Here is a 220,699-nt window from a genome sequence, read left to right as displayed (position 1 = left end):
TCGGTCTCTCGGTCTTCGGCACGCTGAAACACGGCAAGACCGATGCGGCCTCGCTGGAGCCGGCCGCCAAACACAAGCCGATCGCCTATCCACGGCCGGATGGTGTGCTGACCTTCGACCGCCTGTCATCGGTCTTCCTGTCCAACACCAACCACGAGGAGGACCAGCCGGTGCACCTCAAGGTCAAGGACATGCAGCTGCAGAAGCGCTCCGAACACGACATCTATGCGGGCCCATCGACCCGCTACTGTCCGGCCGGCGTCTACGAATGGGTGGAAAAGGACGGCGAGGACGTTTTCGTCATCAACGCCCAGAACTGCGTGCACTGCAAGACCTGCGACATCAAGGACCCCAACCAGAACATCACCTGGGTCCCGCCCCAGGGCGGCGAAGGACCGGTCTATCCGAATATGTGATTTTGGGGAAATTCGGGCCCGCCCGGATCGCCGCGGCCTGGAGGCGCGGCGACGGATCGGTTGATCCGAACGGGGCACGGCATTGATGGCTCGCGCGCGATTCGGAAACGCTTAACTACCTTCCTTTACAGAGAAATATTGAATCCTCTTTATTAGGCTACGCTTATGTGAGTGTAGCGAAGGGGATATCGATGAGTGTTGCGACGGTTGCGTCATCGCGGCAGTATTGGGATGCACTGGTGGGTGGTTACAAATGGACCGATGCCACGGTGAGTTTTTCATTCGCCACGTCGGCGAGCGATTATGGTGCGAACTACAGCCGTACGGGCGAGCCCAATAACGGCTTCGGCGTGCTGAACGCCACGCAACAGTCTGCCACGCGCGCCGTGTTCGCCGAGATATCCGGTTTCACCAACCTGAATTTTTCCGAGAGGACGGGATCGGACGTCTCCTCCGCCACGATCAGGCTCGGTCAGACCCTGTCCACCGCCACGGCCCATGCCTATTTTCCGGGCAGCTACGAGGCCGCGGGCGATGTCTGGTTCCGCAACGACGGTACCTATGACAGCCCGGTCCTCGGCAGCTACGCCTATAACGAAGGTTTCCTGCACGAGATCGGCCATGCGCTGGGATTGGCGCACGGTCACGAAATCCGCGCCGGCTTTGGAAGGCTGAGCGCTGCCTACGACAGCAACGAATTCACGGTGATGACCTATCGCGACCATGTCGGCGATTCCGTCCGCGATGGCAGCGAGAACGAGACCTGGGGCAATGCCCAATCGTTCATGATGCTGGACATCGTGGCGCTGCAATATCTTTATGGCGCCAGTTACGCGGCGAGCGGCGAGGTGTTCAGTGGCGACTCGGTCTATACCTTTTCCAGCACGACCGGCGAAATGTTCATCAATGGCGAGGGGCAGGGCACGCCCGGCGGCAACCGCATCTTCCGGACCATCTGGGACGGCAATGGCAGCGATACCTACGACCTTTCCAATTACACGACGAACCTGCAGATCGATCTTCGACCCGGACAATGGTCCACCTTCGCCCAGGCACAGCTGGCTGACCTCGACGGCGGCAGTCGCGCAACGAACCTGGCACGCGGCAATCTGGCCAATGCCCTGCTCTACAGCGGCGATATTCGCTCGCTGATCGAAAACGCCGTCGGCGGCAGCGGCAATGATACGATCACCGGCAATGATGCCAATAACGGGCTCACCGGCGGCGGCGGCACCGACACGCTCAATGGCGGTCTTGGGGACGATACGCTGAATGGCGGCACCGGCGACGACGTGCTCAATGGTGGTCTGGGAAATGATACGCTGAATGGCGGCGCCGACAACGACGTGCTCAATGGCGGTCCGGGAAACGACGTTCTGAATGGCGATGCCGGCGACGACCGCTTCCTGGTGGAACTCGGTGTTGACGCCTACGACGGAGGCGACGGCAATGACAGCCTGTCCTTCGCCACGTCCACCCGGGCGGTCATCCTCAATCTGGCCGATGCCAGCCTGAACAGGAACGACGCCCTCAGCGAAACCTATGTCAATGTCGAGACCTTCATCGCCACCCGCTTTGCCGATGGGATGACCGGCAATGACCAGGCGAATATCTTCTATGCCGGGGCGGGCAATGACCAGCTTTATGGCGGGCTTGGCGGCGATACGCTGTATGGCGAGGCCGGCACGGACTCTCTATATGGCGAGGCGGGAAACGATACGCTCATCGGCGGCCTGAACGCCGACAGGCTGTACGGCGGTGCCGGCGCCGACACCTTCGTCTTCGCCACGGTCACTGCCTCCACGGCGGCAGCGCGAGACATGATCTATGATTTTTCGGCGTCCGAGAGCGATCTGATCGACCTTGTGGCCATCGATGCCAATAGCCGGGTGGCGAGCGACCAGGCCTTCACCTGGATTGCAAGCGCCGCATTTTCCGGCTCCGCTTCGGAATTGAGGGTGGACTACCTCAACTCCTGCACGATCGTCAGCGCCGATCTCAACGGCGACCGGCGCGTCGATTTCGCCTTCAACCTGAACCGCGGCGTCGAACTCACATCGGATAGCTTCATTCTTTGACAAGTAGGCGGTGAAAAGTACGATGCATTCGCGCAAGGTCTCGCCGCAGGGTGGCGAGGGGCTGGGTAATCCGAGAATGTGATGGTGGCACCCCCTCCTGGCTTGGAGAGGGGATGCGTTGACGATTGTGAATTGGTTTACGTTTGCCTGTTCATGGCTTTATCGCCAGTCCAAAGCGCTGGGCCACTGCGTAGAGCCTTTTGTCGCGGGTCCAAAGCAGGGTATTCGGAGTGATAAGAAGCGATGCGATGAGGTGAGCATCGCTGTAACCTATACCGGAACCTGAGAGTTTGTGGTCTCTCACCAAAGTCAGAACCTCATCTTCACGGGCCGTATTGGCCTGACGGAGGCTTTTCAGAAAACGTATGACGACGTCGAATTGTCTCAGGTTTCCTAGCGCCAGTTCGCCGATCACGTGAGGATGAGCACAAATATCGTCAGTCCGGATCAAATTTAAGAGCCTTTGGTCCGGTTTGCCCAGATGATCCGCCCAGATATTGGTATCGACGAGGATCACGGCTCATCCGGTCGCTGTCTGGGGGCTGCTCGAAAGTCCGGCTCACTGCCGCCGAGCTTGGCAAGACGGTTTGCTGCTTCTCGCTGAACAAGAGCCTGAAGCGCCATCCGCACAAGGGTCGGGGTCTCCTGAATGCCGGTAAACTCCTTGGCGTCTGCCAGCAACTGATCGTCAATGGTAATCGTCGTGCGCATCGGCTGGGCTCCTTCGCACCAAATATAGCACCAACCGATGCACCTTTCAATGAAACGGCCAAGAAACGCCCCCCTTTGCGGAGCGCCGCTTGCTGGTGCTGCAGCCCTACCGCCCGGCCTTCCAGGCCACCACCATCAGCGCGCCGATGACAGAGATATGTTCCATGGCCACATGGAATTCGATGGTGCGGAACGGCTCCTCCATGGTCCAGAAATGGTGCGCGATCGGGATGGTCAGGACGGTGAACACGGCAAGTGCGCCGGCGCCGAGCCAGGTCCAGCGGTTGAGGATGACAAGCGCCGATCCGGTCAGTTGCACGATGATCGTGGCCACCGCAAAGAGCGGCGCCGGCTCAAGGCCGAAATGGCGCATTTCGCCCATGGCGGCGCTGAAATCCAGAAGCTTGGAAAGGCCACTGGCCCAGAACATGAAGGTCAGTATGGTCCGCGCGACATAGCCGAACCAGGTCGTGCCGGTAAGTGAGGTGACAAGGCTGTTCATGGAAAATCCCCCGATTGACGCTGCGCGCCATGGTGGCAGGATTGGCCGATTTGGCAATTGGCAAAGTCACGGGACCCATCCTGTCGATCAGGCACGAGAGCGGTTGCGTGCTCGCCCCCATGGCGACCAGCGATGCGCCGCTCTTTCGGGGACTTCAAAAATTGCCTTTCGTTAAGGGGACGCGGCTGCGGGCCGGCGCTGTTAAATCTCCGTTAACCATAATTTCCCTAGGGTTGACGCAGAGATTCGCGCCCCACCAAGGACATAAAGATGACGATTTCCCGCCGCGCTTTGCTGATTGGCCTGCCCTTGGTTCTGGCGGGGTGCACCGCGGGGCCAAGCCAGCAGGCGAAATATGGCGCGCTGCCGGACGAAAAATTTCCGCTGAAGCCGGTGCCGCTGGACAAGATCAAGCCGGAACTGCGCCGCACGGAAGTGGCCTATGAGACGACCCATCCGGCCGGCACCATCGTCGTCGATACGCCGGCCCGCCGCCTCTATTACGTGCTCGGCAATGGCCAGGCGATGCGCTATGGGGTCGGCGTCGGCCGCAACGGCTATGCGCTGGCCGGTCAGGCCTATATCGGGCGCAAGGCGGAATGGCCGAGCTGGACGCCGTCGCCCAATATGCTGCGCACCAATCCGGAAAAGAACAGGAAATATGCCGGCGGTCTGCCCGGCGGCCCCAACAATCCGCTCGGTGCCCGCGCCATCTATCTCTACCGCGGCGGCAACGACACCATGTTCCGCATCCACGGCACCAACCAGCCGCAGTCGATCGGCCTTGCCATGTCGTCCGGCTGCGTGCGGATGATGAACCACGATGTCATCGATCTCTACGAGCGCGTCGCTGTCGGCGGTCGGGTCGTGGTGCTGCAGGCCTAACGTCTGCGCATCGCCGTCGGGTTCTGGCCGGTCAGGCGCTGGAACATGGCGATGAAGGCCGAAGGCGTGCTGTAGCCGAGGCGTTGCGCGATGCGATGGATGGCCTCGCCCTCTTCGATCAGGGCAAGCGCCGTCAGCAATCTCAGGCGAAGCCGCCAGTGGTTGAAGGACAGGCCAAGCTGTTGCTGGCATCGGCGCGCCAGCGTCCGCTCGGTCACGCCGACGCTTTTCGCCCATTCCGACAGCGAGCGCGTATCGCCGGGATTTTGCTGCAGTCGCGCCAGCACCGGCGCCAGCAACGGGTCGTCCGTCGTTGGAAGATATCGATCGAAGCGTGGGGCGGCACCGATCTGATCGATGATCACCATGGCCAGACGCATGTCCTGCGGCGTGCGGGGATGGTGGATACCCCGGAGCTCGAAATCGGCGACGACAGCTTTCAGCACGTTGCTGACATCCAACGTACAAGGCTGCTGCGGCAGCTCGCTGCAAAAGTCTGGCGCCACGTAGATCGAGACATATCGAATGTCCTGCCGGGTGATCGCATCGTGTTCAGAGCCGGGCGGTATCCACAGCGCATATTGCGGCGGCGAGAGATAGGTCACGCCCTCCACCGAGATTTCGGCAACACCCTGGATCGCATAGTTGAGTTCGCCCCAGGTCTGGCGGCGTGGTGGAAAGACCGTGCCGGCCCTGAAATGCACGGTTCGAAACGACACGGGATCCGGCGGTTCGCCGTCCAGGTCTCCGTAGACGATGGGCATTGGCCATTCTCCGCAATGGATTGTCCGAAACTCACGATATAATGAATTCCGGACTTATGCTAGAAGCTGGCAGGGGCGGCACCGGCCGTCCTTGTCCGGGGGCACAGAACGATGGCAGACGACACGCAGAAAGGTTTGCGCTCGGGGGAGATCACGGCAGGCCTGTTGGCTGTCCTGACGATTTTGATCTGGTCGGGCAATACGATCGTCACCAAGGCTTCGGCCGGCGTGATCGAACCGGCGTCGATCTCCTTCTATCGCTGGCTGCTGGCCTTGCTCATTCTGTCGCCGTTCGTGGCCCGGCAGATCTGGACCCATCGCGTTGCGGGTCTGAAGCTCGCGCCAAAGCTTGCCTGCCTGGGTCTGCTCGGCATGGTGATCTATCAGAGCCTTGCCTATGAGGCGGCCAAGACCACCACGGCCGTCAATATGGGCCTGCTGATCGCCTTGATGCCATTGATCGCCATCCTGCTGGCCTCGGCTTTCGCGGCCGAAAGAGTGACGTTGATGCGGTTGATCGGGGGCGCTGTCTCCGTCCTGGGCCTGGTCTACCTGATTTCCCGTGGCAATCCGGCTGACCTGCTTGAGGGCGGCATCCATATCGGCGATGGCCTGATGATCGTGGCGGTCATCGCCAACGCGCTCTATGGCGTGCTGCTGAAGCGCTGGGCGCTGCCATTGCCGATGTGGCTACAGCTCTGGTGGCAGATCGCCTTTGCGACCCTCTTCCTCTTGCCGATCTGGCTGTCGAGCCATATCAGCCCGATCACCCCGTCAAACCTGTCGTTGATCCTCTTTGCCGCCATTCCCACCTCGCTGCTCGCGCCGTTCTGCTGGATGGTGGCAATCCGCCATCTCGGTGCGGCGCGCAGCGCGCTTGCCATCAATCTTCTGCCGGTCTTCGTAGCGGTGCTCGCTTGGGCTTTGCTGGGCGAGCGGCTCGAAATCTATCATCTGGTCGGCGGCGGCTTGGCTCTTCTCGGCGTGACGATCGGCATCCGACAGCCGGCATCGCCCGGCGCATCGCCGGCCGCCAGCAGGGACGGGGCTTGACGCTTCGGGCCGTTCTATGTCCGGCGATGGTGGGACAAAAGGCCGGTCGACAACACCACGCCGGCGCCGGTCACCAGCGTGGCGAGGATCGTTACCGGCCCGATCGGCTCGCCGAGCAGCAGCCCGCCGCCGATGGCAGCCGCCACCGGCGTCACCGCGGTATAGGCGGCCGCCTGCGTGCCGCCGAGGCTGCGCACCGCAGCGCCGTAGAGCAGCGTCGCCACCAGCCCGGACAGGATACCCTGGGTGAGCATCTGCAGGCCGGTTTCCGAAAATGGTGCGCTCAAAAGATGCGTGCCGTAGAACAGCACAAAGGCCAGGTTGATGATCGTCGACCAGACGCAGATCAGCGCACCGCCTTCGAAGGCCGACAGGCCGGAACGACGGAAGGCATGGGTGTAGATCGCCCAGAGCGTCGCGCCGGCCGGCAGGATGGTATAGCTCACCCAGGACAGCGTGCCCGTCGACAGATTGGCCGCCAGCAGCAGCAGGCCGCCGGTAAGGATCGCCGCCATGCCGCATTTGCGCATGCGGTCCGGCCGTTCGCCGAGCAGCGCCATGCCGATCAGCGCGGTCGCCAGCGGCATGATGCCGGGCAGCAGCACGCCGGCAGCCGAGGCAGGTGTCGAGCGCATGCCGAAGGCGACCACCTGGAAGAACGGCGCGCCGGAGCCGAGCACCATCAGCACGAGAGGCAGTTTCGGCACGCCCTTCGGCCACAATCCGGTCTTCAGCCAGACAGGCGCCAGCAGCAGGCCCGGAATGCCGTAGCGCAGCAGGCTGAGGTCGAGCGCCGACAGGGAGCCGCCGACGCTGTGGCGGGTCGAGATCAGCCACGCCGCCCAGATCAGCACCACCGAAAGCGCCGAGGCGGCGCCGATGCCGGCCGACAGGGTGGGTTTGGTCGTCTCTGCTGCCGGGGACATGGAGGCCTCTTCGTATGCGGTTCGAAGCACCATCCTAGTCCAGGCGAGGCTTTCCTGTCCTTGCTATTTCTGCCGGCGGATGTTGGAATATTGGCATAAGTGGGAACTGGCTGGCGCCGAAGGACAAAAACATGCCAAAACTCGACAAATTCGATCTCGCCATCCTGGCGGCGCTGCAGACCAACGGCCGGGCCACCAATGTCGAGGTCGCCGACACGGTCGGCCTGTCGCCGTCGCCCTGCCTGCGGCGCATCCGTCTGATGGAGGAGGCGGGGATTATCCGCGGCTACCGCGCCGATATCGATCGCCGCGCCGTCGGGCTGGAGCTGACCGTCTTCATCGCTTTCAAGGTGGCCCATCACACCCGCCAGCATGCCCAGGAGTTCCAGCAGGCCTTGCAGGACCTGCCGGAAGTGGTTGGCTGCTCGATGATCTCAGGCCATTCGGATTTTCTGGCGGAAGTGGTGGTGGAAAATCTCGCCGCCTACGAGGCGCTCTTGACCGACAAGCTGCTGGTCCTGCCGCATGTCACCGACATCCAGTCGAACTTCGCCATCCGCAGCGTCAAGACGGCCGGACCGCTGAAACTGCCGGACGGTAGGGGATGAGGGGAGTTATTGGCCTGCCCCTCACCCTAACCCTCTCCCCGCAGGCGGGGAGAGGGGACGTGCTCAACTCGACGTGCGAGAGGGACGTTACCCGAGCGGCGCCCGTCCTTCTCCCCGCTTGCGGGGAGAAGGTGCCGGCAGGCGGTTGAGGGGCTGCCCCTCAACAGAGGAGAACCGATCAAGGGCGAATTTGGTCAGAACCCTTCGAGCACGACCTTGCCCTTCATGCGGCCGCTTTCGACCAGGGCGTGGGCTTTTTTCAGGTTTGCGGCATTGATCACCCCGAGTGTTTCCGACAGCGTCGTACGGATCTTGCCGGCGTCGACCAGCTCGGCAACATGGGTCAGCAGCGTGTGCTGCTCGATCATGTCGGCAGTCTGGTGCACGGAGCGGGCAAACATCATTTCCCAATGGATCGACACGGCCTTGCCCTTGAAGGCCATGATGTCGAAGCCGCCCTTTGGGTCGTCGATGATGCAGAGGCGGCCCTGCGGCGCGATGATGGCGGCGAGATCGGCCTTGTGCACGTCGCTGTGGGTGACGGAAAAGATGAAGGCCGGTGCGCCGATGCCGAGAGCCTCGTACTGGGAGGCCATCGGCTGGCTGTGGTCGATGGCATGGTCGGCGCCGAGCGTTTTCACCCATTCGGCCGTTTCCGGCCGCGAGGCGGTGGCAATCACCGTCAGGTCGGTCAGTTCCTTGGCCAACTGGATGGCGATCGAGCCGACGCCGCCGGCCCCGCCGGTGATCAGGATCGCGTGCGTGGCACCCGGCACCTTGTCCTGGACCTTGAGGCGGTGGAACAGCGCCTCATAGGCGGTAATGGCGGTCAGCGGCAGGGCAGCAGCCTCGGCAAAACTCAAGGTCTTCGGCTTCAAGCCGACGATCCGCTCGTCGACCAGATGATACTCGCTATTGGTGCCGGGGCGGTTGATGGCGCCGGCATAAAACACTTCGTCGCCCGGCTTGAACAGCGTGACGGCATCGCCGATGGCCTTGACCACGCCGGCCGCGTCATAGCCGAGTACGCGGGTCTGGCCGGGCTCCGGCACCGCATTGTTGCGCACCTTGGTGTCGACGGGATTGACCGAGACGGCCTTGATCTCGACGAGGATGTCCTGGCCGTTCGGCTCTGGCATCGGCATGTTGAAGTCGATCAGTGCCGTGTCCGCGGTGATGGGCTGGGGTATCGTAAAACCAATGGCGCGCATGAAAACTCTCCTTGAATAGTTTGCACGCACTCAAGTGATACCGATCAGCGACGTTCGCAAGTATGCCCGTTCAGGAAGCTGCCGCCGACATCCCTTCAGAGGCGGCCTGACGGACGCCTTTCGAGCAGCACGGACAGGCCGAACACCAGAAGTCCCAGGAAGGACAGCACCGCGCCGACATAGCCGGTGGCGCCATAGCCGTAGCCGGCCGAGATGACCAGGCCGCCGAGCCAGGCGCCCAGCGCATTGGCGATGTTGAAGGCGGAATGGTTGGAGGCGGCGGCCAGCGTCTGGGCGTCGGCGGCGACATCCATCAACCGCGTCTGCACGGCCGGACAGGCGGCAAAGCCGCAGCCGGTCAGGAACACGCAGATGCACAGCATCACGGGATCATGGGCGGTCAGCGAAAACACGCTCATCAGCACGACATTGAAGGCCAGCATGCCGCCGATCGTGCCGTTCAGCGAATAATCCGCCATGCGGCTGCCCAGCACATTGCCGACATTCATGCCGACGCCGAACAGCGCCAGCACCACGGCGATCATGCTGGCCGGCAGGCCGGCGGTATCGGTGGTGGTCTTGGCGATATAGCTGAAGATCGAGAACATGCCGCCGAAGCCGACGGCGGCAACCGCCAGCATCAGCCAGACCTGCAGCCGTGCGAAGGCGCCGAGTTCGCGGCGAATGCTGGCACCCTCGGACACCTGATCCTTGGGCAGGTAGAGGGCGAGCAGCACGACGGTCAGAACGCCGATGCCGCCGACCATGCCGAAGGCCGCGCGCCAGCTGACGATCTGGCCTAAAAAGGTGGCGACCGGCGTGCCGATCAGGGTGGCGATGGTCAGGCCCAGCATGACCCGGCCGACGGCGCGGGCCCGCCGGTGCGGCGGTGCCATGGAGGCCGCCACCAGCGCCGCGACGCCGAAATAGGCGCCATGCGGCAGACCGGTGATGAAGCGCAGCGCGGTAAACGACAGAAAATCCGGCGCCAGCGCGCTGGTGACATTGCCAAGCGCGAAGAGGCCCATCAGCAGCAGCAAAAGGGTGCGGCGCGACAGCTTGGCAGCCAGCACGGCAATGATCGGCGCCCCGACCACGACGCCAAGCGCATAGGCGCTGATCACCTGGCCGGCATCCGGCACGCTGACGCCGTAGGATGTCGCCACATCCGGCAAGAGGCCCATGATGGCAAATTCACCGGTGCCGATGCCGAAGCCGCCGGCGGCCAGGGCAATCTCGATCAGGATCACCATCAGTGGCGTCAAGCCGGCCGGGGTCTCAGTCTGCGTGGCGCGGACAGCGGGTTCGGCGGGCAGGCAAGTCGTATCGGTCATGAACCACCTGGAATCCGCTGCCTTGGGAGATGCAGCGCGTCTGGGCTGAAGGAGGAGACGCAACCGGCGCGCGGGGCAGGAGATTGCTGCCGGTGCCATGATGCTGACGTGATTTGACATATATCACGGATTTGTGCGGTGCGGTAAAGACCCCTTTGATCACACCCTCTTGAATTCGATGACGTGACGCCGATTTTTGGGACGCATGAAACCTTTGATGTCGCCGGACGTTGTTCCACGCTGTAAATCGCGCCCGACCCATGTCGAGCGCCCACCGGAAGCGGAAACATGAAACTCAAAGCAGTGTTCAATCGCGACGGCGGCACCTTCAAGACCACCGATATGCAGGCCTATTGCGCCCATGCCACCGCCGCCTTCGAGCGGGCCGGCCATGAGGTGTCCTGTTCGGTGGTGGCCGGCAAGGAGGTCGAGGACGCGCTGAAATCGGCGGCCGGCGAGGGGGGGTATGATGCCCTGATTGCCGGCGGCGGCGACGGCACGATTTCGGCCGCCGCCGGCATCGCCTGGAAGGCGGGCCTGCCGCTCGGCGTCGTGCCGGCCGGCACCATGAACCTGTTTGCCCGTTCGCTGAAACTGCCGCTCGACATCTGGCAGGTGCTCGACACGCTGGCGGAAAGCCCGGTGCGCGCCGTGGATATCGCCACCGTCAACGATCGGCCCTTCGTGCACCAGTTTTCCGCCGGCCTGCATGCCCGCATGGTCCGCATGCGCAATTCCATGGAGTTTTCGTCGCGCTTCGGCAAGATGCGCGCCAGCACGCGGGCCGCCCTCAGCGTCATGTTCCAGCCGCCGCGCTTCGACGTGGTCTTCGACATCGACGGTGATGGCCGCAACGAGCACCGTGCAGTATCGGCCATCTCGGTGTCCAACAATCCGATCGGCAACAACCCGCTGTTTTTCGCCGACGACCTGACGAGCGGCAAGCTCGGGGTCTATCTCGCCGATCCGCTGACGCCGTCGGGCGTCGCCTATCTCGCCGTCGATATCCTGCGCGGCCGGCTGGAGGAAAACCAGGCCGTCACCGCCTCGACGGCAAAGCTGGTCAAGCTGCATTTCCCAAAACACCGCAAGGGGGCGGCCTGCGTGGTCGACGGCGAACTGCTGCGCATGCCGAGGACTGTCGAGGTCAAGCTGCATGCCGGCGAACTGAAGGTGCTGGCGCCGGCACCGGAGTGAATGTCGAAAAGGTGTTCGCCTGAATAAAGCGCCCTCTCTGGCCTGCCGGCGTTCGTCACTGAAATCGATTCACTGGATCGATTTCTCCGCTGCGCGGACCGCTCCTCACCCCACCACAAGGGGGGAGAAGACTAGCGGAAACCGCTCGGTCTATCCGTAGAGGGTACGGCAGGGTTAAGCCCCCCCCTTGTGGGGAGGGTTTGGGAGGGGTTTTCCCCTATCCGATAGTCCTCCCTGTTACGGGAGAGGACACTCTCAATGGGCAAACGCCGCGGCGATCAGGGCCTTGGTATAGTCCTCGGCCGGACGCTCGAAGATGGCCTCCGTTGCGCCCTGTTCGACGATCTTGCCGTTTTTCATGACCACCACATGATCCGACATCGCCCGGACGACAGACAGGTCGTGGCTGATGAAGACATAGGACAGGCCATGCTTTTCCTGCAGGTCGCGCAGCAGTTCGATGACCTGCAGCTGCACCGATCGGTCGAGCGCCGAGGTCGGCTCGTCGAGAATGATCACCTTGGGCTTCAGGATGATCGAGCGGGCAATGGCGATGCGCTGCCGCTGGCCGCCGGAGAACTCGTGCGGATAGCGGTTGCGGGCCGCCGGATCGAGGCCGACTTCCAGCAAGGCCGCGATGGCGCGCTTGTCGCGATCGGCCTTGGTCAACTGCGGCTCGTGTACGTAGAGGCCTTCGGTGATGATCTCGCCGACCGTCTGGCGCGGCGACAGCGAGCCGTAGGGGTCCTGGAACACCAGCTGCATCTGCCGGCGATAGGGGCGCATCTGGCCGCGGTCGAGCAGCGAGATATCCGTCGTCTCGAAGCGGTAGCGCCCGTCCGAGGCCAGCAGTCGGAGCAGGGCGCGCCCCAGCGTCGACTTGCCGGAACCGGATTCACCCACCACGCCGATGGTCTGGCCCTGGCGCAGCGTCAGGCTGACATTGTCGACGGCGCGAAAGGTTTTCGAACCGCGAAACAGGAAGCCGCTGCCGATGTTGAAATCGACGACCACATTGCGGCCTTCCAGCATGATCGGCGCATCATCGGCCGGCGGCGCCTTCACGCCATGCGGCTCGGCCGCCAGCAGCATCTTGGTATAGTCGGCGGTCGGCCGCTCGAAGATGTCTTCGCGCGAGCCCTGTTCGACGACTTCGCCGCGCCGCATCACGATGACGCGGTCGGCGACGTGCTTCACCACGCCGAGGTCATGGGTGATCAGCACGATCGCCATGCCGAAGCGCTTCTGCAACCCGGCGAGCAGGTCGAGGATCTGCGCCTGGATGGTGACGTCGAGCGCTGTGGTCGGCTCGTCGGCGATCAGCACGTCGGGTTCGTTGGCCAGCGCCATGGCGATCATCACCCGCTGCCGCTGGCCGCCCGACAACTCATGCGGATAGCTGTCGATGCGGCGGTTCGGATCGGGAATGCCGACCAGGTTGAGCAGTTCCAGCACGCGGGTCCGGGCCTGGCTTTTGCTCATGCCGCGGTGGTAGCGCAGCGGTTCGGCGATCTGCTTGCCGATCGTGTAGAGCGGATCGAGCGAGGTCATCGGCTCCTGGAAGATCATGGTGATCTTCGATCCGCGGACCGTGTTCAAGTCCTTCAGCCCGGCATGGGCGAGGTCGACCGCGCCGTAGCGGGCCGAGCCCTCGACGCGGCCATTCGAGGCCAGCAGGCCCATGATGCCCATCATCGTCTGGCTCTTGCCGGAACCGGATTCGCCGACGATGGCAAGCGTCTCGCCCTTCTTCACGTCGAAGGACACGCCCTTGACCGCCTCGACATCGCCGTCCGGCGTCGTGAAGGTGACCTTGAGATCCTTGACCGTCAGCACGGTGTTCATTTGAGTATTGTCCATGCTTATCGATCCTTCGGATCAAGCGCATCGCGCAGGCCGTCGCCGACGAAGTTGAGGGCAAACAGCGTGATGACGAAGAAGATGGCCGGGAAGATCAACAGCCACGGCGCGCTCTGCATGTTCTTGGTGCCTTCCGAGATCAGCGTGCCCCAGCTGGCCAGCGGCGCCTGGACGCCAAGGCCGAGGAAGGACAGGAAGCTTTCGGTCAGGATCACCTGCGGCACCACGACGGTGACGAAGACGATGACCGGTCCGACCGTGTTGGGGATGATATGGCGGCGGATGATCTGCCAGTCGGTGAGGCCGAGCGCCTGGGCAGCGCTGACGAATTCGCGGCGCTTCAAGGACAGGGTCTGGCCGCGCACGATGCGGGCCATCTCCAGCCATTGTACGGCGCCGATGACGGCAAAGATCAGCACGATCGACCGGCCGAAGAAGACGACCAGCACCACGACCAGGAAGACGAAGGGCAGCGAATAGATGATCTCGACGAAGCGCATCATCACATTGTCGACGCGGCCGCCGATATAGCCGGATGTCGCCCCATAGATGACGCCGATGCCGAGCGAGACCAGCGAAGCGGCAAGGCCGACGGCAATCGAGATCTGCCCACCGAGCATGACACGGACCAGAAGGTCGCGGCCGTTGCTGTCGGTGCCAAAGGGGAAATACTGCTGGTCGACCGTGCCGGTCAGCGTCATCGACAGCTGGTCGGGCGAGGTTTCGGCCACCGTGGTGTTCTTGAACTCGTTGACCCGGTCGAAATAGCGGATGCTGCGCGGGTCGATCGGCCGATCGGAGGTCACCTTGACGGTGAAGACACCGTGTTCGATGGCGAGATTTTCGATCTTCAGGCGGGCCCGCTGCGCGGCACCTTCGGCAACCGCGGTCAATGTTTCCGGATCCGGCCGCGGCGTCAGGCTTGGCGGAATCGAGACATAGGACGGGAAGACCTGATCATAGGTATGGGGCGAGAAGAACGGGCCGGCAAACGAGAACAGCACGATCAGCAGCAGCATGAAGCAGCCGGCCATGGCCGCCTTGTTGCGCCGGAAACGCAAGAGGGCAAGCTGGCCGAGGCTGCGGCCCTCGATCGTGGGCGCAAGCGGAGTGGATATATCAGTCATGGCGGACCCTCGGGTCGAGCAGGCCATAGGCGATGTCGACCAGCAGGTTGAAGACGATCACGAACAGAGCGACGAGGATGACCGTGCCCATGACCAGGGGATAATCGCGATTGAGCGCGCCGAGCACGAAATAGCGGCCGACACCGGGAATGGTGAAGATGCTCTCCACCACGGCAGAACCGGTCAAAAGTGCGGCGGCACAGGGCGCCAGATAGGAGACGACCGGCAAAAGGGCGCCACGCAGCGCATGGGTGATGACGACGACCCGCGACGGCAGGCCATAGGCCCGGGCGGTGCGGATATGGTCGGTATGCAGCGCCTCGATCATCGAGCCACGCGTCAGGCGCGCGAAAACGGCCAGTTGCGGCAGGGCGAGTGCCGTCATCGGCAGGATCAGGTTGCGCGCCGAACCGTCACCCCAGCCACCGGCTGGCAGCCAGGACAGCATCACCGCGAAGATCAGCGTCAGCACCGGTCCGACGACGAAGTTCGGTACGGTGACGCCGACGGTGGCAAAGGTCATCAGGCCGAAATCGAGAACGCTGTTCTGGCGAAGGGCTGCAATGGTGCCGAGCGTCACGCCGCCGATCAGTGCGATCAGGATGGCATAAAGGCCGAGTTCTACCGAATAGGGCAGGGCCTTGCCGATCAGTTCGGACACCGTGTTGTCCTTGTAGATGAAGCTCGGGCCGAAATCGCCGGTCGCGGCATTGCCGAGATAGTTGAGATACTGGCGCCACAGCGGCTGGTCGAGCTTGTAGGTGGCCATGATATTGGCCATGGTTTGCGGTGGCAGCGGGCGCTCGAGATTGAACGGGCCACCCGGCGCGAAGCGCATCAGGAAGAACGAGATCGTCACGACGACGAACACCGTGGGCACGGCGCTGAGCAGCCGGCGCAGGACAAATGAGATCATGGCGAAAACGATGGCGCGCGACAGCCATCATGCTGCCGCGCGCCATTCCCTATGTTCGTTATTCGGAAACGCTGAGGAACTTCGACAGATGCTCGTTGACCGGATTGTCGCCCCAGCCCGAAACACGCGACGACACCAGCCACAGATTGGCATTGTTCATCAGTGGCGCGATCGGCTGGTCGTTCATCAGAATGGTTTCTGCCTTCTTCATCTCGGCCATGCGCTTGGCCGGATCGGTTTCCGCGTAGGACTTCTTCATCAGCGCATCGAATTCCTCGTTCTTGTACTTTCCGTAGTTGAACGTGGTGTTGGTGCTGATGTCGAGAGCCAGGAAGTTTTCAGGATCGGCATAGTCTGCTGTCCAGCCGGCGCGGGCGACGTTGAACTTGCCGCCTTCCTGCAGGTAGGCGTAGTGCGAAGCCACGTCGAGATTGACCAGCGACACCTTGGCGCCAAAGGTGTTCTTCCACATGTCGGCGACGGCGGTGGCGACGCGCTCGTGGTTGGCATTGGTGTTGTAGCGGATCTCGATGTCGAGCGGCTTGCCGCCTTCGCCGTAGCCGGCGGCCTTCATCAGCTCGACCGCCTTGTCTTCGCGGTCGATCTGCGACAGGGCTGCGAAATCCGGCTGCGGGCCTTCGCCATAGCCTTCCATGCCTGGCGGTACGAGATTGTAGGCCGGCAGCTGCGCGCCGGCATAGATTTCCTGGGCCAGGAAGTCGCGGTCGACGGCCATTGACAAGGCGCGGCGGACATTGACGTCGTTATATGGCGGCTCGCGGTTGTCGAAGACGTAGTAATAGGTGGCAAGGCCGGGGCTCACATGCACCTGGTCGCTGTAGCTCTCGCGCAGGCGTTTGATCTGGTCGGCCGAGAAATTGTAGACGAGATCGAGTTCCTTGGCTTCAAAACGGCGCACCGAAGCGGCATCGTCGTCGACCGGGTAGAAGATCACCTTGTCGAGCTTGACGTTGGCGGCATCCCAGTATTTTTCGTTCTTGACGACGGTCAGCGTGTCGTTCGGCACGTGCGCCTGCAGCACGAAGGCGCCGTTCGAAACCATGTTGCCGGGCTTGACGAACTGGTCGCCGAACTTCTCGAAATTGGCCTTGCTGACCGGCAGCGCGGTGTAATGGGCCAGAAGCTGCAGAATGAACGGCGTCGGGCGCTCGAGCGTGATCTCGAGGGTCTTGGCGTCGATCGCCTTGATGCCGAGCTGGTCGATCGGCACTTCGCCCTTGTTGGCCTTTTCGGCATTCTTGATCGGGTAGAGGATGTTGGCATATTCGGCGGCGGTCTTCGGGTCTTCGAGGCGGCGCATCGCAAAGACGAAGTCTTCAGCCGTGACCGGCGAGCCATCCGACCAGGTTGCCGTGTCGCGGATCTTGAAAGTGTAGACGGTACCGTCGTCGGAAACGGTCCAGCTCTCAGCAGTGCCGGGAACGATCTTGCCGTTGGAATCATAGATCGTCAGGCCTTCGAACAGGTCGCGTACCACGAAACCTTCGATGTCGATCGAAATATGGGCATAGTCGAGGGTCTGCGGTTCGCCGGCATTGCCGCGATGCAGAACGGCTTCGGCGAAGGCGGGAGCTGCACTCATCAGCATGGTGCCGAACAGCAGCGATGTGGCCAATTTTTGAATTTTTGTCATTTTTTTATCCCCTTTCAGGCTAATGGAAGGCGGAAAGAGACGAGAAAACCACAAAGAATTCAAGGGGTGAATTTTACGGCAGGCCACACCTTTGATTGAAAAACACGCAAACGCAGGATCTCGAAAGAAAATCGCCCGTTTGCGCAACTATTGCAAAAATTGTGTCGAGATCGCGATATTATTTACCGGTCGGTAAAAATCGAGGCTGTTGATATCCTCTAGATCCGCGCCAGATAGGTCTGGTAATCGAAGTCGGATACGGTCCTCAGATAAGTGATCGCTTCCTTGCGCTTGGTGTCGCCATAGAGCTTGCGATAGCGGATGTCGAAGATATCGGCGATAAAATCCGACGCCCGGAACAGCTCGACCGCGGTCAGGAAGTCGTGGGTCAGCATATCAGGGTTTTCCGGAGCGCTGTCCGGCGTCGTCACCGGACCCGGATCCAGCACCTCGTCCAGCCCCAGCAGCATGCCGCCGAGAATGGCCGCCAGCAGCAGATGCGGATTGGCGTCGGCGCCGGCAACACGGTGCTCGATGCGGGCGGCCGGGCCGTCCTTGTCGGGAATGCGGATCGCCGTGCCGCGATTGCCAAAGCCCCAATCGGCCTTGTCAGGCGCAAACGAACCCGGCTGGAAGCGGCGATAGGAATTGGCAAACGGCGCGAAGATCAATTGCGCCTCGCGCATAGTCTTCAGCATGCCGGCGGTCACCGATTTCAGCTTGACCGGATCGCCGCCCTTGGCGTCGAGGATATTGTTACCGTCGCGGTCGAGGATGCTGGCATGCACATGCAGGCCGGAGCCCGCCTGGTCGCCATAGGGTTTTGCCATGCAGGTGGATTTCAGCCCGTGGCGGCGGGCGGCGAAATCGACGACGCGCTTGAGATAAACGCAGTCATCGGCCGCCGCCAGCGCATCCGGCTTGTGCAGGAGGTTGACCTCGAACTGGCCGGGGCCGAATTCCGCCGTCGTCGCGTCGGCCGGCAGGCCCATCGCATCGGCATACTGGCGTACGGTGTCGAGATAATCGGCCATCGCCGCCGTGGCGCTCATGTCGTAGAGCTGGAACCCGTTCGGCTGGCCGCGATAGGTCAGCGCCTTCGGCGGCATCGGCTTGCCCGTTTCGCGCCAGTCGTCCTCGACCACGTAGAATTCCAGCTCGGTGGCGACGACCGGCGTCAGGCCGCGCTCCTCGTAGCGCTTCAGTACATTGGCAAGGATCGCCCGCGGACACAGGAAATGCGGCGCGCCTTCCAGCGTGTGCATGGTGGCCATCACCTGCTTCGAACCCGCCGGCCCCCAGGGCATCGGCGCCAGCGAGTGTCTGTCCGGCACGCAGATGCCGTCGGGATCGCCAAGCGTCAGCGACAGGCCGGTAATGTCGTCATTGTCGTCGCCCCAGATGTCCAGCGACTGGGTCGAGGCCGGCAGGCGCACGGTGTTTTTCCAGACTTTCTCCTCGGCATGGATCGGGATCATCTTGCCGCGCAGGTCGCCGTTCATGCCGACCAGCAGCACTTCGATGCGCGCCGAAGGGTCGGCGGCGGGGTTGGCGGCGACCGGGGATGATGCTGTCATGGAAGGCGGCTTTCGCTGGAGGAACGAGGGGAGATTTGGCCGCAGGAAGCCGCGGATCGACGCCCTTGCCAAACGCATTTCGGAAGGTCATGTTCGTAGCCGATAATATTCCGCCTTTCAATCAGGCATGGAACAAGACCGGCGCGGGCGGCCTCTCCGGAGCCTGCCTGAGACGGGTCCTGTTCGCCCAAAAGGACAGCTGCCATGAACACGCTTGCCGTTGCTTCTTCCAATCTCGGTGCCATCGATGCGGCCCATCATCTGCATCCCTTCTCCAACATGAAGAAGCTCAATGCCGAAGGCACCAAGATCATCGAGCGTGCCGAGGGCATGCATATCTGGGATTCGACCGGCAAGCAGTATCTCGATGCCTTTGCGGGCCTGTGGTGCGTCAATGTCGGCTATGGCCGCAACTCGATCGCCGAAGCCGCCTACAAGCAGATGCAGGAACTGCCCTATTACAACACGTTTTTCGGCACCACCACGCCGCCGGCGACTTTGCTCGCCCAGAAGATCGCCAGCCAGACCGGCCCGACCCTGAACCACGTCTTTTTCACCAATTCCGGCTCCGAGGCCTCCGACACCTGGTTCCGCATGGTGCGGGTCTACTGGAAGGCGCTCGGCCATGAGACCAAGACGATGGTGATCGCCCGCAAGAATGCCTATCACGGCTCGACGGTGGCCGGCGCCTCGCTCGGCGGCATGAAATGGATGCACGAGCAGGGCAACCTGCCGATCGAGGGCATTGCCCATATCAACCAGCCCTATTGGTTTGCCGAGGGCGGCGACTTGTCACCGGCCGAATTCGGCCTGAAGGTCGCCCGCGAACTCGAAGAGAAGATCGACGAACTCGGCGAGGAAAATGTCGCGGCCTTCGTCGCCGAGCCGATCCAGGGCGCCGGCGGTGTCATCGTGCCGCCGGACACCTACTGGCCGGAAATCGTGCGCATCTGCAAGGCGCGCAACATCCTGCTGGTTTCCGACGAGGTAATCTGCGGCTTCGGCCGCCTCGGCTCGTGGTTCGGCCATCAGCACTACGGTTTCGAGCCGGACCTGGCGCCGATCGCCAAGGGCCTGTCGTCCGGCTATCTGCCGATCGGCGGCGTGCTGGTCTCCGATCGCGTCGCCGATGTGATGCGCGAAGAGGTCGGCGATTTCTATCACGGCTATACCTATTCCGGTCACCCGGTCTGTGCGGCCGCGGCACTGGAAAACATCCGCATCCTCGAGGAGGAAAAGCTGGTCGAGCGCGTGCGCGACGATATCGGCCCCTATTTCAATGAGGCCTGGGCGTCGCTGGCCGATCACGAAGTGGTCGGCGAAGCCGTCAGCGTCGGCCTGATGGGCGCCGTGCAGCTGTCGCCCGACAAGGCAAAGCGCAGCCGCTATGCCAAGCCCGACGATGTCGGCACGATGGTGCGCAACCAGTGCGTTTCAAACGGCGTCATCCTGCGCGCCACCGGCGACCGCATGCTGGCCTCCCCGCCGCTGATCATCTCGCGCGCGGAAGTCGACCAGACGGTCGAGGTGCTGCGCAAGGGGCTGGATTTCCTGCGCGACAATCCGCAGGCGTAATGATGGTGCCACGCGGCGATGCCAGGTCATGGCGCCTCGCACGTCGCCATGACCTGGTCCGCTCGACGCTCTAGGGCCGGATGCCGCCGATCGTATAGCCGCCATCGACGGTGATGTCCTGACCGGTCACGAAACCGGAATCCTTCGAAAGCAACCAGGCGACCGTCCCGGCGACATCGTCCGGCGTGCCATTGCGGCCCAGCGGCGTGTGGGCTGCAAGCCGTGCGGCAAAGGCGGGGTCGATGACGTCGTCGGCCATGGGCGTCAGGATGATGCCGGGATTGATGGCATTCACCCGGATGTTGCGCGGCCCCTGTTCCACCGCCAGCGTGCGCATCATCGCCAGCAGCGCGCCTTTCGTTGCCGCATAGGCACCGGCGCCGGGCATCACTCCGGCCGCGGTCCACGATGCGTTTATCAGGATGCTGCCGCCGTCCAGGAACGGCAGGCAGTGCTTGATGGTGAAGAAGGTGCCGCGCAGGTTGGTGTCGATCAACAGGTCGAATTCCTCCGCCTCGACGGCGGACAGCGGCTTGAAATCGCCGAGCACGCCGGCATTGGCGAACAATCCGTCCAGTCGCTTGAAGCGGGCGATCGCCTCGGCGACGGCGGCGCCAACCGCATCGCTGTCGGCAATGTCGCAAGGGATCGCCATCGCCACGCCGCCGGCCGCTTCGATCTCCGCGCACAGTTGATGGATCGGCTCGCGGCGCCGTCCGAGCAGCACGAGCCGCGCGCCTTCCGTGGCGAGCCGAAGGGCGGCGGCGCGGCCCATGCCCGTTCCGGCGCCGCTGATGAGGACGGTTCTGTCGTGAAATCGTGTCTGTGCCATCTGTCTGTCCTTGAGCGAATTCGCAAGGGCAGTGGTAATTCAATTTCAAATGGATGATAATTGGCGAAAATATCGATTCATCCGAAAGTAAAACCATCAAATGAACCTGTTTCACGCCATGGAGGTTTTCGTCACGACGGTGCGGGAAGGCTCGATGAGTGCCGCGGCCGCACGGCTGGGCCTGTCGCCGGCGATGGTCGGGCAGCATGTCGCGGCGCTGGAAGAGCGGCTCGGCACCCGCCTCCTCAACCGGACGACGCGCCGGCAGAGTCTGACCGATTTCGGAATGAGCTATGTCGAGCAATGCCGGGAGATTCTCGATCGCGTCGCCGTCGCCGACCTTGATGCCGAAGCAGCGCAGACCAAGCCGCGTGGCAAGCTGAGGGTGACGGCGCCGACCACCTTCGGGGCGGAGGTGCTGATGCCGGCGATGCGCCGCTATCGGGCGCTGGCCCCGGAGGTGACGCTGGACATCACCTTGACCGATCGCAACGTCGATATCGTCGAGGAGGGCTTCGATATCGCCTTTCGCATCGGCGATCTTGCGGACAGCCGGCTGATCGCCCGCGGGCTGGCGCCCTACCGCATGATGATCTGCGCGACGCCGGACTATCTGGCCGCAAGCGGGACTCCTTCCCATCCGCGCGACCTTTCCGGCCACGACGCCGTCGGCTTTGCGCCGGCGGCGCGCGCGCCGTGGCGGCTATCGAGACAGGAGGAGGTGGTGGAGGTCACGCCGAAAATACCGATCACCGTCAACACTGGCCAGGCGGTGCGCACCGCCGCGCTTGCCGGCCTCGGCGTGATCCTGCAGCCGGCCATTCTGCTGGCGGCCGACGTGCAGGCCGGCCGCCTTGTCCAGCTTTTTCCCGACTGGCAATTGCGCGAACGGCCGATGTCGCTGATTTACCACCGCGACCGGCGCATGACGCCCCGTCTGCGCAGCATCATCGCCTTTGCCATGGCTGAATTCGGTGCTGAGAAGGAACAACAGGCGTCCCTTAGCGCAGGCTGCAGCGAACAGACTGCCGCCGCTTCCGTCTGACAGGCTCCCGATCTCTTGTCTAGGCGGCCGTCGAGTATGGCCTGCGGCTTTGCTGGCCTCTTGAGCTCTGGCCGGACACCTTGAACTTGGCGATCAGCTCCTCAAGCGAAGCGGCTTCCGAGGCCAGCGTCTGGGATGCAGCATTGGCCTCCTCGACGGTGGAGGCGTTTCGCTGCGTTGCCTGATCGAGCGCGTTGATGGAGGCATTGATCTCGCCGATGCCGAGCGACTGCTCGCGTGCCGCCACCGAGATCGCACCGACATTGTCGTCGACCTTTTTCACCTGGTCGACAATTTCCCGCAGCGCGTCGCCGGTCTCGTTGACCAGCGCAACACCGCGCGAGACGGAGCCGGCCGAGGTCGCGATCAGGGTCTTGATGTCCTTGGCCGCACTGGCCGAGCGCTGCGCCAGTTCGCGCACTTCCTGGGCGACGACGGCAAAGCCCTTGCCGGCTTCCCCCGCCCGTGCGGCCTCGACGCCGGCATTGAGCGCCAGCAGGTTCGTCTGGAAGGCGATCTCGTCGATCACGCCGATGATATTCTCGATCTCCTTCGACGAAGCCTTGATCTGGTCCATGGCGGCGGTCGCCTTCATGACGATGTCGCCGGAGGCTTCGGCTCCGGCGCGGGTTGCTGCCACCAGCTTGGTGGCTTCGGCGGCCCGCTGGCTCGAATCCTTGACTGTCGTGGTGATCTCCTCCAGGGCGGCGGCGGTCTCTTCGACGGAAGCCGCCTGCTGCTCGGCATTCTTGGCAATATCGTTCGAGACGGAATTGATCAGCTGCGCATTGTTGGCCAGCGTTTCGGCGGAATGCTTGATCGCCGTCACGGTCTCTTCAAGCGCCCGTGCTGCCTGATTGAAGTCAAGCCGGACCTGTTCGAGGGCTGGATCGATGCCTGCGCCGATCTCGATGGTCAGGTCGCCCTCTGCCAGGCCGCCGATTGCCTTGCCGATCTTCTCGACCGCATTCATGCGGGCGGTGATATCGGTTGCCACCTTGATGATCTTGTAGACGGTTCCGCGTGAGTTGAGGACCGGCGTATAGGCCGCCTGGATCCAGACCCTGCGGCCGCCCTTGCCGATACGGACGAAATTGTCGGCGACGAATTCGCCGGCACGCAGCCGATCCCAGAGCCGGGCATAGTCGGGCGACGTGACATAGGCGGGGTCGCAGAACATCCGGTGATGCTGGCCGGCAATCTCCGCTGCGCTATAGCCCATCGCCGTCAGGAAATTCTGGTTGGCCTTGAAGATCGAGCCATCCGGCTCGAACTCGATGATCGCCTGCGATTGGTCGATGGCCCGGATCCGGTTGCCGTCGTCCAGCGCCTCGATCTTGGATGTGTTGATGTCGGTGGCGATCTTGAGGATGGGCACCACCTTGCCGCCATGGATCACAGGGTTGTAGCTCGCTTCGATCCAGATATCGTCGCCTTCCTTCGTCTGGCGGCGGAACTGACCCTGCTGGAATTTGCCGCTGGCCAGATCGGCCCAGAACCGGGCGTAATCCGGCGCGTTGCGGATTGCCTCCTCGCAGAACATCCGGTGATGTTTGCCGGTGATCTCCTGCGGCGAATAATGCAGGGTCTTGCAGAAATTCTCGTTGGCCCGCAGGACGGTGCCGTCCGGCGTGAACCAGATCATCGCCTGCGACCGGGACAGCGCCTCCATGTCTTCATCGAGACGTCCGGCATTGAAAAAACTCTTGATCGACATGGTGGGCCCTCTTTTATCCCAACGCCCACGATAAAATACATGTATTATTAAATTATAAAATTCACATGAAGATTGCAGTCGAGAGTTGGAGTATGAAGGATACGCCGTTCTTGTTGCTCCAAACGCGAAAGATCGGCGAGATTGGTCGAGTTAGGCTCACCACGCTCCAGGCTGAACATGCCGGCCCGGAGCGTTGGTCCTGCCGAGGCCTCACGGCATGAACTGGCCGCCGTTCACGTCGATCGTCTGGCCGGTGATGTAGCCGGCCAGCTGGCGGGAGGCGAGGAAGAGATAGGCGCCGACGCAATCCTCCGACGTGCCGGCCCGCTTCAACGGCACGGCCGCGGCGACCTGCTCCATCTGGCCGGGCAGGGCATACTGGTCCTGGAACGGCGTCGCGATGAAGCCGGGCGCCACGGCGTTGACGCGGACATCATATTTGCCGAATTCCAGCGCCATGCCCTTGGTCACCGCGCCGACAAAAGCCTTGGACGAGCCATAGACGCCGGAGCCGGCGGTGCCACCGGTGCGGGCCGCCACCGAGGTGGTGTTGATGATGAAGCCACCCTGCTTTTTCAAATACGGCAGGGCGGCATGGCTCGCCGACAGCACCGAGCGGGCATTGACGTCCATCACCTTGTCGTAATGGGCATCCGTCATGTCTTCATAAAGCACGCGGGCGATCATGCTGCCGGCATTGTTGATCAACCCATCGAGCCGGCCGAAGGCCTGGGCCAGCCGGTCGACAGCAGTCGCCATCGCCCTGGAGTCGGTGGCATCCGCCTTGAGCGTCATGACCTTGCCCCCCGAAGCGGTGATTTCCTGGGCGATCGCCTCGGCCTCTTCGGCTTTCGAATTGTAATGCAGCCCGACCAGCGCGCCCTGGGCCGCAAACGCCCGCGCCAATGCCGCGCCGATGCCGCTTGAGGCGCCGGTGATGAGCACGGCCTTGCCGGAAAGATCGGGGATGATGAGCGTGTCGGTCATGGCAGACGTCCTCCTGTTGTCCGACAAGTTTAGACCGCTTATGTCCTTGCTTGGCAAGATCGGTCTGGAACTGCCCGCTTCACGATAGGCGAAGCGGGCAGCTCATGTGTCACGCCGCTGTCCACGCAAACGGCAGCGGCGCCTCGCGGAAAGCGAAGCGGTCGAGATGGCTCGACACCACGCCCTGCATGCGCTCCAGAACCTCCGGTGACGCAGCCTCGATGACCACGGTCAGGGCCGCGTCATCGGCCGACATCTCGGCGACGGCTTCCGCGAAGCGCACGGTGGAGCGGTTGTCGCCGAGCTCCACCTGAAGCTTGTGGCTCCAGTGCTTGCAGAGCTGCTGCACATATTTCCAGCCGTGTTCAGTGGCGATGGTGGCTGTTGTCTTGGTCATGTCAGAGCCTTTCGATCTTGCTGGCGGCCTCATCCAGGATCCGTGCCACATCGAGCTGGATGTCGCGCGTCACATTGTCTTGCGACAGCCGCTCCTGCAGGGCGGATTTCAGATTGTGCATGGCCCGGCGCACCGGGGCGGCATCCGTCTGTTCGCTGACCTTGGCGAGAGCCGTCAGCCGCGCCATGGCAATGGCAACCTCGTCGGCCCGCTCAAGGAGATGCTGGCGCCCGGCCTCGCTGATCGCCAGCAGCTTGCGCGGACCCTCGCTGATCTGCTCCTCGGCCAGCCCCATGTCGATCAGAAGCGTCATGGTCGGGTAGACCACGCCGGGGCTCGGCGCATAGGCGCCGCCGGACCGGCTCTCGATCTCGCGGATCAGGTCGTAGCCATGGCGCGGCTGTTCCTCGATCAGCTTCAAGAGCACGAGGCGCAGCTCGCCGGTCTCGAACATGCGCCGGCGTTCGCCGCCATGCCCGCCAGGGCCGCGCCCCCCGTCAAATCGGCCACGCGGACCGCCACCAAAGCCGCGTTCCTTCATCGCCTGCCAGAACCCGCGGCCTTCATGGTGGCCGCAACCTTCGGAATGCATATGTCTCATCTGTTGTCTCTTTCGTCGGTTGAACTGTATCTAAGATATATCTTAGAGCTGTCGATGCAAGAGGGGCGGCGAATTTTTTTGACTCGACCATGGCGACGCCAGCCTTGCTTCGTCCTATGGTCGATCAAAGAAGACTCGCGGCAAGGAGATCAAAAGGCATGACCGAGCACAGACACGAATATCGGGTAACGGTGACATGGGCCGGCAATCAGGGCAGCGGCACATCAGGCTACCGCGCCTATGGCCGCGACCATGTGATTTCCGCCGCCGGCAAGCCGGATATTGCAGGCTCGTCCGATCCGGCCTTTCGCGGCGATGCCAGCCGCTGGAACCCCGAAGACCTGTTCCTGGCTTCGCTCTCGGCCTGTCACAAGCTCTGGTATCTGCACCTCTGCGCCGTCTCGGGCGTCGTCGTCACGGCCTATGAGGATCATGCCGAAGGCACGATGATCATGGATGCCGACGGTATCGGCCGCTTCACCGACGTTCTCTTGAAGCCCAAGGTTACAATCAAAACCGGCACCTACCCCCAGATCGCCGCCGAACTGCACGCCGAGGCCCATGAGAAATGCTTCATCGCCAATTCGGTGAATTTCCCGGTGCGCTGCGAGGCGGTGATTGTGGAGGCCTGAGGGGGGCTTTGGTGAGGTGATTACACGCCGTGCGGGGAGCAATTGATGTGGGGCAGGGAAGAGACGGTGTACCGAGGCATCGCACGGGTCTGTTGACCAAGAGACGGTACGTTGCCTTGACCTGCAGCCCTCCTTGCCCTATGTTCTGATCATCGGTGCAGATCGACTGAGGTCCTTACGGACCGATAGTGCCGAGGTCGCCAGGTCACTCTGGTCACTTGCTTATGGCTGTGGGCCTTCGGGTTTGACATTGTCGAGGATATATATGGGGGACCGGCGACGGTCCCCCACCTCATTTCAGAAGTAGGGTATCTGGTGCTTGGTCATATGCGCGACCATGCCGAAGGGGCATGAGCGTACCGTCTTGACCACGTTCGTCCGGACATAGGCACTCTCCACATGCATGTCTAGGAAGTGCAGGCTGGGGTCCTCCGGCTGCTCCGCCGAGTTCTTGACCCTGAAGAAGGCGCAGTACCTGTGCTGTGCGCCTCCCTCCGGAGGAAGGTAGAGTTCGAAGGTGGTCCAATTCTTATCATGGGTGAGCGAGACCTTCGAGGTGGGCCTCTCGAATAGGGCTCCCATCATGCGTACAAGCCTTTCCGTCTGGCCGTACCTATCCGGGCAGTAGACCCTGAGCTTGGGCGCGGTCTCGACCACATAGGCGTGTTCGGCCTGAACTTCGCCGTGGGCGAGCTCCCTTGAGTAACAATGGTTCGAGTACCGGAGCCACACCCTATAGGTCTGGTTCCCGATCGGGCTAGTCCAGTTGAAATCGGCGCTCGTCTGACCGAGGTGGCTGAGGTAGATCAGCGTGCCGTTGTAATGAAAATTCTCGTGCTGCATGTGTCGGGGCTGCCTGACGGGCCGGGGTGTCGCGCTTCCTACTTGCTATATAGCGACTTCGCACCCGGGATGCGTCGGATTTCGGCAAGGGTGATGCAGAGCGCATCATTCTGATGCCAGCCCCGTGCACCGAGATCGTCTTTACTTAGGCCCTACAAAACCAGCGCCAGCCCCGCAACATCCCCCCTTACTGAAACGCCGTCTCGTAAAAACTGCGCAGCTTGCGCGAATGCAACCTCTCGGGCGGCATTTCGGCGAGTTTCTGCAGGGCGCGGATGCCGATCTGCAGGTGCTGGCTGACCTGGGTCTTGTAGAAGGCGCTGGCCATGCCGGGCAGTTTCAGCTCGCCATGCAGCGGCTTGTCGGAGACGCAAAGCAGCGTGCCATAGGGCACGCGGAAGCGGAAACCGTTGGCAGCGATGGTGGCCGATTCCATGTCGAGCGCGATGGCGCGCGACTGCGAAAGCCGCTTGACCGGGCCGCGCTGGTCGCGCAGTTCCCAGTTGCGGTTGTCGATGGTGGCCACCGTGCCGGTGCGCATGATGCGCTTCAGCTCGAAGCCCTCGTAGCCGGTGATTTCCTCGACCGCGTCTTCCAGCGCCAGCTGCACTTCGGCCAAAGCCGGGATCGGCACCCAGACCGGCAGGTCGTCGTCGAGCACATGGTCTTCGCGCACATAGGCATGCGCCAGCACATAGTCGCCGAGCCGCTGGCTGTTGCGCAAGCCCGCGCAATGGCCGAGCATCAGCCAGGCATGCGGGCGCAGCACGGCGATATGGTCGGTGATCGTCTTGGCATTGGACGGGCCGACGCCGATATTGACCATGGTGATGCCGGCATGGCCATCCTTCTTCAGGTGATAGGCCGGCATCTGCGGCAGGCGACCGAGCGACAGGGAGGAGTCCGGACCGTCGGCGCCGGCCGGCGTGATGATATTGCCGGGCTCGACAAAGGCGGTGTAACCGCCGCCGCCGTCGGCCATCAGATTGCGGGCATAGGCGCAGAATTCGTCGATATAGAACTGGTAATTGGTGAACAGCACGAAATTCTGGAAATGCGCCGCACTGGTCGCGGTATAATGCGACAGGCGGGCCAGCGAATAGTCGATGCGCTGCGCGGTGAACGGCGCCAGCGGCTGCGGCTCGCCGGGGCGTGGCTCGTATTCGCCATTGGCGATCTCGTCATCGGTGGTCGACAGGTCCGGCGTGTCGAACAGGTCGCGCAGCTGGATATCGGCCAGCCCATTCGACTCGGCTTCCACATGGGCGCCTTCGCCAAAGGCGAAATGCAGCGGAATGGGCGTTGAGGATTCCGACACGACGACCGGCACCTGGTGGTTGTCGATCAGCAGCGCCAATTGCTCGACCAGGTAATGGCGGAAGAAATGCGGCCGGGTAATGGTCGTGGTGTACATGCCCGGCGCCGTGACATGGCCGTAGGACAGGCGCGTGTCGGCATGTCCGAAGCTGGCCGTCTCGATGCTGACCTGCGGGTAGAAGGCCCGGTAGCGCCCCGCCGGCGAGGCGCCGCCGGCCAAGGCTTGAAAACCCTCGATCAGGTAGCGGGTATTGCGCTCGTAGAGTTCGGTGATGGCATCGACGGCCAGCGCCGCGTCGGTAAAGACGCGCGGCTCATAGGGCTCGGGGCCGAGGAAATTCAAAGGGGAGAGTGTCGAGATTCGCTTGTCCATGGGTCTTTATATAATGGTCTGTTTGACAAGCAAACGACGCGGCAGGGCCCGGACCGCTTTTTTGGGCATGGAGCGCCGGCGTTCGGCGACAGGCTTGCCGCCGTTCAGCTCAGCGACTGGCGCTGCAGGCTGACCAACAGAACCAGGCCGGCCCCCTGCTTGCTGACACCGTCTGGGCCTGTCTGGCTGAAGCCCAGCGCCGCCAGCGGGCCGAGCAGCAGGAACGCCATAAGCGCCACCCGCAGGGTGGAGGCAGCAGAGCCGAGGACGGATGCGGTCATGGCGGTCTCCTGTTTAAGTGTCAGAGTTGCACGGTGCAGAAGCTGCTGGCCGGATGCAGGCAAGGCGTCGCGGTGCCGTAATGCACACGCTTCGGCCCGCGACCGTCGGCGGTGACCAGGGCCGCGAAGCCCATGGCAAAGATCGCCATCGTCAGGGTGATGATTGTCAGTCTGCGCAGCACGATATCCATGATCTCAAGGCCCCCGCCGAAATTGTCATTCGATGCTGGTCTTATGGCAGGTACTGCCTGAACCCTGTCTGAGGCCCCGGTTCATCGGGCGTTCAGCAAGGCTGTTCGCAGCAGGCGCTCAGAGCCTTGCCTCGGCAAACACGGCTGATGCCCAGTCGAGAAAAACCCGGACGCGCGAGGCGAGTTGCCGGTTCTGCGGATAAAGTGCCGAGAGAGGGGTCGGCGGCGGCGGACACTGCGGCAGCACTTCGACCAGGGCGCCGGTCGCGAAATCGGCCGCCAGCCGATACCGCGGCGCCTGGATCAGGCCGAAGCCCAGCCTGGCGAGATCAGCCATGGTGTCGGAATTGTTGACCGTCAGCCGGCTCGGCAGGGTGACGAAGCGCGTCTGCCCTTCGACGAGGAATTCGAGCGGCATGGTTTCGCCGGTGCGTGACGAGACGAAGCCCACGCAGACATGGCCATGGAGATCGTCGATCGACGACGGCATGCCACACCTCTCGATATAGGCGGGGCTGGCGCAGGTCACCTCCTGGATGGTGGCAAGCCGCCGCACGATCATGCCGCTGTCGGCAAGCTCTCCGGCCCGGATCACGCAATCGATGCCCTCGCGCACCAGATCGACCACCCGGTCGCCCTGGCCGATATAAAGGTCGAGCAGCGGATAGCGATCCAGAAACTCCGGCAGTCGCGGCAGCAGGAAGGTGCGCGTCAGCAGCCCATGCGCATCAATGCGCAGCATGCCCTGCGGCTCAGCGTTGCGAAACACACTGTTGGCGTCCTCGACATCGGCAAGGATCGCCAGGCAGCGCTGGTAATAGGCCTGACCATCCAGCGTCGGCGTCACATGCCGCGTCGTGCGCTCCAGCAGCCGGGCGCCGACATCGGCCTCGAGCAGCTTGATCGCCTCCGTCGCCGTCGAGCGGGCGAGGCTGAGGTCCGCGGCGGCAGCCGTGAAACTGCGCCGTTCCACGACACGAACAAAGAGCTGCATGCGATCCAGGCGGTCCATGATCTTGTTCACCACAGCCGAATACTCTTGTCAAATATTGGCTGATTGTTTCGCCAGGGCGACAGGCCTATTTTCAGACCATCGACAGAAGGAGAGACATCATGACAGAGACAGTCGAACGCACAGCCATCGTTACCGGCGCGTCGAAAGGCATCGGCGCTGCCATCGCCAAACGCCTGGCCGCCGACGGTTTTGCCGTAGTGGTCAACTATTCAAGAGACGAGCAGCCGGCCCTCGACGTGGTCAGCGCCATCGAGGCGACGGGCGGACGTGCCATCGCGGTCAAGGCCGATATCGGCGCGGCCTCCGGCATGGCGGATCTGTTCGATGCTACAGAGCAGGCATTCGGCGCTGTCGATGTGCTGGTCAACAATGCCGGCATCATGACGCTCGGACCGATCGCGACGGTCGAGGATGTGGATTTCGAGCGGCAGGTCGCCATCAATCTCGGCGGCACGTTCCGCGGCATGCGGGAAGCGGCAAGGCGCCTGCGCGACGGCGGCCGCATCGTCAACTTTTCCTCCAGCGTCGTCGGCCTCTACCAGCCGGCCTATGGCGTCTATGCCGCCACCAAGGCGGCGGTCGAGGCCCTGACCCATATCCTCGCCAAGGAGCTTGGGCCCCGCGACATCACCGTCAATGCCGTGGCGCCGGGGCCGGTGGAAACCGATCTGTTCATGACCGGCAAATCCGAGGAGGTGCTGAAGACCATCATCGGCCTCAATCCGCGCAAGCGTCTCGGTCAGCCGGACGATATCGCCTCGGTCGTGTCCTTCCTCGCCGGGCCCGACAGCGGCTGGGTCAGCGGCCAGATCATCCGGGCCAATGGCGGCGTGATCTGATCGACGCACCGCGCCGATACGAATTTCATCAGCAACAGGAGATATCCAATGCCATTCGTCAACATCAAGACGCCGGAAGGCGCCCTGTCCAGGGCGCAGAAGGAAGAGATCGTCCACCGCACCACCGACATGCTGGTCGACTATTTCTCGGAAGCGGCACGGCCGCATACCATGGTCCTGATCGAGGAGGTCAAGGACGGCGGCTATGGCCGCGCCGACGAGGTCTTTGTGCTCCCGGCCGCCTATCGGGCGGACGCCGGCCTGTGACGTGAAAAGGCCGGCTGATGGGTCATCAGCCGGCCTTGATGGCGTTGCCGGTCCGGAAAGGGACGCGGCAGCGAATGGTTTTGTTGGCTACAGGCGCGTCCAGGTCTGCGACTTGCACAGCACCGCCAGCACGCAGCCCTTCATCTTCAGCGAATTGCCCGACACGCTGCCCGAGCCGCTATAGGTCTTGTCGGCGTCCGGATCGGTGATCTCGCCCTTGTAGCTGTCGCCGCTGCCGGCCATCTTGCCGATCTGCTTGCCGGCATGCTTGCCGGTTTTCAGCGTCACGCAGAAGCTGCCGCCGCAGGGCGCGATCTGCGCCGTGGCGCCGCTGGCCGTCTTCCAATTGCCTTCGATCGGCTCGGCCGCCTGCGCCGTTACGGTGCCAAGCGCCAGTATCGCCGCCAGTATCAGTGTCCGCATGTCGTCTTCTCCTCCCGATGTGGGCCTCGCTGAGGCCAGAGCCACGTTCCGTCCGGGCGCGCTTTTAAGCAAGCCGCGCCTCCCTCCGCCGGAACGCCTGAAAATTATCTTACGCGGACGTAAAGGTAAATAGGCTTTTCGCTCCGGCGCACCGCTCGCACGGCGGATTTTTTATGCCTGACGCGCCGGGAAATAAGGGGCGAGTGTTTTTCATGGTGAACGGTTGGTAAATCCGATGCCGTGAATCAATGGTAAAATTAACTCGAAAGTCCCTGACTTGCAGGGTCTGTCATGTTTAACAGAAATACAAGTTTACAAAGGGTTTTCACAGCGTTTTCAGCTAATTAATCATGCATTTTAAGCGCATTTTGACGGCCGGCTGGCATAGTGAAGTCATCAAACGAGCAGGGACAAACCCGCCGAACCGGACGGATCCAGACAAAGCCGCAGAAGACGGCCAGGAGCCTGAAGGAGCCTCAAAAGGGGCAAAACAGGGACAGTTTTAAACCGATAGGCAACAGGGACAAAACCGATGGCACGCTTTGAAATGCAACATTCCGAAATGGCCACCATGGGTGGCGAGGCCAAAGCCGACGTATTCTGCGACATGGGACTGATGTATGCGACCGGCCGCGGTTGCGATCAGGATCTGGTCTCGGCACACAAGTGGCTGAACATCGCCGCCATCAAGGGCTGCGACCGCGCCGCCGAGCTGCGCGCCGATCTGGCCCAGTCGATGAGCAAGTCCGATCTTGCCCTGGCCCTGCGTGCCGCCCGCGAATGGATGACCATGCACTGAGCGTGCCCAAAGCATGTCGCCCGAAAGTGGGTACCGGTTTCGGGATCACGACATGCGACAAGACAAAGAGCTAAAGCGTGACGAGCGCATCTGAAAGATCGCGAAACGCTTTAGCTATCGTCCGGGGACACCCCGGATCAACAGACCAAAAAGAACCCTGTGAGAGAGGGGAGAGTGGCGGGGGTCTTCTGGACGGGGCCGAAGCCAACACATGAGAACCGCGACCGGCAGGAACAAGGCCGGCGCGGTTCTTTTTATTGGGATTCCGGCCCGTTCAGAGCGCCTTCAGCACCTTTGGCAGAGCCGCCTCGAACAGGTCCATGTCCGCCGGCAGGCCGGTGCTTACCCTGATGCAGCGATTGAGCGGGGCAACGCCCGGCATGCGGATGAACACGCCATGGTCCATCAGCCCGTCGACCACGGCGCGGGCATAGACCTGATCGCGACCGCAATCGATGGCCACGAAATTGGTGGCCGAGGCAAGCGGGCTAAGGCCGTTGGCACGCGCAATGGCGCTGATCCGCTCGCGCGCCGCCTTGATCCGTTCGATGACATCGGTCAGATAGGCCTGGTCGGCAAGGGCTGCCAGCGCCGCTTCGGTCGACACCCGCACCATGCCGAAATGGTTGCGGATCTTGTCATAGGCCTTGACGGTTCCCGGCGTGCCGATGGCATAGCCGATGCGCGCTCCGGCCAGGCCATAGGCCTTGGAGAAGGTGCGCATGCGCAGAACGTTCGGCAGGTCGATCAGCGCGTCGATCGGCGGAACGCTGCCCTCTGGCGCCGTCTCGCAATAGGCCTCGTCCAGTACCAGCAGGCAGGTGTCGGGCAGGGCGCGCGCAAAAGCGGTGACGCTGTCTGCATCCCACCAGCTACCCATCGGATTGTCGGGATTGGCGAAATAGACCAGCGGTGCGTTTTCGCGAATGACGGCGGCCAGAAGCCCGTCGAGATCCTCGCGGTCATCGACATAAGGCAGCGTCACCAGCCGGCCGCCAAAGCCGTTGACATGGAAATTGAAGGTCGGATAGCCGCCGAACGAGGTGATGACCGGCAGGCCCGGATCAATCACCAGCCGCACGGTCAGCCCCAGCAGGTCATCCACCCCTTCGCCGACGGCAAAATTGTCCGGCGACAGGCCGAGATGGGCGGCCAGCGCCGTCTTCAGCGCATGGTTTTCCGGGTCGTTGTATTTCCAGATCTCGCCGGCTGTGTCGCGGATCGCGGCAAGCACGGAAGGGGCAGGGCCAAAGCCGCTTTCATTGGCGCCGATCCGTGCCTTGACCGCCAGATGGCGCTGGCGTTCGATGGCTTCCGGGCCGACAAAGGGAACGGTGGAGGGCAGGGCGCTGATCAGCGGCGTGAAGCGCGAGAAGGCGGACATCAATCGAATTTCCTGGGCCTGATTTCAAACGCGCCCACAATAGGTCGAAGCGGGCGCGACGCAAGGGCCGCTCTGGCGCTGAGGCGTCGCTGTGCCGAGGAATTTGGGCCGCAGTCGAGGGCCGGGCGTCTCAGCGTCGCTTGTCGCGGCCAAGCCCCTGCGGCACATTCTTGCCGCGCGCCACGATCTCGTCGTCCATGATAAAGTCGGCGCGCACGATGCGGCGCAGCAGATCTTCGGGGATCGGCATGATGAATTTCACGCCGACGCGATTGCCGTTGCGATAGATTTCCGCACAGCCGATGCGGTTGGCAAGGCCGATGACCTCAAGATAATAATGGCTGGACAGACCGTGGATCATCGACATTTCGAGGCCGGCGCCGCCGCGGGAAATGTCCTGGATCTCGCAGTTGCGCACCGAGACGCGCGTCAGGCAGGGGCTGACGGCCATGATCCGGGCCGGACGTTTGACGTGGAAACGTTCCCACCTGCGTTCGTACATTTCCGACTGCACAGTCGCCAAATGGGTTCCGGCGTGCATGGGCTCTCCTCTTGCGCGGCTGATCTCGCGTTTGATGCCACGATGACCGAAGTTTGTTCCCTTCCGGTCAATCGGATCGGTAAATTTTTACCGGCCTGCGAAGTTTCGAGGCTTCGATGCGGCGGGGCGTCACAGTTTGCCCGGCGGATTGATACAGGTCATGAAGAAACCTGAAAGCGCAGATAGGGTTGTTCCATCGTCTGCAGTCCGGCATTCGGCCGGACGCTGACCCTTCGCAAGGAGACGTCATGAACCGGAATACGATAGCCACCAAAGCCTGGGTGATCGTCTGCGATGGTGCCAAGGCGCTGTTTCTGCAGAATGTCGGCACCGCAAACGCCGTCAATTTGTCGGTCGTGGAGCAGATGAGCCAGCCCGACGAGGCGACGCGGGACCTGGGGACGGATCGTCCGGGTCGCGCCTTTCAATCGGAAGGGTCAGCGCGCAGCGCCATGGAAGAGACGGATTGGCACGAAAAGGCCGAGGCGGATTTCCTGCTGGCCGTTGCGGGCCGGCTCGCAGCACTTGTCGAGAATGGGGATATCCAGGATATGGTGCTCATCGCACCGCCAAAGGCCCTTGGCCTGCTGCGGCCAGCCCTTGGCGCCGGGATCAACAATGTCCTGCGCGCCGAGATCGCCAAGGACTATGTCAAGCTGCCGGTCGCCGACATCGAAAAGCACCTGGCGGCCTTGAGGGCCGCCTGAATTACTGGCTGAGCTCGAAGGACAGCCGCACCACATGGTGCAGGAATTCCGGATCGATCAGCATGTTGAAGCCGACGGTCACTCTCTCCGCTTCGCGGCGAATGTAGGTGCAGCCGATCTCGTCGTGAATGCCGAGGATCTCCAGGAAGAAATGATTGGGGATCGGCACATGCGGGCTGACCTCCAGATCCGCGCCATACAGCGAGATCTTGCGGATCAGGCAGCGCAGCGATGACTTGGTGCTCAGGTGATGGCCGACGAAAATGATCTTGCCGGGCCGATCAATCGCAAATTTCTCATAAATTTGGTCCTGTGGGATGTCTCTCTTGGCGTCTGGAATGAACTGCAAGGGCATCACACCCTCCTTTATTGCATTAGAGTGCCAATTTAGCGCAACTTTACTGATGTTTCCTGAACGGCTTCGATAAAATGCACAGACAGTGCGCCGGAACGTCGCATTTGTCGTGTCTTGGGCGGATCAGAGACGATTGTCTTTGGCTCCCGAGAGACATTTCTGGCGCCAACGGACGAAGCGCCTAATCCCGCCGCCGCGTGTCATGCAGAGGCGCGTGGCTCCCGTTCGTGTACGCGACGTTAACGCGCTCAAAGTTTTACCTAATTTTACACTCTCGTGACCCCATTTAACGTTGGTTCAGATAGCTTGCAGCCAGCAGCTTGGCACGGAGGCAGACGCCGATCCGGAGCAAAGCCGCTACTGGCGAGAGATCGTCAGCTGGGCCCTGCGAGTGCCGGTTGAAGCCCCAAGCTTACCCCCGGCTGGCACTCGCAGGGCCCACATTCGATGCCAAGATCGACCGGCGAATTTGTAACCGCAGCGTCCCGATCGTCGGTCCCAGCCACACGTCTGGTGGATTGACGTCGTGACCTATCTGCATCCAGCGAGAGATACGCCCATGGCACTTGTTAGATTGCGCATCCGCAGCGCCAAGATTACCGCGGCGGCGTTGACGGCGGCGTCGCTTCTGGTTGCCCTGTGTCCTCTGGTCGCAGAACTGACACTGTCGCGCTTTTTAGGCTTGCTGACCGGCGCAAATTTCCTGGCCATGCAGCTTGGCATCCTGTGGTCCTTGCGCAAGAGCATCCCATCGGACCGCATGCTTCAAACATGCCCCGTCCGGCGTGCCAGTTAATGCGACGCGCTGGTCATCACAGTCAGAGGTTTTTCGATCTCGGCGGGGCGTGCCGTTGCCACAGCGGCCAGGCTGCAAAGCGGATTCTGTTGATAAGTCCCTTCAAGCGGAATTCACCCATACTCCGGTTCGTCACTTAAGGGCAGACTGGCACACTGCTGCTCAGTGCCGATTTCTTGCGTTTCATTCAACTGCACCCCGGATATCGCCGCGTTTCAGGCCCCCAAGGAAACGATCGACAGATGTTCGGCCCGCCAAGGTCTCATCATTTGCGAAATCACTGCCTCATCTCACTCGCTCTCATCCCGGTCCTGGCGGCTCTGTCGAGTTGTTCGAATGTCGATGTCTCTCCGCCGCAGATCGACACACCAAGTCACTTTGCCTATGAGGCCCGCAACACCACCCCGGTACGATCCGTCCAGCAGACCTGGTGGGTTGCCTTCAACGATAAAATGCTGTCCCGCTATATCGAAAAAGGGCTTGCAGAGAGCCCGCAGATCCAGCAGGCAAACGCAAGGGTCGAGCAGGCAAAGGCAAATGTCGGGCTGGCGAATTCCAGTCTCCTGCCATCGCTTTCAACAGGTGCAGGCGTTGCCCGAGGCGACAAGTATGGCACCGGCACCTCCCACAGCAGCAAATACACCACGCTGTCGGCGGACTGGGCGGTGGATCTTTTCGGCGGAAACCGCGCCAAGAAGCGAGCCGCGGAAGCCGACCTGGCGTCGGCATTGTCCTCAAAGGACCAGGCCGAGGACAATCTCACCACGTCGATCGCGTCCGCCTATGTCGACATTCGCTACTACCAGAAGCGAATTGACATCGCGCGCTCGACCGTTGCCAACCGAAAGGAAAACCTGAGAACCGTCAACGACAGTCTCGACGCTGGCGAGGCGTCGAACATTCAGGTTGTCAACGGCAGGCAACTGGTGGCGCAGGCCGAAGCGACATTGCCGTCACTGGAGGTTCAGCTGGATTCCTCGATCGCGACCCTCGCGGAGCTGATCGGAGAATCGGTCAACCGGATCAAAGCGGAAGTCTCCCATTCCACCGGGCAGCCCGTCCCGCGTTACAAGATTGGCGCCGGCATTCCGGCCAACGCCATCCGCAACCGTCCGGATGTCAGAATTGCCGAAAGCAATTTCGCATCGGCTGCGGAAAGCATCGGCGTGGCCAAGGCCGCCTTTTATCCAAGCCTGGACCTGTCCGGTTATCTGACGCCGACCGAGATCCTCGACTCAGGCCACGTCAACGTGTGGCTGATGTCCGCCGGTTTGACCGCGCCGATCTTCGACGGTGGGAAGAACAAGGCAAATCTCGCCAATGCGAAGGCCAAACTGGAGGAGGCGCGGGGCGCCTGGCGTTCGGCAGTGCTGTCCGGCATCACCGCGATCGAAAAAGCCTTGGCAGCCTACAACAAGGACGGCGCCAACATCGCAGCCCAGCGAAAGCTGGTTTCGACATCGCAGGAAAGCGTCGAACTGGGCCGCGTGAGCTTCCAGCTGGGAGCAGACCCGATCTCGAACGTGCTGAATACGGAGAAGGACTATCTCGCGGCCCAGGAGGGCCTGTCGGATGCGATCAGACAGCAGGCCTTGCACTATATTACATTGTGCAAGGAAGCCCCGGCAGATCGCGTGGATCATCTGCTTGAACTGCAAGGCACGGACGCAATCGTCGCGAAAAAATAGACGGCAGTGCAAGACCAGTGCAGCTGATCCTCGATCTTTGACAATCGCCTCCAAAAACTAAAGGCCGCGCCCGGAAGATCCCGGCGCGGCCTTTTGCATGGGTCGCCTTATGGCGCTTACTGGAAAGCCTGAAGGCCGGTCTGGGCGCGGCCGAGGATCAGCGCATGAATGTCATGGGTGCCCTCGTAGGTATTGACGGCCTCGAGATTCATCACATGGCGGATCACGCCATATTCGTCGGAAACGCCATTGCCGCCATGCATGTCGCGCGACACGCGGGCTATATCGAGCGCCTTGCCGCAATTGTTGCGCTTCATCAGCGAGATCAGTTCCGCCGGCGCGCGATGCTCGTCGAACATTCGCCCGAGGCGCAAGACGCCCTGCAGGCCGAGCGAGATCTCGGTTTCCATGTCGGCGAGCTTCTTCTGGATCAGCTGGGTGGCGGCCAGCGGCCGGCCGAACTGCTTGCGGTCCAGCGTATACTGGCGCGCCGCATGCCAGCAGAATTCCGCAGCCCCCATGGCACCCCAGGCAATGCCGTAGCGGGCGCGGTTGAGGCAGCCGAACGGACCGGCAAGGCCGGAGACATGCGGCAGCAGATTGTCATCGGGAACGAAGACATCCTGCATCTGGATCATGCCGGTGACCGAGGCGCGCAGCGAGAACTTACCCTCGATCTTCGGCGTCTCCAGACCCTTCATGCCGCGTTCCAGGATGAAACCCTTGATCTTGTTGTCATGGGCATCCGATTTCGCCCAGACGACGGCGACATCGGCGATCGGCGAATTGGTGATCCAGTTCTTGGCGCCGGAGATGAGATAACCGCCATCGACCTTTTTGGCCCGCGTCACCATCGAGGATGGATCCGAGCCATGGTCGGGTTCGGTCAGGCCGAAGCAGCCGACCCATTCGCCGCTGGCAAGCTTGGGCAGGAACTTGGCACGCTGTTCGTCCGTGCCAAAGGCAAAGATCGGATGCATGACCAGCGACGACTGCACCGACATGGCCGAGCGATAGCCCGAATCGATCCGCTCCACTTCGCGCGCCACCAGGCCATAGGCCACGTAATTGGCGCCGACACCGCCGAACTCTTCCGGGATCGTCGGCCCGAGCAGCCCGAGTTCGCCCATTTCCGACATGATCTCGCGATGGAAGATCTCGTGGCGGTTGGCCTCGATCACCCGCGGCGCCAGCTTGTCCTGGCAATAGGCCCGCGCCGTGTCGCGGATCATTCGCTCCTCGTCGCTCAACTGCTCTTCCAGCAGGAACGGGTCTTCCCAGACAAAGGCCGCCATCTTGGCGCGGGCCTGTTCCGGAGTGGCAGGATGATGGTCTGTCATGTCGCGGTCCTTGGATCATCAAAAATCATGGTCTGGCCATTGCTACAACAGCTGACGGTGAAGGAAAAGCCCCAAGATTCCAAGTGTTCAGGAAAATCGATTGAAAGGGGCCGGGTCTGATTTCATTCCAAAATGGAATGAACTGTCGATATCGGCACTGATACGAAAAAGAAAAGCGCCGGATTAGGGTCCGGCGCTTTCGGTTTGTCGGTTACGGGCAGGCGGGCGCTTAGAGAATGAAATCGCTCGCATACATCCGCGTCAGGTCGCTGATGGCGACCTGGAAATCGGACGTGCGGTCGCCATTGATGTCACCCGACAGGATGCCGTCCTTGAAGCGCAGCTCGCCGGCCGAGTCGTTGCTATAGGCGGCCGTGCCGATGAAATCGAACGACTGGTTGCCACTGACGCCGCTATTGGCGTCGATCGCGCTGAGGTTGATCCGATCGTCCTCGCTCCGATAGAAATCGTCGATCGTGTCGCGCGAAGCGCTTCCGGCGCGCGAATCGTTGATCGAATTGAAGTAGAAGGTATCCGCGCCGGTGCCACCCTGTTGGAAATCACGACCGGAATTGCCGTAAAGGCGGTCGTTGCCCGCGTCGCCATAAAGCTTGTCGTTGCCGGAGCCACCATAGAGCTTGTCATTGCCGCTGAAGCCGCGGACCAGGTCAACGCCGGCATCGCCCCACAGCGAGTTGGCGCCGCTCGAGCCGCGCACTGTGTCATTATATCCGGTACCGACCGCATTCTCGATGCTGATGAGGGTCTCTTCCTCTTCATTGGTGGCATAGGCAATCTGATTGCCCAGGTCGATATAGACGCCGGTGCCGCTGAGATCGGCATCATCGTCCTGGGTTTCGTAGCTGATCATGTCCGTGCCGGAGCCGCCATGAAAGGTGTTGTTCCAGCCGACGGAGAAGAAGGAATCATTGCCCGCTTCGCCATTGTAGATGCTCTGGTAGGTCGACACCTGGATGCTGTCATTGCCGTAGCCGGCCCACACTTCGTCGACATAGTTGGTGGCAGTCGAAAAGCCTTCGCCAAAATAGACGTCATTGCCGTCTTCGAGGTAAATCCGGTTGCCGCCCTCGAAATAATTGTAAACGCGGTCCGCGCCTGTGCCGGCTTCGACGTAATTGAAGCCACCATAGCTGCCGCCGACATCAAGATAGATGGTGTCATTGCCGCCATAGGCATAAATATCCACTTCGCGGGACGAGTAATTGGATTGCCGAATAGTGTTATTCGAGTTGGTGCCGACAATTTCAGTAGCCATGGTGGGGTCTCCCGTTGCTTTCCGTCCCGGACGAATTGTTCGATGTTGTAATATTGATCTTTGTTGTCTGAACAAGGGCTGAACGGTGGAAAAAACGTGGTTGCCGGGTTTCGGTTCCCTGTGCTTGACGGGGCAGGACCTTGGCGGTAGGCCTTCGGGGGCAAAGGCAAGGCGGACGGCCCGTGCTTGCCAACGGTTTTTGACACCCCAGGAGCATCACGTGACGGGCAGACTGGTTATCATCGGGGCCGGGCAGGCGGGTTTTGCCCTTGCCGCCAGATTGCGGGCACTGAAGGACGATCGGCCGATCACCATCCTGGGCGCCGAGAGCGAACTGCCTTACCAGCGACCGCCGCTGTCGAAAAAATACCTGCTCGGCGAAATGAGCTTTGACCGACTGCTGTTCCGTGCATCCGAATGGTATGCAGAGCATAATGTCGAGATACGTCTGTCGGCCTGGGTCGAGGACATCGATCGGGCCGGCAAGACGGTTGTCCTGCAGGATGGCTCGTCTGTAGCCTACGACACGCTGGCGATCGCCACGGGGGCTTCGCCCCGGCAATTGCCGGCGGCCATCGGCGGCGATCTCGACGGGGTTTTCGTGGTGCGCGACAAGCGCGATGCCGATCGTCTGACGGAGGAAATGCGGCCCGGACGGCGCGTGCTGATCATCGGCGGCGGTTATATCGGCCTGGAAGCCGCAGCCGTCGCCCGCCATCTTGGCCTGGAAGTCACCCTGATCGAAATGGCGGAGCGCATCCTGCAACGGGTTGCCGCCAAGGAGACCGCGGATTTCATGCGGGCCATTCATCTGCAGCATGACGTGGTCATCCGCGAAGGCACCGGCCTGGTGCGGCTGATCGGCGAGAATGGCAAGGTGACGGCGGCCGAGCTGTCCGATGGCTCGGTGCTCGACGTCGATTTCGTCATCGTCGGCATCGGCGTCTCGCCGAATGATCGGCTGGCCAAGCAGGCCGGGCTCGATGTTGCCAATGGCATCGTCGTCGATGCCTTCGCCCGAACCTCCGATGCTGCGATCTTTGCCATGGGCGATTGCACGGTGCTGCCCTGGAAAGGTCAGATGATCCGGCTGGAATCCGTGCCCAATGCCGTCGATCAGGCGGAGGCCGCCGCAGCCGTGATGACCGGCGGCACCGAACCCTATGAGGCGAAACCCTGGTTCTGGTCGGACCAATACGACGTGAAGCTGCAGATCGCCGGTTTCAATCTCGGCTATGACGAGACCCTGCTGCGGCCAGGCACACGGCCGGGCAGCGCCTCGGTCTGGTATTTCCGCAACGGCCAATTCATCGCCGTCGACGCCATCAACGATGCCAAGGCCTATGTGACCGGCAAGAAGCTGCTGGACCAGGGCCGTGAGCCCGACCGCGCCATTCTGGCGGACGCCGCAGCCGACCTGAAATTGCTTTTAGCGTGAGTATCTGCCATGCCCGTTCCTGAAAACCGCTTCAAGACGGCCATTCGCGGCGGCCGCCCGCAGATCGGCCTCTGGCTCGATATGGCCGACGCGCTGGCGGCCGAGATTGCCGGCCATGCCGGTTTCGACTGGCTGGTGATCGATGGCGAACACGGGCCGAACGATCTGCGCAGCATTCTGGCGCAATTGCAGGCCCTGTCTCAGTCCACGGCTGAACCGGTGGTTCGCGCGCCGGTCGGCGAGACCTGGGTGATCAAACAATTGCTCGATATCGGCGCCCGCACGCTGCTGATCCCGATGGTCGATTCGGCCGAGCAGGCCGAAGCCATGGTCCGCGCCGTGCGTTATCCGCCGAACGGCACTCGCGGCGTCGGCGCCGCCGTGGCCAGGGCGTCCGCCTTCAATACGATCCCCGATTATGCCGACACGGCCTCCGACGGCATCTGCCTGCTGGTCCAGGCCGAGAGCCGGGCGGCCATCGCCGATCTGGAAAATATCGCCGCCGTCAATGGCGTGGATGGCGTGTTCATCGGCCCGGCCGATCTGGCCGCTGATATGGGCTATCTCGGCCGCATGGAGGCGCCGGAAGTCCAGGCGGTGATCGAAAAGGCGATCGGCACCATCGTCAAGTCAGGCAAGGCCGCCGGTATCCTGACCTTCAGCGAAACGCTGAACCGTCGCTATATCGAGCTGGGCGCCAGCTTCGTGGCGGTTGGCGCCGATGTCACCGAATTTGCCGGCGCCCTTCGCCATTTGTCGGACCGCTACCGGGACGGTGCCGGCCCATCGCCGATCAAGGCCAAGGCCGGCTACTAAACGCACGCCACGTGATCTTCGCGTAGAGCATCCGCAAATAGTGCGGCGCGAGCGAGCGTGAAAGGCGTCAGTTGACCGATTTTTCGGACATGCGTTCCAGCACGGGAACGCACATGTCGAGGTCATGCGAGGCCAGATGCGCATACCGCATGGTCATCGACAGGGTCTGGTGGCCGAGCCACATCTGCACGCGGCGGATGTCAATGCCGCCCTGCACCAGGCGGGAGGCGCAGGTATGGCGCAGGATATGCGGAACCACGTCCTTGTCGTCGCCAAGGCCGATCTCTTCCTTGGCCTCGTTCCAGGCGGCGCGAAAGCGCTGCTGCTGGATGCTGCTGAACGGGCCGATATTGCGCTTGTCGGAGGCTTTGATGGCGGCGTTGGAGCGGGCGGTGAGGGGAACGGAACGGCTGCGGCCGGATTTCGTCACCCAGAAGGTGGCGCGCTTGTCCGTCACGTCGTTCCAGCGCAGGCCGAGACCTTCGCTGAGGCGTGCACCGGTATCGACCAGAAAGATGCAGAAACGCGCGTAAAGTTCGGATTTGGCGCGGATCGCCGCAAACAGCTCCGCCTCTTCCTCGATTTCGAGAAAGCGGATGCGTCCGGACTTTTCCTTCTGTCGACTGAATTCGGGCAGACTGACGACGTCACCCATCTTATTGGCCTTTCGCAGCAATTTGCTGAGCGCCGCCAACTTTCGATTGATCGTGGCGTTGCTATTACCGCGCTTGCGCAATTTCCCGATGAGATCGTCGAGCATGTCCTGGGAGAAAACCGAGAAGGTCGGGTCCGGAAGCAGGTCGTTCAACTCGCCGATGAAGTTGGTCACATTGTATTTGTGACTCCCCGGCGCCCATAGGATATCGCCATAGCGCTCGAACAGGACTTTCAACGACGTGTCTTTGACGATGCCGATCGGGCCCGACAGCGAATACTGGTAATTCAGCCTGTAACCGGCCGATTCGCTGTTCAAATGGACGCTGGTACGCGCGTCACTTTTCAAGGCTTCAATACGATCCAAGACACAACTCCTTCACTTCCGGCGTGACTATGAAGTCAACACAACCAGAATGTAAAGGACAAAAATTCGTCGTCAACGTAAACGCAAGCAGAACTCGCATTAACGATCCGTAATGATTCAAGATCTACTGAGAATAAATTCTAGCGCGTCGCTGAACTCCTAAGAAATACTGACGATATAAAGGATTATACCGAAGTAGTTCTGTGAGTCAACGATAAAAAACGATATCGTTTCGCAAATAAACCGGCCCAGGATGCCGATTTTAACCTCTACGCCGAAAGGCGGAGAGGGACCCCGCGACTGGCGCGGGGTCCCCGATGGTGCGTTTCCAAGTCAAGCTAGACTTAGAAAGAACGCTGAAGGCGTACAAAGCCTTCCCAGTTGTTGTCGTCGCCGCCGTCTTCGTCGACGTACTGAGCGCTGAGCTTGGTGGTCAGGCCTTCAGCGATCGTGTAGTCGACCGTAAGACCGGCCTTCCACATGTCACGGCTGCCGGTGAAGTCGCCATCGGCGTCAACATCCAGGGTGTTCCAGTACTGGAAGCCCGGGGTCAGCGAGATCTTGTCGGTGATCTTGGCAGCGTACTGAGCAGCAATCGTCCACTCGGAAACGTCGTAGTAGGCATTTTCACCGGTGGAGTAGATGCCGGCAACGCCGAGGGCGCCAGGACCAACTTCAGCTTCGAGCTTTACGCGAACTGCACCGTTTTCTTCGGCGAAGTCGTATGCGCCGAGCAGTTCAGCGGTAACCGGGCCAAACGAGCCGGTAACCTGAGCTTCGAGGCCGATGCCGTCGTTGCCCTTGTAGGCGCTGGTGAAGCCTTCGGTGTAGGTCTTGGAAAGCTCGTCAACGAAAACACCAAAGGTGAAGGCGTCGGAAGCGTATTCGTAACCAGCCGAGTTGATGCGGTTCGAGCCGAGATCATCGGTTTCGCCCGACAGATCGTTGTCCCAGTAGTTGTACATGTAGCCGACCTTGAAGCCGCCTGCAGTGATGTAGGCTTCGTCGATTTCGAAGCTGCCGCCGTCGCCGTCGCCGTCGGCCCAAGCGCGGATGCCGATGTAGGAGCCGATCGTGCCGATTTCAGAGTCGTTCTTGGCTTCGATGTTGATCTTGGCGCGAGTACGAGCGTTCAGCGAGAAATCGTCGTCGCCGCTGGTTTCAGCAAATTCGAGCTGTGTACGGACGTAACCGCTGATCTTGAGGCAGGTCTCGGTGCCGGGGATGTAGAAGTAGCCAGTGCCGAAAGCGTCGCAAACGCGAACGTATTCCATGGGCTCGGGCTCAACAGCGACGATAGCGTCGGCAGCCTGAGCGCCAGATACTGCTGCGAGAGCGGCAGCGGAGCCGAGAAGTAGGCTCTTGATGTTCATATTGACCTCCAGTCAAGTTTCGTAAGGGTCTGGGTTCTTTGGCTGAAGGACAGCATTCCCTGCCCCATCCCCGTCGGTTTCAGAAGACGGACGATCCACCGCCTCGCTTCCGAGATTGAAAATACAAAACGTGGCCCGTCATGCAATCACCAAACCACGATAAGGAATGAAATCCACGCCCTTCCCAAAAGTCTGTTGCTGAAAGGACACAAACTGGGCGCCGGGCCGGGGCAAAGGTTTACAGATCCTTAAGAAAAGCCTTTTGAAATCAGCACTTAACGCAGGGGATCAGCAGGGGCATCGGCCCTTAAGTCCCGGATTCCGACGATTCGAGCCCGGTTTCCAAGGGGTTTGCACCAGAGCTGTCGCAAGGGCATGCTCAATTTTGGGACGATGCACAGCCTTGAGCCGGCCAGTCATGGTGGGTTCGCCCGCACGATTCGTCATTTCCCCTTGGTGCGAGTCGGATGATGGCCCGTGTCCAGGCGATTGTCGGGCGGCGGCACGGCCATTTGGGAGATGGTCGTGCCCCTCTATACAGACACCTCTCTATATAGAGGCTTCCTGGGCATGCAGACGCGGCATCCGGCGGACCCGGTTCCCCTGTAAAATGTGCAGCACGGAGAAAAGCCCTTGCAATCGCTGTAACGAGTGAATAATCAGGCCGGACCGGAGAGGTGGCCGAGTGGTCGAAGGCGCTCCCCTGCTAAGGGAGTATACCCGGAAGGGTATCGTGGGTTCGAATCCCATCTTCTCCGCCATTCATGGCTTTTGTTGAGTATTGGTGATGCCGCGCGGGGTTCCGACGCGGCATCTTTCGTTTTTGGGTTTTGGCGCCTTCCTCATGTTGCCTGCGGTTCGCCGGACTTCGATACCCATGACTGCGCGCCAGGCTGCGTTTTTCAGAAAAGCCCGATCGCCAGCTCATCGCTAAAACCATATAAGATATTGAATAGAAATAGAAAAGTTCCGTTTATTCGCTCCCTGTCAGGATGAAACTTGACTGGAGGTCAATATGAACATCAAGAGCCTACTTCTCGGCTCCGCTGCCGCTCTCGCAGCAGTATCTGGCGCTCAGGCTGCCGACGCTATCGTCGCTGTTGAGCCCGAGCCCATGGAATACGTTCGCGTTTGCGACGCTTTCGGCACTGGCTACTTCTACATCCCCGGCACCGAGACCTGCCTCAAGATCGGCGGCGAAATTCGCGCGACGATTTATGCCAACGAAACTGCGGTGACTGATGATGGCGACGATTGGGAGAGCGAAGTACGCGCTCGTCTGACCGTTGAAGCCAAGAACGATTCGGAACTCGGCACGATCGCTTCTTACATCCGTATCCAGGCAACTCAGAGTGCTGCACTCGACCGCGCTGCTGTCGTTCTGGATCAGGCCCACATTACTGTTGGCGGCTTCAAGGTCGGTCGCTCGCTGACCTGGGCTGATGACTGGGGTCTGGAAGGCGAGTCGGATGGCTTCTTCAACAACGCCAAGTTCAACATGATGTCCTACACCTACGCCACCGACGCATTCACGGTTGGCCTCGGTATCGACGATCTGTCTGACATTTACGTCGGCAACGAAGTTGGTCTCGAAGGCGTGGTTTCGGGCTCGTTCGGCGCGGCCACTGTCACTGTCAACGGCGTTTACGACTTCGCTGACGAAGAAGGTGGGATCGGTGGTGTGCTGACGGCTGATATCGGCCCGGGCACGCTCGGTATCGCTGGAGCCTGGGCTTCTGGCTACGCGACCGGCTACGACTTCGCGGCCGAGTGGACTGTTGGTGCAGCTTACACCTTCAAGGCAACCGACAAGCTGAAGATCACTCCGCAGGTTATGTATTACGGTGATGTGGCAGACTCTGGCGTGTTCACGTCTGACGACGCCTGGGCCGCCGACCTCTACATCGAATACGCTCTGGCTGAAGGCCTGAAGGCTTCGGCTGATATCCGCTATGTCGACGTTGACGGCAGCGACGACGGCAACTGGGATGGCTTCGTTCGCCTGACCCGTTCGTTCTAATTCGATCTGACGATCGGATTAAGAGAAGCCCGGCTTTCGAGCCGGGCTTTTTCGGTATGGGCTGATGGGGTGGCTTGGGATGATCCGCTGTCGGGTCGTTCAGACGATCGGCGCCAGGAAATCGCGGATCCGCTCGGGAACCTCCCCCAGATGCAGGATCGGCGCATGGCCCTGGCCGGCAGCAGTCACGACTTTCATCGCGCCATGCCGCTCCGCCATCGACTGCAGCGTCTCCGCCGACAGCAGCGCGGAATTCGCGCCGCGAATCGTCATCAGCGGGATGGGGCGAAAACCGTCGAACTGCGCCCAGAGGTCCGGCAGCGGTTGACTGAGATCGGCCGCCGCCAGCGCTTCCGCGATCGCCGGATCGAAATCGGCGCGCAACTGGCCGTCCGTCTCCCGGTAGATGGCCTCTGCCATGTCGCGCCAGTCCTGGTCCGAAAGGCTTGAGAAGCTGGTGCCGTGCGTCTCTTTCAGAATTTTCGCCGCATCGTCCCTGTCGCGCGGCAGCCGTTCGCGGCCCAGATAGGCCTGGATCTGCCGCAGGCCGGCAAGCTCGATGACCGGGCCGATATCGTTGAGAATGACCGCAGCCAGCAGGTCCGGCTTCATGCCAGCCAGGAGATGCAGGGTCAGCCCGCCGCGCGATGTGCCGATAAAGGCCGCGCGAGTCACGCCGAGCGCGGCGCAGACCGCGATCACATCGCCGGCCTCGACCACGAGATTGTAGCGGCTCTTGTCGCTGTCCCAGTCGGAAAGCCCGCGGCCGCGATAATCGATCGCAATCACGCGGCGCGGCAGGCTGCTGTCTGTGGACAGAAGTTCGGCCAGCTGGTGAAAATCGCGGCTGTTGCGGCTGAGGCCGGGCAGGCAAATGACCGGCAGGCCCGGATGGTGGCTGCCATAGTCCCTGAGAGAGAGTCTCAAACCGTCATCGGTCGTGACATGGCGCTCGATGAAACCGCTTTTGGACATATCCGACATTCCTGATTGCCTCCGCTGTCTTGTGCAGAAGCTTAGCCGATGTCGCATTCCGTGCAACAGCGAGCATGGTCCGTACGATCAGCGGCCGTAGCGCAGGTCGTGCTCGATGCCCGCTGTCTGGCCAAGCCTTGTCTTGTAGATCTGGTAGTTCTCCATCACCCGCTGCACATAGTTTCGCGTTTCGGGGAAGGGGATGCGTTCGACCCAGTCGACGACCTCGTCGATCGATTTTCCGCGCGGATCGCCGTAACGGTTGATCCATTCCGGCACGCGGCCGGGCCCGGCATTATAGGCGATGAAGGTCAGGATGTAGGAGCCGCCGAACTTGTCGATCTGCTCGCCGAGATAATGGGCGCCAAGCGTTGCATTATAACCGGCATCGCGGGTCAGCTTTTCCGGCGCATAGGCCAGGCCATGCCGGCTCGCCACGCCCTTGGCCGTTCCGGGCATCAGCTGCAGCAGACCGCGGGCATCGGCCGGCGACACGGCAGCGGGGTTGAAGGCGCTTTCCTGGCGGGCGATCGCATAGGCCAGCGCCTTGCCGGAGCCGCCGATATCGGCCGTGCCCGGAATGACGCCGATCGGAAAGGCCAGCGCCGGCACGTCGATGCCGCGACCATAGGCGATCTTGCCGATCTGCAGCGATAGCTGATGGTCGCCGGTCTTTTCCGCCTTGGCGGTCAAAAGTGCCAGTTCGCCGGGGCTCTGCAGCTGTTCGGCCAGCGCCCGGTAGAGGCTGCCCCCCCGCCAGGCATGACCGGCGGTCTCGTATCGGCCGATCGCCTGCACCGCTTCGCGATTGGCAAACCGCTGCCGATCCTCGCTGCTGGGCTGCGGATAGGGGATCTGGATGCCGGCCCGCTTGATGCGGGCGGCCGCCAATTGGCCGTAATAGGTGCTGGCAAAACTGGCGGCCTTGGTAAAATGCTCGCGGGCGCGGGCCTGGTCGCCGCCGGCTTCCTCGGCGCGGCCCAGCCAGTACCAGGCGCGCGATGCCGAGAGCGGCCGGTTCGAGGCCTGCAGGATTTTTGCGAAATGTGTCGCTGCCGCCTTGCTGTCGTTCAATCCGCGCAACGCATACCAGCCGGCATGAAATTCGGCATCGACGATATCGACCGGCTCAGTCGCTGCATGTTGGGCTGCCACCTGATAGGCCGCCTTGAACTTGCCGAGATCGGCAAGACCGCGCGCCACGATGCGCCGCTCGTTCCACCATTCGGACGTATTGACCAGCGTGTCCGCATCGCGCGGCGCCTTGGCCAGTAGCTTGGCGGCCTCTTCGAATTTGTCCTGCCGGCGCAGATATTCGATCTGCGAAAACAGATAGGCAGGATCCGACGTCCAGCCGGCATCGACCGCTTTCAGAAGAGCGCCGGCCTTGGAGGATTGGCCGAGCACCGCGCTCCAGGCATTGTAGAGCGATTGCGCCTTGCCGAGCGTCGAGAATCGCTTGGCCTGGGTCACCCGGCCGCGATACATCAGATAATCCATCCGCGCCTTGTGGTCGGCGGATGTCAGCAGATCGGAAAATTCGCCGAGGATCTTGTCTTCCATGGCCGTGTCGAGCGCATCGCGCCGCCACACCGTGCCCAGCATCTTGGCAGCATCGCGGCTCTTGCCGACCGATTGCAGGGCCCGCGCCAGCACGAGCGCGCCTTCCGGGGTCTCAGGTGTGGTCGCCCCGAACGCCGACAGAACGTCGTCCGCCCTTGGGTTTTCGCGGTAAAGCGCCCGCTCGGAATTGGCGCGGAAGGCCGCAATGCCGGGCCAGCCCTTCAATTCCCCCTGCGCCGCGGTGATTTCGCGGGAGGGAATGTCGCGGAGCCCCGACATGGCGATCGAAAAGGTCAGCATATGCCGGTCGAGCGTGTCGGGCATGCGGTCGCGGATCGCAAGGGCTACAGCACCCTGCTTGTTGGACAGCGCGTCGAGCCCGGCTTTGAGTTGCGGGCTTGCCGCCGGCAGCCGCGATGTGCGCGGAATGGTGCCGGTGATTTCAAAGGAGGGGGCAGTGTCTGGCAGCGGTGCGGAAAGGCCGGGCTTCGACAAGGGCAAGGGAACAAGCGTCTCTGCGCGCAAGTCGTCCGCGCCGCCGGAAGCGGCAAGGCCGATGCCGAGCGCGGAGGCCAAGAGATAGATCCTTCTCATGCGCGAGCCCTTGGAAAAACGAAACCCCTTCCATTAGCAGGATAAGAAATTAACGAAACCTTACCATAATGCATCGAATACAGGCTTTTACCGCGGCGCGTTCTATCATAAAAGCGCCGCCGATGCGCTTGCCGCAGCCTGGTCGCCGCACTAGACTGCCGCCGTTTGTAACCGAGGAATGCGGCTGAAGCATGAATGCTGGCCGTGAGGAGTCTTTTGCATGTATCAGGGATCTATTCCCGCTCTCGTCACGCCGTTTACCGAAGCCGGTGCGGTGGACGAAGCCGTGTTTGCCGCCCATGTGGAATGGCAGATCACCGAGGGCAGCACCGGCCTCGTGCCGGTCGGCACCACGGGTGAATCGCCGACGCTTTCCCATGCCGAGCACAAACGGGTGGTGGAACTCTGCGTCGAAACGGCGGCCGGCCGCGTGCCCGTGATTGCCGGTGCCGGTTCCAACAATACCAGGGAAGCGATCGAACTGGCCCAGCACGCCGAAAAGGCCGGCGCCGATGCGGTTCTCGTGGTCACGCCCTACTACAACAAGCCGACCCAGAAGGGGCTTTATGCCCATTATGCGGCTATTGCTGAAGCGATCACGCTGCCGATCATCATCTACAACATCCCGCCGCGCTCGGTGGTGGACATGTCTGTGAGCACGATGGCCGATCTGGCGCGGACCTACAAGAACATTGTCGGCGTAAAAGATTCGACCGGCAGTGTGGAACGCGTTTCCGAGCAACGCGCCGCCTGCGGCACGGATTTCATCCAGTTGTCCGGGGAAGACGCAGGAGCACTCGGTCACGCTGCCCATGGCGGTCGGGGTTGCATTTCCGTCACCGCCAATGTTGCACCGCGTCTCTGTGCCGAATTCCAGGGGCTGCTGCGCAAGGGCGATTTTGCCGGCGCGCTCGCGTATCAGGATCGTCTGCTGCCGTTGCACAAGGCAATTTTCATGGAACCCGGCCTTTGCGGTGTCAAATATGCGCTTCACCGCATCGGCCGCATGAGCCGTGCCGCACGCTTGCCTTTGTTGTCGACATTGGAGCCGGCCACCGAGGCCGCCATCGACGCCGGCCTCCGGCATGCCGGCCTGATCAACTGACAAGGCCTTGAGCCGGGCGGGCGACTGCCCGGCTTTCTCTATCCGCTTCTTCCCTTCCGCATCGCCCTATATTACATAGAGATGACACGAACCCGCGCCGCAGGCCCGCCGGCAGGGACAAAAAGACAAGGCTGGGCGGAATGAACGGAAGTCATCATGGCACCCAGAGGCAGCCAGCGCACGGTCAACAAGATTGTCGCGGAAAACCGCAAGGCCCGCTTCAACTATGAAATCCTCGACACCTATGAAGCCGGGCTGGTTCTGACCGGCACCGAGGTCAAGGCGCTGCGCGAAGGCAAGGCCAATATCGCCGAGTCCTATGCCTCCGACGAGGGCGACGAGATCTGGCTGATCAATTCCCATCTGCCCGAATATCTGCAGGCCAACCGCTTCAACCACGAGCCGCGCCGCCGCCGCAAGCTGCTGCTCAACAAGCGCGAGATCAACCGCCTGCGCCATGCCGTCAACCGCGATGGCATGACGCTCATTCCGCTGAAGATCTATTTCAACGAAAAGGGCCGGGCGAAGATCGAACTGGCGCTCGGCAAGGGCAAGAAGTTGCACGACAAGCGCGAGACCGAGAAGGAACGCGACTGGAACCGCCAGAAATCCCGCTTGATGAAGACCGGTGGCTGAGACGTGTCCGATACTGCATTGTTGAACGTCACCGTCGGTCCTTTTGCCTTCAAGGCCAGGCTGGAACGTCAAAAGGCGCCGCAGACCTGCGCGGCCTTCCTGTCGCTTCTGCCATTTGCCAATCAGGCGATCCATTCGCGCTGGAGCGGTGAGGCGGTCTGGGTGCCGCTTGGCGAATTCAAGTTCGGTGTGGGTTTCGAAAACCACACCTGCCATCCCTCCAGAGGCGATATTCTGCTTTATCCGGGCGGGCACAGCGAAACGGAACTGCTGTTTGCCTATGGCAGTTCGTCTTTCGCCAGCAAGATGGGTGCGCTGGCCGGCAACCATTTCCTGACCCTGGTCGAAGGCCAGGCGCAGCTGGAAGACATGGGCCGCATGGTTCTCTGGCAAGGCGCCCAGCCGATCCGGGTTCAGCGGATCTGAAGCGCATCAAGACGCCGGTGACGGCGTCGCATCTCCCTGAAACAGCAATTGTTTGCGGTGAAACAACGCCGCCAGCCTGTCGATCATGGTGCGGACCTCCGGCCGGCTGCGGTCGTCGTCATGCATGGCGATCCACAGATCGACAGACAGCGCCTCGATCGGTGTGCCGATGCGCAGGAGGCCCGGTTCCGTGTCGCCGATCAGGCAGGGCAGGACCACCCTTCCGGCGCCGGATCGGGCCAGCTCCAGCAGGGTCGGCGTGGTGGTGGTCCAGACGCTGATCCACTTGTCGGGCTGGTTTGAAATCCAGCGATCGGCGGTGCTGGAGGCTTGTTCGCGGCCGATCGAGATCCAGCGCTCCTCCGGTTCTGCCGCAACCGCCGGCGTCGCATAGGCGGCATAACCGGTGCGCACCGATTGCCGGGACGCCAGATTGCCGGCGGCTGGCCGCTGGTGGGTCAGGGCAATCTCCGCCTCGCGAAAGATCAGGTCGACCCCGGTCTCCGTCGCCTTCACGCACAGGCGGAACGGATCGTCCTTGGTCCAGATATCAGTCAAATGCCGCGCCAGGAACAAAGCGAGCCAACCGTCGCAGGCCACCGAGACGATCGGCAGGCAATAGCCATTCTCGTTCCACTGGCGGATGAAGGAGGCTTGTGCATCCATGGCCCGCACATGGGCCAGCAGCACTTCGCCATCCGGCGCCAGCGAATAGCCCTTGTTGTGGCGCACGAAGAGATGATGGCCGGTCGCCCGCTCCAGCGCCAGCATGCGCCGGCCGATGGTCGGCCCGCTGATCCCGGTCTTTTCCGCAGCGCCCACCAGGCCACCCTCCCGGGCCACCGCCAGGAAGAGCCGAAGATCATCCCAGTTCTCGTCTTTCATGGTTGAAACGACCCGTTCATTCTTGCGCCTACACTGAACAATTCCAGAGGCTTAAGTGATGTTGCAGACGATTTCACTGTGAAGGAAACGGCGATGCAACTCAACTGGCTTTTGATGTTCGAGGCCAAGACGAAGGCTGTCGGAGGCAAGCGTCATCCGCTGTCGGACCCTTTGGAGGGACCGGAGTGGCGGGAGTGCGAATGGGCTCTGCGCTGGATGTCCTGGCTGGTGCGCCAACCTCGCCCTGCGCGAAAGGTCCGCTTGGCGCCACGCACCGCCAAGCGTCAGGTGGACTGCTCGGCCTCGGTTTCATAAAGGGCTTTCGCGGCTGCCGTAATGCCGGCCATCGCCGTCCGGTAGGCGCCGGGGCCGTAGCTGATGCGCGCCACGCCAAGCTCGGCCAGGCGCGGGATCGGCGGCGTGCTGCCCATGGCCATGATATTGACCGGCAGGGAGACGGCGGCACAGACCTCGCCGATCAGGTCGTCATCGGCGAGACCGGGAACGAAGAACCCGTTCGCACCAGCCGCGGCATAGGCCCGCGCCCGCGCCATGGCGTCGCCCAGCAGGTCCTTGTGCCGTGTGCTGTCCCGTTCGTTCAGAAAAAAATCGGTTCGGGCATTGATGAAGAATGGCACGCCTTCGCTGTCGGCCATCGCACGGATCGCGGCAATGCAGGCCGTCTGCCGCTCGATCGGGTAGAGCCCTGTGCCATCCGGCTTGCCATCCTCGAAATTGATGCCGATGGCACCGGCTTTCAGCATGCGGCGGACATTCTGCGCAACCGTGTCCGGGTCCGTCGCATAGCCACTTTCGAAATCGACCGAGAGCGGTAGATCTGTGGTCAGAGCGATTCGGGCGACGATGGTTTCGACCAGGTCGAGCGGGATGGCCTCGCCGTCGGCATAGCCATGCGCTGCCGCTACCGACCAGCTGCCGGTCGCCAGTGCCGGCGCACCGGCCGCAGCCACTGCCATGGCGGAGCCGGCGTCCCAGATATTGTAGAGCACAAGCGGCTGGCCTTTGACATGCAGGGCCGCAAAGGCCTTCGCCTTCTCTGTTGTCATGATGTCGCGCCGCTCCGTGTTTCAGTTCGACTGCCTGTGCCAACCACCATACGCCGCTCGTGCTCGATCAGCCAGCGCTTGCGCCAAAGACCGCCGCCATAGCCGGTCAGGCTGCCATCGGCGCCGAGCACCCGGTGGCAGGGCACGACGATGGCGATCTGGTTGGCGCCATTGGCGCGTGCGACGGCCCTGACCGCCGTTGGCCGATCGAGCATCAGGGCGACGTCGGTGTAGCTGTGGATGCTGCCGGCCGGAATGGCGCGCAGGGCCGCCCAGACCTGCCGTTCGAAATCCGTGCCATGACCGGCCAGCCGGGTGGAAAAGGATGCCCCAGTGCCGGCGAAATAGCGGCCGAGTTCCTGTTCGATCTGCGCGATCGGCCCATTGCGCCCCATGACGATGCCGCAGCCGGTCAGCCGCTGCAGCCTCAGGATTTCGTTGGGCAGGGCAGGGCGATCGGCGAATTCGAGCAGATGCAGGGCATGGTCGTCGGCAATCGCCATCATCGGGCCGATCGGCGTCTCGATCCAGGCGGCCTTGAGCAGGATCTTGCCGCGCAGATGCGCCGGTGCCTCGCCGAACAGCTGCATGACGGCGGCGCGAAAGCCGCTGCCCGATTCGAAACCGGCGTCGAGCTGCGCCTCGATGACCGGCGTACCGCCGGTTAAGTGTTCGGCGGCCTTGCCGACCCGGCGCAGCCGGGCGATTTCCAGAAAACTCATGCCGAAGCGGCGCTGGAACGCCCGCCGCACGGTGGATAGATCGTGGCCGCGATCGGCAATGTCGCGCTCGCTCCAGCGCCGTTCCGGCTCCGCGTCGAGCGCTTCGAGCAGGGATTTGACCAGCGGGTCCGGCTCGCCATAGGCCAGCATCGGCCGGCAGCGCTTGCAGGGCCGGAAGCCCGCCTCCAGGCAGCCGGCGATCGTCTCGCGAAACACGCAGTTTTCCCGTTTCGGCTTGCGGGCCGGGCAGGTGAACCGGCAGAAAATGCCGGTCGAGGTGACGCAGACATAGGCAAAGCCGTCATAGGCGGCGTCGCGGCCCGTCAGGGCTTCATAGAGGATGTCGTCGGTGGGGCGTTTGAACAGCATGAAACGACTTTAGCCGATCCCCGCCAAAGCGCCGCCGAAAAAAGAGCGTTGATTCGCCTCGGCTGAGGGGCGGAGCGCCGGCTGGGGGCAAAAAGACCCCCGCACTGTTCCCCGATCCGATCCGGGCGGATCTGGCTGAACCCGCCGGAAATCAGGGGTTGCAGAGCGGAAGGCGCGGTGCTCTGCGCCGGTCTGAATCCAAAAAAAGTCACGCCATGCCGCGTGGAAAATGCCGGAATGATGGCGACGAAGGAGAGATCGTCTGGCGCGGTTGCAAGGAGAGATCGTCAGGCTGGTGATCGGAGTGCCGCCCCGCCGCGCGTTTCGCGGGCGACGGTGCCAGGCCAGAGGTGCAGCCGTGATGACGGTCATAAAATTAAAGTGATCGAGCGCCGCCTGATCGTTTCGGTGGGCGCGCCGCCGAATGCTGGCGGGTGGTGATCGCGAGGACGCAAGACGGACGGATGGCCGTGCGAGGTGATCCGCAGCGTGCCGGCTCAATCGTCCTGATTGGCGTCGTGGCTGACCGGCTCGACGATGCGGCTCGGGCGTTCGCTCGGATCGCGGCCGACTTCTGCCTTGAGAGTGATCAGGTCGATGAAATGGTCGGCCTGGCGGCGCAGGTCGTCGGCAATCATCGGCGGCTGGGTTGCCATGGTGGACACCACGGAAACCTTGCGGCCCTTGCGCTGCAAGGCTTCCACCAGGGTCGTGAAATCGCCGTCACCGGAGAAAATCACCAGATGATCGACCGTGCTGGACTGTTCCATGGCGTCAATCGCCAGTTCGATGTCCATATTGCCCTTCACCTTGCGGCGGCCCATGGAGTCGGTAAACTCTTTGGCGGGCTTGGTGACGACCTTGTAGCCGTTGTAATCCAGCCAGTCGATCAGCGGCCGGATCGACGAATATTCCTGGTCTTCGATCAGCGCGGTGTAATAATAGGCCCGCAGCAGATAGCCGCGTTTTTGAAAGGCCTTCAGCAATTTGCGATAATCAATATCGAAACCGAGGCTCTTCGATGCCGCGTAAAGATTGGCGCCATCGATGAACAGGGCAATTTTCTCCCGCGGGTCAAACATGTCGCAACATTCCTTTTCTTTTCAAAATTAGCATCGCGGCAAACGTCAATCAAAACAAAAGATTACCGGCGTTCTCATGAATAGCCCATGTAATTTATGAAATATTCATATACGATTCCATTTAGGGCAGGACTAGAGATATTCCAAGCACGTATAGGTTGAGTGACTGAATTCTTGCGCCCGATTATCCGCTGCATTGCAGCGGGATTCGACCTGCCCGAAGGAAAAACTTGAATTTGCCCTGTTTTAATTGTATCGCGCTCCTAATCCAAAAGAACTTGACCAAAAAGGACAGGCAATGGCCCGCGTCACAGTAGAAGATTGCATCGACAAGGTAGACAACCGCTTCGAGCTGGTGCTGCTTGCAAGCCATCGCGCACGGCAGATTTCCCAGGGCGCTTCGATCACCATCGATCGCGACAACGACAAGAACCCGGTCGTGGCGCTGCGCGAGATTGCCGACGAAACCCTTTCGCCGGACGATCTGAAGGAAGACCTCATCCATTCGCTGCAGAAGCACGTCGAAATCGACGAACCGGAGCAGGAATCGGGCTCTTCGTCCAGCACGGCGGCCCTGGTCTCCAAGAGTGACGAAGACGATGACATGCCGGAACCCGTCACGTTCGACCAGATGTCGGAAGAAGAACTGCTGGCCGGCATCGAAGGACTTGTTCCGCCGGAAAAGAGCGACGATTACTAATCGTCAAGCTTTACGACCTATTCTGGCGTGATGGAGTACGTTTTCGTGCGTCAACCGTGATGGTTGGCGCGCTTTTTCTTTCCCGGAGTAGCCTTGGATGATGCGGCAATACGAGCTCGTTGAGCGAGTTCAGAAATATAAGCCCGACGCCAACGAAGCGCTCCTGAACAAAGCCTACGTTTATGCCATGCAGAAGCATGGCCAGCAGAAACGGGCCAGCGGCGACCCCTATATCTCTCACCCGCTTGAAGTCGCCGCCATTCTCACCGACATGCATCTGGATGAATCGACGATTGCCGTCGCGCTCCTGCATGACACGATCGAGGATACGACGGCGACGCGCGCCGAGATCGACGATCTGTTCGGCGAGGATATCGGCCGTCTGGTCGAGGGCCTGACCAAGCTCAAGAAGCTCGATCTGGTCACCAAGAAGGCCAAGCAGGCGGAAAACCTGCGCAAGCTGCTGCTGGCGATTTCCGACGATGTGCGCGTGCTGCTGGTCAAGCTTGCCGACCGGCTGCACAATATGCGCACGCTCGAGCATATGCGCGACGACAAGCGCGCCCGCATTTCCGAAGAGACCATGGAAATCTATGCGCCGCTCGCCGGCCGCATGGGCATGCAGGACATGCGCGACGAGCTGGAGGACCTGTCCTTCCGCTATATCAATCCCGAAGCCTATGAAACGGTGACCAAGCGCCTGGAGGAATTGTCCCAGCGCAATGAAGGACTGATCAAGAAGATCGAGGACGAATTGCGCGAGCTTCTGGTGGCGCAGGGTCTGGAAGCCCCCGTCGTCAAGGGACGCCAGAAGAAGCCCTATTCGGTTTTTCGCAAGATGCAGTCGAAGTCGCTGTCCTTCGAGCAGCTCTCGGATGTCTATGGCTTCCGTGTCGTCGTCAATGACGTGCCGTCGTGCTACAAGGCGCTGGGCGTCGTCCATACCCGCTGGCGCGTCGTGCCGGGCCGGTTCAAGGATTACATCTCGACGCCCAAGCAGAACGATTATCGCTCCATTCATACCACCATCGTCGGTCCTTCTCGGCAGAGAATCGAGCTGCAGATCCGCACCCGCCGCATGCACGAGATCGCCGAATACGGTATCGCCGCCCATGCCCTCTACAAGGATGGCGAAAACGGCGAGCCGGGCGAGCTGCTGTCGCGTGAAAGCAATGCCTATTCCTGGCTGCGTCATACCATCGAGGCGCTGGCCGAAGGCGACAACCCGGAGGAATTCCTTGAGCATACCAAGCTCGAGCTGTTCCAGGACCAGGTGTTCTGCTTCACGCCCAAGGGCAAGCTGATCGCTTTGCCGCGCGGCGCCACGCCGATCGATTTTGCCTATGCCGTCCACACCAATATCGGCGACACCACGGTGGGCGCCAAGATCAACGGCCGGATCATGCCCTTGGTGACCCGTCTCAGCAATGGCGACGAGGTCGAGATCATCCGCTCTGGCGTGCAGGTGCCGCCGGCCGCCTGGGAAGAGATCGTCGTCACCGGCAAGGCGCGCGCGGCGATCCGCCGTGCCACCCGCATGGCGATCCGCAAGCAATATTCCGGCCTCGGCCATCGCATCCTGGAGCGCACTTTCGAGCGCGCCGGCAAGGTGTTTTCCCGCGATACGCTGCGCCCGGCTTTGCATCGGCTCGGCCATCGCGATGTCGAGGATGCCATTGCTGCGGTCGGACGTGGCGAAATGTCGTCGCTCGATGTGCTGCGCGCCGTGTTCCCCGACTATCAGGACGAACGCGTCACCGTAAAACCCTCGGCCGACGACGGCTGGTTCAACATGCGCTCGGCCAGCGGCATGATGTTCAAGCTGCCGGGCAAGACGGCGGCGGACCGCGAGGCGGCCGCCAAGGCGGCGGCAGCCGGTGAAGTGCAGGACCCTCTGCCGATCCGCGGTCTTTCCGGTGCCGTCGAGGTGCATTTCGCTCCGGCCGGCGCCGTGCCGGGCGACCGCATCGTCGGCATCATGGAAGACGGCAAGGGCATCACCATCTATCCGATCCAGGCCTCGGCGCTGCAGCGTTTCGACGACGAGCCGGAGCGCTGGATCGATGTGCGCTGGGATCTCGACGAAGCCAACAAGTCGCGCTTCGGCGCCCGCATCCTGATCAACGCCATCAACGAACCGGGCACGCTGGCAACCGTGGCCCAGACCGTGGCCGCTCTCGACATCAATATTAGCAGCCTGACGATGATCCGGGTCGCCACCGATTTTACCGAAATGGTCTTCGATCTCGAAGTCTGGGATCTGCGCCAGCTCAACCAGCTGCTGAGCCAGATGAAGGAACTCGACTGCATCTCCACGGTCAAGCGCGTCTACGATTGATCGATCCGCTGCCGGGACGGTGATTCCCGGCGGCAGGCGCACGAAATCGGGCAATATTCCTCTCGAAGGTTCAAAAAACAGGCAATATACGGTGTAGCTATGCGTTGCGCGCAGGGCTGCGGTCTCGCCTTGGCGTTGGTAAATTGTGCAGCGCACAACTATATTGGCTGCATAAGATGAACGACCCAGAAGAGAAGGAACGAAACAATGTTTGCACCTATCCGCAAGCTCGCCCGCGCCCTGCGCGTCCCCAGTGCCCAGGATCGTGAAATGGCCTATCTGAACGGTTCGAATGACCGCTTCGACCTGGAATATCGTCAGCGTCAGATCGACAACGGCCTGTTCCGCAACAAGTTCTGATCTACCCGCTGATGTGCCGGTCTGGATCCTCATCCCGGCCGGCTTGATATGCAAGGCTCGTCGCTGCGGCGAGCAGTCCGGCAAGGCCGATTAGGCACTTGAACTTGGCCACGCATATCCACTACATGTGGCTCATGCTGTTTCGCCGTCGCAAACCCGCAGGATTGATGGAAAAGCTGCGCGGCTTGATCTGGCCCCGCATGGGCTTTCTGCGCTCATTCCGCTATTTTCGCATGCGTGTCCTGAGGCTGACAGCCTCGCCCCATGCGATTGCCGCTGGCGTTGCGGCCGGTATCATGTCCTCCTGGACCCCCTTTGTCGGCTTTCATTTCCTGCTGGCGTTTGCCCTGGCCTATCTGCTGGCCGGCAACCTGATCGCTGCCGCACTCGGCACGGCATTCGGCAATCCCCTGACGTTTCCGTTCATCTGGGCTTTCACCTGGGAGGTCGGAAACAAGATGATCGGCCATCAGCAGGCAGGGCAGGGCAGCACCATCGATCTTGTCAGTCTGTTTGAGAAACTCGAGCTGTCGCAACTGTGGGCGCCCGTGCTGAAGCCCATGCTGATCGGTGCGATACCGCCGGCGCTGGCCTCCGGCCTGCTGATCTACAGCGTTGTTTATTATGCCGTTCGCGGCTTTCAGACACGCCGCCGCGCCCATCTGGCCGAACGCGCCCGCGATCGTCTCGACGAGGCGGTTCGCGGCGTTCGCAGCATTTAAGGGGCCCCATCATGATCATCGGCATCGGCAGCGATCTGATCGATATCGCCCGGGTGGCAAAATCGATCGAGCGCTTCGGCGATCGGTTCACCGCCCGTTGTTTCACCGATATGGAGCAGCAGCGTTCCGATGCCAGCCGCAACCGCGCCGCATCATACGCCAAGCGCTTTGCCGCCAAGGAGGCCTGCTCCAAGGCGCTCGGAACCGGCCTTGCCCAGGGCGTGTTCTGGAAGGACATGGGCGTTGCCAATTCAAAAGAGGGCAAGCCCTCGCTGGTACTGACTGGCGGCGCCGAAAAGCGGCTGAAAGCACTGCTGCCCGAGGGGCATGAGGCGATCATCCATCTGACCATTACCGACGAATATCCCTATGCCCAGGCCTTCGTGGTCATCGAGGCGCGGCCGCTTGGCGGATGAACCGAGCCTCTCTATGGATTTTCATGGCCTAACCGTTGCCGCGGATGCCCGAAGCGACTAGAGAAAGCAGCTAATTGCTAAAACAAGGAAGAGACAGGCGTGTCCGAGCGAGTTGAAAAGAAGCAGAGTGCCCTTTGGGAAAACATCAAGGTCATCATTCAGGCCTTGCTCCTGGCGATGGTGATCCGCACGGTGTTCTTCCAGCCCTTCACGATTCCGTCGGGATCGATGATGCCCACCTTGCTGGTCGGCGACTATATCTTCGTCAACAAATTCTCCTACGGCTATTCGAAATATTCCCTGCCGTTTTCGCCCAATCTGTTTTCCGGCCGCATCTTCGGCAGCGATCCGGAGCGCGGCGACGTGGTGGTGTTCCGCTTTCCGCCCAATCCTGAAATCGACTATATCAAGCGTCTGGTCGGTCTTCCCGGCGACCGCATCCAGGTGATCGAAGGCGTGCTGCATATCAACGGCAAGCCGGTGCCGAAGGCGCAGGACGGCGTCTTCACCTCGGATTATCGCCAGGATCCGGGCATCAACGTGCCGGTCTTCCGCGAGACCATGGACAATGGCGTGACCTATGACACGCTGGACCAGTCGCCGATCTCCAAGGGCGACAACACGCCCGAGCGCATCGTGCCCGAAGGCCATTATTTCATGATGGGCGACAATCGCGACAATTCGCTCGACAGCCGTTTCGACGTCGGTTTCGTGCCTGCCGAAAACCTGATCGGCCGAGCCTCGGTCATCTTCTTCTCGCTGGGCAATGACACGTCCTTCCGCGAAATCTGGAAGTGGCCGTCGAACATGCGGTGGGAGCGCCTGTTCAAGGTCGTTCAATGAAGACTGCCAAGGGATTGAGAGACGAGGACCGGTCGCGCATCGAAGCTGCGATCGGTCATTCCTTTGCACACAAGGAGCGCCTGGACCGGGCGCTCACCCATTCGAGCGCCAAGACCGCCAAGGGCGGCAATTACGAGCGGCTTGAATTCCTCGGCGACCGCGTGCTGGGCCTCTGTGTCGCCGAACTGCTGTTCACGACCTTCAGGGCCGCCACGGAGGGCGAACTGTCGGTCCGTCTCAATCAGTTGGTCAGTGCCGAGACCTGCGCGCAGGTTGCCGACGATCTGGAACTGCATCGGTATATCCGCACCGGCGCCGATGTGAAGAAGCTGACCGGCAAGAACATGCAGAATATCCGCGCCGATGCGGTGGAAAGCCTGATCGCCGCGATCTATCTCGATGCCGGCCTGGAAGCAGCCCGCGCCTTCATCCTGCGCTTCTGGAGCGCCCGTGCGGCCCATGCCGATGCGGCTCGCCGCGACGCCAAGACGGAATTGCAGGAATGGGCGCACGCGAATTTCGCACAGACTCCGGTTTATCAGGTTGCAGAGCGCTCCGGACCGGATCATGATCCCCGCTTCACGGTGACGGTGGAGATCATCGGGCTGCCGCCCGAGACCGGCGTGGAGCGCTCCAAGCGCACCGCCGAACAAGTGGCCGCCACCAAAATGCTTGAGCGCGAAGGCGTATGGCAGAAACCTTCTGCCGGAAATTGATTGGACATCATGACAGACAGTGAAAACACCCCGGCCATCGGTGGCCGCGAGATCGAAGGCGTTCCGACCCGTTCCGGCTTTGTGGCGCTGATTGGCCCCACCAATGCCGGCAAGTCGACGCTGGTCAACCGCCTGGTCGGCGCCAAGGTCTCGATCGTCAGCCACAAGGTGCAGACGACCCGCGCCGTGATGCGCGGCATCGCCATCCATAACAATGCCCAGATCGTCTTCATGGACACGCCCGGCATCTTCAAGCCGCGCCGCCGGCTCGACCGCGCCATGGTGACGTCGGCCTGGGGCGGCGCCAAGGATGCCGATTACATCGTTCTGTTGATCGACAGCGAGCGCGGCCTGCGCGGCGATGCCGAATCGATTCTGGAGGCCCTGAAGGACGTCCACCAGCCAAAGGTCCTGGTGCTGAACAAGATCGATCAGGTGCGCCACGAGGACCTGCTGAAGCTTGCCGCAGCTGCCAATGAGACCGTCCGCTTCGAGCGCACCTTCATGATTTCGGCCACCACCGGTTCCGGCTGCGACGACCTGATGGACTATATCTCGGCAGCCTTGCCGCAGGGCCCGTGGTATTATCCGGAAGACCAGATCTCCGATCTGCCAATCCGCCAGCTGGCCGCCGAAATCACCCGCGAAAAACTGTTCCTGCGGCTGCATCAGGAGCTTCCCTATTCCTCTCATGTCGAGACGGAGAAGTGGGAAGAGCGCAAGGACGGCTCGGTGCGCATCGAGCAGGTCATCTATGTCGAGCGCGACAGCCAGAAGAAGATCGTTCTCGGCAAGGGCGGCGATGCCATCAAGTCGATCTCGACCGCCTCGCGCAAGGAAATGTCGGAAATCCTCGAGCAGCCGGTCCATCTCTTCCTGTTCGTCAAGGTGCGCGAGAACTGGGGCGACGACCCCGAGCGGTTCCGGGAAATGGGGCTGGAATTTCCACGGGAATAGAACAGACAAACGGAGCTCCCATGACAATGGGGGCTCTTTTTGCTAGAGTGGGCCCTAACCCGAATCCAAGCAAGGCAGCGCATGCAGTGGAGCGATGAGGCGATTGTGCTGGGCGTCAAGCGCCACGGCGAGACCAGCGTCATTGCCGAAGTGATGACGCGCAGCCGCGGCCGCCATCTGGGCCTGGTGCGCGGCGGACGGTCCCGTGCCCTGCAGCCGGTGCTGCAGCCGGGAAACCTGCTGGAGGTCACCTGGCGGGCACGGCTCGACGAACATCTCGGCGAATACCGGATCGAGCCGGTGCGGCTGCGGGCGGCACGCCTGATGGAAAGTGCGACGGCGGTCTACGGTGTCCAGGCGCTGGCAGCCGTGCTGCGGCTGCTTCCCGAGCGCGATCCCCATCCGCATCTCTACGAGATGCTCGACCTCGTTCTCGACCATCTCGACGAACCCCGCGCGGCGGGCGAACTCTTCATCCGGTTTGAACTGGCGGTGCTGAATGATCTCGGCTTCGGGCTGGACCTGGCGCGCTGTGCGGCGACCGGACGAGCCGAGGATCTGGTCTATGTCTCGCCGAAATCCGGCCGCGCCGTCTGCCGCGAGGCGGGTGAACCCTATGCCGACAAGATGCTGGCGCTACCGCGCTTTCTGTCTGCGGGGCAGGCCAAGGCCGCTGACGGCGAAAGCCTGGCTGCGGCATTCCGCCTGACCGGCTATTTCCTCAACCGCCATGTCTACGAGCCGCGCGGTCTGGAACCGGGCGCGGCCCGCGACGGATTTCTTCATGCGGCGTTGAAGGCCTTGCGATCCGGCACGCCCAGCGACGGGCCTGTCACCGACGGAGCAATGGTCGAGGCAAAGATCGCCTGACCGTTGCGATCGGCCATTTCAAGGTGGTTGCGGATGGCGACCTGCAGCTCCGCAATATTTCCATAGGTCTCGCCATCCAGTTCGATGACCGGAAACTTGACCGCGATGAACTTGACGCCATTGCCATCCGGAATGGTGATGCCGACCGGGATGCCGGCGTATTCGACAACTTGCTTTTCCATATAGAGATCCTCGCCCGCATGAAAAGCGGCGGGCTTCAACACTGAATTCGATTGTGACGGTTAGAGTGGCTGCCGGTTCACATTCGACAGATGCTGGATTTCACGCACACAAGGGGTGTGCCATGTCGGACGCTGCGCCAGGAGCCGGCTGTATTACGAGTGATAAAACGCATTACACGAACCTCCTTGAGTCTGCGGGCGGCTGTCTTCACGCCCAGGCTACGTCCTTGCCGGGTTTAGCCGACAGGGTGAAAGGTAGGTACGAGGAGTCCCGTCGTCAACTCCCGCCACAGAGAAAAAACAAAATAAAATTTTGCATCGCAGCAAATATGAAGGTTCCGCGGCAAAATTAATCCGCTGCGCCGCAATTGTTAAAAAATGTGTCCGTTTGTTTCGGGCTATTCCGCCGCTGTCAGCAGGCCGCGGTCGATCGGCCGTTCCTGGATCGGCCAGTGGACCACGGCGGCAAATAGCCCGAGTGCCACGCCGAACCACCAGACGCTGTCATAGGAACCGTAGAGGTCATAGAGATAGCCACCCAGCCAGACGCCGAGGAAGGAGCCGATCTGGTGGGAGAGGAACACCATGCCACCCAGCAGACCCAGATGGCGCGTGCCGAACATGATGGCGACCAGACCGTTGGTCGGCGGCACCGTCGACAGCCACAACAGGCCCATGACGATCGAAAACAGGATGACCGATGTCGGGCTCTGCGGCAAAAGCAGGAAGGCCGTCACCGCCACCGAGCGCAGCACATAGATCAGCGCCAGGAAATACGGTTTCGAATAGCGCTGGCCGATCACGCCGGCGGCGAGCGAGCCGATGATGTTGAAGAAGCCGATCAGCGCCATGGCGATCACCGCGTAGCGCGCCTCGATGCCGATATCGCCGAGATAGGCCGGAAAATGCGCGGTGATGAAGGCGACCTGGAAGCCGCAGACGAAGAAGCCGACGGCCAGCAACACATAGCTTTTGTGTAAAAAGGCTTCCTTCAACGCTTCGGCAACGGTCTGCTTGAACTGGTTCTTGCCTTGCGTGCCGGAATTGGCATTGCCGCGCAGCGGATAGGCCAGAAGCGGCACGATCAGCATCATGATGCCCATGTAGACGAGGCTGTCGGACCAGCCATAAGTCGAAATCAGCGCCTGGCTGAGCGGCGCGAACAGGAACATGCCGGCCGAACCGGCGGCCGTGCCGAAGCCAAACGCCATCGAGCGCTGCTCGGGCGTGACGTGCCGCGCAAAGGCGGACAGGATGACGCTGAAGGAACCAGCCCCGATCGCCATGCCGACCAGCACGCCGCCGCCGATATGCAGCCAGATCGGTGCGTCGGCATAGGCCATCATCAGCAGGCCGGCGGCATAGATCAGGCCCGACATGGCCAGCACCCGCGCCGTTCCATACTTGTCGGCCAAGGCACCGAAAAACGGCTGGCTGAGACCCCAGCACAGGTTCTGCAAGGCCATAGCCAGGCCGAAGGTGGAGCGGTCCCAGCCGGTATCGTGCAGCATCGGCAATTGGAAGAAGCCCATGGCTGAGCGTGGCCCGAACACCAGCATCGCAATCAGCGAACCGCTGGCGATGATCAGCCAGGGCGTGGAACTGCGAGCGGTCTTGTCCATGGGTTCAGTCCTTGTTCTCGATGACACCACATTACGGCCGGCTCGCGCCAGGGAAAAGCGCCATTTCGTGAACGAAGGGTCAGCTAAATTGATCGATACTACCAGTGCGATCAGCTGGAGGCATCGATCCTTGCTTTTCATGCGCGGATGACTGGAACAGCGACAGAATGGTCTGCGAATTGGAATTGGCAATCGACAGGGACTGGATGGCGAGCTGCTGCTGGGCCTGCAGGGCTTTCAGCTTGGTCGCTTCCTCGGTCATGTCGGTATCGACCAGACGTCTGACCCCGATATCGATACTGTCGCGAAGGTCGGCGACGAAATCGGTCTGCAGGGAGATTCGCGAACTCAGTGCACCAAAGGCGGCAGCGATATCGATCGTGTATTGATGCATGGCGTCAACAACAGAAACCATCTCTTCAAGCTCCGTACCGGTCGTGGACCAGTAGGCGGCATTGTCCGATGCGGTTTCGGCACGATTGCCGCTGGATATGCGCGATGGCGCCGTCTCCAGGCTCCTGCCGATCAAACGAAGGGTATCGAGCGCGGCGACAGCCGAGCCTTTGGGCATCAAACTGGTCATGGAACTGGCTCTGGTTAACAAATAAATAAAGTGCAACACGATACGGACACCGCCCGCCGTCCAATCATGACGGTTGCTATCGCCCCACTAGAATTGGCGTGTATCCGTAAAAATAGACTTAATACCTAAAAGAAATATCGGGTAAGAAATGGTGGGGCCAAGTAAGGCGCCCAAAATACGGATCTATTCGCCTCCAGTTTCTATCGCCGCTTGATGGCCCAGCCTTCCGGCCGTTCCGAGATCACCGTCACGACATCGCCAACCGCGATCTGCCCCCGATCGCGGGGCGTGGCGTTCCAGCCGAACAGCGGCCCCGGCACCCGCCGGTCGGCCGACATGCGCAGGCGGCCCATGGCCGGCATCGGGCTCGCCATGTCCCGTGAGCCGGTGCGCTGGTCCTGGGTGGTCATGATGCAGCGTGCGCAGGGTTTGACGAAGTCGAAGCGGATGCCGTTGATCGATATGGCCTGCCAGCGGTCGTCGGCCCAGGGCTCGTCGCAGTCGACGACGATATTCGGGCGGAAGCGGTCCATGCCGACCGCCGCCTCGCCATGGGCCTGCATATCGGCGTTGAGACCGGCCAGCGAGCCGGTGGTGGTGATCAGCACCTGATAGCCATCGGCAAAGGTCACCGGCGTGCCGGGTCCGGCCCAGTCTGCGCTGGCGGTGCGCCGGGCCCGCGCGTCGAAATGGACGAGCTTCAGATCGCGGCCGAGCCAGCCGGAGAGTGTCGCATTGGTGGCCTCGTCGCAAACAGCCGCGCTGACGATCGCGCCCCACACCGCCACATCCATGCGGCGATCGGGGTCTGGCAGGGGCGTCGTCACTGATCTGCCGTCGTCCAGCAACAATTGCACCTTTCCGGCACCGGGCACCACGGTCAGAATCGCCAGCGCCGGCAGCTCGCGCTGCGTCACGAAATGCCCCGAGGCATCGACGACCATCATCCGACGGTCGCCGACAAGGCCCTCGGCATCAACCATGGATGACGTCAGGGCGATGCCGCGGGCGCTCTTCAGGGGATAGACGTGGAGTTCGCTGACCTGCATGGGACGGACCTCAGATTTCGTCGATGAAAAGGGCAAAAACCTGTTTCAGCCGCTCGTGGCGTTCGCGTGCCAGCGCCCGCCCGGCCGCCGTCTGGAAGCCATCGGCCAGTTTGAACAGTTTTGCCGCGAAATGGTCAATGGCATAGTGCTTGTCGTCGAGCGGCCTGTGGGTGGCCAGCGGATCGGCAGGATCGTAGAGCGCCGAGCCCATGCGGCCGGCACTATAGAAGCAGCGCGCCGCCCCCATCATGCCGATCGCGTCAAGCCGGTCGGCATCCTGCAGGATCTTCGCTTCGAGCGTTTCCGGCGCTATATTGGCCGAGAAACTATGGGTATGGATGGCATGGGCCACCTGGTCGATAGCAGCAGGCGTCCAGCCGAGCGGCCCAAGAATGCCGCGCGCCTTTTCGGCCGCCAGCCTTGACGCTTGCCCGCGCAGCGGCGACGTCTTCTCCACGGCGACGCAATCATGCAGCAGCACCGCGGCCGCCAGCACCGTGCCGTCACCGCCCTCATGCTCAAAGATCCGCATGGCATTCTTGTAGACCCGCAGCAGATGCGCGACATCGTGCGAACCGTCATTGCTGTCGGCGGCATGCGGCAGCAATTGCTGGGCGAGATCAGGATGCGCCGAAAAGGCAGCAGCCTCGGCAGGAATGTCCATCGTCAGCGTCTTTCGATTCGGGAGCCACCGTTCCGATCTAAACGACGTTGCGATCGGTTCAAGCCGAAATCGGAAACGTGCGACGGAGAACGGATGTCAACGGGCGGGAGGCGTCATTGGCTTGCCCCGAATCGTAACGGTGATTGCACCTTGAGGCTGCAGTGACCGCAAGTGTTAGTTATTGTCTACAACAATTAATTTTGACGATTAAGGCAAATCACCTTAATTGCCTTAATTACGTTTTGAGGTCTTGTTCTGCGTACCGAAAATCCGCCCATTTCCAATGACGCGAATTTTAACAGGGGGTATTCATGACCAGCATTTCATCCGCATTGCCGACGACATACACGACTTCTATTTCAACTCTCGATACCAATGGCGACGGCGTCGTCAGTGCCGAGGAACAGGAAGCCGGTAACAGTAACACGCGTACCCAGGATCCGACTGTCGAGAGCGAGAACGCTGCCTCCAGCGTTGCCTCGCAGCTGACCGGCGACATGGTCGCCATGATGCTCAACCGTGGCGACATGACGTCGTCGTCCGAAGAAGACATGTTTACCAGCATGGACACAGATGAAGACGGCAAGGTAACCGAAGCCGAATTCGTTGCCGCCCGTCCTGAAGAAGTGAGCGAGGAAGATGCCGCGTCGCTGTTCGCATCCTTCGATGAAGAGGGAACCGGTTCCTTGACCGAGGCCCAGCTTACCGAAGCCCAGGAAGACATGGCCCCGCCGCCACCACCGATGATGATGGAGATGAGCTCCACCGGTGAGGAAGGCTCCGACAGCGAGACCATGAGCATCGAAGATGTTCTGGCGGAAATGAAGTCCGTGATCGACGCCTATCGCGAACTGGCCAGTGGTACCGAGGCGACCGAGACTGAAACAGAGGCCGTCTGACCTCTACAGACCATGTTTGAACCGGCCGGGAGAGGATATGATATCTTCCCCGGCTTTTTCGTGACCTGGCGCAGGGTGGGCTTAACTCTCCGTCGGCAAAGCCAGCGGCAGGACAAACGGCGCATTGCCATCGGCGTCGCGGCCCCGGCCGATCCGGCGCACCGCCCGGACAAGATTGCCCTGGCGATTAAGAACAGAATCGGCGATCTCCACCAGGCGCGCATTGGGCGTCGCAAACGGCGAGAAGAGCCGCAGGCGCTCGGCAAGATCGAGATCATCCTGCTGCGGGTTGACGGCGAGTGCGGCGATCAGGGCGGCGGCCGGCGATCGCGACACGCCCATCCAGCAATGGATCAGCAGCGGCGACGACGGATCCCAGGTCCGCGCAAAATCGATGATCTGCAGCACATGGCTTTCCTGCGGCGCGATCAGGTCGCCGGTACCGGCAAAGGTGATGTCGTTCATGCCGAGTTTCAGATGGCGCGTGGCATCGATGACCGCCGGCCGATGAAAATCCTGCTTTTCGGCAAGAAGGCTGATCATCTCCCGCGCCTTGTGGCGCACCGCCATTTCCGCGATGCGCGACAGCGGCGAAACGACGATGGCGCTCATGGTGCCGGTTTCCCCGTCGCGCCGGCCCGTGCCGCCTCGATCGCCTCGAAACGTTTCGCAAACAGCGCCTGGGCCTGCGTCGCGGCAAGGGGGGCAATGGTCAACATCTCCACCGTAATGCCGCGCGGCTGGCCGAAGAACTTTCGCGCTTCGGCTTCGGAGAATCCGGCCAGCACCGTCGCTTCGAAATAGGCGGCGATGCAATCGGCCTTCTTGATCAGGCTTTTCAACTCCCGTGACGGATGCGGCGGCAGGCCGAAGCGCAGGTGGATGGCCGCCTCAAGACGCTGCTCGACCGCCTTGTAACCGCCGCCGACCACCGCCTTGAACGGCGAAATCATGTCGCCGATCACATATTCCGGCGCATCGTGCAGCAGCGCCATCTGCAGGTCACTGGCCGTGGCCTTCGGATTGCAGCGCCGGAAGATCTCCTCGACCATCAGGCTGTGCTGCGCCACCGAGAAGGCATGATCGCCGGCAGTCTGGCCGTTCCAGCGCGCCACGCGGGCCAGACCATGGGCAATGTCGCCGATCTCCACGTCGAGCGGCGAGGGATCGAGCAGATCGAGCCTTCGACCCGACAGCATGCGCTGCCAGGCCCGCGCCATGGTTTCGCTGGCGGCTGTCACCCCTTAAGCCTCTTCGCTCGCCGTGGTCGGGAAGGACAAGCCGCTCCAGGCCGGCAGGACCAAGGAAACGGCCGTGTCGCCCGTCAGGATGTCCGTCCCCGTTGCAAGCGCATCGCCCACCCGATCGGTGCGCACGATGGCGAGACCCCGGCTGCCGGCAACCGTGCCAAGCTGACCGAGCGGCTTGCCGCCCGCGGTGATCACTGTTCCGGTTTCAGGCAACGGTTCTGCGGATGAGACGATTACCACCCGCCGCCTTGCCGTGCCGCGATGCTGCATGCGCGACACCACCTCCTGGCCGACATAACAGCCCTTCTTGAAGGAGACGCCGCGATTGAGGTCCAGCAGCACGTCATGCGGAAAGGCGTCCTGCAACTCGAAGTCCAGGCCCGATTCGACGATGCCGTTCAGAATGCGCAAGGCATGATAGGCGGCTGCAGCGCCATCGCTGTGCTGACCCGCCCGACGCAGCAGGGTCACGCCGGCCGCGGCAAACCGCATGTCGCGGATATCGTCGGCCGCCGCATCCTCGCCCCAGAATACGGTCATCCCGGCCGCTCCTGCCACGGAAATCTCCACCGCCGCCCGCAATTTATACAAGGTGAGCCGTCGGATCAGCGCCTCTTGAACGGCTTCCACCGTCTCGATGAGGAAGGCTGCGTCATCGCGCCAGATGAGGAAATCGAACAGGATCTTGCCCTGCGGCGTCAAAAGCGCGCCCGGCCAGGCTTCGTGCCGCCCGACCGCGGACAGATCCGTCGTCACCAGGTTTTGCAGGAAGTGTTCGGCGTCGGCGCCGGTGACGCGGATCAGCGCGCGATCTGGCAGGAATGCTGATGGCATGGTCTGTTCATCCCGGTTGTTGAAGCCGAAGAAGTAGAAGGTCGCAGACCACGCGGCAAGGCCGTCAGTCGCCGGCCGTGAAGAATTTCCACTGGCCGTCCGGCGAAATGCCGGCGCGGAAGAAATTGTAATTGCCGTATTCGAGCATGCTATCGTAGTCGCCGGCGGTGACGATCCGCAACAGCTCGACCTTTTCCGGCGCTGTCAGCGTGCCGAGCGGTTTTTCCGCAAAATAGGGCCAGACATAGACCTCGTCGGGCGTGCCGGCATCGACGCGGACAAAACCCGCCGACAGGATATCAAGCAGGATGGCCAGCACTTCGAGGCCATCGGGATCGCCCGACAGTCCTTTCAGCAGGGTGATCGGGTCGGTGTCGGTATCGCCCAGCACCACCTGCGTCTGGTTGGGACCGGGGTTCATCAGCGGACGCAACCGTTCCAGGTCTCCTGAGGCCGCCGCCTCGACCATCAGTTGGCGCAGCCTGCGGACCGGCTCCGGTGCCTTGTCGATATCGTAGATCACCTCGACCGGTGCGGCCGGCGGTTCGTCCGCCGCCGTGGCGGCTGGCGCCCCGGCCGGCTGGTTGTCGATCAGCGGTGCCGGCTCCGGCAGGCCCATCAAGGCATCCGACCCGTCCTCGGTGGTCTCATCGACGGATGGAGCGGGCGGAGCCTGGTCCGGTGCCGGCGATTGGCTCGTCTGGCCGGGCAGCGGCTTCAACTCCGAGAGGGCAAAGGCCGGGCGAACGGAATATCCCGCCGTAGAACTGAGAAGCGCTGCCAAAAGCACAACAGATGAAACGGCCCACCGTCTGTGAGCGCCAGCCACGATCCGCATCGTCAAAATGCCTCTAAATATTACTGAACGCTACGCGTTGGGGAAAATTCTCCGGCGAGCATGCGGCTCCGCAGCGAGTTCAGCATGGCCTCCGCGCCGTCCTCGCCATGAATTCGAATGGTCTCACGCATCGCCAGCGCGATGGCGGCGTCTGCAATGATTTCCGGCTCGATACCGTCGGCCATGCCGTCGGCCCAGGCCTCGTTTTGATATTCCAGGGCAGCTTGCATCTTCTCGTGAACGATCATGTCGTCGATGTCGTTGCGGCGTGGTTCCATTTGCATTCCTCGCAAGCGTCCAGTTCTTACTCACTTGTTAACGACTTTATCAGCCTTTTATCAAAACGACACGGCCTCATGCCAAAACAGGTAAATTAACGGTTAATTTCCAAATCTGGTCGTAATTTCCGTAACCAGTGTTGCGCCTTCGTTACGGTATCGCTCGCCTGCCTCGCGCGCCGAGGCAGTACAGGTGCTGTGCACGGAGGCAAAACCCCGGTAGCCGCGATTGAAAGCGGCGACGAACTGCTCCTGCCGCGCCGGCTCGTTCGCCGTCTCGGCGGCGATCAGATCCTGCATTGCCTTGCGCCATTGCGGCTCGGGTGCGTCCGCGCACAGATTGCGCAGATAGTGCACGGCGCCCAGCACTTCGGACAGCTTGCTGAGCTGGGCATCGTAAGGCGCCGGCATCGCCGCAGACGGCACCGTCTCCATCGTGCCGACAGCGCCCTGTGCTTGGACGGCGCCAGCCGGAAGCAGGATGAGGAGCAGCAGGGCAGAGAGGAGAGGGCGGGTCACGATGATCTTCTTGGGCTGGATGCGGGCGCGCGTCGGCCCGAACGGGCCAAACCTCTCCTGCTCTTACTCCCCTTTGTCCGCCGCCACCAGCCTGCGCACGCAGTCGAGCACGCTTTCCGGCACCGGCAGATCGGCGATTTCCTCCGGCAGATACCAGCCCGCCTCGGCCGCGTCGCTGGAGGCTTCAGCGATCATGTCATCGTCCGCCTCGACCCGAAACACCGACAGGAAAAAATGATGGGCAGCACTGCCGTCGCGGCTTTCCGGCAACAGGTCATAGGTGGCAAACAGCCGCGGATTGGCGCCGCGAAGTCCCGTCTCTTCGAACAGTTCGCGCAAGGCCGTTTCAGCGGGCGTCTCGCCGGCCTCGGCCCTGCCGCCGGGAAAGGCGAAGAGGTCGGCGGCCGGCGGATTGCGCCGGCGAATCAGAAGCAGACGGCTTTGCCGCTCAACGATGGCCGAAGAGGCAAGGGTGGGCTGGCGTGTCATAGTGCGCTGCTAGTCCTTCTGCACGACGGATGCGTCGCCGCATCTTAAATGGAGCACGGGCGGAGCGAAACGGAAATTCTTGCCTCCATTTTTCCATCGGCAGGATCAGAGGCGACATGCTGGCCGGCACCGGCATCTTGACCCGTCCCATGGCGACTGCCATGTAAACCCTATGTGTGGACGGTTTTCCCTGACGGCGACACCGGAAGAGGTGCAGGAATTCTTCGACCTTGTCGAGCTGGAAGGTTTTCCGGCGCGCTACAATATTGCCCCGACCCAGCCGATCCTCGTGGTCCTCTCGTCGGAACGCCCCTTGCCCGGCAGCAATCTTCCCGATCGCCGCGCCATGCTGGTCCGATGGGGCTTGCTGCCGTCCTGGGTCAAGGATCCGAAGGATTTCCCGCTGCTGCTCAACGCTCGGGCCGAAACGGCGATCGGCAAGGCCTCGTTCAGGGCGGCCATGCGCCATCGTCGCGTACTGGTGCCGGCCTCTGGCTTTTATGAATGGCATAGGCCGGACAAGGAGAGCGGCGAAAAATCGCAGGCCTACTGGATCCGGCCGAAACACGGCAAGATCGTCGCCTTTGCAGGCTTGATGGAAACCTGGGCCTCGGCCGATGGCAGCGAGGTCGACACCGGGGCGATCCTGACGACGGGCGCCAACAGCACGATCGGCCAGATCCATGATCGCATGCCGGTGGTGATCAAGCCGGAGGATTTTTCGCGGTGGCTCGACTGCAAAACCCAGGAGCCGCGCGATGTGGCCGATCTGATGGTCGCAGCGCCGGAGGATTTTTTCGACGCCATACCGGTCTCCGACCTTGTCAACAAGGTCAAGAACACCGGCCCCGACGTGCAGGTTGCGGTCGCACCCGCCCTGCCGGAAGCGGCGCCAAAGAAGCGCTCGGAGCCGCCGGGTCAGATGTCGCTATTCTAAAAGAGGTCGCCTGACAGTCAGGCGAGCTTCTTGACCGGCTTGCGCTTCAGCATCAGCGCTGCCGCCACCACCGCCTTCAATCCCAGCGGACGGTAATGGGTATGCAAATCCGATTTGCCCGGCTGCTGATTGGCGCCGGCCTTGGTCGATGTCATGTCAGGCTCCTGAAGTGTTTCCCGCAGTTTGTTATTGTGGCTCTGTCGGGACAGAACATGACAAAAACATGACCGATGCAAATCAATTTAAGTCTTAACTGACCATAATTCGCGATTGGCACGACCAATTCTGGGATTTACCGGAAAAAACGGCTTGAACGCCGATCAGAGGCCGCGGTCCATGGCCGATCCGTCGCCGTCGCCACTGTCGTGCTCCACCGTCAGCGTGCCGTAGCGACGCTTCCAGGCCCGTGCGCCGAAGGGCAGGGTGAGGAGGTAAAGAATGACGGTCAGCGACAGCACTTCCCAGGTAAAGCTCATCAGCAGTGCCACATAGAGCACCACGCCGAGCATCAGCGGCAGGACCAGGTCGCGGCGGATGCGGCTGGTGGCCGACTTGCCGGACCAGACCGGCAGGCGGCTGACCAGCAGATAGGCGATCAACACGGTGTAGCCGGCACCGATATAGGCAAAGGCCGGCGACGGTTCGACGCCGAGGAAGCCGAGATAGACCGGCAGAAGCACGATCATGGCGCCGGCCGGGGCCGGTATGCCGACGAAATATTCCGATTGCCACGGCGCTTTGTTTTCGCGCTCGTCCATGACGTTGAAGCGCGCCAGCCGCAGGCCGGCGGCAATGGCGAAGATCAGGCAGGCGATCCAGCCGATCGAGCGGGCGCCGTCCAGCAGGAAGACATAGAGCACGAGGGCCGGGGCAACGCCGAAATTGATGATGTCGGCCAGCGAATCCATCTGCGCGCCGAATTTCGACGTGGCTTTCATCAGCCGGGCGATCCGCCCGTCGATGCCGTCGAGAAAGGCGGCGACCAGAACCATGCCGACCGCCAGTTCATAGCGGTTCTCGAAGGCCAGGCGAATACCCGTCAGGCCTGCGCAGATGGCCAGAACCGTGATCAGGTTGGGCACGATCAGCCGCAGCGGGATCTCGCGCAGCCGCGGACCGCGGGACGCGTCGCTTTGCCCGTTCGCTTCTTTCTGTTCGATGGTCGGTTCAGCCTTGCTCATGTCGAAATCCCGTCCTGCTTGCCGCTAGTCAGCTCCGGCGGCTGATCACCGGTCCCTTGGTGGAACCATATTCCGCCAGAACCGTCTCGCCGCCGATGGCCTTCTGGCCAAGCGCGACACGCGGTTCGGCACCGGCCGGCAGGAAGACATCTAGGCGCGAACCGAAACGGATCAAGCCGAAACGTTCGCCGGCATCGAGCGGTTCGCTGGGATTGGCCCAGCAGACGATGCGGCGTGCAACGAGACCGGCAATCTGCACGACGCCGATCTGGCCATGCGGACCATCGATGACCAGGCCGTTGCGCTCGTTGTCATGGCTTGCCTTGTCCAGCTCCGCATTGAGGAAGGAGCCCTCGCGATAGACGATGTTGACGATCCGGCCGCGCATCGGCGAACGGTTGATATGGGCATCGAAGACATTCATGAACACCGAGATGCGCAGCATCGGCTCGTCGGACAGATGCAGTTCTTCCGGCGGCTTGACCATCTGGATCGACGAGATGCGACCGTCGGCCGGGCTGATCACCAGGTCGTCGTCCTGGGGCGTGACCCGCTCGGGATCGCGGAAGAAATAGGCGCACCAGAGCGTCAGCACCATGCCGACCCAGAACAACGGCTCCCAGATCCAACCGATGACCAGCGATCCGACAAAGAAGGCGGCGACGAAGGGGTAGCCCTCTTTGTGGATCGGCACGATGGTGTTGCGGATGGTATCGAACAAAGACATGGACCATCATTCTCCTTGGAAACGGACAGAACAGGTGACTACAGCGAAACCGGCCCAGGGGCAATGGCGCCCCGACTGTCGCTGACGGCTGTGCAAAGGTGTAGGATTGCGGGGTTTCACCACCTTAAGTTATAAGTATAGTAACGAAATCGAGCGATTTTGAGATCGGTAAACATCTGGAAGTCAATCAACCATGATCCTCAAGCAAAATGACCGGGCTGCGCCAGCACCGGAAGGCGCTCCTGACGTCTTCTGGTATGCCGTCAATGGCACGCCGGCCCCATCCGATTTTCAGGATGTTGCAGCCTTCGATGATGCTCACCGTCTGGCCGATGGGCTGGCGATCGTTCTGGCGCCGCTGGCCGCCAGCCGTATCGGCGAGGATCTGCGCGCCGCCAGGGCCGCGGTCGGCGAGGAGGTCTACCTCATTGCTGTTCTCGAAAGCGCTCTGAGTCCTGCCTGGCTGGAGCGCATCATCGAAATGGGGGCGGACGATGTGGTTTTCCAGTCGGATCAGCCGGCGATCCTCCTGAGCCTGGCCCGGGCGCACCGAGTCGTTGACCGGCGCACCCGAGCCATGGACAGCCTCACCGATCTGATGGAGCAGCGCAACTATCTGCAATATTGCATCGACAACATTCCCGCCCCGATCTTCTTCAAGAACGCCGACGGCACCTATCTCGGCTGCAACCGGGCCTTCGAGACCATTACCGGCCTGTCCAGCGAACAGATCATCGGCAGCACCGTCCATGACGTGGCGCCCCAGCTTCTGGCGCTGAAATATGACGAGGTCGATCGTTCGCTGATCGCCAGCGGCGGCGTGCAGATCTATGAGGCTCATTGTAGCTTTTCCGATGGCACACCGCGCATCGTCAGCTACCAGAAGGCGGTGATGGCCGACCGCCAGGGCAGGCCGCTGGGCATCGCCGGCACCATGCTCGATATCACCGAGCGCAAGGCACTTGAGGCAAAGCTCATCCGGGCCGCCGAGCGCGATCCGCTGACCGACTGCTACAACCGCCGAAAATTCTTCGAAATGGCCCTGGCGCTGTCCGCTGAAGCCCATGCGGTTGGCCGTCCGGTCACTGTGGCGGTCATCGACATCGATCATTTCAAATCGGTCAACGATCGTTTCGGCCATCATGTCGGCGATCAGGTCCTGTGCCGCGTGGCCCGGCATCTGGAGCGCCAGATCGGTGACGGCAATGTGATGGCGCGGGCCGGTGGCGAGGAGTTTTTCGTCATTCTGCCGGGCCACACCATCGCCTCTGCCGGCGATATTCTCGATGCGGCGCGCCAGAATATCGCAGCCTATGACATCGCATGCGAGTATGCCAGTATCCCGGTGACGATCAGCCTGGGTCTTGCCGTGCATGACGACCCGTCTGAGACCATCTGGGATGTCCTGAAAAGGGCCGACAAGGCGCTCTACAGCGCCAAGAATGCCGGCCGCAACCGCATCGTCATTGCCGCCTGAGGCGGCAGGACGGGAACCATCAACTGGCCGGCGGTAGACGGACCACGACGCCGAGATCGTCGCTTTCGCGCACCTGGCGCAGACGTTCTTCGGCCTGGGTCGCCTCGCGCTGGCGGTTCCACATCGAGGCATAGAGGCCGTTCTGCTCCAAGAGGCCGGCATGGGTGCCGCGCTCGGCAATCTCGCCGCCTTTCAAAACGATGATCTCGTCGGCGCCGACCACGGTCGACAGCCGATGGGCAATGACCAGCGTCGTGCGGTTCTTCGAGACGATGTCGAGGGCGGCCTGGATTTCCTGTTCCGTGGTGGTGTCCAGCGCCGACGTCGCTTCGTCGAGGATCAGGATCGGCGGCGCCTTCAGCACCGTGCGGGCAATGGCGACGCGCTGCTTCTCGCCGCCTGAAAGCTTGAGGCCGCGCTCTCCCACCATGGTCTTGAAGCCATGCGGCAATTCACGGATGAAGCGGCTGATCTGCGCCACTTCGGCGGCTGCATCCACCTCCGCATCGCTCGCGCCAACCCGGCCATAGCGGATATTGTAGGCGATCGTGTCGTTGAACAGCACCGTATCCTGCGGCACCATGCCGATCGCCGAGCGCAGGCTCTTCTGGGTAATGGCCCGCACATCCTGGCCGTCGATGGTGATCGAGCCCTTCTGCACGTCGTAGAAGCGGTACAGCAGCCGCGAGATCGTCGACTTTCCGGCGCCCGACGGGCCGACGACGGCCACCGTCTTGCCGGCCGGCACGGTAAACGACACGCCCTTGAGGATCGGCCGCTCGGGATCGTAGGAGAAATGCACATTGTCGAAGACGATGGCGCCCTGGCCGATCGCCAGAGGCTTGGCATCCGGCGCATCCTTGATTTCGGCATCGACATTCAGGAGATCGAACATCTGCTCGATGTCCGTCAGCCCCTGGCGGATTTCGCGATAGACGAAGCCGATGAAATTGAGCGGCACCGAGAGCTGCAGCAGCATGGCATTGACGAAGACGAAATCGCCGATGGTCTGCTCGCCGCGCTGCACGGCCAGCGCCGACAGGATCAGCATCACCATCATGCCAATCGCGAAGATCACGCCCTGGCCGAAGTTGAGCCAGCCGAGCGAGGTCCAGACCTGGGTGGCGGCCTTCTCGTAGCGCTCCATCGAGGCATCGTAGCGGCGCGCCTCCATGTCCTCGTTGCCGAAATATTTGACCGTCTCGAAGTTCAGCAGCGAATCGATCGCCTTGGTATTGGCGTCGGTATCGCTGTCGTTCATCTGGCGGCGAATGCCGATGCGCCAGTCCGAGGCGCGGATCGTGAACCAGATATAGGCCCAGACCGTAAACGCCGTGATGGCGAGATAGGAGAAGCCATAGCCCCACCAGAACACCAGCGCCGTCAGCAGAAATTCCAGAACCGTCGGGATCGAGTTCAAAATGGTGAAGCGGACGATCGTTTCGATGCCCTTGGTGCCGCGCTCGATGACGCGCGACAGGCCGCCGGTCTTGCGCTCCAGATGGAAGCGCAGCGACAGCTGGTGGATGTGCACGAAGGTCAGATGGGCAAGGCGCCGCACCGCATATTGGCCGACGCTGGCAAACAGCGCATCGCGCAGCTGGTTGAGGCCCCATTGCACGATGCGGGCCACATTATAGGCCGCCACCAGCATGACCGCCGACAGCAGGAAGGCTGGCAGCAGGCCGGCCATGTCGGAGGAACCGTCCAGCGCGTCGGTGGCCCATTTGAAGAAATAGGGCACGGTGATCAGGATGAGCTTCGACAGCACCAGGAAGACCGAGGCCCAGACGACGCGCATCTTCAGGTCGAAGCGCTCCGCCGGCCACATATAGGGCCAGAGGTTGATCAGCGTCTGCATGGGATTGCTGCTGTCCGCCGATACGGTCTTTTTCTGGTCCGCCATGCCCGTCCGTCCCCCGATGAGGCGAATTCGGGTCGAAACGAACCCGCGACAAACGCCTCACGATAGTCAATGATTGCTGTGAAAGCCCGAAGACCGCTCTGCGATGCCGGGATCAAAAAGCGGCGGCTCCCGAAAGGAACCGCCGCCTTGAGGCAAATAGGACCGGCACTTTGCCTTTGCAATGGCCGGAGTGTGAAACTTCCGTGACCTGTGGCGCAAGCGCCTCAGGTCGACCGAGGCGCCGGTGCCTCAGTTCGATTTCCGTTGCAGCATGCGCTTGCGATGCAGTTCCTCGGCATTGGGCAGCGCTTCGTCCGGCACGTTGAAGGTCTGGCCCGGCTCGATCAGATCGGGATCGGCGATCTGCTGTTCATTGGCAAGGTAGATCGTCGTATAGCGCACGCCCTGGCCGTAGACCCGGCGGGAAATCTGCCACAGCGTATCGCCGCGGCGGATGATCACCGTATTGCGGCTTTGCGTGAGCGGCGCCTGTTCGATCGTCTTCGGCGCGCCCGCAACGGTTTGTGCCGGAGCACTCGGCTGGACAGCCGGTGTGGTGGCCTGTGCCGTCTGGTCGGCCGGTGCTGCCGGCTGCGGCAGCGGTTCGAGCACGGCGTCGATCAGGGCGGAGAGTTTGTCGAGGGCAGCACCCACGGCGGCGATATCGCGCGGCAGAGCCTGCAATGTCTTGAGCGCCGTTGCCGCCTTGCCGGCGATCCGCATGACGAAATCCTCCTGAGCCTGCTCCGCATCATTGCTCAGCCGGAACTCGGAGAGCGATTTCAGGGCGATTTCGGTGGCCGAACGGGCCGCCGCCAGGCTTTCCAGCGCCGGCTGCTTGCCGTCGGCATAAAGCGATTTCAGGATCGAGAAGGCCTGCGCCACGGCATCGCGCTGTTTGGTGAAGGCTCCGAGTTCCAGCGGCACCATGGTCCCGGCGGCGTTGGCGGAACCAGGTGCCGTGTCGCGCGGCTGGGCGATGACGGCGACCTGGTCGCCGGCCGGACGATTGAACGGCACCGAAGCGCGCAGCGCTACCTTGCCGTCCGCGCCGAGCAGGTCGACGCCGATGATGTGCTGCCCGACGGTCAGGGCCATCTTGCCCTCGACGACGAAATGGCCGCTCTGGTCGACGATGGTCTGTCCGATCGGCTGGTTGTCGGCAGAGGCCTTGACCGTGCGGCCGGCGGGCGCCGTGCCGGCCACGAAGATCCGGTCGCCTTCCAGTTCCACGGCAGTCACCTGGATTTCCGGCAGCTGCGAGGCATCGACGCCAAGCGCCGGCTGAACGGCCGGGGTGCTGGCCGGCTCGGTGCCGGTGATGGGCGGTGCCGCGGCGAGCGTACCGGAGGCGGCCGGCAGGGCCGGGGTGATCGCAGCCGTATCGGCCGGTTGATCCGATGCGACGCGGGTCGTCTTGTCGGCCGAGTTGACGGTTTCGGGAACCGAGATCAGCCGGCTTGCCTCGCCGGGCTTGGTCACCATGGCGAGAAGTTCGCCGCCGGGTGTTTCCGGGATCGACACGGTCGCGACCTCTTCCGATGTCGCCGACTGGCCATCCTTGGTGGTGGCCTTCAGCTCCAGCGTATGATCGCCCGGCGCCAGCGGCTCGTCGATCACGGCGGCGAAATCGCCGCTCGGGCCGACTTCGACGGTGGAGATCGGCTTGTCGCCATCGAGAATTTCAAGTTTGGAACCGGGGGTTGCACTGCCGGCGATCACGGTCGAACCATCCGGCTCGACCCGAAGCACGTCGAAGCGCGGCAGGGCGGCGGCATCGGTTGCGGTCGGAACATTGGTGAGCGGCTGCGGAACGGATGCAGCCGGCGCATCGGCGGTCGTGGTGTCACCTTTGAGGGCATTGACGATGGCGGAGATCGCTGCCGCGGCTTCCTGAGGTGTGGCGGGCAGCGACTGCAGCAGTGCCAGCGTCCGGATGGCGGCTTCCCGCGTCTTGCGGCCGGCTTCCGCTACGGCAGCGTCGAGGCCTTGCGGGATCTCCAGCGCCGCAAGCGCCGAAACGGCCTCGGTCGCCAGCGCCCGTGCGGCCGAATAGGCCTCGGCCGTCGGCGTCTTGCCATCGGCAAACAGGGTGGAGAGATTGCTGACCGACGTCTCGGCCTCTGCGGCCAGCCGCCCCATCTTGGCGGCGACGTCGCTTAAGGCTTGGGCTGCCGTATCCGTGGCAGTCGCGGGTGCGTCCGGGGTCTTGGGCGCTGTTTCCGCGGCGGGCTTTGGCGGTGTGCTCGTCGCCTGGTCTGCGGTTTTCGTGTCGCCGGTCACCCGGGGCAAGACGAAAAAGATCATCAGTACGGTTGCAATGCCAAGCACTACCAAAGCCAGCCAGCCGGCACGGTTTTTCATCATCATTCGTCTCCGCGCGGCCATACCGCTGTATCCCTTGGAATTGCTAGCGTTTTCTCCGCTGTTTCACAAGCTTTGTCGGCGCGCTTGAAACCGTGCTTCCCAGCCTTTTCGTCAAATTTGTTGACCGCGCCGCCGCCGCATTGTCTTTTTGCTGCATGACGGAAAACACAGACACGATTCGATCCATCTGCGTCTATTGCGGCTCACGGCCCGGACGCGATCCCGACTACATGGCGGCCGGCCGGGCGCTGGGCAAATCCATTGCCGATCATGGCCTTCGCCTCGTCTATGGCGGCGGCACCAAAGGCATCATGGGGGCTGTCGCCAGCGGCGTGCTGTCGAACGGCGGCAAGGTCACCGGCATCATCCCGGAATTCCTCGTCGACATGGAAGCGACGCGCCATTCGCTGGGGCAGCTCGACGAGTTGATCATAACCCCTGACATGCATCAGCGCAAACATGGCATGTTCGAACGCGCCGATGCCTTCGTCACCCTGCCGGGCGGCATCGGCACGCTGGAGGAGATCGTCGAGATCATGACCTGGGCGCAGCTCGGCCAGCATGAAAAGCCGATGGTCTTTGCCAATGTCAACGGCTTCTGGGGTCCGATGTTGGAACTGATCCAGCACATGCGCGAGGAAGGTTTTGTCCACACCGGACATCGCGTTCAGCCGATGGTGATCTCGTCCATCGACGAGATCGTGCCGGCGATCATCAAGCGCTGGGACAATACCGACAATCCGGAAGGCCAGGAGGACGTGATCGCCAGGCTCTGATCGGGCAGGGCGACCGCTGCTGGTGAGCTGTGAGCTTAGCGGTTCCGGTAGTCGCGCAGCATCGACCAGGTGTAGATGGCAAGGGCGGCCCAGATCAGCGGAAAGGCGATCATCCGCGCCGTGCCGAACGGTTCCTTGAATACGAAGACGGCAATCAGGAAGATCATCGTCGGCGCGATATACTGCATGATACCGATGGTCGACAGCCGCAAAAGCTTGGCGCCATTGGCATAGATCATCAGCGGCCCGGCGGTGATCACGCCGCTGCCGAGCAGCAGCAGCGTATCGCTCATGCCGGTGTGCAGGAAATGGCCCTGGCCGGTGCTCTCGGCATAGAGAATGTAGAGCGTCGCCGGAATGCTGAGCAGCAGCACTTCCAGGAAGAAGCCCTGGTTCGGACCGACCGGCAGCGTCTTGCGGAAGAAGGCGTAGAAGCCCCAGGTGAGCGTCAGCGCCAGCGACACCCAGGGCAATTGCCCGGCTTCATACGTCAGGATGGCCACGGCGACCGCCACCAGCGCGATGGCGCCGATCTGCGTCCGGTTCAGCTTTTCCTTCAAGAGCACGGCACCGAGGAAGATCGAAAACAGCGGATTGATGAAATAGCCGAGCGCCGTATCGAGCGCGCGGCCGGCGCCGATCGCCCAGACATAGATGCCCCAGTTGACGCTGATCAGACCGGCCGTCAGCGCCGCCATCAGAAGCGTGCGCGGCGAGCGCAGGGCGGCTTTGACGTCGTCGGTGCGCTTCAGGATCAAAAGCACGGCTGCCGCGATCGGCAGCGACCAGATCACCCGATGCGACAGCACTTCCAGTGGCTGCATATGCGCCACCATCTTCATGTAGATCGGCAGGAAACCCCACAGGAAATAGGCGGTCAGCGCAAAGGCAAAACCGCGCGCGCTGTCTTCGTTCTTCGCGACCGGAGCCGCTGCGTGCTGATCAGCCATGGTGTTTCCGCCTTTGTTGTCTTTTGAGACGAGGGGTTACTCCATGGCGGGCGAATGGACAAATTCATTCGGGTGAACAATGCGCGTTGATTTTGACGCATCGTCCCGGCAAAATAGGACCTATTCCAATGGAGATGGCGCTGTGACATCTGCCGAAGCGGAAGTGCTTGGCCGCAAATATGCGCAACGCGTGCTGGTGCAGGCCGGGGTAGCAGACGATGCGCGCCTTGCTGCAGCCTTTGCGACGGTGCCGCGTCAGTCGTTTCTGGGCCCTCCGCCCTGGTGGGTCCGCAGTCTGAGCGGCGGCTACAGCGCCCCGACCGACGATCCCGAGGTGATCTATGACGATGTGCTGGTGGCGCTGGATGCGTCGCGCGGCATCAACAATGGCAGTCCGTCGCTGCACGCGCGGGCCATCCATGCGCTGTCGCCGCAGCCGGGGGAAACCGTCGTCCATATCGGGGCCGGCACCGGCTATTACAGCGCCATCCTGTCGCGAATGGTCGGTGAAAGCGGCCATGTCACCGCCGTCGAATACGATCCGGCGCTGGCCGAACGGGCAGACATCTGCCTGAGACCCTATGCCAATGCGGATCTTGTCCAGGCCAGCGGCTCGGACTGGCCGCAGAAACCCTGCGATATCGTCTATGTGAATTTCGCCACGGATCGTCCGGCCGAGCGCTGGGTGGACATGCTCAAGCCGGGCGGACGGCTGTTGTTTCCGCTTGGCGTTCCGGCGGAGACGCCCATCAAAGGCTCGGTGTTTTCGGCCCGTGCCGGCTATCTGCTGGTCACCGCGACCGAGGCGGGGTATGCGGCGCACTTCATCCAGGGCGTCTCGTTCATCTGGGCGGTCGGCCTCGCCATGGCCGGTCGCGATAGCCAGGATCGTCTCAACGCCGCCTTTCGCAAGGGGGGAGGCAAGCGGGTGAGGGGGCTTCGCTGGAAGATGCCTCAGGCGTCGGACGAATGGTTTTCCGACACGAATTGGGGCTTGACCTTTTCCGCACCCGGCGCTGAGGTTTAGAGCGTTTCCTGGTTAGATTGAAGCATTCTGCCGGTGCAGGTTTTCGTCAGGGCAAAGGCGATTGGCGAAGGGCATACCCGAAGGTACGTCCGAGCCGATCGCCTTTGATCCTGGCGGAAAGATGCCCGGCCCTTCGGGTTGGCTGAAACGGGCCGCCTGATCGCCCGGCCGGCTTGGCCGTAGGGCGTGGCTACGACACGCGCCAGCCGGGCGACCAATCGACTCCGTTTGAGCCAACAGAATGTTTCAATCTAACCAGGAAACGCTCTAGCGGCGGCCGACCAGGAAACCCAGCGCCCGCTATTCCGCGGCGATTTTCCCGGCCAGCTCGCGGTTTTTCATCAGCTTGTAGACGATACTGTCCATCAGGGCCTGGAACGAGGCGTCGATGATGTTTTCCGACACGCCGACCGTCCACCAGCGGGCGCCGCTGGCATCCGTCGATTCGATCAGCACGCGGGTGATCGCCTCGGTGCCGCCGTTCAGGATGCGCACCTTGTAATCGGCCAGTTCCAGATCGGCGATCTCGGCCTGGTATTTGCCGATATCCTTGCGCAGCGCCAGGTCCAGCGCATTGACCGGGCCGTCGCCTTCGGCTACCGACATGACCTCTTGGCCGTCGATGACGATCTTCACCACCGCCTCCGAGACGGTCTTCAGCCGGCCATGGCTGTCGAAGCGCCGCTCGACCATGACGCGGAAACTTTCCACCGCAAAAAACTCCGGCACGCTGCCAAGCGTGCGGTGCGCCAGAAGCTCGAAACTGGCATCGGCACCCTCATAGGCATAGCCGCTCGCCTCGCGCTCCTTGACGATCGAGATCAGCGCGTCGAGCTTGCCGTCATTGCGGTCGACCATGATGCCGCGGCGTTTCAGCTCGTTGATGAAATTGGCCTTGCCGCCCTGGTCCGACACCATGACCTTGCGGAAATTGCCGACGCTGTCCGGCACCACATGCTCGTAGGTGCGCGGGTCTTTCAAGAGCGCCGAGGCATGGATGCCGGCCTTGGTGGCAAAGGCCGAGGCGCCGACATAGGGGCTCTGGTGATCGGGCGAGCGGTTCAACAACTCGTCGAAGGCATGCGACAGGCGGGTGAGGTCGACCAGTTTGTCCGGATCGATTGCGGTGACGAAGCGCGAGGTATAGGTGTCCTTCAGACAGAGCGTGGCGATCAGGGTGATCAGGTTGGCATTGCCGCAGCGCTCGCCGATGCCGTTCAGCGTCCCCTGGATCTGCCGCACACCGGCCTCGACGGCCGCCAGCGAATTGGCCACCGCCTGGCCGGTGTCGTTATGGGCATGGATGCCAAGCGCCGAACCCGGAACGCCGCTGGCGATCACAGCCGAAACGATCTCGCGGATCTCCGGCGGCTGCGTGCCGCCATTGGTGTCGCACAGCACCACCCAGCGGGCGCCGGCCTCATAGGCCGCCTTGGCGCAGGCCAGCGCATAGGCCGGATTGGCCTTGTAGCCGTCGAAGAAATGCTCGCAATCGACCAGCGCTTCCTTGTTCGCGGCAACCGCCGCCTCGACGCTGTCGCGGATGCTGTCGAGGTTTTCCGCATTGGTGCAGCCGAGCGCCACGGCGACATGATAGTCCCAGCTCTTGGCGACAAAACAGATCGCATCGCTTTTGGCCTGCAGCAGCTGCGCAAGACCGGGATCGTTGGAGGCGGAGACGCCGGCCCGCTTGGTCATGCCGAAGGCGACGAAGGAGGCGTGCTGCGTCCGCTTCTTCGAAAAGAAGGCCGTGTCGGTCGGATTGGCGCCGGGATAGCCGCCCTCGACATAGTCGAGCCCAAAGGCGTCCAGCATGGCCGCGATGGCAATCTTGTCCTCAACCGAAAAATCGATCCCCGGCGTCTGCTGGCCATCGCGCAGGGTGGTGTCGAACAGGGTGATCTTTTCGCGTGTCATGGTCGTCTTGCCCTCCCGGACAGTCTTTTATCTCGGAGTGTGTCCACCCCCCTCTGGCCTGCCGGCCATCTCCCCCTCAAGGGGGGAGATCGACTTGCGGAAACCCTTCGCCTGGCATCAAAGGTCTCTCGTCTTGGCAAACCCTTGACAGCAGGCCGAGCGGTCCCGTCTTTCCGATCTCCCCCCTTGAGGGGGAGATGCCCGGCAGGGCAGAGGGGGGTCGGCACACGCAGCATCGTCTAGAGCTTCCCCGCAAACCGGTCGGTGGCGCGGATCAGCTGGTCCAAAATACCGGGTTCCAGATAGGCATGTCCCGCACCCTCGATCAGGTGGAATTCCGCCTTTGGCCAGGCCTTGTGCAAAGCCCAGGCATATTTGGCCGGGCAGGGCATGTCGTAGCGGCCGTGCACGATGACGCCGGGAATATCCTTGAGCTTATAGGCATCGCGCAGCAATTGCCCGTCCTCCAGCCAGCCGCCATTGACGAAATAATGGGTCTCCAGCCGGGCAAAGGCGATGGCGAAGTCGTCCTCGCCGAAATGGGCGCTATAGGCGGGGTCCGGCAGCAGCGTCACCGTCTCGCCCTCCCAGGTGCTCCAGGCCTTGGCGCATTGCAGTTGGACCGCCTTGTCGCTGCCCGTCAGCCGCCGGTGATAGGCGTGCATCATCTCGTGACGCTCGTCTTCCGGGATCGGCGCGACGAAGCGCTCCCATTTGTCCGGATGCATTTCCGAGACGCCGAACTGGTAGAACCAGTCGAGCTCCGGCTTTGTCACGGTGTAGATGCCGCGCAGCACGAGTTCGCTGACGCGGGTCGGATGGGTTTCGGCATAGGCGAGTGCCAGCGTCGAGCCCCAGGAGCCGCCGAACACCAGCCACTGCTCGACGCCCATGAGTTCGCGCAGCCGCTCGATATCGGCCACCAGATGCCAGGTGGTATTGGCCTCGAGGCCTGCATGCGGGGTCGACTTGCCGCAGCCGCGCTGGTCGAACATCAGCACGTCATAGAGATCAGCGTCGAACACCCGGCGATTGTTGGGACCTGTGGCGCCGCCCGGACCCCCATGCAGGAAGACTGCAGGCTTCGCCCCCTTGGTGCCAAATCGTTCCCAATAGAGCGTATGCCCGTCTCCGACATCGAGAAAGCCGGTCTCGAACGGTTCGATCTCGGGATAATAGCTGCGCAATTCAGTGGTCATGGAAAAATCCTTGCATTTGCCAGTCTTTACAGTGGGATGACGGGCTTGTCGTCATTTCCACGGCTCCATCGACGGCCAGACCTCGGTGTCGTGATCGGGGTGCTGGAAGGAGATGATCTGCTCCTGCCGGCTGTAGAAATCCGGATCCTCCAGAACCGGCTGGTCGAAGATCGTCTCGACCCAGGGCAGGCGCGAGGCGTGGTTCACCTGGATTTCCGGCGCCAGCTCCGTGCGGTCGTCGAAGGCGCCGATCGCCATTTCCAGCCCGCCGGGATGGCGATAGGTCATCGGCGTGCCGCATTTGGCGCAGAAGCCGCGATCGATATTGATCGACGACTGGAAATAGGCCGGCTCGCCGCGGGTCCAGGAAAAATGCTCCGGCTCGACCGTCACCAGCGCGCTGAAAAAGCCGCCGAACTGCTTCTGGCACATCCGGCAATGGCAGATCGACGGGCGTCCGAGCTTTTCGGCGCGAAACCTGACGGCTCCGCATTGGCAACCGCCGGTGAATAGACCTTCTTTCATGGGACGTCTCCTGTCAGAGATAGATGTAAAGCATCATGCCAATGATGACCGCCGCGACGATCGCCCCCTTGGCGACTAGTCCGTAGAGCAGCCATTTCGGCATCTGCGTGTTCGGGTTGCTGGGGCTCATGGCGTCTGCTCCCTTGGCCAGTCACCATCCGTATCATGGTCCGGATGCTGGAAGGATACTACCTCCAGCACGAAGGGCGCCTCTACGGCGTCTTCCTCGGTCGTATGGCCCGGCAGCAGGTGCAGCCGGTCGACGAAATCGATCTTGCCCTCGGTGCCGAACTGCACGGTCGGCGGCAGGCCTGAGGGATCGTCGAAGGCGCCGGCGGCAAGCGCGATGCCGTCCGGAGCCTCATAGGACAGCGGCGTGCCGCAGGTCTCGCAAAAACCGCGGCGGGCAAAATTGGAGGACCGGAACGTCTTGGGCGCCCCGCGCGTCCAGACGAGGTCGGCGCCGCGCGTCGACACCAGCGGCGCGTAATAGGCGCCGAACGCCTTCTGGCACATGCGGCAATGGCAGATCGAGCTGTCCGTCAGCACGCCCGTGACGCGAAACCGCACCGCGCCGCACTGGCATCCGCCGGTATGGATGGGGATTGAGCTCATAGATTTTGGTCCTCCTGATAACACCAAGCCCTGTAGACTAGCCGCAACGGCGCGGCATCCCGATCTCCCCCCGTGTGGGGGAGATGCCCGGCAGGGCAGAGGGGGGTATTGATATCAACGGGGACAGCCGGCGCGCCCATCATTCCATCGCCCTCCCGCAAGTCGTCAGGATATGCAGGCAGACGCCATCGATATCCCGCAACACGTCGTCGTTCCAGAAACGCAGCACGGTCCAGCCATCGGCCTCCAGCCGCGCCGTGCGCGCCTGATCATAGGCGAGATCGCCGTCGTTGCCATGCTGCGAGCCGTCGACCTCGACGATCAACCGATGCTGCGGGCAGGCGAAATCGACGATGTAACCGGCAATCGGGATCTGGCGGCGAAAGCTCAATCCCACCAGCCGATGGGCGCGAACGGCGTTCCAGAGCTTCAGCTCCGCCTCTGTGAGCGCGCTTCGCATGCGACGCGCATGGACGCGGTGCTGCGGCGGGACCGGTGTATGCGGCATGCAATCCTCCCCCGAAAGGTCAAAGACCCCCAGAGTTTGATCGCAAAGACCGAACGTCTCAAGAGGGATGCCTCGGCGTCCGCGGTCACCCCCCTCTGTCCTGCCGGACATCTCCCCCACACGGGGGGAGATCGACCCGGCCGCATCCGCCGCGTTTCGACGGGAAGCGTTGACAGGGTACGGGCTGATACATTGCATACTGGAACGTCCAATACCCAGGCAATGCCCGGACCTGCTCATGAAACGCCCAGCCCGCCGCAGGGGCAATGGCCGGTGCATCACCGCAAGACCAAAGCTTTCCGCGACGTCGGGGCTCAGTTGACGGCAGAACGGCGCAGCATACCGATCTCCGCCCGTGTGGGGGAGATGCCCGGCAGGGCAGAGGGGGGTACCTTGCGCCAATCCCGCCATATCTACCGCTTCACCTCCCAGGTCGTCAGCCGCTCGCCGGTCACCGGGTCCTTGCCATCCTTCAGCTGGATGCCCTTGGTAAGAAGCTCGTCGCGGATCCTGTCGGCTTCGGCAAAGTTCTTGGCTTTCAGCAGTTCCAGCCGCATGTCGACGAGGGCTTGGACGGCGGCGGACAGATCGGCGCTGACCTCCGTCTTTTGCGGCGCAATTCCGAGTAGGGCTGCACTTGCCGCAAACAGCGGCAGCAGAGCGGGGTCGGCATTGGCGTCGTGGGCGAGAGCATGAAGCGCCTGAACGGCGGCGACCGTATTGAGGTCATCCTGCAAGGCTTCGATGATCGTCTCGCACGGCGCGGATGGCTGCACATCCACCGCCGGCCATTTGGCCAGCAAGCGCTCCGCTTCCTCCAGCCGCTTCACCGAAAAGTCGATCGGCTCGCGGTAATGGGTCATCAGCATGGCCAGCCGCAGCACCTCGCCCGGCCATTTGCGGCCGCCAAATGTCTCTGTGTCCAGCAACTCGTGGATCGTCACGAAATTGCCGTCCGATTTCGACATCTTGCGGCCTTCGACTTGGACAAAGCCGTTGTGCATCCAGACATTGGCCATGACCTCGGTGCCATGGGCGCAGCGCGACTGGGCGATCTCGTTTTCGTGGTGCGGGAAGATCAGGTCGAGCCCGCCGCCGTGGATGTCGAAGACCTCGCCGAGATAGCGGCTCGACATGGCCGAGCATTCGATATGCCAGCCCGGCCGTCCGCGGCCCCAGGGGCTGTCCCAGCCGGGTTCGTTGTGGGAGGACAGTTTCCACAACACGAAATCCTGCGGGTTCTTCTTGTGGGCATCGACGGCGACGCGGGCGCCGGCCTGCTGCTCGTCGAGATTGCGCTTCGACAATTGCCCGTAATCGGCCATCGAGCGCGTGTCGAACAGCACTTCGCCGCCAGCCTGATAGGCATGACCCTTGGCGATCAGCGCTTCGATGAGCGTGATCATCTGGGCGATATTGTCCGTGGCGCGCGGCTCCACGGTCGGCTCCAGGCAGCCGAGCGCCTTGACGTCGGCATGGAACTGATCAGCGGTTTTCTGCGTGACGCGGGCAATCGCCTCGTTGAGCGGCAGATCGGGAAAATCGCGCAGCGCCCGCGCGTTGATCTTGTCGTCGACGTCGGTGATGTTGCGCGCATAGGTGACATGGGCTTCGCCATAGGCATGGCGCAGCAGCCGATAGAGCACGTCGAAGACGATGACCGGCCTTGCATTGCCGATATGGGCGAAATCATAGACGGTCGGGCCGCACACATACAGGCGCACATTCGTCGGGTCGATCGGCGTGAAATCGACCTTGTCGCGCGTCAGTGTATTGTAAAGCTTGAGGCTTGCCGCCATCGAATGTCTCCCGAAATGGTCAACGCCGGCTGGGCCGGGTCGTTTGTCATCTGGGACTGTTCAGGAGACGAAAACGGCCGGGCCAGCGCAGACGCTAGCGAATAATCTTCCCGCAAATGATGCAGACGGTCGTTTTCATGGGGCGTGTTATGGCGCGGGTCGCAGGTAAGGTCAAGGGGTCGGCAGGCGCCTGGCCGAGCGCAGCGGAAAAAGACCCAGCACCAGCGCGCAGCCGGCAATGATCACCGCGCCGCCGACCAGCTGCATCGCCGTCAGGGCTTCATCCAGCACCAGCGCGCCCACCAGAACGGCCACCACGGTCACGGCAAATTCGACGCTGATCGCCGGTGTGGCGCCGATGCTTTTCACCAGCTTGAAGTAGAGCAGATAGGTGAGCGAGCTCATCACTGCCGCAAGAGAGACGAGATAGACATAGTCCATCGGGTCGGGAATGCCCGGTACGGGCACAAAGAACAGCAGCGGAAAGGACAGCACGCCGCCGGCCAGGAAGGCGCCGATGGTGACCTCCCACGGACCGGTACCTTTAAGATGACGGCTGGCATAGTTGCTGCCGAAGGCCGCGGAAAAGGTGGAGAGGATCATCGCCACACAGCCGAGCACGAATGTGCCGGTGACCGGTACGGCCGGAAAGCCGACCAGCATGACGATGCCGATCGTTCCTAAGACCAGGCCGATGATGCGCGCCGGCGTGATCCGTTCGAGGCCCCAGACCTGGGCGATGATCATCGAAAACAGCGGAATGGTGGCAACGAAGATCGCCGCCATCGCCGTTCCGATCCGCGGCGTCGCATAGGACAGGCCGATCAACTGCCCGCCAACGGTGGTCGCGCCGACCACGGCAAGCGGCAAGACGCCGGTGTCGAAAGCCAGTTTTCGGCCGGAGGCGCGCGCCACGACGAACAACAGAGTGCCGGCAATCAGCGCCCGAAAGGTCACTGCGCCGATCCAGCCGAAGGCCTCGACCACACGCAGCAGCAGCAGGAAGGACAGACCCCAGGACAGGGCCAGGAAAATATAGGTCGCAATGTCTCTGGCGCGCATGCTGAACTGGATCCGTCTCGATCGCGGTAACCGTCACTCGGTGCGATCTGCCTGTCACGATAAGCGGTGGGCGGCTATTCCGGCATCCGGTAATCGACAACCCGGCCGTCGCGCACGACATAGAGCTTGCCGGTCTCCGTCTGATCCGGCCCGACCAGCGAAAGCAGTGTGGCGGCCACTTCGGACGGATGCGGCAGCGTTGCGGGGTCCTCGCCGGGCATCGCCTGGGCGCGCATGGCGGTGCGGGTGGCGCCGGGATCGACCGACAGGATGCGCAGCGGCAGGCGCTGGGTCTCGGCGGCCCAGGTGCGGGCTAAGGCCTCGACGGCAGCCTTCGAGGCCGAATAGGCGCCCCAGAACGGCCGGCATTTGTGGGCGGCACCCGACGACAGGATCAGCGCCCTTCCGGCATCGGATTTGATCAGCAGCGGCTCGACCGAGCGGATCAGCCGCCAGGTGGCCACCACATTGGTGGTCATCACCTTTTCGAACACCTTGGCCTCGATATGGCCGATCGGCGAGATGACGCCGAGAATGCCGGCATTGGCAACCAGGATGTCCAGCTTGCCCCAGCGCTCGTTGATCGAACCGCCAAGCGCATCGATCGCATTCATGTCGGTGAGGTCGAAAGGCACCAGCGTCGCCGAGCCGCCGGCCGCCTGGATCTCGTCGTCCAGCTCTTCCAGGCCGCCAACGGTGCGGGCGCAGGCAATCACATGCGCGCCGGCCTTTGCCAGCTCGAGGGCCGTGAAATAGCCGATGCCGCGCGAGGCGCCGGTGACGAGAGCGATACGGCCCGTAAGGTCGATGGTCATGGAAACGTCCTGCTGCAGAGTGTGGTCTAGGCCGATGGGAGGCTGCGGCCGTTGAAAGGTCCTAGCGCGGGCCGCAGGCCTTCAACCAGCCCGCAGATTGCCGCAGCGCCGGCTCAGCCGTTGGTAGCCAGCATCGACACCTTGCGCCCGACCTTTTCGCCTTCCTTGTCGAGAAGACGGGTCGGATAGTCGCCGGTGAAATAATGGTCGGTGAATTGCGGCTTGTCATTGTTGCGCTTCTCGCCGCCGACCGCCTGGTAAAGCCCGTCGATGGTCAGGAACGCCAGCGAATCCGCGCCGATGAACTTGGCCATGGCGTCGAGATTGGCAAACTGGTTGGCGAGCAGCTTGTCGGCGTCCGGCGTATCGATGCCGTAGAAATCCGGATGATAGATCATCGGGCTGGCGACGCGCACATGCACTTCGCGGGCGCCGGCATCGCGGATCATCTGCACGATCTTCAGCGAGGTCGTGCCGCGCACGATCGAATCGTCGACCAGCACGACGCGCTTGCCCTCGATCATCGCCCGGTTGGCCGAATGCTTGAGCTTGACGCCGAAGGCGCGGATCTGCTGCGTCGGCTCGATGAAGGTGCGGCCGACATAATGGTTGCGGATGATGCCGTATTCGAACGGGATTCCGCTCGCCTGGGCATAACCGAGGGCCGCCGGCGTACCGCCATCCGGCACCGGTACCACGACGTCGCCGTCGCAAGGCGCTTCGGTCGCCAGATTGTGGCCCATGGCCTTGCGGGTCTGGTAGACATTGCGGCCGCTGACCACCGAATCGGGGCGGGCGAAATAGACATATTCGAACAGGCAGGGGCGTTCCGGCTGCGGGCGGGCCGGGCGACGGCTGTCGATGGTGATCGAGCCGTCCGGCTGGATTTCGCAGATGATCACTTCGCCATTTTCCACGTCGCGCACGAATGTCGCGCCGATGATATCGAGCGCGCAGGTTTCCGAGCAGAAGATCGGCTTGCCGTCGAGATCGCCCATCACCAGCGGGCGAATGCCGATCGGGTCGCGGGCGGCGATCAGCTTGGTGCGGGTCAGGGCAACCATCGCGTAGCCGCCTTCCATCTGCCGCATGGCATCGATGAACCGGTCGGCGGTCGAAGAATGACGCGACCGGGCGATCAGATGCAGCACCACTTCCGAATCCGAGGTTGACTGACAGATGGCGCCGGTGGCGATGATCTGGCGGCGCAGCGTCAGGCCATTGGTGAAATTGCCGTTATGGGCAATGGCGATGCCGCCTTCCTCGAGTTCGGCAAACAGCGGCTGCACGTTGCGCAGCGCCACTTCGCCGGTGGTCGAGTAACGCGTATGGCCGATCGTCGCCGTGCCGGGCAGTTTGGCGAGCGTTACCGGATTGGTATAATGGTCGCCGACCAGGCCCATGTGTTTCTCGGTGTGGAACTGCGTGCCGTCGAAGGAGACGATGCCTGCTGCTTCCTGGCCGCGATGCTGGAGGGCATGCAGGCCAAGTGCCGTCAGCGTTGCCGCTTCGGGATGGCCCAGAATGCCGAACACGCCGCATTCCTCATGCAGCGTGTCATCGTCGAGGCCATTGTCGAAACGGGAAAGGAGTGACTGGTTCATTGCAACAAGCCTTTGCTCGGAACGGGATCGGGGCGAGAAATGCATTTCAGGATCACCGCCCGGCCTTGACCGCACAGGTGGTGATGGACACGAGGATCTGCAAGATCGCAAAACGGGGCGCTAGGCCCCGTTTCATCAATTGTTGACGGGCGGCGTGACGGGTGCCGTCGGGGCCGGTGCGTCTTCGGCGGGCGCCTGTTCGCCAGGCGTTTCGGCCGCCGGCTCTTCCTTGCCGAGGATGCGGGCGCGCAATTGCGGCTCGATATCGTCGGGCAAAACGGCTTCGAGCTTCAGCACCAGCGCATCAAGGAACGGCTTCGACTTGGCATTGTTGACCCAGTCCGGACGCTGGCGAACATCGATCAGCCAGTTCCAGAAGGCAACGGCCACCACCAGCAGCAGAATGCCGCGGGCAGCGCCGAACAGGAAGCCGAGCGTGCGGTCGAGTGCGCCGATGCGGCTGTCGATGATGAAATCGGCAATGCGCGTGGTGATGAAGGAAATCACGATCAGCGCCAGCAGGAACACGGCACCGGCCGCACCGGCCAGCGCGATACGGTCATCGGCCGTATAATTCTTGACGTAAGGCAGAACCAGCGGGTGCAGGTAATAGGCGGCGGCAACGGCGCCGACCCAGCTGGCGATCGACAGGACCTCGCGGGAAAAGCCGCGGATCATGGCAAGCACGGCGGAAAACAGCACGACGCCGATAACAATACCGTCGAAAATCGTAATGGGCATCTAGTTCAACTCCAAGACTTCCCGGCAAACGCCCGATATCTGCATGTGCGACGGCGTCACCCTCATACACCACCGGCACAGGCGGTGAAAGGTTCAATCCCCGTCGATTTCCTGTCCTGCCTTCAGCTTCGAGCCGGCGATGCGCGCCACGAGATCCGGCAGGCTTCCCACTTCGTTCCACCGACCCGATGCGCCTTTCGGCAAGTCGACGGAGGAGGCGGGCAGAACCGCTGACGAAAACCCCAGCTTCTCGGCTTCCTTGAGCCGCTGGGCCGTGTGCGCAACCGGCCGGACGGCGCCGGACAGGCTGACTTCGCCGAAATAGACGCAATCGGCCGGAAGGGCAATACCGGCAAGCGAGGAAACAAGGGCCGATACAATGGCGATATCGGCGGCCGGCTCGCTGATCCGGTATCCGCCGGCAATATTGAGGTAGACATCGTGCTGCCCGAGCCGCACGCCGCAATGGGCCTCTAACACCGCCAGGATCATCGCCAGCCGGCTCGAATCCCAGCCGACCACGGCGCGGCGCGGCGTGCCGAGCGAGGTCTGCGCCACCAGCGCCTGCACCTCGACCAGGATCGGCCGCGTGCCCTCCATGCCGGCAAAAACCGCGGCCCCCGGCGATTTTTCGTTGCGTTCGCCCAGGAACAGCTCGGATGGGTTCGCCACCTCGCGCAAACCCTTGTCCGACATTTCGAACACGCCGATCTCGTCGGTCGGCCCGAAGCGGTTCTTGACGGTGCGCAGGATGCGGTAGTGGTGGCCGCGATCGCCCTCGAAATAGAGCACCGCATCGACCATGTGCTCGACGACGCGCGGTCCGGCGATCTGCCCGTCCTTGGTGACATGGCCGACCAGAACCATGGTGGCGCCGGTCTGCTTGGCAAAGCGGATCATCGCCTGAACGCCGGTGCGCACCTGGGTGACGGTGCCCGGCGCCGAATCGGCCGTGTCGCTCCACAGCGTCTGGATCGAATCGATGATCACCAGATCCGGCCGCTTGCCCTCGGAAATGGTCGCCAGGATATCCTCGACATTGGTTTCGGCGGCCAGCAGCACGTCGGTGTCGGCGGCATGCAGCCGCTGGGCGCGCAGCCGCACCTGCGCAACCGCCTCTTCGCCCGAGACATAGATGACGCGGTGACCCTTGCGCGACAGGGCGGCAGCGGCCTGCATCAGCAGGGTGGACTTGCCGATGCCCGGGTCGCCGCCGATCAGCACGGCCGAGCCGCGCACGAAACCGCCGCCGGTCGCCCGGTCCAGCTCGCCCATGCCGGTCGGAATGCGCGGCGCCTCCTCGATTTCGCCCGACAGCGCCGTCAGTGCCACGGCGCGGCCCTTCTTCGGCACCTTGCCGGGACCCGACCCGATGCCGCCCATCGGGTCTTCCTCAACGATGGTGTTCCATTCGCCGCAGCCGTCACACTTGCCGGCCCAGCGATTGTGGACGGCGCCACAGTTCTGGCAGATGAATTGAGTCTTGGCCTTGGCCATTCAGGAACTGCTTTCGGTAAAATCGTCGGGTGTGATGTTCTGATGGCCGTGCAGGACGCGCATCACCGTGAGGTGGTCGTCCGACACCACGAAATAGATGATCCGATTTCGGTAGGGAAATGCTCGAAGACCCGGAAGGTAGGCTCTCGGCACGCCTGTCACGCCGGAGTCCGCCATCCATGCCATCTTGGCATTGAGATCATCAAGAAGGCGCCTGGCCGCAACGGGGTTGAACTGGGCGATGTGGTTGTAGATGTTGAGAAGGTCGTCAAGCGCTCTTAGGGACATTGTGAGACGGCGCCGTCGCATTCCTTCGCTCCTCGGCCATTTTGAGAATATACGCCGTCAGTTCCTCGCCGCTAGCAAACTCCATCACCCGACCCGCCTCGACGTCGTCGTAGCCCTCTTGGATCAGGCGCTGAAGCTCGGCCAGCTTACCCTCATTGCTGCCGAGCAGGCGTAGGCCAGCGGCCACCGCCTCGTCGGCATCCTTGTAGATCCCGGCCTCGATCTGCTCGTCGATGAAGGCCTTGTCACGGTCATTGAGATGGATATCGGTCATTTCGATCTCCTTTTGTTCTCAAATAGCACGGACCAAAACCAATTTCCAGCCCCAGCAAACGAGTATCAATCGATGCAGTCGATATAGTGCCGCTCGTAGCGCAGGCCGAGGCCGGTCAGCATTTCGTAGCCGATCGTGCCGGCTGAGCGGGCGACGTCGTCGACGGGCAGGTTCGGGCCGAACAGCTCGATATAGTCTCCGGGCGATACCGCGCTGGCGGGCAGGTCCGTGACGTCGAAGATGGTGAGATCCATGGTGACGCGCCCGACGATCGGCACAAGGTGGCCGGCGATGAAGCCGTGCGCGCCGGCAATGCCGGTGCCGCGCAGCGGCACGCCGCTGCCCGACAGGCTGCGCAGATAGCCGTCGGCATAACCGACCGAGGCGACGGCCAGCCGGCTGTCGCGCGCCAGACCATGGGTTGCGCCATAGCTGACGGTCTCGCCCGCCTTGGCCTGACGCACCTGCAGGATGCGGGCTTCCGCCTTGACCACCGGCCGCATCGGATTGGCGACGCCATTGACCGCGTCGCCGCCATAGACGGCGATACCCGGCCGAGTCAGATCGAAATGATAATCGGTTCCGAGAAAGGTTCCGGCCGAAGCGGCAAGGCTGGCTTCGATGCCCTCGAAGGCCGCGGCGACTCGGCGAAAGGCCTGGAGCTGCTGCGCATTCATCGGCGATGTCGGGTCGTCGCCACAGGCCAGATGACTGAGCACCAGCACGGGCGAAAAACTGGCCGGCCGCGACACGTCGTCGGCCAAAGCCAGCGCATCGACGATCGGCAGGCCGAGCCGGTTGAAGCCGGTATCGACATGCAGGGCACACGGATGGTCGCCGCGCTCGGTGACCACCGACATCCAGAAGGCGAGCTGCTCTTCCGAGGCGATGACCGGCACCAGATCGTGTTCGAAGAACAGCTGCTCGACGCCGGGCCAGAGGCCCGAGAGGACGAAGATGCGCGCTTCCGGCGCATAGCCGCGCAGCGTCGCGCCTTCGGATGGCACCGCGACGAAGAAATCGCGGGCGCCGGCCCGGTAGAGCGTGGCGCCGGCATCCTCGATGCCAAGCCCATAGGCATCGGCCTTGACGACGGCCGCCGTGCGGGCCGAACCCGAGCGCCTGGCCATGTCGCGCCAATTGTCGGCCAGCGCCTGGAGATCCACCGTCAGCCGCAAGGGTGCGGCCAGGAATTCGTCGGTCAGGAAGTCGGGATCAACGTCAAATGTCATCGGATTTCATTGTCAGAACAGGGAACAGGGCATCGGCGCGGCCAATGGCAAAACCCTATCACTTTTGTTCAAGACTGGAATGCCCGGCCGGCGTATAATTCCGCAATGCACAACGTTTCGCAGGAACAGGCCACCAAGAGCATGCCGACCGCCCGCACCGAGCAGACGCGGTTTTGGCGCGACGATCGATTCCGCGCCATGGAATGCATGACGGCCACCTTCATCACTCACGAATTCGCGCCGCATTCCCATGACACCTTCTCGATCGGCGCGATCGAGGCGGGATGCCAGGTGGCGATGATCCGTGGCGAACGGGAGCATACCGGCCCCGGCGCGCTCTATCTGATCAATCCCGGCGAGACCCATGACGGCCAGCCGGGCGGCGACAACGGCTATCGCTATCGCATGGTCTATCCCGCCCAGGAACTTTTCGTGGAAATCCTGGAAGAAGCCACCGGCCGGTCTTTTGAAGGAACGCCGAGCTTTTCCCGGCAATTGCTGACCGATCCGCAACTGGCCCAGGCTTTCAATCTGGCCCATCGCCGGCTGGAGGATGGCTCAAGCGCCCTTGAAGGCGAAGAGAGCATGTACTCGGTCCTTTCGGCGATGTTCTCGCGCCATGGCAGTACGATCATCGCGCCGCAGGATCTTTGCGAGCCGAGGGCCGTGCGACGCGCCCGCGATTATATCGAAGCACATTTCGACCGGGAGATCAGCCTGGAGCGGCTGGCGCGCGAGGCGGGCCTCAGCCGTGCCCATCTGATCCGCGCCTTCCGCAAACACTATTTCATTACGCCCCATGCCTATCAGACCGATCTGCGCGTCCGCCATGCCCGCCAGCTGCTCGGCGCCGGTGCTGTCCCTTCCGAGACGGCGCTGGCCTGCGGTTTTGCCGATCAGGCCCATCTGACGCGGCAGTTCAAGGCGCGTGTCGGGCTGACGCCCGGTCAGTATCGTCAGCGCTGATCACTTTCCTTCAAGACCCGGTCGCCGCAGCGCCTTATCCAGCCAGTCCACAAGCAAAGGACTGGACCGCTTCAATGACCACGGCGACGGCATCCCCTTCATCGCAATTCCAGGCAGGCCTGCGGCGCATGCTGCCGCTGATCGTCGCGGTTTTGCCGGTCGGCCTGGTCTTTGGCGCCGTCGGGGCCACCAAGGGTCTGTCGCCGCTGGAAATCACCCTGATGAGTGCGCTGGTCTTTGCCGGCGGCTCGCAATTCGTCGCCATGGACATCTGGACCCATCCGGCCAGCTGGGTCGGCGTCGGTTTTGCCGCCCTGCTGGTCAATGTGCGCCATGTCCTGATGAGCGCGTCGATCGCCACCAAGATGGACGGTTTCAAGAGCCTGCAGAAGGGCGCCGGCCTGCTGTTTCTCGCCGACGAGATCTGGGCCATGGCCGAATTCCGGGCCCGCGAGGCGGCGCTGACGCCGCGCTTTTATGCCGGACTGGTCATCCCCTTCTACCTGGCCTGGGTCCTGTCGGGCCTGGCCGGTGGATTGCTCGGCACTTTGATCGGCGACCCTGCATTGATCGGCCTGGATTTCGCCTTTCCGGCCGTTTTCATCGTGCTGATCATGGGCTTCTGGAAAGGTTCTGAGACCGGCGTGGTCCTAGTCGCCAGTGCGGCCTGCGCCCTGGCCGTGCATCATTATGTTCCGGGCGTCTGGTATATCGCAGCCGGCGCGCTTGGCGGGCTTGCCGCCGCGGCGATCAGCGGTTCCAGGGAGGACGCGCCATGACGCTCGATCTCGCGACGCTTGCCGCCATCCTGGCCATGGCCGGCGCCACGGTGCTGACAAGACTGGGCGGGCTTGTGGTGCTGCGTTTCGTGACGCTTCAGCCGCGACCCCGAAAGGCGCTCGACGCCATTCCGCCCGCCGTGCTGGCGGCGGTGGTGACGCCGACGGCATTTTCGACGGGCGTGGCCGAGACCCTCGCTTGCGTGGTCACGGCCATTGCAGCGATGCGCTTGCCGATGTTGTCCGCGGCGGGGCTAGGAGTCTTTACGGTCGCGCTTTTAAGGGGGCTGGGTCTTTGAAGGCGCACATTACTGGAAGCTGCATGCCGCGAGACCAATGTAATATCTCCGGCATTGCCTGATTAATGTCACCACCATCCGATTCATGAATCAATATCTGGAGCCTATCAGCTTCCTCGTCAGTAACGTCTGGATGAACAAATACTGAAAGTCTCCCCTTCGGTGTCGCCTGGGGTCTATGCCAATCTACAACCCAGCCGCTTTTGCTAAACTGCCGCATCGTTTGAAGAAATTGTTCGTTCAAGTTTGATCTCCTTTGTTCACTATATGTTCTAATAGTTGTTTTGTTGCGCCAAATCAAGATGGCCTCGAAACTCGATGTCGAGGCCATCGATCCTCCCTCAGTGCTCCTCGTAGGCCGTGAAGCTCGGATCGGCGAGGTCGGCAAAGCGGGTGAATTCGGCCTGGAAGGCGAGCTTGACGGTGCCGGTCGGTCAGCGGCGCTGGGCGTGGTCAGCGTGGCGGTGCTGCGCGCGTGCGGGATCTAGGTGGCGCCTGCGGCCCGCTCGTCCATGAAGCGTGTACGATAGACGGTCGGGCTTATTCCGAGCTTCCGGCGAAAATGATGACGAAGCGTGTGGGCCGAGCCAAACCCGACTGCAAACGCGATATCCTCCATTTGAATGGCGCCCTGGCAGAGCAGTTGCTTGGCAGCCTCGACCCGCTCGCCGGCCAGCCATTCGCCGGGCGCTTCGCCGGTTGCCTCGGCAAAACGGCGCAGGAATTTCCGCGCACTCATGCGGCTGAGGCTGGCCATCCGCGCGATGGTCCATCCCGCTGCGATCTCGCTGCGGATGGTGTCGAGAAGCGGTGCGATGTCCGCGGTTTCCCGCAAGGCAACGGGGCGTTCGAGGAATTGCGCCTGGCCGCCGGCGCGGTGGGCAGGCATAACAAGTCTTCGCGCAACGGAGTTGGCGGCAGGTGCGCCGAAGTCACGACGGACGATCTCGATCAACAGATCGATGCCCGCCGCACTTCCGGCTGCCGTATAGATGCGGTCATGGCAACGGTAGAGGGAGGTTTCGTCAACGCTGATGGACGGGTGCCGGAGGCGCAGTGCCTGCGCGTAACGCCAGTGTGTGGTCGCCGCGCCGCCGTCCAGCAGTCCGGTTGCCGCCAACACGAAAGCACCGGAGCAAAGCGAGGCAAGACGGGCTCCGCGGGCATGGGCGGCCCTGAGCTTGGCGCAGAGGGCTTCCGGCACGGGTGCGTCCTGTCCTCGCCAGCCCGGCACGATAACCAGATCCGCCTGGTCGATCAGGTCGAGCCCGCCGTCAGCGCTCACCATCAACCCGCCATGCGCCCGCATCGGGCCATCGTCGATGGCGGCACAGGCAAAGCGGTACCAGCTGGTCCCCATTTCCGGGCGGGAAAGCGCGAAGATCTCCGTCACGATCCCGAACTCGAAGGTGCACAGCCCGTCATAGACGAGCGCAACAATGAGAGGGCCGGTGAGCGGTGGGGCGTGTTTTGGCATGATGTTTACGTATATTGTCATTTGCGCCAGTTTTCAAGTCGGCGCTTGTGCCCGAAAATCTCCGTATCGAAACGGAGATCCATCCATGGCCACCGCAGTAACCGCCATTCAGCCCGCTCCAAGCGCAGTTGCCCTCGAGCATTTCGCTGCCGAATTCACCTTTGAAACCGATTGCTGGGACGTTCATGATGCCCTGGAGAAGGGAGCAGACTTTGTCCTTCTCGACGTCCGGGGACCGGCCCTTTACGCCGCGGGCCATTTACCCGGTGCAATCAGCCTGCCGCATGGCAAGATCACCGCGAACCGGATGTCGGCCTGGTCGGAAGACACGATCTTCGTGACCTATTGCGCCGGGCCCCACTGCAATGGTGCGGCGCGCGGTGCTCTCAGGCTCGCCCAATTGGGCCGCCCGGTGAAGATCATGGCCGGCGGCGTCACGGGATGGCTGGACGAGGGGTTCAGCCTGAACCTTGGCCTGGCAGACGCCGGATGATCGAAATACGAAGGGCAACGCCCGCCGACGCTGACGAACTCCTGCGGTTGATCGGCGAACATGCAGACTACGAGAAGGCCAGTGCGACCATCACCGGATCCTCGCTCGCTCATCTGCTGGCGAAGGAGAACCCGCCGATCATCCTCTTTGTTGCCGCGGGCGGTGAGGGCCTGGCGGGATACGCGGCGCTGACCTTCGACCATGCGCTCTGGCGGGCAAGCCGTTACGCGCATCTCGACTGCCTGTTCGTGCAAGCGGCGGCAAGAGGCGATGGCATCGGAAAACGCCTCCTCGACCATGTTGTCCGGGAGGCGTGCGCGACGGGGGCGGACCGCCTGGAATGGCAGACGCCTCAATGGAACCGCGATGCCATCCGCTTCTACGAAAGGCAAGGCGGCGTCTGGGAGCCGAAAGCGCGCTTTCGCTTGCCGCTCCTCTGAAACATGGCGCCTCAGTGTTCCTCGTAGGCTGTGAACGAGGGATCGGCGAGGTCGGCAAAGCGGGTGAACTCGGCCTGGAAGGCGAGTTTGACGGTGCCGGTCGGTCCGTGGCGCTGCTTGGCGATGATCACGTCGGCGGTGCCCTTGACCTTGTCCATCAGGGCTTCCCATTCGGGATATTTCGGATCGGCCATGTCGCGGGGCTCGCTGTTCTTGACGTAATATTCCTCGCGGAACACGAACAGCACCACGTCGGCGTCCTGCTCGATCGAGCCTGATTCGCGAAGGTCGGAGAGCTGCGGGCGCTTGTCGTCGCGGCTTTCCACCTGACGCGACAGCTGCGACAGGGCGATGATCGGCACATTGAGCTCCTTGCCGAGCGCCTTCAGGCCCGTGGTGATCTGGGTGATTTCCTGCACGCGGTTTTCGCCCGACTTGCCGGAACCGGTCATCAGCTGGATATAGTCGACGACGAGGCAGTCGAGGCCGCGCTGGCGCTTCAGCCGGCGGGCGCGGGCCGACAGCTGGGCGATCGAGATACCACCGGTCTGGTCGATGAACAGCGGCACTTTCTGCATCATCTGGCTGCAGGCCACCAGCTTTTCGAAATCGGCCTCGGTGATGTCGCCGCGGCGGATTTTCGACGACGACACTTCGGTCTGCTCGGAAATGATACGGGTGGCCAGCTGTTCGGACGACATTTCGAGCGAATAGAAGCCGACGACGCCGCCGTTCTTGGCCTTGAACGAGCCGTCCGGCTGCACCTCCGGCTCGTAGGATGCGGCAATGTTATAGGCGATATTGGTGGCAAGCGAGGTCTTGCCCATGCCGGGGCGTCCGGCCAGCACGATCAAGTCGGAGCGCTGCAAGCCGCCCATCTTGCTGTCGAGTGACATGATGCCGGTCGAAATGCCGGAGAGATGGCCGTCGCGCTCAAACGCAGCACCCGCCATGTCGATGGCCAGCGCCACCGCATCGTTGAACGACTGGAAGCCGCCGTCATAGCGGCCGTTTTCGGCCAGTTCGAACAGCCGGCGTTCGGTGTCTTCGATCTGCGTCTGCGGCGGCATGTCGAGCGGCGCGTCATAGGCGATGTTGACGACATCCTCGCCGATGGTGATCAGCGCCCGGCGCAGCGCCAGGTCGTAGATCGCCCGGCCATAGTCCTCGGCATTGATGATCGAGACCGCCTCGGAGGCCAGCCGCGCCAGATACTGGGCCACCGTCAGGTCGCCCACCTTGTCGTCGGCAGCCAGGAAGGTCTTGATCGTCACCGGATTGGCCGTCTTGCCCATGCGGATGATTTCGGAGGCCACTTCGAAGATCTTGCGGTGCAGCGGCTCATAGAGATGGGCCGGCTTGAGGAAGTCCGACACCCGGTAATAGGCGTCGTTATTGACCAGGATGGCACCCAGCAGCGCCTGTTCCGCCTCGATATTGTTCGGGGCTTCGCGATAATGCGGCTCGGCCGGCTGGATGGGGGCGATCTTGCGCGCAGCGTCGTTCATCTGGTTCTATCCGTCATTCTTATTTTGGGCTTGGAGCGTCACCATAGACCAGGCGACCGGCCATTGCGCGCTCCTTGTCGCGTCACTTTGCCTACCCACAGTGATTCACAGGCTGTCCCGAGAATAACGCAGATATCGGACCTTTCCCGAGGAATTCGTTTGACAGTGACTTCAGCCGAATCGCCCATCCCTATTATACCCCAGACACACGAAAACGCCCGGATGGCTCCGGGCGTTTCGTGTTTCAGCCGTAAGGCGATAAGGCTTATTCGTCGTCGCCGTCGCGGTCGGCTTCCGGATCGAAGAAGTCTTCCGGACGCAGCGCATCTTCGTCGATGCCGTAGATGGCGTCGGCCGAGGTCAGGCTTTCGCCCTTGGTCTGGCGTTCTGCTTCTTCAGCCGAACGGGCAACGTTCAGTTCCACCGAGATTTCGACTTCTGCATGCAGGTGCAGGACGACCTTGTGCAGGCCGATGGTCTTGATCGGGGTGTTGAGCTCGACCTGGTTGCGGCCGATGGTGAAGCCTTCGGCGCCGAGGATCTCGACGACGTCGCGGGCAGCAACAGAACCGTAGAGCTGACCGGTTTCGCCGGCCGAACGCACGACGATGAAGGACTTGCCGTCCAGCACGTCGGCCACGGTCTGGGCTTCGCTCTTGCGCTCCAGGTTGCGGGCTTCGAGCGTCGAGCGCTCGGCTTCAAAACGGGCCTTGTTGGCAGCGTTGGCGCGCAGCGCCTTGCCGAGCGGCAGCAGGTAGTTACGGGCAAAGCCATCGCGAACCTTGACGGTTTCGCCCATCTGGCCGAGCTTGGAGATGCGTTCGAGAAGAATGACGTTCATGGTCTTAAGTCCTTTCTTTGAGTCTTAATCAGGTGTGTTGGTCTTGTCAGTGGTTTCGGCCTTGAGGGCCGGTGTCAGTGCCACGGCCCGGCGGGTGTCGAGCAACCCGAGGACCAGAATGAGAATGACCGGCAGCAGCATCAGCGCCGCCAGGTAGCAGAGAATCAGCACCGGCAGGCGCCAGTCCTTGCCGCGGGTGCGCAGATGCAGCGAGGCGAAGCCGGCCAGCAGAAAGCCGGCGCCGAACGTGCCGCAGATCGTCGCGCCAATCAGGGCCGGCACGCCGCCGACGAAGCAGGCGAGAATGCCGGCGAGAAAGACGAAGGCGGCATTGCGGTGCATGCGCAGCGACGAGGGCATGTCCTCGCGCGGCCGAAGGGCATGGCCGGACATGTGGACGACGCGGCTGGCGATATAATAGGCGGCAAACAGCATCAGCACCCACATGCCGCCCTGCATGATCGGCAGGGTCACGACCATCAGGCTCTTGATGCGCTCAAGATCGGCGGGGCCGGGTGCCAGCGTCGGATCCTGAGTGCTGAGCGAGGCGGCCAGCAGATCGATCATCTCGCCGGTCAGTTCCGGGCCGTAGCCGATCATCACGCCGAGCACGATGACCGAAACGCTGACCAGGCCGCACAGGTGCAGCAGGATATCCGACAGCGGATACCAGGCGACCAGATGGTCCGGACCGCCGATTTCGGAGGCCGGACGGGCGAGGTTGGCAAGGTGGCTGAGCCAGCCGGCCGGCATCAGGGTGAAGATCGCCATGGCGAAGGCAAACGTCGGCGACACCGCAAGGGTGCCGATCACCGCCGCGGTAACGATCGCCGCAATCGCGGCCAGGTTACCCCAGCGCAAGCCGACGATCAGAACGGGCAGGGCGGATGCCGCATAGAGAATGGAGGAAAAAGACGGCTGCGCGCTCGCGCCGAGCACCAGAAGTGCGGCGGTAATGCCGGCAAGCATACCGGTCAGCAGCAATTTTGTATCCAAAGATTTCACGGTGTCGCTGTCCTGCCAATCAAGCAGTTAGAGGATGTTCCGGGCATCTGCCCTTGGTGGAACCGCTCCCCAACATGGGATTTTCCAAAAACTCCGATCCACGCCCAACGCGGAAGGAAGATCTGTCCCGCCGGCTCAAAAAGCCTGCGGGACAGGGAGCGTCAAAAGTTTAGGCCAGCACGTAGGGCAGCAGGCCGAGGAAGCGGGCGCGCTTGATGGCCTGGGCCAGTTCGCGCTGCTTCTTCTGGCTTACAGCCGTGATGCGGGACGGAACGATCTTGCCGCGCTCGGAAATGTAGCGCTGCAGAAGACGAACGTCCTTGTAGTCGATCTTCGGAGCGTTGGCGCCGGAGAAGGGGCAGGTCTTGCGACGACGGTGGAACGGACGACGTGCCTGGGAGGAAGATGCATCAGCCATGGTCAAATCTCCTTACACGCGGTCTTCGCGCGGACGGCGCGGACGGTCTTCAAAGCCACCTTCGCGGGGTGCACGGTCCGGACGCGGACCACGGTCGCCGAAGCCACCTTCGCGGCGCGGGCCACGGTCGTCGCCATCGCGGCGCGGACGGTCGTCGCGGTCGCGCTTCTGCATCATGGCAGACGGGCCTTCTTCGTGGGCTTCCACGGCGATGGTCATGTAACGAAGAATATCTTCGTTGATGCGCATCTGGCGTTCCATTTCGTGGATCGCTGCACCCGGAGCTTCGATGTCCATCAGGGCGTAATGTGCCTTGCGGTTCTTCTTGATGCGATAGGTCAGGGACTTCAAGCCCCAGTTTTCTACGCGCCCGACCTTGCCGCCATTCGCTTCGATAACACCCTTGTACTGTTCGACGAGGGCATCAACCTGCTGTGCGGACATATCCTGCCGGGCAAGGAATACATGTTCGTAAAGAGCCATTGTAAGCTTTGCCTTTCTTGCGGTTGTCATCACCCGGACGTGGCGCTAAGCCTCAACGACTGCTCCTGAATGGGAAAACCCACGGCAAGAAAAGCGTATGATCGAGACGGTCGAGAGCGGAGACACGGGAGGCCGGAAAACCCTGCGGTTCCTGCGGCTCTCTTATCGAAAGCCGGCCCTCCGTTCAGCCACCAGCCAATTGACCGGGTGTTGTGAACAGCCGCGCTTATACGGATTTTTCACGGGATGGCAAGGGGCAGGGGGGTAATCCCTCAGGCAATCGGCTGTTTGATGCCCGATCCCGGTCCTTTTAGCGCATCGACAGCACGTAGGCGCCCTGATCCAAGGTGAATTCATAGGCCGGCATGTCGCCGTCCAACGCGCCCTCGTCGAAATTGACGGTGATCTTGTCGTCCGAGCCGTTGATCAGGATCGACAGGCTGTTGCCGGAGACGGCGATCGTCATGTCGTCGGGGCCGTAACCCTCTGCGCCGGCAAAGCGGATCGACAGGGGGCCATTGGTGTTGACGGTGTCCTGGCCATCGCCGCGGGCAAAGGCATATTCGGCCTCGCCCTCGCCCTCGCCGGTCTGGTTCAATGTCACGGTGTCATTACCGGTGCCGCCGGCGGCAAAGATCCGTGAGCCCTCAAGATAGAGCGTGTCGTCGCCTTCGCCGCCATCGACGCCGAGAATCGCCTCTGCGGAAATCTTGATCGTGTCCTTTCCGTCGCCGCCGGAAATGTTCATGGCAAGTTTGCCTGATATCTGCACCGTGTCGTCGCCGGCACCCGCTGTGATATCGGACACAAAACCCGAGGCGATGTTGAGCGTATCATTGCCGTCGCCGCTGTCGATGCCGGCCACCGCCGCCGTCTTCATGGTCAGCGTATCGTCGCCGGCCGCCGTCGAGACATTGTAGACGGCGCGGCCGGTCAGCGTCAGCGTGTCGTCGCCCTCGGTGCCGGTGGCGCCGGTGATATAGCCGAGATTTTCCTCGACGCTGGCCGCATTGGCGTCGCCACTGTCGCCCAGCGCCAGGATTTCGATGATGCGCGACAGGGCCCGCTCGGCTGCGCCATTGTTCCAGGAGCGATCGTCGGAAGTGCCGGAGAGCGGGCGGAAGCCGTTCACGCTGCCCGAATTGCCGGTCTGTGCCGCGGCCGTGTTTCCGGAAAACAGTTGCGTCGCATAGGATACGGCATTGCTGCTGCGATAGAAGGCGTTGATGGCGGCCATGAGACGCTGAGCTTTCCATGTGCCGGGGCAGGGCACTGATCGCCGCCCCTGGCTCTAGTCTCCGCCATCATACCGGAGATTGATTACCTCATGCTTAAACACGGGCCGCGGGTCAGCGCGAGCGCTAACCCGATCTTCGGTAAGCAAACAGTAAACGGGGCTCTTCAAAATCGCCCGGGGCAGACGCTCCGGGCGATGCGTGTCTCGGAATCAGATCGGCATCGGGTAGGTGCGATGGATCTTGGCGATCTCGTCCAGCATATCGGGCGTCAGCGTGATGTCGGCCGCCGCGATGTCGGTTTTCAGCTGCGCCATGCTGGTGGCGCCGATGATCACCGAGGCCATGAACGGCCGCGTCAGGCAGAAGGCGAGGGCCAGCGCCGAAGGATCGAGCCCATGTTTGGCGGCCATGTCGAGATACGCCTTGGTGGCCGGCTCCTGCAGCGGCTGCAGCCGTCCGCCGATATCGCTGTTGATCGAGCCGCGCGAACCCGCAGGCCGGGCGCCGCCCAGATATTTGCCGCTCAGGATGCCGCCGGCCAGCGGCGAATAGGCCAAAAGCCCGACATTCTCGTGATGGGACAGCTCTGCCATGTCGAGATCGTAGGCGCGGTAGAGCAGGTTATATTCGTTCTGCACGGTGGCGACGCGCGGCAGGCCCTTTGCCTCGGCGATCGACAGATATTTCTGCGTGCCCCAGGTGGTCTCGTTGGAGAGCCCGATGGCGCGGATCTTGCCGGCCTTGACGCAATCGCCAAGCGCCTCCAGCTTTTCGGTGATGTCGGCCAGCGCCTGGGCGCGGTCTTGGCTTGAGGGGTCGTAGGTCCACACGCCGCGGAAATGATAATGGCCGCGGTTCGGCCAGTGGATCTGGTAGAGATCGATATAATCGGTCTTCAGCCGCAGCAGGCTGGCGTCGACCGCCTCGCGGATGGTGTCCGCCGTAATCGGCGCGCCGCCGCGAATATAGGGCCGGCCGGCACCGGCCACCTTTGTGGCCAGCACCACCTGGTCGCGCTTGCCGGTCTTGGCAAACCAGTTGCCGATCAAGCGCTCGGTATCGGCATAGGTCTCCGGCGACACAGGCGTGGTCGGATAGAGTTCGGCGGTGTCGAAGAAGTTGACGCCGTTGTCCAGCGCATAGTCCATCTGCTCGAAAGCCTCGGCCTCGTTGTTCTGCGAGCCCCATGTCATGGTGCCAAGGCAGATTTCCGACACGGAAATGTCGGTGCGGCCCAATGTATTGTATTTCATGTCGTGGTGACCCCGGTGCTTCTGAAATGCTCGATCGAGCTGAATGGGAAGACGCCAATGTAAAGCGATTTTGACGCACTGCAAGATGGAGCGGCCAGGAACATTTGCCGTGGAGCGGCGGTGGCCATATCGGCGCCAGACTTGACTCCCAGGACAAGAATGTGAATTGGAACAGGAAAAAGCGTTAGGAAGGATACCTTCATGAGTGTGGCGTTTACATTTCCGGGCCAGGGCAGCCAGGCCGTCGGCATGGGCAAGGACCTCGCCGATGCCTATCCGGAGGCCCGTGCGGTGTTCGACGAGGTCGACGAGGCGCTTGGCCAGAAACTCTCCGACATCATGTGGAACGGTCCGGAAGAGACCCTGACGCTGACCGCCAATGCCCAGCCGGCTTTGATGGCCGTGTCGATCGCCGCCATTCGCGTCCTGCAGGCTCGCGGCCTCGATCTTTCCGCCAAGGTCTCCTATGTCGCCGGCCATTCGCTTGGCGAATATTCGGCGCTCTGTGCAGCCGGCATGTTTTCGCTCAGCGATACCGCCCGTCTTCTGCGCATTCGCGGCAATGCCATGCAGGCAGCCGTGCCGGTCGGCGCCGGCGCCATGGCCGCCATCATCGGGTTGGAACAGGCCGATGTTCAGTCCGTCTGTTCTGAGGCCGCAGCGATCGGTCCCTGCCAGATCGCCAATGACAATGGCGGCGGCCAGATCGTCATCTCCGGTGGCAAGGAGGCCGTCGAAAAGGCAGCCGCACTGGCCACCGAGCGCGGCGCCAAGCGTGCCATCATGCTGCCGGTCTCAGCACCCTTCCATTCGGCCCTGATGGCGCCGGCCGCCGATGCGATGCGCGATGCGCTCGCCGATGTCGCCAAAAGCAATCCGGTCGTGCCGCTGATTGCCAATGTCCGCGCCGCCCCCGTCAGCGACGCCGAAGAGATCGCCGGCCTGCTGGTCGAGCAGGTCACCGGCCAGGTGCGCTGGCGCGAAACGGTGGAATGGTTTGCCGCAAACGGCGTTTCGACGGTATATGAAGTGGGCGCCGGCAAGGTGCTGACCGGGCTCGCCCGGCGCATCGACAAGACGATCACCGGCGTTGCCGTCAATTCGCCGGCCGATATCGATACAGCGCTTGCCGCCCTGCTGGGCTGATCCAAACCTTTACGATTTGAAAACAGGGAATGAGTTCATGTTCGATTTAACCGGCCGCAAGGCGCTCGTCACCGGGGCAACCGGCGGCATCGGCGAAGAGATCGCCCGCATGCTGCATGCCCGCGGTGCCACCGTCGGCCTGCATGGAACGCGGGTCGAAAAGCTGGAGGCGCTGGCCGCCGAACTCGGCGACCGCACGCAGATCTTCCCGGCCAATCTGGCCGATCGCGACGAGGTCAAGGCGCTTGGCGAAAAGGCCGAAGCCGATCTTCAGGGCGTCGATATCCTCGTCAACAATGCCGGCATTACCAAGGACGGCCTGTTCGTGCGCATGAGCGATGCCGACTGGGACGCGGTCATCGAGGTCAACCTGACGGCGACCTTTAGGCTGACCCGCGAGCTGACCCATCCGATGATGCGCCGCCGCTATGGCCGCATCATCAACATCACCTCGATCGTCGGCGTCACCGGCAATCCGGGCCAGGCCAACTATTGCGCCTCCAAGGCCGGCATGATCGGCTTCTCGAAATCGCTGGCCCAGGAAATCGCCACGCGTAATGTCACCGTCAATTGCGTGGCGCCGGGTTTCATCGAAAGTGCGATGACTGGCAAGCTGAATGACAAGCAGAAGGAGGGCATCATGGCTGCCATCCCGATGAAGCGCATGGGCACTGGCGCTGAAGTGGCGTCGGCTGTTCTTTATCTCGCCTCCTCCGAGGCGGGCTACATGACCGGTCAGACATTGCACGTCAACGGCGGCATGGCGATGATCTGATTGACCGCCATCTACCCCCGCAATTCGTTGCGGAGCGAAGGGAGGGTGGCGATTTTCAGGCTTTCCGGCGGGCCTAAACCATGTTAATCGGGCCTTGACTGTGAACAGTCGTCCCGAAAACGACAGGCAACGGTTGTGCTTGTGCACATGACGTACCTATGTAGACCGGGTTGAACGGGATTGCCGGCGAAACCGATGACATGCGGATCGCCGGCTGAAGACAGGGTAGGGCGCCATCGAGGCACCCTTATATTGAAAAGGTCGAGGAAACCGACATGAGCGATATCGCAGAACGCGTAAAGAAAATTGTTATTGACCATCTCGGCGTAGACGCTGAAAAAGTCGTCGAAGGCGCCAGCTTTATCGACGATCTGGGTGCGGACTCGCTCGACACGGTCGAATTGGTCATGGCCTTCGAAGAAGAATTCGGCGTTGAAATTCCGGACGATGCTGCCGATTCCATTCTGACGGTTGGCGATGCCGTAAAGTTCATCGAGAAGGCTCAGCCCTGATCTCTTGAGCATATCGTGGAGCGGGCTCAGGGCCCGCTCCGTCAAGGCCCGCTTTGGCGGTCCTTTTTTTGTATACTCAGCTGTTGCTGAATGAGTGGGGTGGATTACGGGCGATGAGACGTGTCGTTATCACCGGTACCGGCATGGTATCTCCTCTGGGCTGTGGCACAGAGATTTCGTGGTCGAGGCTCCTGGCCGGCCAGAGCGGCGCCCGCCGCGTCACCGAATTCGAGGTCGAAGACCTTCCTGCAAAGATTGCCTGCCGCATTCCCGTCGGCGACGGTTCCGATGGCACCTTCAATGTCGACGACTGGATGGAACCGAAGGAACAGCGCAAGGTCGATCCCTTCATCATCTATGCGGTCGCAGCCGCCGAGATGGCGCTCAACGATGCCAATTGGCATCCGGCCACCGATGAAGACCAGATTGCCACCGGCGTGCTGATCGGTTCGGGCATCGGCGGCATCGAGGGCATTGTCGAGGCCGGCTATACGCTGCGCGACAAGGGCCCCCGCCGCATCTCGCCGTTTTTCATTACCGGCCGCCTGATCAACCTGGCCTCCGGCCAGGTGTCGATCCGCCACAAGCTGCGCGGTCCCAACCATTCCGTCGTCACGGCCTGTTCCACCGGCGCCCATGCGATCGGCGACGCCAGTCGCCTGATCGCCCTTGGCGATGCCGACGTGATGGTGGCCGGCGGCGCGGAATCGCCGATCAGCCGCATTTCGCTGGCCGGCTTTGCGGCCTGCAAGGCGCTGTCAACCAAGTACAACGACGAGCCGCAGCGCGCCTCGCGGCCCTATGACCGCGATCGTGACGGTTTTGTCATGGGCGAGGGATCCGGCATCGTGGTCCTGGAAGAGCTCGAACATGCCCGTGCCCGCGGCGCCAAGATCTATGCCGAAGTGGTCGGCTATGGCCTCTCCGGCGACGCCTTCCATATCACCGCCCCCTCGGAAGACGGCGATGGCGCCTTCCGCTGCATGACCATGGCGCTGAAGCGCGCCGGCCTGACGCCGGCCGATATCGATTACATCAATGCCCATGGCACCTCGACCATGGCCGACACGATCGAACTGGGCGCCGTCGAGCGGCTGGTCGGCGATGCCGCGTCGCGGATTTCCATGTCGTCCACCAAGTCGGCGACCGGCCATCTTTTGGGTGCCGCCGGTGCGATCGAGGCGATTTTCTCGGTGCTGGCCATCCGCGACGGCAAGGTGCCGCCGACGCTCAACCTCGACAATCCCGATGTCGAGACGGCGATCGATCTCGTGCCGCATAAGGCGCGCGATCGGGATGTTCGCGTCGCCCTGTCCAATTCCTTCGGATTTGGCGGGACGAATGCATCACTGGTGCTTCGTCGTCTCGAGGACTGAGCCGAGACTGGCGCAGTCCCATCGTGGCGAACGGACGACCATCCGGACGAATGGTCTCCTGAACCTGCTTTTGCCGCAATGCTTGGCCAAACAGCGGCATTATCGAAACGAAGAGGATTGCCCGTGAGCGACAACCATCAGAACGAAGGGGTCCCATTCGGCCGCGATGGCGACAGCGCAGGCAAGGGCCCCATCATTCCCAAGTCGCCGAGCGAAGCGCTGAGACCGGAGCGCGTGCCGCAGCCGCCGAAGCGCTCGCGGCGCGCCCGCAGCCAGCTGGTTATCTTCCTGAATTTCATCATGACCCTGACGGTTGCGGTCTGCATCATCGCCGTTGCCGGTTTCTACTACATCATGTCGGCCTACCAGAACCCGGGCCCGCTCGCCAACAATGCCAATTTCGTGGTGCGCAGCGGTGCCGGTCTTGCCGAGATCGCCACCAGCCTGGAGCGCAATGGCGTGGTCTCCGACGCGCGCGTCTTCCGCTATGTCACGGCCACCTATCTGGATGAAGACGATACGCTGAAGGCCGGCGAATACGAGATCAAGGCCGGCGCCTCGATGAGGGACGTCATGGACCTCCTGAAATCGGGCAAGTCGATCCTCTATGCGGTCTCCTTCCCCGAAGGCCTGACGGTCGCGCAGATGTTCAAGCGCCTGGCCGACGATCCGGTGCTGGAAGGCGATCTGCCGGCCGATCTTCCCAAGGAAGGCACGCTGCGTCCCGATACTTACAAATTCTCCCGCGGCACCAAGCGCGTCGAAATCATCAACCAGATGGCCGCTGCCCAGGAACAGCTGGTCGAGCAGATCTGGGAAAAGCGCGACGCCGACCTGCCGATCAAGACCCGCGACGAATTCATCACGCTGGCGTCGATCGTCGAGAAGGAAACCGGCAAGGATGACGAGCGCGCCCATGTCGCCTCGGTCTTCATCAACCGGCTGGCCAAGGGCATGCGGCTGCAGTCCGACCCGACCATCATCTACGGTCTGTTCGGCGGCGAGGGCAAGCCGGCGGATCGGCCGATCTATCAGTCCGACCTGCAGAAGCAGACGCCCTACAACACCTATGTGATCAAGGGCCTGCCGCCAGGACCGGTTTCCAATCCCGGCCGCGCTGCCCTGGAAGCCGTCGCCAATCCCTGGCGCACCAAGGATCTCTACTTCGTGGCCGACGGTTCCGGCGGCCATGCCTTCGCCGCCACGCTCGACGAGCACAATGCCAATGTCCAGCGCTGGCGCAAGCTGGAGGCCGAGCAGGCCGCGGCTCGCGACGCTGCCGCCGATGGCAAGCCACCCGCAGCACCACCGGTTGCCGACTGAGCCGTCACAGGATATTGCAACGACAAAACTTTCGGAGATCCAGGCATGGCACTGCAATCCATGACCGGCTTTGCCCGCAGCGAGGGCACCGTCGGACGCCATCGCTGGTCCTGGGAGTTCCGCTCCGTCAACGGCAAGGGGCTGGACCTGCGCCTGCGCCTGCCGCCGGGCCTTGAGCTTCTGGAAGGCGAATTCCGGCGCCTGGCGGCCGCAAGCTTTTCCCGAGGCAACCTGCAGATCCAGCTGACCGTTTCGGTCAGCGAGAACCGCGTCGAGGCGGTGCTGAACGAAGAGGCGCTGGCCGCCGTGCTCGATCTGAGGAACCGGCTCGGGGCCGAGATCGTCGATCCCGCTCCGATGCGCCTGGACGCCCTTTTGTCGATCCGCGGCCTTGTCGACTTTCGCGAGGCGGAAGACGATGCCGAGGCGATCGCGGCCCGCGATGCCGCCATTGTTGAAGGCTTTGCCACGGCCATAGCTGGCCTGCGGACCATGCGCGAGCAGGAGGGGCAAGCGCTTGGCGACGTCCTGTCGGCACAGATCGACCGGATCGAAGCCCTGACCCTGCAGGTCGAGACTGATCCGTCCCGCACGGTGGAGGAGATCGCCCGCAAGCTTGAGGCCCAGATGGCGGCCCTGATGGAGGCAGCCCCGTCGCTTGACCGCGAACGGCTCTATGCCGAAGCCGCCCTGATGGCCACCAAGGCCGATCTTCGCGAAGAACTCGACCGCTTGAAGGCCCATGTCACGGCCGCCCGCGCCCTGCTGGCTGCCGGCGGCCCGATTGGCCGCAAGCTCGACTTTATGGCGCAGGAATTCAACCGCGAATCGAATACTATCTGTTCCAAATCCAATGCCGTCGCCGTGACCGCCGCCGGCATCGAGTTAAAGGTCGTCATCGACCAGTTTCGTGAACAGGTCCAGAATCTGGAGTAGCCTTATGAACCCGCCCGTATCCTCACTGATCAAGATAGAACGGCGCGGCCTGATGCTGGTGATCTCCTCACCGTCCGGCGCCGGCAAATCGACCATTGCCCGCACCCTGCTCGACAGCGACAAGCAGATCAGCCTGTCGGTCAGCGTCACCACCCGCCAGCGTCGCCAGAGCGAGATCGAGGGTATTCACTACCATTTCGTCTCGCAGCGCGAGTTCGAGCGGCTGCGCGATTCCGACTCGCTGCTGGAATGGGCGCAGGTGCACGGCAATTATTACGGCACGCCGCGCGAGGCCGTCGAGACCGCCATGTCGGAGGGCCGCGACATGCTGTTCGATATCGACTGGCAGGGCGCCCAGCAGCTGCAGGACAAGATGTCGGCCGATGTCGTGTCGATCTTCATCCTGCCGCCAACCATGACCGAGCTGCAGTCCCGCCTGCATCGCCGCGCCGAGGATACCGAAGAGGTGATCCAGACGCGGCTTGTCAATTCACGCTCCGAGATCGAGCACTGGCGCGAATATGACTATGTCATCGTCAATGACGACCTCGACACGGCGTTCAACGCGGTGCAGTCGATCGTCCGCGCCGAACGCCTGCGACGCGACCGCCGCCATGGCCTGTTCAACTTTGTCAGCGAGTTGCTGACGGAAACGCCGGTGCGCTGACCAGCAAGGCGAAATAGAAAGCATCATGGCTGGGCGCATCATCACGCGCCCGCGCCTGCAATCTCCCAGTTTCAGAGATTATTCGCCAGGGTCACGAATTCTTCGACGCTCAGCGTTTCGGCGCGGCGTTGCGGATCGATACCGGCACGGGCCAGCAGCGCTTCGCCGCCGACCGGCTTGAGACTCTGGCGCAGCATCTTGCGGCGCTGGCCGAAGGCGGCCTGCGTGACCTTCTCCAACTGGGCGACGTCGCAGGGCAGGGGCTGAAGTCGCGGCTCGAACTGCACCACCGTGGAGGTGACCTTCGGCGGTGGCGAGAAGGCTTGCGGCGGCAGGTCGAAGGCCATGTGGGCCTGCGTGCGCCAGCCGCACAGCACGCCGAGCCGGCCATAGTGGTCGTCCTCTTCGGTCGCAACGATTCGAAGGCCGACCTCGCGCTGGAACATCAGCGTCATCGACTGCCAGAACGGCGGCCAGCTCTTCGGCAGCAGCCAGTTGATCAGCAATTGCGTGCCGACATTATAGGGCAGATTGGCGATGATCCTGACCGGCGTTCCGGGGGCGACCAGCGTCTCGAAATCGATCTTCAGCGCATCGCCTTCGATCACCTCGAGCCGGCCGGGATAATGTTCGCCGATTTCGGCCAGTGCCGGCAGGCAGCGGGCGTCCCGTTCGATGACGATCAGTTTCTCGGCGCCGAGCGCCAGAATGGCCCGCGTCAGTCCGCCGGGGCCGGGGCCAACCTCGATGACGGTCATGCCCGCCAGCGGACCGGCCGTGCGGGCGATCTTCTGGGTGATGTTGAGGTCGAGCAGAAAGTTCTGGCCGAGCGCCTTGCGGGCATCGAGCCCATGGCGCTGGATCACGTCGCGCAGCGGCGGCAGTCCGTCAAGGGTTGCCATTAACGGTCAGCATCCCGGCTGATCTGGTCGGCGAGTTTGATGGCGGCGACAAGGCTGTTTTCGCGGGCGATGCCCTTGCCGGCAATGCCGAAGGCCGTGCCATGGTCGGGCGACGTGCGCACGAAGGGCAGGCCGAGCGTCACATTGACCGATTCGTCGAAATCGAGCGCCTTGACGGGGATCAGTGCCTGATCATGATACATGCAGATCGCCACGTCATAGCGGCGCCGCGCATCCTCGTGAAACATCGTGTCGGCCGGCAGCGGCCCGAAGGCATCGATGCCTTCGTCGCGCAGCCGCATGATCGCCACGTGAACGATATCCTCGTCTTCGTGGCCGAGCGCCCCGCCTTCGCCGGCATGGGGATTGAGGCCTGCCACCGCCAGGCGCGGCACGGCGATGCCGAAGCGGGTCTTCAGGTCATGCGCGGCAATCCGGCAGGTCTCGACGATCAGTTCTTGCGTCAGGGCGGCGGGCACGTCCTTCAGGGGAATGTGGATCGTCACCGGCACGGCGCGCAGTTTCGGACCGACCAGCATCATAACCGGCCGGAACGGTTTGCCGGTCGCCTTGGCGGCGAGATCGGCCAGGAATTCGGTATGGCCCGGAAAGCCGAAACCGGCCTCGTAAAGCACGGATTTGGCAATCGGATTGGTGACGATGCCGCGCACCTTGCCGCTCATGCACAGCGTAACGGCCGTCTCGATGGCCGCGATCGTGCCGCGCGCCGTGGAGACATGCGGCTCGCCGGCAATCACATCGACGCCGGTCGGGATGGAAATGACCGGCAGGGCCTGCGAAAAGCAGGCGACAGCATTGTCAGCCGTGACGTCGCGGATCGGCACGTCCAGTTCCAGCAGCCGCGCCCTGACCGCCAGATTGGCGGGGTCGCCGATGAACACGAAAGGCGGCAACGCATGGCGCTCGCGGTCGAGCCATGCGGCAAGGGCGATGTCCGGTCCGATGCCCGCAGGATCGCCCTGGCTGAGAGCAAGCGGGGCGAGATCATGTGCGGGCATGGATGTATCCGGTTGTCAGCGATAGACGATCTGCGCCTTGGAGCGCAGTTCGTCGAGAAACTTCTTCGAATTCGGGTCTTCGGCATTGTCTGCCTTGCCGATGTCCTCGGCCCGGAACACCACTTCGGCGGCCGCGTCGTCGGACACTTCGCGCTGGTTGCAGATCGCCAGATATTCGACGCCTCTTTCCGTGACGCGGGTCCCGGTCGTGCCGCCACTGGCCTTTTCGATCAGCGGCTTCCAGTCGGTCGGCAATTCCGGCGCCATCACGCGACCGAGGTTGCGGATCGAAACGTCATGATAGTCCCGGGCAAACTGCATCGCGCCGTCGCAGCCGGGGAATTTCGAACGGGAGGCTTCGGCTTCCGACTTGCGCTTGCCGGTGATGGCGGAGCGCTTGGACTCAGGGATCACGAAAATCACCTGTTTCAGAAAATATTCCGTGGTCACCGGCTTCTGCTTGTTTTCCAGCAGGCGTGTGACGATGTCCTGGGTGGACAGTTTGTTGCTGGCGCCGTAGCGCGAATTCACCAGCCGTGGCCAGCTCATCTGCACCGCGAGATAGGCCTTGAAGTGATCGGCGCCGACACCGGCCTGGTCGAGAATGCTGGTCATCTGCGCCGGCGAAAGCTTGTTGGAGGCGGCAAACCGCTCGAAGGATTTGTCGACATCCGTGGTGCTGACCGACATGCCGAGGCGGGCGATTTCCTGGCGCTTCAGGACTTCGTCGACCATTTCTTCCTTGGCAAGCTTGCCGATGTCGCCCTTCTGGCGGCGCAGGCGCATGAAGGCCGCACGCTTGGCGATGTCGCCGCTGGTGATTGCCGTCTTGTTGACGACCGCCTTGATTTCGCTGGCCGCAAAGACAGGGGCGGCTCCCGGTTCGATGAATGCGAACAAGGCCAGCATGGCTGTGCCGAGCGCCAGTGTTCGTATCGCTGTCCTGCCCTTGATCATCCCAAACCTTCCTCCCGCGCCGCGGCTTTCGCTGACGCAGGCACGTCCCGTGTGTCTGTCTTAGTATAGTAGGCGGCAGGAATTGCACAATCCTTGCGGCGAAACAATGACATCGGTGCGGCTTTCAAGCGGCTCCACGCAGCAACGACGTGTTACACGCGGGCTTTGACGGCTCGCCGGGCCGCCAGCGGGGCGGAATGGCGATCACTTGAAGCCGTCAAGCTCCGTGTCTCCGACTTTGACGTCGCCCAGCGTGCGGAACGTCAGGCGGGCGCCGATCGACCAGTCATTGGCGGATTCATTGTCCGGATCCCGCTTTTCCGAATAGACCAGCGAAAACACCGTGCATTCGTCCGCATAGGAAACGCCGACGCCATGCCGGTTGATTTCGCTGCTGTTGATGTCCCAGGTCAGCGATCCGTACACCGACCAGTAATCGCCCACCTTGACGGAGCTGGCACTCTGCAACTCGTCATTGGCTTCGTCCAGGCCGTATTCAGGCTGCGCGGCGATCTGCGTATACGTCAGATTGGTCTGGAACTTGTTGTTGTGATAGCCGACCGTGGCGTCCGTGCGGCGCACGTCGAAGGTCTTTTCGTCGAAACGCGCATTGGTGCTCATCGATATGCCGGTGGGCGTCTCGAGGCCGATCATGCCGACAAAGTCGGAAACATCGGTTTCAAGGCCGGAATTGGCCCCGGCATTGACCAGATCGTCGGTGGCGAACGAGTTCGTCCCGGCGATCTGGTAGGACTGGCCGAAAATACCGCGTAGCCCGAAGCCATTGTCGAGCGATCCGGTATAGCGGATGCCGACATTGGCGCGGGTGCCGCCTTCGACGCGGTCATAACCGGAAAACTTGTCGCGCTCGAACAGCGTCGTCGCGTCGAAGACGAAGCTCTGCGCATCCTCGTTCGGCAACTGACCGGCCATCTGTTCGTCCGGGCGGACGTAGAGCTGGGCGATCGGTTCAATGACGTGGCTGCTGTTGTCTGTGGTGATCAGCCAGGGATAACGGGCTTCCAGCCCTGCGGTGACCATGTAGCGGGTCGCCGTGGCATCATCGGTGAAATTGCCGGTATATCCGGTCGGCGACTCCATATCGAGACCATAGGCATCGCCGCGGGCCGCCAGCAGCGGCGTCAGCAGCAGGCCGCCGGGCGCGGTATAGGTGCGCTTCCACTCGGCTTCCGCCGTCAGCCGCGACATCGTGCCCTTCACGCCGCGGAAACGGTCGTTGATGCCGTCGCCGTCGCTATCGAGCGCATCGTCATCGAAGCGCGACAGCACCGTGAAGTTCATGTTCGCGGACAATTGTCCGCCGGCCACCGGCTCCGGTGCATAATAGCTGTAATCGAGCGATGGCAGCACCACCGGCTGGCGCTTTTCAGCCGCGTCTTCCGGATCGGCGTCCTGGACGTCGAAATAGTAGCCACGCATATCGAACGAGTTCCGCTCTCCAGCCCCGGTCAGGTAGACCTGGTTGGTATGGGTGGTGTCGTCCAACTCGGAAAGGTCATAGGTCCGTGCAAAGTTGTTGTCGCTCTGCAGCATCACGTCCCAGCCGAAGGCCCAGCGGGGATTGACCTTGAACTCGCCCTTGGAGGCAACCATGCCGCGGTTGTCGTTCTCGTAGTCCGTGGTGCCGGAATCGAAATTTCCCGAGTTCATCTGGCTGATGCCAGCCATGCGCAGGGTCGTCGTTCCGGATTCGAACCGCTGGCGGATTTCCGCTTCGAGAAGAACGCCCTGGCTGGTAAAGCCGGTCGCCTTGACGGTCGCATCCATCTGGTTGGAGATCGCGTAGTAATAGGGCACCGTCAGGCCGAAACCAAGATTTTCGGAGGTGCTCATTTCCGGAAACAGGAAGCCGGACTTCCGCTTCACCGTGTTGTCCGGCACTTCGATGGCCGGAACGAAGGCGATCGGTTTGCCAAACAATTCGAACCGCGCTTTTTCGAGCCGAACCGTATGCTTCACGCCGTTCTGAATGACGCGTTCCGCCTTGATCTGCCATAGCGGCGGACGTTCCGGGTGGTCAGCGCAGGGCAGGCAGGCGGTATAGACGCCGTTATAGAGCACCATGTCGCGGCCACCGATCCGCTCGCCGCGCTCGGCTGCCAGACGGGTATTATCGCTGGTCTCGATGCGCAGGGCGTTCACGAAGCCGTCGGCGAAATTGTCGGTCACATCGAGCGATTCGGCATACAGGCGATTGCCGCCCGGCTCGACCAGTTCGATGTCGCCATAGGCCATCATCCGGCCGGTCTGCTGGTTATATTCGACGCGTTTGGCGACCATCTGGTAGCCCGCATAATTGATCTGCACGCCGCCGACGGCCGTGACCTTCTCGGCGTCCTTGTCGTATGTCAGTTCGTTTGCCGCCAGCAAAAGCTTGGCGTCAGCGGGAATGCTGGGCTCGAGCGCACGCACTGAATCACCCTCTTGCGCGCGGGTCACCGCAGCACAAGCGAGATATGCGCACAACGAGGCGCCAGTCAGCAGGGCCGTGACAAGCCTTCTGATATTCTTGCGGTCACTTGCCGCCACTAACCATCCTCCTGGTGAAGCAAAATCGTTGCGCCTAGGGCCGTCGCAACGACGACCGGAACCCAGGCTGCAACGAACGGAGGTACTACACCGCTGCTACCGAATGCCTTCACGAGCACTGTTACGACATAAAGCACGAAGCCCGAAATGATTCCACCCAGAATCACCGACCGAGACTGGTTGAACCGGCTAAATTTTAAGGACACGGTTGCTGCAATCAGGGTCATCGCAACCAGAAGAAAGGGGAGCGAGAGCATGGAATGGAATTGGGTTTCGAGCGCCTTGGTGGAGACGCCGAACGATTTCGCGACGGAAATTTTGTTAGAAAGCTCATAAAATGCAACGGTTTCCGGCTGAGCAAGGCGCTCTTGAATGAATTCTTGTTTCAGGTTGGTACGAACTTCGGCTGTGGCGAGCCTGACGGCAATTTCGCCGGGCCGGGTTTCCGTCACATCGTTAAGCAACCAGTAACCATCTTTCAATTTTGCCGATTCGGCGTCCTGCCGCAAGATGATCCGTCCGCCACTGTCGAAGTGGATGAGAACCGCGTCGACGAGCAGCGTTCCGTTCTCAAGAACGGTCGTCGCACCGATGATCGTGTCCTCGTTGCCGCTGATCTGGCGCAGCCACGGAATGGTCGAAGCGCCGCTTGATGTGCTGCTGGCGTCGCGCCAGCTCGATTCGATTTTTAGCGCCTGGCTCTGGCCCCAGGCCGCCAGCGGATTGATGACCAGCATGGTGAGCAGGCCGACCATGAAGGCGCCGGCGATGAAGGGTGTCATGAACTGCCAGACGGATATGCCGGCGGCGCGCGCCACCACCAGTTCCGATTTCCGGTTGAGCGCGATCAGCGTCGTCATGCCGGAGAACAGGGTGATGAACGGCACGGTCTGCTGCAGCAGCAGCGGCAGGCGCATGGCAGTGATATAGAGCACGCCCGCCAGCGAATAGCCTGTCAGCCCGGCCAGACGACCGGTGATTTCGCTGAAATCGATCAGGTAGACGATCGAGATCACGCCGATGAAGAACCAGAAAATGGTAATGGCATAGCGCTTCAGGAAATACCGTCCAAGGGTGGTGAACATCAGCTGTCCCCCCCATTCGGCTGGGGTCCATTGCGGGGCAGGCGTTTCTCGATGAGGGTCTGCACCCGGCTGATCAGGTTGCGCAATGGCCGGGGTATATGGGTCTTTTTGTTGCGCAGCAGCGCCATCGCGGCCAGCCCGCCGCTCAGCATGGGCGCTGCGTAGATGGCCGGCACGAAGGCTGCATTGTTTTCGGCCTGATTGGCGCTGTAGAACGACAGCCAGCGCAAAAGCAGCGCGATGGTGAGCGCGGAGACCATCGGATGCAGCCGAGCCTCCCGGTGGGAGCGCGCGTCGCCGGCCACCACCAGCGAGATCAGGCCGAGCGCCAGCGGGAAACTCCAGTCGGCCAGCCGCCGATGCAGTTCGGCCCGGTATTCGCCGGGATGCGCCTTGACGTCGGGATCCGTCGGATCGGGGTTGAGCAGGAAGGGCAGGCCGCGGTCGGTGGAGCGCATCCGCGCCTGGCCGCGCGTCTGCGTCAGGTCGGACAGATCGAAGGAATAGGAATCAAAACGCACCACCGAGACATTGCCGTCGGGCGCCTTGCGATGCACCTCGCCGTCGCGCATGATCAGCGCCGTCCCGGTTTCGTCGACCGCACCTTCGCGGGCGTAATAGATCAGCTCAAAGGCCGGATCGCGTGAATCCGCCACGAACAGCCCCTTCAGCACCCGGCCCGACTGGCGTTCCGAGATCTGCACGTAGAGGCCGTCCTCGACCCGCCGGAAGCTCTTTTCCTCGATGACCGAGGACAGCAGGTCGGCATAGGCGGCGGCGATCATATGACGGGCGGCGACCCGCACCTGCGGCTCGATCAGGTTGGCGATCAGGAAGGACAGGAGGCTCAGGCCCACCGCAAAGGCGATGATCGGCCGGGTGATGATCGACCGGGAGGCGCCGGCCGCATCGATGACGGCCAGTTCCGAGTCGTTGTTCATCGCCGTCAGGGTCTGGGTAATGCCGATGACCAGGGCAAAGGGCATGACGATCGGGATGATCGTCGGCAGGATCAGCGTCGCCAGCGTCGCGAACGAGCCGATCGACTGGCCGCTGTCGGTGACCAGGTTGATGCGCGCCAGCACCTGCGTCGTCCATATGATGGCGAGCACCGGCAACAGGGCGGTGAGGAACATCTGCGCGACGCGCCGCAATATGTAAAGTTCGAGAAGCTTCATGCCGGACCCTGTGAGCGCCCCTATTTGCCTATCGCCGGGGCAAAAGACAAGTGCTGTCTCATCCGGTTGGTGAACGGGGGCGTTTCCGGACTGGGGTCTGACATCAGACTTTGGCGGTTCTGCGGGCATCCAGAAGCTGGAATGTGGCAAATGTTGCTGCAAAAACCGTGACCGACAGCAGCCATCCGAGCATCACGTCGGACAGATAATGTCCGCCGAAACTGACGCGCATCGCCGCCATGGTCACCGATAGGACAAGGATCGGCGGCCCGAGCACCGGTCTGAGGCGGGCCGGCAACAGGATGACCAGACAGGCAAGCCAGCCGGCCCCGGCCGCCTCGCCGGACACGAAGGAACAGTTGCTGTCGCACAGGCCGTCGAACGTGCCGGCGGCGGTAAAACCAAGGTCGCCGCCGAACAGGTCGGTCTCATTGGGCCGTGGCCGGCCGGAAATGCTTTTCAGGATGAGATTGACGAGGATGTAGGGGCCGATGACGAAGGAGAGCAGGGTGAGTGAAATCGTCCGGGTCTTGGCCCGCTGGTAGGTGGCGCCGTGCTGCTGCAGGCATTCGATCAGCAGCCAGAGCAGGAACACGGCAGACAGCGACGGCAGGTAGAACAGCACCTTGCGGAGTCTGACGAGAATCTGCTCGCCAGCGTTGGGGAAATGGCCGCAGGCCAGGGCGCTCGCCTGGGGTTCCAGGCAGGTAAAGGGCCGGAAGAAGAACCGCGCCACGGCAATGTCGATCTGCGGAAAGGCATGAAAGGTCGCCAGCAACAGAAACCACAGGGCCGCAAAGCGGAGCGCCCATTGCAGGGCCGGCCTTTCGGAGGGCGGGGTCAGGCGGGCGGCGCTGTCTCGGATGGCGGGGACGGCGAGATACATGGCGGCATGCTTTCTGGGTCGGCATTCGTCGAGGCGCCGTGTTGTTTAGCAGTCTTGTATGAAAGCCGCACGACGGTCGGGGCCAACCAAAACCGGGGAGGCAGGGATCTGGCCCTTGCTTTCAGGCCCGAAACCGACATGATCGGCGCTCATTGTGTTTTCAGCATGTTTTGTAAGGTCCCGCCTATGTCCGCCAAGATCGAAATCGGCTTCGCCAAGTCTCCCCGCCTGTCTGGCGATCTCGCCATTCTCCTGAAAGCGTCCGACGCAGATCTACCGGCCGGCGCCGCCGAAGCCGATCCGGCGGGTGTGTTCGGCAAGGCCGCCGACATCGCGAAATTCACCGGCAAGGCGATGGGCAAGCTGGATCTCGTTGCGCCGCACGGCTCGCCGGTCGACCGAATCGTTGTCATCGGCCTGGGCAAGGCGGAGGCGGTGATCGCCCATGACTGGCTGAAGGCCGGCGGCACGGCAGCCTCCGTCCTGAAATCGGTCGACAAGGTGACGATCTTCATCGACGCGCCCGGCGTCGAGGTCAGCCCCAAGGCCGCCGCCGACTTCGCGCTCGGCATGCTGCTGCGCAATTACAGCTTCGACACCTACAAGACCCGCAAGAAGGACGAAGACGAAAACGCGCCGGCCAAACAGATCAAGGTGACCATCGTCACGGCGGACGCTTCCGCCGCCAAGAAGGCCTTTGCCGATGCGCAGGCCGTGGCCGAGGGCGTGATCATTGCCCGCGATCTGGTCAACGAACCGGCCAATATTCTCGGGCCTCTCGAATTTGCCGCCAAGGCCAAGGAACTGGAAAAGCTCGGCGTCGAGGTGGAAATCCTGACTGAGAAGGACATGAAGAAGCTCGGCATGGGCGCGCTGCTCGGCGTGGCGCAGGGCTCCGTTCGCCCGCCGCGCCTGGCCGTCATGCAGTGGAAGGGCGGCAAGGCCAAGGACCGGCCGATCGCCTTTGTCGGCAAGGGCGTCGTGTTCGACACCGGCGGCATCTCGATCAAGCCGGCCGGCGGCATGGAAGACATGAAGGGCGACATGGGCGGCGCTGCCGCCGTTACCGGCCTGATGCATGTGCTGGCCGCGCGTGAGGCCAAGGTCAATGTCGTCGGCATTATCGGCCTGGTGGAAAACATGCCGGACGGCAATGCCCAGCGTCCGGGCGATATCGTCACCTCCATGTCCGGCCAGACCATCGAAGTCATCAATACCGATGCGGAAGGTCGTCTCGTGCTGGCCGATGCCCTTTGGTATTGCAACGACCGCTTCAAGCCGGAGTTCATGATCAACCTGGCCACCCTGACCGGGGCCGTCCTGGTGGCGCTCGGCACCCAGCATGCCGGCCTGTTTTCCAACAACGATACGCTTGCCGACAATCTCTTGAAGGCCGGCCTTGCCTCCAACGAGCGCCTGTGGCGCATGCCGCTCGGCAAGGACTACGACAAGATGATCGACAGCAAGTTCGCCGACATGAAGAATTCGAGCGGCCGCCATGCCGGCTCGATCACCGCCGCCCAGTTCCTGAAGCGCTTTGTCGGCGAGACGCCGTGGGCCCATCTCGATATCGCCGGAACGGCCATGTCCTCGCCCGCAGACGAGATCAACCAGTCCTGGGGATCGGGCTTCGGTGTGCGCCTGCTCGACGAACTGGTGCGCGCCCACTACGAGGCGTGAGCATTCGCGGAGCCAAGCTTGTGACCGACGTCCTGTTCTACCACCTGACCGAAACCAGGATAGAAGACGCGCTGCCGCCGCTTTTGGAAAAAAGCGTCGAGCGCGGCTGGCGGGTGGCGGTGGAAATGCGCGATGCGGACCGCCGCGACCGGCTGGACCAGCATCTCTGGACCTATCGCGACGAGAGCTTCCTGCCCCATGGCACGGATGGCTCGGAAGCGGCCGGCGAACAGCCGGTCCTTTTGACGCTGTCGGCCGACAATCTCAACCAGGCCTCGGTGCGGTTTTTCATCGATGGCGCGGTGCCGGGCGAAGGACTGCCCTACGACCGCGTCGTCTTCGTCTTCGACGGCCATGACCAGCAACAGCTGGAAGGCGCGCGCGGCCAGTGGAAGGCCCTGAAGGCGCAAGGCCACACGCTGACCTACTGGCAGCAGAACAACGAAGGACGCTGGGAAAAGAAGGCGTGAGGCGAGCGTCCGCTCAGCCTGCCATCGCTTCGTCGTATTCGGCGGAAAGCTCCAGCCATTGTTCTTCGGCCGCGGCAAGTTTCGCCGCCGCTTCGCCGCGCTGCTTGACCTTGTCGGCGGCCTTGGCCGGGCTCTTTTCATAAAGCGAGGCGTCGCCGAGCTCGAGATCGAGCGCCGCAATCAGCTTTTCGAGCTTCTTGGTCTCGGCCTCGACATCGTTGATCTTCTTGCGCAGCGGTGCCAGCGACGCGCGGCGCTCGGCGGCCAGCTTGCGCTGGTCGGCCTTGCTCGCCTGGTCGGCTACCGGTTCGGGTCTATCCTTTTCGTCTTTTTTTTTACCCGAAGAGACGATCAGGCTGCGATACTCCTCCATATCGCCGTCGAAGCTCGAAACCGTGCCGTCGTTGACCAGCCAGAACCGGTCGACGGTGGCCTCGATCAGATGGCGGTCATGGCTGATCAGGATCACGGCGCCTTCGTAATCGTTGAGCGCGGCGATCAGCGCGCGGCGGCTGTCGATGTCGAGATGGTTGGTCGGCTCGTCGAGGATCAACAGGTTCGGCGCATGGAAGGCGGCAAGGCCCATCAGCAGGCGGGCCTTTTCGCCACCGGACAGGTCCTTGGCGGGCGTCGCCATCTTGGCCGTCTCAAGACCCATCTGCGCAACACGGGCGCGAACCTTGGCTTCCGGCACGCCGGGCATCAGGCGGCGCACATGCTCGACCGGCGTATCGCCGGGGACCAGGTCGTCCAGCTGGTGCTGGGCGAAAAAGCCGATCTTCAGGGCGGGCGCCAGCTTGATTTCGCCGCTCTCGGCCTGCAGGCGGCCGGAAATGAACTTGGCGAAGGTCGACTTGCCGTTGCCGTTCGAGCCGAGCAGCGCGATACGGTCGTCATTGTCGATGCGCAGGTTGATATTCTTCAGGATCGGCTTGCCCGGCTCATAGCCGACGGCACCACCATTGATGGCGATGATCGGCGAGGCCGGCTGCTTTTCCGGCTCCGGAAAGGTGATCGGCTGGACGTGATCCTCGATCACCGAGGCGACGGTGCCCATGCGCTCCAGCGCCTTGACGCGGCTCTGCGCCTGCTTGGCCTTGGAGGCCTTGGCCTTGAAGCGGTCGATGAAGGTCTGCAGATGCTTGCGCGCCGCCTCGTTCTTGACCTTGGCCTTGGTCTGCAACTCGTCGGCTTCCGCCTTCTGCCGCTCGAACTGGTCATAGCCGCCGCGATAGAAGGTCAGCTTCTGCTCGCTGAGATGAATGATAGAGTTGACGGCGGTGTTGAGCAGGTCGCGGTCATGGCTGATGACGATGACGGTATGCGGATAGCGCCGCACATAATCTTCCAGCCACAGCGTGCCTTCGAGATCGAGATAGTTGGTCGGCTCGTCGAGCAGCAGCAGGTCCGGCTCGGAAAACAGCACCGCTGCCAGCGCCACGCGCATGCGCCAGCCGCCGGAAAACGACGAGGCCGGGCGCAGCTGCGCCTCGGCATTGAAGCCCAGGCCGGCCAGGATGGTCGCGGCACGGGCCTCTGCCGAATGGGCATCGATATCGGCAAGCCGCATCTGGATTTCGGCAATGCGGTGCGGGTCGTCGGCGGTCTCCGACTCGAGCATCAGCGCCGCCCGTTCCTTGTCGGCGGCCAGCACGATCTCGATCAGCGAATCCTCGGTGCCCGGCGCCTCCTGGGCCACCTGGCCGATGCGGGCGTTTTTCGGGATGGAGACCGAACCGCTTTCGGCGGAGAGATCGCCGGTGATGATTTTGAACAGCGTCGACTTGCCGGCGCCGTTGCGGCCGACAAGGCCGGCCTTGGTGCCGCTCGGCAGCGAGACGCTGGCATGGTCGATCAGGAGGCGGCCGGCAATGCGGGCCGAAATATCGTTGATTGTAATCATGCCCGCGCTTTTGGCCGATGTGGCGCATAAAGGCAATATGCGGCAGGCTCTTGCACTGCACAATGGCGCCGGCCGGTCTGCGGCCGATGCCGATATGCAACGTGTTCGCGCGATTTTGCCGAAATCAGGCGGCGTTGCGTCCGACCGTCCGGGCGAGCGCCGGCGTATAGCCGACAATCGGCGAGCGGCGATCCTGGCGGGCCGCCGAAAGCGCGGTCTCGGCCTGGCCGATCAGCAACGGCGCCGACGCGGCGTCTTCCGTCATGGCATAGCCCATCATCACGTCGAGATGTCCTGATGTGTTGCTGCCATCGTCGGTAGCGAAAACCAGATTGTCGACCACTGACGCATGCAGCCGTTCGGCGATGCCGCGCGCTGCCTCGAACGAGACGCCGTCGAACAGGAACGAAAACGCATCGATGCCGGTGCGCGCCACGAAATCGTTCTTCTTGATCGACTTGCGGAAAATCGTCGCCAGCCGCTTCAGGATGCGGCCGGTCGCCGCTTCGCCATACTGGTCGACAAGCGATTTGAAGCGATCGATCTCGACGACGATCAGCGCCGTCTCGGCCGGGTCCGTATCGCCGCTGTAAAGGCTGGAGACGCGGTTCGAAAAGGCCAGGCGGTTCGGCAGATGGGTCAGTCGATCCCGCAGGCTTGCCGCCTTGGCGGCCTTGGCCGCCGTCCGCGTGGTCTCCATCTGGGTGAGGCCGGCCTGCAGCGCCTGGCTCAGCGCCGTTTCCGAACGCACGATATCGCCGGCCGCAGCCGCCAGGAAATCGAGATCGTCGATCACCTCGGACAGGTCGCGGTTCTGGTCGTCGCGGGCGGCGCAAATGGTCTTTTCCAAGGCCCGCGCAAAGGCCTGCTTGCGGTCGATGCCGGCCGACAATTGCTGCAGGAGATCGTTCAGCAGATCGGTGGCGTCGCCCTGCAGGCGCTGCTCGGCAGCACCACAATGGCCGACCAGCCGGTGCCTGAGGCCGATCTGGTCCAGCACCACCTGCGCCGGCGGACCGGTCAACGACAGAACGTCGCGGGCAAGCTCGGCATTGTGGCCGTACAGCGCCTCGTAGAACAGCTCGTAATTGCGCGGCAGGCCAGGCACCTGCAGCTTGACCATGGCGGCTGCAACTTTCTGCGGGCTGTCGGCGGCGGTGTTGGGACGGGATTGCGCCGCGGCGGCTGTCTTGCCGGAAATCAATGGGGTCATCGGGGTTCCTGGTCGAGGGTCCGGGCGGACCCTCCAAACAGAGTGTCTCGGGATCATTCGGGTTCGCCCGCACTATATCGCCGAGATCCTTAAGTAATCCTGACATCCGTGAAGTAGCGACGGCGATCTTTGCTGCCGGCAGCAGAGGTTTTACGCCCAGACCTTGCCCTCGGAACGCAGGAAATAGATCATGTCCAACGCCAGGCTCGGCTTGCCGAGCGCCGTCAGGATACCGTGCACCTGGCCGCGATGGTGGGTCTGGTGGTTTGCAATCACGCAAAGCTGGTTGTCATTGACTTAACGATGAATACACGAGAAAATTACTTATTAAGCTCTGAAACGGACATAATGGCATTTTTTGAAGCCGGGGCGGCGCTGTAATCTTGGAACGGATGCAGCATTGAAATAAGTCCGTCTGGGTGTGTTGTATTTAGAATAGCTGCGTGCTGTCATGGGCCAAATTTGCACTAGCTTATCGTTTAAGGGGGACGTGTGGCGGAAAAACCAAAAAAGACTTGCTTTGTAGTCGGTCCAATTGGTGACGATACAAGTGACGACCGTGTTCACGCCGATTGGCTGCTTGATGGCATTATCACACCGGTTTTCGAGGCGCACTATAAGGAATTTGAAGTTCGGCGAGCGGACAGGATTTCAGACCCGGGGCGTATTGATGCGCAAGTCATCACGTCTTTGCTCGATTCCGAATTGGTAATAGCTGATCTGACATCACTGAATCCAAATGCTTTCTACGAGATTGGTATCCGACACACAGCACAAAAGCCGATTATCCATATGCATCTGGAAGGTCAAAGGATACCTTTCGATGTGGCGTCGTTTCGCTCGATCAAATTTAATAGAACCCGGCCTAGTGACCTAGCAACCGCCCAAAAAAACCTAAAGGCCGCAATTGATGCAGCTTTGGCAGCCGACCATGTCGTCGACAATCCGGTAACCTTTGCTAGGGGACGCGTCCAATTCGCAGAGAGTGCTACAGCTACTGAGAAACTGCTCAGTGACGAGATTGATTCCCTTAAGCAAAGAATTGAGATGATCGAGTTTGAATGTAGCCAAGGAGAGGCTGGCGCCGTCGTGCACAGTAATTTGAGGCTTAGTAGCTCAATTCTGCGTGAGAGGGAGCATCGTATTATAAAGCTCGTCAAAACTGTAGGAATGACGAATGACGAGTTTTTCGGTTTTATTAACGAGCACGTTCGGCCCATATTTCCGGAGCCTTTGAAGGAAGCGGGTAACAGTGAAGAGTATGAGTTTGTAGTGCCCGCCAAGAGGCTGGGGCGTCGACGCATCCTGGAACTCGGAGTGCTATGCAAAACTAATGGAGTGATGTTCACAGTTTACGATGTCGATGGAAGGTTCGTGGCAGGGCAGAATTCTGACTTATGGTAGTGCGCGAAACAAAGAGATCGTTTCCTAACGACCCTTTTGGGCGACAACTATCGATATTGTCCCATTTTTGCCGTCTGCCTCCATCGCAGCCACTATATATGAAAGCCTACGGCTTCTGACGGTCGGTGATGTATATAATCTGAGCTAATTTCCCGACAATCGGGAATATAAGGATCGTAATTTGCTCGGAGGCAGGATGGGGGTTCTCTCGTCGGCATCCTGATCGGTTCCATGAATTTTCCTGATTTGATTGTTGGCGCCGGCTGGCGTCCTATAGGTTTAAACGTTCGAGACCTTCGACAGGAGACCATGCCATGACCCTCATCCTTTATTCGCTCTGCGGCGCCGATGCGTCCCGTCCGTTCTCGCCCCATTGCTGGAAGATCGTCATGGCCCTGCATCATAAGGGACTGGCCTTCGAGGAGCGGCCGCTGCCGTTTACGGCCATTCCTTCTGTCGAGCAGGGCGCCAGCAAGACCGTGCCGCTGCTGCGCGACGGCGACCGCCTGGTCTCCGACAGTTTCGACATCGCGCTGTATCTCGATGAAGCCTATTCCGACCGCCCAACACTGTTCGGCGGCGAGGGCGGCGAGGCCATGGCGCGCTTCATCGAGGGCTATTCGCAGACGGTCGTTCATACCGCCGCGACCCGCATCGCGCTGATGGACATCCACGACATGCTGGATGCGCCCGACCAGGCCTATTTTCGCGACAGCCGCGAAAAGCGCCTCGGCAAGCCGCTCGAAGAGGTTGCCGCTGGCCGTGACGCGGAGATCGCCGCATTCCCGGCCAAGCTCGAACCGCTCCGGCATGTGCTGAAGTTCCAGCCCTTCATCGGCGGTGACGGCCCGCTGTTTGCCGACTATATCCTGTTCGGCGCCCTGCAATGGCTGAAGATCACCTCCGGCAGCATCCATCTGCCGCCCGACGATCCGGCCGCCCTGTGGTTCGAGCGCTGCCTCGATCTGCACGGTGCCGAAGCGCGACAGGTGGCGTGAGGCGGGCGTCCGTCCTGCCCTTTGCGAATTCTCATTGGCGGGCGCGGCCAGAGGGATAAGCTTGGATCGGGAGCGGGCAATGGAAGAGCGTATATCCGATGGCACATGACCCTCGAAACACGGAGAAGCAGCGCTGCTGCGCGGTCTGCGGCAAGGCGTTCCCGCGCTCGCAACTGCGCTCGGCAGCCCTGATGCGACCGAATCTCTTCGACCTCGTGCAGGGCGAGGTCGAGGGCTGGTCGGCCGACAGCTTTATCTGCGATGCCGACATGGCGCGCTACCGGCGGCGCTATGTCGAAACCCTGCTGGAAGACGAGCGGGGCGAACTGTCCGAACTCGACCAGCGCGTTCTCGACAGTCTGGAGGCCGGCGGCTCGACGGTTCAGGCGATCGCCAGGCCGGCGGTGGAGGCAAGTCCGACATTCGGCGAGAAGGCAGCCGATACGGTGGCGTCATTTGGCGGCTCCTGGACCTTCATCCTCTCGTTCGGTGTCTTTCTCGCCCTGTGGATCATGACCAATATCTGGCTGTTGCGCGCCGCGGCCTTCGATCCCTATCCCTTCATCCTGCTCAACCTGCTTTTATCCTGTATCGCCGCCCTTCAGGCGCCGGTGATCATGATGAGCCAGCGGCGGCAGGAGCAGAAGGATCGGCAGCGCGCCGAGAATGACTACATGATCAATCTGCGGGCCGAACTGGAGATCCGCAACCTGCACGAAAAGATCGACCACCAGATGGCCCATCAATGGGAACGCCTGGCCGAGTTGCAGCAGATCCAGATCGACCTTCTGGAACGGCGGGAGCGCTGAACCTCGACGAATGGGGGTGCGCAAGCGCGGTGCCATGGTTTGGCGCGGCACTGTGACAGCGCCATGAAACTTCGCCCATCCCCCTTGTTTTCAAGGCTTGGGGCGGTTAGATACCGCCCACTTTCCCATAAGACAAAGGACGATAGACATGGCGATTGAACGCACCTTTTCGATGATCAAGCCGGACGCCACCAAGCGCAACCTGACGGGCGCCATCACCAAGATGTTTGAAGATGCCGGCCTGCGCGTCGTTGCCTCCAAGCGCGTCTGGATGAGCACCCGCCAGGCAGAAGGCTTCTACGCCGTCCACAAGGAACGCCCCTTCTTCGGCGAACTGGTTGAAGGCATGACCTCCGGCCCGACCATCGTCCAGGTCCTGGAAGGCGAGAACGCCATCCTCAAGAACCGCGAAATCATGGGCGCCACCAACCCGGCCAATGCCGACGAAGGCACGATCCGCAAGACCCACGCTTTGTCGATCGGCGAAAATTCGGTCCACGGTTCGGATGCTCCGGAAACCGCTGCCGAGGAAATCAAGTACTGGTTCGCCGACACCGAAATCGTCGGCTGAATCCAGCCCCGAGGCATCCGCCTCATCTGCTTGACGAAACGATCCAAAACCGGGGCCGCAGGGCTCCGGTTTTTTTCATCCGCGGCAGTCCGGTTCGGGCGAAAAATCGGTGCTGCCATCGGCTTTGAAGACCTCCGGGTTCTTGGTGTAGACCGCGCCCAGCACCAGCGGATTGGCCGGCAGGATGCTCTGGTCCTCGCTCGATGTGACGGTTGTCTGCAAGGCCTGGATCAGCTTGCCCTTGGCATCTCTGACGCGGATGTCGACCGTATACGGCCGGCCCTTGACGACGCAATGCAGCGCAGGGCTCTCCAGCACCACGTTGTGTTCCGAGGCAAAGATCTTGTCGCGTGTCACCAGAGGCGCGCCGCCGGCCGGGTTTTCAAAGCGCGTTTCCACCATGCTACCTTCCGGCAAATCGCCCTGGCGCCGGAGCGTCACCAGATAGCTGGCCTTGGCGACACGGTAGTTGAAGACCACCAGCCGGCCCGCCACGGCAAGGGGGGCTTGCCTGTCCTCTCTCTGGCAACCTGCCAGCAGTAGAGCTGCGCAAACCGCCCATACCGCCATCGAAATGCCTGCACCCGACCGCACCGTCATGGATCGGTCTCCTCTCGCTTTCGGTGATAATGCCGGCTGGCTTTGACGCGGTTGCCGCAGACCGCCATGTCGCACCACATCCGGCTCCTGTTCTTGCTGCGGTCGAGAAACAGCCAGCCGCAATTGGCACAGATCTTCATGCGCTCTGGCCCTGGCTCGCCGATCAGCCGGAGGGCCGACAGGGCCGTTGCAGTCTCAAGCGCGGCCGGGCCGCCGCCGTGGCGCAGATTGTCGGCGATCGCCTCCAGAAGGCTTGCCAGATCGTCCTTGGTGTCCTGCGCGAGCGTGCGCTTGCGGAAATAGGCATCGATCGCCTCGCGCAGCTGACGAAACCGAGTGCCATTCTGGGCGTGCAGCGTCGCTACCTGCACCGCCAGGTCCCGCTCCGCGCAAAGCTCCCGAACTGCGGGCACGAAAGCCTCCAGCTTGTCCGGATCGTCAAATCGGTCGCGGCGCTGCTGGGGATCCATGCGCAGGATGATCGTGTTGGCGACATCGAGCGCCAGTACGCCGCCGGAAAAGCGGTGAGGGGTCCAGGTGAAGGTCATGGCGAAATTATAACTGGTAAAATCAATTTTGATAGTTATGAATTTCCGCGGAGATATTTTATGGTCTATCTGCTGCAGCAACTCGCCAATTCCCTGCCGCTGGCCGCGCTCTATGCCGCGCTGGCGTTTGGCTACGCGCTGATTTTCGGCATGACGCGCCGCGCCGACATCACCTATGGCGCGCTGTTTGCCTTTTCCGGACAGATCTATGTGCTGTTTGCCGAATTCGCCTGGAACGACCTCTATCTCGTCCTGCCGGCGGCCCTGGCGCTCGGCGCCGTGGCGGCGGAACTCTATGCGCTGGCGGCCGGCGCCCTGATCGGCCGCCACGTCATGCGCCCGCTCTATCGGCACTCGCCCAATATCGTCGTCGTCGCGTCGCTGGCCGTGCTGATCATCCTGTCGGAAAGCGCCCGGCTGGCCGCCGACAGCCGTGTCCTCTGGCTGCCGCCCTTCCTGAATGCGCCGGTGGTGTTGCTGGAGGATGGCGGGTTTCGGGTGACGCTGACGGTCATCCAGCTGGTCAACACGGCGTTGATGGCAGCGATCGTGATCATCGGCCATGGCATCCTGCGCCACGGCCGGATCGGCCGCCTGTGGCGGGCCGTGTGCGACGATGCAAGAGCCGCCGAGATATGCGGCGTCGACTCCGGCTTTGCCTTTGTCGCCGCCTACCTGACAGCAGCCATGATCGCCGCCGTCTGCGGCATCCTCTCGACCTCCTATTACGGCACTATGGATTTCAGCGCCGGTCTGGTCTTCGGGCTGAAGGTGGTGCTGATCGCCGCCGCCGGCGGCACGTCCTCGCCGACCCGGTCAGCGCTGGGCGCGGCCGTCGTCGGCCTGGCGGAAACCCTGTGGAGCGGTTTCGGACCGACGATGCTGCGCGACCTGGTGATCGTATCGGGCCTGGTGGCGGTCCTCGTCCTCTCCCGCCGCGAGCGGGTCATCCCGTAAAAGGCGAGCCGGATTGAGGAAGTTCTATCGTGTGATTATCCGGCAGGAGAGGGCGTGCCAATGCGGCGGTCGACCTAAAGCAGCCAGACGTAACTTATCGCATCGTGCGGAACACCGTGACAAGACGAACTAAGAACCCGATGGCGAAGAGCCCCCATAGCGCCAAGACCAGATACGATGTGGCGGTCGCGCCAGTACACTCACTCTCATTAAGTTGGCAGCTTTGAGCTACGCCCTGTCGAAGGTATAATATCGCGATCGACAACGAAAGAATGGCGAGTAACAAAGAAACCCCAGCCCACACACCTCGGCGTATTATCAACGCCGATATGAAAATAGCGATACAAGGCGGTATAGTCACATACGCTAAGGAGATCATGTCTCGCCTCGATGGCTTGGGACGGAATGGCGTAACACAGGCGGGTTATTAGATTTGCTCGCAACGTCCTGCTTCTGGCGCAGCGTTCCCTACCGTCAAAATCGAGGTCGCCGTCAGCGCCAGCGGTCGCGCGCCCGGTCATCGGCGTCGCGTGCGGCAACCCAGTCGCCCGTTAATCCGTCCTTGCCGTGTTCCTTCTTCCAGAACGGGGCGGAGGTCTTGAGGAAGTCCATCATCAGATTGGCGCCGTCGAAGGCGGCCTGGCGGTGGCTGGCCGCGGCAATCACCAGAACGATGTTCTGGCCGGGGGCGATCCGGCCGTAGCGATGGATGGCGGTCAGCGCCGAGAGGTGGAAGCGTTCGATCGCCGTCTCGCCGATGCGCCGCATCTCCGCTTCTGCCATACCGGGATAATGCTCAAGCTCCAGCGCCGACAAGCTGCCGCCTTCGTCGCGGCAGAGCCCCACGAAGGAAACGAGGGCTCCGATATCGCTCCGCCCGGCGCTGATGGCCCGGTTTTCCGCCGTCAGGTCGAAATCCTCGGCCTGGACACGGATTAAGGGGGAGGGACGGGGCGCTGCCATGGCGCTAGCCGCCCGTCATCGGCGGAAACAGGCCGATCTCGCGGGCGCCGGTGATCGACTCGTCATGCTCGACATGTTCCTGGTTGATCGCCACCCGGATCGCCTCGGGAAACTGCAGGGCAGATTCGTATTCGTCACCCAGGCCACGCAGGTGTTCAATGAGATCGGCAACGGTTATGACGCTCGCCGGCAGGTCGAGGTCTTCTTCGCCCTTGCCGATCCGTTCGCGCACCCAGGCGAAATAGACGAGCTTGACCATCATTCCGCGTCCACGATGTGTTTTGCACCGGCGCGGAAATAGTCGTAGCCGGTATAGATGGTCAGGATCGCGGCAACCCAGAGCAGGGCAATGCCGAGTTCCGTGGTATAGGGCAGGAACTTGTCACCGGCCGGACCGGCCAGCAGAAAGGCGATGGCCACCATCTGCAGCGTCGTCTTCCATTTGGCGATGCGCGTCACCGGTACGCTGACCTTCAGCGCCGCCAAATATTCGCGCAGCCCAGAGACCAGGATTTCGCGGCACAGGATGGTGATGGCGGCCCACAGCGACCAGCCGGCAATCGTGCCGTCGGCGGCCATCAGCAGCAGCACGGAAGCGACCAGCAGCTTGTCGGCGATCGGATCGAGCATCCGGCCGATATTGGAGGTCTGGTTCCAGATGCGCGCCAGATAGCCGTCGAGAAAATCGGTGAACGAGGCGATGACGAACAGCGTCAGAGCGGTCCAGCGGGCAAAGTCCGAGCTGGCCAGCTGTCCCTCGACGAAGAAGCACAGGACGATGAACGGCACGGCCAGAATGCGGCCATACGTCAGAAGATTGGGAATATTATAGGTCCGCGAAGCCATGGTGTCCTGTCTTTTGCACGATTTCGGTCGTAGATGACGGTTTTCGACCCCGACCGTCAACACCCCTCTGTCTGAATGTTTGACGACAGGTGGCGGCACCGTTCATGATTCTACACCTCAATCCGCGGCTTTTTCATGGAAATGATTGTAGACCAGCCGGGCTACCGTCTCCGAAATGCCGTCGACGGCGGTCAGGTCGTTAAGGCCCGCCCGCGACACCGCCTTGGCGGTGCCGAAATGCTGCAGCAGCGCCCGCTTGCGCGTCGGGCCGATGCCGGCGATCTCGTCGAGCGGATTGCTGATCATTTCCTTCTTGCGCCGCGCCCGGTGCGAGCCGATCGCAAAACGATGCGCCTCGTCGCGCAGGCGCTGCACGAAATAGAGCACGGGATCGCGCGGCGCCAGGGTGAAATCCGGCTTGCCGACTGCAAAGAAGCGCTCGCGGCCGGCGTCGCGGTCGACACCCTTGGCGACGCCGATGGCGATCACGCTGTCGGTAATGCCGAGCTCGTCGAGAATGGCCCGCACCGCCGTCATCTGCCCCTGGCCGCCATCGATCAGGATCACGTCGGGCCAGGCGGGGAAGGATGTGTCGGCCGTTTCATCCGCCGGCGGCTGGCTGCGGTCCGGCTTGCCCTCTTCCTTCAAAAGCCGCGAGAAGCGCCGCGTCATCACCTCGCGCATCATGCCGAAATCGTCGCCCGGCGTGATGTCGGTCGATTTGATGTTGAACTTGCGATACTGGCCTTTGACGAAGCCTTCAGGCCCCGCCACCACCATGCCGCCCACCGCATTGGTGCCCATGATATGGGAGTTGTCGTAGATCTCGATGCGGCGCGGCACATAAGGCAGCGCAAAAGTCTCGGCAAAGCCCTGCAGCAGGCGCGATTGCGAGGCGGTGTCGGCCAGCTTGCGGCCATGCGCCTCGCGGGCATTGGCGGTGACATGGTCGACCACGTCCTTCTTGTCGCCGCGCTGCGGCACCTGCACGCTCACCCGGTAACCGGCCCGCTCCGACAGGGCGGCGGCCAGAAGGTCCTGTTCCTCGATGGTCTCGGACAGCAGCACCTGCCGGGGACAGGGTTTGTCGTCGTAGAACTGCGCCAGGAAGGCGCTGAGCACCTCGGCGCTGGACATCTGCGGATCGGCCTTCGGGAAATAGGCGCGGTTGCCCCAGTTCTGGCCGGTGCGGAAGAAGAACACCTGGATGCAGGTTAGCCCACCCTCGTGATGGATGGCGAAGATATCGGCCTCCTCGATGCTGGCCGGGTTGATGCCCTGGTGGCTCTGCACATGGCTAAGCGCTGCCAGCCGGTCGCGATAGACGGCGGCGCGCTCGAAATCGAGATCCTGCGACGCCTCGTTCATCGCCGCGGCGATCGAGGATTTGACGTTCTGGCTCTTGCCGGACAGGAAGTCCTTGGCCTCGCTGACCAGCTCGGCATAACCGGCCTCGCTGACTTCGCCGGTGCACGGGCCCGAACAGCGCTTGATCTGGTAGAGCAGGCAGGGGCGGGTGCGGGTCTCGAAGACGCTGTCGGTGCAGGTGCGCAGCAGGAAGGCGCGCTGCAGCGAATTGATGGTGCGCCCGACGGCGCTGGCCGAGGCGAAGGGGCCGAAATAATCGCCCTTCTTGCCCCGCGCGCCGCGGTGTTTGTAGATCGCCGGTGCCTTGCTGTCGCCGGTGATCAGAATATAGGGAAAGCTCTTGTCGTCGCGCAAAAGCACGTTGAAGCGCGGCCGCAACCGCTTGATCAGATTGGCTTCAAGCAGCAGCGCCTCAACCTCGGTGCGGGTCGTGACGAATTCCATATTGGCGGTTTCGCGCACCATGCGCACGATGCGGTTCGAATGGCCGCGCCCTTGCGCATAATTGCTGACGCGCTTCTTCAGGCTGCGGGCCTTGCCGACATAGAGCACGTCGCCATCGGCATTGAACATGCGATAGACGCCGGGACTGTTGGGCAATTGCTTGACGAATTCGCCGATCAGCTCGGCGCCGGTCAGGCCGTTCTCGTTGCGATTGCCTTCCGTCCAGTCGACGGCCAGGATCGGCGCCGCCTCGGCAACGCTGTCGATCGCGATGTCGTCGTCGTCTTCACTGCCGTCATAGAGAACGCCGCCGTCTGGCAGCTTTCCTCCCGTCATTCACGAATCTCCGCTGTGCCCGGTATGTGCCATATATGATGCTGGCCGCCGTCGAGCGCAATCATTTGGCCGGTGATCGAAGGCGTGTCAAAAAGAAAGCGGATGGTGCGGCCGAATTCCCCAAGTTCCGGCCCGCGCTTCAACGGCAGGCTGTCGATCTGCGCCTGGAAATCCTCAGGCGCCTGGCGATCGCTGATCAGCGTCGGGCCGGGACCGATGGCATTGACCCTGATGCGCGGCGCAAAACTCTGCGCCATGGTCTGGGTGGCGGTCCACAGCGCTGCCTTTGACAGGGTATAGGAATAGAAGGTCGGCTTCAGCGCCAGCACGCGCTGGTCGATGATGTTGACGATCAGGCCTTCCCGGTCGGCCGGCACCTGCGCTGCAAAAGCGGCTGCCAGGATGGACGGCGCCCGCAGATGCAGGTCGAAATGGGCGGCAAACACCTCAGCGTCGAATCGCTCGGCGCTGTCCTCCTGAAACACCGAGGCATTGTTGACCAGAAGGCCGATCGGCCCAAGTTCGGCTGCTGCTGCCTCGATCAGCCCTGCGGTTTCGTCAATCTGCCGCAGATCGGCTTTGACCGCGACAGCCCGCCCGCCACGCCGCCGCAGATCGGCGGCAAGTGCCTCGGCCTCGGCGGTCGACTGGTTGGCATGAACGGCCACGGCAAATCCGTGCGCTGCGAGGTCCTCAGCGATGGCTCGCCCAAGTCTTCGTGCGGCTCCGGTGATAAGGGCTGTCTTTTCAATCTTGTTCTGCAAGGGTTTTCCGTCCGGCGATGGATTTGCGATGCTGCGCATATAGAGCACGTTTCTTATTATAGAAGATCGGTCCGCGTATCGTATGGCAGAGAACCAGTCTACGTATGCAGATTGTCTGCAATATTATTCCAAATATAGTTCAGTAACGTCCTGTTTACAATTTGTTATGGTTAATGAATACCCTGTTGCGAATAAGCAACGTCCCACTTTTGCCGTGCGTGTGCCTTAAAGATTTCACATTTCGGCTCTTTCAATTCCTCAATTGGATATCATTTTAACTATCGGAACGGGCAGGGACATCCGTCTGTATGTCCGAGCCGCGATAGATAGACAATCTTACGCTGGCTCGGAAACGAACAAGGAGATAAAGTATGCGTACTCTCGTTATGATTCTGATGGCCTCGTCTGCAGGTCTTTCTTTCGTCACCGCAGCTGGTGCTGCTGATGCCATCGACCAGATCCCGGAAGCTCCGGCGGCAACCGAAACCTATGCCGCTCCGGTTGGTGGCTGGGCTGGTGCCTATGTCGGTGGTGCAGCCACCTACGACAACGGTCGCTTCCGCGGCGACAGCTACAATGCCAATGCCGTCGGCGGTCAGCTGTATGGCGGTTACAACATGCAGAGCGGCAAGATCGTCTACGGTGCTGAAGCCGACATCGGTTACACCGGCCAGGACGGCCGCGCTGCTCGCGGCGTCACCGGCAAGGAAGGCGTCAACGGTTCTATCCGCGGCCGCGTCGGCTACGACCTGAACCCCTTCATGGTCTATGGTACGGCTGGTGTTGCCGCTGCCAACCACGAGCTGTCCAGCAGCGCTGGCTCGGATGACAAGACGGCTCTGGGCTACACGGTCGGCGCCGGTGTCGAAGCTCTCGTCACCGACAACATCACCGCGCGTGTGGAATATCGCTACAGCGATTACCAGAAGAAGGACTTCGACGTCGGCGGCACCAACTATTCGCGTGGTTTCGACAATCACAGCGTCAAGGTCGGTATGGGCGTCAAGTTCTGATCAGCCTCTGATCGAACCAAAAGGAAAGCCGGGCAATGCCCGGCTTTTTTTGCGTTTTGGAGGGGCTGCAAACGGTCAACCCTGCGGTTTCAGTTCCGCAAAGGCCTCGAACTTTTTGGCGAATCTGTGCGGCCAGGCGGTGAGTTCGGTGCGGCCATCCTCCCACTCGCCCGGAAAGCGCAGCATCAGATAACCGATCATCGCCGCCAGGGCAAAATGTCCGCCGTTGAGCTTTTTGCCTGTTTTCGGCATATGGGCGTTGAGATGATCGAGGCCGCGGATCACCTTGCTCCATTGCCGGTCGATATAGGGCTGGTGGACCTTTTCCGGCGGATGGAAGCGCTTCTCGTAGACGATGGCGACCAGGCAATCGGTAATGCCGTCGCACAGCGCTTCGAACACCTCGGCCTCGGTGCGCTTGGCGTCCTTTGTCGGATACAGCGTCTTGCCGGACACGCGGTTCAGATAGTGCATGATGGCGCGGCTGTCGAAGATCGCCTGTCCCTCGTTGGTGACCACGGTCGGGATCTTGCCGAGCGGATTGGTTTCAATCAGTTCCGTCGGGTCGTCCATGGCAGCAACCTTGATCTCCTCGATATCGACGCCGAGATAGCGGGCCGCCATGCGGACCTTGGAGGAGTAGGGGGAGGCCGGCGAATAGAGCAGTTTCATGATGGATCCTGTGGGGAAGATTAGTCGATGGGCGGAAGGTCTACGGATTTCAACCGGCAGGCATTGCGGTCGACCTCAAGGCAGTCGCGAAAGGTCAGATCCTTGGTCAGGCAGATGCGGATCTCGTCAAGTTTGCCGCCATCACAGGTGACCGCGATGCCGCGCTTGCCCAGATCGGGATTGGCGGCGACGAGAATGCTTTCGATCTGCTCGGTGCCGAGCCTGGTCGAGGATTTTCCGGTCTTCAGGGCGGCCGGGATGTTGATCCGCTCATAGGCCATCCGGGTAACTTGAAAATAATCCTGCTGGCTGAGGCCGGAGCAGGTGCCGTGCTTGCGCCATTCGTGGCCGATCAGGCCCATGCCGGGCATGATGTCGAACAGCGACCGGCCGAGGCTGTCGGGCACCCGTTCCTGTCCGCCACTGCTGCAGAATTCCGGGTAACCGGTTTCGTTCTGCGGCCAGAGGCCATGCACGATCAGCCCGTAATCGGCAGTGCCGCCGCATTGCTGGCGATTGCCGCGGCCTTCCTCCGATCCGCAATAGGTCGGCGACCACGACAGCGACAGCACGTAGAAATCGAATCCCTTGCCGCGGGGAACGGCGGCCGGGCGAGGCGCTGGCGTAGTCTCGCCTGCGATCGGCTTGGTCGGTATCGCGGTGTCGCGTGGCACAGCCATGTTGAGGTGCGTATTCGCTCCCTCCCGCAGTCCATAGACCGCCGCGGCAATGGCAAGTGCTGCAAGCGCGATCAGGCCGCCATAGCGGGGCAGGCCATTCACCGCAGCGATGCGCAGGCCGCGCCGTAGATATGCGAGGGATCAAGACCGCTGGCGCAGAACTCCACGCCGGATCCGAAGCCCGCCTGGGCCATGTTGCTCTCGATCAGATAATAGAGCTGGCGGGACACGCCGTCGCTGGTAACGATTTTAGCGCTGCAATGGCGCCGCTCGACCGAATGGGTCTTGTCGCCGCGCATCAACTGGTCTTGGCGCGGGGTGCCGAAATCGGCAATCGTCAGCCTTGGGGCGAGAAAGGGACCGTGGCTCTCCGCAAACCGGGTCTTGACGGTCCACAGCACCCAGGAATCGGTGCATTTCGGCGTCCAGTCGCCGGCATGGGCCGGTGCGGAGGCGGCAATCATGGTTGCGGCGATCACGACGGCGTTGACAACAGATCTGGCGGACATGGCAGGTTCTTTGAGTCTCCCTGGTTTCGGCGGAGGATGTTGGCAAAGGCCGACGCGGTCAAGGGCGGGCGAGGCGGCAACAGGTCTCAATCTTCGCCGCGCAGCCAGAAGCAGCGATGCGAGGCATAGCGATCCTGGGCCGTGGCCTGTTTCAGCACCGGCAGCATCAGATGCATCTCGTCCTTCAGGGTGAAGGGTGGATTGACGATGATCAGCCCCGAGCCCGACAGGCCGCCCTCGCGGTCGCTGCGCACATTGAGTTCGGCGCACAGCATTTTCGGAATGTCGAGCGCCTTCAGCGCCGCGTGGAATTCGGCCAGCGGCGCGCCCTTCTTGATCGGATACCACAGGCAATAGGTGCCGGTGGCAAAGCGCCGGCAGGCCTTCGCCAGCCCCTCCACCATCCGCTCGTATTCGTTCTCGACCTCGAACGGCGGATCGACCAGCACGATGCCGCGCTTTTCCTTGGGCGGCAGATGGGCGCCGAGCGACAGCCAGCCGTCGAGTTCGGTGATGCGCACCTGGTAATCGCCTTCGAACAGGCGGGCCAGCGTCCGGCAATCCTCGGGATGCAGTTCCATGGCCGACAGGCGGTCCTGCGGGCGAAACAGCATGCGGGCAAGCTTTGGCGAGCCGGGATAGAGCGTGATCGGTCCGTCGGGATTGAGTTCGCGCACGGCGTCCAGATAGGGCGCCAGCAGCGGCGCCACATTGGCCGGCAGGTCGGCTTCCATCAGCTTGCCGATGCCCGTCAGCCATTCGCCGGTTTTCTGCGCCTCGTCGGACGACAGGTCGTAAAGGCCGATGCCGGCATGGGTATCCAGCACCCGGAACGCCTTGTCCTTCTGCTGCATGTAGACCACGAGCCGCGCCAGCACGGCATGCTTCAGCACATCGGCGAAATTGCCCGCGTGGTAGATATGGCGGTAGTTCATGTCGAATTCCGATGGCTGTGATGATTTGTTGGAATGGGGCTTTTGAGCTTTGTCAGCTTGTCCTATACAAAAGCGATGAACATAGCGACACCCATCAAGACGCTGAGCCCCGGTCATACGACCTGTCCGCATGACTGTCCATCCACCTGCGCGCTGGAGGTCGACCTGACCGAGGACGGCCGCATCGGCCGGGTGCGCGGGGCTGCCGACAACAGCTACACGGCCGGCGTGATCTGCGCCAAGGTGGCGCGCTATGCCGAGCGCCTCTATCACCCGGATCGGCTGATGGTGCCTCAGCGTCGCAAGGGCGCCAAGGGATCAGGCGCCTGGCAGGAGATTTCCTGGGACGCGGCGCTCGACGAGATCGCCAATGCCTTTGTCGCCGCCGAGCAGAAGCATGGCACGGAGGCGATCTGGCCCTATTTCTACGCCGGAACCATGGGCCAGGTGCAGCGCGATTCCATCGAACGCCTGCGCCATGCCAAGCGTTATTCCGGCTTCATGGGCACGATCTGCACCAACATGGCCTGGACCGGCTATGTCATGGGCACCGGCATGCTGCGCGGCCCCGACCCGCGCGAAATGGCGAGGACCGATTGCGTGGTCATCTGGGGCACCAATGCGGTCGCCACCCAGGTCAATGTCATGACCCATGCCATCAAGGCCCGCAAGGAGCGCGGCGCCAAGATCGTCGTCATCGACATCTACGACAATCCGACCATGAAACAGGCCGACATGGCGCTGATGCTGAAGCCCGGCACCGATGCGGCGCTGGCCTGCGCGGTCATGCATATCGCCTTTCGCGACGGTTATGCCGATCGCCCCTATATGGCAAAATACGCCGACGATCCGGCCGGCCTCGAAGCGCATCTGGCGACCCGCACGCCGGAATGGGCCGCCGCGATCACCGGTCTGTCGGTCGAGGAGATCGAGGCCTTTGCCCGCCTGGTCGGCACGACGAAAAAGACCTTCTTCCGGCTCGGTTACGGCTTTACCCGCAGCCGCAATGGTGCAGCGTCCATGCATGCCGCCCTGTCGGTCGCAACGGTGCTCGGCTCCTGGCAATATGAAGGCGGCGGCGCCTTTCATTCCAACAGCGATATCTTCCGGCTCAACAAGTCGGAACTGATGGGCACAGGCTATATGGATCCGTCGATCCGCATGCTCGACCAGTCGCAGGTCGGCCGCGTGCTGACCGGCGATGCCGTCGCGCTGCGCCACGGCGGGCCGGTGACGGCCATGCTGATCCAGAACACCAACCCGGTCAATGTCGCGCCCGAGCAGCGGCTGGTGAAGCAGGGTTTCCTGCGCGACGACCTGTTTGTCGCCGTGCACGAGCAATTCATGACCGAGACGGCAGAATTGGCCGATATCGTCCTGCCCGCCACCATGTTCGTCGAGCATGACGATCTCTATCGCGGCGGCGGCCAGAACCATATCCAGCTTGGTCCCAAGCTTGTCGAGCCGCCGGCAACGGTGCGCACCAATCTCTTCGTCATCGAGGAACTGGCCAAGCGCCTCGGCGTCGCGGACTATCCGGGCTTCGGCCTGACCGAGCGCGAGCATATCGACCATATCCTGACAGCCAGCGGCCGCATCGGCTTCGATGCGCTGCTGGAAGACAAATGGATCGATTGCCAGCCGGATTTCGACGAGGCCCATTACCTCAACGGCTTTGCCCATGCCGACGGAAAATTCCACTTCAAGCCGGACTGGGCCGGCGGGCCTGCCCCCAATCGCCCACCGGCCTCGGTCGGCATCCTCGGCCCGGTCGCCGCGTTTCCCGCCTTTCCCGATCAGGTGGATGTCATCGAGCTTGCCGATGCGCAGCACCCGTTCCGGCTGGCAACCTCTCCGGCCCGCAACTTCCTCAACTCGACCTTTGCCGAAACCCGCAGTTCGGTGCAGAAGGAAGGGCGTCCCGAGGTGATGGTCAGCCCCGCCGATGCGCTCGCGCTCGGCGTCGAAAGCGGCGATCTGGTGCGCATGGGCAATGACCGCGGCGAGATCCGCATTCATGCCCGCGTGACCGATGCCGTCAAGCCGGGCGTTCTGGTCGCCGAAGGCCTGTGGCCCAACAAGGCCCATGTCGACGGCGAGGGCATCAATGTGCTGACCGGTGCCGATCCGGTCGCCCCGCATGGCGGTGCCGCCTTCCACGACAACAAGGTCTGGCTGACGAAAGATCCGGCGTGAGCAAGTTCGACAGGACGACCATCAAGATCGTTGCCGACGAGACCTTGTCCAAGGGCTGGAGCCACCTGCGCAAGGTGACGTTCGACTACACCAATGATGCGCAACAGACCCATCGGCTGACCTGGGAAGTGTTCGACCGTGGCGAGGCGGTTGCCATGCTGCTGTTCGATCCGTCCCGGCAGACCGTGGTCATGGTGCGCCAGTTCCGCATTCCGGCCTATGTCAATGGTGATCCGGCCTTTCTGCTGGAAGTGCCGGCCGGTGGCACCGAAGGCGGCGATCCGCTGGCTGCGGCCTGCCGTGAGGTGCTGGAGGAGACCGGCTACCAAATCGATGCGCCGCGCCACCTGTTCAGCGCCTATATGTCGCCGGGTTCGGTGACCGAGAAGGTGCATTTCTATTATGCGGCGGTGAGTGCAGCCCAGAAGGTCGAAACCGGCGGCGGGCTCGAAGACGAGCATGAGGACCTGGAACTGCTGGACATCGATCTGGATGCGGCGCTCGCCATGATCGCAACCGGCGAGATCTGCGACGGCAAGACCATCATGCTGCTGCAATGGGCTTCTCTCAACCGCGCCAGCCTGTCCGGCGCTGAGTAGTCGCGATCGCGGGACTCTGCCTTGCCGCTGGGGCCAGATCGGCTATTACTGCAAACGGTACGCAGAGGGAGGGCTATTGCATATGAGAAAAAACCCCTTCTGGCCTGCCGGCCATCTCCCCCACAAGGGGGGAGAAGGCCCGGGGAAACCGCTCGGTTCTATTCTAGGCGGCGAGTTCGCGGCTGGGTTAAGCCCTCCCCCTTGTGGGGAGGGTTTGGGAGGGGAATCGTTTCATATGCGATAGCCCTGACGCAGAGGAGAGAACGGCATGGCGGATCAGCAGCGCAAATGGGCCTTGGTGACGGGTGCGACCGGCGGTCTCGGCCGCGCCTTTGCGCAAGGGCTTGCCCGCCGCGGCTACAGCCTGGTGCTGAGCGCCCGTCACGCCGACGCGCTTGAGGCTCTGGCCAGTGAGATCAGGTCGACGCATGGCGTGGAGGTGGTGACGCAAGCCATCGATCTGGGCGATCCGGGGGCTGCACAAGCCCTGAAATCCGCCATCGACAGCCGGGGTATCGCCATCGAAACCCTGATCAACAATGCCGGCTTCGCCGTGCATGGCCGCTTTGCCGACCAAACCTTAGACCGGGTCACCGGCATGGTGGACGTCAACATCCGGGCGCTGACGGAGCTCACCCATCTCTATGCCGGTGACATGGCGACGCGCGGCGGTGGGCATATCCTGCTGGTCGCCAGCACCGGCGCCTTCCAGCCGATCCCCAATTATGCGGTCTATGCCGCGTCCAAGGCCTATGTGCTGTCCTTCGGGCGGGCTCTGCATCAGGAATTGCGCCGCCGCAAGGTCGTGGTCACGGTGCTGTGCCCAGGGCCCACCGCGACCGGATTTTTCACCGCCGCCGGCCACCGCATCAACGCTCTTACCGCCGCCGCCATCATGCAGCCGGAACCGGTCGCAGACATCGGCCTCAAGGCCCTTTATGCGGGAAAACGCGATGTCGTGGCGGGGCTGATGAACCGGCTCACCGCGTTCTCGACGCGGTTCATCCCCACAGCGCTGCTGGTGATGGGAGCCGGTTACTTCATGGGCAACCGCATATGATCGGCGGGTTCAGGCCGAAATCAGCGTGGCCAGCGGATCGCTGGCGGATCCGCTGCGGCTGACCGTGCCGTCGGCCGCCATGGCGACCGTGCCGTCCGACAACAACTGCAGTGCCGTCGGATAGATCCGGTGTTCGACGGTCAGGACGCGCGCCGCCAGGCTGTCTGAAGTGTCGCCCGGCAGGACCGGCACGACGGCCTGGGCGATGATCGGCCCTTCGTCCATGCCTTCGGTCACGAAATGCACCGTGCAGCCGGCCACCCGCATGCCGGCCTGAATCGCACGGTCATGGGTATGCAGCCCCGGAAACAGCGGCAGCAGCGACGGATGGATATTGATGATCCGGCCTTGGTAAGCACGGATGAAATCCGCCGAGAGCAGACGCATGTAGCCGGCAAGGCAGATGACATCGGGCTTCAGGTCGGCAAGGGCGGCCAGCACGGCTGCTTCATGCTCGGCCTTGCCGGCATAGGATTTGCGCTCGAAGGCAAACGTCGCAATGCCTTCAGCGGAGGCCTTGGCGAGACCGCCGGCCGAAGCCTTGTCGGAGATCACCGCGACGATCTCAGCCGGAAAATCGGCCGCTTTCGAGGCTTCAAGCAAGGCCATCATGTTCGATCCGCCGCCGGATAGGAAGACGACGACGCGCTTGCGGGTTAGGATCATAGGCCGAGCTTGCCCTTGTAGATCGTGCCGGCAGCGCCGTCTTCGCGCACCACCATGCGGCCGAGGCGGGCGACGGTCTCGCCTTCGGCCTCAAGGGCCGCCGTCACGGCATCAGCGTTTTCAGCCGAGACGACGACGATCATGCCGACGCCGCAGTTGAAGGTCCGCAGCATTTCGTTCTGGGCCACGCCGCCGGTGGCCGCAAGCCAGGAGAACACCGCCGGAACCGTGATGCTGTCGAGATCGATCTCGGCGGCCAGATGTTTGGGCAGGACGCGCGGAATGTTTTCCGGGAAGCCACCGCCGGTGATGTGCGCCAGCGCCTTCAGGGCGCCCGTCTCGCGGATCGCCTTCAACAGCGGCTTCACATAGATGCGGGTTGGCGTCAGCAGGGCCGCACCCAGCGTCGTCTCGCTGGCAAAGGGGGCCGGCGCGTCCCAGTCGAGGCCGGAGAGGGTGACGATCTTGCGCACCAGCGAAAAACCGTTGGAATGCACGCCGGACGAGGCAAGGCCAAGGATCACGTCGCCTTCGGCAATGTCGCCGGCCGGCAGTAATTGCCCGCGTTCGGCAGCCCCGACCGCAAAGCCGGCCAGGTCGTAGTCGCCGCCCTTGTACATGCCGGGCATTTCGGCCGTTTCGCCGCCGATCAGCGCGCAGCCCGCCTCAAGGCAACCGGCCGCGATGCCGCCGACGATCGCAGCCCCCTGGTCGGGATCGAGCTTGCCGGTGGCGAAATAGTCGAGGAAGAACAGCGGTTCGGCGCCCTGCACCACGAGATCGTTGACGCACATGGCGACGAGATCGATGCCGACCGTGTCGTGGATGCCGGCATCGATGGCGATCTTCAGCTTGGTGCCGACGCCGTCATTGGCGGCCACCAGGACCGGATCGGTAAAGCCGGCGGCTTTGAGGTCGAACAGGCCGCCGAAGCCGCCGATCTCACCGTCGGCGCCGGGCCGCCGCGTCGATTTGACGGCAGGCTTGATCTTCTCGACCATCAGGTTGCCGGCGTCGATGTCGACCCCCGCATCGCTATAGGTCAGACCGTTCCTTCCAGACTGGCTCATCCGCGTCACTCCGTGGGCTTTCCGAATATCGGCTGGCAATTGCATGAGAGCGGCCGATATGCAAGCAGGATGGCGGCCGTTTGGCGCTTTTCCGGCGTTTTGTGACGGGTCGTTGCCCTGTCGGCCGGGCGGATTTCCCCATGTCAACCTCCTGAACCTTCTTTCCGCGCGGCCCGGTTTGCTGCTATGGGTGCAGCGCAGCGCCGGTCGAGGGGCTTTGCGACCCAAGGAAGGAAAGAGCGAAAATGGTCCATCATATCAGCGCCTCCGGTTTGCGCCGTCAGCTCCTGTTCTGGGTCGCGGCACTTGCCATCCTGGCCGTTTTCCTGCTGTTGTTCCGCACCATCCTGCTGCCCTTCATCTGCGGCATGGCGCTGGCCTATTTCCTCGATCCCGTCGCCGACCGGCTGGAGCGCATCGGCCTCAGCCGTCTGATGGCAACGGTGGTCATTCTGGTGACCTTCATCGTGGTGTTCGTTCTGGCGCTGATGATCATCATTCCCGTGCTGGTGACCCAATTGAACGAGTTCATCCAGCATATTCCAGGCTATATCACCGACCTGCAGAGCTTCATCTCCACGTCGAATGCCGCCTGGCTGCCGGAATGGCTGAACAGCCAGGTCGGCACCATGAAGGAGAATTTCTCGAAACTTCTGACCGAGGGCGCCGGCTTTGTCGGAACGCTGTTTGCGCAGATCTGGAATTCCGGCAAGGCGCTGGTCGATATCGCCTCCTTGCTCGTGGTGACGCCGGTGGTGGCCTTCTACCTGCTGCTTGACTGGGACCGCATGATCGCCAAGGTCGACAGCTGGATCCCCCGCACCCAGGTCGCGGCGGTGCGCGAAATCGCCGGCGACATGGATCGCACCATTGCCGGTTTCGTGCGCGGCCAAGGCTCGCTCTGCCTGATCCTCGGCATCTATTATGCCGTCGGCCTGTCGCTGATCGGCCTGAATTTCGGCCTGCTGATCGGCTTCTTCACCGGCATGATCAGCTTCATTCCCTATATCGGTTCGACGGTCGGCCTGATCCTCGCCGCCGGCGTGGCGCTGGTGCAGTTCTGGCCGGATTATGTCCACCTGATCATTGTCGTGGCATTCTTCTTCTCCGGCCAGTTCATCGAGGGCAATATCCTGCAGCCCAAGCTGGTCGGCGAAAGCGTCGGCCTGCATCCGGTCTGGCTGATGTTCGCGCTGTTTGCCTTCGGCGCCCTGTTCGGCTTCATCGGCGTTCTCGTCGCCGTTCCGGCCGCGGCCGCCGTCGGCGTTCTTGTCCGTTTTGCCCTGGCGCGGTATCTTGAGAGCGATCTTTATTATGGGCAGGTGACGATCATCGACAATGACGCCCAGCCGCCGCGCATCACCGAGAAATGAATGAGTGACATCAAGAAGCTTGTGGCGGAACGGGAGGCCGGCGAACAATTGCCGCTGGTCTTTGGCCATGCGGCGGCATCGGGCCGCGACGATCTGCTGGTCTCCGACCGGCTGGCCGCAGCCGTTGCCATCATCGACAGCTGGCCGAACTGGCCGTCGCCCGTCGTCATCCTGACGGGACCTGCCGGGTCCGGCAAATCCCATCTGGCGGAAATCTGGCGGCACTTGAGCGGCGCGCGCGACATCCGTCCGGTCGAAGGAGCCGCCGCCGCGCAGGAAGCGGCGCGCGGGCCCGTGCTGTTCGAGGATGCCGATCGCGACGGTTTCGACGAGGTCGAGCTTTTCCACGTCATCAACAGTGTACGGGAAAACGGCCAGAGCCTGCTGATCACGTCGCGCAGCTGGCCGCTGTCCTGGCCGGTCGCCCTGCCGGACCTGCGCTCCCGCCTGAAGGCGGCGACCATGGTCGAAATCGGTGAGCCGGACGAAGATTTGTTGTCCCAGGTGATCGTTAAACTGTTTTCCGATCGCCAGCTTAATATCGATGACAAGATTGCCTTCTATATCGTTCAGCGGATGGAGCGGTCGCTGGCCGCAGCGCAAGACATCGTCGATCGGATCGACCGTCTGGCGCTGTCGCGGCGGACAAAGATCACGCGGTCTGTGGCGGCCGAGGTCTTGAACCGCCTCTATCGGCAGGACGAGCAGGATTGAGTGGCGACCGGATTGAGTGTCACAGTGGCGTCGTCATATTGTTATAATGGGCCGGTGAAGGCTAACGAAGGGCGGAAAAATGGATTCGGTTGCAACTGAGACGAACTCCGACGGCATCGAGGAGAGCAAGGTACAGGACGATCTCCTCTCCAGTCCTGCCCGGTTCATCAATCGGGAGTTTTCCTGGTTGCAGTTCAACCGCCGCGTTCTGGAAGAAACCCTGAACACCGCTCATCCGCTGCTCGAGCGCATCCGCTTCCTGTCGATCTCCGCGGCCAATCTCGACGAGTTCTTCATGGTGCGCGTTGCGGGTCTGGAAGGCCAGGTCCGCCAGAACATCACCGTGCGCAGCCCGGACGGCCTGACGCCGGCCGAGCAGCTCGAAGACATCCTGAAGGAAATCGACAATCTTCAGATGGAACAGCAGGCTTCGCTCGCCGTGCTGCAGCAATATCTCGCTAAGGAAGACATCATGATCGTCCGCCCGGGCGCTCTGTCCCAGGAGGATCGCACCTGGCTGGAGGCCGCCTTCGAGGACTCCATCTTCCCGGTTCTGACGCCGCTGTCGATCGATCCGGCCCATCCGTTCCCGTTCATTCCCAATCTCGGCTTCTCAATGGGCCTGCAGCTGGAAAGCCTGCGCGGCCGCGAGCCGATGACGGCGCTGTTGCGCCTGCCGCCGGCGCTGGATCGCTTCATCCGCCTGCCGGACGACAAGAACACCATCCGCTACATCACCCTTGAAGATGCGGTCGGCATGTTCATCCACCGGCTTTATCCGGGCTACGAGGTCAAGGGCTTCGGCACGTTCCGCATCATCCGTGACAGCGATATCGAAGTCGAGGAAGAGGCCGAGGATCTGGTGCGCTTCTTCGAGACGGCGCTGAAGCGCCGTCGTCGCGGCTCGGTGATCCGCATCGAGACCGACAGCGAAATGCCGGTGGCGCTTCGCCAGTTCGTCGTGCATGAACTGGGGGTGCCCGACAATCGCGTCGCCGTTCTGCCGGGCCTTCTGGCCCTCAACACCATCTCCGAAATCGCCAAGGCGCCGCGCGACGACCTGCGCTTCGAGCCCTATAATGCCCGATTTCCCGAACGGGTGAGAGAGCATGCCGGCGACTGCCTGGCGGCGATCCGCGAAAAGGACATGATCGTCCACCACCCCTACGAGAGCTTCGACGTGGTCGTGCAGTTCCTGCTGCAGGCCGCCCGCGATCCGGACGTGCTGGCCATCAAGCAGACCCTTTACCGCACCTCGAACGACAGCCCGATCGTCCGCGCCCTGATCGATGCGGCGGAAGCGGGCAAATCTGTGACCGCATTGGTCGAGTTGAAGGCCCGTTTCGACGAGGAGGCCAATATCCGCTGGGCGCGCGACCTGGAGCGCGCCGGCGTGCAGGTGGTGTTCGGCTTCATCGAGTTGAAGACCCATGCCAAGATGTCGATGGTGGTGCGCCGCGAAGACGGCAAGCTCAGGACCTATTGCCACCTCGGCACCGGCAATTATCACCCGATCACCGCCAAGATCTATACGGACCTGTCCTTCTTCACCTGCAATCCGAAGATTGCCCATGACATGGCCAATGTCTTCAACTTCATCACCGGCTACGGCGAGCCGGAAGAGGGCATGAAGTTGGCGATCTCGCCCTATACGCTGCGGCCGCGCATCCTCAAGCATATCGAGGAAGAAACCATCAATGCCAAGGCCGGTCGCCCGTCGGCGATCTGGATGAAGATGAACTCGCTGGTCGATCCGGAGATCATCGACGCGCTGTATCGCGCCAGCCAGGCGGGCGTCGAAGTCGATCTGGTCATCCGCGGCATCTGCTGCCTGCGCCCGAAAGTGCCGGGCCTGTCCGATCATATCCGCGTCAAGTCGATCGTCGGACGCTTCCTGGAGCATAGCCGTATCTTCTGCTTCGGCAACGGCCATCGCCTGCCGTCGGAACATGCGCTGGTCTATATCGGCTCGGCCGACATGATGCCGCGCAATCTCGATCGCCGCGTCGAGACGCTGGTACCGCTCATTAACCCGACCGTGCATGAGCAGGTGCTTTCGCAGATTATGCTGGGCAATCTCATTGACAACCAGCAAAGCTACGAGATATTGGCCGACGGAACCTCGCGGCGCATGGAAGTGCGCGCCGGTGAGGAACCGTTCAATGCGCAGCACTATTTCATGACCAATCCCAGTCTTTCGGGACGCGGTGAATCCCTGAAATCGAGCGCGCCGAAACTGATTGCCGGAGTGATTTCCGGCCGGAAAAACTAAGCTGGAATTTTATGACCAGATCTGAAGCTCAGGGGCGTTTGCCTGGCATCGCCCCTGTCTCCGTCATCGATATTGGCTCCAATTCGATCCGTCTTGTCATCTATGAGGGCCTGTCACGGGCGCCGACGGTTCTTTTCAATGAAAAAGTGCTGTGCGGCCTGGGCAAGGGCCTGGCCACCACCGGCCGCATGGACGAGGACGGCGTGCAGCGGGCCCTGGCATCGCTGCGCCGGTTCGGCGCCTTGTCGCGCCAGGCCCAGGCGACCGCGATGTTTGTCCTGGCGACGGCGGCGGCCCGCGAGGCCAGCAACGGTCCGGATTTCATCGCCAAGGCCGAGAGCATTCTCGATCACAAGATCGAGGTGCTGACGGGCGAGGAAGAGGCCTATTATTCGGCGCTCGGCGTCATCAGCGGCTTCCATGAGCCGGACGGCATTGCCGGCGATCTGGGCGGCGGCTCGCTGGAACTGGTCGACATCTCGGGCACCAGCATCAGCCAGGGCATGACCCTGCCGCTCGGCGGCCTGCGCTTGTCTGAGACGGCCGGCGGCTCCCTGCCGAAGGCCAGGGCGCTGGCCCGCAAGCATATCGGTGCCGCGTCCATGCTGGAAAAAGGCGCCGGACGCACCTTCTATGCCGTCGGCGGCACCTGGCGCAACATTGCCAAGCTGCATATGGAAATCGGCAAATATCCGCTGCACATGATGCAGGGCTATGAATTGTCCGTCGAGGAAATTACCCGCTTCCTCGACGAGATCATATCGGGCGCCAATGCCCGCGATCCGGCCTGGGCGACCATTTCCAAGAGCCGCCGCGCCCTGTTGCCCTTCGGTGCCATCGCGCTGCGCGAAGTCGTCGAGGCGATGAAGCCGCGCAGCGTCAGCTTTTCCGCCCAAGGGGTGCGCGAAGGCTATCTCTATTCGCTGTTGTCGGAGGAGGAGCGCACGGTCGATCCCCTGCTGGCTGCTGCCGACGAACTGGCGATCCTTCGGGCAAGGTCGCCGGAACACGCCCGCGAACTGGCCGACTGGACCGGCCGCATGATGCCGTTCTTCGATGCGGCCGAGACCGGCGAGGAGGTGCGCTATCGCCGCGCCGCCTGCCTGCTGGCCGATATCAGCTGGCGCGCCCATCCCGATTATCGCGGCCTGCAGGCGCTCAACGTCATTGCCCATTCGTCCTTTGTCGGCATCACCCATCCCGGCCGCGCCTTCATTGCGCTGACCAATTACTACCGCTTCGAAGGGCTCTATGACGACGGCCGGACAGGACCGCTGGCCGCCATCGCCACCGATCGGCTGCTGGAACGCGCCAAGCTGCTCGGCGGGCTGCTGCGGGTTGTCTACCTGTTCTCGGCCTCCATGCCGGGCATCGTCCACAACCTGACCTTTGCCCGCGCCGCGCGCCCGGATCTCGATCTGGAATTCCTCGTGCCATCCGCCTATCGCGATTTTGCCGGCGAACGGCTCGAGGGCCGGCTGCAGCAACTGTCAAAGTTGACCGGCAAGCGATTGGCGTTCCGGTTCCAGTAGCGTGTCGTTTGCAGGATCGCGTGCCTCCGTTTCGACCGGAAGCTGTCAGCTCTAGACCTTTTCGAGAGCCACGACGTCGAGCGGCTGATCACGTCCCTTCAGCATGTAGGTGCCGAGTGCCTCTGACCTGATCCCGGTGGGCAGGAAGGTGAGGCCGAACAAATCGCTCGACATCAGTACCGGGCGGTTGAGCGACTTGCAGAGGGCCTCAAGCCGCGCGGTGGTGTTCACCACATCGCCGAAATAGGTGATCTTGTGGTGGTCGACGCCAATTTCGGCCGTGACGACACTTCCGCCGTGCAGCGCCGCCCGCAATTGTGGCACAAGCCCGTGTTCTTCCCGCCAGCGGTCCGCATCGGCCTCGAATTGCCCAAGGATGTCGAAGACGCAGGCGACGCTGCGACCGGCATTGTCGCAACGTCCGGAGGTCGCGCTTGATTGCAGCGGCCATGTGATGATGGCGGCATCCCCCACATAGTCGTCGATCGCGCCGCCATGGCGGCTGACAGGCTCGCTGATGCCACCGAAGATCGCACCGATGAACTCCTGCGCCTTGAGGTCACCAAACGTCTCGGCGTAACTCGTCGAGCCGACGACATCGATGAACAGGAAGATTCGATCCTCTTGGAGCGGACGTCGATAGCGGCCGGTCAACAGGCTGAGGAAGACGTCGCGCCCCAACAACTGGCGGATCCGCATGACCGAGATGCCCAGGAAGAACAGGATGAGTGTGTAGGCCAGCGTCTTCGGGGGGATGATCAGCACATTTTTCCACGGAACGGCGATTTGCCCGGTTCCTTTCAGCAGCACCCCAGCCGCAGCAAAGCCCAGGCCGGTCAAAACGAAATAGATCAGGATCGTCGAGAGGAAATAGGTGGGTGTCGGCAGGCGCCTGATGTGGGCATGAAGGCGGCGCAATATGAAACCACGTTCAAAGACGATCAGCGGCATCACGCAGAAATTTGCAAATACCATGGCGACAACATAGCCGTTGCTCATGTTGAAAACGAACATGTAAAGTATGCCACACAGCGAAATCAGGGCGATCATTAATGCCCAGCGCAGTTGCGACGATCTCAAAACATCCAGGATGCCCCTGCGGCATTGGTCAATCATGGCTAGTCACGCGGATATATTGCTTCGGTACGTTGTCCGAACAATAGCGCCTTTGCGAAACCGGGCAAGAGCAGCCGGAACGTCGGCCAGAGGAATGCCCAGGATTGGCATCCGTATCCGGATCATTCCATACATCGAGACGGTGCGGACTGGCTTTGAGTTCTCTCAATGGGGCCCGATCATGCAGAAAGGGGTGCCGGCCACCAGGCCGCCACCCCATCTACAGGTGAGTTATGCTCACTTGGCGGCGAGGAATTCGCCGACTTCGAGCAGCACGAACTCGTTGTCATCTGCCTTGTCGAGCGCCCGGCCGGCCGAGAACGGCAGGTTGTTGTCATTGCCGACGACGATATGGGTCGGGTCGATGACATCGACATTCTCGATGGTGACGAACGGCATGTCGTAGAAACCGTCGCCGCCGCCCTGGCGCTTCTTGTTGTCCGGATCGGCGATCTTCATCAGGTCGATATAGCCGATCTTGCGGGCGGCCTTGCCGACATTCTCGTCGGTCAGCTCGATCTTGTAGATGTGCTTGTGCTTGGCGGGAACCGCAAAGCAGGTCGGCTCCGGCTTCTTCGGATCGGCGCAGGCGTGGTCGGCAGTGCCGGCGCCATTGTCGCGCTCGATGACCAGCGCCGTTGTGGCGTCGATCATGTTGAAGTCGCCGATCGCCTCGCCGCCTTCCGACAGCGGATAGAGCCAGGAGCGACCGGTCCAGGCCTTCGAAGCAACGTCCAGCTCGAGGATGCGCAGCGCCGTCAGGCCGTCGGCCTTTTCGACCGAGCCGTCTTCGAGATAGAGCGGGCCTTCCAGCAGACCATAGAGCTTGGCGCCGTCCTTGGACATGGCGAGACCTTCATAGCCGCCCGAGCGCTTCAGGTTGAAGGCCGGCATTTTGGCCGTCGGATTGGCCGGAACCACCAGGGTGGCATTGTCCGGTGACTTGACGTCGGTCTCGCCGGCCTTCGTGGCGATCACGTCGGTCAGCTTGCCGTCCTTGCTGAACTTCAAGAGGTAAGGGCCGAATTCCTCGCCCACCCAGAAACCGTCGGCCACCGGCTGGATCGATTCGACGTCGAAATCGGCGCCGGTCAGATAGCGCTGTTCAGCACCTTCCATGACGATCGGGAAGGGCGCCTTTTTGTCCGGGTCGGACAGGAATACGGTTTCGATCGGCTCGACCTTGCCATTGTCCCAGTCGAACTTGATGTGATGCAGCATCAGCATGGAGTCGCTGGAATTGGCCTTGGAGCCGAAGCCGTTGTCGGACAGGCTCCAGAACGTGCCGTCGTCCATGGTCTTGATGCCGGAAAAGCCCTGCATGGCCTGGCCGTCGAACGGCATGGAGAGACCGGTGGTGCGAACGCCGTCCTTGCCGGGCACGGTGCCGAGCGCATCGGTGCGCTTGCGGTCGGCCGTGGTGAACTTGCCCGAGGTCTGGAGATGGGCCGGCGCATCGGCCGGAGCCTTGATGATGCTGTTGGCCGGCAGGATCGCATGGGAGACGAGCTTGGCCGGGAAGGCCTTCTCCTCGGCAAGCACAGGGGCAGCGATAAGGAGGCAAAGCGAGACGGAGGCGAAAAGAGCTTGTTTCATAGGGATCACCAACAATGAGGGAAACGGACGCCGCAGCCATAGGCGGTGTCGATGTCCGTCCGATTGCGGCGCCATGAAATTTTGGTGACAGGCGGTTTTATCCCCGGATCAGTTCCTGCCAGCGTCCGGGCGTCATGCCGTAGCTCTTCTTGAAATGCCGGGTGAAATGGCTCTGGTCGGCAAAGCCCGCTCCTATTGCGGCGTCGGCCAGCGGCGCGCCGGACAGCAGGGCGCGGCGGGCGCTCTCCAGCCGCCGCATGACTAGATAGCGATGCGGACTGGTGCCCGTCAGACGCCGGAATTGGCGCGCCAGCGCATAGCGGTCGAGCCCCGTCAGCGTTTCGAGGTCCTGCGAGGTGACGGTCTGCTCGCAGTGGTCCCGCAGATAGGCCGCCGCCCGGTCGACCGCGGTTCTGGCCGATGCTTCCGACCGCTGCGCCGGCAGTCCCGCATGGCGCTGCAGGCCGGCGGCGATGCGGGACAGCACGTCGTCGAAGGCCAGCGCATCGGGGTTCGCGTCGATATCCTCCAGCGCCTCACTGAGCGCCCGGGCAAGATCAGGATCGCTGAACACCGGCGTGGCGACGAAGGGCAGGCTGAGATCCGTCTCGCCACCCGCCTGGCGGATCAGTTCGGGCGCGACATAGAGCATGCGGTAGCGAAGGCCGTCTTCGGTGCCGGCCGCCCCGTCATGCAGTTCGTCGGGATGCAGCACGATGATTTGGCCCGGCTGGCTGAACCGGCTTTCGCCGCGATAATGGAAGGTCTGCACGCCCTGCAGCGTCAGCCCCAGCGCATAGGTGTCGTGGCGGTGCGGCGCAAAGCCGTTGCCGCGGAACGAGGCCTCGATCCGCTCGATGCCGAGCGCCGTCGGGCCGGTGCGGATGCCGTCGGCAAGGACCCTGCACGAACGTTCAAGACCGTCCTGTGCCGGGCCTGCTACCTCGGGCGACATCGCCAGGCGGCCCTGGTGACCCTGACTGGAGTAAGACATGTTCGATACCAAATTCGTCATCGTGCTGCGCGACGATCTCGCGCAATGGCAGAAGCTCAACGTTACCGCCTTTCTGACCAGCGGCATAGTCGCAGCCACGCCGTCGATCATCGGCGAGGCCTATCGCGATGCGAGCGGCAATCTCTACAATCCGCTGAGCATCCAGCCGATCGTCGTGCTGGGTGCCGATCAGGAAACCCTGCGCACCATCCACTGGCGCGCGCTGGAGCGTCAGGTCACCACATCGCTCTATATCGAGGAGATGTTTGCCACCGGCCACGATGCCGCCAACCGGGCCGTCTTTGCCGAATATGGACCGGACACTGCCAAAGTGGTCGGCATAGCATTGCGCACCGACAAGAAGGCCGCCGACAAGATCACCAAGGGCGCCAAGCTGCACGGATGAAGTCGATACCAAGCTCGATCGCGATCGGGGCGAGGATCACCAGGGCGCCGATGGGCGTGGAAAAGCCAAGGAGAAAGAACATGGCGACGCTGACCAGGAGATAGGCGCTCCAGGCGATGCGCTGCGATGTGCGCAACCCGGCCACGCCGACGGCCAGATTGGCCAGGGCAAAGAAGATCACCAGGACGTTGGCCGCATTCGCTCCGACAAGATCAGAGTTGAAAATGCCGATGACCGCGCGTGACAGGACCGCAATGATGAGGGCGAAGGCCATCAGCCTTTTCGATGGAATCACATCCAGCATTCAGGCCTCCCGCGCCAGAACGGCCAAACTCGCCAGCCAATGTACTCCCCAGCCTCTTGGTCGGCCGTAAGCATTTCGCCGAAAAGGGCATGGATGGTGAATTTTCCCGATATCTCTTCAGTCCGCTCACGGCTCATCGGGCAGTCCCCGCTCAGTCCTGTGACAGCTGGAGCAGGTCGCCCCAGTCGGCGCGGCGTGCCTGGCGGAAGGCCTCGCCGTCGCGACGGCTGATCACGGTCTCCTGTGCCGTGCCGTCGCCCAGACAGAGCTTCAGCCGGCCGACACCGCCCGACATGCGCGGCGGCGACAGGACGCGGGCGCCCGACCGCGTGATCGGCAGCCTTGTGGCGGCGACAAAGATGTATTTCTCGTCTTCCCACGGCACATCGGCCTGCTTGACCTGGCGGTGGATGCGCGAGCGCGCCACCCGGCGGGAAAAATGGCACCAGTCCGGCGAGACGATCGGGCAGGCGTCCTGGTGCGGGCAGGGGGCGATCAGAGAGGCGCCGGCCTCAAGCAGCGTCTGGCGGGCGGTGAGGATGCGCTTCCAGCCGGCCGGCGTGCCGGGCTCGATGATGACGATCGTGTCCGTGGTCAGCTCGAACAGCTTTCGCGTGACGTCTGCAATGCGGTTTTCGGCCAGCTCGTCCAGCACATAGGCAAGCGTCACCAGATCCGCCTTGTCCATCTGCGGCAGATCGCCAAGCACATCGCCGGCCCGCCAGTCGCAGGCGATCGTCAGCGCCGCTGACAGCGTCTCTCCGACCTTGCGGATGGCGGGGCTTGCCTCCAGCATCGTCGCCGATTGCAGGCCGGGCCAACAGTCGACGGCCGCCCACAGCGCCGTGCCGGGTCCGGCGCCGACATCGATCTGGCGTTTCGGCGCAAACGTGTCATGCACCTCCGCCACCGCCTCCAGCGCGGCGCGCGCCGCGGCAAAGGTGGCGGGCAGGCGGGCGGCGAGATAGGCCTTGGCGGCAAGCTCGTCGCTCAAGTGCAGCTGCCCGTCGCGCACCTCGCGGCGATAGCGGTTGGACAAGCGCTCGGCAGCCTTCATCAAGGGGTCGAGAGGCTGGTGTTCGAGCAGGCGCTCGACGGCGCTCTTCAGGGCGGCTGGCAATTCCACGGGGGCGGTATCCGGTCAGTCGGTGCGTTGATGGAGGATTAGAGCAAGCGCGTCACTTTGACGAGACGCAAAGTCGTACGCGGCCACTCTAGCGCCGCGCTTGCCATTCCGGCCGGAGGATCGACATCATCACGCTGTCCAGCCGCTCACCGTCCGGCGCGAGGATCGCCTCGCGCTTGATGCCTTCCTCGACAAAGCCGAGTTTGCCATAGACGTGTTGGGCGCGGGCATTGTTGGCGATCACGTTGAGCCACAGCCGATGGGTCGGGGTCTGCTGGAACACCCAATCCATGCAGAGCTGCACCATACGGCTGCCGTTGCCCTTGCCGGTGCCGCGAACGGCCAGCCGCTTGATGAACAGATTGCCGGACGGATCGTCGAAATCGCGCAGGAAGACGAAACCGAAATCACCGTCCTCGCCATCCACGCCGATCAGATAGGCGCAGGTCGGATCGGCAAAATGCGCGCTATGCTGCTCCTCCGAAAACCGGCCGATGAACTGCTCGTAGCCCGGCTGGCGCTCGACATCCATGATGAAGCCGATGTCATCGGCGGTGGCGCGGCGCAGATGGATGTCGGCCATGGCTCAGAGCTCCACGGCCTCGACCTTCTTGCCGACGAAGCGCAAGGCTACATGGCCGTCGATCAGCTTCAGGGCGGCATCGCCGAACAGCTCGCGCCGCCAGCCCTGCATGGCCGGCACGTCGGCAGCCTCGCCATCGGCGGCGATCTTGTCGAGATCCTCGCTATTGGCGATCATCTTGGCGGCGACGCCATGCTTTTCGGAGGTCAGCCGCAGCAGAACCTTGAGCAGTTCGACGGCAGCCGCCGCACCCTCGGGCGCATGGCTATGACGATGGGCCTGCGGCCATTCCGATTTCGGCAGGGCGAGTGCGGCGTTGACGGCGTCGGTGATCGCCGTGCCCGACGAGGAGCGTTCCCAGCCTTTCGGTACGGTGCGAAGCCGGCCGAGCGCTTCGGAATCCTTCGGCTGCTGCTGGGCGATCTCGTAGATCGCATCGTCTTTGAGAACCCGCGAGCGCGGCACGTTGCGGCTCCGGGCCTCCCGTTCGCGCCAGGCGGTGACCGAGCGCATCACGGCCAGTTCCTGCGGCTTTTTCAGCCGCATCTTCAGCCGCTGCCAAGCGTCGTCCGGATGCAGGTCGTAGGTCTCGCGCGATTCCAGAACCGCCATTTCTTCCGTCAGCCAGCCGGCGCGGCCCTCGCGCTCCAGCTCGGCCTTCAGCTTCAGATAGACGTCGCGCAGATGGGTGACATCGGCCAGCGCATAGTCGAGCTGCTTTTCCGAGAGCGGCCGGCGGCTCCAGTCGGTAAAGCGCGACGACTTGTCGAGCGCCACGCCTTTGACCTTCTGCACCAGCTGGTCATAGGACACGCTGTCGCCGAAGCCGCAGACCATGGCGGCCACCTGCGTATCGAAGATCGGATGCGGCAGCAGATTGCCGAGATGGAAGACGATTTCGATGTCCTGACGGGCCGCGTGGAACACCTTGACCACATTGGTATCGGCCATCAGCGCGAAGAACGGCGCAAGATCGATGCCCTTGGCGAGCGGATCGACGATCACCTCGAGATCGGGGCTTGCCATCTGGATCAGGCAGAGTTCCGGCCAGAACGTGGTTTCGCGCAGAAACTCGGTATCGATCGTTACGAATTCCGATTGGGCGAGTTGGCGGCAAGCCTCCTCAAGCGCAGCAGTGGTTTCAATCATTTCAGCTCGGTCATCGAAAATTGCGTTGTCAATCTTCCTTCCCCTTTAGGCCGGGGATGTCAAGGCGAACGGCCGCTTGCGGCGCCGTTCAGCGGCCGGGTCAACCGTTATTTCGTGAGCGCCACGCCGCGCATCGCCGCGATGTTCTGGCGGTGCACGGCCTCATAGGGTTCGAAATAGCCGATCCGCCCCGCCGCCACATCCGCCGCCACGAATTGCGCCAGCGTCTGGCTGTCGAGACCGGGGTGGGAGACATCGTCCATCAACCGCTTCAGATAATCGCGATTGGCCTCGATCAGGGTGGTCCCGTAGCCGCCTGCCTTGATGACCTCCGGATCGCCGTGATTGGGCAGGATGCGGCGGATCGGCAGGGTGAGCAGGCGGTCCAGCTCGCGGATATGGGTCGCCGTATGTTCCGGCTCTGAGATATAGGTGACGGTATCCTCCACCGTGTCGCCGGCCAGCAACAGGCCTTCCTCCGGCAGCCAGAGAACGGTGCCGTCGGCGCTGTGAATGTCGAATTGCAGCAGTTCGACGGTGCGGGACCCGAGCGTCAGGACAAGCCTGTCGCGAAAAAGCCGGTTGGGCATGACCAGCGGCGTGATTGGCGGCTCGCCCGTCTCCAGCTTGGCGCGGTTGGCTTCAAGCGTCTCGGCGGTCAGTTGATTGGCAATGATCTCGCAATCGGCAAAGACTTCGTTGCCGGCCACATGATCGGTGTGCCAATGGCTGAGCACGACGCGGATATTCGTGACCCCGAGGCTCTCCAGATGGCGGCGGATGGCGCGGGCATGATCGAGCGAGATATGGGTGTCGTAGACGATCGCCTCTGAACCCTCGACGATCGCATAGGTCGCCACACCCAGCGCATAGGCGCCGTCGTCCAGCCAGTTGTCGTCCGGGGAATGCAGCCGCTTGCCGGCAATCCGTCCGTCGTAATAGGCAAAGACGCCGGGAGCAGGCGTGAGAATGGAGAGGGTCGCGGAAAGGTCGGGCACGGCGGACGTCCTTGGTCATGAAAGGTTCAGCCGCGAAAGACGCGGCATCCGAGGCCGTCTGTCAAGGCCACCGCAAAGCCGGTATCACACGACGCGAAGATAGCTGGTCATGCCGGTCTTCTGGTGCTCGATGACGTGGCAGTGAAACACCCAGTCGCCGGGATTGTCGGCCACCACCGCCAACTGCACCTTCTCGTCCGGCAGGATGAGATAGGTGTCGGAGATCAGCGGCAGCACCGGCCGGGTCGAGGACGACAGCACATGAAAATTCATGCCGTGCAGATGGATCGGATGGGCGTGCGGCGTGACGTTTTCGAGGTTGAAGATAGTGGTCTGGCCGAGTTTCAACTCGGCAAGCGGCGCCATCGGGTCGGCGCTGTCGCCCGGCCACGGCACCTTGTTGATCGCCCAGAAGGAATAGCCAAGCGTGCCGCAGATCGAATCGCGCGCCGCATTCTCGGCCGTGGCACTGAGCAGCAGCGGGATCTGCTGGGCGTTCGACAGATCAGGCGCCGGGGCCGGATTGGGCTCAAGCGCCGGCACGTCGCCGAGATCGCGCTTCAGGGAAGGGCCGACCGCACGGAACGAAGCAACGGACTTGGGCGCGCTCGGCCTGACATCGCTGAGCGTGACGATCTGGCCTTCGCTGTCGGGCATGCGGATTATGAGGTCGAGCCGCTGGCCGGGGGCGACGATGGCCATCTCAAGCGGCATGGGCGAGGGCAACGGCTGGCCGTCCAGGGCGACGATCAGCGCCTCCGCGCCGTCGAGCGTCAGATTGTAGAGGCGCGTCACGTCGGTCGCTGCAATGCGCAGCCGCACGAGACCGCCGGCCGGCAGGTCCTGCTGCGGCTCGACCTGCCAGTTGGCGGTCCGCACCGTGCCGAACGTACCGGTTTTGGCCGCATCGCGCGGCTTGAACTGTTCGATGAACTGGCTGTTGCCGCCGAGCCGCCAGTCGCGCAGATTGAGCGCGATCTCGGCGTCGAACGCGGGATCGTTGGGATCCTCGACGATCAACAGGCCGGTCAGCCCGCGGCCCATCTGCTCCAGCGTGTTGCAATGGGGGTGATACCAGAAGGTGCCGGCATCCGGCGGCGTGAAGCCATAGTCAAAACTGTCGCCGGTATAGATATAGGGCTGCGTCAGGAACGGCACGCCGTCCATGCCATTGGGGATGCGCAGGCCATGCCAATGCACCGTGGTCGGCTCGTCGAGGCGATTGGTGAATGTGAGCGCAAAGGCCTCGCCGCGCGTCATGCGCAGGGTCGGCGGCATGGCGCCGTCGATGCCGCCCGGCTGGCGATAGGTCATCATGCCCCGGGTCGGCGCCTTGCCGTCGATCAGCGCGTCGGTGACCGCTGCTTCCAGAAGATAAGGATCGCTCGCGGCAAAGGCGCCGGACACCTTGCCGGCAAGGCCTAGGCCCAGGCCATAGGCACCGGCTAGGGCAGACCCTTTCAGCAGGGTGCGGCGCGACAGGGGCAGCATGGCTCTCTCCGGGGTCAGTCGATCTGTCTGTCATTTTAAAGTTGAGTTTCGAAATCAGCAATCAGGAAACGACGGCCATCTTGCCGCAGTCCAGCCGCATCATGTCCAGCCGGATCATGCCCGGTCGGTCTTATCCTTGGCTGGCTCGGCGGGCGGCGCGCCGGCCAGCTTGCTGAAGAAGGTCGAGGTGCGCAGCAGATTGCGAAAGCCCATGCGGCGCTCCGTCGTCGGCACGCCTTCGCGCACCGTCATGCGCTGCACCGTATAGATGAGGAAACAGGCCAGCACCGCGGCGGTATAGTAAAACAGGGCATGCGGTCCGAACAGGTCGATCATGAACGAGGCAAACAGCGGCCCGATGACGGCGCCCAGCGACCAGAAGAACAGCGTGCCGGCCGAGACCAGCGCATGCTGGCCGGGGGCGGCGTGGTCGTTGGCATGGGCCGAACAGAGCGAATAGAGCGGCATGGCAAAGGCGCCAAACAGGAAGATGCCGACATAATTGAGCCAGGGGCTGCTATCGGCAAACAGGGCGATGAACAGGCTGGCGGCCAGCGACCCGAGCGTCGCCACCAGGATGATCTGTCGGCGGTCGAGCTTGTCGGAATAATGGCCGAGCGGATATTGCAGCACGACGCCGGCAAAGATCCCGACGCTCATGAAGGTGGCGATCGAGGTCACCGACATGCCGATGCCATCGGCATAGATGGGTCCCAGCGAGCGAAAACTCGAATTGGTCAGGCCGACGACCACGCAGCCGATGGTGGCCAGCGGCGAGACGCGCCACAGCGTGCGCACGTCGAACTGCACATGGGCCGGCGCCTCCGGGCTGGAGCGGTCGGCAAAGGAGATCGGCACCAGCGACAGGGTCAGCGCCATGGAGATGATGGCAAACAGCTGAAAACCGTCGAGGCCGACGGCCGGGATCATGTATTGCGCCAGCGTCACGGCGCCAAGATCGACGAAGCGGTAGACCGACAGGGTGCGGGCCCTGGTGTCATTGGTGACGCGGGCATTCAGCCAGCTTTCCACCACCGCAAACAGGCCGGCGAAGCAAACGCCCTGGATCAGCCGCATCAGGAACCAGCTGGTCGGGTCGATGAACAGCACCATGCAGATCGAGCCGGCCGAGGCGATCGCCGCCAGCGCCGAGAAGGCACGGATATGGCCGATCGAACGGATGATCCGCGTCACGTAGATGCAGCCGATGGCAAAGCCGATATTGTAGCCGGTGCCGATCACGCCGATCATCGATGGCGAAAACCCTTCCTGGAGGGCGCGCAGCGATATGAAGGTGCCCTGCAACCCGTTGCCGCCAATCAGGATGCCGGCGGTGATCAGGAGGGGAATAAGCGAGCGGATCGGGGACATGAGGATGCTTTGCACAAGATCGCCGGACCAAAGCGGCATGCTGAACCTATAGACAGATTCACGACCGGTTGTCTTGCGGCAAAATCATGGCAGTCCGTCACGGCTATGGGCGTCAGAAAAACGGCCGTCCGCCGACCGCCTGGAGGAACGTCCCGGCCACCACCGCGATGCTCAGTGTGCCCGCCGCCAGCAGTCCGGCGACCACCAGCCGCGGCATCACCAGCTCCAGGACAAGCCCGACAATCGGCAGGGCCTGCATGATGTGGGTGGCGAAGAAATGCGGCACCCTGAGGTCGCCGCCGCTGCGCGACCAGCCAAACAGCAACAGGCCGCCCGCGTCGGTCCGAACACCCCCAACCCAATGGCCGGGGCCGCCGATCTGGCCGCTGCCGAGCGCAAAGGCGGTGAGAAGGGTCAGCACGCTGCCAAGGATCAAGCCCCATGCGCCGCCGAGCTGAAGTCCCGCGGACGCGTCCGGCGCCGGCCGCAACAACAGGAAGAGACCGATCGTGAGGCTCGCCAGCACCAGCAGGGCGGCGCCTATGCCCATCATGCCATAGGCGAGGGCTTCGATCGGCGTCTCGGCGTTAAAATGCGAGGCGCGTCCACGCGCCGCCTGCAGGGTGATGTAGAGGATCTCGCCGCTGGCCGTCACGCAGGCAAGGAGACAGGCGAGCCAGACGCCCCAACCTTCGCGCACCGTCGTTTCGATGAGGGGCAGCAACAGCAGGATCGTGCCGAGCATCAGGACCAGCGAGGCCTGGAATTTGAGCGGCTTGCTCCACACGCTGACGCCGTTGAGCAGCCGGTCGTCCAGCATCAGGGCCGCAAGGCTTGGCAGCGCCAGCGCCACCTGCAGGCCGATCGCCACGATCAACAGGCGCTCAGCGCTTGACTGAGCCATCGGGCCTACCAGCCCATGGCCGGGCAGGAAGGTCGTCGTTCCGTCGAACAACAGGGTCATGGCTCACGCCTTTCTGAAGGTCAGCGCCATGTCGGTGGCGCGGGTGAGATAAAAGACGAGAAGCCCGATTGGGCCGAATAGGAAGGTCGCCGCCAGGATCAGCGCCTGCAGGAGCCGGTGATAGCCGCGCCGGTCAGCCTCGACGGCGATCCAGGTGCCGACAAAGAGATCGAAGGCGAGATAGTGGATCCAGCCGGCCACCAGAACGCCGTCGCTCATGAACAGCGCACGCACCTCGGCAATCGAGCCGAAGCCGCCGCCCGCGACGCGGAAGAAGTAGACGAAGATCAGAACGGCATAGGTCAGGGAAAGGGCGCCGATCAGGCCGAAGCGGATCAAGCCGATGACGGCCTGCCAGCGCGGCAGCAGGATCAGCGCCAACCAGCCGGCCATGGCCGCCGTGCTGGCCACGGAAAACAACAGTTCGAAATGCATGGCGGCCTCATCTTGACGGTGACAAGATCAACACTGCCTGGCGAACTTGGCAATGTCAAGATGGCTTTGACAGCGACCCCTTCAAAGGGTTAGACAAAGGACATGACGCGACAGAAATCCTATCACCATGGCGACCTTCGCCAGGCGCTGCTCGACACCGGCCTGGCGATGCTGGAAGAGGGCGGTGTCGAGGGTCTGACATTGCGCAAGCTGGCGGCCCGTGTCGGCGTGTCCCATGCCGCCCCGGAACATCATTTCCCCAGCCTGAAACATCTGACGACGGCATTTGCCGTCGAGGGTTTTCGCCTGTTTGCCGCCTCGATGCGCGCCGCCATGGGGACCGCTCCACAAGACCCGGCCGAACAATTGCGTGCCGCCTTACGCGGCTATCTCGCCTTTGCCGCGGCACGCCCGCATCTGTTTCGCCTGATGTTCACCGCAACCCGTCTCGATTGGGACGATCCGGCCCTGGAACAGCCGGCGACGGCAGCGCACGCGGTTCTCGAAGAGGTCTCGCTCCCGGTGGCAAGACGCATGAAGCTCGATACGCCCGAGGGCAGGGCGGCCGTCGAGCAATTGGTCTGGTCGCAGATCCATGGCCACGCCCATCTGATGATCGACGGCAAGCTACCGCCGGAGGGCGGCGCCGGCTGCGAGCCCTTCGCGGCGCCGCTCGATCTGGCGAGCATGCTTTTGCCGGAGTGAGGCGTGCGCGGCGGTTCGTTTTGCGCCAACACCGGACGTCGCAGTCGCTGAAGAATTTCTTGTTCTGTGACGTCGCAACAATCAGGACAGCAATTGTCGCTTTCATTGGAACATTTGGGACTGAAGGTGCTTTCCGCAGACACCTACATTCCAAGGTAGATTTCACAATGACACTAGCTCAAATTCTCATTTTTCTGCCTGCTGCTGCGGTCGTAGCGGCCTCGCCAGGTGCGAACAACCTTCTCGCCTTTGCGAACGGCAGCCGGCAGGGTTTCCTGCCATCGGTTATCGCTCTCTTTGGGCGATGCATCGCCTTCGTTATCATGATTGCAATGGTCATTGTGGGCCTCGGCGCGCTGTTGGAAGCATCAGAACTTGCGTTTCAGATCGTCAAATGGGCGGGCGTCGTTTACCTCTTCTATCTCGGCGCTACGATGATCGTCGCCCGCGACCACGGGACCGCAGGCGGCACTCGCGCTGCGCAGGGACCCTATGCTTTGGCGCGGCGCGAGTTCCTGGTTGCTATGACCAATCCCAAAGCTGTCCTGCTGTTCACAGCGTTCGTGCCTCAGTTCATCACAAGAGGCGGTGAAGATTCCTTCACCGTGCAGCTTGTCGTGCTAGGCGCGATCTACATTGCCGTGGAGTTCGTCGCCGCGATGGGATGGGCGTTGGCTGGCAGCATTATTCGATCCTTGCAGCCATCCGCCAAGCGGATGCTGCTTCTGAACCGGATCACAGGCGCACTGATGCTTGGCGCTGCGGGGGTGCTGGCCTTCACTCGCCGGGCTTAGACGGCTCGGCCAGTTCGATGCGGGTCGAACTCCGCCCAAAGGCGGAACGATACTTGCGGAAATGGTGTCCAAATCAGCTTCGCAGCGTCGTCGCAGGAGCTTGTCCGTATAGCGTGGGAGCGCCCGCTTCAATACGGCGGCTCGGATGAAGGAAAGCCAGGACTCCGGTCACAATACAACGATGATTTCTATGCTGCGTATTGCCGCGATCCCGAGGGCAATAAGCTATGTTTCGTCCATGCGGGCGAACTTCTATAGGATAGAAGCGTAAGCCCTAGCGACTTTTGCCACGAGTTTTTCCCGTAGAATTCGCCGTCGTTGATTTTGTCGCGACCATTTCGCGGAGGGCGGATGACCGGATTGGGCCGTTTAGAGCCGAGAGGCGTCCGCCGCTAAGCGCCACAAGCGGCCGTTAGATGGGGAAGCGTTGGTCGCAGACCCGAGAGAAGTTGATGACAAGCTTGGTGTCTTTAGCCGAAACGGCAATCAGATCATCGACGTGTTTCTGCATGTAAGCTTTCGCATCGCTCTCGGAACGGTTTGACTGCGCGAACACATCCTCAGCCTGTGCTGCAAGCTTCTCGAACTTTGCCTGATATTTGGTAGAGCGATCCATCTGCCCAGCTTCCTGATAGACCTTCGCCATGATTGCGAAGGCAGCGCCGCATTGGAATAGGTCCTCGCTGCTGTTCGGACCAAGCTTGGTGGAATCCTGCCCGTAGCTTGGCGTTGCGAGGGTGCCGATGGCAATTAAGGCAACGAGAAGACGCATGATACACACCCCGGGAACTGGATGGCACATTCTAGTTGACTGTCGGATGACTGCAATGGGCCAACAGCCGCCAGACGAACTCTTCCGCCTCGCGCCAAATGCGATCGAGGGCACGCGCGACCCCGGCAAGCCTTGACAAATCACCCCACTCATGCGCTTTTCCGCCCGATTTCCCTATGCCAGCCGGGCTGTGCCTGTCGCGCCTGTGCTGACGCCAAAAATGTCCAGGAACCTTTGAAATGCACCGTTACCGCAGCCACACCTGTGCCGCTCTCCGCAAGTCCGATGTCGGGCAGACCGTCCGTCTTTCCGGCTGGGTCCACCGCGTCCGCGACCATGGCGGCCTGCTGTTCATCGATCTGCGCGACCACTACGGCATCACCCAGGTGGTCGCCGATCCCGACAGCCCGGCCTTCAAGCTGGCCGAAACCGTGCGCGGCGAATGGGTGATCCGCATCGACGGCCTGGTCAAGGCCCGCTCGGACGAGACCATCAACAAGACCATGGCGACCGGCGAGGTCGAGCTCTATGCCCAGGAGATCGAAATCCTGGCGGCTGCCAAGGAATTGCCGTTGCCGGTGTTCGGCGAGCCGGACTATCCCGAAGACGTGCGCCTGAAGTACCGCTTCCTCGACCTGCGCCGCGACACGCTGCACAAGAACATCGTCAAGCGCACCCAGATCATCTCCGACATGCGCCGCCGCATGGGCGAGATCGGCTTTGCCGAATATTCGACGCCGATCCTGACCGCCTCCTCGCCGGAAGGGGCGCGCGACTTCCTGGTGCCGTCCCGTATCCATGAAGGAAAATTCTTCGCTTTGCCGCAGGCGCCGCAGCAGTACAAGCAGCTGCTGATGGTGGCCGGTTTCGACCGTTATTTCCAGATCGCGCCGTGCTTCCGCGATGAAGACCCGCGCGCCGACCGCCTGCCGGGCGAATTCTACCAGCTCGACCTGGAAATGAGCTTCGTCACCCAGGAAGACGTCTGGGACACCATGGGTCCTGTCATGACCGGCGTGTTCGAGCAGTTTGCCGAAGGCAAGCCGGTCACCAAGGACTGGCCGCGCATTCCTTACGATGTGGCGATCCGCAAATACGGCACCGACAAGCCGGACCTGCGCAACCCGATCGTCATGGAAGGGGTAACCGACCATTTCCGCGACTCCGGCTTCAAGGTCTTTGCCGGCATGATTGCCGCCAACCCGAAGGTCGAGATCTGGGCCATTCCCGCCAAGACCGGCGGCTCCAGAGCCTTCTGCGACCGCATGAATGCCTGGGCGCAGGGCACCGGCCAGCCGGGTCTCGGCTATATCTTCTGGAAGGAAGAGGACGGCAAGATTGTCGGCTCCGGTCCGCTCGCCAAGAATATCGGCGAGGAGCGCACCGACGCGATCCGCACGCAGCTCGGCCTTGAGGCCGGCGATGCCTGCTTCTTCGTGGCCGGCGATCCCGCAAAATTCTACAAGTTTGCCGGCGAAGCCCGCACCCGCGCCGGCGAGGAACTAAACCTTGTCGACCGCGACCGGTTCGAACTGTGCTGGATCATCGATTTCCCGTTCTACGAATGGAACGAAGAGGAAAAGAAGGTCGATTTCGCCCACAACCCGTTCTCCATGCCGCAGGGCGGCATCGATGCGCTGGAAGGTCAGGATCCTCTGACGATCAAGGCCTACCAGTATGACGCGGTCTGCAACGGCTTTGAAATCGCCTCCGGCTCGATCCGCAACCAGTCGCCGGAGCTGATGGTCAAGGCCTTCGAGAAGGTCGGCCTCAGCCAGACCGATGTCGAGGAGCGTTTTGGCGGCATGTATCGTGCCTTCCAGTACGGCGCGCCTCCGCATGGCGGTGCCGCCTTCGGCATCGACCGTGTCGTCATGCTGCTGGTCGGTGCGAAGAACCTGCGCGAAGTCACGCTGTTCCCGATGAACCAGCAGGCCCAGGACTTGCTGATGAACGCCCCGGCACCGGCGACGCCGACCCAGCTGCGCGAACTGGCGCTGCGGGTCGTGCCGACGCCGAAGAAAGATTGAGCTTGATGTGGGGGCGGCTCGTCGAACGCGTTCGTGCCGCCTTCACCCATGCCCTTGCCGCATCGATTGCAGGCGCGCTGGCCTTTTGGGCCGCGCGCCTTCTTTATGGTCACCAGCAGCCGGTCTTTGCGGCGATCACGGCGGTGATCTGCCTTGCTCCCGGCATTCCCAACCATCTCCGTCAGGGTTTTAACCTGCTGATTGGTGTGACGATCGGCATTCTGGTCGGGGAACTGATCTTCATGATCCCCTTCGATTTCGGTGAATTCCGGATCGCCCTTGCCATCTTCGCAGCCATGCTGGTGGCCGCCATGCCGGGGCTGGCGCCGGTGGTGTCGATTCAGGCCGGAGCCTCGGCTCTTCTGGTCATGGTGATGGGGCCGACCACGGGCGGCATCGTCAGGTTTCTGGATGTGATCGTCGGCGTCTCGATCGGCGCCGCCTTTGCGCTCGCTTTCTTCAGGCGCCGCCCGGACGACAAGGCGTAACGCTCGAAACGTCCAAACCCGTGTTCAGTCCGCGACAATCGCATTGTCGAGGAAGAACCATTGCTCGAGATGGGCCCGGATCATCGGTTCGATCACCGCATTGAGTAGAGCGATATCCTCGATGATCCGTTCGCCATTCTTGGTCTCCGGCGGCAGGGTGATCGGCGGCAGGGCTTGGCAGACGAAGGTGAAGCCGTTCTTGCGCAGATTGTACCACGGGCAGATCGTCGCGCCTGTCATGCGGGCCAGCCGGATGGTCATCGCCAGATTGCCTTCCAGATGCGGCTTGCGGCCGAACAGGGGCCCGCGGATCTTGCCGCCGACGCCCTCGTCGCAGAAGGCCGAGACGATGCCGCCGCTTTTCAGCACCCGGACGGCCGGGCGAATGCCCTCAAGGCCCGGCGGCAGGAAGTTGAGGCCGTTCTTGCGGCGCACCCGCTCCGAAATCCACGCCTTGGCGCGGCCCGGCGGTGGCGTGTAATTGACATAAGGCACCAGACCGGCGCGCTTCAGGACGATCGGGCCGATCTCCCAATTGCCGAGATGCATGCCGACGAAGATCACCGGCCCGCGCTTGGCGGCCTCAGCCACCCATTCGATATTGTGCACCTCGATGCGCTCGGGGTGGTTTGCCAGCCGGTTGATCACCGAAAACTCGGTCATCAGCCGCCCCTGGGTGCGGCAGTTCTCGAGAAACAGCGCCTCCTGCTCGGCCGCGCTCAGATGCGGGCACAATTTTGCGATGGTGGCGCGGGCGCGCTTTTCGGCCGCCTTGTGAAAGCGCGGAATGGCAAAGACGCCGAGACGCGCTCCGAAATTCGAACAGGCGTCCATCGGCAAAAGCTTCAGGCCGAAATGGCCGAGAAGATGCAGGCCGTTCCAGATATTGTCGCTGATCCAGTAGCGCGTGAACGCTGCCCGCCGCTCGCCGCCGGCCAGCAGGTCGGCAAGGCCGGGTCGTTCCGCCCGGTGAAAGATCCAGGCCTTGCGCTTGGCGATGCCGTCCTTGGCCGGATCCTTTGGCGCGCTCATGCCGCGTGCTCCGGGCGCCGATGCAGGGTCACCGGCAATCCGCCCTTCGGCCGCAGGGTCAGACGGCAGATCGGCTCGACCTTGTGGTCGGAGGCGACGCGAACCTTGTATTTCTGGGCAATGATCGCCAGGCACAGGATCGATTCCGTCAGGCCGAAATGCAGGCCCGGGCAGACGCGCGGTCCGCTGGCAAAGGGAATGTAGCTGTAGGGCGTCGGACGCTTGCCATCCAGGAAGCGCTCCGGCTTGAACAGATGCGGATCGTCGAACAGGCCGGCGGTGCGGTGCAGGATCCACGGCACGATCAGCACCAGGGCGCCCGGCGCCACGTCGATATCGCCGATCCTGTCGGCCTGCTTGGCCTGGCGGGCGAGGATCGGCACCGGCGGATAGAGCCGCAGGGTCTCCTCGATGATCGCCTTGCACAGTTCGAGCTTCGGCACGTCGTCGATGGTCGGCGTGCGGTCGCCGCAGACGTTTGCGATTTCCGCATGCAGGGCCTTCTCGACCCATTCGGCGCGCGACAGCAGATACCATGACCAAGTGAGCGTTGCCGCCGTGGTCTCGTGGCCGGCCATGAAGATGGTCGCCGCCTCGTTGCGCAGCGCCACCTGGTCGAGTTTCAGCTCCGGATTGCGCTGCTGCCGGCGGATCAGCAGTTCGACCATGGAATCATGGTCGCCGCGCCCGGCCAGGTGATCTTCCACCACCTTGTCGATAATGCCATGGATGCGCTTCACCGAGCGGCGCAGCGACGGCGTGCGCAAGACGGGAAGGCCCTCGTCGAAACCGAGGAAATAGCCGATATTGATACTGTCGATCAGCGACTGGTAGCTGGTGAAGCTGTCGGTCACCGCGTCGGCGCTGTCCTTGCCGAGCTGGTTGCCGAACACGCTTCTCGAAATGATCTCGGCGGTCAGGCCCGCCATCTCGTGCAGGGCGTTGACGGTCGCGCCTTCCGGCATGCCGTCCCAGCGATGCACCAGTTCGGTCGCCGTCTTCTCCATCACCGGGCCGAAAGTCGGCACGCGGTTCATGTGGACGATGTCGGAGACCAGCGAGCGGCGCTGCTTCCAGGTCTCGCCATCGGAGATGAACAGGCCGTCGCCCAGCAGATATTCCAGCGCCCGGCGCATCTGCGGGCTCTTGCGCTCGAAATTCTCGTGCCGCTTGACCACGACCTGGCGGATCATCTCGGGCGAATTGACCACGACGATCTGCCGCCCGAGCAGCTTGATCTGCGACACCTTCTCGATGTAGTCGCTGGCTCGCCAGATCGACAGGAAATCGGCGCGGGCCTGCAGCAGGAGTTGCAGCGGCTTGCCCGGCGCGCCGGAATAGTACTTGGCATGGGCCGGCTCGAAGACCTCGCCGGAAAGCTGTTCCTTGAATTCGACAGGGCGCTGTAGCCAGGAGAGCATGAAGGATCCGATCATTGCCTGCAGGTGCCGTTCGGGTTTAGCGACCCGTGGCGAGGCGTCAAGCCATTGAGCGGCAGATTACGCCGGATTTGATGCCGGCAGAAGATCGCCACGGGCGTTTCACCTGTGGCGAAAACGCGCTGCCGGCGAACCGGCAGCGGTGATTTCAAAGGGATGCCAACGTCATCAGTCGTTGGCGGTTACGTCGATGCCGAGCACCTTCGGCAGGGTTTCCGGTGCGCCCATATAGGCACCCAGGAGCATCGGGAACGGCACCGGGTTTTCCGGCGTGGCGGTCACGGTGAAACTTTCCGGCTTGTCGATATAGGTGTTGACGGCGGCCGAAACCGTGTTCTGGATCTCGCCGAGCTTGGCCTGGGCCAGGAACAAGGGCACCATTGCCTTGACCATCTGGCCGATATCCTCGCCCGACATGCCGCCCTGCTGGGCGCCGGCATAGTCGAGGCCGCGCTTGGTGATGCCGTCGTCCTCGAAGCGGATTTCGGCGCCGACGAAGTTCATCTGCTGGGCAATGCCGAGCATGGCAAGCCCGGCCGCCTGCTGGGCCTGCTGGTTGTTCGGATCGGTCTGCATGGTGCGGCTGGTTTCCTGCAGCTGCTTGACCAGCTCCATCGTGTAGCCGGACAGGGTGAAGGCGAGGTTCAGCCGGCCGATGCTGGCGAAATCGAAGGCATATTCCTCGACATCGATCGTGCCGCTCGGCAGTTCCCAGCTGCCCTTCATCGTCACCTTGCCGTCGAGGGACTTCAGACCGAGCTTTTCGATCGCATCCTTGGACTTCGCATCCTCGACCATGCTGAGGTCGCCCTTGATGCCGGTGACGGAGCCTTCGAAGCTCAGCGTCGTGCCTTCGTCATCGACGCCCATTTCGGCGCTGGATTCGGCAATCGAGAACACCGGCTTGCCATCGACGGTGACGGAGACCGGGCCGCTATGGGCTTCCTCGTAGAGCATCAGCGAATCGATGTCGCCGGTCGTGGTGTTGCCCGGCACGTGAATGCCGGCAAGGTAGAGATCGGCCACCGAGAAGTTGGCCTTGTCCTGGCTGAAGTTGACGGCCGGAAAATCCAGACGCTCGATGTAATAGGCGCCGCCATCCTCTTCGCTGACCCCCTTGAGGGTGAGGTCGCCGACCGGCAGCGGCTTGGCGTCCGGCGTGTTGACCGTCAGCATGACCCCCTTGAGCAACACGTCGTCGCCATCGACCTCCACGGCATTGGCGGTGATCTTGCCGCTGCCGGCCGCATAGGCGGCGTTGATCTTGGCGAGCAGATCCTGCCCGTCCAGCGCCCAGACCGGGCCGGGAAGCATGACGAGAGCTGCGCCCGCGAGGAGAAGTCTGGTGGTGCTGAAATGGGTCATCGGGGGTCCTCCTGGATCGTGAATGTCCGAAAAACTGCTATCGGCATGAAGAGAGTGTCTTTTATAGGATCGGCATTCAAAAGTTCCACCGCTTTTGCACTTGCCTGAAAATTTGCCAGAACTTGCTGTGACTGTGGATCACAAGCCCCCGTAATCCACAGTCAAGACCCTTGCTTGCCTTGCCGGGGCAGGGCTTCTCGGCTAGTCAGAAACCATGGGAAAAGATCTTGTGCCCCCGCCGGATGGTGGGGATAACGTTACGCCGGTCGATTTGAAGGCTGCGCTCGAAGAGCGTTATCTGGCCTATGCCTTGTCGACCATCATGCACCGCGCGCTTCCCGATGTCCGTGACGGACTGAAGCCGGTGCATCGCCGCATCATCCACGCGATGAGCGAAATGGGCATCAGGCCCAATTCGGCCTTCAAGAAATGCGCCCGTATCGTCGGCGACGTGATCGGTAAGTTCCACCCGCATGGCGACCAGTCGGTCTATGACGCGCTGGTACGCCTCGCCCAGGATTTCTCGCAGCGCTACCCCGTGGTCGACGGCCAGGGCAATTTCGGCAATATCGACGGCGATAGCGCCGCGGCCTATCGTTATACCGAAGCGCGCATGACCGATGTGGCGGCGCTGCTGCTCGAAGGCATCGAACAGGACGCTGTAGACTTCCGCCCGACCTATAACGAGGAAGACGACGAACCCGTCGTGCTGCCGGGCGCTTTCCCGAACCTGCTCGCCAACGGCTCGTCGGGCATTGCGGTCGGCATGGCGACCTCCATTCCGCCGCACAATGCCCACGAACTCTGCGACGCCGCACTCTATCTGATCAAGAATCCCGGCGCCGGCGTCGAGGAGCTGATGTATGATCCGGCCCATCCGCAGAAGGGCGGCATCGAAGGCCCCGACTTCCCGACCGGCGGCGTCATCGTCGAAAGCCGCGAAAGCATGCTGGAAACCTACCGCACCGGCCGCGGCGGGTTCCGCGTCCGGGCCAAGTGGGAAACCGAGGACATGGGCCGGGGTGGTTATCAGATCATCATCACCCAGATCCCCTTCCAGGTGCAGAAGTCGCGGCTGATCGAAAAGATCGCCGAACTGCTGATCGCCCGCCGCCTGCCGCTCTTGGAAGACATCCGCGACGAATCGGCCGAAGACGTCCGCGTCGTGCTGATCCCCAAGAGCCGCACGGTCGATCCGACCATCCTGATGGAATCGCTGTTCAAGCTGACCGAGCTCGAAAGCCGCTTCCCGCTCAACATGAACGTGCTCTCCATGGGCCGCGTGCCGCGCGTCATGGCCCTGAACGAGGTGCTGACCGAGTGGCTGGCGCATCGCAAGGACGTGCTGATCCGCCGCTCGAAGTTCCGGCTGGCGGCCATCGACAAGCGACTGGAGATCCTCGGCGGCCTGCTGATCGCCTATCTCAACCTCGACGAGGTGATCCGCATCATCCGCGAGGAGGACGAGCCCAAGCCGTTCCTGATCGAGCGGTTCACCCTGACCGATCTGCAGGCCGAATCGATCCTCAACATGCGGCTGCGCAATTTGCGCAAGCTGGAAGAGTTCGAGATCCGCAAGGAATTCGACGAACTCTCGGCGGAGAAGGCCGAGATCGAGACGCTGCTCGCCTCCGACGACAAGCAGTGGCAGACCATCGCCTGGGAAATCGGCGAGGTGAAGAAGAAATATGCCAAGGCGACCGAACTCGGCCGCCGCCGCTCGCAATTCGCCAATGCGCCGGATGCCGATCTGGAAGCCATCCAGCACGCCATGATCGAGAAGGAACCGATCACCGTCGTCGTCTCGGAAAAGGGCTGGATCAGGGCGCTGAAGGGCCATATCTCCGACACCTCTAGCCTGACCTTCAAGGAAGGCGACGGCCTGCGCGTGGCCTTCCCGGCCCAGACCACCGACAAGATCCTGCTGCTGACCACCGGCGGCAAGGCCTATACTCTGGGTGCCGACAAGCTGCCCGGCGGGCGCGGCCATGGCGAGCCGATCCGCATCATGGTCGACATGGAAAACGATCAGGACATCCTGACCGCCTTCGTGCACGATCCGCAGCGCAAGCTGCTTTTGGCCTCCACCGCCGGCAACGGCTTCGTGATCGCCGAAAACGAGATGATCGCCAATACCCGCAAGGGCAAGCAGATCATGAATGTCGCCATGCCGGACGAGGCCAAGCTTGCCATCACGGTCAGCGGCGACCACGTGGCGATCGTCGGCGAGAACCGCAAGCTGCTGGTCTTCCCGCTGGCGCAGATCCCGGAAATGACCCGCGGCAAGGGCGTTCGCCTGCAGCGCTACAAGGATGGCGGCGTCTCCGATATCCGCTGCTTCGTGATGGCCAACGGCCTGACTTGGGCCGACAGCGCCGGCCGTACCTTCACCAAGACCGCGGCCGAACTCGTCGAATGGCAGGCAGACCGTGCCACCGCCGGCCGCGCCGTGCCCAAGGGCTTCCCCAGAAGCGGCAAGTTCTCCGGCTGATCGCGGCAAGCCCTTGTCCTGCAAATCGGCCTCCTTGCTTGACCGGGATCAAGGTCGCGCCTATCGCAGCGGATAGTCTTCGTTTGACGACAGGAGTGACGGCCGATGCCCCGATCCATCAGCAGACGCGCAGTTTTGACCGGCGCAGGCGGCGCGCTGGCGCTGGGCGTCGGGGCCTCCGTGCTGGATGTCCGCACCTCGGCCGAGGCTTACCGGCACTATGTGGAGGATCAGCGGGCGGCTTTGTCCGGGCCTTCCGATGCCCGCGCGCTGGTGCGTTATGCGACGCTGGCGGCCAGCGGCCACAATACCCAGCCCTGGCGCTTCCGGATCGGCCCGGACGAGATCGCGATTTCCCCCGATACTGCCCGCCGCACCCCGGTGGTCGATCCAGACGATCATCATCTCTACGTCAGCCTCGGCTGCGCGCTCGAAAATCTGGTGCTGGCCGCCGGCGCCAGCGGGCAGGGGACGAATGTCGGGATCAGCGAGGACGGGCAGACCGGGGCCTCGGTCACCTTGTCCGGCACAGTCACGCCGGGCGCCGACGATGCGGCGATGTTTGACGCCATTCCCCACCGCCAGTCCTGTCGCGCGCTTTATGACGGCAAATCCGTCGCCGCGGAAGACCTGGCGCATCTGAAGACGGCGTCGCAGGTGCCGGGCGTCGATCTGGTGCTGCTGACCGAGCGGCCGCAGATCAATGCGGTGCGTGATCTCGTCATCTCCGGCAACGAGGCGCAGCTGGCCGACCCGGCCTTCCTGCGGGAGTTGAAGGACTGGTTGCGCTTCAGCCCGAAACGCGCCCGCGAGACCGGGGACGGCCTCTATGCGGCCGCCAGCGGCAATCCCGCCCTGCCGGAATGGCTGGGCCGCATTGCCTTCGACCTGGTGTTCAAGGCCCCGGCGGAAAACGACAAATATGCCCGCCATATGGACAGTTCGGCCGGCGTCGCCGTGTTGTCGGCCGTCAGTGAAGGTCCCGCCGGCTGGATGGCGGTCGGCCGGGCCTGCCAGCGCTTCTGCCTGATGGCAACCGCCCTTGGCCTGAAGACCGCCTTCGTCAACCAGCCCGTCGAAGTGGCCGGCCTGCGGCCGCAATTGGCTGAGATGTCGGGGCTTTCGGGCCGACGCCCGGATCTCGTCCTGCGTTTCGGCCGAACCAGCCAGGTCCTGCCGTTTTCGGCGCGCCGTCCGGTCGAGGCGGTTCTGGTCGCCTGAACCACCTGTTTGACAGGATTTGCGCCGTCAGTCGCCGTCCGTGTCAGGCGCGGCGACCACCCGTTCCCAGCCCTGGTTGGTCAGGTGTTCCTGCGGCTGGAAGCGGATCTTGTAGTCCATCTTGCGCGAGCCTTTGACCCAATAGCCGAGATAGACATGCGGCAGGCCGAGCGTCTGGGCCCGGGTGATGTGATCGAGCACCATGAAGGTGCCGAGCGAGCGCTTGGCAAAGGCCGGATCGAAGAACGAATAGACCATCGATAGCCCGTCGCTCATCATGTCCGACAGGGCGACGCCGATCAGCTCGCCCTTGTCCTGGTGCGGCCCGGTCGGTCGCAGCCGGTATTCGATCAGCCGGGTGCGCACATGGGTGTCTTCCACCATGATAGCAAAATCCAGCGCTGACATATCCGACATGCCGCCATTCTGATGGCGATGGTCAAGATAGCGGCGGAAGATCGAGAACTGTTCGGTGGAGGGCTGGGCGGGAAAGGCGGTGGCGACGATATCCTGGTTGTCGGCGACGACGCGGCGCATCGAGCGCGTCGGCGTGAATTCCTTGGCAAGGATGCGCACCGAGACGCAGGCCCGGCAGGATTCGCAGGCCGGCCGGTAGGCGATGTTCTGCGACCGGCGAAAGCCGCCCTGGGTCAAAAGGTCGTTCATGTCGGTGGCGCGCGGGCCGACCAGATGGGTGAAGACCTTGCGCTCCATTTCTCCGGGCAGGTACGGGCAGACAGCCGGTGCCGTGAGATAGAATTGCGGAGAGGTCGGTGTCTGTGTGTTCATCTCACCTGTGCCGTGGGCCGTGCTGGACGCCAGATTGCATTAGCATGGCGAAAGAATGAAAAACGTCAACCGGATGATGGCCATGAGGGGCCTGTTGCCTGCAAAAGGCCCGGTCTGGGCGGCGTTCACCCGATGGGTCGGGCGGCAAGGGCCGCAAGAAGCGAGGGGAGCAGGGCGCCGGGGTCTGACGGCAGGCCGATTCGCGACCGACCGCGCTCGAAAAAGGAGCGGCACCAAAGGGCCGCTCCGTCAGTCGTTGGATGGGTCAGTTCGTGCGGATCGAAGCGGTGCCGATCAACAGGTCGTGCACCAGACGCGAACGCTCGGTAAAGAGGCCGGCCAGCAGGATCAGCGGCGTCAGCACCGAATTGAGGATCCAGAACAGCGCCAGATGGGCGATGGCCGTGATGAAGTCGATCTTCTGGCCATCAAGCCGGATCATCGCGATGCCCATGGCCCGCATGCCGGGCGTTGCCTGCGAAGGACCGGCCAGCGACAGGCCGAAATAGAGACCGGCAACGACGAAGAACAGGATCGGATAGAGCAGGAAGCCGAGCCCCAGCGTCAGGATGCCGAGAAAGAACACCAGCACCGCCGCCGGCACCCACAGGGCTGCCACCAGCAGATAGTCGATCAGGAAGGCGAACACGCGGCGCGACAGCACGCCGCTATAAGCGCGCCAGTCTTCAGGCGCTGCATAGGACGGGTTCGGATCGAGGCTCATGGGGCGGCTTCCTTTCGCGTTATTCCACCAAAATATGGGGAGCAGCCGCCGCAATTACAATCCGCAAGCGCAGATCAGCCGCCGCGCTTGTCGAGCATCTTCGCAACATCCATGGCGAAATAGCTCAAGATTCCGTCGCAGCCGGCCCGCTTGAAGCACAACAGCGTCTCCAGCATCACCCGATCGCCGTCGATCCAGCCATTCATGGCAGCCGCCTTGATCTGGGTATATTCGCCGGACACCTGATAGGCGAAGACCGGCAGGCCGAAATTTTCCTTCAGCCGCCAACAGATGTCCAGATAGGGCAGGCCGGGCTTGACCATCAGCATGTCGGCGCCTTCCTCGACATCGAGGGCCGCATCGCGGATCGCCTCGGTGCCGTTGGCCGGATCGATATAATAGGACTTCTTGTCGCCTTTCAGCAGGCGGCTGGTGCTGATCGCCTCGCGGTAGGGACCGTAGAAGCCGGAGGAAAATTTTGTCGCGTAGGCCATGATGCCGACCGACTGGTGGCCGCTGGCATCCAGTCCCCGGCGGATGGCGCCGATGCGGCCGTCCATCATGTCGGAGGGTGCGATGATGTCGGCGCCCGCATCGGCCTGGAGGATCGCTGCCTTGACGATCTGGTCGACCGTTTCGTCGTTGACGATGTCATCGCCACGCAGGATGCCGTCATGGCCGTGGCTGGTGAACGGGTCGAGCGCCACATCGGTGATAATGCCGATATTGGGCACCGCCTTCTTGATGGCAGCCGTCGTCTGGTTGATCAGGTTATTGGCGACCAGGATCTGCGAGCCGGTGTCGTCGCGCAGGTCCATGTCGATATTGGGAAAGGTGGCGAGCGCCGGAATGCCGAGATCGGCGGCAGCCTTTGCCGCTTCCACGGCCTTGTCGACGGTCATGCGGTTGACGCCGGGCATGGCGGCAATCGGCTCGCTGATGCCGGTGCCGGGAATGACGAAGATCGGCCAGATCAGGTCGTCGACGGTCAGCCGGTTTTCCTGCACCAGGCGGCGTGTCCAGTCGGCCTTGCGGTTGCGCCGCATGCGGCGATGGCCGGTGATTTCGTCGACCAGATGAATCTTGTCCTGCATGGATTTGCGCCCCCGCTGTCTGTAAGCCCGAAATCGGCCGAATAGTGATCGGATATGCGGGCTGCATATCATGGCGGAAAAGTTTTGCACACTCCAGGCGCTGCCTTCGAGGCCTTGTGACTGGCGGCAGATCGTCGCTGCGCCTATCCTTGCAAACATGAAACCTGATTCTGCCCATGTGCCAAAACGAAGCCTGACCGATACGCTGTTTGTCTTATTTCTGCGCATCGTGGCGATCTCGTGCCTGTGGCTGGGTATCCAGTACTGGTCCATGCTGGTCGGCTATTCGCTGCAGGGCCATGCGCGCTTCGATCTGCTCAGCGTGCCATGGCGGGTGGCAGCCTCCAGCCTGGCGGGCGGCTTCCCTGTTGCAGCCCTTGGGCTGTGGGTGGCCGGGTCCTGGGGGCCTGTCATATGGATCGTCACCGCCGGTGCCCAGGGGCTGATGCACGGCGTCTGGCCGGAGATTTTTGGCCGCTACGCGCTGGTCGTGCCGATGCACCTGCTGGTGGCGCTTGTCTATATCGTCTTTCGCGTCGCCCTCTGGCTTGAAAAGCGACACAAGGCCCAGGAGATAACAGTTGATTTACCCTGATGCGAGGTCGGCAGATGGTAAGTTCCTGTTAAGCCTGCGTTTTAAGTAGAATTTTATTCGCATTGGATAGTGTGTCTCTCAAGGCGGGCAAAACAACAAGAACCGCCACTTAAACAGTGAGGCAGACACAATGAACACGAAAATCAAGCCACAGCCGATCGCCATCGATCCTGAAGAACAGACCATCCGTTCTCTGTACATGGAATCCCTGCACCTGGTGGAACGTCTTCACCGCCGCCTGCTCGACGTCATCAAGGACGAGTTCGATCGCCAGGGACGCAACGACGTCAATGCCGTCCAGGCCCTGTTGCTGTTCAACATCGGCAATTCGGAACTGACCGCCGGCGAACTGCGCTCGCGCGGCTACTATCTCGGCTCCAACGTCTCCTACAACGTCAAGAAGTTGGTCGACCTCGGCTTCATCAACCACTCCCGTTCGCGCGTCGACCGTCGCTCGGTTCGCATCAGCCTGACGGAACAGGGCCAGGACGTTGCCGAGACCGTGGCCAAGCTCTACGACCGCCATGTCGGCTCGATCCAGAAGGTCGGCGGCATCGGCACGGACGAGTTCACCAACATGAACAAGCTGCTGCAGCGCCTCGACCGTTTCTGGAACGACTCGATCATGTATCGCCTCTAAGGCCTTACCGTTTCCTCCGACTGGAGCTCGGTCCGGGTACGCATGACGCGTATCCGGCCGCTCGTCGTTTTTGACATCCGCCCCACGGCACAACCGCAACACACTCTCGTGACTGCAACCTACCTGACACGCTTTGGCCATATTGATATGGGAGCCGCTGGGGTTAGGTTCTAAGGGTCGGGGCATCGTCCAATGGGCGTCAAAAGGTCCGGACCGGCTGGTCGGCGGCGCGTGTTCGTCGCTTTTTCTTAACCATGTGCGTGTAAGCCCGTGGGATGATGGCGGAATAGGAAGCGGTAGAAAATGTCGAAAAAGACAGGAATGGTTGACGTCTCGCGTCGCGCTTTGCTGCGTGGTGTAGCGGCAGCAGCGGCAACGACACTGGCAGGCCAGGCCATGGCCCAGACGGCGATCGACGAGCTGATCAACGCTCCGCGTCGCGGCAACTGGGACGACCAGTTCGACGCCAAGGCATCGCGCACGGTGGCCGGCGTCGTTTCGAACAATCCGATGCTGAGCCCCGGCAATTTCATCAACATGCAGCAGGCGATCACCGATTATCAGGAGATCGTGTCGAGCGGCGGCTGGCCGCAGGTCAATCCGAGCATCAAGCTGCGCCTCGGCGCCGTCGATCCCTCGGTGCAGGCGCTTCGCCAGCGCCTGATGATCTCGGGCGATCTGCCGCGCTCGGCCGGCATGTCGAATTCCTTCGACAGCTATGTCGACGGTGCCGTCAAGCGCTTCCAGTCGCGTCACGGCCTGCCGGAAGACGGCGTGCTCGGCGAGTTCTCGCTCAAGGCCCTCAACATCTCGGCAGACGTTCGCCTCAACCAGCTCAACGTCAACTTCCAGCGCCTGCAGGACACCACCGCCAAGCCGCTGGAGGCGCGCTACATCGTCGTCAACATTCCGGCTGCCTATGTCGAGGCGGTCGAGAACGACCAGGTCGCACTGCGCAACTCCGCGATCGTCGGTCGCATCAGCCGCCCGTCGCCGCTGGTCAGTTCGAAGGTCTCCGACATCATCCTCAATCCTTACTGGACCGCGCCGCGCTCGATCGTCGAAAAGGACATCGTGCCGCTGATGCAGAAGGACCCGACCTATCTCGCCCGCAACAATATTCGCCTGATCGACGGCCAGGGCCAGGAAGTCGCACCTGAGACCATCGACTGGTTTGCGCCAAAGGCGCCGAACCTGATGTTCCGCCAGGATCCGGGCAAGATCAACGCCATGTCCTCGACGAAGATCAACTTCCCGAGCCCCGATGCCGTCTATATGCATGACACCCCGACGCAAGGCCTGTTCAACAAGCTGATGCGCTTTGAATCCTCCGGCTGCGTGCGCGTTCAGAACGTTCGCGACCTGATCGTCTGGATTCTGAAAAACACCCCTGGCTGGAACCGCCAGCAGATCGAGCGGGTGATCGCCAGCCGCGTCAATACGCCCATCCAGGTCGCCGACGAGATCGGCGTGCACTGGGTCTACATCACCGCCTGGTCGGCCAAGGACCGGGTCGTGCAGTTCCGCGATGACATCTATGAACTGGATGGCGATCAGCAGCTGGCTTTGCAGACCAATATCGGTGTCGAACAGGTGTCCGGTTCGGTCGAAGACGACATCCTGCCGCAATAATCGCCGTCTGACGGTGAAGACATCGGCCGCGCCCCGCAAGGAGCGCGGCTTTTTCATGTCGGCTTGCACCCGTTGGACAGCGCCGAACAACACCTGCCCAGCCCAATCTTGCCCCTGATCCGGGCGTCTGTGTCTTCCATCAAACGGCAATCTGCGGCCTTTCGACCGTCCATCGCTCTTTGATGCGCAAATGTCGTTCCCCGTATTGCTCTCGGCCTTGCGGAACGTTAAGACCCCTTGGCATCAACCCGTCCAGGAGCCTGCCATCATGTCGAACACCGATGCCTTCTTCTCCCGCCCGCTGGCCGAAGCCGATCCGGACATTTTTGGCGCGATTGAAAAGGAGCTCGGTCGGCAACGCCACGAGATCGAACTGATCGCGTCTGAAAACATCGTGTCGCGCGCCGTGCTGGAAGCGCAGGGCTCGATCATGACCAACAAATATGCCGAGGGCTATCCGGGCAAGCGCTATTACGGTGGCTGCCAGTTCGTCGATATCGCCGAAGAACTCGCCATCGAGCGCGCCAAGAAGCTGTTCGGCGTCAATTTCGCCAACGTGCAGCCGAACTCAGGTTCGCAGATGAACCAGGCCGTGTTCCTGGCGCTGCTGCAGCCCGGCGACACCTTCATGGGCCTCGACCTCAATTCCGGCGGCCACCTGACCCACGGTTCGCCGGTCAACATGTCCGGCAAGTGGTTCAACGTCGTGTCCTACGGTGTGCGTCAGGGCGACAACCTGCTTGATATGGATGCCGTGGCCGAATCGGCCCGCACCCATAAGCCCAAGCTCATCATCGCCGGCGGCACCGCCTATTCCCGCACCTGGGACTGGAAGCGTTTCCGCGAGATCGCCGATGAAGTCGGTGCCTGGCTGATGGTCGACATGGCGCATATTGCGGGTCTGGTTGCCGGCAACCAGCATCCGTCGCCATTCCCGCACTGCCACGTTGCCACCACCACGACCCACAAGTCGTTGCGCGGACCGCGCGGCGGCATGATCTTGACCAATGACGAGGATCTGGCGAAGAAGTTCAACTCGGCCGTCTTCCCCGGCCTGCAGGGCGGCCCGCTGATGCATGTCATCGCTGCCAAGGCCGTGGCCTTCGGTGAAGCGCTGCAGCCCGAGTTTCAGGATTACGCCGCCCAGATCGTCAAGAACGCCAAGGCCCTGTCGGAAACGCTGGTGGCCGGCGGCCTCGACATTGTCTCCGGCGGTACCGACAACCACCTGATGCTGGTCGACCTGCGCAAGAAGAACGCCACCGGCAAGCGTGCCGAGGCTGCCCTTGGCCGCGCCTACATCACCTGCAACAAGAACGGCATCCCGTTTGATCCTGAAAAGCCCTTCGTCACCTCCGGTGTCCGTCTCGGCACGCCGGCCGGTACGACCCGCGGCTTCAAGGAAGCCGAGTTCCGCGAGATCGGCAACCTGATCGTCGAAGTTCTCGACGGCCTGAAGGTCGCCAATTCGGATGAGGGTAATGCGGCGGTGGAAGCATCGGTGCGCGAAAAGGTCGTCGCCTTGACCGGCCGCTTCCCGATGTATCCGTACCTTTAAAGGAGAGCCGATGCGCTGCCCCTTCTGCGGATCTGACGATACCCAGGTCAAGGACTCGCGTCCGGCGGAGGATAACACCTCCATCCGCCGGCGTCGCATCTGTCCTGATTGTGGCGGCCGTTTCACGACGTTCGAGCGGGTGCAACTGCGCGAATTGATGGTCCTGAAAAAGACCGGCCGCAAGGTGCCGTTCGCGCGCGACAAGCTGGTGCGGTCCTTCGAGATCGCACTGCGCAAGCGCCCCGTCGACCGCGACCGCATCGAGCGGGCGGTGTCGGGCATCGTGCGCCGGCTGGAAAGCTCCGGCGAGACGGAGATTTCGTCCGAGGAAATCGGCCTGCAGGTGCTGGAAGCCCTCAAAAGCCTCGATGACGTCGGCTTCGTGCGCTATGCCTCGGTCTATCGCGACTTTTCCCACGCCGAGGATTTCGAAAACGTCATCGCCGAAATCAACGCAAAGATCTCCCGCGACAGCGGTGGGGAGTGAGCCTTGTCCGGCTTCTCCCATGACCGGCGCTACATGGCGGCCGCAATCCGCCTGTCGCTGACCCATCTCGGACAGACCTCCACCAATCCCTCCGTCGGCTGCATCATCGTCAAGGATGACAGGATCGTCGGCCGCGGCGTGACGGCCTTAAGCGGTCGACCCCATGCCGAAACCGAGGCGCTGGCCGATGCCGGAGAGCAGGCGAGGGGGGCAACAGCCTATGTGACGCTGGAGCCCTGTTCCCATCACGGCCGCACGCCCCCTTGCGCCCATGCGCTGGTAGAGGCCGGCATAGCCCGCGTCGTCGTGGCGGTCACCGATCCCGATCCGCGCGTCTCGGGCCGCGGCCTGAAGATTCTTGAGGATGCCGGCATAGCGGTGACGGTGGGCGTCCTGGAGCAGCCGGCCCGCCGGGCACTGGCCTACTACCTCTCCCGCCAGACGCAAAAACGTCCCTATGTGATTCTGAAGCTTGCCGTCTCCGTTGACGGCATGCTCGGCCGGGCAGGCGCCGGCCAGGTCCGCATCACCGGCGATCGGTCGCGTGCCGTGGTCCACGCCCTGCGGGCCGAGACGGATGCGATCCTGGTCGGCATCGGCACGGCGCTGGCCGACGATCCGGAACTGACGGTGCGCATTCCGGGATTGGAGGCGCGTTCGCCGGTTCGCATCGTGCTCGACCGGCGGCTGGAGCTGCCGCTGACGTCGAAACTGGTGCAGACGGCGCAGGATGTGCCAGTATTTTTGGTGACGGATGGAAGATCTGCCGAGGCTGGGGTACCCCCCTCTGCCCTGCCGGGCATCTCCCCCTCAAGGGGGGAGATCGAGTCGGGGCGGGCGCTCGCTTCCGCAGATACCTCTGAGATTGTTGAAACGATCGGCGTCCGCGCATTGATCTCCCCCCTTGAGGGGGAGATGTCCGGCAGGACAGAGGGGGGTATCGAGACCACCAACTATTCCGTCGACCTCACTCACCGCGGCGCCGCTCTTCGGTCCGCCGGCGTCGAAATCGTGCAGGCGACCACGCTTGCTGATTTGCTGATGACGCTCGCTGTGCGGGGCATTTCCTCCGTGCTGGTCGAAGGCGGGGCGGCAACCGCCAAAGCCTTTCTGGACGCGGGTCTCGTCGATCGTATCCTGCTGTTCCAAGGGCCGGACAAAATCGGTGCGGACGGCATTGCATCGCCGCTGACAACAGCCAATATACCGGATGAATTCTCCCGCCGTGGCACAAAGCAGTTCGGCGCGGACATCTGCACTTGTTTTGAAAGAGCGTTTTGATGTTTACCGGCATTGTCACCGATATCGGCACCGTTGAGAGCGTTACCCCTTTAAAAGAAGGTGTGAAGCTCAGGATCGCCACCAATTACGATCCCGCCACCATCGCCATGGGCGCCTCGATCGCCCATTCCGGCACCTGCCTGACCGTGACCGGTCTGCCGGACGAGGGCAGCAATGCCCGCTGGTTCGAGGTCGAGGCCTGGGAAGAGGCGCTGCGTCTGACCACGATCGCCACCTGGAGCAAGGGCACCCATATCAATCTGGAGCGGTCGCTGAAGATCGGCGACGAACTCGGCGGCCATATCGTCTCCGGCCATGTCGACGGCAAGGCGGAGATCATTTCGGTCACGTCAGAAGGCGATGCGACGCGCTACACCCTGCGGGTGCCCGAACCTCTGGCGCGCTTCGTGGCGCCCAAGGGCTCCGTGGCGCTCGACGGCACCTCGCTGACCGTCAACAAGGTCGATCATTGCGATTTCGATGTGCTGCTGATCCGTCACACGCTGGAAGTGACCACCTGGGGCGAGCGCAAGGCCGGCGACTTCGTCAATTTCGAAGTTGATACCATGGCGCGTTATGCCGCAAGGCTTGCGGAGTTTCCGGGTTCCCGGCCGGAATAGAGGGGCAAGCTGATTTAAACATGGGAAAGGCCCGGGCAGTGATGCCGCCCGGGCCTTGTCTGTTTGGGAATGTCGTCGGCTTAACGAACGACGATCAGGTCTTCTTCTTCGTCCCGCTGGCGACCGCCAAGGGCCGCGGCAACGCTGGCGATGAAGGCGCCGACCATGAGCGACAGGGCGCCGACGAGAGCGACGGTGGTGGCCGTCTTCTTGGCGGTATCGGCAGCTTCTTGTGCTGCGACCTTGGTTTCCTCGATCGTGGCAAGCGTTGCATCGACCCGTGTGCGGGCATCGGCCTCTGTCAGACCGGTGCGCGCTGCCACGACCTGCGACAGATAGGTCTTGTCAGCGTCCGGCATGGTGCCTTCGACGGCGCCATTGACCAGGATCCGCGAGACCTGTGCGGTGACCTGTTCGTCGGCCTGTCCAGCCGGAGCGGCCGCAGGATTTGCCGGGCGCAGCAGCGAATCGGTGAAATAATCGACCGAGAAGCCGCTGGCACTCGGATCGGCCTGCGACGCGGCGGCGACACCGGCAGCACCGGTTGCGCCGGCGGCAGTTGCCGTTGCCTGCACACCGACGCCGATGGCCGACGAGACAGCCGATGTCAGGACGCCGGCCACCAGCAGTGTGCCGAGCGCCCAGCCGAGAAAGCCATGGGCGGTGTCACGGAAGAAAACTTCGTCCGTATGCACGCCGACCCATTTGGTCCGCAGACGGCCGGTCAGATAACCACCGAGGCCAGCCGACAGCCATTGCACGACAATCAGCCAGACGGCTGTGGCAGCACCAATGGTGACGAGCGAGCTGCTCTCGCCGGCAAACGGCGACACCATGGTGAGGCCAATGCCCGAGCCGACCAGCAGCAGAACCACGGTGACCGCCGAAGCCGCCACGGCGCCGGCAATGATGGCGCCCCAGGAGACGCCGGATTTCGATGATTCCACCGGCATTACGGAGCCGGAAGCGGACGTGGAGGAGACTGGAATGGCCATCTCCATCCCCTAGCGCCAGAACAGCATGATAAGAATAATGAGCGGGATCGGGATCCCGAGAAACCAGAGTAAAATACCGCGACCCATGATGTCCTCCTGTCAGCAATGCTGCGTTTTATTTTGCAAAGAACGAAGAGCAACACCGCCACCCTCGTTGTCGCCATAACCTCGGAGCCGAGGTTTTGTTCCTTGAAAACAGAGCGCTGAAAACGCATTCGGCCCCCGCGCCATCATCGCGCAGGGGCCATACCGGAACTTGGAACGGGGTCGAGACAGGGATCAGCGAACGTAGATCGTCAGGCTGCCATCGGCTGCCTGTGCGGCAGCGACGATGTTGTCGACCTCGACCTGCTGGGCCCTCAGGTCGTTTAGGAGCACCGTGTTGGCCTTGATGGAAGCCTGCAGTTCGAGGCTCTCCTCCGACTTGGCCGGATCTCGATCATTGTAGCGGGTATAGACCGGGTCGTGCCTGTCGAGCGAGTCGAGGGTCGCGACGTCGAAGCGTGGCGCCTTGTCGTTTTTCACGATGGCGTCGATCTGCTGCGGTGTTATCAACATCGTTTTGGCATCGGACGCATAGCTGTAGCTGCCGAAGGCGATGGCGGACATAAGGGTGGCGCTGGCAATTTTCGCAAAGGGATTCATCGTTTTTTCCTTTCAATGAAACCTGCGGTCGGGACCATTCCCGGTGGCCGTGCAAGGAGAGATATTGGATCCGATTGCGGCTTTTTCTGGAAATAAGCCTTTGAATTGTATTAAGAATAATTCATTTTGACAGCCATCAATTTGCCCGATTCCAGGCGGCCGCGCAGGCGCTTTTTAAGCGAACTGCGGGAGCCTGTCATGGCACAAAAAAACGCGGCCCGAAGACCGCGTTTGCTGGCAATCCTGTCTAAAGACAGAGTGCCGTTACCTGCCCATGGAACTGACGATCATGCCGGTCGCGACATTGATCAGCACAAAAGTGCCGTCCACCTCGACCCAGCGCTCGCCCTGTCCGGGATTGCGCAGCTTGCGCTGCTTGATATCCTTGTCCGAGACCCGCTGGCCACGATGGTCAGCCGGCAGCATCTTGCCCTTCTCGATAACCACGGGCTGCTGCTGCTGGCCTGCCGGCGGCTTCTTCTGTTCCTGGGCAAAGGCAGCGGGGGTGAAGAGAAAAGAGGCGCCCATCAGGGCGACGATCATTTTATTCATATCAGTTCCTTTCATCAATGATGCCAAAACGCGCCACCTGCGGAATTGATCCGGTTATGAATCATTAAAATTATGTAACATAACTATGTGCGGTGCTCAGCCGCTCAGCTGCCGGGCTCGCCGTCCCAGTAATCGAGCGACCCTGTCGGCCGGACCATCTGGCGGAACACCGGCCGGCCCTCGGCATCGCTGGTCTTGGTCAGCACCTTGCCCGAGTCGGGATATTCGACCACTTCGGTCTTCGCCTTGGTCGAGACCGCCAGATAGATCAGCGGCTCGTCGCCCGTATTGATGATCTGGTGCGCCGTGTCAGGCCCGCCGGCCGGCGCCCCCAGCACATCGCCCGCCTTGCAGTCCAGCCGCTCGGCACCCAGCCGGTAGGTTCCCCGTCCTGACAGGATGACGAAGACTTCGTCTTCGACATGGTGATTGTGGAACGGACAGGAGGACTTGCCGGGCGGCACCTCGCTATAGCTGAGGCCGAGGCCCTTGAGGCCAAGCATCGGGCCGAGGGTGGCTCCGGCACCGGCGTAGAATGCCCCTTGCGAAAACGGCTCAAGCGCCAGGTCGCGCAGCGTAATGATCGATTTGGCAGGATCCGGCATGGGAGTATCCTTTTGCGGCGGCAAGGCGGGTGGAGTTGGGCAACGCCGGCGCACCATGCAAGAAAAGCGGCATTTCCGACAGGCCTTTCTAAAAACACTTGCCAATGGCGGTGCGAAGTGGTTTGACCGCCCTCTGTTCGGCGCTCGCCGTATTTTCCGTCCGATTTAGGGTGAAGATCATGCCAGACCACACATCCGCGCCGCATCTGTTGATCGTCGAAGCGCGCTTTTACGACGACATGGCCGATGCCCTGCTCGACGGTGCAAAATCCGCACTGGACGACGCCGGCGCCAGCTATGACGTCATCACCGTTCCCGGTGCCCTGGAAATTCCCGCAGCCATCTCGATGGCGCTCGATGGTGCCGATCAGGGCGGCACCGACTATGATGGCTTTGTCGCGCTCGGCATGGTCATCCGCGGCGAAACCTTCCATTTCGACATCGTCGCCACCGAATCCTCCCGTGCCCTGATGGATCTGGCCGTGTCGGAATCCCTGCCGATCGGCAATGGCATCATGACCGTCGAGAACGAAGCACAGGCCTGGGCCCGCGTGCGCAAGACGGAAAAGGACAAGGGTGGCTTTGCGGCCCGTGCCGCTTTGACGATGATTGAACTGAAGACGAAATTGGGCGGCTGAGCCATGACGACGGAAGACAACAAGCCGCCGGTCAAGACGGCCAACCAGCGCGGCGCTGCCCGCCTTGCCGCCGTCCAGGCTCTCTATCAGATGGATATCGGCGGTACCGGCGTGCTCGAAGTGGTCGCCGAATATGAGGCGCACCGGCTCGGCCAGGAAATCGATGGCGATACCTATCTGAAGGCCGATGCCTCGTGGTTCCGCTCCATCGTCGCCGGCGTCGTGCGCGACCAGACCGTCATCGATCCGCTGATCCGCCAGGCTCTGCAGGATGACTGGTCCCTGTCGCGCATGGACAGCACGGTGCGCGCCATTCTGCGCGCCGGCGCTTTCGAACTGCTGGAGCGCAAGGACGTTCCGATCGCGGTGATCGTCACGGAATATGTCGAAATCGCCCATGCGTTTTTCGAGGACGAAGAGCCCAAGCTCGTCAATGCGGTTCTCGATCGCATTGCCAAGCAGGTTCGGGTTCAGACCGTCAAGTAAACAGAACGACGACATCGGAGAGCAGGTCATGGGTGCTGGCGACGGGCAGGGGATCGAAGGTCAACTGCGCTCCGCCAAGCGCAATGTGATGATTCTCGCCGCCGCCCAGTCGATCCTCGGCTCGGCAGCGCCTTTGAGCTTTGCGGTCGGCGGCCTTGCCGGCTATCAGCTGCTCGGCGCCGACAAGTCGCTGGCAACCGCACCGCTCACCGGCTTCAATATCGGCGTGGCCATCGGCGCCATCGTCATTGCCGCCCTGTCGCGCTTTCTCGGCCGCAAGGCGAGCTTCATGCTCGGTGCCGCCATGGCTGCCATCGGCGGCGCGGTCGCAGCCCTTGCGCTGTTTCGCTCCGAATTCTGGCTCTTTGCCTTCGGCCTGCTGCTGATCGGCCTGTCGGGCGGCTTCACCCAGAAGATCCGCTTTGCCGCGGCCGATGCCTCGCCCTCTTTTTTCAAGGGCAAGGCGATCTCCTGGATCCTGGCCGGCGGCATCATCTCCGCCATTGTCGGGCCGCAGCTGGCGATCTGGGCCAAGGACGCCTTCGAGCCGGTGCTGTTTGCCGGCGCCTTCGTCGGCCTGATCCCGCTGATGCTGGCCGCCATCGTCGTGCTGTCCTTCCTGAAGCTGCCGGAACCCGTCGGCAAGGTCGGCATCAACGGCGAGGCCGCCCGACCCTTGCGCGACATCGTCATGACGCAGCGCTTCATCACCGGCATGATCTGCGGCGTCAGTTCCTATGCGCTGATGACCTTCATGATGACCGGCGCGCCGCTGGCCATGGTCGTCGGTTGCGGCTTCTCGTCGGATCTCGCCACCCTCGGCATCCAGTGGCATGTCATTGCCATGTTCGCCCCGAGCTTTTTCACCGGCATGCTGATCACCCGGTTCGGAACGGAAAAAGTCGTCGCGGCCGGCCTTCTCATCCTGATGGCCTGCGCCATCGTCGCCCATATGGGCGTCGAGCTTTGGAATTTCTGGAGCGCGCTGGTGCTGCTTGGTATCGGCTGGAACTTCGGCTTCATCGGCGCCACCGCCATCGTCGCGTCGAGCTATCGTCCCCATGAGGCCGACAAGGTGCAGGGTTTCCACGACATCGTGCTGTTCGGCATCGTGGCGCTGTCGTCCTTTTCCTCCGGCAAGGTGTTTTCCGCCTATGGCTGGTCGATCATGAACCTGGTGATCTGGCCGGTGACCATCACCTGCCTCATTCTGGTGATCCTGCAGATGCGCGCCAGCGCCCGCACCAAACCGGCCTGAAGCCCGATCTCCGGCCCCATTCACAACTTGCGGTCTATCAAGAACCGGCGCGACAATTCGCCGGTTCGCTGTATTGCCGGACGGAAAAGCAGCACTTGACGCGACCCCATCATCAACGCAATCTCGCCCCGTGCCGGTAGGCTTCTGAGGAGGGGCCGAGACCAGGCGCGGAATTACGACCACGCGGAGGAGCATGGCGCGGTCGATACTGGAGGGTATTGCGAATGACAGTTTTATTGGGCGTGATCTTATGCGGCTTGCTTTCGATCGCCTATGCGGTCTGGGCTACCAAATCCGTACTTGCCGCCGACCAGGGCAACGCACGCATGCAGGAGATCGCCGGTTATATCCGTGAAGGCGCGCAGGCCTATCTGATGCGCCAGTACATGACCATTGCCATGGTGGGCGCCGTCGTCTTCGTGCTGGCCTGGTATCTTCTCTCGGGCGCGGCCGCGATCGGCTTCCTGATCGGCGCCGTCCTGTCCGGTGCTGCCGGTTTCATCGGCATGCATGTGTCCGTTCGTGCCAATGTTCGCACGGCCCAGGCCGCATCCCAGAGCCTGGCGGCCGGCCTCGACATCGCCTTCAAGTCCGGCGCCATCACCGGCATGCTGGTGGCAGGCCTCGCCCTGCTCGGCGTCGCGGTCTATTTCTTTGTTCTGACGGCGCTGATGGGCCATGCCAGTGGCTCGCGTGAAGTGATCGACGCGCTGGTGGCGCTGGGCTTCGGGGCATCGCTGATCTCCATCTTCGCCCGTCTCGGCGGCGGCATCTTCACCAAGGGCGCCGATGTCGGCGGCGATCTCGTCGGCAAGGTGGAAGCCGGCATCCCGGAAGACGACCCGCGCAACCCCGCCACCATTGCCGACAATGTCGGCGACAATGTCGGCGACTGCGCCGGCATGGCAGCCGACCTGTTCGAGACCTATGCAGTCTCGGTGGTCGCCACCATGGTCTTGGCGGCCATCTTCTTTGCCGCCAGTCCCTTGCTGGAAACGGTGATGATCTATCCGCTGGCAATCTGCGGTGCCTGCATCGTGACCTCGATCATCGGTACGTTTTTCGTCAAGCTCGGCACCAATGGCTCGATCATGGGCGCCCTTTACAAGGGGCTGATCGTTACCGGCCTTCTGTCGATCCTCGGCCTTGCCGGCGCCACCTCGGCGACCGTTGGCTGGGGCTCGATCGGCACCGTTGCCGGCATGGACATTACCGGCACCAACCTGTTCATCTGCGGCATCCTCGGCCTGGTCGTCACGGCGCTGATCGTGGTCATCACCGAATATTACACCGGCACCAACAAGCGTCCGGTCAATTCCATCGCCCAGGCATCGGTCACCGGCCATGGCACCAATGTCATCCAGGGGCTGGCGGTGTCGCTGGAATCGACCGCCCTGCCGGCGATCGTCATCGTTGGCGGCATCATCTCGACCTACCAGTTCGCCGGCCTGTTCGGCACGGCGATCGCGGTCACCACCATGCTCGGCCTGGCCGGCATGATCGTCGCACTCGATGCCTTCGGCCCGGTCACCGACAATGCCGGTGGCATTGCCGAAATGGCCCATCTGCCGCCGGAAGTGCGCAAGTCCACCGATGCGCTCGATGCCGTCGGCAACACCACCAAGGCCGTCACCAAGGGCTATGCCATCGGTTCGGCCGGCCTCGGCGCGTTGGTTCTGTTTGCCGCCTATTCCAACGACCTGCAGTTCTTTGCCGCCAACAGCGAAAAATATCCCTACTTCGCCAATATGGGCGACATTTCCTTCAGTCTCTCCAATCCTTACGTGGTCGCCGGCCTGATCTTCGGCGGTCTCATCCCCTACCTGTTCGGTGGTATCGCAATGACCGCGGTCGGTCGGGCGGCAGGCTCCATCGTCGAGGAAGTGCGCCGGCAGTTCCGCGAAAATCCCGGCATCATGCAGGGAACCGTCAAGCCCGATTACGGCCGGGCGGTCGACCTTTTGACCAAGGCGGCGATCCGCGAAATGATCATCCCCTCGCTGCTGCCGGTGCTGGCACCGCTGGTCGTCTATTTCGGCGTGCTGGCGGTTTCCGGCTCCAAGGCCTCGGCCTTCGCAGCCCTTGGTGCGTCCCTGCTGGGCGTCATCGTCAACGGCCTGTTCGTCGCCATTTCCATGACGTCGGGCGGCGGCGCCTGGGACAATGCCAAGAAGAGTTTCGAGGACGGTTTTGTCGACAAGGATGGCACCACCCATCTGAAGGGATCGGATGCCCACAAGGCGTCGGTCACCGGCGATACGGTCGGCGACCCCTACAAGGACACAGCCGGCCCCGCCGTCAATCCGGCGATCAAGATCACCAATATCGTCGCCCTGTTGCTGCTGGCCGTGCTGGCCGGCTGAGCCGGGATCGATATCAGACAAAAGAAAACCCGCGGCTTCTGGTGAAGCCGCGGGTTTTGTGTTTCCGAATATGTCTGCCGAGGCTCAGAGCCCGTTGAGCATGTTCTTGACGCTGTTTGCGGCGCCGCCACCGCCCGACAGCAACTGCTGCAGGAAGGTGAGGTCCTTGCCGCCGGTCGGCGTGGTGCGGGAGATCGTGTCGAACACCTTGCCGTCCTGGAGCGTATAGTTTGAACGCTGCGCGACGACGCCGTCCTTGTCGAAATAGATGGCCAGAATCTGCTGGTCGACCAGCTTCTGCTTCATGAAGGCCACCGAGCGGACGCGCTTCTGGGAGATGTAGTAGAACACCTCACCATCGAAGGTCGCCGTGGTGGACGGCGTGCCGAGCGACAGAATGACCTGTTCGCGGCTGGCCCCGACCGGCACCAATGCCAGCGCATCCTCGTCGACGATATAGCCGTTGTGAAAGACTTCACCGGTCTGGCAGCCCGACAGGCCGCCGACGACCAGTAACGCGGCAATGGCGGCACCGCCGAAAAATGTTCTGTCCGAACCGAAATACCGTCTCTTCAACGACGCGTCTCCCATATACTCAAACTGCTGGCCTTGCCGGCACTTCAGATGTCCTGTTGCGCACATCATTATGGCCTTTCCGGGGACACCGGAACATGATCTGGCCCTAGAGATGCTGCCGCCTTGCCGGCCACACGAACCAGGCAATACGGGCGCGAAAGGCCCCATGACGGAAAGTGGCTCTGGTCGAAACGGCATTGCAATTCACGACTGCTTCGGTAAACCAGCTTTCGCGATCATGCAACAAGGCCTTGGCCAGACAGATCGCTCTGCGCTGAGAAAATTGGACATATAAATGCTATTCGGGCTGTTCCGTCAGAAGAAACACAACCGGATCATCGTCGACCGGCAATATGCGGCACTGACCGCGCTCGGGCGCGATCCGTATTTCTACACCGATCTCGCCGTTCCGGACACGGTGATGGGACGGCTGGAAATGCTGTCCATCGTCATGATTCTGTATTTCCGTCGCACCCGGTCGGCCGGCCAGAGCGGCAGGGAAGTGGCCCAGGAGATCGTCGATGCGTTTTTCCAGGATATCGATTATTCGATCAGGGAACTCGGTGTCGGCGACCAGACGGTTCCCAAGCGAATGAAAAAACTGGCCGGCATGTTCTACGGCCGGCTTGAATCCTATTCCGCGGCACTCGATCTAAAGGATGGACCGGCTTTGGCCGCTGCCCTGCGCCGCAACATCCATCCCGAACAGGCCGAAGCGCCCGAGATGGCGGACCTGGCCGATTGGGTGCTGGGCGCCGACCAAGAGTTGGACGGCGTGTCGGACGAAGCCTTTGCCACGGGAACGGTTCAAATGACGGTGCCTGGAGGGCGCAACTGAGATGACCACACACGATGCCGGCGCCGGCGACGCGCCATTCTCCTACCTGGTGAAGGTCGGACATATTTCCGCAAACCCCGTGCAGGTCCGCCTCGAGGCAGACGAGCGCGAGCGCCAGGGCCTGGCAAAACTCTGGCAGGTCAGCGCCGTCAACGAATTGCGCGCCGAACTGCAGATCGGCCGCTGGAAGAAGGACGGCATTCGCATCAAGGGCCAGGTCAGGGGCGAACTGGTGCAGGCCTGCGTCGTGACGCTGGAGCCGGTCGTGTCGCGTTTCAGCGAGGAGATCGAGCAGATCTACGTGCCGGAAGGCTCGAAACTGGCGCGGATCGTTGTCGATGGCGTGGCCGAAATGGTGCTTGACCCCGACGGCCCCGACGCGCCGGAGACCTTTGTCGGCGACACGATCGATGCCGGCGTGCTGGTCAGCGAGTTCGCAGCACTTGCCATCGACCCCTATCCCAAGAAGCAAGGCGTCGAGTTTGCCGGCCATTCCGACACGCCCGCAGACGAGGTGCGCCGTCCGTCTCCCTTTGCCGTGCTAAAGGACTGGAAAAAGGACCAGTAGCAATGTGTTGATGTCGCAAGACGGCACAAACCAGTTGTGCGCGACAGCAAAAACGGTATTTTGGCCGAAATTTCGCCAGGATGGCGAAAAGCAAGGATCAGGGACGCGTGATCAGAATTTCTCTTGATGTGATGGGCGGCGACTTTGGTCCGGAAGTTGTCATCCCAGGCGCTGCCAAGGCGCTCGAGCGCCATCCCGAGGTGACGTTCCTGCTGTTTGGACAGCAGGCCCGCTGCGAACCCATTTTGAACAAATACCCCAAGCTCAAGGAACGCTCCGTCCTGCACGATTGCGAGATCGCCGTCGGCATGGATGAGAAGCCGAGCCAGGCGTTGCGCCGTGGCCGCTATGTCTCCAGCATGTGGCGGTCGATCGAGGCGGTCAAGACGGGCCAGGCCGATGTCGTGGTCTCGGCCGGCAATACCGGTGCCCTGATGGCCATGTCCAAATTCTGCCTGCGCACCATGGCCAATGTCGAACGTCCGGCGATTGCGGCGATCTGGCCGACGCTGAACGGCGAGAGCATCGTGCTCGACGTCGGCGCGACCATCGGCGCCGATGCGCAGCAGCTTCTGGATTTCGCGCTGATGGGCGGCGCCATGGCGCGCGCCTTGTTCGAGATCGAGCGGCCGACGGTTGGCCTGCTCAATATCGGCGTCGAGGAGATCAAGGGTCAGGAAGAGGTCAAGGAAGCCGGGCGCCTGATCCGCGAGGCCGGGCTCGACACCATGGACTATTACGGTTTCGTCGAAGGCGACGATCTGGGCAAGGGCACCGTCGACGTCGTCGTGACCGAAGGCTTCACCGGCAATATCGCGCTGAAGACCGCCGAGGGCACCGCCCGCCAGATCGCCGAATACCTGCGGGCCGCCATGTCGCGCACGCTGATGGCCAAGATCGGCTATATCCTGGCCAAGGGCGCCTTCGACCGGCTGCGCGAGAAGATGGATCCCCGCAAGGTCAATGGCGGCGTGTTCCTCGGCCTCAACGGCATCGTCATCAAGAGCCATGGCGGAACCGATGCGGAAGGCTTTGCCGCCGCCATCGACGTCGGCTACGACATGGCGCGCAACGGCCTGACACAGAAGATAGAAAACGATTTGAAGAAATATCATGCTCGCCATCCGTCCAGTGCGGGTCCGGAAGCAGCGTGATCGACAGGGTAGGGAAGTAATGATTCGTTCAGTGGTTCGCGGTTTCGGAGCAGCGCTTCCGAAGCAAGTGATGTCCAACCGCGACCTGGAGAGCCGCGTCGATACGACGGACGAGTGGATCGTGCAGCGCACCGGCATCCGCCAGCGCTATATCGCCGGCGAAGGCGAGACGACCGCGTCGCTTGGCGAGGCGGCAGCGCGCCAGGCGCTCGACAGGGCCGGGCTGACGGTTGCCGATATCGACCTGATCATCGTTGCGACCTCGACACCCGACAACACCTTTCCGGCCACCGCCGTCAATATCCAGCACCGGCTCGGCATGAGCCATGGCTTTGCCTTCGATGTGCAGGCCGTCTGTTCGGGTTTTGTCTACGCCATGACGACGGCCGATCTCTATATCCGCGGCGGCATGGCTAAGCGCGTGCTGGTGATTGGCGCCGAGACCTTTTCGCGTATTCTCGACTGGAGCGACCGCACCACCTGCGTGCTGTTCGGCGATGGCGCCGGTGCGCTGGTCCTGGAAGGCCAGCAGGGGACCGGTGCGATTTCCGATCGTGGCATCCTGGCGTCCAAATTGCGCTCCGACGGCGCGCACCGCGAAAAGCTCTATGTCGATGGCGGGCCCTCGACCACCGGCACGGTCGGATATCTGCGCATGGAGGGCCGCGAGGTCTTCAAGCATGCGGTCAGCATGATCACCGACGTGATCGAAGCGACGTTCGAGGCGACCGGCACGACGGCAGACGATATCGACTGGCTGGTGCCCCATCAGGCCAACCGGCGCATCATCGACGCCTCGGCCAAGAAGCTCGGCATCCCTTTGGAGAAGGTCGTGGTGACGGTGGACCTGCATGGCAATACCTCTGCCGCCTCCATTCCGCTGGCGCTGGACACGGCCGCCGCAGACGGCCGCATCAAGAAAGGCGACCTGGTTCTGATCGAAGCAATGGGCGGCGGCTTTACCTGGGGCGCCGTGCTGCTAAGGTGGTAGCTCAATTCGAAAAATGCGACTCATAACAGGTGCTTGACCGACACGCCCAAGGGCAATAGTCTTCAGGCTGCTTTGGAATATGGGTTAGTGATCGGGCGGGATACGATGACCGGAAAGACAGTGACGCGGGCAGACTTGGCGGAATCAGTCTTTCGAAAGGTTGGATTGTCGCGAACCGAATCGGCCGAACTGGTCGAGACCGTCATCGACGAAATCTGCAATGCCATCGTTCGCGGCGAGGTTGTCAAGCTGTCGTCGTTTGCCACCTTCCAGGTGCGCAGCAAGAACGAGCGAATCGGCCGCAATCCCAAGACCGGCGAGGAAGTTCCGATCTCGCCGCGCCGGGTGATGACCTTCAAGGCCTCCAATGTGCTGAAACAGCGGATCCTGCGGTCGCACATTGCGCGGCGCGCCAAGCAGAAGCCGCAGAACCCGGCGGTCTAGACGCCGGCTCCCTGAAGGCAATTTGTCCTCAGGATCATAGGATCACTTGAATTCTTTGTCGTAAACCGCTCGAATATCGACGATTCGAAGCTCGGCACGCTGTGCCTGATATCGTGTGGGGAACACCAAGTTGGACAAGAGCCCGGACGCCTTTCGCACCATCAGCGAAGTTGCAGACGACCTTGATCTGCCCCAGCATGTCCTGCGCTTCTGGGAAACGCGCTTTTTGCAGATCAAGCCGATGAAGCGCGGCGGCGGCAGGCGCTATTACCGCCCCGACGACGTGGAACTGCTGAAGGGCATCCGTCATCTGCTGTATGACCACGGCTATACCATCAAGGGCGTCCAGAAACTGCTGAAGACCAATGGCAACCGTTTTGTCATGGCCGTGGCCAGCGGCGACCTGGCCACCATGGAATCGCTGGTCGCGGCCAATACCGCGACGGGGGAACCGAAACTGAGCCACGCCGATGACGATCAGATCGTCGGCCAGCCCAAGGTCAAGGTCAGCGGCCGCTTCTTCGGCTTCGGCGGCAGCGACGACGATATGCCCGAGGTTTCGGTGGGCAAGGTCGCGGTCGGCAAGGAAGACAGGGCCCTGCTGCAGGAAGCGCTCTACGATCTGCTGGAATGCAAGCGCCTGCTCGACCAGGTCCGCTGATCGCGCCGGGGCGGCGCCCATAAAAAAAGGCCGAACCTTCACGATCCGGCCTATGAAACTGTCTGGAGGGTGCCGCTTATTCGGTGACGGCGGTGCTGGCCGGCGTTTCGGTGGATTTCAGGATCAGCGTCTGATCGGCAGTGGATTGCCGTTCGGTCACAGCGCTCGATACGCTTGCCGTCTGGATTGTCGTATCGACATCGGCAGAAGCCGTCGTCTTCATATGACCGGCGCAGTCGGCCAAGGCCGCTCCGGCCGAGAGGCTGAGAACTGCGGCAATTGTGATTACTGCTTTCATCGTCGTACTCCTCTGGTTGCTCGAGAAGCATAACGCAGCGCCGCACCCATCGGAAATCACAAAACAAGGAGGGACGCAGCGTCAATCTGCGAGCTGCCGCCTGGCAATTCTGCGTCTTCCTGTCTTTTTGGAAGGCCATTCTCATTTTTCGCTTGCGCCGCCGTGGCCAAATCTCTAAGGGAAACGAGCCGTTTAGGCAGGTCGGGGCGTAGCGCAGCCCGGTAGCGCACTTGACTGGGGGTCAAGGGGTCGTCGGTTCAAATCCGGCCGCCCCGACCAAAAATGAAAGACTTAGTCGAAGTCTTGCGGCCGAAAATCCCCCATATTTCGGCCGGGTAATTTGAAGGTTTTGCCGACTGTCGTCTGGGCATTGCCGCACGGGTCAGATGTATAATACAACAAATTACTTTGACCGGCATAGTATTGCTGTGTACAATTCAATTGTGTAATCGTTTCATTGTGTTTCTTGCGAGGATGCCATAGTGTAGTCCGCTAAACGTGTGCGCATACGGCAAGAATAATAAACGGATCTGCGAAACGTGAGGCGATGTCTGGATGGTAAGAATTATCACCTTTGGTAGCTGTTTGTCTCGGCTCACGGCTGTGAATTACGTCAAGTTGTTCAGAGGCGAGGTACTTGCAACGGTGATGCATAATCGATCCGATTATTTTCTGGACAGGTACGTGGATCGCACTTTATCGCTTCCGGATATCGGTTTCTTGCGACGCCACCTTAAAGCTCAGCCTGAGAAGATGAGCGCTGACACGAATTCTTCCTTAATTCTGAATAACCAGACTGCCGAGGCGGTGGGGATTCACTCGAACAAGAACGGTTTGAATGTATTTAAAGCGATGGATCGTTCGCCAGACATAATAATTTTAGATAATTATTTCGATCTGTCTGCCCGGCTATTTGTTCACCAAAAAACAAGAGAAAGATTATTTTTTCACAAAGGATATTTTGATATTAAGCTGGACGATTGGTCGATGGATGAAATATTACCGACAAAGATGTCCGTTGAAAATTTTCATCGTATTGTTGATTGGTTTCGTACCTCTGCTCGGGGCGCCAGAATATACTTCATAAACTTTCCGAGCAATACCTACAAAGATCAACCCAGCCGGGCGGCTCGGCACTTGGCGTTTCAGGAAGCCTTTGTAAGGGCAGACATTGGCATCATCCCTTTAATGGATGTAAATCCGTCATTCCAGGCAGACGTACCTCAACACTTTAAGCATCACCAATATTGCGCATATGCCGGAATCATAAAAGGTTTGGAATCCTCGCTCAGCAAGGTAACGGCCTGAGCCGTCCCTGCCCGCCCGCAGGTGGGGCCGATTTTCCGTTTTTGTTGACTGTCTCGGTTTCGAACATCCGGAAATGGAGAGGAGTGAACCGTCGCCCGTGTAGTTCTGCCTTATAAATGTTGCGATGCAGCATTATATGGCCTATTTGGCCGATGACGATCGGAACAAAGCAGAAGAGAAACGCTTGTGCCTATTCGCGCACCACGCCTCCAATGAAAGCGATCCTTCCATGCGTCTGAAATTCCCTATGCCGTTTTCCTCCGTGATGCGACAACAGAAGAAGTGGCAGAAGACGCTTTCCAAGCTGATGGAGCCCGCCATCGCGCCGGCCAAGGCCAAGGCAAAACCGCGTGCAAGCCGCCCGGCCGGAGCACGGTTGCATGAGGTGGTGGCCTTCGGTGCCAATCCCGGCGGCCTGCGCATGCTGGAATATGTTCCGCCGCAGTTGAAGGCCGGTGCGCCCCTGGTCGTCGTCCTGCACGGGTGTCTGCAGACCGCCGCCGATTTCGATCGCGGCAGCGGCTGGTCCAGGCTCGCCAAGGAGATGGGGTTTGCGCTGCTTTATCCCGAACAGCGATCCAACAACAATCCCAATCTGTGCTTCAACTGGTTCCGTCCAAGCTCGGTGGCCCGCGACCGCGGCGAGCTGATGTCGATCCGCCAGATGATCGACAATCTGAGCAGCCGCCACAAGATTTCGCCGGACCGTATCTTCGTCATGGGCCTGTCGGCGGGCGGCGCCATGGCATCGGCACTGCTGGCGGTCTATCCCGACCTGTTTGCCGGCGGCGCCATCGTTGCCGGCCTGCCTTACGGTGCGGCCCGCGACGCCATGTCGGCCATGTCGGTGATGAAATCGAGCGCCAACCGCTCGGCCCGCGAATGGGGCGACCTGGTGCGCAGCGCCACCCCGGAGATCGACAGCCTGCCGAAGATCTCGATCTGGCATGGTCTTGCCGATCGGGTCGTCAACCCTTCGAATGCCCGCGCCAGCCTGCACCAATGGCTGGATCTGCACGGTCTGCCCGAAGAAGCGGCGCGGGAAGAGGTTGACGGGTCGCGCGTCACGCGGACATGGCTCGCCCCGGATGGCGAGGTCGCCGTCGAACTGCATCTGGTGCACGGCATGGACCATGGTCTGGCAGTATCGACCCGTGGGGCCGTTCAGCCGCATCGCGATGCGGTGCCGTTCATGCTGGAGCAGGAGATTTGCACGCCCACCGAACTGGCCGCGTCATGGGGCCTGGGTCAGGCGAAAGGGATACGGAAGAAGAGTGGGGGCAGTCGAGGCGGACTGTAAGCCGGCCGGTCGGGCAGTGCCCCAGCGGGGTGGAAAGACGTATATCATCCGCCTGACCGCCCCCGGAGGCAAAACCTCAGTTTTCTTCAATGGCCACGCCATCGCGGCCGATGGAGAGCTGCACGCCGTCCGGCTTGCTTTCTTCCTGATAGACGTAGACACCGAGGCCAATCACGGCAATCACGAGGGCGCCGATGACGAAATAAAGGCCATTGCTTCGGTTCATAAGATATCTCCTGTGCGTAAAGTCAGCCGGAGAATGCTGCAGAGCGGAAATTGTTCCATCGCGATGGAACAATTGTTGGCTCATACCAAGTGTCGATGATAGGAACCTATAGGATGGCTTATGGCAGGTCTCTGGCTAGGCGCGGTGCGCAGGGCGATGCTTGTCGCATCGGCCAAGCGGCGCAACAACGCCAGAGGCCTGCCATAAGCCACCTTCGGCCGGCTTCTCGGACCTTCTGGCGTCGTCGAGCCCCTCGACCGATGCGCAAGCATCGCTCTTCGGACCTCTCCTAGCCAGCAGGGCCGATCGAGCCGGTCCTATAGGTTCCTATCATCGACACTTGGTATCAGTCGTCGTTGGCCGCGTTGAGGTTTTCCGGCCGCATCGTCTGCGCGACCTGATCGCGGGCGGCAAACCGCACGCCAGCGCCGCCGCTGGTATCATCCCCGTCCTTGACGAAAACGACGCCCTTGGCCTCATAGCTGCGGCGCAGGGTTCGCAGGGCACTGTCTTCGACCGGCGCAACCCCGTCGCTCTCGCAATCCGAGACGACGGCGACCGGCAGGCCGCTGGCGGTCGCGCTCTCTTCAAGTGTCAGGCCAAGCAGAGCCCGGGCGGCGCGATATTGTGCAGGAGTATACATAGAAGCGATATAGGCCGGTCCGGCGGAAGGTCAATGCTTGGCCGCATGCCTGTTGCGTTAACGGAAGGCCAGTCCATCGGCGACATCGCTGCCGGTGCCCTTGGCGGTCGCGATGGTAAGCGGTCGCTCGCTCAAGAGGTCCTGATAGACCTGCAAGGTCTCCTCGACCATCTTGTCGAGCCCATAGCGGTTCTGTCGCGCCAGGGCACCGGCCTCAAGCCGTCGGCGGACGTCGGGGTCGGCAAAGGACAGGATGGCTTCGGCCAGCGGCGCCGGGTCGTCGGTATTGGGCACCAGGCAGCCATTGACGCCGTGCTCAAGAACGGTTCCGGCCCCACCGACATCGGAGAGGATCAGCGGCTTGCCCGCGGCTGCCGCCTCCAGCATGACATAGGACATCGCCTCATAGCGGCTGGGGGTGACCAGCGCGTCAAAGGTCTGGATGGCCTCGCTGCCGGCAATATCGGCGCTCATCGTCACGCGTTCGCTGAGCCCGGCCGATGCGATCATCGCCCGGATCGTCGCGTCGAGTTCGCCAAAGCCGATGATCACGAGATGGGCGAGGGGAAAGCGTGTGGCGATGCGCTCGAAGGCGGCGATCAGCCTCTCCGGCGCCTTTTGCGGGGTCAGGCGTCCGATGAAGCCGAACGCGAAGGCATTACCGGGCACGCCGAGCCTGGCGCGCATCGCCTGTCTGCGGTCCTGCGGCGGCGTTGCGACGCCGTTGACCACGACGCGCAGGGTCTCGGGGCGAATACCGAGCGACAATCCATGGTTATATTCGTCGCCGGACACGCAGATGATGCGGTCGCTGAGAAACCGGCCCAGCACCCCTTCGACCAAACCATAGACCAGCCGGCCCTTGGAGCCCAGCGTCGGGTCCATGGTGCGGAAGGCGTGCGGCGTATAGACCCGCGGCACATGTTTGCCGGGAAGCCTGAGCCGCGTCAGCGCGCCGGCCTTGGAACTGTGGCCGTGCACGATGTCGAATGGGCCGTTGCGGGTGATGATCCGGCGGATCGAAAGCAAGGCCTTGGCATCCCAGGGGCCGACGGCCCGCCGCATGTCGACGCTCAGCGTGTTGGCGAGCCCCAACGCCTGCAGTTCCTCGACGAAGCGCGGCTCGGCTCGCAGCGGCGAATAGACGGCGGTGACATCATGGCCGCGCCCGTTCAGCGCCTTGCACAGATCGAGGAAATGCCGGCCCGAACCGCCGCCGCTGGGCTCCAGAACCTGCAACAGCTTCAGGCGCGACATATCTGGCTTTATCGGTTCGCTCATGGGGCAAACCCTCCGTGTAATCTGTCTTTCTGCCAGCGGCTTTCCAGGGCACCGCAGCCCCAGACGATGCCGAGAAGCAGGTAGAAATGCCGCCAGTGGTCGGTGTCGATGACATTGCCGATCGCCGAATGACCGATGATGACGATCCAGGCGATCATCAGATAGGGCTGCCAGGGCCGGTTGCGCAGCAGCAGCTTGAAGCCGATCCACAGGGTCCAGAGCAGCATGGTGATATAGGTGACGAAGCCGAGCCAGCCGTAGGTGGTCAGCGATTTCAGCCAGATATTGTGCTCGTCCTCCGGAAAGATCCGGCTGAACGTCATCGGCCCAATGCCGAGCGGATGTTCCATCGACATCAGGAAACCGATGCGGTGCCGATCGAAGCGGCCGAGATGCCCGCCGTCATAGTCCTGCACGAGCTGGGTGCGGTTGAAGAACAGGCTGTTGACCTGCTCGAATTGCAGCGCAATCACCAGAACCAGCACCATCAGAACCGCGGCCGTCAGGGACAGAAACAGGATCTTCATCCGAAATGCGGCGGTTCTTTCCTTGAGCAGCAGGATAAAGACCATGGCGACGGCGGAAAACAGGAAAAGCGCCCAGGCGGCGCGCGAGAACGACAGGAAGACGCCGAGCGCAATGACCAGCAGGCCGGCGACCTTGAACGGCGCTTCGATCAGCCGGCCGGTCAGCAGGCCGTGCATCAGGTACAGCGACGGCGCGATCAGGAAGGGTCCGAAGACGTTGGGATCCTGGAACGCGCCCTTGGCGCGGTCATAAAGCGTGAAAACCTCGGCCCCCGGAAAGGCATGGAAATAGCCGAGGATGCCGAGCATCGACGTAATCACCGCGGCGGCCACCCAGGCGCGGAAAATCAGCCGCAGCCGATGTTGCCCATCCTCGATGATGGCGGCGTAAAAGACCGAAGTCAGCGCCAGGAACAGCGACACGGCGATATACATCGGCCCGTCGTCCAGATCGGTCATCACGGTCAAGGACAGCATGCCGCCGACATTGAAGATCAGCAGCAGGGCCAAAAGCGGCGCGACACTGCGCGAAATCTTCAGACCGAGCAGAAACCAGATGGCGATCTGGCCGACCATCAGCAGCTCGTAAGGCGCCGGCTCGGAGATCACGAAGCCCGAGAGAAACACGCCGAAGGCAACCATCGCCGAGCCGAACAGCGTCAGGGCTGCGGCCTGCGGCCTGAACGGCGCTGCAGAATGGGCTTCGATCGCACTCAATAGGCATTTTCCGTATTCAGCAGCCGGATCGGCGTCAGGAACAGGATCTTCAGATCGAACATCAGCGACCAGTTCTCGATATAGAAGAGATCATAGGCGGTGCGGAACTTGATCTTCTCGTCATTGTCGATCTCGCCGCGCCAGCCATTGATCTGCGCCCAGCCGGTGACACCCGGCTTGACCCGGTGGCGGGCAAAATAGCCTTCGACGATCTCGCCGTAGAGCCGCTCGTGGGTCTGGGCGAGAACCGCATGGGGCCGCGGCCCAACCAGCGACAGGTCGCCGCGCAGCACGTTGAAAATCTGCGGCAATTCGTCGATCGAGGACTTGCGGAGGAAACGCCCGACCCGCGTCACACGGGGGTCGCCCTTGGTGACGGCGCGCTTGGCGGTCGGATCGCTCATGTCGGTATACATCGAGCGGAATTTCAGGACGTTGATGACTTCGTTGTTGAAGCCATGCCGCTTCTGGACAAAGATCACCGGCCCCTTGGAACTCAGCTTGACGGCGATGGCAGCACCGATGAACACCGGCCAGAGCAGGAGCAGGGCGACGACGCTGAAAAACACGTCGAAGATCCGCTTGGCCACCGAATCCCAGTCGCGGATCGGCCGGTCGAGGATGTCGAGCATCGGCACGGCACCGACATGGGAGTAAGAGCGCGGCCGGAACCGCAGGCTGTTGGAATGGGCGGCGAGGCGAATGTCGACCGGCAGCACCCATAGCATCCGCAAGAGCTCCAGGATGCGCGCCTCGGCGCTGAGCGGCAGCGCGATGATCAGCATGTCGATATGGGCCTGGCGGGCAAACTCGACCAGTTCCTGCACCGTTCCGAGCTTGGGATAACCCGCAACGATGGTCGGAGACCGGTCCGAGCCGCGATCGTCGAAGATGCCGCAAATGCGGATGTCATTGTCCTGCTGCTGTTCGATGGCGCGGATCAGGTCCTTGGCCGGCTGGCCGCCACCGACGATGACGGCGCGCCGTTCCATGATGCCGTTGCGCGCCCAGCGCCGGATCCCGAAGGCCAGCAGATACCGTTCGACCAGCAGGAAGAAGGCCCCGGCCGCATACCAGGCAACCACCCAGCCGCGCGAATAGAGACCGCCGGATTTCAGCAGGAACAGCGCAAGCGCCACCAGCGAAAAGGCAATCGTCCAGGCGCCGACGATCCGCGGCATCGACCGCAGCGGCCGGCGCAAGGCGGGCACCTGGTAACAATCGGCAAACTGCATCAACAGGATGGCGAGCGCCGAACCGAGAAAGGCCACCGCCAGATACATGATGAACGGCGTGAAATGCTCTCGGGCCAGGAAATGATGGGTCGCAAGACCGGTCGAAAACAGCGCGCTGAATTCCAGCAAACGGAGTTGGCCGATGATGATGTTCGGGGAATAGTTGCTGTCTTGAAACTGGCTGGCGACCTGGCGGGCAAAGGCGTTGATCTCGCCATTTTCGAGGACCGCCTTGGGCGCGGCGGCCTTGTCGCCGCCGGCCGTTTCCCGGACCTTGCGGCGCATGGCGTCCACGTCGAATGGTTCGGATTTTTCCTGCTGGTTCATGACATCGATCCGCCTCTTCATTCCTCTCGTCGTAGCAGAAAGGTCCTAAGAAACGTTTATGTCGGCCCAGCGATTCGATCCGGACGTGGGCTAAGCCAGGCCAATACTGTCCTTGTTCGGAACAGGTTGCCCATGCAACACGGCAGCGGCTAGCGCTGATCGGCTTTGCGCCAATCCGGTCAGGCGCTGCGGATCGCCGTCAGCCGTTCGCGGTAGAGGGCCAGGATGCCGTCGGCCATGACAGAGGCGGAAAATCTCGCCTTGAAATCGGCCATGCTTGGCATGGTGCTGTCATGCCAGCCGGGCGTCGTCACGGCCTTGGCCATGACGCGGGCGAGATCGTCCGGATCGTCGGGATTGACCAGCGCCTCGCTGTCGGCCCCGAGCATTTCCGGTATGCCGCCGACCCGCGTTGCAATCACCGACTTGGCAGCCCCCAGCGCTTCGAGAACGATATAGGGCATGGACTCGGCGCGCGACGGCACGACGACGATGTTGGACATCGAAAAGGCATCCTGAACGGGCATCGCAGGCAGCAGGCCGATCCGTCGACCGAGGCCGCGCTGCATCATCATCGCATCGTATTTGTCGCGGTCCGGGCCGTCGCCGACCACCAGCGCCGAAAGGGGGTGTTTGACCAGCCGTTCGGTCCGGGCAAAGGCATCGATGAACACATCGGGACCCTTGAGGTCCCGCAACATGCCGACATATAGAAAATGCACGCCGTCGGAGCGGGTTGGGATCGCACCGATATCCGCATCGCTGATGCCGTTATAGATCATCCGCGCACTGCAGCGCGGCACGCCCACCTTGGTCTCGTAGGTCCGGCGTTCGAAATCGCAGACAAAGACGATGGCGTCCGTCAGCTGCTCCAGAAGGCGTTCCATGCTGAAGATCGCCCGGCCGGCAAGGCTGGCCTGATCGTAGTGCAGACTGCCGCCATGGGGAGAATAGACGCGGGCAACGCGATACTTTTTGACCCGCAACACTGAACCGATGATGCGTGCCAGCGCGCCGCCCTTGGCGCCGTGACCGTGCAAAACATCCGGTTGCAAACTTTTGATTTCTTTGTAGCTGCGCCACAAGGCGCGGGCGTCGCCGCTGCCGACCGAGCGGCGGATCGGAATACGGGTCAGGCCGAGCGACAGATAGGGGCGGATCTGGTCGAACAGCCGGTCTTCGTGGTCCCCGCCCGTCGTGCTGTCGCAGACGATGCCGACCTTGTGGCCCGCATTGCTGTGCTGCTCGGCGAGATCGCGCACATGCCGGAATATTCCTCCGACAGGCGAGCGAAAGCAGTGAATGATGCGGAGCGGCTCGGTTTCCGGCATCGATCAGAACAGCCGTTCGCGGACATAGATCGTGTCTCCGGCCAGAAGGGGATCGGTGATCGGCACGCGGCCGGTGACGATGTCGGCGTTGATCTTGCGGGTCACGTCGACATCGCGCTGGTTGGCGCGGCTGGAGAAGCCACCGGCAACGGCGATGGCATTCTGAACCGTCATTCCGGGAACATAGGAATATTGTCCTGGCTGCCCGACTTCGCCCATCACGAAGATCGAGCGATAGCGGTCCATCTCGATGGTGACGTCGGGATCGCGCAGATAGCCCTGGCGCAGCTTCTGGGCAATGGCGCCTTCCATCTGGGGAAGGGTCTGGCCGCGGGCTGCCACCTGGCCGATCAGCGGGAAGGCGATATAGCCGGCCTGGTCGACGGTATAGGAATTGCTGAGACTGGCCTGTTCGAACACCGTGACGCGCAGGCGGTCGCCGCTGTCCAGCCGGTAGGGCTGGATGGTCGCTTCGTGAAACACCTTCGGCGCCGGCTTGTAGGATGAACAGCCCGACAGCACTGCCATGGTGACTGCGGCAATCGCGATGATCGCCTGTCTTGCTCGAGCCAATAACATGCGCAGACGCGCTCCCAGGAAGATTTCAACGTGGGTCTGTTATCAAACGGTTAGGGTTAATGGTCGGTAAACAAATCCCGACGCTTTATTTGCGGCGCACAGTTTTTCCAAATCCTGAACGAAAAACACCCATTAACGCTTGGGTTACCATGTTGCTTTACTTTCTGCGCCAATAAGTACCAGGAGTAACGGTCATGTCGGGTTCGGGCAGCAACAATCAACAGGATGTGGATATCGATCTTGGCCAACTCGTGCGTGCCGTCTGGCAGCGCAAGGGCCGTATCCTCGTGGTGACTGCCGTGGCTGCCGGGCTTGCCTTTGCCGGCGCCAGCATGATTTCGCCGAGCTACAAGAGCGAAACCCGCATCCTGATCGAGGCCCGCGCCGCCAGCTATGCCGCCCAGCAGACGCAACTGACCGGCTCGGAGCCGGTGCTGGACGAGCTGAACATTGTCAGCCAGGTGCAATTGCTGCGCTCGGTCGATCTGATCAAGCAGGTCGCCCGCGATCTGAAGCTCTATGATCTGGAAGAGTTCGATCCGGATACCAACCCCTCGGCGCTCTCTGATATCATGGTGCTGCTGGGCCTGAAGAAGAGCCCGCTCGATCTGGCACCTGAAGAGCGGGTGCTGAAGGTTTTCCAGGAAAAGCTGCAGGTCTACCAGGTCGAAAAGTCGCGCGTCATCGGCATCGAGTTCACCTCCAAGGATCCGAAGCTGGCCGCGGCCATTCCCAATGCCATGGTCAAGGTCTACCTGTCGCTGCAGAGCGGCGCCAAGCTCGACAGCAATTCCGAAGCCGCCCGCTGGCTGGAGCCGGAAATCGCCAATCTGCGCGAGAAGGTGAGGGAGGCCGAGCAGAAGATCGCCGATTACCGCTCCTCCTCCGACCTGCTGCGCACCAGCGACACATCGACCTTTGCCAACCAGCAGCTGAACGACATTTCGGCTGAGCTTGCGCGCGTGCGCGGCGAACGGGCCAATGCCGAGGCGAGGGCCGAGAATGTCAAGACGGCGCTTGAGGCCGGCAAGCCGACCGATACGCTGGATGCGGTCATCTCTTCCCAGGCGATCCAGCAGCTCAAGCAGTCGGAATCGACCATCCGTTCGCAGATCTCCGATCTGTCGACGAGCCTGCTCGACGGCCATCCGCGGCTGAAGGCCCTGCGCGCCCAGCTGAGCGGCATTCGCGAGCAGATTGCCGGCGAAACCCGCAAGGTCGTCGCAAGCCTGGAAAGCGAGGCCAATGTCGCGCGCATCCGCGAACGCCAGCTCGTTCAGCAGTTGAACGCGGTCAAGGCGGATTCGGCCCGGGCCGGCGAGGACGAGGTCGGCCTGAAGGCGCTCGAGCGCGAGGCGGTCGCCCAGCGCCAGCTGCTGGAAACCTATCTCGCCCGTTACCGCGAGGCCAGCACCCGCCTGGACGAAGGCTCCAGCCCGGCCGATGCCCGCGTCATCTCCCAGGCCTCCGAGCCGTCCGAGCCGAGCTTCCCCAAGGTCCTGCCGATCACCATTGTCGCGGCGCTGGCCGCCTTCATCCTGTGCGCCGTCGCCGTCATGCTGGCCGAACTGTTCAGCGGCCGTGCCCTGCGCCCGGTCGATGCGCCGAGCAATCCGGTCGATGACGAGCCGGAACGCGCGGCCGCCCAACCGGCAACCGAACTGCGTGCTGAAAGGCCAGTGGTCGCCCGCCCGGCGCCGGATCTTGTTCCGGCCAGCCTGCTGACGGCGCAGGCCGACCCAGCCCCGATGCCTGAGCCGGAGCCGGAGATCGTTGCTGATTCTGACGAGGCCAATGAGCCGCACGACGAGTTCTCGGTCGCATCCGTGGCGTCCTATCTGGCCGAGGCCAATGTCGCGATCGCCATCAGCATCTCGCCGTCCGGCGACGACGGCTCGACGGCAACCGTCATGCTAGCCCGCGAGATCGCCGAATCCGGCCGCACGGTCGTCTTGATCGACATGACCGGCTCGGCCTGCCCGACGCGGCTGATGGCCGCCCATCGTGATCTTCCCGGCATTACCGATCTTCTGTGTGGCGAGGCGGCATTTTCCGATACGATCCATCCCGATCGCCTGTCGGATGCCCATGTCATCCCGCAGGGCAATTCCGATATCCGCGCCGCCATGCGCGGCGTCGACCGCCTGTCGATGATTGCCGATGCCCTGGCGGATGCCTATGATCTGGTGCTGATCGAGTGCGGCCCGGCCAGTGCCGAGAGCGTCTCGCGCCTCAGCCGCAACGGCGCCCACGAGATCATTCTATCGGCGCCGAACCCGGACAAAGCACAGCTGGCCGAGATCATGGCGACCTTCGAAAGCGTCGGTTATGCCGATCTGATCCTGATGTCGCAGCGCCTGCCCGAGACGCGCGCCGCCGGCAAGGGCCGCAGCGCCGCCTGAACGAAAGCTAGTCGTCGGTTCCGGTCGAGAGCGTCGGGTCCTCGTCGGCATGGGCGCGCAGCCGCTGGATCAGCGCGTAGAGCTGCGGATTGCCCTTGATGACGGCTTTGGTGCGGGTCACGCCGCGCTGGGCAATGGCGGCCAGCCGGCCGGGACCGCTGATCGGCAGGAGAACGTCGTGCTGAACGGTTTCGACCGAGCACCAGCGGCGCTTGTAATCCTGGTCGCCGACGCCGAAATCGAAGATGGCGGCACCGTCGAGGCACGCCTGTTCGATGATCAGCCAGAACAGGAACTCGCCGGTACTGGCTTCCGGCACCAGATCCTCGTCGATCGAGCCGAACTGGCAGATCACATGATCGCCCTTGCGCGACAGCCCGGCAATGGCGGCAATCTTGCCCTCATGCTCGCCCTTCAGGCGCAGCGCATGCAGTTGCAGCGCCGAATTGACGCCGCCGGTATCGCGCTCCAGAAGGAGGCGGAAGAAAGCCTGGGTTTCCGGCGGCTGGAAGACGTTCGGCAAGCCGAGAGCCTTGAAGCGCACCGCTTTTTGATAAAAGAACCGTTCGATCAGCGCCGATTTTTCGCGGTCGGTGCTGGCGACGATATGCTCGTAACCGCCGACCGCTTCAAGCTTGCGCTGCTGGTTGCGGAATTTCTTGCGCCGGCGTTTGGCGTTCAGCTGGCCGATGGTGCGCTCGAAATCCGGGTACAGCGGCAGCTGGAAGGCATGGTTCTGGTTTTCCATGACCGGCAGCGCCGAGAACGGATGCTTGTCGCCGCGCCATTCCAGGGGAATGTTCTGCAGGCTGACCAGATCGGCCTGGCCTTGAAGGGCTTTTGTCACCCGTTCGACAAAATCCTGAGGGGAGGGCTGCAGGCCCTGCGCCCGGAATTTCTCGCTGAACAGGCCGGTATTGATATTGGCGAAGCGCGCGCCGATGAACTGCGCGATGCGGATCATGTTGGAGCGGACGATTTCCATCGGCAGGATGAAGCAGGTCTCCCCGTCCTGGCTGCCGCGCAGGATCGCCAGCGGATGGCCATGGGTCTTTACCCAGGCGCTGCACCAATCGTAGCTCTGATGCAGGGAATTGAGATTGTCGGCCTCCAGCCGCCGCCATGCGGTTTCCAGGGGCTCCATCTGGTGAAACAGCTCTACCTGCACGGGGGCCACCGCCTGTCTGATCGTCTGAGCTGGCGCGTCGCGGCGCTCGACCGAAGCAGCGGCAGCCGGCATCATGGGAACATCCGAAATCGTCTTCTGCATCTGCACAGGGGTGTCTCCGGTCGGCAGCCTCATGCAGTCACAATAGAAGTGTTTCTCGTAAATAGGGTTTATGACGCGCGCCGGGCCCGGCTTTTCCGCCAAGTTCGGTTATCGAATCGTAAAGCCGGAACGCCGTGTCTTCAGATCGGCTTGCCAGTCTTGACGTTCGTCTATTTCCGGGCCGGTCCGGCCATCCATTTGATGATCAGCATGGCCGGCAGGATCCAGATCAGGCCGGACAGCAGGAAGTAGAGCAAGTGCACCCACCATGGCGAAGTCGCCAGCGTCGCAGCGGCGATCGTCGTCGCCAGAAGCGCGTAGAGGATCACCAGGCAGATGATCAGGATCGTGCCGATGAATTTGCGCAGTCTGACGGGCATGGCAGGTCTTTCTTTCGTCACGTGTCGTTTGGCCTGGGAGTGACGCGACCCCATGCCGCAAACGGCTGGGGCTTGTTTTGCACCGGCAAGTGTAGCAAATCAACAGCCTTGAAAAGGGAATATCCATGACAACCGTAGATGCTGCTGTTGAAATATCGGTCATGAAGCGGATCGAGCGCCAGATCAACAATCGCCGTGCCGTGCGGATCTGGCTGGGCGTGGTGCTGGCCGTGCTCTTCTGTCTGGTGCTGGTCGGCGGGGCGACGCGCCTGACCGATTCCGGCCTGTCGATCACAGAGTGGAAGCCGATCCACGGCGTCGTGCCGCCGCTGTCGGCCGAGGAATGGGACGAAGAGTTCAAGCTCTACCAGCGCATTCCCGAATACGAGCAGATCAACAAGGGCATGACGGTCGACGAGTTCAAGACCATCTTCTGGTGGGAATGGGCCCATCGCCTGCTGGCGCGCAGCATCGGCCTGGTCTTTGCCCTGCCGCTTGCCTTCTTCTGGGCCACCGGCCGCATCGAGAGACGGTTGAAGCTGCCGCTGCTCGGCATTCTGGCGCTGGGCGGCTTTCAGGGTTTCATCGGCTGGTGGATGGTGTCCTCGGGCCTTTCGGCGCGCGTCGACGTCAGCCAGTACCGTCTTGCCACCCATCTGGTCATTGCCTGTCTGATCTTTGCCGCCTGCACCTGGGTGATGCGCGGCCTTTCCCCTCACAGCCGCGACCTGGCGCCGACGGCCAGCTCGAAGACCTTTGCCATGGTGCTGGCGCTGATGGTGCTGTTCCAGATCTATCTGGGTGCCCTGGTGGCGGGCCTCGATGCCGGCCTGTCCTACAATACCTGGCCGCTGATGGATGGCGCGTTGGTGCCGGGCGATCTCTTCGTGCAGAGCCCCGCCTGGATCAATCTGTTCGAGAACCCGAAGACCGTGCAGTTCGTGCACCGCCTCGGCGCCTATCTCCTGTTCGCAACCGCGCTCTGGCATATGCTGGCATCGCTCAAAGCCGCGCCGCACGCGACCCATGCCCGCCGCACCGTCGTGCTGTTCGCCCTGATCACCCTGCAGGCGATCCTCGGCATCACCACGCTGCTGACGCAGGTGCATCTGCACATCGCCCTGGCGCACCAGGGCATGGCGCTGATCGTGCTGGGTTTTACCATCGCCCATTGGCGCGGCTTCATCGGCGAATATCCGCCCGAAACCGCCATCGAGGTCAAGAGCTAGAGCGTTTCCTGGTTAGATTGAAACATTCTGTTGGCTCAAACGGAGTCGATTGGTCGCCCGGCTGGCGCGTGTCGTAGCCACGCCCTACGGCCAAGCCGGCCGGGCGATCAGGCGGCCCGTTTCAGCCAACCCGAAGGGCCGGGCATCTTTCCGCCAGGATCAAAGGCGATCGGCTCGGACGTACCTTCGGGTATGCCCTTCGCCAATCGCCTTTGCCCTGACGAAAACCTGCACCGGCAGAATGCTTCAATCTAACCAGGAAACGCTCTAGGCTCAGCCGAACCGGTAGCCCGAATAGGGCTTGCCGAGATAATCGGTGGTGAATATCCGCCGGCCCTGATCGGCACCGGCGGCACCCGCTGCCACAAACAGCGGCACGAGGTGATCGTGGTCCGGCACATGGCAGGCAAGCGCATCGGGGTTGCTGTCCCAGGATGACAGCAGCGCCGCCCGCTCATCCGCATCCGGCGCCTCGACGGCATCCCCCAGCCAGTCGTCGAAACGAACGGCCTCTGCGACATGCCCGGCATCGGCTTTCCGGAACATCGGCATGTTGTGATAGGTCATGCCCGAGGCGACGATCAGCACGTCCTCGTCGCGCAGCGGCTCCAGCGCCCGGCCGATCGCCAGATGGCTTTCGGCATCCAGCGTATTCTTCAGCGACATCATGACGATCGGCACATCCGCATCGGGATAGATCAGCATGAAGGGAATAAACACGCCGTGGTCGAAGCCGCGGGCCGCATCTTGCCCACTCTCGATCCCGGCTTCGGCCAGCAGCGCCCGGGCGCGGGCGGCGATGGTTGGATCGCCCTTGGCCGGATAGGACAGCTCATAGGTGTGTGGCGGGAAATTGTAGTAGTCGTAGAGCATGCCAGGCTGCGCGGCCGTGCTCAGCGTTGGCACCGGTTCCTTTTCCCAATGGCCGGAGATGACCAGCACGGCCTTCGGCCGGCGGCCGATCTCGCCATCCAGCCCTTTCAGAAACGCGCCGAGATCGTCCCACGGACCCTTGCCCTCGGCCGATTTGGGAAAATCCATGAACGGCCATGGGCCGCCGCCGTGCGGAATGAAGATGACGGGAAAACGGCTGCGGTCGCTCATCGGAAAGCCTCATGGATTGTTGCCCTTGATATAGCAATCCGATGAGGTCCTGACGATCCGTGGTTCTGGAGACGAAGCGTTCGACAAGCGAAGACCGGGGCCGGGCCAAACGACGG

General features: G+C 62.3%; 223 protein-coding genes, 2 tRNA genes and 2 pseudogenes. 93 read left to right on the top strand and 134 right to left on the bottom strand.

The features are described 5' to 3' along the window. Both HGO38_RS11415 and HGO38_RS31025 read left to right on the top strand, forming a co-directional pair. Window positions 1-416, top strand: a 416-nt coding sequence (locus HGO38_RS11415) for a 4Fe-4S dicluster domain-containing protein (protein ID WP_250955991.1), incomplete at its 5' end; no start/stop codon positions are given. Between the two features lie 191 nt (window positions 417-607). Further along, complete coding sequence (locus tag HGO38_RS31025; RefSeq protein WP_284739382.1) at window positions 608-2,494, top strand: M10 family metallopeptidase; 1,887 nt, start codon at window positions 608-610, stop codon at window positions 2,492-2,494. Between the two features lie 151 nt (window positions 2,495-2,645). On the opposite strand, the gene HGO38_RS11405 is transcribed toward HGO38_RS31025, so the two are convergent. From HGO38_RS11405 to HGO38_RS11395, 3 genes are all read right to left on the bottom strand, one after another. Further along, complete coding sequence (locus HGO38_RS11405; RefSeq protein WP_250955990.1) at window positions 2,646-3,011, bottom strand: type II toxin-antitoxin system VapC family toxin; 366 nt, start codon at window positions 3,009-3,011, stop codon at window positions 2,646-2,648. Then, window positions 3,008-3,205, bottom strand: coding sequence for a type II toxin-antitoxin system VapB family antitoxin (locus HGO38_RS11400; protein ID WP_250955989.1), 198 nt, complete (start codon window positions 3,203-3,205; stop codon window positions 3,008-3,010). The genes HGO38_RS11405 and HGO38_RS11400 overlap by 4 nt, the downstream gene beginning before the upstream one ends. A gap of 106 nt (window positions 3,206-3,311) precedes the next feature. Continuing rightward, window positions 3,312-3,707, bottom strand: coding sequence for a DoxX family protein (locus HGO38_RS11395; protein ID WP_250955988.1), 396 nt, complete (start codon window positions 3,705-3,707; stop codon window positions 3,312-3,314). Between the two features lie 270 nt (window positions 3,708-3,977). On the opposite strand from HGO38_RS11395, the gene HGO38_RS11390 reads away from it, so the two are divergent. Continuing rightward, window positions 3,978-4,592, top strand: coding sequence for a L,D-transpeptidase (locus tag HGO38_RS11390; protein ID WP_250955987.1), 615 nt, complete (start codon window positions 3,978-3,980; stop codon window positions 4,590-4,592). Here the strand turns inward: HGO38_RS11390 and HGO38_RS11385 are convergent. Then, window positions 4,589-5,356: an AraC family transcriptional regulator gene (locus tag HGO38_RS11385; protein WP_250955986.1), complete on the bottom strand. Its 768-nt coding sequence runs from the start codon at window positions 5,354-5,356 to the stop codon at window positions 4,589-4,591. The genes HGO38_RS11390 and HGO38_RS11385 overlap by 4 nt on opposite strands. Before the next feature lie 111 nt (window positions 5,357-5,467). On the opposite strand from HGO38_RS11385, the gene HGO38_RS11380 reads away from it, so the two are divergent. Beyond that, the gene (locus HGO38_RS11380) at window positions 5,468-6,409 is read left to right on the top strand and encodes a DMT family transporter (protein ID WP_250955985.1); all 942 of its coding nucleotides are present in this window, start codon (window positions 5,468-5,470) and stop codon (window positions 6,407-6,409) included. Window positions 6,410-6,423: 14 nt separating this feature from the next. Here the strand turns inward: HGO38_RS11380 and HGO38_RS11375 are convergent, their stop codons facing one another. Beyond that, the gene (locus tag HGO38_RS11375) at window positions 6,424-7,335 is read right to left on the bottom strand and encodes a DMT family transporter (RefSeq protein WP_250955984.1); all 912 of its coding nucleotides are present in this window, start codon (window positions 7,333-7,335) and stop codon (window positions 6,424-6,426) included. A 131-nt stretch (window positions 7,336-7,466) separates the two neighbouring features. Between HGO38_RS11375 and HGO38_RS11370 the strand changes: the two genes are divergently transcribed. Beyond that, window positions 7,467-7,943 carry an Lrp/AsnC family transcriptional regulator gene (locus tag HGO38_RS11370; RefSeq protein ID WP_250955983.1) on the top strand — a complete coding sequence of 159 codons (477 nt, stop codon included), beginning with the start codon at window positions 7,467-7,469 and terminating at the stop codon, window positions 7,941-7,943. Window positions 7,944-8,137: 194 nt separating this feature from the next. Here HGO38_RS11370 and HGO38_RS11365 read toward each other — a convergent pair whose 3' ends face one another. Both HGO38_RS11365 and HGO38_RS11360 read right to left on the bottom strand, forming a co-directional pair. Next, on the bottom strand, window positions 8,138-9,154 hold the full coding sequence (locus HGO38_RS11365; protein WP_250955982.1) for a zinc-binding alcohol dehydrogenase family protein: 1,017 nt from the start codon (window positions 9,152-9,154) through the stop codon (window positions 8,138-8,140). Between the two features lie 95 nt (window positions 9,155-9,249). Beyond that, window positions 9,250-10,488 (bottom strand): MFS transporter, encoded by a 1,239-nt coding sequence (locus tag HGO38_RS11360; RefSeq protein ID WP_250955981.1) that lies wholly within the window; start codon window positions 10,486-10,488, stop codon window positions 9,250-9,252. Window positions 10,489-10,776: 288 nt separating this feature from the next. On the opposite strand from HGO38_RS11360, the gene HGO38_RS11355 reads away from it, so the two are divergent. Further along, window positions 10,777-11,685 (top strand): diacylglycerol/lipid kinase family protein, encoded by a 909-nt coding sequence (locus HGO38_RS11355; RefSeq protein WP_250955980.1) that lies wholly within the window; start codon window positions 10,777-10,779, stop codon window positions 11,683-11,685. Window positions 11,686-11,940: 255 nt separating this feature from the next. Here HGO38_RS11355 and HGO38_RS11350 read toward each other — a convergent pair whose 3' ends face one another. The 5 genes from HGO38_RS11350 to HGO38_RS11330 form a co-directional block, all read right to left on the bottom strand. Further along, window positions 11,941-13,545, bottom strand: coding sequence for an ABC transporter ATP-binding protein (locus HGO38_RS11350; protein WP_250955979.1), 1,605 nt, complete (start codon window positions 13,543-13,545; stop codon window positions 11,941-11,943). Window positions 13,546-13,547: 2 nt separating this feature from the next. Further along, a complete protein-coding gene (locus HGO38_RS11345) occupies window positions 13,548-14,672 on the bottom strand; it encodes an ABC transporter permease (protein WP_250955978.1) in 1,125 nt (374 codons plus the stop codon). Then, on the bottom strand, window positions 14,665-15,588 hold the full coding sequence (gene oppB / locus HGO38_RS11340; protein WP_250955977.1) for an oligopeptide ABC transporter permease OppB: 924 nt from the start codon (window positions 15,586-15,588) through the stop codon (window positions 14,665-14,667). The genes HGO38_RS11345 and oppB overlap by 8 nt, the downstream gene beginning before the upstream one ends. A 58-nt stretch (window positions 15,589-15,646) precedes the next feature. After that, window positions 15,647-17,197 (bottom strand): peptide ABC transporter substrate-binding protein, encoded by a 1,551-nt coding sequence (locus HGO38_RS11335; protein WP_502941543.1) that lies wholly within the window; start codon window positions 17,195-17,197, stop codon window positions 15,647-15,649. A gap of 263 nt (window positions 17,198-17,460) precedes the next feature. Next, on the bottom strand, window positions 17,461-18,819 hold the full coding sequence (locus HGO38_RS11330) for a glutamine synthetase family protein (RefSeq protein WP_250955975.1): 1,359 nt from the start codon (window positions 18,817-18,819) through the stop codon (window positions 17,461-17,463). Between the two features lie 204 nt (window positions 18,820-19,023). Between HGO38_RS11330 and HGO38_RS11325 the strand changes: the two genes are divergently transcribed. Beyond that, window positions 19,024-20,394 (top strand): aspartate aminotransferase family protein, encoded by a 1,371-nt coding sequence (locus HGO38_RS11325; protein ID WP_250955974.1) that lies wholly within the window; start codon window positions 19,024-19,026, stop codon window positions 20,392-20,394. A 70-nt stretch (window positions 20,395-20,464) separates the two neighbouring features. Here the strand turns inward: HGO38_RS11325 and HGO38_RS11320 are convergent, their stop codons facing one another. Further along, entirely contained in the window at window positions 20,465-21,226 is a 762-nt protein-coding gene (locus tag HGO38_RS11320) for an SDR family NAD(P)-dependent oxidoreductase (protein WP_250955973.1), read from the bottom strand. 100 nt (window positions 21,227-21,326) lie between these two features. Between HGO38_RS11320 and HGO38_RS11315 the strand changes: the two genes are divergently transcribed. Then, window positions 21,327-22,271 (top strand): LysR family transcriptional regulator, encoded by a 945-nt coding sequence (locus tag HGO38_RS11315; RefSeq protein WP_250955972.1) that lies wholly within the window; start codon window positions 21,327-21,329, stop codon window positions 22,269-22,271. Window positions 22,272-22,290: 19 nt separating this feature from the next. Here HGO38_RS11315 and HGO38_RS11310 read toward each other — a convergent pair whose 3' ends face one another. From HGO38_RS11310 to HGO38_RS11295, 4 genes are all read right to left on the bottom strand, one after another. Beyond that, window positions 22,291-23,988, bottom strand: coding sequence for a methyl-accepting chemotaxis protein (locus tag HGO38_RS11310; protein WP_250955971.1), 1,698 nt, complete (start codon window positions 23,986-23,988; stop codon window positions 22,291-22,293). Window positions 23,989-24,198: 210 nt separating this feature from the next. Then, window positions 24,199-24,975 carry an SDR family NAD(P)-dependent oxidoreductase gene (locus HGO38_RS11305; protein ID WP_250955970.1) on the bottom strand — a complete coding sequence of 259 codons (777 nt, stop codon included), beginning with the start codon at window positions 24,973-24,975 and terminating at the stop codon, window positions 24,199-24,201. A 109-nt stretch (window positions 24,976-25,084) separates the two neighbouring features. Further along, entirely contained in the window at window positions 25,085-25,372 is a 288-nt protein-coding gene (locus tag HGO38_RS11300) for a DUF2218 domain-containing protein (RefSeq protein WP_250955969.1), read from the bottom strand. A 1-nt stretch (window position 25,373) separates the two neighbouring features. Further along, window positions 25,374-25,973, bottom strand: a complete 600-nt coding sequence (locus HGO38_RS11295; protein WP_250955968.1) for a PadR family transcriptional regulator — start codon at window positions 25,971-25,973, stop codon at window positions 25,374-25,376. 158 nt (window positions 25,974-26,131) lie between these two features. Here HGO38_RS11295 and HGO38_RS11290 point away from each other — a divergent pair, with 158 nt between their 5' ends. Then, entirely contained in the window at window positions 26,132-26,605 is a 474-nt protein-coding gene (locus HGO38_RS11290; RefSeq protein ID WP_250955967.1) for an OsmC family protein, read from the top strand. Between the two features lie 297 nt (window positions 26,606-26,902). On the opposite strand, the gene HGO38_RS11285 is transcribed toward HGO38_RS11290, so the two are convergent. From HGO38_RS11285 to HGO38_RS11265, 5 genes are all read right to left on the bottom strand, one after another. Then, on the bottom strand, window positions 26,903-27,448 hold the full coding sequence (locus HGO38_RS11285) for a YjaZ family protein (RefSeq protein ID WP_250955966.1): 546 nt from the start codon (window positions 27,446-27,448) through the stop codon (window positions 26,903-26,905). A gap of 187 nt (window positions 27,449-27,635) precedes the next feature. Beyond that, a complete protein-coding gene (locus tag HGO38_RS11280; RefSeq protein WP_250955965.1) occupies window positions 27,636-29,138 on the bottom strand; it encodes an AMP nucleosidase in 1,503 nt (500 codons plus the stop codon). 104 nt (window positions 29,139-29,242) lie between these two features. Further along, the gene (locus HGO38_RS11275; protein ID WP_250955964.1) at window positions 29,243-29,419 is read right to left on the bottom strand and encodes a hypothetical protein; all 177 of its coding nucleotides are present in this window, start codon (window positions 29,417-29,419) and stop codon (window positions 29,243-29,245) included. Between the two features lie 20 nt (window positions 29,420-29,439). Beyond that, the gene (locus HGO38_RS11270; RefSeq protein ID WP_250955963.1) at window positions 29,440-29,610 is read right to left on the bottom strand and encodes a hypothetical protein; all 171 of its coding nucleotides are present in this window, start codon (window positions 29,608-29,610) and stop codon (window positions 29,440-29,442) included. Window positions 29,611-29,728: 118 nt separating this feature from the next. Further along, entirely contained in the window at window positions 29,729-30,622 is an 894-nt protein-coding gene (locus HGO38_RS11265) for a LysR family transcriptional regulator (protein ID WP_250955962.1), read from the bottom strand. Window positions 30,623-30,723: 101 nt separating this feature from the next. Here HGO38_RS11265 and HGO38_RS11260 point away from each other — a divergent pair, with 101 nt between their 5' ends. Together HGO38_RS11260 and HGO38_RS11255 are read left to right on the top strand one after the other, a co-directional pair. After that, window positions 30,724-31,464: an SDR family oxidoreductase gene (locus HGO38_RS11260; RefSeq protein WP_250955961.1), complete on the top strand. Its 741-nt coding sequence runs from the start codon at window positions 30,724-30,726 to the stop codon at window positions 31,462-31,464. Between the two features lie 48 nt (window positions 31,465-31,512). Further along, on the top strand, window positions 31,513-31,731 hold the full coding sequence (locus tag HGO38_RS11255) for a tautomerase family protein (RefSeq protein ID WP_250955960.1): 219 nt from the start codon (window positions 31,513-31,515) through the stop codon (window positions 31,729-31,731). A gap of 87 nt (window positions 31,732-31,818) precedes the next feature. Here the strand turns inward: HGO38_RS11255 and HGO38_RS11250 are convergent, their stop codons facing one another. Then, complete coding sequence (locus tag HGO38_RS11250) at window positions 31,819-32,154, bottom strand: DUF2147 domain-containing protein (protein WP_250955959.1); 336 nt, start codon at window positions 32,152-32,154, stop codon at window positions 31,819-31,821. A 532-nt stretch (window positions 32,155-32,686) separates the two neighbouring features. Between HGO38_RS11250 and HGO38_RS11245 the strand changes: the two genes are divergently transcribed. Further along, the gene (locus HGO38_RS11245; RefSeq protein ID WP_250955958.1) at window positions 32,687-32,953 is read left to right on the top strand and encodes an SEL1-like repeat protein; all 267 of its coding nucleotides are present in this window, start codon (window positions 32,687-32,689) and stop codon (window positions 32,951-32,953) included. A gap of 274 nt (window positions 32,954-33,227) precedes the next feature. Here the strand turns inward: HGO38_RS11245 and HGO38_RS11240 are convergent, their stop codons facing one another. Continuing rightward, on the bottom strand, window positions 33,228-34,337 hold the full coding sequence (locus HGO38_RS11240; protein WP_250955957.1) for a pyridoxal phosphate-dependent aminotransferase: 1,110 nt from the start codon (window positions 34,335-34,337) through the stop codon (window positions 33,228-33,230). A 130-nt stretch (window positions 34,338-34,467) separates the two neighbouring features. Then, on the bottom strand, window positions 34,468-34,878 hold the full coding sequence (locus tag HGO38_RS11235; RefSeq protein WP_250955956.1) for a PilZ domain-containing protein: 411 nt from the start codon (window positions 34,876-34,878) through the stop codon (window positions 34,468-34,470). Window positions 34,879-35,126: 248 nt separating this feature from the next. On the opposite strand from HGO38_RS11235, the gene HGO38_RS11230 reads away from it, so the two are divergent. Beyond that, window positions 35,127-35,585 (top strand): baeRF12 domain-containing protein, encoded by a 459-nt coding sequence (locus tag HGO38_RS11230; protein WP_250955955.1) that lies wholly within the window; start codon window positions 35,127-35,129, stop codon window positions 35,583-35,585. Window position 35,586: 1 nt separating this feature from the next. Here the strand turns inward: HGO38_RS11230 and HGO38_RS11225 are convergent, their stop codons facing one another. After that, window positions 35,587-35,940: a hypothetical protein gene (locus tag HGO38_RS11225; RefSeq protein ID WP_250955954.1), complete on the bottom strand. Its 354-nt coding sequence runs from the start codon at window positions 35,938-35,940 to the stop codon at window positions 35,587-35,589. A 559-nt stretch (window positions 35,941-36,499) separates the two neighbouring features. Between HGO38_RS11225 and HGO38_RS11220 the strand changes: the two genes are divergently transcribed. Further along, window positions 36,500-36,736, top strand: coding sequence for a hypothetical protein (locus tag HGO38_RS11220; protein WP_250955953.1), 237 nt, complete (start codon window positions 36,500-36,502; stop codon window positions 36,734-36,736). A gap of 269 nt (window positions 36,737-37,005) precedes the next feature. After that, window positions 37,006-38,424, top strand: a complete 1,419-nt coding sequence (locus HGO38_RS11215) for an efflux transporter outer membrane subunit (protein ID WP_250955952.1) — start codon at window positions 37,006-37,008, stop codon at window positions 38,422-38,424. Window positions 38,425-38,540: 116 nt separating this feature from the next. Here HGO38_RS11215 and HGO38_RS11210 read toward each other — a convergent pair whose 3' ends face one another. Together HGO38_RS11210 and HGO38_RS11205 are read right to left on the bottom strand one after the other, a co-directional pair. Next, window positions 38,541-39,764 (bottom strand): acyl-CoA dehydrogenase, encoded by a 1,224-nt coding sequence (locus HGO38_RS11210; RefSeq protein WP_250955951.1) that lies wholly within the window; start codon window positions 39,762-39,764, stop codon window positions 38,541-38,543. Window positions 39,765-39,993: 229 nt separating this feature from the next. Further along, the gene (locus tag HGO38_RS11205) at window positions 39,994-41,040 is read right to left on the bottom strand and encodes a calcium-binding protein (protein WP_250955950.1); all 1,047 of its coding nucleotides are present in this window, start codon (window positions 41,038-41,040) and stop codon (window positions 39,994-39,996) included. A 220-nt stretch (window positions 41,041-41,260) separates the two neighbouring features. On the opposite strand from HGO38_RS11205, the gene HGO38_RS11200 reads away from it, so the two are divergent. Further along, on the top strand, window positions 41,261-42,478 hold the full coding sequence (locus HGO38_RS11200; RefSeq protein WP_250955949.1) for an NAD(P)/FAD-dependent oxidoreductase: 1,218 nt from the start codon (window positions 41,261-41,263) through the stop codon (window positions 42,476-42,478). Window positions 42,479-42,487: 9 nt separating this feature from the next. Continuing rightward, on the top strand, window positions 42,488-43,294 hold the full coding sequence (locus tag HGO38_RS11195; protein WP_250955948.1) for an aldolase/citrate lyase family protein: 807 nt from the start codon (window positions 42,488-42,490) through the stop codon (window positions 43,292-43,294). Between the two features lie 67 nt (window positions 43,295-43,361). On the opposite strand, the gene HGO38_RS11190 is transcribed toward HGO38_RS11195, so the two are convergent. Next, window positions 43,362-44,306: a tyrosine-type recombinase/integrase gene (locus HGO38_RS11190; protein WP_250956011.1), complete on the bottom strand. Its 945-nt coding sequence runs from the start codon at window positions 44,304-44,306 to the stop codon at window positions 43,362-43,364. Between the two features lie 353 nt (window positions 44,307-44,659). Beyond that, on the bottom strand, window positions 44,660-45,688 hold the full coding sequence (locus HGO38_RS11185) for a porin (RefSeq protein ID WP_250955947.1): 1,029 nt from the start codon (window positions 45,686-45,688) through the stop codon (window positions 44,660-44,662). Window positions 45,689-46,359: 671 nt separating this feature from the next. Between HGO38_RS11185 and HGO38_RS11180 the strand changes: the two genes are divergently transcribed. After that, window positions 46,360-46,449, top strand: a tRNA-Ser gene (locus tag HGO38_RS11180). Between the two features lie 254 nt (window positions 46,450-46,703). Continuing rightward, window positions 46,704-47,708, top strand: a complete 1,005-nt coding sequence (locus tag HGO38_RS11175) for a porin (protein WP_250955946.1) — start codon at window positions 46,704-46,706, stop codon at window positions 47,706-47,708. Window positions 47,709-47,807: 99 nt separating this feature from the next. Here the strand turns inward: HGO38_RS11175 and HGO38_RS11170 are convergent, their stop codons facing one another. Both HGO38_RS11170 and HGO38_RS11165 read right to left on the bottom strand, forming a co-directional pair. After that, window positions 47,808-48,692, bottom strand: coding sequence for an alpha/beta fold hydrolase (locus HGO38_RS11170; protein ID WP_250955945.1), 885 nt, complete (start codon window positions 48,690-48,692; stop codon window positions 47,808-47,810). Between the two features lie 78 nt (window positions 48,693-48,770). After that, a complete protein-coding gene (locus tag HGO38_RS11165; RefSeq protein ID WP_250955944.1) occupies window positions 48,771-50,840 on the bottom strand; it encodes a lytic transglycosylase domain-containing protein in 2,070 nt (689 codons plus the stop codon). 220 nt (window positions 50,841-51,060) lie between these two features. Here HGO38_RS11165 and dapA point away from each other — a divergent pair, with 220 nt between their 5' ends. The 3 genes from dapA to HGO38_RS11150 all read left to right on the top strand — a co-directional run bounded on the left by dapA (window position 51,061) and on the right by HGO38_RS11150 (window position 53,007). Further along, window positions 51,061-51,945, top strand: coding sequence for a 4-hydroxy-tetrahydrodipicolinate synthase (dapA, locus tag HGO38_RS11160; protein ID WP_250955943.1), 885 nt, complete (start codon window positions 51,061-51,063; stop codon window positions 51,943-51,945). Between the two features lie 156 nt (window positions 51,946-52,101). Further along, window positions 52,102-52,581: an SsrA-binding protein SmpB gene (smpB, locus tag HGO38_RS11155; RefSeq protein ID WP_168474355.1), complete on the top strand. Its 480-nt coding sequence runs from the start codon at window positions 52,102-52,104 to the stop codon at window positions 52,579-52,581. 3 nt (window positions 52,582-52,584) lie between these two features. Next, window positions 52,585-53,007 carry a DUF3830 family protein gene (locus HGO38_RS11150; RefSeq protein WP_250955942.1) on the top strand — a complete coding sequence of 141 codons (423 nt, stop codon included), beginning with the start codon at window positions 52,585-52,587 and terminating at the stop codon, window positions 53,005-53,007. A gap of 6 nt (window positions 53,008-53,013) precedes the next feature. Here HGO38_RS11150 and HGO38_RS11145 read toward each other — a convergent pair whose 3' ends face one another. The 4 genes from HGO38_RS11145 to HGO38_RS11130 all read right to left on the bottom strand — a co-directional run bounded on the left by HGO38_RS11145 (window position 53,014) and on the right by HGO38_RS11130 (window position 57,132). Next, window positions 53,014-53,892, bottom strand: a complete 879-nt coding sequence (locus HGO38_RS11145) for a LysR family transcriptional regulator (protein ID WP_250955941.1) — start codon at window positions 53,890-53,892, stop codon at window positions 53,014-53,016. 284 nt (window positions 53,893-54,176) lie between these two features. Continuing rightward, the gene (locus tag HGO38_RS11140) at window positions 54,177-54,959 is read right to left on the bottom strand and encodes an isocitrate lyase/PEP mutase family protein (RefSeq protein WP_284739380.1); all 783 of its coding nucleotides are present in this window, start codon (window positions 54,957-54,959) and stop codon (window positions 54,177-54,179) included. Then, window positions 54,956-56,050, bottom strand: coding sequence for a bifunctional transcriptional activator/DNA repair enzyme AdaA (locus HGO38_RS11135; protein WP_250955940.1), 1,095 nt, complete (start codon window positions 56,048-56,050; stop codon window positions 54,956-54,958). The genes HGO38_RS11140 and HGO38_RS11135 overlap by 4 nt, the downstream gene beginning before the upstream one ends. Before the next feature lie 497 nt (window positions 56,051-56,547). Beyond that, entirely contained in the window at window positions 56,548-57,132 is a 585-nt protein-coding gene (locus HGO38_RS11130; RefSeq protein ID WP_250955939.1) for a LabA-like NYN domain-containing protein, read from the bottom strand. 298 nt (window positions 57,133-57,430) lie between these two features. Between HGO38_RS11130 and rpoZ the strand changes: the two genes are divergently transcribed. From rpoZ to recO, 9 genes are all read left to right on the top strand, one after another. Then, on the top strand, window positions 57,431-57,832 hold the full coding sequence (gene rpoZ / locus HGO38_RS11125) for a DNA-directed RNA polymerase subunit omega (protein ID WP_250955938.1): 402 nt from the start codon (window positions 57,431-57,433) through the stop codon (window positions 57,830-57,832). A gap of 97 nt (window positions 57,833-57,929) precedes the next feature. Continuing rightward, window positions 57,930-60,170 (top strand): RelA/SpoT family protein, encoded by a 2,241-nt coding sequence (locus tag HGO38_RS11120; protein WP_250955937.1) that lies wholly within the window; start codon window positions 57,930-57,932, stop codon window positions 60,168-60,170. A gap of 207 nt (window positions 60,171-60,377) precedes the next feature. Then, window positions 60,378-60,530, top strand: coding sequence for a DUF3563 domain-containing protein (locus HGO38_RS11115; protein WP_250955936.1), 153 nt, complete (start codon window positions 60,378-60,380; stop codon window positions 60,528-60,530). A gap of 134 nt (window positions 60,531-60,664) precedes the next feature. Further along, window positions 60,665-61,252 (top strand): DUF2062 domain-containing protein, encoded by a 588-nt coding sequence (locus tag HGO38_RS11110; protein ID WP_250956009.1) that lies wholly within the window; start codon window positions 60,665-60,667, stop codon window positions 61,250-61,252. Window positions 61,253-61,263: 11 nt separating this feature from the next. Then, window positions 61,264-61,668: a holo-ACP synthase gene (gene acpS, locus HGO38_RS11105; protein WP_250955935.1), complete on the top strand. Its 405-nt coding sequence runs from the start codon at window positions 61,264-61,266 to the stop codon at window positions 61,666-61,668. A 99-nt stretch (window positions 61,669-61,767) separates the two neighbouring features. Then, window positions 61,768-62,511, top strand: coding sequence for a signal peptidase I (gene lepB, locus HGO38_RS11100; RefSeq protein ID WP_250955934.1), 744 nt, complete (start codon window positions 61,768-61,770; stop codon window positions 62,509-62,511). Then, entirely contained in the window at window positions 62,508-63,227 is a 720-nt protein-coding gene (rnc, locus tag HGO38_RS11095) for a ribonuclease III (RefSeq protein ID WP_250955933.1), read from the top strand. The genes lepB and rnc overlap by 4 nt, the downstream gene beginning before the upstream one ends. A gap of 9 nt (window positions 63,228-63,236) precedes the next feature. After that, window positions 63,237-64,184: a GTPase Era gene (era, locus tag HGO38_RS11090; RefSeq protein WP_250955932.1), complete on the top strand. Its 948-nt coding sequence runs from the start codon at window positions 63,237-63,239 to the stop codon at window positions 64,182-64,184. Window positions 64,185-64,265: 81 nt separating this feature from the next. Then, a complete protein-coding gene (recO, locus tag HGO38_RS11085) occupies window positions 64,266-65,054 on the top strand; it encodes a DNA repair protein RecO (RefSeq protein ID WP_250955931.1) in 789 nt (262 codons plus the stop codon). Here recO and HGO38_RS11080 read toward each other — a convergent pair. From HGO38_RS11080 to HGO38_RS11060, 5 genes and pseudogenes are all read right to left on the bottom strand, one after another. Then, window positions 64,967-65,236, bottom strand: coding sequence for a hypothetical protein (locus tag HGO38_RS11080; RefSeq protein WP_250956013.1), 270 nt, complete (start codon window positions 65,234-65,236; stop codon window positions 64,967-64,969). The genes recO and HGO38_RS11080 overlap by 88 nt on opposite strands. 398 nt (window positions 65,237-65,634) lie before the next feature. Next, window positions 65,635-66,858, bottom strand: a complete 1,224-nt coding sequence (locus HGO38_RS11075; protein ID WP_250955930.1) for an MFS transporter — start codon at window positions 66,856-66,858, stop codon at window positions 65,635-65,637. Window positions 66,859-67,009: 151 nt separating this feature from the next. Further along, window positions 67,010-67,261, bottom strand: a pseudogene (locus HGO38_RS11070) (flagellin); the annotation flags it as partial. A gap of 380 nt (window positions 67,262-67,641) precedes the next feature. Next, window positions 67,642-68,490, bottom strand: coding sequence for an MOSC domain-containing protein (locus HGO38_RS11065; protein ID WP_250955929.1), 849 nt, complete (start codon window positions 68,488-68,490; stop codon window positions 67,642-67,644). Between the two features lie 10 nt (window positions 68,491-68,500). Next, window positions 68,501-69,154, bottom strand: a complete 654-nt coding sequence (locus HGO38_RS11060; RefSeq protein ID WP_250955928.1) for an HD domain-containing protein — start codon at window positions 69,152-69,154, stop codon at window positions 68,501-68,503. Window positions 69,155-69,465: 311 nt separating this feature from the next. Here HGO38_RS11060 and HGO38_RS11055 point away from each other — a divergent pair, with 311 nt between their 5' ends. Continuing rightward, complete coding sequence (locus tag HGO38_RS11055; RefSeq protein WP_250955927.1) at window positions 69,466-70,053, top strand: EF-hand domain-containing protein; 588 nt, start codon at window positions 69,466-69,468, stop codon at window positions 70,051-70,053. An 81-nt stretch (window positions 70,054-70,134) separates the two neighbouring features. Here the strand turns inward: HGO38_RS11055 and HGO38_RS11050 are convergent, their stop codons facing one another. The 7 genes from HGO38_RS11050 to HGO38_RS11020 all read right to left on the bottom strand — a co-directional run bounded on the left by HGO38_RS11050 (window position 70,135) and on the right by HGO38_RS11020 (window position 74,261). Continuing rightward, on the bottom strand, window positions 70,135-70,665 hold the full coding sequence (locus HGO38_RS11050) for a tyrosine phosphatase family protein (RefSeq protein WP_250955926.1): 531 nt from the start codon (window positions 70,663-70,665) through the stop codon (window positions 70,135-70,137). After that, window positions 70,662-71,273, bottom strand: a complete 612-nt coding sequence (locus HGO38_RS11045) for a YfbR-like 5'-deoxynucleotidase (RefSeq protein WP_250956008.1) — start codon at window positions 71,271-71,273, stop codon at window positions 70,662-70,664. Before HGO38_RS11045 ends, HGO38_RS11050 begins: the two co-directional genes overlap by 4 nt. A 24-nt stretch (window positions 71,274-71,297) precedes the next feature. Further along, entirely contained in the window at window positions 71,298-72,137 is an 840-nt protein-coding gene (ygfZ, locus tag HGO38_RS11040) for a CAF17-like 4Fe-4S cluster assembly/insertion protein YgfZ (protein ID WP_250955925.1), read from the bottom strand. Between the two features lie 64 nt (window positions 72,138-72,201). Continuing rightward, window positions 72,202-72,975, bottom strand: a complete 774-nt coding sequence (locus HGO38_RS11035; protein WP_250955924.1) for a hypothetical protein — start codon at window positions 72,973-72,975, stop codon at window positions 72,202-72,204. A 20-nt stretch (window positions 72,976-72,995) separates the two neighbouring features. Beyond that, window positions 72,996-73,253 carry a hypothetical protein gene (locus HGO38_RS11030; RefSeq protein ID WP_250955923.1) on the bottom strand — a complete coding sequence of 86 codons (258 nt, stop codon included), beginning with the start codon at window positions 73,251-73,253 and terminating at the stop codon, window positions 72,996-72,998. Between the two features lie 102 nt (window positions 73,254-73,355). Beyond that, entirely contained in the window at window positions 73,356-73,772 is a 417-nt protein-coding gene (locus HGO38_RS11025) for a TIGR02301 family protein (RefSeq protein ID WP_502941539.1), read from the bottom strand. A 63-nt stretch (window positions 73,773-73,835) separates the two neighbouring features. Further along, window positions 73,836-74,261, bottom strand: coding sequence for an NUDIX hydrolase (locus HGO38_RS11020; RefSeq protein ID WP_250955922.1), 426 nt, complete (start codon window positions 74,259-74,261; stop codon window positions 73,836-73,838). A gap of 172 nt (window positions 74,262-74,433) precedes the next feature. Here HGO38_RS11020 and HGO38_RS11015 point away from each other — a divergent pair, with 172 nt between their 5' ends. After that, window positions 74,434-75,198: an SOS response-associated peptidase gene (locus HGO38_RS11015; RefSeq protein WP_250955921.1), complete on the top strand. Its 765-nt coding sequence runs from the start codon at window positions 74,434-74,436 to the stop codon at window positions 75,196-75,198. 17 nt (window positions 75,199-75,215) lie between these two features. Here HGO38_RS11015 and HGO38_RS11010 read toward each other — a convergent pair whose 3' ends face one another. The 3 genes from HGO38_RS11010 to HGO38_RS11000 form a co-directional block, all read right to left on the bottom strand. Next, a complete protein-coding gene (locus tag HGO38_RS11010) occupies window positions 75,216-75,353 on the bottom strand; it encodes a hypothetical protein (protein WP_250955920.1) in 138 nt (45 codons plus the stop codon). 165 nt (window positions 75,354-75,518) lie between these two features. Next, window positions 75,519-76,379 (bottom strand): CDP-alcohol phosphatidyltransferase family protein, encoded by an 861-nt coding sequence (locus HGO38_RS11005; RefSeq protein WP_250955919.1) that lies wholly within the window; start codon window positions 76,377-76,379, stop codon window positions 75,519-75,521. Window positions 76,380-76,407: 28 nt separating this feature from the next. Next, the gene (locus tag HGO38_RS11000; protein WP_250955918.1) at window positions 76,408-77,106 is read right to left on the bottom strand and encodes a phosphatidylserine decarboxylase; all 699 of its coding nucleotides are present in this window, start codon (window positions 77,104-77,106) and stop codon (window positions 76,408-76,410) included. 193 nt (window positions 77,107-77,299) lie between these two features. Between HGO38_RS11000 and HGO38_RS10995 the strand changes: the two genes are divergently transcribed. Further along, window positions 77,300-78,583, top strand: a complete 1,284-nt coding sequence (locus tag HGO38_RS10995; RefSeq protein ID WP_250955917.1) for a sensor domain-containing diguanylate cyclase — start codon at window positions 77,300-77,302, stop codon at window positions 78,581-78,583. 19 nt (window positions 78,584-78,602) lie between these two features. On the opposite strand, the gene HGO38_RS10990 is transcribed toward HGO38_RS10995, so the two are convergent. Together HGO38_RS10990 and HGO38_RS10985 are read right to left on the bottom strand one after the other, a co-directional pair. After that, window positions 78,603-80,489 (bottom strand): ABCB family ABC transporter ATP-binding protein/permease, encoded by a 1,887-nt coding sequence (locus tag HGO38_RS10990; RefSeq protein ID WP_250955916.1) that lies wholly within the window; start codon window positions 80,487-80,489, stop codon window positions 78,603-78,605. A gap of 249 nt (window positions 80,490-80,738) precedes the next feature. Beyond that, window positions 80,739-82,856: a LysM peptidoglycan-binding domain-containing protein gene (locus HGO38_RS10985; RefSeq protein ID WP_250955915.1), complete on the bottom strand. Its 2,118-nt coding sequence runs from the start codon at window positions 82,854-82,856 to the stop codon at window positions 80,739-80,741. A 155-nt stretch (window positions 82,857-83,011) separates the two neighbouring features. On the opposite strand from HGO38_RS10985, the gene HGO38_RS10980 reads away from it, so the two are divergent. Beyond that, on the top strand, window positions 83,012-83,632 hold the full coding sequence (locus tag HGO38_RS10980; protein ID WP_250955914.1) for an LOG family protein: 621 nt from the start codon (window positions 83,012-83,014) through the stop codon (window positions 83,630-83,632). 35 nt (window positions 83,633-83,667) lie between these two features. Here the strand turns inward: HGO38_RS10980 and rarD are convergent, their stop codons facing one another. Next, entirely contained in the window at window positions 83,668-84,582 is a 915-nt protein-coding gene (gene rarD, locus HGO38_RS10975; RefSeq protein WP_250955913.1) for an EamA family transporter RarD, read from the bottom strand. Between the two features lie 142 nt (window positions 84,583-84,724). On the opposite strand from rarD, the gene HGO38_RS10970 reads away from it, so the two are divergent. Beyond that, entirely contained in the window at window positions 84,725-85,609 is an 885-nt protein-coding gene (locus HGO38_RS10970; protein WP_250955912.1) for a protein-L-isoaspartate O-methyltransferase family protein, read from the top strand. 300 nt (window positions 85,610-85,909) lie between these two features. Here the strand turns inward: HGO38_RS10970 and cimA are convergent, their stop codons facing one another. The 14 genes from cimA to alr form a co-directional block, all read right to left on the bottom strand. After that, window positions 85,910-87,526 carry a citramalate synthase gene (gene cimA, locus HGO38_RS10965; RefSeq protein WP_250955911.1) on the bottom strand — a complete coding sequence of 539 codons (1,617 nt, stop codon included), beginning with the start codon at window positions 87,524-87,526 and terminating at the stop codon, window positions 85,910-85,912. Window positions 87,527-87,765: 239 nt separating this feature from the next. Then, the gene (gene pip / locus HGO38_RS10960) at window positions 87,766-88,725 is read right to left on the bottom strand and encodes a prolyl aminopeptidase (protein ID WP_250955910.1); all 960 of its coding nucleotides are present in this window, start codon (window positions 88,723-88,725) and stop codon (window positions 87,766-87,768) included. A gap of 51 nt (window positions 88,726-88,776) precedes the next feature. Continuing rightward, complete coding sequence (locus HGO38_RS10955; RefSeq protein ID WP_250955909.1) at window positions 88,777-89,250, bottom strand: GFA family protein; 474 nt, start codon at window positions 89,248-89,250, stop codon at window positions 88,777-88,779. 126 nt (window positions 89,251-89,376) lie between these two features. Further along, entirely contained in the window at window positions 89,377-89,865 is a 489-nt protein-coding gene (locus HGO38_RS10950) for a GFA family protein (protein ID WP_284739379.1), read from the bottom strand. Between the two features lie 139 nt (window positions 89,866-90,004). Further along, a complete protein-coding gene (locus HGO38_RS10945) occupies window positions 90,005-90,373 on the bottom strand; it encodes an endonuclease domain-containing protein (RefSeq protein WP_250955908.1) in 369 nt (122 codons plus the stop codon). A gap of 413 nt (window positions 90,374-90,786) precedes the next feature. Beyond that, complete coding sequence (gene cysS / locus HGO38_RS10940) at window positions 90,787-92,172, bottom strand: cysteine--tRNA ligase (protein WP_250955907.1); 1,386 nt, start codon at window positions 92,170-92,172, stop codon at window positions 90,787-90,789. A gap of 171 nt (window positions 92,173-92,343) precedes the next feature. Then, on the bottom strand, window positions 92,344-93,234 hold the full coding sequence (locus HGO38_RS10935; RefSeq protein WP_250955906.1) for a DMT family transporter: 891 nt from the start codon (window positions 93,232-93,234) through the stop codon (window positions 92,344-92,346). Between the two features lie 74 nt (window positions 93,235-93,308). Next, window positions 93,309-94,049 (bottom strand): SDR family NAD(P)-dependent oxidoreductase, encoded by a 741-nt coding sequence (locus HGO38_RS10930; protein ID WP_250955905.1) that lies wholly within the window; start codon window positions 94,047-94,049, stop codon window positions 93,309-93,311. A 113-nt stretch (window positions 94,050-94,162) separates the two neighbouring features. After that, window positions 94,163-95,653: an amidophosphoribosyltransferase gene (gene purF, locus HGO38_RS10925; RefSeq protein WP_250955904.1), complete on the bottom strand. Its 1,491-nt coding sequence runs from the start codon at window positions 95,651-95,653 to the stop codon at window positions 94,163-94,165. A 135-nt stretch (window positions 95,654-95,788) separates the two neighbouring features. Continuing rightward, window positions 95,789-96,394: a CvpA family protein gene (locus tag HGO38_RS10920; RefSeq protein WP_250955903.1), complete on the bottom strand. Its 606-nt coding sequence runs from the start codon at window positions 96,392-96,394 to the stop codon at window positions 95,789-95,791. 93 nt (window positions 96,395-96,487) lie between these two features. Beyond that, a complete protein-coding gene (gene radA / locus HGO38_RS10915) occupies window positions 96,488-97,891 on the bottom strand; it encodes a DNA repair protein RadA (RefSeq protein ID WP_250955902.1) in 1,404 nt (467 codons plus the stop codon). Beyond that, entirely contained in the window at window positions 97,892-98,179 is a 288-nt protein-coding gene (locus HGO38_RS10910; protein WP_250955901.1) for a type II toxin-antitoxin system RelE/ParE family toxin, read from the bottom strand. Next, window positions 98,160-98,453, bottom strand: a complete 294-nt coding sequence (locus HGO38_RS10905) for a type II toxin-antitoxin system ParD family antitoxin (protein WP_250955900.1) — start codon at window positions 98,451-98,453, stop codon at window positions 98,160-98,162. Before HGO38_RS10905 ends, HGO38_RS10910 begins: the two co-directional genes overlap by 20 nt. A gap of 65 nt (window positions 98,454-98,518) precedes the next feature. After that, complete coding sequence (gene alr, locus HGO38_RS10900; RefSeq protein WP_250955899.1) at window positions 98,519-99,685, bottom strand: alanine racemase; 1,167 nt, start codon at window positions 99,683-99,685, stop codon at window positions 98,519-98,521. A 105-nt stretch (window positions 99,686-99,790) separates the two neighbouring features. Between alr and HGO38_RS10895 the strand changes: the two genes are divergently transcribed. The 4 genes from HGO38_RS10895 (at window position 99,791) to HGO38_RS10880 (ending at window position 102,217) form a co-directional block, all read left to right on the top strand. Beyond that, window positions 99,791-100,651, top strand: a complete 861-nt coding sequence (locus HGO38_RS10895) for an AraC family transcriptional regulator (protein ID WP_250955898.1) — start codon at window positions 99,791-99,793, stop codon at window positions 100,649-100,651. Window positions 100,652-100,725: 74 nt separating this feature from the next. Beyond that, the gene (locus tag HGO38_RS10890; protein ID WP_250955897.1) at window positions 100,726-101,430 is read left to right on the top strand and encodes an AzlC family ABC transporter permease; all 705 of its coding nucleotides are present in this window, start codon (window positions 100,726-100,728) and stop codon (window positions 101,428-101,430) included. Further along, complete coding sequence (locus tag HGO38_RS10885; RefSeq protein WP_250955896.1) at window positions 101,427-101,729, top strand: AzlD family protein; 303 nt, start codon at window positions 101,427-101,429, stop codon at window positions 101,727-101,729. The genes HGO38_RS10890 and HGO38_RS10885 overlap by 4 nt, the downstream gene beginning before the upstream one ends. Before the next feature lie 302 nt (window positions 101,730-102,031). Further along, complete coding sequence (locus HGO38_RS10880) at window positions 102,032-102,217, top strand: hypothetical protein (protein ID WP_250955895.1); 186 nt, start codon at window positions 102,032-102,034, stop codon at window positions 102,215-102,217. On the opposite strand, the gene ftrA is transcribed toward HGO38_RS10880, so the two are convergent. Then, window positions 102,214-103,206 carry a transcriptional regulator FtrA gene (gene ftrA / locus HGO38_RS10875; protein ID WP_250955894.1) on the bottom strand — a complete coding sequence of 331 codons (993 nt, stop codon included), beginning with the start codon at window positions 103,204-103,206 and terminating at the stop codon, window positions 102,214-102,216. The genes HGO38_RS10880 and ftrA overlap by 4 nt on opposite strands. 85 nt (window positions 103,207-103,291) lie before the next feature. Between ftrA and HGO38_RS10870 the strand changes: the two genes are divergently transcribed. Further along, window positions 103,292-103,699: a rhodanese-like domain-containing protein gene (locus HGO38_RS10870; protein ID WP_250955893.1), complete on the top strand. Its 408-nt coding sequence runs from the start codon at window positions 103,292-103,294 to the stop codon at window positions 103,697-103,699. Next, window positions 103,696-104,139 carry a GNAT family N-acetyltransferase gene (locus HGO38_RS10865; protein ID WP_250955892.1) on the top strand — a complete coding sequence of 148 codons (444 nt, stop codon included), beginning with the start codon at window positions 103,696-103,698 and terminating at the stop codon, window positions 104,137-104,139. The genes HGO38_RS10870 and HGO38_RS10865 overlap by 4 nt, the downstream gene beginning before the upstream one ends. Before the next feature lie 11 nt (window positions 104,140-104,150). Here HGO38_RS10865 and HGO38_RS10860 read toward each other — a convergent pair whose 3' ends face one another. From HGO38_RS10860 to HGO38_RS10830, 7 genes are all read right to left on the bottom strand, one after another. After that, a complete protein-coding gene (locus tag HGO38_RS10860) occupies window positions 104,151-105,647 on the bottom strand; it encodes a replicative DNA helicase (RefSeq protein ID WP_250955891.1) in 1,497 nt (498 codons plus the stop codon). A 265-nt stretch (window positions 105,648-105,912) separates the two neighbouring features. Further along, the gene (gene rplI / locus HGO38_RS10855; RefSeq protein ID WP_250955890.1) at window positions 105,913-106,488 is read right to left on the bottom strand and encodes a 50S ribosomal protein L9; all 576 of its coding nucleotides are present in this window, start codon (window positions 106,486-106,488) and stop codon (window positions 105,913-105,915) included. Between the two features lie 24 nt (window positions 106,489-106,512). After that, window positions 106,513-107,493 carry a DUF2232 domain-containing protein gene (locus tag HGO38_RS10850; RefSeq protein WP_250955889.1) on the bottom strand — a complete coding sequence of 327 codons (981 nt, stop codon included), beginning with the start codon at window positions 107,491-107,493 and terminating at the stop codon, window positions 106,513-106,515. Between the two features lie 169 nt (window positions 107,494-107,662). Then, a complete protein-coding gene (gene rpsR, locus HGO38_RS10845) occupies window positions 107,663-107,911 on the bottom strand; it encodes a 30S ribosomal protein S18 (protein WP_168474410.1) in 249 nt (82 codons plus the stop codon). A gap of 12 nt (window positions 107,912-107,923) precedes the next feature. Beyond that, on the bottom strand, window positions 107,924-108,394 hold the full coding sequence (gene rpsF, locus HGO38_RS10840; RefSeq protein ID WP_168474411.1) for a 30S ribosomal protein S6: 471 nt from the start codon (window positions 108,392-108,394) through the stop codon (window positions 107,924-107,926). A 310-nt stretch (window positions 108,395-108,704) separates the two neighbouring features. After that, window positions 108,705-109,631 (bottom strand): RTX toxin, encoded by a 927-nt coding sequence (locus HGO38_RS10835; protein WP_250955888.1) that lies wholly within the window; start codon window positions 109,629-109,631, stop codon window positions 108,705-108,707. A 210-nt stretch (window positions 109,632-109,841) separates the two neighbouring features. Beyond that, window positions 109,842-110,885, bottom strand: coding sequence for an aldo/keto reductase (locus tag HGO38_RS10830; protein WP_250955887.1), 1,044 nt, complete (start codon window positions 110,883-110,885; stop codon window positions 109,842-109,844). A gap of 201 nt (window positions 110,886-111,086) precedes the next feature. Between HGO38_RS10830 and fabD the strand changes: the two genes are divergently transcribed. From fabD to gmk, 7 genes are all read left to right on the top strand, one after another. Continuing rightward, complete coding sequence (gene fabD, locus HGO38_RS10825) at window positions 111,087-112,031, top strand: ACP S-malonyltransferase (RefSeq protein WP_250955886.1); 945 nt, start codon at window positions 111,087-111,089, stop codon at window positions 112,029-112,031. Between the two features lie 37 nt (window positions 112,032-112,068). Beyond that, window positions 112,069-112,806, top strand: a complete 738-nt coding sequence (fabG, locus tag HGO38_RS10820; RefSeq protein ID WP_250955885.1) for a 3-oxoacyl-[acyl-carrier-protein] reductase — start codon at window positions 112,069-112,071, stop codon at window positions 112,804-112,806. A 275-nt stretch (window positions 112,807-113,081) separates the two neighbouring features. Beyond that, the gene (locus HGO38_RS10815; RefSeq protein ID WP_112649669.1) at window positions 113,082-113,318 is read left to right on the top strand and encodes an acyl carrier protein; all 237 of its coding nucleotides are present in this window, start codon (window positions 113,082-113,084) and stop codon (window positions 113,316-113,318) included. A gap of 113 nt (window positions 113,319-113,431) precedes the next feature. Beyond that, window positions 113,432-114,694 carry a beta-ketoacyl-ACP synthase II gene (gene fabF, locus HGO38_RS10810; protein ID WP_250955884.1) on the top strand — a complete coding sequence of 421 codons (1,263 nt, stop codon included), beginning with the start codon at window positions 113,432-113,434 and terminating at the stop codon, window positions 114,692-114,694. Window positions 114,695-114,817: 123 nt separating this feature from the next. After that, window positions 114,818-116,017: an endolytic transglycosylase MltG gene (gene mltG / locus HGO38_RS10805; RefSeq protein WP_250955883.1), complete on the top strand. Its 1,200-nt coding sequence runs from the start codon at window positions 114,818-114,820 to the stop codon at window positions 116,015-116,017. Window positions 116,018-116,062: 45 nt separating this feature from the next. Next, window positions 116,063-116,953, top strand: a complete 891-nt coding sequence (locus HGO38_RS10800; protein WP_250955882.1) for a YicC/YloC family endoribonuclease — start codon at window positions 116,063-116,065, stop codon at window positions 116,951-116,953. A 4-nt stretch (window positions 116,954-116,957) separates the two neighbouring features. Further along, window positions 116,958-117,620 carry a guanylate kinase gene (gene gmk, locus HGO38_RS10795; protein WP_250955881.1) on the top strand — a complete coding sequence of 221 codons (663 nt, stop codon included), beginning with the start codon at window positions 116,958-116,960 and terminating at the stop codon, window positions 117,618-117,620. A gap of 71 nt (window positions 117,621-117,691) precedes the next feature. Here the strand turns inward: gmk and rsmA are convergent, their stop codons facing one another. From rsmA to HGO38_RS10760, 7 genes are all read right to left on the bottom strand, one after another. Beyond that, window positions 117,692-118,522 (bottom strand): 16S rRNA (adenine(1518)-N(6)/adenine(1519)-N(6))-dimethyltransferase RsmA, encoded by an 831-nt coding sequence (gene rsmA, locus HGO38_RS10790; protein WP_250955880.1) that lies wholly within the window; start codon window positions 118,520-118,522, stop codon window positions 117,692-117,694. Further along, complete coding sequence (pdxA, locus tag HGO38_RS10785) at window positions 118,522-119,541, bottom strand: 4-hydroxythreonine-4-phosphate dehydrogenase PdxA (protein ID WP_250955879.1); 1,020 nt, start codon at window positions 119,539-119,541, stop codon at window positions 118,522-118,524. Before pdxA ends, rsmA begins: the two co-directional genes overlap by 1 nt. Window positions 119,542-119,556: 15 nt before the next feature. Beyond that, complete coding sequence (locus HGO38_RS10780) at window positions 119,557-120,498, bottom strand: SurA N-terminal domain-containing protein (RefSeq protein WP_284739377.1); 942 nt, start codon at window positions 120,496-120,498, stop codon at window positions 119,557-119,559. Window positions 120,499-120,702: 204 nt separating this feature from the next. Next, window positions 120,703-123,048 carry an LPS-assembly protein LptD gene (locus HGO38_RS10775; RefSeq protein WP_250955878.1) on the bottom strand — a complete coding sequence of 782 codons (2,346 nt, stop codon included), beginning with the start codon at window positions 123,046-123,048 and terminating at the stop codon, window positions 120,703-120,705. Continuing rightward, on the bottom strand, window positions 123,048-124,136 hold the full coding sequence (lptG, locus tag HGO38_RS10770; protein ID WP_250956004.1) for an LPS export ABC transporter permease LptG: 1,089 nt from the start codon (window positions 124,134-124,136) through the stop codon (window positions 123,048-123,050). The genes HGO38_RS10775 and lptG overlap by 1 nt, the downstream gene beginning before the upstream one ends. Further along, on the bottom strand, window positions 124,133-125,311 hold the full coding sequence (gene lptF / locus HGO38_RS10765; RefSeq protein WP_250955877.1) for an LPS export ABC transporter permease LptF: 1,179 nt from the start codon (window positions 125,309-125,311) through the stop codon (window positions 124,133-124,135). The genes lptG and lptF overlap by 4 nt, the downstream gene beginning before the upstream one ends. Before the next feature lie 103 nt (window positions 125,312-125,414). Continuing rightward, window positions 125,415-126,197 carry a phosphatase PAP2 family protein gene (locus tag HGO38_RS10760; RefSeq protein ID WP_250955876.1) on the bottom strand — a complete coding sequence of 261 codons (783 nt, stop codon included), beginning with the start codon at window positions 126,195-126,197 and terminating at the stop codon, window positions 125,415-125,417. Window positions 126,198-126,383: 186 nt separating this feature from the next. Between HGO38_RS10760 and HGO38_RS10755 the strand changes: the two genes are divergently transcribed. Together HGO38_RS10755 and HGO38_RS10750 are read left to right on the top strand one after the other, a co-directional pair. Further along, window positions 126,384-127,877 (top strand): leucyl aminopeptidase, encoded by a 1,494-nt coding sequence (locus tag HGO38_RS10755; protein WP_250955875.1) that lies wholly within the window; start codon window positions 126,384-126,386, stop codon window positions 127,875-127,877. 20 nt (window positions 127,878-127,897) lie between these two features. After that, complete coding sequence (locus tag HGO38_RS10750) at window positions 127,898-128,347, top strand: DNA polymerase III subunit chi (protein WP_250955874.1); 450 nt, start codon at window positions 127,898-127,900, stop codon at window positions 128,345-128,347. A gap of 13 nt (window positions 128,348-128,360) precedes the next feature. On the opposite strand, the gene HGO38_RS10745 is transcribed toward HGO38_RS10750, so the two are convergent. The 3 genes and pseudogenes from HGO38_RS10745 to HGO38_RS10735 form a co-directional block, all read right to left on the bottom strand. Then, window positions 128,361-130,250, bottom strand: a complete 1,890-nt coding sequence (locus tag HGO38_RS10745; protein ID WP_250955873.1) for an ABC-F family ATP-binding cassette domain-containing protein — start codon at window positions 130,248-130,250, stop codon at window positions 128,361-128,363. Between the two features lie 124 nt (window positions 130,251-130,374). Beyond that, a complete protein-coding gene (locus HGO38_RS10740) occupies window positions 130,375-131,463 on the bottom strand; it encodes a GGDEF domain-containing protein (protein WP_250955872.1) in 1,089 nt (362 codons plus the stop codon). Between the two features lie 150 nt (window positions 131,464-131,613). Beyond that, window positions 131,614-131,745 (bottom strand): annotated as a pseudogene (locus HGO38_RS10735) (DinB family protein); the annotation flags it as partial. Window positions 131,746-131,955: 210 nt separating this feature from the next. Between HGO38_RS10735 and HGO38_RS10730 the strand changes: the two are divergent. From HGO38_RS10730 to ndk, 4 genes are all read left to right on the top strand, one after another. Next, window positions 131,956-132,867 carry a hypothetical protein gene (locus HGO38_RS10730; RefSeq protein ID WP_250955871.1) on the top strand — a complete coding sequence of 304 codons (912 nt, stop codon included), beginning with the start codon at window positions 131,956-131,958 and terminating at the stop codon, window positions 132,865-132,867. Window positions 132,868-133,181: 314 nt separating this feature from the next. Then, window positions 133,182-133,865, top strand: a complete 684-nt coding sequence (locus tag HGO38_RS10725; protein ID WP_250955870.1) for a glutathione S-transferase family protein — start codon at window positions 133,182-133,184, stop codon at window positions 133,863-133,865. A 98-nt stretch (window positions 133,866-133,963) separates the two neighbouring features. Next, complete coding sequence (locus HGO38_RS10720; RefSeq protein ID WP_250955869.1) at window positions 133,964-134,674, top strand: DUF1003 domain-containing protein; 711 nt, start codon at window positions 133,964-133,966, stop codon at window positions 134,672-134,674. 148 nt (window positions 134,675-134,822) lie between these two features. Continuing rightward, window positions 134,823-135,245: a nucleoside-diphosphate kinase gene (gene ndk, locus HGO38_RS10715; RefSeq protein WP_250955868.1), complete on the top strand. Its 423-nt coding sequence runs from the start codon at window positions 134,823-134,825 to the stop codon at window positions 135,243-135,245. A gap of 75 nt (window positions 135,246-135,320) precedes the next feature. On the opposite strand, the gene HGO38_RS10710 is transcribed toward ndk, so the two are convergent. Both HGO38_RS10710 and HGO38_RS10705 read right to left on the bottom strand, forming a co-directional pair. Further along, window positions 135,321-135,845 (bottom strand): hypothetical protein, encoded by a 525-nt coding sequence (locus HGO38_RS10710; RefSeq protein WP_250955867.1) that lies wholly within the window; start codon window positions 135,843-135,845, stop codon window positions 135,321-135,323. Next, the gene (locus tag HGO38_RS10705; RefSeq protein ID WP_250955866.1) at window positions 135,842-136,393 is read right to left on the bottom strand and encodes a CGNR zinc finger domain-containing protein; all 552 of its coding nucleotides are present in this window, start codon (window positions 136,391-136,393) and stop codon (window positions 135,842-135,844) included. The genes HGO38_RS10710 and HGO38_RS10705 overlap by 4 nt, the downstream gene beginning before the upstream one ends. Window positions 136,394-136,453: 60 nt before the next feature. On the opposite strand from HGO38_RS10705, the gene HGO38_RS10700 reads away from it, so the two are divergent. Next, entirely contained in the window at window positions 136,454-137,350 is an 897-nt protein-coding gene (locus HGO38_RS10700) for a branched-chain amino acid ABC transporter permease (RefSeq protein ID WP_250955865.1), read from the top strand. 492 nt (window positions 137,351-137,842) lie between these two features. On the opposite strand, the gene HGO38_RS10695 is transcribed toward HGO38_RS10700, so the two are convergent. The 5 genes from HGO38_RS10695 to HGO38_RS10675 form a co-directional block, all read right to left on the bottom strand. Continuing rightward, the gene (locus HGO38_RS10695; protein WP_250955864.1) at window positions 137,843-138,313 is read right to left on the bottom strand and encodes a molybdenum cofactor biosynthesis protein MoaE; all 471 of its coding nucleotides are present in this window, start codon (window positions 138,311-138,313) and stop codon (window positions 137,843-137,845) included. A gap of 4 nt (window positions 138,314-138,317) precedes the next feature. Then, window positions 138,318-138,572 (bottom strand): molybdopterin converting factor subunit 1, encoded by a 255-nt coding sequence (gene moaD, locus HGO38_RS10690; RefSeq protein ID WP_250956003.1) that lies wholly within the window; start codon window positions 138,570-138,572, stop codon window positions 138,318-138,320. Continuing rightward, the gene (gene pgsA, locus HGO38_RS10685) at window positions 138,572-139,159 is read right to left on the bottom strand and encodes a CDP-diacylglycerol--glycerol-3-phosphate 3-phosphatidyltransferase (protein ID WP_250955863.1); all 588 of its coding nucleotides are present in this window, start codon (window positions 139,157-139,159) and stop codon (window positions 138,572-138,574) included. Before pgsA ends, moaD begins: the two co-directional genes overlap by 1 nt. Window positions 139,160-139,276: 117 nt before the next feature. Continuing rightward, entirely contained in the window at window positions 139,277-141,307 is a 2,031-nt protein-coding gene (uvrC, locus tag HGO38_RS10680) for an excinuclease ABC subunit UvrC (protein ID WP_250955862.1), read from the bottom strand. Next, entirely contained in the window at window positions 141,304-142,110 is an 807-nt protein-coding gene (locus tag HGO38_RS10675) for an SDR family oxidoreductase (RefSeq protein ID WP_502941537.1), read from the bottom strand. Before HGO38_RS10675 ends, uvrC begins: the two co-directional genes overlap by 4 nt. Before the next feature lie 332 nt (window positions 142,111-142,442). Here HGO38_RS10675 and HGO38_RS10670 point away from each other — a divergent pair, with 332 nt between their 5' ends. Then, complete coding sequence (locus HGO38_RS10670; protein ID WP_250955860.1) at window positions 142,443-143,084, top strand: outer membrane protein; 642 nt, start codon at window positions 142,443-142,445, stop codon at window positions 143,082-143,084. A gap of 75 nt (window positions 143,085-143,159) precedes the next feature. On the opposite strand, the gene HGO38_RS10665 is transcribed toward HGO38_RS10670, so the two are convergent. From HGO38_RS10665 to HGO38_RS10650, 4 genes are all read right to left on the bottom strand, one after another. Then, window positions 143,160-143,756 (bottom strand): glutathione S-transferase, encoded by a 597-nt coding sequence (locus tag HGO38_RS10665; RefSeq protein WP_250955859.1) that lies wholly within the window; start codon window positions 143,754-143,756, stop codon window positions 143,160-143,162. A 20-nt stretch (window positions 143,757-143,776) separates the two neighbouring features. Next, window positions 143,777-144,529, bottom strand: a complete 753-nt coding sequence (locus HGO38_RS10660) for a ribonuclease T2 family protein (RefSeq protein ID WP_250956002.1) — start codon at window positions 144,527-144,529, stop codon at window positions 143,777-143,779. A gap of 5 nt (window positions 144,530-144,534) precedes the next feature. Next, on the bottom strand, window positions 144,535-144,945 hold the full coding sequence (locus tag HGO38_RS10655; protein ID WP_250955858.1) for a hypothetical protein: 411 nt from the start codon (window positions 144,943-144,945) through the stop codon (window positions 144,535-144,537). An 86-nt stretch (window positions 144,946-145,031) separates the two neighbouring features. Next, window positions 145,032-145,880: a 23S rRNA (adenine(2030)-N(6))-methyltransferase RlmJ gene (locus HGO38_RS10650; protein WP_250955857.1), complete on the bottom strand. Its 849-nt coding sequence runs from the start codon at window positions 145,878-145,880 to the stop codon at window positions 145,032-145,034. A 33-nt stretch (window positions 145,881-145,913) separates the two neighbouring features. On the opposite strand from HGO38_RS10650, the gene HGO38_RS10645 reads away from it, so the two are divergent. The 3 genes from HGO38_RS10645 to HGO38_RS10635 all read left to right on the top strand — a co-directional run bounded on the left by HGO38_RS10645 (window position 145,914) and on the right by HGO38_RS10635 (window position 149,735). Continuing rightward, on the top strand, window positions 145,914-148,076 hold the full coding sequence (locus tag HGO38_RS10645) for a molybdopterin-containing oxidoreductase family protein (protein ID WP_250955856.1): 2,163 nt from the start codon (window positions 145,914-145,916) through the stop codon (window positions 148,074-148,076). Then, window positions 148,073-148,675: an NUDIX domain-containing protein gene (locus HGO38_RS10640; RefSeq protein WP_250955855.1), complete on the top strand. Its 603-nt coding sequence runs from the start codon at window positions 148,073-148,075 to the stop codon at window positions 148,673-148,675. Before HGO38_RS10645 ends, HGO38_RS10640 begins: the two co-directional genes overlap by 4 nt. 268 nt (window positions 148,676-148,943) lie before the next feature. Further along, entirely contained in the window at window positions 148,944-149,735 is a 792-nt protein-coding gene (locus HGO38_RS10635) for an SDR family NAD(P)-dependent oxidoreductase (RefSeq protein ID WP_250955854.1), read from the top strand. 9 nt (window positions 149,736-149,744) lie between these two features. On the opposite strand, the gene purN is transcribed toward HGO38_RS10635, so the two are convergent. Together purN and purM are read right to left on the bottom strand one after the other, a co-directional pair. Further along, a complete protein-coding gene (purN, locus tag HGO38_RS10630; RefSeq protein ID WP_250955853.1) occupies window positions 149,745-150,401 on the bottom strand; it encodes a phosphoribosylglycinamide formyltransferase in 657 nt (218 codons plus the stop codon). Further along, a complete protein-coding gene (purM, locus tag HGO38_RS10625; RefSeq protein ID WP_250955852.1) occupies window positions 150,398-151,471 on the bottom strand; it encodes a phosphoribosylformylglycinamidine cyclo-ligase in 1,074 nt (357 codons plus the stop codon). The genes purN and purM overlap by 4 nt, the downstream gene beginning before the upstream one ends. A 245-nt stretch (window positions 151,472-151,716) precedes the next feature. On the opposite strand from purM, the gene HGO38_RS10620 reads away from it, so the two are divergent. The 4 genes from HGO38_RS10620 (at window position 151,717) to ppx (ending at window position 157,362) form a co-directional block, all read left to right on the top strand. Next, window positions 151,717-152,844: an AI-2E family transporter gene (locus HGO38_RS10620; RefSeq protein WP_250955851.1), complete on the top strand. Its 1,128-nt coding sequence runs from the start codon at window positions 151,717-151,719 to the stop codon at window positions 152,842-152,844. Beyond that, window positions 152,845-153,558 carry a DnaA regulatory inactivator HdaA gene (gene hdaA, locus HGO38_RS10615; RefSeq protein WP_250955850.1) on the top strand — a complete coding sequence of 238 codons (714 nt, stop codon included), beginning with the start codon at window positions 152,845-152,847 and terminating at the stop codon, window positions 153,556-153,558. It abuts the gene before it with no gap. 79 nt (window positions 153,559-153,637) lie between these two features. Continuing rightward, window positions 153,638-155,830, top strand: coding sequence for an RNA degradosome polyphosphate kinase (locus tag HGO38_RS10610; protein WP_250955849.1), 2,193 nt, complete (start codon window positions 153,638-153,640; stop codon window positions 155,828-155,830). 11 nt (window positions 155,831-155,841) lie between these two features. Continuing rightward, window positions 155,842-157,362 (top strand): exopolyphosphatase, encoded by a 1,521-nt coding sequence (gene ppx, locus HGO38_RS10605; RefSeq protein ID WP_250955848.1) that lies wholly within the window; start codon window positions 155,842-155,844, stop codon window positions 157,360-157,362. Window positions 157,363-157,413: 51 nt separating this feature from the next. Here ppx and HGO38_RS10600 read toward each other — a convergent pair whose 3' ends face one another. The 3 genes from HGO38_RS10600 to HGO38_RS10590 all read right to left on the bottom strand — a co-directional run bounded on the left by HGO38_RS10600 (window position 157,414) and on the right by HGO38_RS10590 (window position 161,068). Continuing rightward, a complete protein-coding gene (locus HGO38_RS10600) occupies window positions 157,414-158,376 on the bottom strand; it encodes an adenylate/guanylate cyclase domain-containing protein (protein ID WP_250955847.1) in 963 nt (320 codons plus the stop codon). A gap of 339 nt (window positions 158,377-158,715) precedes the next feature. After that, window positions 158,716-160,074 (bottom strand): esterase-like activity of phytase family protein, encoded by a 1,359-nt coding sequence (locus HGO38_RS10595; RefSeq protein ID WP_250955846.1) that lies wholly within the window; start codon window positions 160,072-160,074, stop codon window positions 158,716-158,718. 97 nt (window positions 160,075-160,171) lie between these two features. Next, complete coding sequence (locus HGO38_RS10590) at window positions 160,172-161,068, bottom strand: AraC family transcriptional regulator (protein ID WP_250955845.1); 897 nt, start codon at window positions 161,066-161,068, stop codon at window positions 160,172-160,174. Between HGO38_RS10590 and HGO38_RS10585 the strand changes: the two genes are divergently transcribed. Beyond that, window positions 161,067-161,474, top strand: a complete 408-nt coding sequence (locus HGO38_RS10585) for a DUF2000 family protein (RefSeq protein ID WP_250955844.1) — start codon at window positions 161,067-161,069, stop codon at window positions 161,472-161,474. The genes HGO38_RS10590 and HGO38_RS10585 overlap by 2 nt on opposite strands. Here the strand turns inward: HGO38_RS10585 and HGO38_RS10580 are convergent. From HGO38_RS10580 to HGO38_RS10540, 9 genes are all read right to left on the bottom strand, one after another. Continuing rightward, on the bottom strand, window positions 161,446-161,778 hold the full coding sequence (locus HGO38_RS10580) for a hypothetical protein (RefSeq protein ID WP_250955843.1): 333 nt from the start codon (window positions 161,776-161,778) through the stop codon (window positions 161,446-161,448). The genes HGO38_RS10585 and HGO38_RS10580 overlap by 29 nt on opposite strands. 151 nt (window positions 161,779-161,929) lie before the next feature. Next, a complete protein-coding gene (locus HGO38_RS10575; RefSeq protein WP_250955842.1) occupies window positions 161,930-162,904 on the bottom strand; it encodes a small ribosomal subunit Rsm22 family protein in 975 nt (324 codons plus the stop codon). Window positions 162,905-162,992: 88 nt separating this feature from the next. Next, window positions 162,993-163,487, bottom strand: a complete 495-nt coding sequence (locus HGO38_RS10570; RefSeq protein ID WP_250955841.1) for a GNAT family N-acetyltransferase — start codon at window positions 163,485-163,487, stop codon at window positions 162,993-162,995. A gap of 3 nt (window positions 163,488-163,490) precedes the next feature. After that, complete coding sequence (gene rnd / locus HGO38_RS10565) at window positions 163,491-164,636, bottom strand: ribonuclease D (protein ID WP_250955840.1); 1,146 nt, start codon at window positions 164,634-164,636, stop codon at window positions 163,491-163,493. Window positions 164,637-164,743: 107 nt separating this feature from the next. Further along, a complete protein-coding gene (locus HGO38_RS10560) occupies window positions 164,744-165,634 on the bottom strand; it encodes an MBL fold metallo-hydrolase (RefSeq protein ID WP_250955839.1) in 891 nt (296 codons plus the stop codon). An 84-nt stretch (window positions 165,635-165,718) separates the two neighbouring features. Next, window positions 165,719-167,125, bottom strand: a complete 1,407-nt coding sequence (locus HGO38_RS10555; RefSeq protein WP_250955838.1) for a multicopper oxidase family protein — start codon at window positions 167,123-167,125, stop codon at window positions 165,719-165,721. Window positions 167,126-167,239: 114 nt separating this feature from the next. After that, on the bottom strand, window positions 167,240-168,496 hold the full coding sequence (locus HGO38_RS10550) for an MFS transporter (protein ID WP_250955837.1): 1,257 nt from the start codon (window positions 168,494-168,496) through the stop codon (window positions 167,240-167,242). Between the two features lie 112 nt (window positions 168,497-168,608). Beyond that, the gene (locus HGO38_RS10545) at window positions 168,609-169,460 is read right to left on the bottom strand and encodes a hypothetical protein (RefSeq protein WP_250955836.1); all 852 of its coding nucleotides are present in this window, start codon (window positions 169,458-169,460) and stop codon (window positions 168,609-168,611) included. Window positions 169,461-169,463: 3 nt separating this feature from the next. Then, entirely contained in the window at window positions 169,464-169,895 is a 432-nt protein-coding gene (locus tag HGO38_RS10540) for an ABA4-like family protein (protein ID WP_250955835.1), read from the bottom strand. Between the two features lie 102 nt (window positions 169,896-169,997). Here HGO38_RS10540 and HGO38_RS10535 point away from each other — a divergent pair, with 102 nt between their 5' ends. Next, window positions 169,998-170,600: a TetR/AcrR family transcriptional regulator gene (locus tag HGO38_RS10535; RefSeq protein WP_250955834.1), complete on the top strand. Its 603-nt coding sequence runs from the start codon at window positions 169,998-170,000 to the stop codon at window positions 170,598-170,600. Between the two features lie 167 nt (window positions 170,601-170,767). Next, window positions 170,768-171,394, top strand: coding sequence for a LysE family translocator (locus HGO38_RS10530; protein WP_250955833.1), 627 nt, complete (start codon window positions 170,768-170,770; stop codon window positions 171,392-171,394). 412 nt (window positions 171,395-171,806) lie between these two features. On the opposite strand, the gene HGO38_RS10525 is transcribed toward HGO38_RS10530, so the two are convergent. Further along, window positions 171,807-172,166: a hypothetical protein gene (locus HGO38_RS10525; RefSeq protein ID WP_250955832.1), complete on the bottom strand. Its 360-nt coding sequence runs from the start codon at window positions 172,164-172,166 to the stop codon at window positions 171,807-171,809. A 239-nt stretch (window positions 172,167-172,405) separates the two neighbouring features. On the opposite strand from HGO38_RS10525, the gene aspS reads away from it, so the two are divergent. Together aspS and HGO38_RS10515 are read left to right on the top strand one after the other, a co-directional pair. Then, complete coding sequence (gene aspS / locus HGO38_RS10520; RefSeq protein ID WP_250955831.1) at window positions 172,406-174,196, top strand: aspartate--tRNA ligase; 1,791 nt, start codon at window positions 172,406-172,408, stop codon at window positions 174,194-174,196. A 5-nt stretch (window positions 174,197-174,201) separates the two neighbouring features. Further along, window positions 174,202-174,684: an FUSC family protein gene (locus tag HGO38_RS10515; protein WP_250956001.1), complete on the top strand. Its 483-nt coding sequence runs from the start codon at window positions 174,202-174,204 to the stop codon at window positions 174,682-174,684. Between the two features lie 24 nt (window positions 174,685-174,708). Here the strand turns inward: HGO38_RS10515 and HGO38_RS10510 are convergent, their stop codons facing one another. From HGO38_RS10510 to HGO38_RS10500, 3 genes are all read right to left on the bottom strand, one after another. Beyond that, on the bottom strand, window positions 174,709-175,716 hold the full coding sequence (locus tag HGO38_RS10510; RefSeq protein WP_250955830.1) for a lysophospholipid acyltransferase family protein: 1,008 nt from the start codon (window positions 175,714-175,716) through the stop codon (window positions 174,709-174,711). Continuing rightward, the gene (locus HGO38_RS10505) at window positions 175,713-177,137 is read right to left on the bottom strand and encodes a cytochrome P450 (RefSeq protein ID WP_250955829.1); all 1,425 of its coding nucleotides are present in this window, start codon (window positions 177,135-177,137) and stop codon (window positions 175,713-175,715) included. Before HGO38_RS10505 ends, HGO38_RS10510 begins: the two co-directional genes overlap by 4 nt. A gap of 186 nt (window positions 177,138-177,323) precedes the next feature. Then, a complete protein-coding gene (locus tag HGO38_RS10500; RefSeq protein WP_250955828.1) occupies window positions 177,324-178,520 on the bottom strand; it encodes an aq_1923 C-terminal domain in 1,197 nt (398 codons plus the stop codon). 214 nt (window positions 178,521-178,734) lie between these two features. On the opposite strand from HGO38_RS10500, the gene parC reads away from it, so the two are divergent. Both parC and HGO38_RS10490 read left to right on the top strand, forming a co-directional pair. Then, the gene (gene parC / locus HGO38_RS10495) at window positions 178,735-181,011 is read left to right on the top strand and encodes a DNA topoisomerase IV subunit A (protein ID WP_250955827.1); all 2,277 of its coding nucleotides are present in this window, start codon (window positions 178,735-178,737) and stop codon (window positions 181,009-181,011) included. Window positions 181,012-181,116: 105 nt separating this feature from the next. Beyond that, window positions 181,117-182,232, top strand: coding sequence for an Acg family FMN-binding oxidoreductase (locus HGO38_RS10490; protein ID WP_250955826.1), 1,116 nt, complete (start codon window positions 181,117-181,119; stop codon window positions 182,230-182,232). Between the two features lie 27 nt (window positions 182,233-182,259). On the opposite strand, the gene HGO38_RS10485 is transcribed toward HGO38_RS10490, so the two are convergent. From HGO38_RS10485 to hemB, 3 genes are all read right to left on the bottom strand, one after another. After that, window positions 182,260-183,021, bottom strand: coding sequence for an arginyltransferase (locus HGO38_RS10485; RefSeq protein WP_250955825.1), 762 nt, complete (start codon window positions 183,019-183,021; stop codon window positions 182,260-182,262). A 265-nt stretch (window positions 183,022-183,286) separates the two neighbouring features. Continuing rightward, window positions 183,287-183,745 carry an RDD family protein gene (locus tag HGO38_RS10480; RefSeq protein ID WP_168474477.1) on the bottom strand — a complete coding sequence of 153 codons (459 nt, stop codon included), beginning with the start codon at window positions 183,743-183,745 and terminating at the stop codon, window positions 183,287-183,289. Between the two features lie 74 nt (window positions 183,746-183,819). Beyond that, on the bottom strand, window positions 183,820-184,839 hold the full coding sequence (hemB, locus tag HGO38_RS10475) for a porphobilinogen synthase (protein ID WP_250955824.1): 1,020 nt from the start codon (window positions 184,837-184,839) through the stop codon (window positions 183,820-183,822). 157 nt (window positions 184,840-184,996) lie between these two features. On the opposite strand from hemB, the gene HGO38_RS10470 reads away from it, so the two are divergent. The 7 genes from HGO38_RS10470 to HGO38_RS10440 all read left to right on the top strand — a co-directional run bounded on the left by HGO38_RS10470 (window position 184,997) and on the right by HGO38_RS10440 (window position 191,652). Beyond that, window positions 184,997-185,434 (top strand): DUF6163 family protein, encoded by a 438-nt coding sequence (locus tag HGO38_RS10470; protein ID WP_250955823.1) that lies wholly within the window; start codon window positions 184,997-184,999, stop codon window positions 185,432-185,434. Window positions 185,435-185,564: 130 nt separating this feature from the next. Continuing rightward, complete coding sequence (ldtR, locus tag HGO38_RS10465; RefSeq protein WP_250955822.1) at window positions 185,565-186,074, top strand: transcriptional regulator LdtR; 510 nt, start codon at window positions 185,565-185,567, stop codon at window positions 186,072-186,074. Window positions 186,075-186,377: 303 nt separating this feature from the next. Beyond that, window positions 186,378-187,706, top strand: coding sequence for a L,D-transpeptidase family protein (locus HGO38_RS10460; protein WP_250955821.1), 1,329 nt, complete (start codon window positions 186,378-186,380; stop codon window positions 187,704-187,706). A 268-nt stretch (window positions 187,707-187,974) separates the two neighbouring features. Continuing rightward, entirely contained in the window at window positions 187,975-189,264 is a 1,290-nt protein-coding gene (gene glyA / locus HGO38_RS10455) for a serine hydroxymethyltransferase (protein ID WP_250955820.1), read from the top strand. Between the two features lie 10 nt (window positions 189,265-189,274). Continuing rightward, complete coding sequence (gene nrdR, locus HGO38_RS10450; protein ID WP_168474486.1) at window positions 189,275-189,751, top strand: transcriptional regulator NrdR; 477 nt, start codon at window positions 189,275-189,277, stop codon at window positions 189,749-189,751. Between the two features lie 3 nt (window positions 189,752-189,754). After that, entirely contained in the window at window positions 189,755-191,032 is a 1,278-nt protein-coding gene (gene ribD, locus HGO38_RS10445; protein WP_250955819.1) for a bifunctional diaminohydroxyphosphoribosylaminopyrimidine deaminase/5-amino-6-(5-phosphoribosylamino)uracil reductase RibD, read from the top strand. After that, the gene (locus HGO38_RS10440) at window positions 191,032-191,652 is read left to right on the top strand and encodes a riboflavin synthase (protein WP_250955818.1); all 621 of its coding nucleotides are present in this window, start codon (window positions 191,032-191,034) and stop codon (window positions 191,650-191,652) included. Before ribD ends, HGO38_RS10440 begins: the two co-directional genes overlap by 1 nt. Before the next feature lie 80 nt (window positions 191,653-191,732). Here the strand turns inward: HGO38_RS10440 and HGO38_RS10435 are convergent, their stop codons facing one another. The 4 genes from HGO38_RS10435 to HGO38_RS10420 form a co-directional block, all read right to left on the bottom strand. Continuing rightward, window positions 191,733-192,641 (bottom strand): hypothetical protein, encoded by a 909-nt coding sequence (locus HGO38_RS10435; protein ID WP_502941542.1) that lies wholly within the window; start codon window positions 192,639-192,641, stop codon window positions 191,733-191,735. A 285-nt stretch (window positions 192,642-192,926) separates the two neighbouring features. Then, entirely contained in the window at window positions 192,927-193,292 is a 366-nt protein-coding gene (locus HGO38_RS10430) for a hypothetical protein (protein ID WP_250955816.1), read from the bottom strand. A gap of 264 nt (window positions 193,293-193,556) precedes the next feature. Beyond that, window positions 193,557-193,844 carry an RcnB family protein gene (locus tag HGO38_RS10425; RefSeq protein ID WP_250955815.1) on the bottom strand — a complete coding sequence of 96 codons (288 nt, stop codon included), beginning with the start codon at window positions 193,842-193,844 and terminating at the stop codon, window positions 193,557-193,559. A gap of 104 nt (window positions 193,845-193,948) precedes the next feature. Continuing rightward, entirely contained in the window at window positions 193,949-194,449 is a 501-nt protein-coding gene (locus HGO38_RS10420) for a cupin domain-containing protein (RefSeq protein ID WP_250955814.1), read from the bottom strand. A gap of 179 nt (window positions 194,450-194,628) precedes the next feature. Between HGO38_RS10420 and ribH the strand changes: the two genes are divergently transcribed. From ribH to HGO38_RS10400, 4 genes are all read left to right on the top strand, one after another. Continuing rightward, window positions 194,629-195,087, top strand: a complete 459-nt coding sequence (gene ribH / locus HGO38_RS10415) for a 6,7-dimethyl-8-ribityllumazine synthase (RefSeq protein WP_250955813.1) — start codon at window positions 194,629-194,631, stop codon at window positions 195,085-195,087. Between the two features lie 3 nt (window positions 195,088-195,090). Beyond that, window positions 195,091-195,573 (top strand): transcription antitermination factor NusB, encoded by a 483-nt coding sequence (gene nusB / locus HGO38_RS10410; protein WP_250955812.1) that lies wholly within the window; start codon window positions 195,091-195,093, stop codon window positions 195,571-195,573. A gap of 28 nt (window positions 195,574-195,601) precedes the next feature. Then, window positions 195,602-196,831: an MFS transporter gene (locus HGO38_RS10405; RefSeq protein WP_250955811.1), complete on the top strand. Its 1,230-nt coding sequence runs from the start codon at window positions 195,602-195,604 to the stop codon at window positions 196,829-196,831. A 224-nt stretch (window positions 196,832-197,055) separates the two neighbouring features. Further along, complete coding sequence (locus tag HGO38_RS10400; RefSeq protein WP_250955810.1) at window positions 197,056-199,194, top strand: sodium-translocating pyrophosphatase; 2,139 nt, start codon at window positions 197,056-197,058, stop codon at window positions 199,192-199,194. A gap of 84 nt (window positions 199,195-199,278) precedes the next feature. Here the strand turns inward: HGO38_RS10400 and HGO38_RS10395 are convergent, their stop codons facing one another. Beyond that, on the bottom strand, window positions 199,279-199,785 hold the full coding sequence (locus HGO38_RS10395) for an outer membrane protein assembly factor BamE (protein WP_250955809.1): 507 nt from the start codon (window positions 199,783-199,785) through the stop codon (window positions 199,279-199,281). A gap of 280 nt (window positions 199,786-200,065) precedes the next feature. Between HGO38_RS10395 and HGO38_RS10390 the strand changes: the two genes are divergently transcribed. The 6 genes from HGO38_RS10390 (at window position 200,066) to HGO38_RS10365 (ending at window position 204,426) form a co-directional block, all read left to right on the top strand. Beyond that, on the top strand, window positions 200,066-200,608 hold the full coding sequence (locus tag HGO38_RS10390) for a ubiquinol-cytochrome C chaperone family protein (protein ID WP_250955808.1): 543 nt from the start codon (window positions 200,066-200,068) through the stop codon (window positions 200,606-200,608). A 1-nt stretch (window position 200,609) separates the two neighbouring features. Next, window positions 200,610-201,176, top strand: coding sequence for a YceD family protein (locus HGO38_RS10385; protein ID WP_250955807.1), 567 nt, complete (start codon window positions 200,610-200,612; stop codon window positions 201,174-201,176). 107 nt (window positions 201,177-201,283) lie between these two features. Then, window positions 201,284-202,330 (top strand): phosphate acyltransferase PlsX, encoded by a 1,047-nt coding sequence (gene plsX, locus HGO38_RS10380; protein ID WP_250955806.1) that lies wholly within the window; start codon window positions 201,284-201,286, stop codon window positions 202,328-202,330. Between the two features lie 19 nt (window positions 202,331-202,349). Beyond that, window positions 202,350-203,321 carry a beta-ketoacyl-ACP synthase III gene (locus tag HGO38_RS10375; RefSeq protein WP_250955805.1) on the top strand — a complete coding sequence of 324 codons (972 nt, stop codon included), beginning with the start codon at window positions 202,350-202,352 and terminating at the stop codon, window positions 203,319-203,321. Window positions 203,322-203,426: 105 nt separating this feature from the next. After that, window positions 203,427-203,765, top strand: a complete 339-nt coding sequence (locus HGO38_RS10370; RefSeq protein WP_168474502.1) for an integration host factor subunit alpha — start codon at window positions 203,427-203,429, stop codon at window positions 203,763-203,765. Between the two features lie 130 nt (window positions 203,766-203,895). Then, window positions 203,896-204,426: a MerR family transcriptional regulator gene (locus HGO38_RS10365; RefSeq protein WP_250955804.1), complete on the top strand. Its 531-nt coding sequence runs from the start codon at window positions 203,896-203,898 to the stop codon at window positions 204,424-204,426. A gap of 76 nt (window positions 204,427-204,502) precedes the next feature. Here the strand turns inward: HGO38_RS10365 and HGO38_RS10360 are convergent, their stop codons facing one another. Then, a complete protein-coding gene (locus tag HGO38_RS10360) occupies window positions 204,503-204,724 on the bottom strand; it encodes a hypothetical protein (protein WP_250955803.1) in 222 nt (73 codons plus the stop codon). A gap of 202 nt (window positions 204,725-204,926) precedes the next feature. On the opposite strand from HGO38_RS10360, the gene HGO38_RS10355 reads away from it, so the two are divergent. From HGO38_RS10355 to HGO38_RS10345, 3 genes are all read left to right on the top strand, one after another. Continuing rightward, window positions 204,927-205,003, top strand: a tRNA-Pro gene (locus tag HGO38_RS10355). A 405-nt stretch (window positions 205,004-205,408) separates the two neighbouring features. After that, a complete protein-coding gene (locus HGO38_RS10350) occupies window positions 205,409-206,032 on the top strand; it encodes a hypothetical protein (protein WP_250955802.1) in 624 nt (207 codons plus the stop codon). Window positions 206,033-206,261: 229 nt separating this feature from the next. Further along, window positions 206,262-207,332, top strand: coding sequence for an extracellular catalytic domain type 1 short-chain-length polyhydroxyalkanoate depolymerase (locus HGO38_RS10345; RefSeq protein WP_250955801.1), 1,071 nt, complete (start codon window positions 206,262-206,264; stop codon window positions 207,330-207,332). Window positions 207,333-207,408: 76 nt separating this feature from the next. On the opposite strand, the gene HGO38_RS10340 is transcribed toward HGO38_RS10345, so the two are convergent. The 7 genes from HGO38_RS10340 to HGO38_RS10310 all read right to left on the bottom strand — a co-directional run bounded on the left by HGO38_RS10340 (window position 207,409) and on the right by HGO38_RS10310 (window position 214,198). Further along, window positions 207,409-207,558, bottom strand: a complete 150-nt coding sequence (locus HGO38_RS10340) for a hypothetical protein (RefSeq protein WP_250955800.1) — start codon at window positions 207,556-207,558, stop codon at window positions 207,409-207,411. A gap of 346 nt (window positions 207,559-207,904) precedes the next feature. Beyond that, window positions 207,905-208,201, bottom strand: coding sequence for a DNA-binding protein (locus HGO38_RS10335; protein ID WP_250955799.1), 297 nt, complete (start codon window positions 208,199-208,201; stop codon window positions 207,905-207,907). Window positions 208,202-208,258: 57 nt separating this feature from the next. Continuing rightward, a complete protein-coding gene (locus HGO38_RS10330) occupies window positions 208,259-209,482 on the bottom strand; it encodes a glycosyltransferase (protein WP_250955798.1) in 1,224 nt (407 codons plus the stop codon). After that, entirely contained in the window at window positions 209,479-210,726 is a 1,248-nt protein-coding gene (locus tag HGO38_RS10325) for an O-antigen ligase family protein (RefSeq protein WP_250955797.1), read from the bottom strand. Before HGO38_RS10325 ends, HGO38_RS10330 begins: the two co-directional genes overlap by 4 nt. After that, window positions 210,723-212,288 (bottom strand): undecaprenyl-phosphate glucose phosphotransferase, encoded by a 1,566-nt coding sequence (locus HGO38_RS10320; RefSeq protein ID WP_250955796.1) that lies wholly within the window; start codon window positions 212,286-212,288, stop codon window positions 210,723-210,725. The genes HGO38_RS10325 and HGO38_RS10320 overlap by 4 nt, the downstream gene beginning before the upstream one ends. Window positions 212,289-212,467: 179 nt before the next feature. Further along, window positions 212,468-213,619: a glycosyltransferase family 4 protein gene (locus HGO38_RS10315; RefSeq protein ID WP_250955795.1), complete on the bottom strand. Its 1,152-nt coding sequence runs from the start codon at window positions 213,617-213,619 to the stop codon at window positions 212,468-212,470. Between the two features lie 3 nt (window positions 213,620-213,622). After that, on the bottom strand, window positions 213,623-214,198 hold the full coding sequence (locus HGO38_RS10310) for a polysaccharide biosynthesis/export family protein (RefSeq protein WP_250955794.1): 576 nt from the start codon (window positions 214,196-214,198) through the stop codon (window positions 213,623-213,625). Between the two features lie 194 nt (window positions 214,199-214,392). On the opposite strand from HGO38_RS10310, the gene HGO38_RS10305 reads away from it, so the two are divergent. Further along, window positions 214,393-216,600 (top strand): GumC family protein, encoded by a 2,208-nt coding sequence (locus HGO38_RS10305; protein ID WP_250955793.1) that lies wholly within the window; start codon window positions 214,393-214,395, stop codon window positions 216,598-216,600. A 7-nt stretch (window positions 216,601-216,607) separates the two neighbouring features. Here HGO38_RS10305 and HGO38_RS10300 read toward each other — a convergent pair whose 3' ends face one another. Further along, window positions 216,608-217,870, bottom strand: coding sequence for a GNAT family N-acetyltransferase (locus HGO38_RS10300; protein ID WP_250956000.1), 1,263 nt, complete (start codon window positions 217,868-217,870; stop codon window positions 216,608-216,610). Window positions 217,871-218,040: 170 nt separating this feature from the next. Beyond that, on the bottom strand, window positions 218,041-218,250 hold the full coding sequence (locus tag HGO38_RS10295) for a DUF2842 domain-containing protein (protein ID WP_250955792.1): 210 nt from the start codon (window positions 218,248-218,250) through the stop codon (window positions 218,041-218,043). A gap of 125 nt (window positions 218,251-218,375) precedes the next feature. Here HGO38_RS10295 and HGO38_RS10290 point away from each other — a divergent pair, with 125 nt between their 5' ends. Further along, window positions 218,376-219,479, top strand: a complete 1,104-nt coding sequence (locus HGO38_RS10290; protein WP_250955791.1) for a COX15/CtaA family protein — start codon at window positions 218,376-218,378, stop codon at window positions 219,477-219,479. A gap of 273 nt (window positions 219,480-219,752) precedes the next feature. Here the strand turns inward: HGO38_RS10290 and HGO38_RS10285 are convergent, their stop codons facing one another. Beyond that, on the bottom strand, window positions 219,753-220,583 hold the full coding sequence (locus HGO38_RS10285; protein WP_250955790.1) for a DODA-type extradiol aromatic ring-opening family dioxygenase: 831 nt from the start codon (window positions 220,581-220,583) through the stop codon (window positions 219,753-219,755). Between the last annotated feature and the right edge of the window lie 116 nt (window positions 220,584-220,699).

This window comes from Rhizobium sp. CG5 (assembly GCF_023701945.1).
Taxonomy (GTDB): Bacteria; Pseudomonadota; Alphaproteobacteria; order Rhizobiales; family Rhizobiaceae; genus Allorhizobium.
Note: the sequence above shows the minus strand (reverse complement) of the source record. Positions and strands in the feature narration are given on the sequence as shown.

Coding starts and splice junctions, on each gene's coding strand:
- HGO38_RS31025 (WP_284739382.1), top strand. CDS start 608: ATGAGTGTTGCGACGGTTGCGTCATCGCGGCAGTATTGGGATGCACTG.
- HGO38_RS11400 (WP_250955989.1), bottom strand. CDS start 3,205: ATGCGCACGACGATTACCATTGACGATCAGTTGCTGGCAGACGCCAAG.
- HGO38_RS11395 (WP_250955988.1), bottom strand. CDS start 3,707: ATGAACAGCCTTGTCACCTCACTTACCGGCACGACCTGGTTCGGCTAT.
- HGO38_RS11390 (WP_250955987.1), top strand. CDS start 3,978: ATGACGATTTCCCGCCGCGCTTTGCTGATTGGCCTGCCCTTGGTTCTG.
- HGO38_RS11385 (WP_250955986.1), bottom strand. CDS start 5,356: ATGCCCATCGTCTACGGAGACCTGGACGGCGAACCGCCGGATCCCGTG.
- HGO38_RS11380 (WP_250955985.1), top strand. CDS start 5,468: ATGGCAGACGACACGCAGAAAGGTTTGCGCTCGGGGGAGATCACGGCA.
- HGO38_RS11375 (WP_250955984.1), bottom strand. CDS start 7,335: ATGTCCCCGGCAGCAGAGACGACCAAACCCACCCTGTCGGCCGGCATC.
- HGO38_RS11370 (WP_250955983.1), top strand. CDS start 7,467: ATGCCAAAACTCGACAAATTCGATCTCGCCATCCTGGCGGCGCTGCAG.
- HGO38_RS11365 (WP_250955982.1), bottom strand. CDS start 9,154: ATGCGCGCCATTGGTTTTACGATACCCCAGCCCATCACCGCGGACACG.
- HGO38_RS11360 (WP_250955981.1), bottom strand. CDS start 10,488: ATGACCGATACGACTTGCCTGCCCGCCGAACCCGCTGTCCGCGCCACG.
- HGO38_RS11355 (WP_250955980.1), top strand. CDS start 10,777: ATGAAACTCAAAGCAGTGTTCAATCGCGACGGCGGCACCTTCAAGACC.
- HGO38_RS11350 (WP_250955979.1), bottom strand. CDS start 13,545: ATGGACAATACTCAAATGAACACCGTGCTGACGGTCAAGGATCTCAAG.
- HGO38_RS11345 (WP_250955978.1), bottom strand. CDS start 14,672: ATGACTGATATATCCACTCCGCTTGCGCCCACGATCGAGGGCCGCAGC.
- oppB (WP_250955977.1), bottom strand. CDS start 15,588: ATGATCTCATTTGTCCTGCGCCGGCTGCTCAGCGCCGTGCCCACGGTG.
- HGO38_RS11335 (WP_502941543.1), bottom strand. CDS start 17,197: ATGCTGATGAGTGCAGCTCCCGCCTTCGCCGAAGCCGTTCTGCATCGC.
- HGO38_RS11330 (WP_250955975.1), bottom strand. CDS start 18,819: ATGACAGCATCATCCCCGGTCGCCGCCAACCCCGCCGCCGACCCTTCG.
- HGO38_RS11325 (WP_250955974.1), top strand. CDS start 19,024: ATGAACACGCTTGCCGTTGCTTCTTCCAATCTCGGTGCCATCGATGCG.
- HGO38_RS11320 (WP_250955973.1), bottom strand. CDS start 21,226: ATGGCACAGACACGATTTCACGACAGAACCGTCCTCATCAGCGGCGCC.
- HGO38_RS11315 (WP_250955972.1), top strand. CDS start 21,327: ATGAACCTGTTTCACGCCATGGAGGTTTTCGTCACGACGGTGCGGGAA.
- HGO38_RS11310 (WP_250955971.1), bottom strand. CDS start 23,988: ATGTCGATCAAGAGTTTTTTCAATGCCGGACGTCTCGATGAAGACATG.
- HGO38_RS11305 (WP_250955970.1), bottom strand. CDS start 24,975: ATGACCGACACGCTCATCATCCCCGATCTTTCCGGCAAGGCCGTGCTC.
- HGO38_RS11300 (WP_250955969.1), bottom strand. CDS start 25,372: ATGACCAAGACAACAGCCACCATCGCCACTGAACACGGCTGGAAATAT.
- HGO38_RS11295 (WP_250955968.1), bottom strand. CDS start 25,973: ATGAGACATATGCATTCCGAAGGTTGCGGCCACCATGAAGGCCGCGGG.
- HGO38_RS11290 (WP_250955967.1), top strand. CDS start 26,132: ATGACCGAGCACAGACACGAATATCGGGTAACGGTGACATGGGCCGGC.
- HGO38_RS11285 (WP_250955966.1), bottom strand. CDS start 27,448: ATGCAGCACGAGAATTTTCATTACAACGGCACGCTGATCTACCTCAGC.
- HGO38_RS11280 (WP_250955965.1), bottom strand. CDS start 29,138: ATGGACAAGCGAATCTCGACACTCTCCCCTTTGAATTTCCTCGGCCCC.
- HGO38_RS11275 (WP_250955964.1), bottom strand. CDS start 29,419: ATGACCGCATCCGTCCTCGGCTCTGCTGCCTCCACCCTGCGGGTGGCG.
- HGO38_RS11270 (WP_250955963.1), bottom strand. CDS start 29,610: ATGGATATCGTGCTGCGCAGACTGACAATCATCACCCTGACGATGGCG.
- HGO38_RS11265 (WP_250955962.1), bottom strand. CDS start 30,622: ATGGACCGCCTGGATCGCATGCAGCTCTTTGTTCGTGTCGTGGAACGG.
- HGO38_RS11260 (WP_250955961.1), top strand. CDS start 30,724: ATGACAGAGACAGTCGAACGCACAGCCATCGTTACCGGCGCGTCGAAA.
- HGO38_RS11255 (WP_250955960.1), top strand. CDS start 31,513: ATGCCATTCGTCAACATCAAGACGCCGGAAGGCGCCCTGTCCAGGGCG.
- HGO38_RS11250 (WP_250955959.1), bottom strand. CDS start 32,154: ATGCGGACACTGATACTGGCGGCGATACTGGCGCTTGGCACCGTAACG.
- HGO38_RS11245 (WP_250955958.1), top strand. CDS start 32,687: ATGGCACGCTTTGAAATGCAACATTCCGAAATGGCCACCATGGGTGGC.
- HGO38_RS11240 (WP_250955957.1), bottom strand. CDS start 34,337: ATGTCCGCCTTCTCGCGCTTCACGCCGCTGATCAGCGCCCTGCCCTCC.
- HGO38_RS11235 (WP_250955956.1), bottom strand. CDS start 34,878: ATGCACGCCGGAACCCATTTGGCGACTGTGCAGTCGGAAATGTACGAA.
- HGO38_RS11230 (WP_250955955.1), top strand. CDS start 35,127: ATGAACCGGAATACGATAGCCACCAAAGCCTGGGTGATCGTCTGCGAT.
- HGO38_RS11225 (WP_250955954.1), bottom strand. CDS start 35,940: ATGCCCTTGCAGTTCATTCCAGACGCCAAGAGAGACATCCCACAGGAC.
- HGO38_RS11220 (WP_250955953.1), top strand. CDS start 36,500: ATGGCACTTGTTAGATTGCGCATCCGCAGCGCCAAGATTACCGCGGCG.
- HGO38_RS11210 (WP_250955951.1), bottom strand. CDS start 39,764: ATGACAGACCATCATCCTGCCACTCCGGAACAGGCCCGCGCCAAGATG.
- HGO38_RS11205 (WP_250955950.1), bottom strand. CDS start 41,040: ATGGCTACTGAAATTGTCGGCACCAACTCGAATAACACTATTCGGCAA.
- HGO38_RS11195 (WP_250955948.1), top strand. CDS start 42,488: ATGCCCGTTCCTGAAAACCGCTTCAAGACGGCCATTCGCGGCGGCCGC.
- HGO38_RS11185 (WP_250955947.1), bottom strand. CDS start 45,688: ATGAACATCAAGAGCCTACTTCTCGGCTCCGCTGCCGCTCTCGCAGCA.
- HGO38_RS11175 (WP_250955946.1), top strand. CDS start 46,704: ATGAACATCAAGAGCCTACTTCTCGGCTCCGCTGCCGCTCTCGCAGCA.
- HGO38_RS11170 (WP_250955945.1), bottom strand. CDS start 48,692: ATGTCGGATATGTCCAAAAGCGGTTTCATCGAGCGCCATGTCACGACC.
- HGO38_RS11165 (WP_250955944.1), bottom strand. CDS start 50,840: ATGAGAAGGATCTATCTCTTGGCCTCCGCGCTCGGCATCGGCCTTGCC.
- dapA (WP_250955943.1), top strand. CDS start 51,061: ATGTATCAGGGATCTATTCCCGCTCTCGTCACGCCGTTTACCGAAGCC.
- smpB (WP_168474355.1), top strand. CDS start 52,102: ATGGCACCCAGAGGCAGCCAGCGCACGGTCAACAAGATTGTCGCGGAA.
- HGO38_RS11145 (WP_250955941.1), bottom strand. CDS start 53,892: ATGAAAGACGAGAACTGGGATGATCTTCGGCTCTTCCTGGCGGTGGCC.
- HGO38_RS11140 (WP_284739380.1), bottom strand. CDS start 54,959: ATGACAACAGAGAAGGCGAAGGCCTTTGCGGCCCTGCATGTCAAAGGC.
- HGO38_RS11135 (WP_250955940.1), bottom strand. CDS start 56,050: ATGCTGTTCAAACGCCCCACCGACGACATCCTCTATGAAGCCCTGACG.
- HGO38_RS11130 (WP_250955939.1), bottom strand. CDS start 57,132: ATGTTTGACCCGCGGGAGAAAATTGCCCTGTTCATCGATGGCGCCAAT.
- rpoZ (WP_250955938.1), top strand. CDS start 57,431: ATGGCCCGCGTCACAGTAGAAGATTGCATCGACAAGGTAGACAACCGC.
- HGO38_RS11120 (WP_250955937.1), top strand. CDS start 57,930: ATGATGCGGCAATACGAGCTCGTTGAGCGAGTTCAGAAATATAAGCCC.
- HGO38_RS11115 (WP_250955936.1), top strand. CDS start 60,378: ATGTTTGCACCTATCCGCAAGCTCGCCCGCGCCCTGCGCGTCCCCAGT.
- HGO38_RS11110 (WP_250956009.1), top strand. CDS start 60,665: ATGCTGTTTCGCCGTCGCAAACCCGCAGGATTGATGGAAAAGCTGCGC.
- acpS (WP_250955935.1), top strand. CDS start 61,264: ATGATCATCGGCATCGGCAGCGATCTGATCGATATCGCCCGGGTGGCA.
- rnc (WP_250955933.1), top strand. CDS start 62,508: ATGAAGACTGCCAAGGGATTGAGAGACGAGGACCGGTCGCGCATCGAA.
- era (WP_250955932.1), top strand. CDS start 63,237: ATGACAGACAGTGAAAACACCCCGGCCATCGGTGGCCGCGAGATCGAA.
- recO (WP_250955931.1), top strand. CDS start 64,266: ATGCAGTGGAGCGATGAGGCGATTGTGCTGGGCGTCAAGCGCCACGGC.
- HGO38_RS11080 (WP_250956013.1), bottom strand. CDS start 65,236: ATGGAAAAGCAAGTTGTCGAATACGCCGGCATCCCGGTCGGCATCACC.
- HGO38_RS11075 (WP_250955930.1), bottom strand. CDS start 66,858: ATGGACAAGACCGCTCGCAGTTCCACGCCCTGGCTGATCATCGCCAGC.
- HGO38_RS11065 (WP_250955929.1), bottom strand. CDS start 68,490: ATGCAGGTCAGCGAACTCCACGTCTATCCCCTGAAGAGCGCCCGCGGC.
- HGO38_RS11060 (WP_250955928.1), bottom strand. CDS start 69,154: ATGGACATTCCTGCCGAGGCTGCTGCCTTTTCGGCGCATCCTGATCTC.
- HGO38_RS11055 (WP_250955927.1), top strand. CDS start 69,466: ATGACCAGCATTTCATCCGCATTGCCGACGACATACACGACTTCTATT.
- HGO38_RS11050 (WP_250955926.1), bottom strand. CDS start 70,665: ATGAGCGCCATCGTCGTTTCGCCGCTGTCGCGCATCGCGGAAATGGCG.
- HGO38_RS11045 (WP_250956008.1), bottom strand. CDS start 71,273: ATGGCGCGGGCCTGGCAGCGCATGCTGTCGGGTCGAAGGCTCGATCTG.
- ygfZ (WP_250955925.1), bottom strand. CDS start 72,137: ATGCCATCAGCATTCCTGCCAGATCGCGCGCTGATCCGCGTCACCGGC.
- HGO38_RS11035 (WP_250955924.1), bottom strand. CDS start 72,975: ATGCGGATCGTGGCTGGCGCTCACAGACGGTGGGCCGTTTCATCTGTT.
- HGO38_RS11030 (WP_250955923.1), bottom strand. CDS start 73,253: ATGGAACCACGCCGCAACGACATCGACGACATGATCGTTCACGAGAAG.
- HGO38_RS11020 (WP_250955922.1), bottom strand. CDS start 74,261: ATGACACGCCAGCCCACCCTTGCCTCTTCGGCCATCGTTGAGCGGCAA.
- HGO38_RS11015 (WP_250955921.1), top strand. CDS start 74,434: ATGTGTGGACGGTTTTCCCTGACGGCGACACCGGAAGAGGTGCAGGAA.
- HGO38_RS11010 (WP_250955920.1), bottom strand. CDS start 75,353: ATGACATCGACCAAGGCCGGCGCCAATCAGCAGCCGGGCAAATCGGAT.
- HGO38_RS11005 (WP_250955919.1), bottom strand. CDS start 76,379: ATGAGCAAGGCTGAACCGACCATCGAACAGAAAGAAGCGAACGGGCAA.
- HGO38_RS11000 (WP_250955918.1), bottom strand. CDS start 77,106: ATGTCTTTGTTCGATACCATCCGCAACACCATCGTGCCGATCCACAAA.
- HGO38_RS10995 (WP_250955917.1), top strand. CDS start 77,300: ATGATCCTCAAGCAAAATGACCGGGCTGCGCCAGCACCGGAAGGCGCT.
- HGO38_RS10990 (WP_250955916.1), bottom strand. CDS start 80,489: ATGGCGGACCAGAAAAAGACCGTATCGGCGGACAGCAGCAATCCCATG.
- HGO38_RS10985 (WP_250955915.1), bottom strand. CDS start 82,856: ATGATGAAAAACCGTGCCGGCTGGCTGGCTTTGGTAGTGCTTGGCATT.
- HGO38_RS10980 (WP_250955914.1), top strand. CDS start 83,012: ATGACGGAAAACACAGACACGATTCGATCCATCTGCGTCTATTGCGGC.
- rarD (WP_250955913.1), bottom strand. CDS start 84,582: ATGGCTGATCAGCACGCAGCGGCTCCGGTCGCGAAGAACGAAGACAGC.
- cimA (WP_250955911.1), bottom strand. CDS start 87,526: ATGACACGCGAAAAGATCACCCTGTTCGACACCACCCTGCGCGATGGC.
- pip (WP_250955910.1), bottom strand. CDS start 88,725: ATGACCACTGAATTGCGCAGCTATTATCCCGAGATCGAACCGTTCGAG.
- HGO38_RS10955 (WP_250955909.1), bottom strand. CDS start 89,250: ATGAAAGAAGGTCTATTCACCGGCGGTTGCCAATGCGGAGCCGTCAGG.
- HGO38_RS10950 (WP_284739379.1), bottom strand. CDS start 89,865: ATGAGCTCAATCCCCATCCATACCGGCGGATGCCAGTGCGGCGCGGTG.
- HGO38_RS10945 (WP_250955908.1), bottom strand. CDS start 90,373: ATGCCGCATACACCGGTCCCGCCGCAGCACCGCGTCCATGCGCGTCGC.
- cysS (WP_250955907.1), bottom strand. CDS start 92,172: ATGGCGGCAAGCCTCAAGCTTTACAATACACTGACGCGCGACAAGGTC.
- HGO38_RS10935 (WP_250955906.1), bottom strand. CDS start 93,234: ATGCGCGCCAGAGACATTGCGACCTATATTTTCCTGGCCCTGTCCTGG.
- HGO38_RS10930 (WP_250955905.1), bottom strand. CDS start 94,049: ATGACCATCGACCTTACGGGCCGTATCGCTCTCGTCACCGGCGCCTCG.
- purF (WP_250955904.1), bottom strand. CDS start 95,653: ATGAACCAGTCACTCCTTTCCCGTTTCGACAATGGCCTCGACGATGAC.
- HGO38_RS10920 (WP_250955903.1), bottom strand. CDS start 96,394: ATGCCCATTACGATTTTCGACGGTATTGTTATCGGCGTCGTGCTGTTT.
- radA (WP_250955902.1), bottom strand. CDS start 97,891: ATGGCCAAGGCCAAGACTCAATTCATCTGCCAGAACTGTGGCGCCGTC.
- HGO38_RS10910 (WP_250955901.1), bottom strand. CDS start 98,179: ATGTCCCTAAGAGCGCTTGACGACCTTCTCAACATCTACAACCACATC.
- HGO38_RS10905 (WP_250955900.1), bottom strand. CDS start 98,453: ATGACCGATATCCATCTCAATGACCGTGACAAGGCCTTCATCGACGAG.
- alr (WP_250955899.1), bottom strand. CDS start 99,685: ATGACATTTGACGTTGATCCCGACTTCCTGACCGACGAATTCCTGGCC.
- HGO38_RS10895 (WP_250955898.1), top strand. CDS start 99,791: ATGCACAACGTTTCGCAGGAACAGGCCACCAAGAGCATGCCGACCGCC.
- HGO38_RS10890 (WP_250955897.1), top strand. CDS start 100,726: ATGACCACGGCGACGGCATCCCCTTCATCGCAATTCCAGGCAGGCCTG.
- HGO38_RS10885 (WP_250955896.1), top strand. CDS start 101,427: ATGACGCTCGATCTCGCGACGCTTGCCGCCATCCTGGCCATGGCCGGC.
- HGO38_RS10880 (WP_250955895.1), top strand. CDS start 102,032: ATGGCCTCGAAACTCGATGTCGAGGCCATCGATCCTCCCTCAGTGCTC.
- ftrA (WP_250955894.1), bottom strand. CDS start 103,206: ATGCCAAAACACGCCCCACCGCTCACCGGCCCTCTCATTGTTGCGCTC.
- HGO38_RS10870 (WP_250955893.1), top strand. CDS start 103,292: ATGGCCACCGCAGTAACCGCCATTCAGCCCGCTCCAAGCGCAGTTGCC.
- HGO38_RS10865 (WP_250955892.1), top strand. CDS start 103,696: ATGATCGAAATACGAAGGGCAACGCCCGCCGACGCTGACGAACTCCTG.
- HGO38_RS10860 (WP_250955891.1), bottom strand. CDS start 105,647: ATGAACGACGCTGCGCGCAAGATCGCCCCCATCCAGCCGGCCGAGCCG.
- rplI (WP_250955890.1), bottom strand. CDS start 106,488: ATGAACGTCATTCTTCTCGAACGCATCTCCAAGCTCGGCCAGATGGGC.
- rpsR (WP_168474410.1), bottom strand. CDS start 107,911: ATGGCTGATGCATCTTCCTCCCAGGCACGTCGTCCGTTCCACCGTCGT.
- rpsF (WP_168474411.1), bottom strand. CDS start 108,394: ATGGCTCTTTACGAACATGTATTCCTTGCCCGGCAGGATATGTCCGCA.
- HGO38_RS10835 (WP_250955888.1), bottom strand. CDS start 109,631: ATGGCCGCCATCAACGCCTTCTATCGCAGCAGCAATGCCGTATCCTAT.
- HGO38_RS10830 (WP_250955887.1), bottom strand. CDS start 110,885: ATGAAATACAATACATTGGGCCGCACCGACATTTCCGTGTCGGAAATC.
- fabD (WP_250955886.1), top strand. CDS start 111,087: ATGAGTGTGGCGTTTACATTTCCGGGCCAGGGCAGCCAGGCCGTCGGC.
- fabG (WP_250955885.1), top strand. CDS start 112,069: ATGTTCGATTTAACCGGCCGCAAGGCGCTCGTCACCGGGGCAACCGGC.
- HGO38_RS10815 (WP_112649669.1), top strand. CDS start 113,082: ATGAGCGATATCGCAGAACGCGTAAAGAAAATTGTTATTGACCATCTC.
- fabF (WP_250955884.1), top strand. CDS start 113,432: ATGAGACGTGTCGTTATCACCGGTACCGGCATGGTATCTCCTCTGGGC.
- HGO38_RS10800 (WP_250955882.1), top strand. CDS start 116,063: ATGGCACTGCAATCCATGACCGGCTTTGCCCGCAGCGAGGGCACCGTC.
- gmk (WP_250955881.1), top strand. CDS start 116,958: ATGAACCCGCCCGTATCCTCACTGATCAAGATAGAACGGCGCGGCCTG.
- rsmA (WP_250955880.1), bottom strand. CDS start 118,522: ATGGCAACCCTTGACGGACTGCCGCCGCTGCGCGACGTGATCCAGCGC.
- pdxA (WP_250955879.1), bottom strand. CDS start 119,541: ATGCCCGCACATGATCTCGCCCCGCTTGCTCTCAGCCAGGGCGATCCT.
- HGO38_RS10780 (WP_284739377.1), bottom strand. CDS start 120,498: ATGATCAAGGGCAGGACAGCGATACGAACACTGGCGCTCGGCACAGCC.
- lptF (WP_250955877.1), bottom strand. CDS start 125,311: ATGAAGCTTCTCGAACTTTACATATTGCGGCGCGTCGCGCAGATGTTC.
- HGO38_RS10760 (WP_250955876.1), bottom strand. CDS start 126,197: ATGTATCTCGCCGTCCCCGCCATCCGAGACAGCGCCGCCCGCCTGACC.
- HGO38_RS10755 (WP_250955875.1), top strand. CDS start 126,384: ATGTCCGCCAAGATCGAAATCGGCTTCGCCAAGTCTCCCCGCCTGTCT.
- HGO38_RS10745 (WP_250955873.1), bottom strand. CDS start 130,250: ATGATTACAATCAACGATATTTCGGCCCGCATTGCCGGCCGCCTCCTG.
- HGO38_RS10740 (WP_250955872.1), bottom strand. CDS start 131,463: ATGACCCCATTGATTTCCGGCAAGACAGCCGCCGCGGCGCAATCCCGT.
- HGO38_RS10725 (WP_250955870.1), top strand. CDS start 133,182: ATGACCCTCATCCTTTATTCGCTCTGCGGCGCCGATGCGTCCCGTCCG.
- HGO38_RS10720 (WP_250955869.1), top strand. CDS start 133,964: ATGGCACATGACCCTCGAAACACGGAGAAGCAGCGCTGCTGCGCGGTC.
- ndk (WP_250955868.1), top strand. CDS start 134,823: ATGGCGATTGAACGCACCTTTTCGATGATCAAGCCGGACGCCACCAAG.
- HGO38_RS10710 (WP_250955867.1), bottom strand. CDS start 135,845: ATGACGGTGCGGTCGGGTGCAGGCATTTCGATGGCGGTATGGGCGGTT.
- HGO38_RS10705 (WP_250955866.1), bottom strand. CDS start 136,393: ATGACCTTCACCTGGACCCCTCACCGCTTTTCCGGCGGCGTACTGGCG.
- HGO38_RS10700 (WP_250955865.1), top strand. CDS start 136,454: ATGGTCTATCTGCTGCAGCAACTCGCCAATTCCCTGCCGCTGGCCGCG.
- HGO38_RS10695 (WP_250955864.1), bottom strand. CDS start 138,313: ATGGCAGCGCCCCGTCCCTCCCCCTTAATCCGTGTCCAGGCCGAGGAT.
- moaD (WP_250956003.1), bottom strand. CDS start 138,572: ATGGTCAAGCTCGTCTATTTCGCCTGGGTGCGCGAACGGATCGGCAAG.
- pgsA (WP_250955863.1), bottom strand. CDS start 139,159: ATGGCTTCGCGGACCTATAATATTCCCAATCTTCTGACGTATGGCCGC.
- uvrC (WP_250955862.1), bottom strand. CDS start 141,307: ATGACGGGAGGAAAGCTGCCAGACGGCGGCGTTCTCTATGACGGCAGT.
- HGO38_RS10675 (WP_502941537.1), bottom strand. CDS start 142,110: ATGCGCAGCATCGCAAATCCATCGCCGGACGGAAAACCCTTGCAGAAC.
- HGO38_RS10670 (WP_250955860.1), top strand. CDS start 142,443: ATGCGTACTCTCGTTATGATTCTGATGGCCTCGTCTGCAGGTCTTTCT.
- HGO38_RS10665 (WP_250955859.1), bottom strand. CDS start 143,756: ATGAAACTGCTCTATTCGCCGGCCTCCCCCTACTCCTCCAAGGTCCGC.
- HGO38_RS10655 (WP_250955858.1), bottom strand. CDS start 144,945: ATGTCCGCCAGATCTGTTGTCAACGCCGTCGTGATCGCCGCAACCATG.
- HGO38_RS10650 (WP_250955857.1), bottom strand. CDS start 145,880: ATGAACTACCGCCATATCTACCACGCGGGCAATTTCGCCGATGTGCTG.
- HGO38_RS10645 (WP_250955856.1), top strand. CDS start 145,914: ATGGGGCTTTTGAGCTTTGTCAGCTTGTCCTATACAAAAGCGATGAAC.
- HGO38_RS10635 (WP_250955854.1), top strand. CDS start 148,944: ATGGCGGATCAGCAGCGCAAATGGGCCTTGGTGACGGGTGCGACCGGC.
- purN (WP_250955853.1), bottom strand. CDS start 150,401: ATGATCCTAACCCGCAAGCGCGTCGTCGTCTTCCTATCCGGCGGCGGA.
- purM (WP_250955852.1), bottom strand. CDS start 151,471: ATGAGCCAGTCTGGAAGGAACGGTCTGACCTATAGCGATGCGGGGGTC.
- HGO38_RS10620 (WP_250955851.1), top strand. CDS start 151,717: ATGGTCCATCATATCAGCGCCTCCGGTTTGCGCCGTCAGCTCCTGTTC.
- hdaA (WP_250955850.1), top strand. CDS start 152,845: ATGAGTGACATCAAGAAGCTTGTGGCGGAACGGGAGGCCGGCGAACAA.
- HGO38_RS10610 (WP_250955849.1), top strand. CDS start 153,638: ATGGATTCGGTTGCAACTGAGACGAACTCCGACGGCATCGAGGAGAGC.
- ppx (WP_250955848.1), top strand. CDS start 155,842: ATGACCAGATCTGAAGCTCAGGGGCGTTTGCCTGGCATCGCCCCTGTC.
- HGO38_RS10600 (WP_250955847.1), bottom strand. CDS start 158,376: ATGTTCGTTTTCAACATGAGCAACGGCTATGTTGTCGCCATGGTATTT.
- HGO38_RS10595 (WP_250955846.1), bottom strand. CDS start 160,074: ATGAAACAAGCTCTTTTCGCCTCCGTCTCGCTTTGCCTCCTTATCGCT.
- HGO38_RS10585 (WP_250955844.1), top strand. CDS start 161,067: ATGTTCGATACCAAATTCGTCATCGTGCTGCGCGACGATCTCGCGCAA.
- HGO38_RS10590 (WP_250955845.1), bottom strand. CDS start 161,068: ATGTCTTACTCCAGTCAGGGTCACCAGGGCCGCCTGGCGATGTCGCCC.
- HGO38_RS10580 (WP_250955843.1), bottom strand. CDS start 161,778: ATGCTGGATGTGATTCCATCGAAAAGGCTGATGGCCTTCGCCCTCATC.
- HGO38_RS10570 (WP_250955841.1), bottom strand. CDS start 163,487: ATGGCCGACATCCATCTGCGCCGCGCCACCGCCGATGACATCGGCTTC.
- rnd (WP_250955840.1), bottom strand. CDS start 164,636: ATGATTGAAACCACTGCTGCGCTTGAGGAGGCTTGCCGCCAACTCGCC.
- HGO38_RS10555 (WP_250955838.1), bottom strand. CDS start 167,125: ATGCTGCCCCTGTCGCGCCGCACCCTGCTGAAAGGGTCTGCCCTAGCC.
- HGO38_RS10550 (WP_250955837.1), bottom strand. CDS start 168,496: ATGTCCCCGATCCGCTCGCTTATTCCCCTCCTGATCACCGCCGGCATC.
- HGO38_RS10545 (WP_250955836.1), bottom strand. CDS start 169,460: ATGACCCTGTTGTTCGACGGAACGACGACCTTCCTGCCCGGCCATGGG.
- HGO38_RS10540 (WP_250955835.1), bottom strand. CDS start 169,895: ATGCATTTCGAACTGTTGTTTTCCGTGGCCAGCACGGCGGCCATGGCC.
- HGO38_RS10535 (WP_250955834.1), top strand. CDS start 169,998: ATGACGCGACAGAAATCCTATCACCATGGCGACCTTCGCCAGGCGCTG.
- HGO38_RS10530 (WP_250955833.1), top strand. CDS start 170,768: ATGACACTAGCTCAAATTCTCATTTTTCTGCCTGCTGCTGCGGTCGTA.
- HGO38_RS10525 (WP_250955832.1), bottom strand. CDS start 172,166: ATGCGTCTTCTCGTTGCCTTAATTGCCATCGGCACCCTCGCAACGCCA.
- aspS (WP_250955831.1), top strand. CDS start 172,406: ATGCACCGTTACCGCAGCCACACCTGTGCCGCTCTCCGCAAGTCCGAT.
- HGO38_RS10515 (WP_250956001.1), top strand. CDS start 174,202: ATGTGGGGGCGGCTCGTCGAACGCGTTCGTGCCGCCTTCACCCATGCC.
- HGO38_RS10510 (WP_250955830.1), bottom strand. CDS start 175,716: ATGAGCGCGCCAAAGGATCCGGCCAAGGACGGCATCGCCAAGCGCAAG.
- HGO38_RS10505 (WP_250955829.1), bottom strand. CDS start 177,137: ATGCTCTCCTGGCTACAGCGCCCTGTCGAATTCAAGGAACAGCTTTCC.
- HGO38_RS10500 (WP_250955828.1), bottom strand. CDS start 178,520: ATGACCCATTTCAGCACCACCAGACTTCTCCTCGCGGGCGCAGCTCTC.
- parC (WP_250955827.1), top strand. CDS start 178,735: ATGGGAAAAGATCTTGTGCCCCCGCCGGATGGTGGGGATAACGTTACG.
- HGO38_RS10490 (WP_250955826.1), top strand. CDS start 181,117: ATGCCCCGATCCATCAGCAGACGCGCAGTTTTGACCGGCGCAGGCGGC.
- HGO38_RS10485 (WP_250955825.1), bottom strand. CDS start 183,021: ATGAACACACAGACACCGACCTCTCCGCAATTCTATCTCACGGCACCG.
- HGO38_RS10480 (WP_168474477.1), bottom strand. CDS start 183,745: ATGAGCCTCGATCCGAACCCGTCCTATGCAGCGCCTGAAGACTGGCGC.
- hemB (WP_250955824.1), bottom strand. CDS start 184,839: ATGCAGGACAAGATTCATCTGGTCGACGAAATCACCGGCCATCGCCGC.
- HGO38_RS10470 (WP_250955823.1), top strand. CDS start 184,997: ATGAAACCTGATTCTGCCCATGTGCCAAAACGAAGCCTGACCGATACG.
- ldtR (WP_250955822.1), top strand. CDS start 185,565: ATGAACACGAAAATCAAGCCACAGCCGATCGCCATCGATCCTGAAGAA.
- HGO38_RS10460 (WP_250955821.1), top strand. CDS start 186,378: ATGTCGAAAAAGACAGGAATGGTTGACGTCTCGCGTCGCGCTTTGCTG.
- glyA (WP_250955820.1), top strand. CDS start 187,975: ATGTCGAACACCGATGCCTTCTTCTCCCGCCCGCTGGCCGAAGCCGAT.
- nrdR (WP_168474486.1), top strand. CDS start 189,275: ATGCGCTGCCCCTTCTGCGGATCTGACGATACCCAGGTCAAGGACTCG.
- HGO38_RS10440 (WP_250955818.1), top strand. CDS start 191,032: ATGTTTACCGGCATTGTCACCGATATCGGCACCGTTGAGAGCGTTACC.
- HGO38_RS10430 (WP_250955816.1), bottom strand. CDS start 193,292: ATGAATCCCTTTGCGAAAATTGCCAGCGCCACCCTTATGTCCGCCATC.
- HGO38_RS10425 (WP_250955815.1), bottom strand. CDS start 193,844: ATGAATAAAATGATCGTCGCCCTGATGGGCGCCTCTTTTCTCTTCACC.
- HGO38_RS10420 (WP_250955814.1), bottom strand. CDS start 194,449: ATGCCGGATCCTGCCAAATCGATCATTACGCTGCGCGACCTGGCGCTT.
- ribH (WP_250955813.1), top strand. CDS start 194,629: ATGCCAGACCACACATCCGCGCCGCATCTGTTGATCGTCGAAGCGCGC.
- nusB (WP_250955812.1), top strand. CDS start 195,091: ATGACGACGGAAGACAACAAGCCGCCGGTCAAGACGGCCAACCAGCGC.
- HGO38_RS10405 (WP_250955811.1), top strand. CDS start 195,602: ATGGGTGCTGGCGACGGGCAGGGGATCGAAGGTCAACTGCGCTCCGCC.
- HGO38_RS10400 (WP_250955810.1), top strand. CDS start 197,056: ATGACAGTTTTATTGGGCGTGATCTTATGCGGCTTGCTTTCGATCGCC.
- HGO38_RS10395 (WP_250955809.1), bottom strand. CDS start 199,785: ATGGGAGACGCGTCGTTGAAGAGACGGTATTTCGGTTCGGACAGAACA.
- HGO38_RS10390 (WP_250955808.1), top strand. CDS start 200,066: ATGCTATTCGGGCTGTTCCGTCAGAAGAAACACAACCGGATCATCGTC.
- HGO38_RS10385 (WP_250955807.1), top strand. CDS start 200,610: ATGACCACACACGATGCCGGCGCCGGCGACGCGCCATTCTCCTACCTG.
- HGO38_RS10375 (WP_250955805.1), top strand. CDS start 202,350: ATGATTCGTTCAGTGGTTCGCGGTTTCGGAGCAGCGCTTCCGAAGCAA.
- HGO38_RS10370 (WP_168474502.1), top strand. CDS start 203,427: ATGACCGGAAAGACAGTGACGCGGGCAGACTTGGCGGAATCAGTCTTT.
- HGO38_RS10360 (WP_250955803.1), bottom strand. CDS start 204,724: ATGAAAGCAGTAATCACAATTGCCGCAGTTCTCAGCCTCTCGGCCGGA.
- HGO38_RS10345 (WP_250955801.1), top strand. CDS start 206,262: ATGCGTCTGAAATTCCCTATGCCGTTTTCCTCCGTGATGCGACAACAG.
- HGO38_RS10340 (WP_250955800.1), bottom strand. CDS start 207,558: ATGAACCGAAGCAATGGCCTTTATTTCGTCATCGGCGCCCTCGTGATT.
- HGO38_RS10335 (WP_250955799.1), bottom strand. CDS start 208,201: ATGTATACTCCTGCACAATATCGCGCCGCCCGGGCTCTGCTTGGCCTG.
- HGO38_RS10330 (WP_250955798.1), bottom strand. CDS start 209,482: ATGAGCGAACCGATAAAGCCAGATATGTCGCGCCTGAAGCTGTTGCAG.
- HGO38_RS10320 (WP_250955796.1), bottom strand. CDS start 212,288: ATGAACCAGCAGGAAAAATCCGAACCATTCGACGTGGACGCCATGCGC.
- HGO38_RS10315 (WP_250955795.1), bottom strand. CDS start 213,619: ATGCCGGAAACCGAGCCGCTCCGCATCATTCACTGCTTTCGCTCGCCT.
- HGO38_RS10310 (WP_250955794.1), bottom strand. CDS start 214,198: ATGTTATTGGCTCGAGCAAGACAGGCGATCATCGCGATTGCCGCAGTC.
- HGO38_RS10305 (WP_250955793.1), top strand. CDS start 214,393: ATGTCGGGTTCGGGCAGCAACAATCAACAGGATGTGGATATCGATCTT.
- HGO38_RS10300 (WP_250956000.1), bottom strand. CDS start 217,870: ATGCAGAAGACGATTTCGGATGTTCCCATGATGCCGGCTGCCGCTGCT.
- HGO38_RS10295 (WP_250955792.1), bottom strand. CDS start 218,250: ATGCCCGTCAGACTGCGCAAATTCATCGGCACGATCCTGATCATCTGC.
- HGO38_RS10290 (WP_250955791.1), top strand. CDS start 218,376: ATGACAACCGTAGATGCTGCTGTTGAAATATCGGTCATGAAGCGGATC.
- HGO38_RS10285 (WP_250955790.1), bottom strand. CDS start 220,583: ATGAGCGACCGCAGCCGTTTTCCCGTCATCTTCATTCCGCACGGCGGC.